This is a genomic window from Micromonospora yongxingensis, assembly GCF_052601155.1.
Genome location: NZ_JBQXEO010000013.1, coordinates 1 through 195,190 on the forward strand (window position 1 = coordinate 1; position 195,190 = coordinate 195,190).

Here is a 195,190-nt window from a genome sequence, read left to right on the forward strand (position 1 = left end):
TCACGCAGGTCAGGCAACTGCCGCTCTCGCCGCCTCCGTCCGCCTCTGGGAGGCGGCGGCGAGGCCGGTGCGAGTCTTCGTGCGGTGTACGGACCGGCTCTGCAGGTACTCGCGTGCCTTCGGGGACACGACGCTAGTGAGTAGCCCCTTCGCGAGGGCGTCGGCGAGGCGTTCGTCGATGCCGTTCATGCGCTTGCGTAGGGCGTCGACGGTGATGCCCAGGCGCGCGGCGATAGGTTCGATCGCCCGTCGACCCAACCGCAGATCGATGTAGGGCTCAAGGTCGGTGTGCTCGAGCAGGCCGAGTCGCGCAGCGCGGCGCACGAGGAGGTCAGGGTGGCCGTACGGGACGTGCGGGGTACGGGGTCCGGTGACGTGCTCGACGTCCTCGACGGGCACCGCGGAGCCGGCGCGCTGGCGCAACTCGTGCCCGGCCCGCCAGGCCGCCATGCACAACGCCGCATACGGGGCGGGCTTGGCCAGGTCGACGCGGTCGCGCAGCGCGGTGAGGAAACCGGTGAGGATTTCCGCGTCGAGGTCGGCGCCGTCACCGGACCAACCAGAATGAAGGCGGCCGGCGTGACGCCGCAGCGCGGGCATCGCCATCGCCACCGCCACAACCACCCAGGACGGGCCGTCGAGGCGGGCACGGCGCACCAGGTCCCGCCACACCGCGTCCCGCGCCGCGTAGGCACGGGGACGATCCAGGAGCCAGTCACGCAGCGCCGGGAGTGTCATGACACCGGCCGGAAGGCCGGTGTCGGGTCCGAGAGCGTCCATGTCGAGTGTCATCGGCTGGGGGCCGGTCGTCAGCGCCGTGAAGGCGGCGTCGACAGCGTCCAGCGGGGAGTCGGGCCAGTCCTGCTCGGACACGCTCATGTCCACACTCCATGTCAGAGAAAGTCGTCGAGGATCCGCTGGGCGCGTTCGCCTAGGCGTGATGGCACCGATTGCGCCACGACAACCTCACGGCCCTCTGACAGCGCAGGCCATAATCTCGGCGACGCGCTGTCCGCGCCGGCCCGACCACCTGACGACACCCGGCGCCGGCCTTGACGGCGGTCTGACAAACCGCCGCTGACCTGCGAGTAGATACCTGCATGTCGCTGTTGGCGGGCCCGGTGTCGTCAGGCCTGGGGAGCCCGGTCGAGCTCGCCATGAGCGTCTGACAGTGGCCTGACGGACGAGCGGGCCACCGCGACTGCGTCTGACAGCTGCCCACTGTCAGACAGCCTCGGTCGGACAGCGACGCGGGTGGCACCCCTGTCGGTCACGGCGACACCCCGGCCACGGACCGCGGCTGGCAGTGACACCGTCCCGGATGACACGACGCCGCGGCGCTGTCCTCGCCGACATGGCATGACAGCGCGCGCGCCGCGCGGGCATCTGTCACGGAGCGGGCCACGCTCTGTCAGTGCCGGCCACGCCGGTGCGGCGCTGCTCTGACAGCACCGGGGCGACCGACGTCGCGGACCGCGACAGTGCTCCGCAGACGGCACTGTCAGTCCTCTGTCAGATCGAGGGGTCTCCGCTAGAGCTGACAAGCGCCGGTTTGAGGATGTCAGCGCACCACGGCGCGGCGCGGAGCCGACACCACATGAGCGAGCACACGCCGCACCGCCCCGACCCTGCCCGCCCGGCCGACCCGCACGATGTCGACCCGACCCTGATCGACCTGATCGCCGGCGACCCGCCGGTGCCGGTCACCGTGTGGCGCACCGCCCGTACCGAGACCGACGCCGGCCGCAGCGTCGGCGCCCGACTGGCCTACCGGCTCGTGGCCGCCTACAGCCGCCCCGGTGAGGTGGTCGTCGACCTTACCGGCGACCACGCCCTGGCAGCCGTCTGCCGCACGGGCGGCCGCCGGCACCACCCGGGCTGGTTCACCGACGCGTCCAGCCTGATCATCGGACCCGCCACTCCGCCGGGCCGCCCCGACCCAGCCACCCTCTCCCACGACGGCGACCTGCCGGACATGAGCGCCTGGTTCGGTGACGACCTCACCGACACCGACCTGCCCAGCGCCACGGCCCCCGCCGCACCCAATTCCGCATCCCTGGCTGAGGCGACCAGCCTGGTCGTAGCCAGCTGGCCCCTCGACCCCACCGACACGACCAACCGGATCCGGCTGGCGTGGCTACTGACCGCCTGCGCCAGGCTGCTGTGCCCCGGCGGCTGCCTCGTCCTCGTCGTCACCGTCCCCACCACCAGTTCCCAGCCCGAGGACTTCACCCCGGTCGCCACCGCCGCCGCGTCGGTCGGCCTGGGCTACCTGCAGCACATCGTCGCCGTCGCTGCGGACACCGACGGCGACGCGTTCGTCTACCACCTCACCGACGAGGAACTGCTCACCCTCGCCCAGCAGGCCGGCGAGCAGGACTGGGCGGTGTCGCACCTGCGGGTGCACGCCGACCTGCTCGTCTTCAGCCAGCACCACATCTCCGCACCCCACGCCCGGCGGAAGGGTGGTGGCAACCGTGGCTGAGTATTCCCACCACTCCGGCCCGGACGAGCCGATCCCGACCGGCGCCGCCAGCGGACAGCATCGCACCTACGAGGGCCGCCACCGAGCCGACGGCGAACGGCACATTGACGGTCTGTCGGTGTGGGCCACCGCCCAACAGACAGGTCCGGTGCAACGCCGCGGCCGGTACGTGGCCGAGTCCGTCAAGCACCCTGCCCGGATGCTCCCAGCGATCGCCGCCCACGCCGTGCACGCCTACACCCAGCCCGGCGACCTCGTGCTCGACCCAATGTGCGGGATCGGCACGACCCTCGTCGAGACCGTGCACGCCGGCCGCGACGCCATCGGCGTGGAGTACGAATCTCGCTGGTCCGACATCGCTGATGCGAACATCAGCCACGCCCACACCCAGGGCGCCACCGGCCGCGGCTCCGTCCTTCGCGGTGACGCCACCCGGCTGCGGTCCCTGCTACCGGCCGCACTCACCGGACAGGTCGCCCTCGTGGTCACCTCACCGCCGTACGGGCCTACCGTCCACGGCCTTGTCCGGCCCGGCATCGACGGGGTGGCGAAGTTCGACAACGCCTACAACGACGGCACCGACAAGGGCAACCTCGCGTACCGCGACCTCACCGGCCTCACCGACGGGTTCGCGCAGATCCTCGCCGGCTGCGCCGACCTGCTGCGCCCCGGCGGCACCGTGGTGGTCACCGCCCGGCCGTGGCGCAAAAACGGTCAGCTTGTCGACCTGCCCTCCGCCGTCATCGCCGCCGGCGTCCGCGCGGGCCTGGTACCGACCGAGCGGTGCGTGGCCCTCCTGGCGGCAGTCCGCGACGGGCAGCTCGTTGCCCGACCGTCGTTCTTCCAACTCCAAGCCGTACGGAAGGCACGCGCTGCCGGTAGCCCGCTGCACCTGATCACCCACGAGGATGTCCTGATCTTCACAAAGGTCCTGCCCGGACCGGCGATCAACGAGCGGTGGACAGGAACTCGGTCTGGGCCTGCCGGAGGCTGCTGAGGTCGTGGGGGACCGGCATGACGCCGTAGCGGTCGAAAGCGTCGACGCTCGCTCCGAGCGAGGGCGGCCATCTTCGCTGCCACTCGGTCAGCGGCACGCTCGAAGCGGCCACGCGAAGTGGCTCGGCGAGCCGGTCGAACTCCACCTGCTGCCACTCGCGCAGCCCGTTGCAACGCCGCACGGAGGCCACCAGCGAGGCGGCGACCTCGGTGGTCGTGGCCGTCTGCGGCTGGACCACGTCGCCGTTCATGAGCGAGTGCCGGCCCAGCGGCAGTGCGGCGCGGTGGCCGTACCGTTCCCCGACGACCTGCGAGACGTGTCGGCAGGTTTCGCAGGCCAGCCACGACCACCGGGTTCGGGTGGTCACCGTGTCTCGGACGCACAACACGCACAGGTCGAGGTCACTTGAGATGTCCTGCCCCTGCCACTGCTGCTCCCACTCCGGCGTACGCGGCTGGCAGCGGCACCGCTGCCCGCGCGGCGCGCCATCGCGGAGGTGCCCGCAGGCCAGGCAGACCGCGAAAGCAGCCAGGTCCAGCTCTCCGAATGGCACGGTGAACTCGCCTTCCGGTGCCCGAGGCACCCGCTCTTGCCGTACCGCAGCTTGCGGCCGGCCTGGTCTTCCCCCGGAGGCACCGTGCGCGGGTGGCGCGGTTGCCGGGTCAGCAAGCCGGGAGGCTTGACGCTGACCACTCTTGACGCCCAGGAGCATAAAGATCAGCGATGTCGAGAGCAACCCGGGCAACACATGACGGAGACCTGAGCCGACGGCGGTCGGCGATGGCCGAACTATCCGTCGGCGGTGATTCGGAGCCGGGCAAGCAGGTCGGCGACTTCCCGGGTCAGCTCATGATCTGGGGTACGCCAACCGCGCCACCGGGTCATCCAAACCCAGAGGCCGACCGCGTTGTGGGGCATGGTCAGGCGCTCGGCGTTCCTGCGGCCGGACGTACAGAGCACGTCCGGCCGCAGGAACGCGGAAACCTAGACCGGGAGTCCGACAACCCCGGCCCGGCAGTAGGAATCAAGCCGGCCAGGCTCAGCCACACGCACAGCGTGTCAGGACGCTGCGGTCGACCGGCTCAGCTCTTCCCAAGCGGTCAGGTCGGCTAGACGCGATTCGAGCTCGGCGCGGAGCCCGTCGACCGCGTCACCACCCAGCGCGAGTCGAAGGGGCGGATTGTCGCTGTCAACCGCGGTGACAATGGCAGCCGCGGCCTTGGCGGGGTCGCCTTCCTCGGAGCCTTGCATCGCGTTGACGTAGCTGCGGAACGCCCCGGCGGTCCCACTGTAGGCGTCGATGACCGATGACTCGGTCTTGTTGCTGTTGATCTGGGTGCGGAATGATCCCGGTTCCACCATCAGGACTCGCACCCCAAGTGGGGCGACTTCTCCCGCCAGTGTCTGTGACAAGCCTTCCAGGGCGAACTTTCCGGCATGGTAGGCCCCGAAGGCATGGAAGCTTGTCTGTCCACCCATCGAGCTCATCTGCACGATCGTTCCGCTGCCCCGCTCGCGCATACTTGGCAGTACAGCCTTCGTTGTCTCGGCGGCGCCGAAGAACAGAACCTCCATCTGCTCGCGCAGCTGTTGCATGGTGATTTCCTCGACGGCGCCCATCATGAGGAATCCGGCGTTGTTGACAAGGACGTCGATCCGGCCGAATAGTGCCAGCGTCGACTTTACCGCGACCTGAATCGAGTCGGGATCGGTGACGTCCAGAGCGCAGGTGCTGACCTGCCCGTTGCCGAGATCGGCAAGGTCTTGAAGAGTTTCGGGACGGCGCGCTGTCGCCATCACCCGGTCACCCGCCGCCACTGCGGCGCGCACAATCTCACGGCCGAAACCGCTTGAGCATCCTGTAATAAGCCACACGCGGCCCTGGGTCTGATCTGTCATGTCTTTGCTTCCTGATCGGTGCCGGTTCTCTGTAACTGCTTGCGAGAACCATCCTCACCACCGGCGCGCGGATCGTCCAACACTCGCTTCCTGTAGCAGTTACAGGCTGCTCCTGTGACCCCCACTGAGCTGGGTAAAGTGCGCTACTTTCTTGCCCTGGCACGCGCAATAGGTCTCATATTGGCGGCTGCCCTGGTGATTCCCCCAGCGCGCCGCCCGTTCCCGACGCCCGCAGCGCTGGATCGCGCCGAGCAGGTCGTCGCAACCATGGGACAAGCCGTACGTGGCGAGGTCGGCTAACCCGGAGTCCCATGGCGACCGACGCCCACCTCACCCTGACGCGCTTTCGACGAGGCGCCGATTTCATGGCAATGGAAAGCGACAACAGGATCAGACTGTGGCTGCGACAGCAAAAGGTTGTTGGACGCGGCAGACCTCTTTGAGGAGCATTTGTTGTGCCGGCCGCTGGACGGTTCAGGATGCCAAGGGGCGAGGCATGACGACCGAGAACTCCGGTTCGTGCCGGCTAATCAACTTGATGCCGGACACCGGGCCGGCGGGCCCCCGCGAAGGCTGCGCCAGCCACATGCGCGACGGTTGGTGGTGCCAGGCAACTGCGCCCTGGGCGTCGACACGGTCGACGGGCCGCACGCCCAATTCGAATCCGCAGGCCGACCCCATTGCCAAGAGCGCCTGCGGGGACAGGGCCCTGGCGTTCACCCGCCGCCAACAGCGTCGGGGCGGGTCGCCGCCGAGGTGTCCGCGCGGCTGCGCCTCCTCGGGCGCGGGCGAGGGTCAGGCTCTGCCGAGGCCGTTGAGGAACGTGTCCACGACGACGTCGGCCGCCTGCGGGGGCGCCAGGTCGGGGAACTGATGGGCAGCACTGGCCACCAGTTGGTCGAGGACCGCCCGCACCCATTCCAGGGGCACGTCCGAGCGCAGGAAGCCTTCATCGACGGCACGTTGGAGGAAGTCATTCAGCCGTTCGCTCTGGCCCTGACGCCGTTGGCGCGCGTCAGGGTTCTGCTGCATCAAGCGGGCCGTGTCGACCGGCCACTCACGGCTGACGGGGATGATGCCCTCCGCGTAGCGGTGCAGTGCGACCGGCACCGGCGCCTCCGTGAGTCGCGCCTCGTCTAGGACCTGTTCGGTGGAGTCGAGTTTCGCCTGGAATACGGCTGTGAGGAGGGCTTCCCGGCTGACGAAGCGCCGATGGACAGTGGTGCGGTCCACCCCCGCCGCGTTGGCGATGGCTGCCACGGACGTGCTCGGATCCTCAGCCAGCAGTCGGGCACCCGTGCGCAGGACCGCCGACAGATTGCGTGCGGCATCAGCTCTCATAGTCTCCCCGACCCTATCACTGCGGCGTTTTGAACGCCATCAGCGACTTCGCCGAAGTGACAGAGCCCGCTTGCCGCCACATGCCTGTGGCGTTTAGGCGGCGGAACCTCTACAGTGATAGAGCGCTTCTGCTGAGGCGGATACTCACACGTTCGTATGAAATTAGGAGTGGTACGCCATGCGACGGACTTGGTTGATCACCGGTGGTTCCCAGGGACTGGGGAAGGCGCTGACGGTTGCGGTGCTGGCTGCGGGTGACCAGGTCATGGTGACCTCGCGTCGGCCGGAGGTGCTGGCCGATCTGAAGGCCGAGCACCCGGAGCGGCTGGAGACCGTGGCGCTGGACGTCACGTCACCCTCCGAGGCCCGGAACGTGGTCGCGGCGGCGGTCGAGCGTTTCGGTTCCCTCGACGTGGTCGTGAACAACGCCGGTTACGCCACCAGCAATTCCTTGGAGGACTTCCCAGAGGATGAGTTGCGTGCGCAGATTGAGACGAACCTGTACGGCGTCATCAACGTGACCCGGGCGGCGCTGCCAGTCCTGCGAGGCCGGCGCTCGGGACACTTCGTACAGATCTCGTCCATCGGCGGCCGCGTCGGCGGCACTCCCGGACTCGGCGCGTACCAGACCGCGAAGTTCGGGGTTGAGGGCTTCTCCGAGGTCCTGGCGAACGAGGTGGCCCCGCTGGGCATCAAGGTGACCATCGTGGAGCCGGGCGGCATCCGTACCGGTTGGGCCGGGGGCGCGGCGCTGGCCTCCGGCAGTACCCAGGCCGACTACGAGCAGATCGTCGGACAGTGGCGAACCATGTTCGCCGACTACGCCGGCAACGAGCCGGGCGACCCCGCCCGCATGGCCCGAGCGATCATCGACGTCGTGGACTCCAAGGAGCCGCCGCGTCGGCTGCTGCTCGGCGGCGACGCCCTGGGGCTCGCGCTGGAGTCGGGCGAGAAACGGCTCGCGGAGGCCCGGCAGTGGGCCGATGTCAGCCGTTCCACGGACTACCCGGACGCGTCGGCGAGTGCTGCAGCGCAACCTGTCGAGATGACGCGGAATATCTGAGGAGGGGGCGAATCTCTGGATCATCAGACTGTCGACGCGCTACAGCAACAGTTTGCCGGGCTGAAGGACGTCCCGTACGAGTGGAGGCGTTGCCTGGCAAGGGCTGGGGGTCAGCCTGCCAGGATGATGTTGTGCGGGTGTGCGATGCCGGAAGCGGTGTCGGTCAATGTTCGGGCGGCGCGGTGGTAGTCGCGCAGGATCTTGAAGCACTTCATCCTTGCCAGGGTGTCCGCCCTGCGCGGGGGAAGCGGTCACCGCGACCGGCGGAGCAGCCGAGCCGGCGGGGCGTGCGTGGCTGTTTTCCGGCGAGCTGCCCGACAGGCGGTGGAGGGGGCACGAGCGTGGCTGCTGAGCGAGGACTTTGGCTCGCGGTGCTGGGTCCGGTACGAGCCTGGCGGGACGGACGGGAGATAGACCTCGGATCGCCGCAGCAACGGGCGGTCCTGGCGATCCTGCTGCTGAGCGATGGTGTGCAGGTCTCGTCCGAGACACTGGTCGACGGCGTATGGGGAGACGACCCGCCGCGTACGGCAGTCGGGACCGTACGGACCTACGTCTACCGGCTCCGGAAGGTGCTGGGCGGCGACGGGTCGCCCCTGGTCATCGAATCGGTCGCCGGTGGTTATGTCGTACGCGTTCCGGCCGAGGTCCTCGACCTCGGCATGTTCCGCCACCGGCTTGCGCAGGCCCAGAAGGCCCGACGCGCCGGTGACCTGGCGCGGGCGGCGACCGAACTGCGCGACGCCCTCGACCTGTGGCAGGGCACGCCGCTTGTGGGCATCAAGGGGTCCTTCGCCGACGGTCGCCGCACCGGCCTCCGGTCGCTGCAACTGGCCGCAATCGAGGGGCGGTTCGACCTCGACCTCCAGCTCGGCCGCCACGAACAGGTGGCCATCGAGTTGACCGAGCTGGTCGCGGAGCACCCCCTTCGTGAGCGGCTGCGCGAACTGCTCATGCTGGCGCTCTACCGGTCGGGTCAACAGGCCGAGGCGATAGACGTCTACCAGGACGCCCGGCGACTCCTCGCCGACGAGCTGGGCATCGACCCGGGACCGGCACTGCGCGACCTCTACCAGCGGATCCTCGCGGCGGACCGGGACCTGGACGCCGTGGCAGCCAATCCGCCGCCGTTGGACCAGCCGCTCTCGGCACCGTCCCAGCTTCCGCCGGACCTGCCGGACTTCACAGGACGCGCCGACCTCCTTGCCCGCGCCGTCCACCTGTTGACCCGCCCCGACGCGACCACGGTGCTCGGCGTTGACGGGCTGGCCGGGGTGGGCAAGACCGCCTTCGCCGTTCATCTGGCGCACGCGGTGCGAAACCACTTCCCCGACGGGCAAATCTACGTCGACCTAACCGACGAGGGCGGCCAGCCGGTCGGTCCGGGTCTGGTGCTGGAATTCCTGCTCCAGGCTTTCGGCGTCCCGCTCCGTGAGCTGCCGGACCTCGTCGGTCAGCGGGCGGCCCTCTGGCGGAGCATGCTTCGCGGCCGGCGGGTACTCGTCGTCCTGGACGACGTCCAGCACAGCGCCCAGGTTCGTGAGCTGCTGGCGATGTCACCCGGGTGCGCCATGGTCATCACCAGTCAGCGCCGACTTGTCGACCTGCCCAGCTCACACTGGCTGCGGCTCGACGTACTGGAGCCAGACGAGGCGTTGGCCCTCTTCGAGCGGGTCGCCGGCCGCGACCGGGTGAGCGACGACCTCGACATGGTGACCCGGCTGACGGGGAAGTTCTCGTACCTGCCGCTTCCGGTGCGGATGGCGGCCGCGCGACTCGCGAGCAGACCCCGGGGCAGCCTGGCCGCCGTCGAGCACTACCTGTACGTGGACAAGTACCTCAACGGTGATTCGGGTCAGCCGATGTTCGAGGACTGCCGGATCGCCGCCGCCCCGATCGAGCGGGCGTACCGGCGGCTGGACGACACGCTGGCCCGCGCCTTCCGGCTGATCGCCCTGGCCGATGCTCCGGACGTGTCGATCATGTCGGCGGCGGCGATCCTCGACGTCGAACCGAACACCGCGGTGGAGGCCCTCGAGTCCCTCGCCGACCTGCACCTGATCGAGCCCGACGGCTCACGCCGTTACCACTACCTCGGCCTGATCCGGCCCTGGGCGCGGCAGCGGGCGTTTTCCCAGGACGGCATCGCCGCCTGTGACGCGGCAGTCGCCAGGTATGTCGGTTTCCTGTTGGCCAGCGCGCGCAACGCCCTGGACACGGTCGGTGTGGTCGGGTCGGGGGTTCGGGTGCTCGACGTCGCTGGCCTCACCTTCCGCGACCGGGAGGCCGCCGGGAGGTGGCTGTCGGAGCGCCGCCGGCACCTGCTCACCGCGATCGACCAGGGCGAGGCTAACCCGACCGTGGCGCGGGCACTGCACCGGGAACTGGCGATGGTCGCGCAGGCGCTCCACGCCGACCCGGCGGCGCTACGCGCTGTCGTCTGACTGCCTGGTGGGAGGGTGGTCCAGTCACCGGGGCACCGCCGGCCGTGTCCACGCGTCGTCCATCAGTCGTAGATCACGCGATGGTGCGATCGCCCGGTCGCCGGATTCCTACAGGCGACGCGAAACCGATCGACCTTGGAGCGCACATGCCCACGCCATCTTCCCGGCCTGACGGGGTCCAGATTCAGCGCCACGAGGCGGACGAACTCGGTGCCGAGGTCACCGGAACCGTCTTCCTGCCCGGCGACGCCGGCTACGAGGGGGAGTGCGCCACGTACAACCTCGCCCACCCGCACCGCCCGGCCGTGGTGGTGGGGGCGGTCACCGCCGCGGACGTGCAGGCGGCGGTACGGTTCGCGGCGCGGCGGCGGCTGCCGGTTGCCGTCCTGGCCACCGGCCACGGAACGCCGATGGCCTCGGACGGGGCGGTGCTGATCGCCACCCGGCGGATGGACGCCGTCACCATTGACGAGGTGAACCGGGTTGCCCGGGTCCAGGCCGGCACCCGCTGGGAGCAGGTTGTGGCGGCGGCGGCGCCGTTCGGCCTGGCGCCGCTCAACGGTGCGTCCCCGACCGTCGGGGTGGTCGGCTACACGCTCGGTGGCGGGCTCGGCCCGTTGGGCCGCGCGTACGGGTACGCCTCCGACCGGGTACGCGCCATCGACCTGGTCACCGCCGACGGCGAGCTGCGCCAGGTGACCCCGTCGAGCGAGCCGGACCTGTTCTGGGCACTGCGCGGCGGGAAGGGGAACTTCGGCGTCGTCACCGCCCTCGAGTTCGACCTCGTACCGTTGCCGCATTTCTACGGCGGTGGTCTCTTCTTCCCCGGTGAGTACGCCCCGCAGGTGCTGAACGCCTGGCGGGAGTGGGTCGCGACGGTTCCGGACGAGATGACCTCCTCGGTCGCGTTGCTCCGGCTGCCGCCCCTGCCCGAGGTGCCCGAGCCGCTGCGGGGACGGTTGACCGTGCACGTCCGCATCGCGTATGCGGGCACCGCCGCCGACGCGGAGCCGTTGGTCGAGCCGCTGCGCGCGGCCGCCCCGAGCATCATCGACACGGTCGCCGAGATGCCGTACGCGGCGGTCGGTTCGATCCACGCCGACCCGCCCGCGCCGGTCCCCATGTATGACCGGTCCGCGCTGCTGCGGGAGTTCCCGGCCGAGGCGGTGGACGCCATCGTCGAGCTGGCCGGATCGGGCGCCAACTCTCCACTGGTGCTGGTCGAGATCCGGCACCTCGGCGGTGCCCTGGCGCGTCCCGGCGGGTCGCCGAGCGCGATCGACCACCACCAGCTTCCGTTCCTGTTCTACACCGTGGCCATCGCCGGCCCCGACCAGGCGACCGCGGTCGACACGTACGCCGCGAAGCTGCTCCAGAACCTGGCCCCGTGGGACAGCGGACGTCGTTTCGTCAACTTCCTCACCGCCGCCGACGCCACCGCCGAAGGTGTCCGTGGCGCCTACACCACCGCCACCTACGAGCGGCTGCGGGCGGTCAAGGCCAGCTACGACCCGGAGAACCTGTTCCGGGTGAACCAGAACATCGAGCCGCTGCCGAGCGCCTGACGGTTGCGCTGCGGGCCGCGTCCGTTCCTCCTCGGACGCGGCCCGCCCGCCGTCGAGCGAGAACCCGAGCCAGGTGCCGGGGTGAACCACGGCTCGCCGGGCGCCGGGGCCTCCTGAAGTGCTGTCAGTGCGGCTAGGAGCAGATCGAGATCCGCGCTGCTGGGTGACAGGTCGGGGTGGGGACCGGCGAGATGCTCGGTCCCCACCACCAGCCAGCCATCGGACTCGAAGTGCCACAGGATTGCGGGCGGGCGAATCTGTGGGAGTTGTCAGTAGCGCAGGGCGCGGAGGTTTGCGTAGCTGTCGCAGGCCGACGAGACGCCGTCCGGGCGGGGGCTGTCGTTCTCGGTCAGGTAGAAGCCGACGCCGCTCATCTGGCTGTAGGCGAAGATGCGGGCGAAGTCGATGGTGCCCTCGCCCACGTCGGCGAAGGAGCCGTCGGCGGCCATGTCCTTGACGTGGAACAGCGAGAACCGGCCCGGGTACTGCTTGATCAGCTCCACCGGATCGACGCCGACGCTGGCCGCCCAGTAGAGGTCGAGCTCCATCGCCACCAGGTTCGGGTCGGTCTCGCGGACCAGCACGTCGTAGCCGCGTACGCCGTTCTGGGCGGTGAACTCGAAGCCGTGGTTGTGGTAGGCGACGGTGATGCCGGCCTGCTTGAGCGTGGCGCCGACGGTGTTGAGGGTCACGGCCACCCTGGAGTAGTCGGCGAGGGTCCAGGAGCCCGATCCGGAGATGCGGACGTACTTCGCGCCGAACGCCTTGGCGTTGGCGATGACGCCGTCGAGGTTGTTTTGGAGGTCGCCGAGGCCGATCCCGATGGAGGGAACGGACAGTCCGGCGTCGGCCACCAGGGGCGCGAGCGCGGTGGCCGTCCTGCCGTAGAAGTTGTTGACCGCGCCCGAGGGTTCCGCGTTGCGGTAGCCGCACGCGGCGAGCGCGCCGAGGGTGGCTTCGGGTGCGTTCGACATGGTGGCCCGGACCGTGTAGAGGACGAGGCCGATGCGGTCGTCGGGTAGCGCGCGGGTCCCCGATGCCGGCTGCGGTGTGCCGATCTCGGAGCCGGCTGCCGCTCGTACGATGCTCGCCCTCTCCTGCGCTGTGAGGACGTCGTCCTGCCGGAGCGCGTTGGTCAGGCCGCTGACGGTGCGCACGAAGCTGCCGTGGTCGGCGAACGGAGCCTTCGCCCAGACGGCGTCCAGGATGGTGCACCCGTTGCCGAGGTCGCGGTTGGGTACGCCTGAGTCGGCGCCGCGGCCGAAGAAGACCGTGGACGAGGTGGTGTAGCCCCACGGGCAGAGGTCGGCGGCGACCTGTTCCGTGGCCGACGTGTCGGGTTCGGCGGCCGACGCCGGAGCCGCAATGAACGGCAGGAGTGTCGCTGCGAGCAACACGGCGAGGTGACGGGCTCGCGGTCGATGGTGGGACGGGCGGGCGGAGCTGACGTTCATCGTTTGTCTCCCGGAAGTCGCAGGGGCAGGTGGTCAGGCGACCGAGTGCAGCGCCACGGATGGCGGTTGCTGGAGGCTGTCGGGGCCGCGCCGGGTCGGTGGTGGCGGGGCGGCGTTCCGCCCCGCCACCGGTGACGCTCAGCTCACCGTCACGACCACGATCGAGGACGTCGTCGCCCCGACGCTGTCGGTGACGGTCAGTCGTGCCGTGTACGTGCCTCGACGGGCGTACGTGTGACTGGCAGACGCCCCGTGCACGACGGCTGAGTTGTCGCCGAAGTCCCACGCGTGATCCGTGATGGTGCGCCCGGCCGCAGGCGAGGCTGTCCCGGCGAAGGCGACCGCCAGCGGCGCGGTGCCGGTGGTGGGCGTGGCCGAGGCCGTAACCGTGGCGTCGGTCTGTTCGCGTACCCCGGCGCCGTTGAAACGCAGCCAGTCCAGCGCCATCAGGTCGGGGGTGCCACCCGTCTGGTTCGGGTTGAGGAAGACGAGGTAGAGGGTGGTCGTGCGGCCCGGATCGGTCAGCTCGACGGTGGGCGAGACGACGTTGTCCCAGCCGCCGGTGCCGCCGATGGTGGCCCGGCCGAGGAGCTGGCCGGTGGGGGAGTCGGCCCTGATCTCGATGTCGCCGCCGCTGCTGCCCGAGGCGACTCCGAAGGTGACCGAGTCGATGTTGCGGAGGTTGACCGGGCCGAAGTTGATCCACTCGCCGTTGTCGATGTCACCGATGCGCTTGCCGGCACTCGCTGTCGCGCGGTCGAGGACCTGGATGCCGCTCTGGCCGTCGAAGTGCTCGGCCTCCTTGCTCTTGGTCTGCAGCTCGGCCCGGGTCGAGCCGACCAGGTTCGGTGCCCCGTTCGCCCCGCCGTCGGTGTACTGCGCGGAGAGCAGCGTGTAGAGGTTCTGTCCCGGGCCGTGCCCGTCGCCGCCGTTGCTCTCGGTCACTGCCACCCCGGCGCACCCGACGTAGTTGTCCAGCGGGTGAGCGTGTGAGTCATGGCCGAGCTGGGTCTGCACGACCACCTTGGAGCAGTCGATGGTGCTCTCCTCCGGGTCGGTGACCGTCACCGTGTACGGGATGCGGTCACCGAAATCGAAGAAGGCCCCGTCGGGGACGCTGAGGGTCACCGTCGGGCGCGTGTTGCCGGCCGTGATCTCCTGTACGGCGACGGCGGTCTGCCCGTTGGTGGCGGTGACGGTGAGCCGGGCGGTGAAGCGCCCCGGTGTGCTGTAGGTGTGGCTGGGGTTGGCGGCGGTGGAGTCGACGCTGCCGTTGCCGTCGAAGTCCCAGGCGTAGGTGATGGCGGTGCCGTCCGGCCCGCTGGAGCCGGCGCTGGAGAAGGCGACGGTCAGTGGCGCCGGGCCGCTGTCCTTGTCGACGGCCAGCTTGGCCACCGGCGGCCGGCTGTTGGCGACGTAGTCGATGCGGTAGATGCCGGCGCCCTCGTTGCTGCCGCCGCGACCACTGCCGCTGCCCTCGCCGAAGTCGATGACGTAGAGGGAGCCGTCCGGCCCGAACTCCGCCTCGAACGGCTGGATCCACGACATGTTGCCGAGGATCCCGTTGATGGACTGCAGGTCACCGGGGTTGGTGGGACCGAAGCGGGGATCGCTGAACGTCTGGGCGGTGTCGTGGATCGACAGCGTCTTGAACCACCTGCGGGTCAGCTCGTAGACGATCCACTTGCCCTCGTAGTACTGGGGGAACTTCGTCAGCCGCTTGTTGGACGGGTCGTAGTCGTAGACGGGCCCGCTCATGGGGCCGCCGCCGCCCGTGCCCAGCTCCGGGAACTGCGGGGAGGCCGAGTAGGCGTACGAGACCAGAGCCGGCCGGGTTGCCGGGAGGTTGGTCAGGCCGGTGTTGTTGGGGGAGTCGTTGACCGGCGCGGCGCAGTCGAACGTCGGCCCCGAGGTGGCGGTGGCGAAGTCGTAGTCGTTGAACGGGATGTTGTTGCCGATGCAGTAGGGCCAGCCGTAGTTGCCGGCGCTGGTGATCCGGTTGAACTCGACCGTGCCCTCCGGCCCCCGGGCCGGGTTGGCGGACCGGGCGTCGGGGCCGTAGTCGGCGACGAGCAGCGCGTTCGTCTTCGAGTCGACGGTGATGCGGAACGGGTTCCGCATACCCATCGCATAGATCTCGGGCTTGGTGCGGGCCGTGCCCGGGGCGAACAGGTTGCCGTCGGGAATGGCGTACGTGCCGTTGGGCAGGGGCTTGATCCGCAGGATCTTGCCGCGCAGGTCGTTGGTGTTGCCGGCGGTGCCCTGGGCGTCGTATGCGCGACGGCCGGTCCGCTCGTCGATCGGGGTGAAGCCGCTGGACTCGAAGGGGTCGGTGTTGTCGCCGATCGCGGCGTACAGGTTGCCCTGTTGGTCCATCGTCACCGAGCCGCCCATGTGCGAGTTGGCGCGAGCCTCACCGCGCCAGGTCGGGATCGTGAGCAGGCGCTTCTCCGAGGCGAGGCTGACGCTGTCGCCGTCGACGGTGAAGCGGGACAGGTTCAGGTGCTTCTCCACCCGGTCGGACCAGAGCAGATAGAGCCAGTTGTTCCGGGCGAAGTGCCGGTCCAGAGTCATGCCGAGCAGGCCGTCGGACTGACTGGTCTGCGCCGGCGTGTAGGCGAAGTCCAGCAGCGTGGTGACCGCGAGGGTGTCCTGGTTGACGACCTTCAGCGCGCCGGTGCGCTCGATGTAGAAGACCCGGCGGTCGGGCGCCACCGCCAGTTCGAACGGGTCGGAGAGGTCCTGGTTGACCAGGGCGGTCCGCTCGAAGTTGGTGGTCTTGGTGGCGCCGCAGTCACCGGGGGCCGCGCCGGCGGCCCACTTGATGCCGCCCAGCAGGTGCGCGAGGAAGTCCGGCTCCTCAAACGACGAGGAGCTGTGCCCGCCGGCGGTGAACCAGGAGCGCCCGCCGTCGTAGTTCTGGCACCACGAGTAGGCATGGTCGGTGCCCTCGTCGAGCCCGGGAATGCCGTCGCGCACCTTGATCTGGGCGAGCGTGTGGACCTTGTCGGTGGGGTTGGTGCGCCAGTTGTACCACTCCTCGCTGCGCTCCCAGAGCTCCGGCAGGTCCTTCGTGGACGGGTGGGCGTGGTCGAGGACCTTGATCCGGCCCGGGAAGGTGCCGCCCGTGGCGGAGAAGTCCGGGTGCTGGTCGAAGATGGTCCCGACCAGGCCCTCGTACCAGGTCCAGTTCCGCTCGCTCGCCGACGCGGCGTGCAGGCCGACCCAGCCACCACCGTTACGGATGAATCTCTGCAGCGCGGCCCGCTGGTCGGCGTCGAGGAGGTCGCCGGACGCGGGGGTGGAGTTGGTGTTGTTGAACACGAGAGCGTCGAAGCGGGCGAGGTTGGCGTCGGTGAACGCGCCCGCGTCGGTGGTCGCCTCGACGGCGAATCCCTGTTGGTCGCCGAGCTGCCGGATGGCGGCGACGCCGGCCGGGATGGAGTCGTGGTAGAAGTTCGTGACCTTGGAGAAGACCAGCACCCGGAAATTGGCGGCGGTCGTAAATTCGGTAGCGGTCGCCGCGGTGCTCGGCAACAGGAGTGTGACGGCTGCGAGCAGGGCGAACAGTAGCGTGCGTTGGCGTCTCATACACGCGCTCCTTGTCGGGGACGGTGGTAAGAAAGCGCTTTCCACGTTTCCTGCACCCTATGAGATCAATTCCGAAGGGTCAATATTCCGGCCCCGCCTACATTGCGCCGGACGCGACGGTTTAAAGGCATGCCGATAACCACTCTCTCGAACGGAGAGAGTGGTTATCGGCAGTCAATTGAATGAAATGTCGGTCGGGCACCGGGGCCGGCAATTCCGGCCGGCCCCGGTGTCCGTCAGCACTCCTCTCGGAGGTATCTCAGAACCGCAGCTTGCGCAGGTAGCGGTAGCCGATCTCGGCCGTCTGCTGCGGTGTCACGTCGGGGGTGTCGTTCTCGACGATGTACTCCAGGACCGAGTGCTCGCGGAAGATCCGGGCGAAGTCGACCGTCCCGGTACCCAGGTCGGCCATGTCGCCGGTGGTCTCGTCCCGGTCCTTGACGTGGTACTGAAGGACGCGCTGCGGCGCGGAGCGGATGACGTCGAGGGTGAAGCCCTCGGGGTCCGCGACGCCGTCGCCGGAGTTGATGCCGCCGGTGACCGCCCAGTAGAGGTCGACCTCCAGGTGCACGAGTTTCGGGTCGAGTTCGGCGGTCAACACGTCCCACGGCCGCTTGCCGCCGCCCAGGTCGATGGTGAACTCGTGGGCGTGGTTGTGGTAGCCGTAGCGCAGGCCGGCCGCCCGCGCCGCGGCGGCCTCGACGTTCATCTGCTCCGCCCAGCGTTTCCAGTCGTCCATGCTCTCGGAGTACAGGTAGGGCACCACCATGAACTGCTGGCCCAGGGTGACCGCGTTCTGGACCTTCTGCTCCAGCTCCGCGGCAGTACCGCTGATCCCGTCGTGGCTGGAACTGGCACTGATGCCGATGCCGTCCAGGAACTGGCGCAGCTGGGCGGCGGTCCGACCGAAGTAGCCGAGCGCCAGCTCCACGCGCGGATATCCGAGCCGGGCCAGGTGGGTGAGGGTGGCGTCGTAGCCGGGCGCACCCCACAGGGCGTCGCGCACGGTCCACAGCTGGATGCTGATCAGACCCGGGGGTACGTGGTGCCGTCCGGTCCCGTGAGCGGTGGCCGACGCGGCCGTCGCGCCGAGGCCGGACGAGGCGAGCCCCACGCCGGCGGCGACGGCCAGCGTGCCGCGCAGCAGGCTGCGCCGGTCGACGGAGCGCCGCAGCGCGGCCATCCCATCATGTCCGTAACACATGGTCTCTCCTTCTCGAACGTTATGCGCTGGGAACGAGGACGACCTCGTCGGTGCCGGTCAGGGACGGCAGGCCGTCACCGCCGGGGTCGGTGTACGACGCGACGAACACCCCGGTCAGGTGGTCGGTCGCCGGGTCGTGACCGGACGGCACCGTCGTCTGGATCGAGCCGGTGCAGCCGTTCGCGGTGGTCTGCGGGTGTCCGTGGGTGTCGTGGCCGAGGATGTACGTGACGCTGACCCGGGAGCAGTCCACCGGCTGGTCGTCGGTCACCCGTACCTCGAACTGCACGGTGTCGCCGAAGGCGAAGGGCTGGCCCGCGACCGGCTTGACGAGCTCCACCACCGGCGGAGCGTTACCGACCACCACCCGCACCGACGCGGCGGCCGAAAGCCCACCCGGGTCGGTCACCCGCAGGGTGGCGTCGTAGAGCCCGTTGTCCCGGTACGTGAACGTCGGGTTCGCCGCGCGCGAGTCGACCTTGCCGTCGTTGTCGAAGTCCCACGCATACTTCAGCCGGTCGCCGTCGTAGTCCGTGGTGCCGTCGCTGGAGAACGTGACGGTCAGCGGCGCGAGCCCGGCGGTGGGCGTGGCCGAGACCTGCGGCACCGGAGTGTGGTTGCCCGTCCAACCCGTGTAGTCGATCCGGGCCAGCTGCGCGTCCGGGTTCTCACTGAAGTAGCCGTCGCCGTACTCCAGCACGTAGAGCGCCCCGTCCGGACCGAACTCCAGGTCCATCGGGTTGTCGAACGTGAACGACGGCAGCACCGGCTCGATTCCGGTCAGGTCGCCGCCGGCGTCCAGCCGCAGGCCCTTCACGTAGTCGCGGGTCCACTCGGCCAGGAGCGGGACGCCGTCGTAGTAGGCCGGCCACGCCACCGGCGCACGACCGTGCGTCCCTGGCGGGCTGAACTGGTACGCCGGCCCGGCCATCGGGCCGATGCCGCCAGTGCCCAACTCGGGGAACTGCGCCGACCGGCCGTAGGTGTACCACACCTGCGGCTGCGCCACCGGCGGCAGTTCCCGCAGGCCGGTGTTGTGCGGCGACTCGTTGACCGGCGCGGAGCAGTTGAACGGCGCCCCGGACACGCCCGTCGCGAAGTCGTAGTCGGTGTACGGCAGCGCCGCGGTGGCGCAGTAGGGCCACCCGTAGTTGCCGGCTTCGCGGGCGGCGAGCCACTTGCCGTGCCCGGCCGGCCCGCGCAGCGGGTCCGCCTGGCGCGCGTCCGGCGAGTAGTCGGCGACGTACAGGTCGCCGGTCTCGCGGTTCAGCTCGATCCGGAACGGGTTGCGCAGGCCCATCAGGTAGATCTCCGGACGGGTGCCGGCCGTGCCCTGCGGGAACAGGTTCCCGTCCGGGATGCTGTACCCGCCGTTGGCGCCGACCTTGATGCGCAAGATCTTGCCGCGCAGGTCGTTGGTGTTGGCCGAGGTGCGCTGCGCGTCGTACGCCGGGTTTCGGCCCGGGCGCTCGTCCAGCGGCGCGTAGCCACCGGACTCGAAGGGGTTGGTGTCGTCGCCGGTGGACAGGTACAGGTTGCCCTCGGCGTCGAAGCCGATGTCACCGCCGACGTGGCAGCAGATGCCCCGGTCGACCGGTACATCGAGGATCTGCTGCTCGGTGGTGAGGTCCAGCTTGTCCTTGACCAGCCGGAACCGGGACAGCCGGAGGGCGCCCTTGAACCTCGCGAAGTCCGCGGCGGTGCCCCAGGCCGGCGCGTCGCCCTCGTTGACGTTCGGCGTCGACGGGTCGTCGACCGGGGTGTTCATGGGTGGGGAGTAGTACAGGTAGACCCAGTTGTTGCCGGCCTTACCGAAGTTCGGGTCGATCGCGACGTTCTGCAGGCCCTCCTCGTCGTGCCGGTAGACGTTCAGGGTCGCGGCGACCGTGTTGCGGCCGGTGTCCGAGTCGTGCAGCCGGACCTCACCGGCGCGGGTCACGTGCAGCACCCGGCGGTCGGGCAGCACCGCGAGGTCCATCGGCTCGCCCGGGTTGTCGTTGAGGGTCACCTTCTGGAAGTCGCTCTCCGGCGGCGGGCTGGTCGGCGCGGCCGTCGCGACGGTGGGGGTGGCGACGAGCGCGATGGTCGTCAGACCCGCTACTGCGAGCGAGAGTCGTCTCTTCATCTGCCTCTCCTTGCTCGGGACTGGTCGGGGCAGGTCGAGGAAGCCAACAAACTCCTTGATGGACCTGTGCGGACATGGCTGAGTCGCCCGTCGCGACGCACGCCGCCACCGCGGCGTCGAGCAGGTTGCCGACGGCTCGGGGTTGCCTGGTCGAAAACGGGCGGAGGACACGGGTAGGGGACAGGTGCGGTCAGGTGTCGGCCGGCAGCCAGGGCCGCCGACGTCGCGGTTAACCGCGACGAAACACAATCGACCTGGCCGACGCTACAAAAGACATGTGCACGTGTCTATAACTTTCGGTCGGCTCAACCGAACTTTCGTCCGAGACGGACGAAAGTACCTCTTCATGCACGGATGTCGATGGAGTCGGCAGGCTCGTGCGCTGGTCAACCGCGAGCTGCGGGTGTGGGGAGCCGGTTCGGAGGGCGAGTGCCACCTGGCCCCCGAACCCTTTTCAACCTCCCTTGTGGTCTGGGGGGACCGCAAGGCCGGAGGCGGTGCGCGAGCGCCGCACGGCTCAGGTCGAAAGGTTCAGTGGTGTGTCGGGGCGACCTGTACGGTGCGGATCCGGCCGTAGTCACCGGCGAAGTGGCCGATGGGATCGGCTGTCGCGGCCCTGCCTCGACGCGGAACGGCCAGAGCCGCCGGCCGCCGAGCGCACCAACCCAGAGACCCCTCAGCGTACGGGTACCGGCCTCAACGAGTCTGTTCCGAGCTGTCTGGGCGGTCGACGCTGCCTGTCACCAGCTTGCGGGCAGCATGGCGGGCGCGGCGCTTGGTGGGCTCCAGCGCCTCGGCCGGGTCGCCGAAGATGCCCTCGGCGAGGAATGTGGCAAAGCCGTGCGCCGTGGCGCCGACCGCGTGGACGAGGTCGAACGCCTCGTCAGGGTCTTGAACGAGCTGCCCGGCGGGCTGGCTGAGCAGGCGCAGAACCCGGTCACCGGCCCGTGCCAGCCCAGGATGGAGCCGCTTGTTGAGGCCGGCGGCGAAAGTGATGTCAAACAGCGCCTTGCTGGTCGCGGCGAATTCCACATACGCGGCGGCGAAAGCGGCGAGCTGCTCGGCAGGGTCTTCCTCGACGGCCATCGCGCCGGAGAAGCACTCGTACTGCTGCTCGTAGCCGGCGCGCGCCAGCTCGGCCAAGAGTGCCTCTTTGTCCGCGAAGTGCTTGTACGGTGCCGCCACGCTGACACCGGCCCGGCGGCTCGCCTCAGCCAGGGTGAACCCCTGGGAACCCCGTTCGGCCACCAGTTCCAGAGCGGCGCTCAGGAGGGCTTTGCGCAGGTTACCGTGGTGGTGGCCGGTCGGGCGGTCAGATGGCATAGCCAAGGTTAGCGCTACTCACCTCACCCTTGCCGAACTGTGGTTAATGGCACTAACCTGGTTAGTGCCATTAACCACGACATGGAGGTACCCATGCCTGCCTTCCGCTTCGACCACGTCGGGCTCTCGGTCGCCGACCTCGACGCGCAGCGCCGCTTCTACGCGGACGCCCTCGGCCTCACCGAGCTGGAGGAGAGCCTCGACATGCCAGAGGCGCAGGTCCGGTCGGCGATCCTGCGCGCCGACAACGGCCTGAAGATCGAGCTGATCGAGCGCGGTGGTTCCGCCCCACAGGAGTTCGCCGACCCGTACGACGGCGCCGGCACCCAGGGATACTTCCACTGGGCGGTCTACGTCGACGACCTCGACTCGGCATTCACCAGCGTGCTCTCGGCAGGGGCCCGTGAGGTGTCCGCGCCGGCGGACGCGGCACGAGCCGGGATGCGGTTCGCCTACGTCAAGGATCCCGAGGGCAACCTTCTCGAACTCATCCAGCCGGCGCGCTCCTCCTGAACCTCCTGGCTCGGGCCGTCTCGTTGGTGACCAACTCCGCCACGGCCGCGCTGCCCCGGGCCACCCAGTGGCCCGGAGGTGAAAAACACTCCATGATCAGCTATAGCATCCGGAGGATCATCAAGCGATCCTGCGGCAGCCAGACGAAGCCCCCGCTCACAGCCAGTGCGTCTAGGTTTGGCACGGCACAGGCACGAGAGTTAACGGTTCCTGGCAGAGTCACCAATTGACACGTCCTGCCTCGTCGCTGCATCAAAGCAGAGTGACCGCGTCGCGGCGGCGATGTAGCGGCGGCCGTGCGGCGCACGATCAGAATGGTGCGGGTCCGCGGCCTGCCAACGATATCAACACCTGCGTGGCGAGTAGCTTGCGAATGCCAGTGACGGCGACTGTCCCCATCCGATCGTAGGGCAGTTCCAATTGCAGCCCTTCGACTGCGCTGCGAAGGTCTGATGTGATCTCGTCCGGACGGAACGTGCCGCCCCAGCCGTTGAGTCCTCCGCGCTGGTTGGTACTGAGGGAAACCATGCCGGATATGCATGCGCCGTCGACCAGGATCAGCCGCGCGGGACCCGAGTAGGTCGTCGTCATAGTCATCAACCCTTCAGGATGTAACGCCGTGCACCCCGGGCCCCGGCTGTCTGACAGTCATCAGGAGGCGAGGCGTCGAGTCCGATCATGGTGGGCTCCACCTGGACCGCGACCGTACGTGCCTCAACCGTCACGGCGGGGATGCGGAATTCGGCTTCTTGGCGATAAGGGTGGACGTCTGGGTCTGTCTGGTTCATGAGCCAGAGGCGCCCCTTGGGCGGGCTGACAGTCGGCCTGGGCAGACTAGCGCCCGAGGTCCGAATCGTCCAGAGTGGAGAAACGCGGGCAGTGCTGGAACTGGCTCCACACCGAGAAGGTCGCCCTTCTGCCGATCAGACGATTCTCGCGATGCCCTCGTGAGCGCAAGAAACGCCGAACGGCGGCCTGCTGAACCAGTCAGGCCGCCGTTCGTCGAGTGTGGATCAGAGCGGGCGGATGTTCTCCGCCTGCGGGCCCTTCTGGCCCTGGGTGATGTCGAACTCCACCTTCTGGTTCTCGTCGAGGCTGCGGAAGCCGCTCGCCGAGATCGCGGAGAAGTGGGCGAAGACGTCGGCGCCGCCGTCGTCCGGGCTGATGAAGCCGAAGCCCTTGTCGGCGTTGAACCACTTCACGGTACCTGTAGTCATGTCTGCTCCTTCGCAGGCTGTTAGAGACCGCACTGTGCGAACCCTTACGCCGCTGCGTTGATCACCCGCGTCGAAACGACACGAAAAACGAAAAGCGCCTGGATGGGTTTCAGATGCCCCATCAGGCGCCGGAAAACGTCTACGGAAATCAAAACTGCAACTCGGCTACCGTAGCACATGATCCGTCGTTGATCCCATGAAGGTGAGCGGACCTCGTCACTCGTCCGCGTCAGGCGCCTGGCGGCGGCCCGAGGCTCACCGCCACGCCGTGCCGCCATCACTCAGCACGTGGGTCTTCCGTCCAACGTCGACACCGCCACGTCGCGGCACATCCTCGACGAGCGCATCGACCAAGCCGCGCTGGGACCCTGTGCCCCACCATCACCGCCGCCCACCGTCTCCTCGGCCTCGTCGACGTCGTCACCGGCGAGCTACTGCCAGAGGGCGACAGCCATGAGATGGGCCAGGGCGGTCCACGCCGATCGGTTTCGAGGTCGACGCCTCGGTGCGCGGCGGGGGAGAATCGAATCATGTTTGTCATCAGGGAGCGGTTCTTCTCGTTCGGCGACGACTTCGACGTGCTCGACGAGCACGGCACCAAGGTCTTCCACGTTGACGGCAAGGTGCTCAGCGTCCGCAACAAGGTCGTCATCGAGGACGCCTCCGGTCGTGAGGTCGCCACGCTGCACCGGCACCTGGTGGCTCTGCGTCCCACGTACGAGATCCGGATCGGCGGCGAGAAGGCCGCGGAGGTCCGCAAGAATCTGCTCACGCCGTTCCGCGACAAGTTCACCATCGACGTGCCGGGGCCGGACGACCTGGAGATGAAGGGTGACCTGCTCGACCACGAGTACGTGATCGAACGCGACGGCACCGAGGTGGCCGCGGTCTCCAAGCGGTGGCTGACGATCCGGGACACCTACGCCGTGCAGGTCACTGCCGGCGTCGACCCGCTGCTCATCATCGGCAGCGTCCTCGCGCTCGACCTGGCCATGAACCGCGACAAGAAGAAGGGCGACGAGGACTGACCCTTGGGGGGCAGCCGCATTGCTCGGAGGTCGGGCTCGTGGCCCGGACCGATTGCTGATCCGTACACGGGCATCGTCGGCGCCCCGTGGCGCTGCCTGAGGTGGTGGCCGCGCGCACCGATTCGGCCGCGACGGCCGGTCACTGGCGTGAGCCCGCCGCAGGGCACCAGCGAAGCCGCCAGGGCCCTGCGCCGCGAACAGCCCGTGGCCAGGCCGGACAGGAGCAGCCGGCTGCGCTACTGGCTGTGGGGCCGGATGTTGTGGTTGAGGTGGAACACGTTGTGCGGGTCCCAGACCGTCTTGAGTGCGGTGAGCCTGGCGAGCTTGGCAGCGGGGTATGCGCGCCGTACCCCGCGTTGCCCCTCGTCGGCGGCGAGCGAGTTGACGTAGACGCCGTCGGCGTACGGGTCGAGCGCGGCGCCGGCACTGCGAGCCGCTGCCATCCGGTTGTCGTCTTCGGACGGGTCGGTCCAGCGGGAGCCGGCGCCGAACTCGAACATGGTGCCGCGGTGGCTGAACGCCGCGTCGGCGTCCGCGACGTCGGCGATGGCGCCACCGTGCGCCTGCAGGCCGACGCTGGGCAGTTGGGTGTCGGCGCGCAGGTCCGCCGCGCCGCGCAGCAGGAACGCCTCGATCGCGGCGGTGGGGAACTGCCGGAGGTAGTGCGCGCTGGAGTACCGCCGGTAGGCGTGGCCGCCGACGGTGTCGTCACGTTGCTGAAGCTCGAGGTACGACGGCGTAGTGAGCCGCTCGGCGGCGGGGCGCCCGAGCGCGCGCATCGCCGGCACCAACCGGTGACCCTGTGCCGGGTCGCCGACCCATACGAAGCCGACGGTGGCGATCGGGCCGATGGCCGTGCTGTGGACATCGGCGGTGAAGGTCGCCTGCCGCGGTGCGACGGCGTTGAGGTCCCGCCAGCCTTCGAGCACCGGCACCGCGTCCTCGGCGGGGAAGTCGAATTCGGCGACCAGGGTCTGCGTTCCGGTGTGGTGCAACTGGAATTCGAAGTCGGTGACGATGCCGAAGTTGCCGCCACCGCCGCGCAGGCCCCAGTAGAGGTCGGCGTTCTCGGTGCGGCTCGCGGTCACGACGTCCCCGTCCGCGGTGACCATCGTGTAGGAGACGACGTTGTCGCAGGCCAGCCCGTGTTGGCGGGCGAGCCAGCCCATGCCGCCGCCAAGAGTCAGGCCGCCGACCCCGGTGTGCGAGACGTTACCGGCGGTCGTGGCGAGGCCGTATGGCTGCGACGCCCGGTCGAGTGCGCCGAGCAGCGCGCCGCCCTGGACCCGGGCGCGTCGGCGGATCGGGTCGACCCGAACGCCGTTCAACGGCGTCAGGTCGATCATCAGGCCGTTCGCGGGGACGGCGTGGCCGGCCACGTTGTGCCCGCCGCAGCGCACTCCGATCTCCAGGTCGAGTTCGCGGGCCAGGCGGACCGCGGCCACCACGTCGGTGACGCTCGCGGCCTGCGCGATCATCCGCGGGCGCCGGTCAATCATGGCGTTCCAGACGGTGCGGGCCGCGTCGTAACCCGGACTGTCCGGGGTGAGGAGGCGGCCGTCGTCGAAGCGGGGACTGGTCGTTGTCATACGTCTGAGCCTGACGGAAATCGGTACACCCGGTAAGGTCCGATTTCATGGGCCGATCCAGGACCAATTCGAGCACCGCGGAGGACCTGCTCATCCATGTCGACCGGTCTGCGGCCGACCCGCTGCACCGGCAGATTGCCGCCTCGATCCGGGGCAGCATCCGGGCCGGCCGGTTGCGTCTCGGGACGTCCCTGCCGCCGACCCGCACCATCGCAGCCGATCTGGGAGTCTCACGCGGCGTCGTGGTCGAGGCCTACCAGCAACTCGTCGCCGAGGGCTACCTCACCAGTCGGGCGGGTGGCTACACCCAGGTCGCGGTCGAGCCGGTTCCGCCGTCGGCGGGCCGGCGCGGCGGGGATCGGCCGGCGGCCCGGATCGACTTCGGGTACGGCCGCACCGACGTGTCGTCATTCCCCCGGGCCGCCTGGCTGCGTTCGGTGCGAACGGTCCTCACCACCACGCCGAACGAACGCTTCGCCTACCTCGACGGGCGTGGCGTACCCGAACTGCACGCAGCCCTGATCGACTACCTCAGCCGGGTCCGCGGCACATCGGCCCGCCAGGAGAACGTCGTGATCTGCAGTGGCTACGGCCAGGGCGTCGCGCTGATACTCCAGGTGCTCGCGGCGCGCGGCGCGCGCAGGTTGGCCGTCGAGGACCCGTCCGCGGACGACGACGCCCGCCTCGTCGCGGCCGCCCTCGGCCTGGACGTGATCGGCGTCCCGGTCGGGCCAGACGGCATTCTCGTCGAGCAGCTCCAACAGACCGACGCGGACGCCGTCGTGCTGACGCCTTCGCACCAGTGGCCCACCGGCGGCGTCCTGTCGGCCACCGCGCGGGCGCGGGTCATCGGCTGGGCGCAGCGTCGCGGCGCCGTGGTGATCGAGGACGACTACGACGCGGAGTACCGCTACGACCGCTCGCCTGTCGGCGCCATGCAGGGGCTGGCACCCGACACCGTCGTGTACTGCGGCACAGCGAGCAAGACCCTGGCGCCAGGGCTGCGCCTCGGGTGGCTGCTTGCGCCGCCACACCTGGTCGATGACATCACGGCGGCCAAGGTACGGGCCGACCGCGGCTCTCCCGTCATCGACCAACTAACCTTCGCCGACTTCCTCACCCGCGGCGAATTCGACCGGCACCTACGGCGCATGCGCCCGGTCTACCGCCGCCGCCGCGACGCACTCCTGGCCGCGCTGCGCGCACGGCTGCCCGAACTGGAACCGGTCGGTGTCGCGGCGGGCCAACACGTCGTGACCTGGCTCCCGCACGACCTCGACGAGGCCCCGGTCGTGGCTGCCGCCACCGGGCGCGGACTGGTCGTGCAAGGCGTCTCCCGGTACCGACTGAGCCCCGCCGGACCCGGCGGGCTGATCTTCGGCTACGCCACCCTCACCGAACGCTCCATCACCGACGGAGTGGAAGCCCTTGCCGACGCGGTCGCCGAGGTTCGTGCGCAGATCTGCCGCTGATGGTGCCCGTCGACGATGCCTGAGTTGGCAGTTGGTCTGAGCGCCTGGGCAACCGCGTCGTGCAAGTGGGCCGCACTGGATCATGGGCCCTTTTCATCCTGCGGTTGCTTGGTAGTTCTGTAGCACGTGGATGGTTTTGGCGAGTCCACCGCCCCGCGGGGGCTGACGCGGACTTTGAGCAGGATGCGCCGGTACTTGAGCTGGGCGTTGGCCGCGTTCGCCCGGCCCGCGAAGCCGGGCATGAGCCCACGGCGTGATCTACCGCTCCGGCCACGCCGAACTCGACGTCGCCTTCCGGGCGACAAGGCGTGATCCGGCCGTCATTGGCCTCCCACCGGAACGGGAGCAGACCCGGTAGTTCCGCGGTCATCGCTGGGCTGCCGAGGAGATGACGCGGGGATGGCGTTGTCGATGAGGACGGCGGCGATGGTGGCGGCGGTGGGGAAGGCGTCGGCGTTGAGAACCCGGGTCCGGGCCGCGGCGCCGTCGATGAGCAGCGCGAGCTGCTCGCCGAGCTGTTCAGGGTTGGCGGCGCCGGCTTCCCGGGCGGTGTCGGCGAGCCGCGCGGCGACGGCTTTCTTGTAGTCGCGCGCGTACTGGGATGCGGGGTGCTGGGGGTCGTGGAGTTCGACGGCGGCGCCGATGTAGGGGCACAGGGGAGTGGTGGGAGGGACGTCGAAGGCGGCGAGGAGCCGTTCGCGGGGCGTGAGGTCGGTGCGGTCGAACACGCCGGACAGAACGGAGGGGTCGAACCGGCGCAGGTACTCGGCGACGAGTTCGTCCTTGCCGGTGAAGTGCTGGTAGGCCGTGCGCTTGGACACCTGGGCCGCCGCGCAAAGCTGGTCCATGCCGGTGCGGTTGATGCCCTGCTCGCGGAACAGCTGCTGGGACGCGCTGATGATGCGCTCGCGGGCGCCCCGGCCGCGGCGGCGGCCCTGGGGGCCCTTCTCCAGCTCCGTCATGGGTTCATGGTACCCCAGCTGGGTAACGGCCGGTGTACATAGCTTGCGTCCCGGCCGCCCGCCCCGTACCGTAAGCACACAGGGCGGTGTACATAACATCGTCGGCCCAGGTGCGCTCGGCACCACCGACCCCAAGGAGCGATCATGGGAAAGCTTGACGGCAAGGTTGCGGTCATCACTGGCGGCACCACCGGCATGGCGCTGGCCGGCGCGAAGCTGTTCGTCGACGAGGGAGCGCACGTCTTCATCACCGGCCGCCGCCAGGACGCCCTGGACGAGGCCGTGAAGCAGATCGGCCGCAACGTCACCGGCGTCCAGGGCGACGCCGCCGACCTGGACGATCTGGACCGCCTGTACGACACCGTCAAGCGGGAGAAGGGCAGCCTCGACGTACTGTGGGCCAGCGCCGGCGGCGGCGAGCCCGCCCCGCTCGGCGAGATCACCGAGGCCCAGTTCGACACCTGGTTCGGGCTCAACGCCCGGGGCACCCTGTTCACCGTCCAGAAGGCCCTCCCGCTCTTCAACGACGGCGGCTCGATCCTCATGACCGGCTCCAACGCCTCCCTCGGCGCCTTCCCGGGCTGGAGCCTCTACGCCGGCAGCAAGGCCGTTCAGCAGGCCTGGGCCCGCGTCTGGCTCAACGAACTGCGCGACCGCAAGATCCGGGTCAACGTCCTGACCCCCGGCCAGGTCGCCACCGCCAAGCAGGAAGAACTCTTCGACGAGGCCACCAAGCGCCAGTTCGAGTCCCTCATCCCCCGCGGCCAGATGGGCCGCCCCGAAGAAATCGCCGCCGTCGCCCTGTTCCTCGCCTCCGACGACTCCAGCTACGTCAACGGCCTGGAACTGGTCGCCGACGGCGGCACCACCGCCATCTGAACCACACATCAGGAATGCCTTGGTCACACCCCACAACTCCCAATCGACCGGCGGAAGACGACGAGCCGGAGGTGCCGGGAAAGGCGGGGCAGTTGGCCAGAAACGTCGCGACGACGCCCTGCGCCTGACCGGCGCGAACGAGACAAAGCGACACGTCGGGAACAGGAAGAGAGCACACCTCATGAGCAGCATCACCCTCATTGGTACGGGCAACATGGCCCGTACCATCGGCACGCTCGCGGTGGCGGGCGGCAACACCGTCGAGGTCATGGGACGCGATCAGTCCAAGGCCGATGACCTGGCGAAGGCTCTGGGCGGCGGCGCGACGACGGGCAAGTGGGGCGCCGTCCCGGCCGGGGACATCGTCATCACGGCCCTGTTGTATGACGGTGTCGTTCCGGTCGTCGCCGAGTACGGCGACGCCCTCGCGGGCAAGGTCATCGTCGACATCAGCAACCCCTTCAACGCCACGTTCGACGGACTGGCCCACAGCGCGGAGACCTCGATCGCGCAGGAGGTCGCCAAGGTGGCCCCGGCCAGCGCCAGCGTGGTGAAGGCATTCAACACCATCTTCCGTAATGTCCTGGAGAAGGGCCGGCCCAACGTCTTCATCGCGGGCGACGATGCGCAGGCCAAGGCGGGCGTGGCGGCATTCATCGAGAGCCTCGGGCTGCGCCCGTTGGACGTCGGCGGCCTGAAAATGGCGCACTGGCTGGAAGGAGTGGGCGTGGTCACGGTGGGCCTTGCCGGCAATGGGGTCGGCCACTGGGACTTCGCCCTCGGCGTCAACGAATTCACCGGCTGAGCGCTGGGCGCGGTGGGCCCGGATAAGGTCGGCGAGGTGGTCCAGGCTGCGGGTGGACAGCGCAATCGCGGCGGGTCAGACAGCACAGCGAGGCTCCCGGTTGGGGCGTCAGATCTTGGTTGACTGCTGTCTTACCGGGAGCCTCGCCATACGTCCACATTAGACCTCGGCCTACTCGTGACCTGCACCGTCAAGATGAAAATGGCTCATGGTTGACATCGTCGGATCGGGCCGCGGGCTCGCCGTTCGCAGCCTCGTGAGCGGGCGCGGCCCGAGTGGCGTACGACTCGTTACCAGGGGCAGCGGTACCAGCCGGTCCAGGGAAGACCTTCCCGTAGCGAATTGCAGTACGCCCTGTTGTCCAATCCGTTTCCATACACGATGAGTGGGCTCGACCGCCAGAGTGACACACCGCTGTTGAAGCCGCCGCCCATCGATGACCAGCCGCTCCATTGAGTGTCGCCGGCGTAACGCTGGTAGATGTGCCACATGGCTTGGTCATAGCCAATGATGAACGTTTCCTTGCGGCCGTCAGGGTGCGTGAAGTCCCGGGAAGCGTAAGAATCACCGCACAGCATTCCGCCCCGGTACGCCCCACGGTAGATGTTGCACATCCCGGCAGCGGCGTTCGCCTCTTCCACAGTCGTAGCGACCTCCGCTCCTGCCGGGCTAGCTGCGGAAGCAGCAGTGGGAGCGGCAAGCATCGCCGCGAGGGCAACGCCGATCGCCACCAATCGGATCAACTTGTGCAATGTGTTCCCCATGCCTGTCGGTGACTCGTGACCGGTCGTTCGAAGGGTTCGCAGCCTCATTCGCATCTGACGCTCCTGTCCGTGTGGGTGAGCGGCGGCGCCGATCAAGAACAGATCGTGCGTGACGGATGTTGAATTCTTGTTGGATCGTTCTGCCCAGCCCCGGTGGAATGGCCCGCACTCCCGTTCGCAGCGCCAGACGGGCCGACTACCGCATGACGCCGCTCTGGGCGACCCGGCCACCCCACCTGGGCAGCGTTCCGTCCACTTTCCGCGACGCGCTGAGCCGGCCTGGCTGACGCGACTGCCGAGGCTGGTGTCCGGGTCGGTTCGACGCCCACCGCGGTGGGCCTTTCGGGCAAACCCCACCGCGGTCCCTGCTTGAGCGCCCTCCGTGGTCATCGGCCGGTCAGCAACGCTCCGCGGCCACACGGATGGTTTGCGTGGTGGGGATGAAGTGCTGGCCAGGGTCCACGCTGTCGTCGGTCAGGAGCCAACTGCCGCCGGTGAGGGTCCATTCGTAACCGCAGTAGCCGGGACCGATGTAGTAGCCGGCGGCGTTCGCCCAGAACTCGCTCGTACGGTGGCCTGCGGCGAGGACCGTGTCGTAGTTTCCGCGCGTGTAGTTGCCGTCCCGGACGTGGATGACCCCCACGCCGATGTTGCTGCCGTTGAGGATGTAGTTGGACGCCGCGCTGGCCGGGGCAGCCACGGCAAGTGTGGCTGCGGCCATGCCCAGAGCGGCACCCACAACGGCGGCCTTCTTCGGCAGAGACAAGGCTCGGTCCTCCCTCTTCGCGGCACCGTCCCGGCGCCGACGACTCCGTGCCAGCCCGGGATGGGCGGCATCTGTCAGGAATGGAGCATCCTGAATCGACGTTGGATTTTGGTTGGGTTGTTCCGATCGAGCTCGTTGAACCCGTCCACGGTCACCACGGCTACCTGCATCACCACTCGCAACCACTGCGGATGGGCTCGCACCGACCCCGGCAGAATCAACCGGCGGACAGGACCCACCTACGGCAGGTCTACTGATCAGGCGCTGTCTGTCCCACGGTGCGGTCCGAAAGCAACTCGGCCAGCCGGGCACGCATCTCGTCGAGGCGACGATCGCCCAGCGTTTCGAGAATGGTGACGGCTTCCTGCATGGCCGCGACGGCGGCGGGAACGTCTCGTCGCGCTGCTGCGACGTCTGAGCAGCCGTGCAGCGCCCAGGCTTCCCGCATCCGGTCGCCGGTGCTCCTGGCGAGTCGGACGGCGGTGTCGTAGTGGTTTCCGGCCAGGTCGACGTTGTCGCGCAAGAAGTGCAGCCGCCCGAGATTGGTGTGGACGCTCGCGGACAACCAGTCCCGGTTGCTGGATCGGTCGGCTGCGGCCAGCGCCGACGTGTAGGAGTCCAGCGCCTCCTGCTGGCGGCCAGCCCGGCGATGCAGGAGGCCGAGGTTGTGTTCTACCTTGAAGATGAGATCGGGGTCGTTCAGCAGGTTCGCGGAGTGTCGGGCCCGCAGCAGTGGTGGGAGTGCTTCGTCAAGCTCCCCGCTTTCAACCAGCATCCCGCCGAGGCTCGCCTCGACGTCGGCCATGCCGGCGTGGTCGCCGTTACGTTGACACAGTGCGCTGGCGCGCTGGTAGGCGGCGCGGGCCTCGTCGCGGTGCAGCAGGAGGCTGTGTGCCACGCCCAGGCTCCCTTGCAGGGTGGCCTCTCCGGTGCTGCTGTCGGCCAGGGCCGCGGCCCGGATCCCCTGCTCGGTGACCGCGATCCAGGTGTCTCGGTTGGCCCGGCGTTGCAACCAGCCGCGAATGTTGGCGGCGAGGGGCCAGACGAGATCAGGGTGCCGCCGAGCGTGCTCGGTAATCATCTTGATGATCGTGTCCGACTCGGTGTCGACCCATCCGACGGCTGCGGCCGTATCGGGCAGGTCAGGGAGGAACAGGTGAACTGGGTCAGGGGTGCCCTGACCGTCAGGTCCGCCTGCGGTCGGCCGGATGCGTTGTTGTGCTTCGCCAGTTGCCTGCCCGTACCAGGACAGCAATCGCCGTTCCGCGTTGGCGCGATCGGCCGACGTGTCCTCACGTTGGCCCTGCTCGCGGGCGAAGATGCGAGTCAGCTGATGGAGGCTGACTCGACCCGCTTCGAGGGCGACGAGGTTGACCGCGGTGAGCCTGCCGATCAGTCCGGTCAGCTCGGTGCTGGACGTGACACCGGCCAGTGCGGCGACGGCACCCAGCGGGATCGCACTGGCACCTGAAAGTCCGAGGCGGCGCAGGAGCCGACGGTCCGGGGCCGCCAGCCGCCGGTACGACACCGCGATGACGGCATGCACACTGACGTCGCCATCGGTGGTGGTGAGCCCGGCGATCTGTGTTCGCTCATCCTTCAGGGCCGCCACGAGGACGCCGGGCAGGGCTCCCAGCCGCAGGTGAGCTCCCACGATCCGCAGGGCCAGTGGCATCCCATGGCACAGCTCCACCAACGTACGGACGTCGCCACTCGCGGGCTCGGACATTCCGGCGGTCTCCTGAAGCAGACGGGTAGCCGGCTCGACGGGCAGTGGGGTGAGTACCAGCAGATGAAGGCCTTCGCGGGCGACGAGTCCGTCCAGCCGATTTCGACTGATGATCACCAGGAGGCTGTCACCGCTACCGGGCAGGAACGGCCGGGCCTGCTCCGCGGTGCTCACGTTGTCCAGGACCATCAGAACCGTTCGGGTGGACAGCAGTGAGCGCAGCATCGCCGCCCGCGCCTCCGCCCGCTGTGGCACATCGTCCGGGGCTGTGCCGAGATCGATGAGAGTCCTGGCCAGTGCCGCCGCCGCCGGAGCGTCGTCATCGAGGTCGAGGTAGAGCTGCCCGCCGGGAAAGCCTCGCTGGTGTTGATGGGCCCAGTGGGTAACCAGAGCTGTCTTGCCCATACCACCGGCGCCGGTGACGACCATCGAGCCACGGAGCCGTTGGCCGGGACCGGCCTTCGGGTGCACGCTGTCGAGGACCGAAAGCTCATCGTCGCGTGCGACGAAGTTGCTGGGCGGGGCGGGTAGCTGCATCGGCCGAACGGCATCGGAGACGGCGGAGGGCGCACCTGCTGGCGCAGGACCGCGCAGGATCGCGGTGTGCAGCTGCTGCAGGCGCGCGCCCGGGTCCGCACCAAGCTCGTCGGCGAGCAGGCGCCGGATCCGCTCGTAGGTGGTCAATGCCTCCGCCCGGCGGTCACTGCGAACAAGCGCGAGCATCAGCTGTGCCTGAAGACGCTCGCGCAGCGGGTTCTCCGTTGCCAGAGCCGACAGCTCGGCGCACAACTCGCGGTGCAGTCCGAAGCTGAGTTCGATGTCCACGCAGCTCTCATAGGCGATCATGCGCCGCTCGCCGAGGTGGTCGGCGGCCGCCCGTACAAGCTCGGTGTCGGCAGTGCCCTGGTACGCCTCCGGCGCGCGCCAGATCCGGAGCGCCTTCCGGTAGCTCCGGCGCGCCTCGGCGAGCCGGCCCCGCGCCTCATCATGTGCGGCGCTGTCGACAAGCGCCACGAACTCGCTCGCGTCAAGCTGGTGGCCGTCCAGCACCATTCGGTAGCCACCGGTCGCACGAACGATCGATTCGGTGCCCACGTTGTGACGCAGGTGATGGACGAGTACCCGTAGTGCCCCGCGCTTACTGTCGCTCGGGCCGTGACCCCACAGGGTCTCCAGCAACCTGCCATCGGTGACGGTTCGACCGTCGGCGGCAAGGAGGCACGCCAGCACCACCTGATGTTGGCGCCCGCCGGCCGGCACCTCCGATCCGGATGCGTCGACGGCTCGCACGGGTCCCAGGACTTCGAACCGCATGATTCCTTCCTCGGGCGTACCCGGCAGGGTTTCCGGTCGTGGCACGACGGCCCTAGCTCAGCAAGTCAAGTGCCCCGAGGTCAGGAATTCGGGAACACAACTGGCTCCGACCTTCGGCCAACATCGAGCCAACATGCTGTTGAAAGACTGCGGGCCAACGGGGGCCGACACGTTCATCGAGATGAGGGGGCCAGCCATGAAGCCCATGGCCAGCCTGAGCGGTCGGATGCGCCACAGTGGAATCGTTGGCGGAGGTGGCGAAGCACCAACCGGAACGCCACCTCCACCTTCGACCGGCTCTCCTTCGACAGGGGGCGGCCCGAAGCCCCTGCGACGACTGCGATGGTTCACGGTACGAAAGTAGCGCTCGAACGCCCCAGCGGGGCCTGGCCATTTTCCGGCGCTCGCACAGCCGGAGCACGGGCCTTCCGGTCCGCTGAATCAGCAGTGGACGCCTCTGGCGGTGGGAGGGAGCCCCGTACGCTGGTGTGGTGATCGACTTTCGTACGGCGGTTGAGGCACGCGATCCCGATGCCGTCGCGGCGGCCCTGGCCGACAACGTGGTGTTTCGCAGCCCGGTGGCGTTCAAGCCCTATCCCGGCAAGGCAATCACCGCGGCGATCCTGCGCGGCGTCCTGCGGGTGTTCGAGGACTTCCGATACGTCCGTGAACTGAGCGGCGACAACGGTCGCGATCACGCGCTGGTGTTCGAGGCCCGGATGGGCGACGTCACCATCGAGGGCTGCGACTTCCTGCACCTGGATGAGAGCGGCCTGATCGACGAGCTCACAGTCATGGTTCGCCCGCTGTCCGCCGCGCAGGCCCTGGCCGCCGCGATGGCCGCCCAATTCGAGCAGATCCAGCGTGAGGCTGCCGCCGGCTAGCGCGACCACACTGTGTACCTGACCGCGCTCCCGTTCCGCTGTCTGACGACGAGATGTTGCCGGTCATCGAAGTTGCCGTCCTTGCTCGGCGAAACGTCGGCATTGGCGCGTGGTGAACGACGGGTATCCCGGACGGCGGTCCTGCGTCGATCATTGCCCGGAGATAGATATGAGTCACTCTCACCTCCTGGCGGACTGCCCGGGCGCGGAGGGCGAGACGTCGGCACCGGAAGCCGGGCGTGACCGAACGGCCCGACTCCGCGTCCCCGGAGGATCGCCATGCCCCGTACCGCTCTCCGTAACCGGCTCGCGGCGTTCACCGCCGCCGCCCTGACCGCGAGCGTCCTGACGGTGACCCCGCCGTCACCGGCGCTGGCCGCCAGCACGTTCGCCGCCAACGACTACTGCCTCGGCCAGTGCGCCGACATCCTGCCCCCGGGGCAGAACGGCAACGCCACGCTGGTCGCCATCCTGGCGCACCAAACGCTCGGCACCCGCCCGGCGCACTCCAGCGACCAGCTCGACGAGTACGCGAACCTGGTCTACAACTACGCAGGGCTGACCGACGAGCAGATCGCCCACTTCTACAACGACGCCTCGTTCGGCGTCCCGGCCGCGCAGGTCGAGAGCACCGTCTCGCCGCGCGCGGACGTCACCATCGTGCGCGACAAGGCCACGGGCGTCCCGCACGTCACCGGCACCACCCGCGCCGGCACCATGTTCGGCGCCGGCTACGCCGGGGCCCAGGACCGGCTCTGGGTGATGGACCTGCTGCGCCACGCCGGTCGCGGCACGCTCACCTCTTTCGCCGGCGGCGCGCCGGGCAACCGGGAGCTGGAGCAGAGCATCTGGGCGAACTCGCCCTACTCGGAGGCGGACCTCCAGGCCCAGGTGGACGCGCTGCGCCTCAAGGGCACCCGGGGCCAACAGCTCTACACCGACGTCGTCGACTACATCGCCGGCATCAACGCCTACATCGACAAGTCGATCGCCGACGACAACTACCCGGGCGAGTACGTGCTCGCCGGCGCCGGCAAGCCGAAGCACTTCACCATGACCGACCTCATCGCCACCGCCGGCGTCGTCGGCGGGCTCTTCGGCGGGGGCGGCGGCAGCGAGATCCAGTCCGCGCTGGTCCGGGTGGCCGCCCGCGCCAAGTACGGCGCCACCGAGGGCGACCGGGTGTGGGCGGCGTTCCGGTCGCAGAACGACCCGGAGACCGTGCTCACCCTGCACGACGGACAGAGCTTCCCGTACGGGGCGACGCCGCCGGGCGCGACCAGCGCGGTGCTCCCCGACGCCGGCTCGGTGGTCGCCGAACCCCTCGCCTACGACGCCAGCGGCGGGGCCGCCGCCCGCACCGGCGCCAGCACCGCCACCCAGGGGCTGCTCGGCGGCCTGTCCAACCTGCGCGCGCACGGCATGTCCAACGCGGTCGTGGTCTCCGGACGGCACACCACCACCGGCAACCCCGTTGCCGTGTTCGGGCCGCAGACCGGCTACTTCGCGCCGCAGTTGCTGATGCTCCAGGAGCTGCAGGGGCCAGGCATCAGCGCTCGCGGCGCCGCGTTCGCCGGGCTCAACCTCTACGTGCTGCTCGGCCGGGGCCAGGACTACGCGTGGAGCGCGACCTCCGCCTCCCAGGACCTCACCGACACGTACGCGGTGCCGCTGTGCACCACCGACGGCAGCGCCCCGACGCTGCACACCAACCGCTACCTCTACCACGGGCAGTGCCTCGCCATGGAGGCCCTGGAGCAGCGCAACTCCTGGACCCCGACGCTGGCCGACTCCACCCCGGCCGGCTCGTACACGCTGCGCGCGCTGCGCACCAAGTACGGGCTGGTGGCCTACCGGGGCCTGGTGAACGGGCAGCCGACCGCGTTCACCAAGCTGCGCTCGACCTACCGGCACGAGGCTGACTCGGCGATCGGCTTCCAGGCCTACAACGACCCGTCGGCGATGGGCAGCGCGGCGGACTTCCAGGCGTCCGCGGCCACCGTCGGGTACGCGTTCAACTGGTTCTACGTCAACTCGACCGAGGCGGCCTACTTCAACTCCGGCTCGAACCCGGTTCGTCCGGCCACCGCCGACCCGAACCTGCCCACCAAGGCCGAGTCGGTGTACGAGTGGGCCGGCTGGAACCCGGACACCAACGACGCCACCTACACCCCGGCGTCGGCGCATCCGCAGTCGGTCAACCAGGACTACTACGTCAGCTGGAACAACAAGCAGGCGCGGGACTTCGGGGCGGCGGACGGCAACTTCAGCTTCGGCTCCGTGCACCGGGGTCAGCTGCTCGACGGCCCGGTGCGCGCCGCGATCGCCCAGCGCAAGCTCGGCCGCGCCGACGTCGTCACGATCATGGCGGACGCGGCGGTGACCGACCTGCGCGGCCAGCAGGTTCTCGGCGACCTGCTGCGGGTGCTGGACAGCACCCCGGTCACGGATCCGGGGCTGGCCGCGGCGGTGGGCAAGCTGCGGGCCTGGCAGCAGGCCGGGGCCCGCCGGGTGGAGACGTCCCCCGGCTCCAAGGTCTACCAGCACGCCGACGCGATCCGGACCTTCGACGCCTGGTGGCCGCTGCTGGCCTCGGCGCAGTTCCGCCCCGGCCTCGGGCCGGACCTCTACGCCGCGCTGGTCGACGCCATCGAGGTGAACGAGGCGCCGTCGGGCGGCCAGAACGGGGGACGCGACGGCGCCGCGAGCTGGGCGTTGCAGGGGCAGGCGCACAAGGGCTCGTCGTTCCAGTACGGCTGGTGGGGCTACGTCGACAAGGACCTGCGCACCGTACTCGGCGACCCGGTGGCCGGCGGGCTGGGCCGCGCGTACTGCGGCAACGGCAACCTCGGCGCGTGCCGGCAGTCCCTGCTCGACACCCTCGGCCAAGCCGCCGCGGTGCCGGCCACCACGGTCTACCCAGGCGACAAGTCCTGCGGGGCCGGCGACCAGTGGTGCGCCGACTCGATCGCCCAGTCCGGGCTGGGCGGCATCACCCACCCGCTGATCGCCTGGCAGAACCGCCCCACCTACCAGCAGGTCGTCTCGTTCCCGGCGCGCCGGGGCGACGACGTCACCAACCTGGCGCAGGGCCGCCCGACCACCGCGTCGAGCACCCAGTTCCTGACCGGCCACACCCCGGACAAGGCAGTCGACGGCAGTCTCGGCAGCCGGTGGGCCAGCAGCTACAACGACAACCAGTGGATCCGGGTCGACCTCGGCGCGGCCCGCAGTGTCAGCCGGGCGGTGCTGCGCTGGGAGTCCGCGTACGGCACCTCGTACCGGATCGAGGTCTCCGGCGACGGCAACTCCTGGACGCCGGTGTTCGCCACCACCACCGGCAACGGCGGCGTCGACAACGCCACCTTCGCCCCGGTCACCGCCCGCTACGTGCGGGTGTACGGGGTCAAACGAGCCACCTCGTACGGGTTCTCGCTCTACGAATTCGAGCTGTACGGACGCTGATCTCGATAGTCGTGGTCAGAGCCTCCACGGCGATCCTTTCCGTGGAGGCTCTGACCACCGTTGGTGGATAGGTTCGACTAGCTCAGAGGCGCGGGTCCTGCTGGACCTTCAGGGCGTTGAGGATCGGGTCGCTCTCGCCCTTGTCGCGGCGAAGCTCGACCTTCAGATCGCCACCGGCGTGCTCGACGGTGACCGTGTTCATGTCCGCCGTCAGCGCACCCACCTTCGCCTGCACGTCGTGGTCGTAGAGCACGACCTTGCCGTCGACCAGCACATCGAAGGCACGCTTGCCGGCCTTGACCTTCTCGATCTCGGCGAAGTCGAGGCCGATCCGGTACGTCCCGGCGGGGGCGTTCGTGAACACGTAGCTGAACGTCTCGCCGGTCCGCTGGGTGCGGAACAGCGCGTCGTCCTCGGTGCCGGCGATGTCGGCCTTGGTGGCATGCGCCTTGCCGCCGACGTAGCCCCACGGCCGTGAGCCGAGCTGCTGGTCGGGCGACCAGACGAAGCCGTCGGCACCCTCGTGCCCGGATCCGCCCACGTCGACGCCCTTCCAGTAGGCCGAGGTCGCCAGGCGGACCGGCTTGAGCTGGGCCTCGCCCTTGCCGGCGTTCGACGCCACGAGCACGTCCCCGACGAGCACACCGGGCTCGACGCCGGCGTTGTCGGCCGTCGCCGTGACCGTGGTGGACTCGCCGGCCGCGAGCGTGACCGTCCCGGTCGCGGCCGCGCCCGTGAGGGTCAGCCACGCAAGGTCGGCGGCTTCGTGCCCGCCGTCGTTGGTGCGCTTCTGCTCGCTGATCCGCACCTCGAGCGGGGCGGAGCCGGTGTTGGTGACGGTCACGTCGGCCGTCGCCTTCTGGCCCTTGTCGAGGAGCCAGTCGAAGTCAGCTCCGGTGACGGTGGCGACGCCCGTGGTCAACGCCGTGTCGACCACCTCGGCCTGATCCTTCTTGGCGATGGTCACGGGGTGGCTGGCGGTGACGTAGTTCGGCGCCTCGACCTGCACGGTGTTCTCGCCGATGAGCGCCTGGGCCTTCCACCGGCCCTTCGCGTCGGCGGTGATGACCCGCTCACCGGCCGGCCCCTTGAGCGTGACGATCGCGCCCTCGATCGGCTTGCCGTCGTTCTTGTCGGTGACCGTGCCCTCGATCGTGCCCGCGGCCGGGAGGGTGTACTCCAGGCCCAGGCCGGCCTTCAGGACGGGCTGGTTGAAGGAGTGCTGGCTCGCGGGGTTGCGCGTCAGGCTCTCCACGCCGACCGTCGCCGACGACCCGCGGGTGAGCGGGTTGTCGCCGCCGACGCCGTCGCCGTACCCGATCTGGATCCGTCCGTCCGCGATCAGGGTGACCGAGAAGCTCACGCGAGCCGTCTGGTCGCTGTAGAACGTGGCGTTGCGCCACTCGATGACCTCAGCGGCCAAGCCGTCCACCTCGGTGGTGCCGAAGTAGATGCCCGCCTCGTCGTCGACGACCAGGTCGTCCCAGAGGGGATAGATCGCGTCGAACGCGTATGGCGACGGCAGCTCCGTGTTGTTCCCCACGGCGCTGGCCTGGTCGAAGATCAGCTGGCCGTTCGTCGTCACGCACACGCCGTCCCAGGCCGTGTCGTAGAACGGGAACAGGAAGCTGGTGTCGAACCACAGCACGCCGCAGAGGTCATCGCCGTGCCACCCGGAGTCCTCCGTGCCCTGGCGGTAGAGCCCGTCGGTCACCTTCATCGAGTACGAGCGGCCGGCGGGGGCCACCGGTACGGGGCCCGGCTCCGGCTGCTCGGGCTGGGGCTCCGGCTCCGCGGTGTCCGCGCGCGGATCGAGCGTCACCCGCAGCGCGGCGATGGTCGGGGCCTTCAGGCCCTTCGAGCCCCGCAGCTCCACGGTCAGCGGACCACCCTCGTGCTGCACGACGGCGGTGCGCCAGTCGGCGGCGTTCGGCCCCACGGCCGCGGCCGGGTCGTACGCGTACTCCGCCAGCGTTCCGTTGACGAGGACGTCGAACACCCGCTTGCCCTTGGCCACCTTCTCGATCTCGGCGAAGCCGAAATCGATTGCGTAGGTGCCCTTGGGCGCGTCGGGGAAGCGGTAGAACAACTGCTTGTCCGGCGTGGTGCGCTGCGACTGGAACAGGGCGTCGTCCGTCGTGCCGGTGATCGCGGCCTTCGTGGTGGCGACCTTCGTCTTCCCCTCGTAGCCCCACGTGGCCTTGCCGGCGCCCTGGTCGCCGGACCAGGTGTAGCCGGAGCCGTCGGTGAACGATGGGCCGCCGGCGTTGACGCCGACCTGGTATTTCGTGGTCGTGAGCGTCACCGGGACGTAGGTCTTGGACTGGCGTCCGGAGTCGGACCTCACCACGATGTTCGCGCCGAGGACTCCTGGCTTGGCGTCCTTCGACGAGATCGAGACCTTGACGGTCGTCGACTGACCCGGGGCGAGGGTGCCGCCGGTCGAGGAGAGCGACAGCCACGGCAGGTCGGTGAGCAGGTCGTCCTCGACGTCGACCAGCACGACGTCGTCGGCGACCTGGTCCGCCGCCCACAGCGCACCGGTCGAGTCGGTCTCGAGGCCGCCGCCCTGGCCCGCCTTCTGGCCGGGGAACCACCACGCGTTGACGAGGGAGCAGTCGTCGGGGTCGACCTGCAGCAGGCGGGTGGGCCGGTTCGAGGTGAGGTCGGTGTACCAGATGGTGTCGGACGCCTGGTTGTAGGCCAGGCCCATCACCTCGGGCAGCGGCGGGGCGCAGAAGGACAGCAGCGCACCCGGGTTGTCGTGCGACGTCCCGGCGACGGTGCCGATCATGCCGTTCCTCCGGCCGCCGACGTAGAAGACGTCCTCCGTCGGGTTGTAGGCGAGTCCGGTCAGCTGCAGCGTGGACCAGTCACCCTTGATCTGCCGGGTCTCCTTCCCGGTCTGCCGGTCGAAGCAGTGGATGTAGCTGGCCGGGCTGTCCTCCATCTGACACATGTCACCGGTCTTGGTGTCGAGCGCCATGTCGAACGCCCGGTACGCGGGGTTCCACGACGCGTCGAAGACCTTCCCGGTCCGCTTGCCCGTCACCGTGTAGGCGGTGTTGGTCCGCGCGTTGTAGTCGTGGACCCAGACGTCGCCGTCGTACCCGACGCCGGAGGGCTCCTTCTCCTGGATCGTGCCCGGGATGGCGATCCGGGTGATGACGTCTCCGCCGGAGGTCGCGCCGACCTTGCCGGCCGCCTGTGCTTCCGCGGCCTGCGCCGTCGCCGCCTTGCCGTCGACGCTCGACGGCTTCATGCCGCTCGCGCCGGCCTTCCACGCGGTGAGGTCGATCGTGCTGTCCGCACCCTTCCCGGTGCGCGCGGTGGCGCCGGTGGCGTCAAGCTCGGGGTGGCGCGCGGCCTCGCCCAGGTTGTACGTGAGTGGGGCGGAACCGGTGTTGGTCAGCGTCAGCGAGCCCACACCGTTCTGGTCGGTACCGAACAGCGCGTCGAGGCCGTCGGCCTTCAGGCCGGCGACGCCCGTGGTCAGCCGCGCGTCGATCTTGGCGTTCGCGTAGAGCTTGTCGAGCGAGAAGGGGTACGCCGCGGTCGTGTAGTTCGGCGCGTCGACCGTCATGGTGTAGTCGCCGACCGGAAGTTGGCGATGCACGACGCCCGTCCCGGTGGTCGTGACGGTCTCGACGAGCCCAGACTTGTTCGTGAACGAGACCTTGGCCCCGGCCACCGGCAACCCGTCGTTCTGGTCGACGACCGTCGCGTCCAGGTACCCGAAGTCAGGCATGTCGTAGCTGACGATCATCCCGTCGCGCAGCACCGGGGTGCTGTCGGAGAACCGGATGCCGTCGACGCCGGCCCAGCCCTGGATGCCGGTGATGGCGTGCGCGCCGGCGGTCACCGGGTCGTCGGTCCCGATGCCGTCGCCGTACCCGAAGATCACGGTGCCGGAGCGGGTGAGCGTGGCCGAGTAGCTGACCGGCGCGGTGTATTCCGACCGGGTCGGATAGGCCCAGAGCTTGGCGTTGCGGAACTCGACGACGAACGCGTCCTCGCCGTCGACCTTGGTGGCTGCCGTGAAGACTCCGCCGCCGGGGGCGAACTCGACGGGGGTCTGGACGGAGAACGGGAAGATGCCCGCACCGCCGCTGCCGGGACCGGTGCTGGTGTCCGGGGAGATCACGCCGCGCAGGCCGACGCCGAGGGTGTCGTGGCTGCCGTTGTAGAGCGCGATCGGGAACGGCAGCTTCACCGTCGCCCACACGCCGCTGGTGAACGCGACCGGGTCGGTGCCGCGCAGGTACTCGCCGTCGGAGACGGCGCAGCTGTAGCCGCCCTTGTCGACGACGAGGCCGACGGGGATCTCGCGCGACTCGTTCTGCGCGCCGACGGTCAGCGGGACGGTCGTGGGGGAGAAGCAGGCGTTGGGCTTGATGCCCAGCGTGTACCCACCCTCAGGGACAGCGGTGATCGTGAACGCGCCGTTGGCGTCCGTGCGTACCGGCTTCAGCGGCGTGTCCTTGACGGAGACGTCGGCGTTCGGGACGGGGCGCTTCTTGTCGTCGACGACCCTGCCACTGATGTCGTGCCTCGCGGCGGCCGTGAGCGGCAGCTTGACGGAGGTGTCCTGGCCGAGCGTGATCGTGACGTTGGCGGTCGCGGTCAGGTAGCCGAAGACCTTGGTGCTGAGTTGGTAGTCGCCGACCGGGAGGTTCGTGGTGAACCGGCCGTCCTTGTCGGTTCCGATCGACCGGCTGAACGGCCCGCTGATCGTCACCTCGGCAGCGGGGACCGGGGCGCCGTTGGCGGTGACGACACCGGTGAGGGTGCCGCCCTGCCGGGGCGCGAGCTCGAGCAGGCGGACGAGGTCGAGCCGGCCCTCGCCGTACTTGTTGTTGACCTCGGCGGTGCCGCCGCACTCGGTGTCGTCGACGTCGACGGCCGACTCGGCGAGCAGGCGGCGGGTTGCCTCGACCTGCCCGATGAGGGTCGGGTCGTAGCTCCACAGCGCCGCGACGGCCCCGGCGACGTGGGGCGCCGCCATCGAGGTGCCGGACATCTCGGTGTAGCTGTCGCCCGGGTAGGACGAACGGACGCCGTCGCCCGGAGCGGAGATCTCAGGCTTGATCCGGCCACCTTCACCCTCGCCCTTGCGGGAGAACGACGCGAGCGTGCCGTCCGATGAGTACGCGCCGACGGAGTAGGCGCTCTCGGCGGAGCCGGGCGAGGAGACGGTGTCGCAGGCCGCGTACGGCGTGGTGTTGCCCGATGACCAGACGCTGAAGATGCCCGCGGCGCTCCAGGCCTCGTCGATGGCCTGGAAGAAGTCGTCGAAGCTGTGCTCGACGGTCTGTCCCCACGAGTTGTTGACGACGTGGGGGCGCTTGGACGGGTCGGGGTTGTTCCCCTGGACGTCGGTCGGGGCGAGCAGCCACCAGCCGGACCGCAGCAGCGACTCGACGCCGGTGCTGTCGCAGCAGCCGTTCGTCGCGATCCACTGCGCGTCCGGCGCGACGCCGACGTGGTTGGTGCCGTCGTCGCCGACCATGGTGCCCATGGTGTGCGTTCCGTGTCCGTTGTCGTCGCACGGCGCGCTCGCGCACGTGCCCCGGGTGGCCATCCAGTTGTAGTTGTGGTCGACGGTGCCGTCGGGCTTCGTGCCGCGGTACTGGTGCGCCAGGGCGGGGTGGTCGAACTGGACGCCCGAGTCGAGGTTGGACACGGTGATGCCCGCGCCGGTGGCGCCCATGGCCCACGCCTGGGGGGCGTGGATGGCGTCCAGACCCCACGTGGTGGTGCCCGCCTCGGCGGCGGCCTTCGGGGCGGCGGGGCGGGCCGCCTGGTCAGGGGGGACCTTCTCGTCCACGGGCTCGATGAGCGCGACCTGCGGCGTCGCGTGGATCTCGGCGACCTGCACCTTCGAGGCCACGTTGAGGGCGAGCTTCTCGGTGCCCCCCTTGACGAGCACGGCGTTGGCGATCGGGTAGGAGGTGTACTTGACGCCTGCCCGGTCGAGGTCGGTGGAGACGGATGCCAGGGAATCCTTCGCCGCCGCGGTCAGCGCGTCGTAGACGAACTGACCACGAGCGGCCCAATCGGCGAGCTTCTTCGCTGGCCCGAGGTCGGCTCTGGTCTCGAAGGTGATCCAGAAGTCGGAAGCCGGAGACGTGCGGAAGCGGTCCTTCAGGCTCGAAGCGATCTTGTTGGCGGCGGCGCCGGGATCCGGCTCAGCGGCGGACGCCGGTGGTGCCTGGATCATGCTCAGGCCGACCGCTGCGGCCAGCGAAGCCGCGAGGGCTTTGAGTTTCATGAGAGTCCTTCGACCTACAGGGGTTGGTAGGGGTCGTGGTTCTTGTGGTCGTCGGCACCGTCGCCACGGTCAACGTCACGGGCGTCGGGGGCGCCGACGCGCGGCTCGCGGGTAACCTCGGGTGGTGGCGGGTGCTCGATGGCGGAGTCGTCACCCGCGACAGGTCGCTCAGGCATGCATTGCCCAAGGGCTATGAATCATGGAGTCATGCTCGGCGCGACGAGTGACCGTCGCTATCCAGCGGATACGTCAATTTTCACGACGCGTCGTCGAGGGAGTCCTCTTCTGCGAACACTCCGGCCTCCACTGCCTTGACCGCGAGCGCGGTCCGGGAGTTCACCTTCAACTTGCGCATCGCCGCACGCAGCTGCTGATCCACGGTGGCCGGCGACTTGGCCAGGATCCGGCTGATCTCGCGGTTCGTCTTGCCGGCGACAACCAGTTGGACCACGTCGAGCTCGCGAGGTGAGAGCTGGTCGCCGTACCCGCGTCGGCCGCCGCGCCACAGTCGCGGGACCTCGGCGCCGTGTTCGCGGAGCCGCTGTGCGACCCGGTCCGCATCGCCGCGGGCGCCAAGCCTGAACAGCTGCTCGTACTGTGCCGCCAGCAGCTCTCGGCCCTGTTCGATCTGGCCTTGCGCGATGAGCGCCTCGGCTTGACGCTCGCGGGCGAGCACGGCGTCGTAGGGGCGCGGCAACGCGCTCCAGGCGCGCGCCGCCCGATCGAATGCCGTCGCCGCGCGGACGTGGTCTCCGGCTGCGGCGAGCAGTAGCGCACGGCATACGGTGAGCGCGGCGCGAGGCGCAGGCGCCGTACGGCCACGCAGTCCTCTGGCGAACTGGTCGCCCAGGCGTGTCGCGGCCTTCAGGTCGCCCGCGGCGAGGTACGCCTCGATCCGGGCGGGGACGATGTCCGTCGCCCAGATCCAGATGCCTTTTCTCCGGACGGTGTCCATCGGCTCGTCCGTGATCTGCAGCGCCCGGGCGCTGTTCCCGTCCGTCAACCACAGTCTGGCCAGCGCAGCGGCCGCCTCCATCGTGTCGTCGGCCGCGCCGAGACGGGCGGACTCCTCGAGGACCAGCCGGAACTGCTCCTCCGCGGCGCGCCGCCGTCCGGCTGCGGCTGCCAGCCGGGCCGCGAGGCGAATGCTGCCGAGGTAGTGCGCCGGCCGGTCTCGGTCAGCATCGGCGAGTGCCGCGCTGCGCTCCGCGAGACCCTCCCATCGGCCGGTGAGCCACGCCAGGTTGGCCTGTTCGAGCTCGACGTTGTGGTGCAACCGGGACGCCTGCTCGGCCTCGGCGAGGCGCATGGCCACGGCGAGGTGTTCCTCCGCGTCGGCGTACCGGCCCCAGATCAGTGCGCCGGTCCCGACATTGGCGTGGATGCGGGCCACGTCGAGACGCTCCGCCGCGGTCGCGCCGTCGGTGGGCAGGCCGGCGACGACGTCCCAGGCCTCCTCTTCGCCGAGCATGAGCAACGCCGCGGCCCGGTTGCCGGCCAGGTTGAGCCGCTCCGCTGGGGAATCGAATCCGGCGGTGAGGTCAGCGGCGCGATCCAGCCAACGCCGATGGGTCGACGCCGGCCACGGTCCCGCATAGGCCCAGCCGAGGTAGGTCATTGCCCGAGCCGCCTCGACCGGGTCATGGTCGAGGTTGGCCACCGCCTGCTCCAGCTCGCTCAGCGCGGCCTGCGCCTCACCCCCGGTGATCAGGAGCCGACCCAGGGGGTTGCGGATCTCGGCCTGCTGGCGGGCGGAGAGACCGGGGGTCTCCAGCACCGAGCGCAGGGTACGGATCACGCGGTGGTAGACCTCGTCCACCGGCTCCCGACGGCCCAGTGCGGCAACTCCGGCGATGCGCGCGACCCGTGCCCGATCCACCGGCGCCAGCACGGCCCACGTCAACAGATCGACCAGCAGGTCGACCGCCTTGGTGTGGTCACCCGAGGCCATGGCCAGCTCGGCACCCTGCTCGGCGTACCGCGCCCAGGACTGCGTTTCGCCCGCCTCACGGAAGTGGTGGGCAAGGCGTGCCACAGGCGGTGGATGGATGTGCTCCAAGGCTCGGCCGGCCAGCAGGTGGAAATGTCTGCGGTCGGTCAACGGGATCGCCTCGTAGACAGCCGTGGCGGCCAGCACATGCCGGAATCGCCACCGGCCGCGGTCGTCTCCGTCCAGGACACCGGCGCCGGCCGCCTCCGCGACAGCGCCTCGGCACGCAGCTGGTGACAGACCGGCGGTCATCGCGATCGTGGCCACCGATGACCGCTCAGCCAACGTAGCCGCGGCGCGCAACACCTGCTGCGCCGTCGGCGACAGACGGCCCACCCGCTCCCGGGTGGAGTCGCGCACCGTTGGCGGCACCTGTAGCTCGCGCAGCTTCAGCCGGACCCACTGTCCGTCGCGGAAGACGAGGTCGGCGCGGTCGCACATGAGGCGAACCGACTCCTCCACCGCCAGCGGAACGCCACCGGTCCGCTCGTGCATGAACGTCGTGAACTCCTGTGATATCGGGTTGCCGTCCAACATCGAGGACACCAGCGCTGCCGTGTGGTCGGGTCGCATGGGCGCCAGGGCGATCCTCAGCTGGGTCACGCCAGCGGGCAACCGGGACGTCAGCCGCAGCAACAGCGATCCGTCATCCACCTCCTCCGGCCGATAGGAGATCACGAGGCTCGGCCCGTACGACTGCTGTCGGGAGGTGACGAACAGCAGGAACTCCAAGGTCACCTCGTCGGCCCAGTGCGCGTCCTCGAGCACGAGAACGTCGACACGCAGAGCCCGCAGCAGCTCCTCCAGGGCGCGGAACAGGCGATGCCGTGCCGCCTTCGCATCGTCCAGGGGCGGCAGTGAGGGCGGCAGGTCCGAGGACCATTCAGGGAACAGGGGCCGTAACGCACCCGCAAGCTCGGTGAGCCGCAATCGCGACACCGGGCGGTCGATCCCACGGAACGCGTCGACGATCGGCCCCAACGTCAGCGACTCGCGAAGCGGTGGGCACACCGACACCAAAGCAGTGCGCTGGTCCGGCGCGGCCAGCCACTCTCGCAGTAGTCGGCTCTTCCCGATCCCCGCTTCGCCCTCTACCAGCACGATCGCCGGTGGCCGGGCCAAGGCACCCCGAAGCGCCGCCATCTCCCGATCACGACCCACGAAATACGGCGTGGAAACGGTCGGTGAAGTCCCGTCGTCCTCGGGCGAGGGGTCGAGCATGCGTGATGATCTCGCTTTTCGATGCTCGGGCACAAGTACCATCGCGGCGACTCGCGATGCGGGATTCTCATCGCAGGACGCCCGGCCGCGATCGGCGAGGGGCGGGCTGTGCTGCCAGCGTTGGATCTTGATTGAGGGCAAGCGTTGGTCGGCGATGCCCCGTACCCGGCTGTTCGCGGCGACGGCGACGTCTTCGTCTCGTTCCGAGCATCGGCCGTCGCTCTGTACCCACAGCGTTCCGACGGCAGCCCTCGCAACGTCTGGGCCGTGACGATCGGCGGCTTCCAACACCACGGCGACAACCTGCGGATCCCACTCGCAGGGCCCGTCGATGTGGCCGCCGACATCACCCCGGGCCGCCGCCGCGCACCTTGGCCTCGGGACAACCTGTGTGGGCCGCGGTGGAGGCGGCCGAGACCCGCGACTATTCGGTCACCGTCGCGACGGCGGCGGATCGATCGACAGGACGTAGACGGTGTTGGGGCAGAATATGATCCATGCCCTCGTCGCGAGATGAAGCTGTGCAGGAGCAGCCGTTGCCCGCCGATGTGACGCTTGCCCGTATCAACCAAGGTGTGCAGCTGCATCATGGTCAGGGCCAGCGTGAGGCTGCCCGTGACCTGTTCGCGCAGATCTGGGACGAGATCGGCGGGGAACGAGGCGATCCTTTGCACGTTTGCGTTGTCGCGCACTCGATGGCCGACGTGCAGGACGACGTCGAGCAGGAGTTGATCTGGGATCAACGAGCGCTGGCGGCGGCCGACCTGCTCACCGATGCCCGATTGGCGCAGGCTGGGGTGCCGATGTCGGTGGCAGGTCTGTATCCGTCGTTGCACCTCAGCCTGGCCGAGTGCTACCGCAAGCTCGGCGATCTCGACCGTGCCCGTGGATACCTCCAGCGTGCACAGGCGGGGATCGGCGCGCTCGGTGATGACCGGTACGGGCAGCTGATCAAGGGCGGCCCGGATCGGCTGACGCAGCAGCTGACCTCCAGGTAGAGGGCTCTGCCGATCGCCGCCCGGCGGCTAGCCGGACAGTGCCCCGGATCGCGGGCCGAACGAAGGACAGCGGTCCATACTCGGTTCGTCCAACAAAGATGAACGAGTACCTGCGGCACGTCGCTTCGGTACGGGCGGGGATAGGGCAATGGGGTGACATCCGGGATCTGTGGGGAGCGGGCGGCCGGCGGTACGCGGACAATGGGCGGATGAAGCGAGACGTACGCCTGATGCGGTTGACCGGGACGCGCGCCAACGGCGCGGTGGCGACAGGCGCGGCGGCGACAGGCGCGCGGGCTGCGGGGGCGGCCTCGCTCGGTGCCCTCGCCGTGGGGGCGCTGGCCGTCGGGGCCGTGGCCGTCGGGGCTCTGGTCATCGGGCGGCTAGCGATCCGCCGGGCAGTCGTGCGGGAGCTGCGCGTCGGCCGGTTGGAAATCGACGAACTGGTGGTGCACAGCCGACCCACCGCTGAGGGATAACCCACTGCGGCGGGGGCGAGACCGTCGTTGCCGCTGCGCGGGGACGGCGCCGGTGGGCATGGCACCACGAAGGTCGCGAGTTGCTCAAGGGCGCCAGCGAGGTCGGCGCCCCTGACTGGGCCAAGGAGAGGCGGTGCGCGGACGTGACGCCTGGCCGTTGAGCCTGAACAGCGTCTTGCGGGTGAACGCGAGTTCGGCCAGTTCCGTTTCGGAGCATCCACGACTCCAGGGGTGTTGACAGCCCGATCCGGTGATCGCTCCGGGTTTGCTCTGCGCGACCCGGCCGAGCCGGAACGCTGAACGGGTGGAGCAGCAATCGGGACGACCGGCGCGGGGACGGCTCCTGTCGGTCAGGCGTGTCCTGTGGTCGTTGGCCGTCGGTGCCGTCGCCGGGACGGCCACCGCGCTGGCGGGGGCGCCGGAGTTGACGCCGCTGGTGATCTGGACGATCGCGGCGGGCACGATCCTCGCCTGGGTGTGGCGGGGCTGCTGGTCGGCGAGCCCAAGGCGTACCGAGCAGCTTGCCGAGGCGGAGCGGAACTCCCGTTCCACCGACTCGGCGATCCTGATCGCATCCGCTATCAGCCTCGTCGCCGTGGCCGAGGCGCTCGTCCGCGTCTCGAACCAGCAGGACGTGGTGGCTCTGACGCTGGTGATCCTCAGCGTCGTCGCGGTGGTCCTGGCGTGGGCGCTGGTGAATACGGTCTTCGCGTTCAAGTACGCCCGGCTGTACTACCGCGACGACGGCGGCGGCATCGACTTCAAGGGAGAAGACCGACCGGCGTACGCCGACTTCGCGTACGTCGCCTTCACGGTCGGCATGTCCTACGCCCCGGGCGAGATCGAACCGACCACCAACCGCGTGCGCCGGATGGCGCTCGGGCACGCGCTGCTCTCGTACACCTTCGGAACTGGCATCCTGGCCGTCGCCGTCAACCTGGTCACCAACCTGGGCCAGTCGTGACCCACGCGGCATGACATGCGCCGCTGCTGGAACGGATCCGCAGGGGAGCCCTCTCCCGGGCGGAACCAGCGCGTTCGTCCGCAGCAGGTGTCCAGCGCATCGCGTCGGTGATGATGAAGCTCGGGCGGATCTCCCCGATGAGCGCGCCGACTCCTTGCACGGCGGCGAAGATTCCGTACGCGGTGGCGCGGCGTTGCCCGAACAGGGGGCGCAACCTTGCAAGCGGCGAATGGGGCTGGCGCGGACATCACACGACGCGAGTGCCCGCTCACACTGCACGTCATCATTCCGCGTCGGCCGGAACTGGTGCAGGAATGTCTCCCGTGCACGTGCCGTGATCCGTCCCTCGTTCCGCCGGTCTACTGGTGGTGTTGCTGCAAGGATGCAAGACGTGGGAGCTGAAAAGACTATGACACCTGCTATCTCGCCGCTTTCTGGTGAGCCGATCAAGCGCGCTGATGCCGAGCGACTCGCGGGAGTGCTGAAGGCGTTCGCCGACCCGGCCCGGCTGCGACTACTCAGCCTGATCCAGTCGTCTCCCGACGGCGAGGCGTCCGCTAGTGACCTCATCGCGCCGCTCAATCTCTCCCAGCCCACGGTGAGTCACCACCTTCGAATCCTCACCGAGGCCGGCCTGATCAAGCGTGAGAAGCGGGGCGTCTGGGCGTACTACCGGCTGGTGCCGTCCGCAGTCGCTGTGATCGCCGACCTGTTAACGCCGCCGCGCAAACGACCGACGACCAAGACCCGCTAAAAGCGTGTCCCAGGTGGTGAGTTTGAGGTAGCGCTTGTGGCAGGTCACGGCGACGGCGAGGTTCACGGCGGCGCAGTACAGGCCGGGGTTGCTTCGTAGCGGATGGTCAGGCCGCGGTAGCCGGTGAGCCAGGCGGAGGTCCCCTCGATGACCCACCGGCGCCGGCCGAGGCGGTTGGCCGAGTGCGATGCCCCGGCGTGCGTCTATCCGTGGGCGGCACGGCGACGTGGGACGACTGCTTCAGCGACATGCCGACGAAGCGGACGGGCCGGTGACGACCAATAGAGTGGCCAATCTGCTGCGCAGGCGTGAGAGTCCGCAGCGGCCGACCTTCCTGGAACTGTTCTTCGATCTCGTGTACGTCTTCGCGCTCACCCGGATCGTGCACGAGTTGGTGCTGGACTACACCAGGGGTCACGTCGCGGAGAGGTTGACCACTTCCCTTGCGGAGAACGGCGAGACTCTGCTGCTGCTCCTGGCTGTCTGGTGGATCTGGACCCAGACGGCATGGATGACCAGCAGGTTCGATCCGTTCCAGCCGGCAATCCAGTTCGTTGTCCTCGCGACGATGCTTGGGAGCCTGTTCCTGGCGGTCGCGATATCGGGGGCTCTCGCCGAGACTGGCCTGCTCTTCGCGAGCACGTACGTCGCGATCCAGGTGGGCCGCACCCTCTTCTTCGTGCTCATCGTGCGGGGTCATGATCTGCGTCGGATCAACATGCTGGCGCTCGTCTGGTTCGGCGCGTCTGCCGTGCCGTGGCTCGCCGGAGCCTTCGCACCCGAGGTGGCGCGCAATACACTGTGGACGTTGGCCCTGGTGATCGACTACCTGGGGGGCAGACTCGGCTGGCCGGTACCGGGGCTGGGTCGCTCGCAGGTGTCCCCGTGGGCCGTCGCGGGCGAGCACCTGGCCGAACGCTACTGGCAGCTCGTCATCGTCGCGCTTGGTGAGACGATCCTGACCTCCGGGTCGAGTCTTCTACGCGGTCCGATCGCGGCTGAACGAACATTGGCCCTTACATTGTCGTTCCTCACCACGGTGTTGCTGTGGCGGATCTACTTCTACTGAGCGGGTCAAATCTTGGGCGAGGCCATCGTGGCATCCGCCGACCCCGGCCGGCTCGGTCGATCGGCCGAGTTCTCACACCTGCTCATGGTGGCCGGCATCCTCGCAACCTCAGCCGGCTCCGAACTCGTCCTCATAAATCCGACCGGAGACGCCAAACCCGCCTGGGTCGGCGCCATCCTCGGCGGGCCCGCGCTCTACCTCGCCGGGCGCTCAGTATTCGAGTACGTGGCCTTCGCCCGGGTGTCCCGGCCACGGCCGATCGGGATCCTCGTCCTCGCTGCCATGGCGCCGGTGATGGTCGGCCTGCCGCCACTCGGGGTCGCTGCGGCAGCTGTCGCCGTCCTGCTCGGCGTCGCCGTCTCCGACACGATTCGAGCCCACGGACGCCCACTAGAGCAGGCCTCGCCGCCACGCTGACGCGTTCCTGTTACCTCACCAATCAGAGTCGATCTAGGGCAAATCCCCGTGATCATCTCCGTCATCCAGAGACTGCTCACCGGGGAGGACTCCCGCTACCTGCACGACACCCTGGGCTGCTGCGCGATCTGGTGGATGGGCTGCTGGTGAGTACGCAGTGACCGGGCGCGCGGCGACCCGGCGTCGTCACCTTCTCTCGTCGTCCTCGTCGCCGGGATGGCGCCACTGGGGAGGGGCCTCCTCGCCTCGTTGGGAGTCCAGCGGGTTCTCGTTGGCTTCCGAGGTCCGCTCGTAGCTCGGGCGGCGGGTCTCCTCCGGTTCGGGTACGTCGACGGGGCGGGCGCCGGACTGCGGGATCGGTTGGTATCTGGCCGCGGCCGCGGCGCCCTGGGCGCCCTGGACGCTGGGCGACTCCGGTACGTGCTTCTCGCGGTGCAGTTCCTCGCCGATGCTCTGCGGGGGTTTGGCGGCGCGCTGTGGTAGGTCACGGCCGAGGTCGGCGACCAGGGGGCCGTACTTGGCGTCGAAGGCGGGGCGTTCGGAGCGGATCCGGGGGATGCGGTCGAAGTTCCGTAGCGGGGGAGGGCAGGTGGTCGCCCATTCCAGGGAGTTTCCGTACCCCCACGGGTCGTCGACGGCGACGGTGGTGCCGAAGCGCCAGGATTTCCAGACGTTGTAGATGAAGAACAGGGTGGACACACCGAGCACGAACGATCCGATCGTGGACACGGTGTGCATGGTGGTGAACCCGTCCTGCGGTAGGTAGTCGGCGTAGCGGCGGGGCATTCCGCGGTTGCCGAGCCAGTGGTGGACCAGGAAGGTGGTGTGGAAGCCGACGAACATGGTCCAGAAGTGGATTTTGCCGATTCGTTCGTCGAGCAGTCGTCCGGTCATTTTCGGGAACCAGAAGTACACGCCGGAGAACGCGGCGAAGACGATGGTGCCGAAGAGGACGTAGTGGAAGTGTCCGACGACGAAGTAGCTGTCGTGGACGTGGAAGTCGACCGGCGGGCTGGCCAGCAGCACGCCGGTGAGGCCGCCGAAGAGGAACGTGACGAGGAACCCGACGGCGAACAGCATCGGGGTCTCGAAGGTGAGTTGCCCCTTCCACATCGTGCCGATCCAGTTGAAGAACTTCACGCCGGTGGGCACGGCGATGATGAAGGTGGTCGCCGAGAAGAAGGGCAGGAGGACCTGGCCGGTGGCGAACATGTGGTGCGCCCACACGTTCAGCGAGTAGAAGAAGATCACCCACAGCGCCAGGACCATGCCCTTGTAGCCGAACAGTGGCTTTCGCGAGAAGACTGGCAGCACCTCGCTGATGATGCCGAAGAACGGCAGCGCCACGATGTAGACCTCGGGATGGCCGAAGTACCAGAACAGGTGCTGGTAGAGCAGCGGGCCGCCGGTGGCGGCGTCGTAGATGTGGCTGTCGAGCACCCGGTCGGACAGCAGGGCGAGAAGCGTCGCCGACAGCAGCGGGAACACCACGACCGCCATCAATGCGGTGATGAACATGGCCCAGGTGAACAGCGGCATTCGCCACATCGTCATCCCCGGGGCGCGCAGGGTCAGGGTGGTGGTGATCAGGTTGACCGACCCGAGGATGGTGCCGACGCCTGAGAGCACCAACCCGATGACCCAGAAGTTGCCGCCCACCCCTGGTGTGTGTTCCACCTGGCTCAGCGGTGGATAGGCCGTCCATCCGAAGTCCGCGGCACCTGCCGGACTGATGAAAGAGCCGAGCACCATCAGGCCGCCGAACAGGTACAGCCAGTAGGCCAACGCGTTCAGCCGGGGGAAGGCGACGTCAGGTGCGCCGATCTGCAGGGGGACGAGGTAGTTGCCGAACGCGAAGGCGAGGGGGGTGGCGAACAGGAACATCATGATCGTGCCGTGGGAGGTGAACAGCTGGTTGTACTGCTCCTGAGAGAGGAACTGCATCCCCGGGCGGGCCAACTCGCCGCGCATGAGCAGCGCCTCGATGCCCGCGGCGATGAAAAAGAAGAACGACGAGATCAGATAGAGCAGGCCTATCTGCTTGGCGTCGGTCGTGGCGAGCAACCTGAGCAGGGTGTTGCCGGGCACTGCGCGACGCAGCGGCCCGGGGTAGCCACCGAACGCCGCCGGAGCCAGGATCGCCACCTGACGATCTTGACCAGGCCCAGTGCTCGCTGACTTTGGCATGACTCACTCCGAGACCTGGGTCTGTAAGACGCTCAACGAGCGTAAACGACCCGAACCGTAACGAAGGGGGCTTATCCGGCAAATCGCCCGGCGGGGTCCGCGGTCGCCCCGGGTGGGCGAGCCGTGGGATCCGCGGTACGCGGAAGGGCCCGCGGGGCGAATCGTACGGCGCGTTCGTAATGCTGAGTGGCTAGTTAGTGAGTCGTTCGTGACAGTGCAGGCCGTACTCCGGCCGTTCAGAACACGATCGCGCCGTCTGCGGGTTGATCAGCTCGCGAGCTGTCTTCGAGCCGGTCGCCGGACCGTCATTTCCCGGATTGCGGGGGGCGATGCGCGGTCCGGCGGGTGAAAGGGACCTGGTAGAGACCGGCGCTGGTGACAGCGAGGCTGTGTGAAACGGATCAACGGAGACGGAGCCGCTGGTCAGGTTTGTGTGCGGAACGGGGCAAGGGTGGCGCGGATCTGGTCGCCCGCGCCCCAGTCGTCGTCGAACTGGGCAAGCACGGCGAGGTGTTGTCGCAGCTGGATGATCGGCATGCGGGCCGGCCAGTCGTTGTCGAGGGAGGTCAGCTCCGCGTAGACCTCGAAGAATCGTTGCGCCTCGGGCGGGGGAGAGGTGGACCACACGTGGGCGAGGTCGACCTCGGCCCACAGGTAGGACACCGCCGGGTCGATCAGCGCGGGCTGCCCGCCCGGAGTGGCCAGGACGTTCTGTGTCCACAGGTCGCCGTGCGTCAGGCATGCCGGCCGGTCGGGCAGCAGGTCGGGCAGCCGGTGACACAGCCGCTCCAGTGCCGCCCGGTCTTCACGGTCGAGTGCCGCCTCAACGCGCGGCTGCCCGAGCCAGCGAAGCAGTCGGTGCTGTGCGAAGAACGCATGGCCGTCGTCATCCCAGGTATTGATCTGCCGGCGGAGGCCCAGCCAGTTGTCGCGGTGCCATCCGAAGCGCGGGTGGGTCGTGCTCGTGTGCAGGTGGGCGAGCGCGTGCGCGAACTGCTCCCAGAACGCCTCGCTGTGTGGCCTCGGCTGCAGCACCGACAGCACGAGCAGTTCCCGGTCCGCCAGGATCACCTCGGGTGTCGCCACGCCGCCGAGCTCGCGCAGGGCGGCCAACCCTTCGGCCTCCGCGACGAAGACGTCGTCGGCCGGCGGGTCGGCGAAGGCCTTGACGAACACCGGCGGCGCGTCCCGGCGGGTGGCTATGCCCGCGAGCGCCGCGAGGCCACCCGCCGTCGGCTCCACCGCGAGGACATCGCGCATCCCTGCCCGGAGCAAGCACTCCCGCAGGAACGTTGCCGAGCGCATCACGACAGGCTCCTCTTCGGCCGGACCCTTGCTCGCAAGATCTTATGTGAACAACAGTCGACTACCTCCCGAGGACCGACCTCCGGGTTCACGGTCAGACGACCCAACATGGCGCCGGGCAACGGCGCCGGATGGCGCTCAGACCGCGTACCCCTAGCTGCGGCTTTTCGTCTCGGTGGGTCGCAGCCGTCCCGCACCCCTGCTGACGTTCGAAGGCGTCAGCGTCGGTGGTTCGTGCCTGCGGCCTGTGGTGTGTCCCCACTGCCGGGACCACGGCCGATCAGCTCCAGCAGGAGGTTGATCTTTTTGCTCACCCCCGAAATTCGGCGTGAACCATCGGCAGGCATCATGTCGGCGTGAATTCGACCGTCGCCGCCCTGCTCGGTTCCGCGATCACCGCCTTCGCATCGCTGTTCGTGGTCCTGATGCAGAGTCGGTTGAGGCGGCGACACCGGGAGCGGGCTGATCTTCAGCGGGCGTACATCCTCATGCTGTCCGGCGCTCTGCGCCTCGCGCACAAGGCCGAGGCGCTGCGGCAGACCAAGTATTGGCGCTCGGGCCTGCGGGAGGTGGGTAACCAGCTGCTTGGTGGGCACAAGCCTTTGGATCCGATGGTGCTTCACGACTGGTTGGCCAGGGACATGGCCACGGTGGAGGCCGCCTGGTCGGAGATTTGGACCAGCGGTGACCAGGACGGCATTGCCCTGGCCAACGGGCTCATGACCGCGTTCAACGGGGTGATGGACGCTGCCATGAAGTCCAGCGGCCAGGAGGCGTTCGACGCCACCGATGAGATGCTGGTCGCCAGCCGCCGCCTGGGCGAAGCACGAGGGCAGCTCGCCCTGCATGCGCGCCGTGTCGCCAAGCTGGGGCCCCGTGACGTGGACTTGTTCACCGACCGCGAATACAACCTCCAGCCCGCGTGACGTCAGCTCGTCGGGCGGCGACTGTCGGTGCCTTCCCTGGCCCGGGCGCCGCTCAGGAGAAGGCGGCACGCAACCTGAAGACCGGACGCCTTGCGTCAGCCGCCCGGGAACAGGGTGTCATCGGGCCGATCAGCGGGCCCTTTTCGTCGCCCGCTTGCGGGGTGGCGTCAACAGGTCGGCTATCGCCGTGATCGCGGAAGGCACCAGGCGGTAGTACGCCCAGACGCCGCGCTTCTCGCGCTCGAGCAGGCCGGCCTCGGTGAGGATCCGAAGGTGATGACTCACGGTCGGCTGGGAGAGACCGAGTGGCGCGGTGAGGTCGCTGACCGACGCTTCGCCCTCCGGAGTGGACTGGATCAGACTGAGCAGTCGCAGTCGGGCCGGGTCGGCGAACGCCTTCAGCACTCCCGCGAGCCGCTCGGCATCAGCGCGCTTGATCGGCTCGCCAGCAAGCGGCGAGATCGCAGGCAAAGCAGTTTTCGCAGGTGTCACGCCCTCCATCGTTGCACCAACTCCATCGATAGGCCGGTGGAACCGGACCAGTACGCCGATGGCGTTTGCGGGACCGGGTCGCGAGGGGGTCCGGCGGCGCCGAGTGGCAGAGTGCCAATGAGGCGACCAGCACGGCGATGATGGCGAGTTTTCGCGATGACGATTGGCGGGTGCGGCCGGATGCACGCGACCTCGTCAGAGTTGGCGAGCCATGCCCACCGATTCCGGGGCGGTCTCCGCGAAGCCGTACTGCGCATAGAGGTAGCGCGCCTTGCCGTCTGCGATGAGTGAGACGTAGGCGGTGCGAGGTGCCCGGTCAACGAGCCGCTGCATCAGGGCATCCATGATCCTCTTGCCAAGTCCCAGTCCCTGATGCTCGGGCAGAACGCACATGTCAACGATCTGGAACGCCGTGCCACCGTCGCCGATGATCCGGCCCATCCCCACCGGATGGTCGTCGTCGTATACGACGACAGCGTGCCAGGACCCGGCCAGGCCATTCACGGCCGCGTCGACGGACTTCGGACTGAGCCCGGCGGCTACCCGCAGATGTCGATAGACCTCAACGGACGGCGTTTCTGCTCGTAGAAGGTAGGTCACGGGTTCCTCGCATGTGACAGAGCCGTACAAGCTCACCAGCCGTGCCAGCATACCCCCTCCGGGTATGATTCGACGCCACGGTCTGAGCGGGAGGTGGCTGATGCGGCCGGGCTTGGGTCTTGGTCGCACGTCGCCGGCAACAGGTGGCACCTCGGGCAGCGACGACGCGATCGGCCGTCCCGGCGAATGGAGGGCGGACCTTCTTGCCTCGCGACGCTGTAACGCACCATGAACGAGCAACGCCTTTTTGGGTGGAAGGTCGGGTGGGCGGCCTCGTGAACGGGCGGAGCAGCCTGCCCCTTCGGGTTCGCCCGTTCAAACCCCGAACAGCGCACCATGACGCCCGTCGGAGGCAACCCGAACATGGCTAAGTTGGCCCCTCGGACCCCACCGCCACGCTGGCCAGGCCGCCACAACGGCTCTGCTGCGCCTCCGGGCTGGAACCTGCCGACTCAGCCCCTTCCGCAGCAACGGCAGGCTGCACGCGCCTGGTGGCCGTTCGTCATGTTCGGCGGCATCACGTTGCTGATCGGGTGCCTCGCTATCATTGTGGTCGTGTTGGCAGGATGAGACTGGGCGGCTCGCCGATTTCGCCACCTCGGCCGGCCCCGGTGCTGACAATGAGGAAATGAGAGCGCAGAGGTTACTGAAGGCGCGACAGGCCGCGGCTCGTCGGCGTACACCAAAGAGACAACCAGCTGCGGCTCGTCGTCGCGCTCCATGGCCACTGATGGCGGCTCTGGTCGCGGCGGGAGCGGCCGGAGCCGCGGCGGTACGGCGCCGCAAGGCCGCCGGGCGCAGCGAAGCTGGGGCGACAGGTGATGTCAGCCAGGTTGGTCGTGTCGGCGATGCCAGCCGCCCCGAAGGAGCCAACCAGGGCCGGCCCCAGGGAAGGTAGAGCAGCCCGCCTCCCTGGCGTGCGCGATTCGTCATGGCTCTCGTGGCTCGCGGCCACCGTCGGAGGCCGCCCTCCTCGAGCGGGCGCGGAGGCGCGACGTCTGAGGGCTTGCCGGCGGCGGCCTGTTCCGGCAGTCGCGGTCGACGTCGGCGAGGGCTCTCTTGCCGAATGACCCCGATCTGGCCGGGAAGCGGGGGTAATGTCCGACTCGCCGAGACGGGGGTACGGACAATGGGACTTCCATACGAGACGCAGCCGGGCGACATCGACCATCTGATCGTTGATGATCATGCGGTGGTGTCACGGTTGTTCGAGCACCTGGAGGCCGGGCGGGGTGACCGCCGGACGTTGGCCGACCAGGTCGGTTTCAACCTGGCGCTGCACGCCGACGCCGAGGAGCGGACCCTGTATCCGCAGATGGCGGATGCGGGTGAGGCCGATGACGCGCGACATGCCCGCGACGAGCACCACGCGGCCAAGGAGCAGTTGATCGTCCTGGATCGGGCAGAGCCGGGCAGCGGAGAGTTCGAACGCGCGCTGACGACGTTGATGGCCGACATCCGCGAGCATGTGGCGGAGGAGGAGGGCGAGTTTCTGCCGGAGTTCCGCCGCGCGGTGGGGGCCCAGGTCATGGCCCGCCTCGGCGGGGAGTTCCTGGCGGCGAAGCGGGCCGCACCGACTCGAGCACACCCCAACGCCCCGTCCAGCGGCACCGGACACAAACTCGCCGACCCCGCCGCTGTCCTGCTCGACAAGGGGCGGGACAGGGTTTCGGGCCGCGACCGGCGGCTCGCCACCGATGCCTCGGGTCTGCTCGACCCGCAGGCCCAGCGGCTACTGGACGCCTTCGCCGCGCTGCGCCCGCTGCCACCGGAGATCCTCACCCCGGAGCAGGCCCGCCAGCAACCCACACTCGTCGACGCCGTCCACCGGATCTTGACCGAGGACGGCCGGTCCACCGAACCGGAAGCGGTCGGAGCGGTGGAGGAGCTGGAGGTGCCGATCGCAGACGGTGGCCGCATCAACCTACGCGTCTACCACCCCCGCGAGGCCAAAGCCGGTGCCGCGCCGGTGGTGATGTGGATCCACGGCGGCGGCTGGGTGCTCTACGACGTGGACACCTATGATGCGTCCTGCCGAGGCCTGGTCAACCGCACTGGTGCCATCGTCGTGTCACCCGAATACCGTCGCGCTCCCGAGCATCCCTTCCCGGCATCTCACGACGACGTCCTCGCCTGTTGGCGCTGGCTGCGCGAGAACGCGTCGGAGTTCGGAGGCGATCCCACCCGTGTCGCCATCGGTGGCGAGTCGGTCGGCGCGACGATGGCCGCTGCCACCTGCCTACAGCTGGCACAGGCCGGCGAGCCAGGCCCGGCAGCCCAGGTCCTGGTCTACCCACTGGCCACCGCGCAGCAGTTCGGCGACTCGATGACCGACGCAGCCGACGCCCGCCCGCTGAACCGGCCGCTACTGTCCTGGATGGCGATGCACGCCTTCGCCGGTGTGCCCGAGGGCGCCCAGGATCCCCGCGTCGACCTGCTCTCCCTCGACGCCGCGCAGCTGCGGAGCATGCCACCGACGCTGGTCGTCACCGACGAGCGTGACGTGCTGCGAAGCCAGGGGCAGGAGTTCGCCCGCCACCTGCAGGCCGCCGGCGTGGACACCGCGCTGGCCCACTACGACGGGATGATGCACGAGTTCTTTGGCGCCGCCGCCGTCCTTGACAAGGCGGCGGACGCCCAGCAGGCCGCCGCAGAGCATCTCACCCAGCGCTTTGCGCAGCCTGCGGCGGCGGACCGAACCGTGCGTCCCGCCTGAGCCATCGGCCCCAGGTGGCGACCACCGCCTGCGAGTCGACACGGGCCGCCGACCGTTTGGGCGGCTGGTTGTCGTGCTGGAAGGCCCAGTTCAGGTAAGCCGCCAGGAGTATGCGGCAAGCTTGAGCGGGGTGGACGTTGAGGCTGTGTCCGTCGCTCAGGCCGGTCGTTTGCCGGTTTGCCGCCAGCCTCGCTGAAGGTGAGTAACCTCTTGGAACGCCTCCCGGAAGGTGGCGAAGCGCTGCTCGCCGAGGGCGTGTTCGAGGCGCCGTTCAATGGTGGCCAGGATGGCTCGTGCTTTGGCGATCTCGTCGAGACCGTGTTCGGTGGGGACGATGAGCTTGGCGCGACGGTCAGCGGGGTCGGGCTCCCGGCGGGCATAGCCGAGGCTGACGAGCTCGTCGACGATCGTGCCGATGACCTGCTTGTGCTGGCCAGAGCGGGCCGACAGATCGGTCGCACGCACTCCTTCGGGCTCAAGGAACGCCAGGACCGAGCCGTGCCGCGGGCGAACATCCGGATGCCCCTGCTCGCCGAGGGTCTCGAACAGCTCCTCCTGCAATGCTCGCATCAGCTGCCCGGTCAAAGCCCCCAGGTCCGGCTTCGGCGCGGTGGCGGTCATCAGAAACCCTTCGGTTAGTAACGGGTCTTGACTATCAAGAACCATGACTATACCGTGTTCCCAGTTGATCCTCACCTCGCCGCAGGGGCAAACAAGGAGACGCACGCTAGGAGTACCCGCCCCCCGCGGTCGACAAGGTGTAGGTCGGCCTGGGCCGACGTCGACAACTACACGCGATCGGCCAGCGCCGAGCAGGCCGTCCTGCGTGTCCGACCCGAATGTGGCAGTGACGATGGAGGCGAAGACCATGAGTGACGACGTCACCCAGTACATCAACAAGGCGCAGCCGTGGCAGATCGATGTGTGTGAGAAATTACGCGCGATGGTCGGACAGACCATTCCCGATGTCGAGGAGCGGCTCCAGTACGGCAAGCCGCACTACCTCAAGAACGGGCACTACGCGGCCGTCATCGCGGTAGCCAAGGACAAGGTCTCGTTCATGGTGTTCAACGCAACGGACGTTCCGGAGGTCAAGGGGTTCCTTCGGGCGTTGGGCAACGGTGAGCGCAAGGCCGTTGACATCAGGGATGGGCAAACCGTCGACTACGGCGCACTTGCCAGCATCCTGGAGAAGACCGCGACTGCCCTGTAGCTGCCAGCGTGCCTGCCGGGCAGGGTCTGGTCCTCGCACCGTCAAGCCCAGGCGGCGGCCATCCGTGTCCGGCACCTACACCCAAGGGCGCCGCTGACACGCCCCGTGCTGGGTCCATCGTGGAGCGTGCACGCGGTGTACCGTCGCCGCATGACGGTGCTGCAGGAGTTTGTCGCCGCTCTTTCCAGCGGCCGGATCCAGGTTGTCGACCTCACCGCTCCGCTCTCGGACCAGACCCCGATCCTGGGTCTGCCCGAGCAGTTCGGCCAGACCTGGCCGTTCCGGCTCAGCGAGATCAGCCGGTACGACGACCGCGGTCCGGCCTGGTACTGGAACAACTTCTCCACCGGCGAGCACACCGGCACCCACTTCGACGCCCCGGTGCACTGGGTCACCGGTCAACAGGGCGCGGACGTGTCGCAGGTCCCGGTGAGCCAGCTGATCGCCCCGGCGGTGGTGATCGACCACGCCGCGGACGCCGCCGACGACCCTGACTTCCTCCTCGAGGTCGAGCACATCAAGGCGTGGGAGGCGGAACACGGTGCCCTGCCCACCGGTGGCTGGCTGCTCTACCGCAGCGGCTGGGACGCGTACGGCGACGACCCTGAGCGGTACGCCAACGCCGGGCGTACCCCGGGCATCTCCGTGGAGTGCGCCCGCTGGCTGGCCGAGGAGTCGCCGATCCAGGGCGTCGGGGTGGAGACGGTCGGCACCGACGCGGGCGCTGCGCATTCGTTCGACCCGCCGTTCCCGTGCCACTCGTTCCTGCTCGGCCAGGACAAGTACGGCCTGACCCAGCTACGGAACCTGGCGCAGTTGCCGGCGACCGGCGCGGTGGTGATCGCCGGACCGCTGCCGATCGTCTCCGGGTCCGGCAGCCCGTCCCGGGTCCTCGCGCTGGTCGAACGGTAGGACCGGGCCCCAGATGCGGGTAGCCGAGGTGGTCGGGCGGGTTCTGCACGGACACGGCGCACGGTACGTCTTCGGGGTGGTCGGCAGCGGCAACTTCCATGTCACCAACGCGCTCGTGGCAGCCGGCGCCCGGTTCGTGGCGGCGGCCCACGAGGGCGGCGCGGCGAGCATGGCCGACGGGTACGCCCGCACCTCCGGAACGGTGGGCCTGCTCTCGGTGCACCAGGGTCCGGGCGTCACCAACGCGCTGACCGGCCTCACCGAGGCGGCGAAGAGCCGTACCCCGATGGTGGTCCTGGCCCCGGAGGCGACCGCGCCCCGGTCGAACTTCTTCATCGACCTGCCCGCGCTCGCCACCTCGGTCGGAGCCGACTTCCACCGGGTACGCGCGGCGCACGCGGCCGAGGACGCGGGCGCGGCGTACCGGGCCGCCACCCGGGGCGCGACGGTGGTGCTGGGCCTCCCGTTGGAGGTGCAGCACACCGTGACCGAACCGTGGTCCGGCCCGGTCCCCGCGGTCGCGCCGACCCCGGCCACCGCGCCGCAGGTCGAGCCGTTGCTGGCCGCGCTCCAGGCCGCACGTCGACCGGTCTTCATCGCGGGTCGGGGCGCCCGGGCGGCCCGGGAACCGCTGACCCGGCTCGCCGACGCGTGCGGCGCGCTGCTGGCGGTCTCGGCCGCGGCGAAGGGACTGTTCGCCGGGAACCCGTGGAACGTCGACGTGGCCGGCGGCTTCGCCACCCCGCTCGCCGCCGAGCTGATTGGCACGGCGGACCTGGTCGTCGCGTGGGGCAGCACGCTGAACATGTGGACCACCCGGCACGGCGAACTGATCCCACCCTCCGCCGTCGTCGTCCAGGTCGACCACGATCCAGCCGCGTTCGGGGTGAACCGCCCGGTCGACCTGACGGTGGCCGGCGAGGTGGCGGCGGTCGCCGAGGCGGTGCTCGATCGGCTGCGCGCCGGCTCCACGGGGGCCGTGGACGCCGGGACCGGCGGATGGCGTACGCCGGAGCTGGCACAACGGATTCGCGATCACGGCCGGTGGCGGACGGTCCCGTACCGGGACGAGGGCGTGTCGGCGCGGGCCGGCGCCCCGGCGACGATCGACCCGAGGACCCTCTCGGCCGCCCTGGACGACCTGCTGCCGCCCGACCGGACGGTGGTGGTCGACTCCGGAAACTTCATGGGCTACCCGTCCATGTGGCTCGACGTGCCGGACGTGGCCGGATTCTGCTTCACCCAGGCGTTCCAGTCGGTCGGGCTCGGCCTGGCCAGCGCGCTCGGCGCGGCGGTAGCCCGGCCGGACCGGCTCACCGTCGCCGCGGTCGGCGACGGTGGCTTCGTCATGTCCGCGACCGAACTGGTCACCGCCGTCCGGCTGGCGCTGCCCCTGCTCGTGGTGATCTACGACGACGCGGCGTACGGCGCCGAGGTGCACCACTTCGGCCCGGACGGGCACCCGTTGGAGACGGTCACCTTCCCCGACACCGACCTGGCCGCGATCGCCCGTGGTTACGGCTGCGACGGGTTGACCGTCCGGACCGTCGACGACCTCGGGCCGGTACGCCGCTGGCTCGCTGGTCCCCGTACCCGGCCGCTGGTGGTCGACGCCAAGGTCCGCGCCGCGCGCGGCTCATGGTGGCTGGAGGAGGCGTTCCGGGGCCACTGAGCCACCGCCGTGCGGGGATTCGCGGCTCGTCGGCCGTCCGACCAGCCCAGCGCCAGGTGGTCGGCAGGCGTGGGAAGAGTCCGTCCGCGTCACCGGGAGCGCCGCTCACTCCTTCGCGGCGTCGATGAGGGCGTCGATCAGCGCGCGCGGTGCGGGCTGGCCCAGTAAGGTCTCCCGAACCGCGGCGTAGATCGTCCTGATCGGCTCTGGGCGGCGAACCTGGCGGATGACGACGCCAGGGTGCTGGGTGCCCAGTCCGAGGCGGGGGATGAGGCCAACTCCGAGGCCGGCCGCGACGAATGCCTGTGCCGTGGCGTAGTCCTCCGACTTCGCAACGAAGTCCGGGCTGAAGCCCGCCGCGGCACAGGCGTCGATGATGGGCTCCAGGCAGGGGCCCGGCGGCTCACTGCCCACCCAGGGTTCGCCGGCGAGGTCGGCCAGGTCGATCACCTCCTGCGCGGCGAGCGGATGCCCGGTGGGCAGCACGGCCCGGTAGGGGTCACCGAGCAGGTGCACCAGTCGGACGCGGATTCCCTGATGGCTCTCATCACTGGGTCGGCGGACCACGATGGCCAGGTCGGCGTTGCCCTGCTCCACCTCGGACAGGGGATCATCCGGATCGGTCAGCTTGGGATCGATCAGCACGCCGGGGTGCTCGCGCCGCAGTCGGGCGACGGCGGGCGCCAGCAGGTTCGGGCCGACGGAGGCGAAGTAGCCGATCCTCAGCCGGCCCGTACGTCCCATGCGGAGGTCGGCCAGCGCTGTCTCGGCCTCGGCGACATGCTGACTGATGACGGCCGCGTGCCTGGTGAGCAGCCGGCCCGCAGCCGTGGGCCGCACACCCCGGCCGACTCGTTCGAGCAGCGCGATCCCGGCCTCCTTCTCCAGCGCCGTCACCTGCTGGCTCACCGCGGAGGGGGTGTACCCGAGGTGCGCCGCTGCCGCCGTCACCGACCCGCTGGTGACCACCGCGCGCAGCACCTGCATGCGTCTCACATCGAGCATGTAGCAGAGCTTAACTCTCGTACAGAAACTTTCGCTTTTGCTATGCGGTTGGGCACGGCACTGTTCATGCGGACGGATCAAGGAGATCAAAATGACTGGTGCCGTGAACAGGACATGGGCATGGATGCGGGTGGGCGTGCTCGCCCTGCTGTGGGGATCAACCTTCCTCTGGATCGAGCTGGCCCTGGACGCCCTGACGCCGGTCCAGGTCACCATCAGCCGGTGCGCACTCGGGTCGGCCGCTCTCCTGATCGCGTGCCTGGGCTCAGGTCGACGACTGCCCCGGGATGCGAGAACCTGGGGTCACCTGCTTGTGGCTGCCTTCTTCTGCAACGCCCTGCCGTTCGCCATGTTCAGCATCGGCCAGCAGACCATCGACTCCGGGGTGGCCGGCGTACTGAACGCGACGACCCCGCTGTGGTCCGTGCTGATCGGCGTCCTGAGCCACTCCGAGCGTGGACTCCGGCCGGTCCGGCTGGGCGGTCTCCTGCTGGGGTTCGCCGGTGTTGTCATGATCTTTGCGCCGTGGCAGATGACCGGGCCGGTCGGGTGGGGCGCTTTCGCTATCGTCGTCGCGGCCGCCAGCTACGCCGTCGGCTTCGCCTACATCGGCCACAACCTCGTCGGCAGGGGCATCCCCACCATCTCGCTGTCCACGGCGCAGCTCATCGCGGCGACCGGCCTGACCGCGCTGACCCTGCCGGCCGGTGGTCTGACGCCGATCGAGATCAGCCCGAAGACGCTGATCGCCGTCGTGATCCTGGGCGTCGTCGCCACCGGAGCCACCTTCCACCTCACCTACCGGATCATCGCCGCCGAAGGCGCCACCAACGCGGCGACCGTCGGCTACCTACTCCCGGTGGTCTCGGTGGCGCTCGGGGCCATCGTGCTCGACGAGGGACTCAGCCCTCGGATCGTGGCCGGGATGGTGGTCGTGCTCGTCGGGGTCGGCCTGACGCGCCGAGCCGAACGGCCGCCATCGGTACCGGCGCTGGCGGAAGCCCCGACCGCGCAGGTCCCATCGAGAACCTGACCTGCTGCCTCGCGGAAAGAGAGCAGGAGGTACGGCATCAATCACTATTCTAGCGCTAGAATGCGGTAGTGGAGCTGACTCCCGCTGAGCTGACCGTGTTGGGTCTGGTGATCGAACGGCCGCAGCACGGTTACGACCTGGAACAGGTGATCGAGCAGCGGGGCATACGACAGTGGACCGACATCGGGTTCTCCTCGATCTACTACCTGCTCACCAAGCTGGAGCAGCGCGGTCTGCTCCACGTCCCGGAGGCTCCGGCCGCCGCCAAGTCCCGCCGCATCTTCCATCCGACCGCCGAGGGCCGCCGGGTCGCGGCACACAACGCGCTGACCTTCATCGCCGAGGCGCGTCCACACCCGCAGCCACTGCTGGTCGGCGTCGCCAACCTGGCCATGCTCACGGGGCAGCAGTACGAGCAGGCGCTGCGCACCCGGCTGGCGCAGCTCGAAGCCCGGATCGCCGCACTCCAGGCCGCACAGCAGGCGCAAGGTCCCCTCCCGCGCCCGGCGCGCGAGGTGTTCTCCTACTCCCTGAAACTCATGGACGCAGAAAGGCAGTGGCTCCTCTCCCGAGTCCAGGTGCCCCATGACCAACAAGACTGAAGCCAAAATCGACTTCAAGAAGACGCTTGACGCCTACCAGGCACAACCGGGCCGGTTCCGGACAGTCGACGTACCCGACATGCAGTACCTCATGATCGACGGCCACGGCGACCCCAACACCTCGCCCGCCTTCACCGCGGCGATCGAAGCGCTCTACCCGACGGCGTACAAGCTGAAGTTCGCCAGTAAGCGAGGCCTCGGGCGCGACTACGTCGTTCCGCCCCTGGAAGGTCTGTGGTGGGCCGAGGACATGGCGTCCTTCACCACCGCACGGCACAAGTCACGGTGGCACTGGACGCTGATGCTCATGGTCCCCGACTGGATCGACCAGTCCATGTTCACCACCGCCGTCGGGCAAGTCGGTGCCAAGCACCCACCGACGCGTCTCGACGACGTCCGCCTCCGGACGCTGTCCGAGGGGCGGTGCGTGCAGACGCTCCACGTCGGTTCCTTCGACGACGAGTCCGACGTACTCGCACAACTACATCATCAGTACATCCCCGCCAACCGGCTCCGCATGGCCGGAACTCACCACGAGATCTACCTCAGCGACTTCCGCAGGGTCGCACCCGGCAAGCAACGCACCATCCTCAGGCAGCCAGTCACCATCGACCCGGGGAGTGTGGATCCAGGCCCTGTTTCATAAGCCGGGTTGGAGCCATTCGGGCTCTTCACAATGCAAGCGCTGCTGCGGTTCCTCGCCGACTCGGGGCTGCGGGCACGGGTGACCGCGGCCACCAAATGCCTAGGCCTGCAGCTGGTTCTGCGCCTGGACCCGGTTCGGCAACCAGGGCGCGATCGCCGGGACGACCCGGCCGAGCAGGAGAGTCGGTCAATGGAACTCGCTGCTGTGCAACCTGATCGTGTTCCCCATCGCGATCGACATGATGGAGGTCATCCGGCGGCTGGTTGCCAAGGGGTGGCAGGTGACCGCTGAGGATCTGGCCCAGCTGTCCGCGGCCGGGCGCCCGTCCGGGATCGGCGCCGGCTCGATGCTGGCGGCAGCGCGGCTGGACCATCCCGGCGCGCGATGCCGGCGGGACGTCGGCGATGCTGTGGGCGTGGAGTACGTGTCCAGAGTGCCGCGACCGCCGCTGGACGGGCTGATCGACGACCTTTACTACCTGGAGGGTGCGCCGCCGTACGCCCGGCTGACGCTGCCGGCAAGTCCGGCGGCGTTGCTCATCGTCAACCTCGGGGCGCCGTTCCGCGTCCGCGCCGGCACCGACATCGAGACGGCCAAGTACGCCGACGGCTGCGTGGTCACCACGCCCACCCGCGCGTTGGAGTTCGGCTACCCACCCCGGACCCGGTCCGTCGGCGTGCACTTCAAGCCGTGGGGGCTGGCGCCGTTCCTGCCGATGCCCGCGGCCGAGCTGTGTGACCGGCCGGTGACGGTAGAGCAAATCTGGGGTCGACCCGCCATCGCCGAGCTGCAAGACCGGCTGGCTACGGCCGAGGGACCTCACGAGATGCTGACGCTGCTCGAGGAGGAGCTGATGCGACGGCTCGGCGACGCGGCCGGCCTTGGGCTGGTCCGCCTTACGAGCCGCATCATCGCTGCGACCAGCGGGGCGGTGGCTATCGACGACCTGAGGGTGTCAGCCGGTGTCAGCAGCACTCACCTGGCACAGCGATTCAAGGAGCTTATCGGCGTCACGCCTAAGCGGTTGGCCCGCACCTACCGCTTCGCCGCCACCGTGCTCTCGATCAACCCCGCCGAACCGATCGACTGGGCCGACCTCGCCAGTAGCGCGGGCTACTTCGATCAGGCCCACTTCGGCCACGAGTTCCGGGCATTCACCGGGCTCACACCGACACGATATGTCGAAGTCCGGCGGCGGTTCCTGCGCGAACATCCCGGCCACGTACTGGACAGTTGGCCGCTGCCGACCGATTGATTTCTTACAAGAGCGACAGCCCCCGAAACTCTAACCTGAGGGCATCCCCAAGCAGAGGAGTGCCCATGGGCACAGTAGTCATGTACAGCTCGGTGACGGTAGACGGCTTCATCGCGGACGAGAACGACCAGCCCGGACCGCTGTTCGACTGGTTGCTCAGCGGTGACGTGCCGTTGGACGAGAGCGGCGAGTTGAAGGTGTCACAAACGTCCTACGACTACACCCGGCCGTACTGGGACCAGATCGGGGCGACTGTCGTCGGCCGCCACGTCTTCGACATGACGGACGGCTGGGGCGGGAAGCCTCCGGGCGGAATCGACCACGTGATTGTCGTGACGCACCGGCCGAAGCCCGAGGGCTGGGACCCCGAGGCCCCTTTTCACTTCGTCGACGGCGTCGAGGCAGCCGTGGCCAAGGCGCAGGAGCTTGCGGGTGACCGCATGGTCGAGGTCGCCGCTGGCGACGTCGGTGGGCAGGTGCTTGCCGCGGGCCTGGTCGACGAGGTGCGCATGGACGTCGTACCCGTGGTGTTCGGGTCCGGCAAGCGCTACTTCGGGTCGGTCCACGCGCAGCACCTGTTGGAGGATCCTGACGTGGTGATTCAGGGCAACCGGGTGCTTCACCTGCGCTATCGGGTGCGCCGTTGACTCTGGGCGGGTACGCGAAGAAGTCCACTGCGAACGGTGACACAACATCGGACCTCCGGCTGCGTTTGCGCATCGCTGTCCCTGGTCGGCCAGCCGACGCCGATCTGGGTGGGGAGACGTGGCAGCGGGCTCCGGCCTGTCGATCGTTGTTCCTCCGATGTTCGGTGCCGCGTCGACTCGAATCGATAGGCTGCGTCAGCCGCTGCAGACGACGGTTCGTACGAAGGGAAGTCGATGCGCAGGACAACGCACTGGTCGGCCCGGGCCTTGGGCGCCCTCTCGGCAGCGGTCGCGCTGGTGGCGGCCCTGCTGCCGGCTACCCCGGCGGTCGCAGCGACGGTGGCCTTCAAGGCCGCGACGCTGAACATCTACAACGGACTCACTCAGGCCGACTTCGTACACGACCTGAACCTGATCACGTCCAAGGCGGACCTTGTCGGTCTCAACGAGGTCGGCAATCGCAAGGCTTTCCTGGAGACCTGGGCCGCCGACAACGGCTGGTGGTTGTACGCGCCGGGCGGGATCAACCAGGCTGGCGAGGCGCTGATTGCCAAGAAGAGCGTGTTCGACGTACTCGATAAAGGTTCGATTTTCGTGTGTGACACCAACGGACCAGGCGAGGTGCCGCCCGCCCGCTACAACAACTGGGTCAAGTACTCACACAAGGCCAGTGGCCGCAACGTGACGCACATCAACGCCCACGCGGTGGCCAGCATCGAAAACGCAGGCCGGCCGGAGGACCTGCCGCGCACCAGGTGCGCCGAGGCGCAGTTCCAAGGTCTCAAGGACCTGGCGGTCGACAAGCAGGGCGAGGGCCAGGTCATCGTCAGCGGTGACCTCAACGTCGACTTCAGCGCCGACCGGAGCTACGGGTACGCGAAGTTCCCGTGGCAGGTCTTCGAGGCCAACGAGCTGCCGAACCTGCGCTCGAACTACAACCTCTACGGCGAGAAGGGCACCGGAACGCACGGCAACCGGCACATCGACTACGTCTACTTCTGGAAGCGGCTGCCGGAGTACGAGCTGATGTGGATGACCGACTACGACATCATCGGTGGCACCAAGTCTGACCACAACGGTGTCGTCGCGACGTTCTCCGTCCAGAGCTGATGCGCTCGCCCTCCGCCGGCTCCGAGTCCCGCTCCTGCACGCCGGCGACAGTGCGGCTCAACCGACCCGTTGAGCCAGCACCTGCCCCGGCCAGGATCCAGCCAGGAAGGTTTCGGTGGAAGTGAACCCGTGGCGCTCGTAGAACGCCACCAGCTCGCCACCGCCGCCCGCCCAGCAGTCGACCCTTAGCAGCCGCACGCCGGCTCGCCGGGTTTCCTCCACAGCGTGAGCCAACAGGGCCGACCCGAGGTTCCGGCCGGCGAATCGTCGGTCGGAGACCAGGAGGCGGACGTACCGCTCGGGTTCTTCCGCGGGCGCGATCGGTGCCTGCGGATTGGGCCCGGAGTCCAACACCATGGCTGCGGCCGGCGTTCCGTCCAATTCCGCGATGAACGGAAGGTTCTCGGTCACGTACCGATCGACCAGCTCGGCCCCTCCGGGCTTTTCAGAGAACGGTGTGGTGCCCCACTGCTCGGTGTTGCCGCGCTCATTCATCCAGATCACCGCAGAGTCGAGCATGTTCAGTACGGCGGGTGCATCGGCCGGGCCACCGCGTCTGATGCGGATGCCGCGGGTGCTGTCATCCATGGCGGAATGGTATTCCGCGGCAGGCCGATCCCCTGGGGAGGTGAGCGACGGTTTTCGCTGGTGGATGCTGAGCTCGGTGCGGCAGACTTCGCGGTTGAGTCCCGCTGCTCCCAATACGGCCACCACAGCCCGGCATCTCCGGCCGCCGAACGTCGTTGCCGCACATCCAGGGAACATCGACGAGCAGCCTTCCGTCCACCGTCATGGACGCGCTGGGCGTGCCGTCGCGGCGTCCGGTCAGCGAAGTGGTCACCGTAACCGTCGATCGGACGGACTCGACGTTGCGATACCGTCAGGGTGCCCGCACCAGCGTCGAGGTAGTCCGAGTCCGTCGGCTGACGATGGTCCACACGGCGCCCCACGAATCCAGGGAGATACCGATGCCGGAGCCTGAGCCCGTTCAAGACGCCCACGAGGCGGATGCCGACACCTCAACCGTGGCCGAAACCGACCAGCCTGCCGTTCACGCGAATCGGGCTGCCCGACGCGCAAAGGGCAAGGTCGCCTCGCCTCAACCGTATGGAAAGGGTCAGCACCTCGGCGGCCGGGGCTCGGTCCAGAGCCCGCGCCAGTGGGGTAACCGGCGAAGCGGCTGATCCGTCGGTGGAGCGCGGGCTGCCATGATCCCACGGGCTTCGTCGACGATCATGGTCGGCGTCGTGGCGAGTCGAAATGCCGTTCATGGTTGACGGAGAATGTCGTCTATGGGATCGGAAACCGTCCGGGCCGCGCGCCGGCGATCCGCGTGGTGGGTGGCGTGTGTGACAGCCGTGCTGTTCGTCGTCGCGCTTTACCTTGTCGTCCGGCCGCAACGGGACACGACGCCGGGCGGTGCCGGCGGCTCGAGTGCGGCCGTGTCAGGTCAAACCCCTGATCCGAGCGCGGCCGTGTCAGGCCAAGCCGCGGATCCGAGCGAGACGGCCGGTGACGCGCACGCCCTCCGCCGGATCTGCGACCGTCGCGGCCCCGGATTCGCGGGTGCGCCGGTCTATCGGGGCGCTGGACCGCATCCGACGGTGGTGCTCGATCCATCCACGGTGGCATGGTTCGGAGGAGCCGCCAACGCGCGCATGTTGCGGGACCCGGCTCCGATCGAGCAGATGCGTCTGGTCGGGTGCCTGACGTTCGGCGGACCCGCCTCCCCGGCCCCGCTCGCGACCTGCCAGTACCGCGAGGGCGTCGAGATGACCCTGTACCAGGGACGGCACCGGCTCGACGTCTACGCCATCGACTCCGGCCGCTTGGTGAAGACCCTGGCCATCGACGGCAGCAGCGACGACTCCTGTCCGCCGGTCACGTTGGTGCGGAAGGGCACCACCTCGACGAGCCAGAACACCCCGCCCGGCGACGCGGAGTACACCGCAGCCCTGGGCCCGCTCATCAACGGACCGGCGGTCGGCTGACCTCGACGTGGGACGGCGCCGGGCCGGCGACGCTGGCCGGTCGAATCGTGAACGAGGGCAGGGCTACCGCCGTCATGGCCAGGCCGAGACGCGTGCGGGGTGTTGACCGTCCCGCGGAACCAGGTCTTCTGACGCGGTGACCGCCCACGTGGATCGTGGAGGCTCTCTTCACCAGGTCGCCGTGGCGGCCGGTCATCGGTCACCACTTGCGCTTTCCCGAATGCCGGTCCGGCAGCTGGCGGCGATCGGATAATGGCATGAGGCCTGATGTGCCGATGACGAGGGGAAAATTGTGAGTCGCCTACCGTACGTGAACCCTGCCGCCGCCCCAGCGGCGGTCCGCGAGGCGCTGGAGGCCGCGCTTCCCCTGAACTTCTTCCGCGTGATGGCCAACGCCGAGACGGCTTTTCCAGCCTGGATGCGCTGGGGAGGCACCCTGCTCAAGGACCTGGCCCTCGACCCGCTGCTCCGCGAGATCGCGATCCTGCGAGTAGCCCGGCTGAGCGACGTCAGGTACGAGTGGGTTCAGCACGAGCCGATCGCCCGCTCCGTCGGCGCCACCGACGAGATGATCCACGCGCTCCGGCGCGACGAGATCGAGGCCGGCTGTTTCTCGGCAGACCAGCGGCTTGTCCTGCATTTCACGACCGAAGTCGTCCGCGACGTCCGCCCCTCCGACGAAACCGTCACCGAACTGACAGGGCGACTCTCCCCGCGCGAGGTGGTCGAACTCCTGATGGTGATCGGGCAATACATGATGATCGCCCGGGTCGCCGCGGCAACGGATCTGGAACTCGACGAGCCGATGGGCGCCGCCGTTTACGGCGCCACCGGTTGATGGCAAAGGCGGGATCAGGGGCGGCGCCGAGGCCGATGCGGTAAGTGTCGGCAGCGGCCAGGACGATGAGGTCGGGTCGTACACCGGCTTGTGGTTCCTGGCGCGCCCGCACGTGCCGGCCTGGGTCAGCTGTCGTCGTTGAACAGGTGGTGCAGGAACCGTTGCGGGTTGGCCAGGAACGATCGGGTCAGCAGCACCGGTTGTGCGTCGTCGTAGTCGACCTGGCTGATGGTGCCGTTGGCTTCGATGTTCAGGATCCGGGCGTGCGGGACGGCCAGCAGGATGGGGGAGTGGGTGGCGATGACGAACTGTGAGCCAGCCTGCGCGAGGTCGTGGATGCGGGTGAGCAGCGCCAGGCAGCCGTGGGCGGACAGAGCGGCTTCCGGCTCGTCGAGCAGGTACAGACCTCGGGGCTTGAACCGGTGGGTGGCCAGGTCGAGGAACGACTCGCCGTGGGATCGTTCGTGGAGGCTGGTGCCGCCGTAGCCGTCGGCCACACCGAGGCGGTCGATCTCGGTGGCCACGTTGTAGAACGACTCGGCACGCAGAAAGAACCCGGTGCGCGGCTTACGGACCCCGCGGACCAGTCGCAGGCGCTCACCGAGCGACGATTCGGTGGCACGCGTGCTGAACCGGAAGTTGGTGGATCCGCCCTCGGGGTTGAACCCGGCGGCTACCGCGATCGCCTCGATCAGCGTCGACTTGCCGGTGCCGTTGTCTCCGGTCAGGAACGTCACCGCCGCATCCAGCTCCAACCGGCCGCCCGCCCGCAGTCCGGCGACGACGGGCAGCGTGAACGGATAGCCCGACACGTCCGTGTCGCCGTCCGTCAGCTCCACCCATCGCAGAAACCCACCGCGGTCTCGACGGGAGGCCGGCGCCTCGTCCCCGATTGTCACCACCCGACCCCTTGCGCTGCTGTCCTGTCCACCGCCTCAACGGTAGGTGCCCCGGCAGGAGGATGTCCGATCGGATCCCGCTGCGGGTGATGCTGTCACCCGCCAAAGGTGGGACTCCCGTCACGGGCGGGGCGGCGACAATGGCCGTCCTGCCGGGGCCGTGGAGGCGCTGGAGCCGTGGCTGGCCCGCGTCTAGCCCGCCGCGGTCAGCGTGGAGCCGGGCCGCGCCGCCCTGTTGTACCTCGCCCGCGCCGACCTGCGGACCGAGGCGGAGATGCTCGGCCTGGGCCCGGTCGAGACCGGCCGCATCGAGGCGGACGCCGACCACGTCATCGAGACCGCGACGGCCGCCGACGGCACGACCCTCTGGCTGCGCCGCGGTAAGGACCCGCTCTCCCCGTTCTGGCCCGGCATCCTCGAGATCCGGGAACTGGTGATCGGCGACTCCTACCCGCACTAGCCAGGTCGGTACGAGTCGGTGGCAGTTCAGCGCGCGTGGTCGGGGAACGCCCTCGGGATCAGGAATACATCAGGTGCAGCGTCATGCCGGCGTCGGCATGGGCCAGGTTGTGGCAGTGGTTGGCCCACATGCCGGGGTTGTCGGCCCGGAACGCCACCGTCCAGACCTCGCCGGGACGGACGTCGAACGAGTCCAGCCACAACGGACTCCCGGTCGCCGGTTTCCCGTTGCGGGACAGCACCAGGACGTGGTGTCCGTGCAGGTGCCACGGGTGCACGACCTGGGATCGGTTCACGATGGTGAACGCGACGACGTCGCCGAGCCCTACGACCTGGGGCGGGATGTCCGGGTCAGCGGCGCCGTTGACGGTGTGGGCGTACCGCGGAAGTAGTCCGGACAGGTCGAGGCCCCGATCGAGGACGAGAGTGAACTCCTTGTCGAACCGCGACCAGGGCACCGGAGAGCCGACGCCGTAGGTGAGCGGATCAAGCACCGGCCACGCGCCGGGCGTCGCCGGCACCACCCCGGTTGAGTAGACCGCACGTCCGTCGACGAACAGGGCCACCGGTGTGGTGGGCGCGGTGAACACCAGGTCGTAGCGTCCCCCGGCCGGGATCAACACGGCGGTGTCCACGAGCGAGGTCGGGCCCCGCAGGTCGGAGCCGTCGATCGCGGCGACCCGGAACGGGGTCCCGGCCAGGGCGTACCGGTGCGTCGTGCTGTCGGTGTTGATCAGCCGCAGCCGCACGGGTGTCCCCGCCTCGACCGGTTCCGTTCTCGGCGCGGGCAGCGGAAGGCCGTCCAGGGTGTGCACCGGCACCGTGACGTCGACGCCGGTAACCGGCGCCGGGCGCACCACCAGGACGCCGTAGAGGCCCTTCCGCACGCCGATGTCGGACACCGCGTGCGTGTGGTACCAGTAGGTCCCGGCTTGATCGGCGCGGAAGCGGTAGACGAACTCCTGCCCGGGCAGCACCGCCGCCTGCGTCACGCTGGGCACCCCGTCCTGGTCGTTCGGCACGTCGTACCCGTGCCAGTGCAGCGTGACGCCCCGCTCAATGTCCCGGTTGCGCAGCGTCACCTCAAGGACGTCGCCGACGGTGGCGGTCAGTTCCGGCCCGGGAACCTGCCCGTTGAACGCCCACGCCGCGACGTCCCGGCCGCTGACGTTCACCGTGGCGGTCCCGGCCGTCAGGGTGAACCGCCTGGTCGATTCACCCACGGTCCGCGCATCCCGATATTCACGATCATGGGGTACGGCGGGAGCGGCGCCCGGAGCGGCAGCCAGCCCGGTTCCGGTCACCAGCGCCGCCACCGCCACCACGACAGCCGTCCGGGACACCGTCCGGGATGGGCGCCGGCCGAGGACGCGCCACGACACCACGGTGGCCGCGACGACCCCGGCGACCGCGAGCAGCCCCGCGCCCGCCGACGCCGGATAGCCGTGCAGGACCGTGACGAGCAGGCCGCCGCTCACGGCGTACCCGGCGAAGAGGAGCGGGACCGCGACGGACCGGATGTCGCCCGGGGGCCGCAGCAGCCGTGGCCCGGCTGCGGCCACCGCCGCGAGCGACAGCGGCGCGGCGACCAGGACCTTCTCCGCCGCGAACCACCAGCCGGCGCGGGCCAGCGCGGTGATGGTGACCGCGCGCGCCAGCGTCGCGAGCAGAGCGAAGGAGGCCAGCCCCAACGCGAGGGGACGGCGCCGGGCGGCCGACGCGGCGCCGCCGCCCAGCCACCCGGCGGCCGCGAGGACCGCGATCACGAGGTCGGCCGCGAGCAGGGAGCCGGTCGTCATGCCGGCTCCCTGACGGTCGCCGGAGTGACGTCGGCCGGCGCCGGCTGGGCCAGCCTTCGCGCTCCCCGGCTGACGCCGACCACGACGTGCACCGCGATGATTCCGATGAGGGCGTGCAGTGCTCCGATGGTGAGGCCGAACGCGGTGGTGGCGCCCGCGGCGTCGGTGGATCCGTTCGCGAGAGCGGCGACGAGCACCTGCACGAGGACGAGGCCGAGCGGCAGGATCGCCAGTCCGACGAGCCGGCCCGGCGCCCTCGCCAGCACGGCGAGCAGGATGGTGAGCAGGGTCAGGACGGGGATCACCGCCATCCCGTTGACGCTGTGCAGGGCGTACGCGCCGTCGCCCGCGGGCTTGGTGAACGCGCCGACGGCGGCGAAGAGGAACTGCAGGGCGAATGAGACGAGCAGCAGAACGCTGACGATGACGAAGGCCTTGCGCATGGTGACCTCCTAGAGGTGAGCCGGGGCCAGTGCCCGGGCAACGTGATCGGTGGCCGCGATCGCGCCGTACGCGACCAGGCGCACGAGGTCGCCGTCGGTCGGGTGGGAGAGCCGCCAGAGCGCGACGTCGCCCGATCGGATCGCGTGGGGCGCGAACGCCGCCAGGAGCGCGATGCGCGTCCCGACGCGGTCCGTGCCGGGCAGGTCCCGGATCAGGTCGGCGGCCCACTCCGCGGGCCGGTCCGGGTGCCGTCCGTCCTCCCAGCGAACGGTCGCCGTGACGGTCTGGCGGGCCACGTCGCCCAGCAGCTCACCGCCTCGCAGGGCGGCGTCGCGCAGCGCCGCGTACGCGACGCCGACCGGGCTGTCCCCGGCCCAGGCCGGCGGAGTGGTGCGGGCGTCGAGAAGCGACAGACCGCGGCCCGGCTCCTTCGGCTCCCGGGCAGTCCTGGCGTAGAGACGACCTCCGACGGACCGCACCACGCGTGAGCGTTGCAGACCGGCGGGCAGCAGATCCGGGTCGAGGAGCGCCGAGACGACCCGGTTGATGAAGTGGAAGGCGAGCAGGGTGCCGGTGACCTCGGGGCGGTACGGGCTGGTCCAGGCGGCGGCCTTCGGGTTGCGGCTGGCCTCGGCCCAGCCGACGAGTTCGGCGTGTCCCGGCGCCGGTGGCGTTGCACCCGCGGCGATGGCCTCGGCCAGTTCGTGCTCGCTCAGCGCGTGCAGCAGCATCACGTGGGCGTCGACGCAGAACCGGCAGCGGTTGGCCCGCGACACCGCCGACGCGACGACCTCGCGGTCGACCCGGGACGCGTCCCCGGCGAGCAGGGCCTCGCGCATCAGCGCCCAGGTCGCGGCCAGCACCTCCGGCACGGCCGAGAGTGCCTGGAAGGTGGGCGCCGGCCCGAGGAACTCGTCGCGCAGTTGCCCGTAGACCTCCGCGGTGAGGCCGGTCGCGGCCTTCGGGGGAGGGGGAACGAAGAAGCGGTATGTCATGGACTCGATGCTTGCCTCGGCGGGCCGGGAAAGCGTCGTGCCGCCGCAGGCACTTGCCCCGCCGCCGATACCGCGCCCGCAGTACGCCTCATCTACTGCGCGCGCGGGACGCTTCCGCCACGACGGCCGTTCTACAGTTCGACCATGCGCCGCGACCTGCCGTACGCCCTCAGCGGCCTCACCCTCGGCGTCCTCCTGTTCGCCAACGCCGTGATCGCGCCGGACGCCGCACCGGTGCGGGCGGTCGACGTCGCCCTGCTCGTGGTCATGGCGGCGGCCGTGGCGGTGTGCCGGCGCCACCCGGTGGTGGCGTTGATCGCGGTGACCGCCGCCATGCTGGGCCTCCACCTCCGGGTGCACGCCGGGGTGGCCGCCGCGTTTCCCGTCCTCGGCGCGGTCTACGTGGCCGCCTGGCGGGGGCACCGGTTGGTCACCGCCCTGGCCAGCGTCGTCTTCCTCGGCGGTTTCCTGGCCCGCGACATCTCGGTCGCGCCCGCCGGACGGCCCGGTCAGCAGATCGTCGAGCGCAGCGCCCTGCTGCTGGGCTGGTTCGTGGCCGCGAACGTCGCCGGGCTCGTCGCCCGGCAGCGTCGGGCGTACCTGGAACAGGTCGAGCAGCGGGCGGTCGAGGCCGAACGCACCCGTGAGGAGATGGCGTTGCGCCGCGCCGGGGAGGAGCGCCTGCGCATCGCCCGGGATCTGCACGACTCACTGACCCACAGCATCTCCGTCATCAAGGTGCAGGCGGGGATCGCCCTGCACCTGGCCCGCAAGCACGGCGAGGAACCGTCGGCCACGCTGCTGGCGATCCAGGAGGCCAGCAGCGCCGCGATGCGGGAACTGCGGTCGACGCTGGACGTCCTGCGCTCGCCCTCCGCCGCGGACTGCGTCGGGTTGGCCCGGGTGGACGAGCTCGCCGAGCGGACCCGGGCGGCCGGCGTGCCGGTGCAGGTGACCGTCACGGGTGAGCGCCGCGACCTGCCCGCCGAGGTCGACCAGGCCGGGTACCGGGTCGTCCAGGAGGCCCTGACCAACGTAGCCCGCCACGCCGGCCCCGCCACGGCGCGGGTCACCGTCGAGTACGCCCCGGCGGAGCTGACCGTCTCGGTCACCGACGACGGCCAGGCGTCGTCGGTCCGGCCGGTGACACCCGGTGTGGGCCTGCGCGGTATGCGGGAGCGGGTCACCGGACTGGGCGGCGTGCTGAACGCCGCCGCCCGTGACGACGGCGGCTTCGCGGTACGAGCCCGGTTCCCGCTGGACGGCTCCGCATGATCCGCGTTCTGCTCGCCGACGACCAGGCTCTGATGCGGGCCGGATTCCGGGTACTGCTCGACGCCGAGGACGACCTGGAGGTCGTGGGGGAGGCCGCCGACGGCGCCGCGGCCGTCGACCTGTCGCGACGCCTACGGCCGGACGTCGTGCTCATGGACGTGCAGATGCCGGGACTCGACGGCATCGAAGCCACCCGCCGCATCGCCGCCGATCCCGACCTCGCCGCGGTTCGCGTCCTCGTCCTGACCAACTACGGGCTCGACTCCTACGTCTTCGCCACCCTCCGCGCGGGCGCGAGCGGGTTCCTCCTGAAGGACGCCGACCCCGCTGACCTGCTGCAGGCCGTCGCTGTCGTGGCTCGCGGGGACGCGCTGCTCGCACCGGTGGTCACGCGGGCGCTCATCAGTGAGTTCGTCGCCGGCCCGCCCCGGGCCGACCCGGCCGCCGGCCGCCCCGTGCTGACGGCCCGCGAACAGGAGATGGTCGAGCTCGTCGCCCGGGGGCTGAGCAACGACGAGATCGCCGCGCGCATGGTGATCAGCCCGTTGACCGCCAAGACACACGTCAACCGGGCCATGACGAAGCTGCACTGCCGTGACCGTGCCCAGTTGGTCGTGTGGGCGTACGAGTCGGGGTTGGTCACGCCGCGCCGTCGGTGACTCCGGTCGTGTTCGGACGGCGGGTGGTCGTGCGCGCCACGACGCGCCACTCGTGCCGCGCTGCGGCCCTGGTGGGGCGTCCGAGGGCGGCCCGGGCGCAGTGAGCGCCCTGCTCGCGCAGGGACTGTGCCAGGGTGGTCAGCCCGGCGGGTGCGGCCGTGTCGCTGTCGTCCCAGCCGGTCACGGCCAGGTCGTCGGGTACGCGCAGGCCGGCGCGTGCGGCGGCTCGCATGGCACCGAGGGCGAGTTCGTCACTCATCGCAGCGATGGCGTCCGGCGGGTCGCTGCCCTCCAGCAGCTCCGAGGCGAAGGTCTCGCCCTCGCTGATGTGGTTGACCGGGCAGACGGCCAGTCGCAGATCCGCGGCCGGATGGTCCGCGTGCGTCCAGGCGTCACGGAAGCCCTCCCACCGGTGGCGGGTCACCGGGAACCTCATGCCTACCGGTTCGTCGCCGGTGAGCAGGTGACGGGTGCGGCTCCGGTCGAGCGGAAAGCCGAGCACGAGCGGACGCCGGGCGCCGGCGAACGCCACCTGTCCGATCGCGGCGGCTGCGGCCCGGTCGTCGATGCCGATCACCGGCATCCCCCGTCCGTGCGGACCGGCGTGGACCACCGCGGGCAGGCCGGTGTCGGTGACGGCGTCCAGGACCGGATCGTCGTCGCTGGTGGTCCAGACCACGAAGCCGTCCACGGCTGCCTGCGCGACGCGCTGGGCGTCGGAGGGTGCGCCGGTGATCGGTACCAGGGTGAGTCCGACGCCCTCGGCGGCGCACACGTCGGAGACCCCCGCGAGGAAGCGCGCCGCCTGCGGATCGTCGAAGGCGTAGCTCAACCGCTCACCGAGCACGACGCCGAGCGAGCCCGCGCGCCCGCGACGCAGGGAGCGGGCGGCCGGGTGTGGCCCGGGATAGCCCAACTTGAGCGCTGCCGCGCGTACCTTCGCCGCAGCCTCGGCCGACACCCGCTCAGGTTGGGAGTACGCGTAGGAGACCGTCATCGGCGAGACGCCGGCGGCGAGAGCCACCTGGCGCATCGTCGGCCGCTGCTTCGGGTTGCCGGCGGGGCGGTTCATGGCCCAGACTCTACTTGTGTATCGATACACAGCGAGGCAGAGGCCGGCGATGGGCGATCCGAGCGCTGCCGGGGTGACCTCGGCCGATCCCTCCGAGCCGAAAGACGCCGACTCGTTCGTGCGGGACGCGCCGACCGTGCTCTCGTACGCCGCGGTGGGCTGCTACACGTTCTGGCTGTACGCCTTCGGGCCGGCGGTGAGCCTGTTGCGCGCGGAGGTGGGGTTCTCCTACACCCTGCTCGGCGTCTACTCGGTGTTGTGGTCGATGGGCGCGGCCCTGGCCGGCGCCGGGTTCGCGTGGGCGGCCCGCCGCCTGGCCAGGGACGTGCTGCTGTGGTCCTCCGCTCTGGCCACCGTCATCGGTGCGGCTCTGTTCACCCTTGGCCAGGGCGTCCCCGCCACCCTGCTCGGAGCCGGGGTGTTCGGCCTGGCCGGGACGACGCTGCTGACCGTGATCCAGGCGATCCTGTCCGACCGGCACGGTCGCCGACGGGACCGGGCGCTGACCGAGGCCAACATCGGCGCCGGCGCGTCCGCGGTGTTCGCCCCGCTGGTCCTCGGCGCGCTGGCGGCCAGCGTGGTGGGCTGGCGCGCCGCGTTCGCGTTGCCGGCCGCCGTCCTCGTGGTGCTCTACCTGCGCTACCGCCGTCAACCGCTGCCGGCGGCGCCTCAGCGCCACGCCACCCGGGGAGCCGGACGGTTGCCGGTGGCCTGCTGGCTGTTCGCCGTGCTGACCGCGGTCAGTTCGGCGGTCGAGTTCTGTCTGGTGTATTTCGGCCCTCAGATGCTCCTGCACACCGGCTTGTCCGCCGCCGCGGCCAGCACCGCGCTGAGCAGCAACTACCTCGGCATCCTGATCGGGCGTCTGCTCGGCGCGCGGCTCACCCGCCGTGCCGGCCGGAGCGTCGCCCTCCTGTACGCCTCCCTGGCGGTCACCGCTGCCAGCTTCGTCCTGTTCTGGCTGACCGATCAACCTGCCCTCGCGATCCTGGGGTTGTTCCTGTGTGGAGTCGGCATCGCGAACCTCTATCCGCTCGCACTCGCGCTCACCCTCGACGCCGCCGACGGTCGCGAGGACCGGGCCAACGCCCGCTCGCAGATGATCCTCGGCCTGGTCGCCGCCGCTTCCCCCTACCTGCTCGGCAGCCTGGCGGACCAGCACGGACTGGCCACCGCCTTCGCGCTGGAGCCGGTGCTGATCGGCATCTGCGTCCTGCTGCTGTGGGGCGGGCTTCGCGCCCGCCGCGCCACCGCCTAGACGAGCGCCTCGCCACGGATCACCCCGAAAGCTCCAGTCGGGCATCCGCGTCCGTCGGGATGAGCGCCGCCGGTCGTTGGCCGAGCTTCCCGGCTTTCAGCGGTTGCGCGGGGTCACCAGACCGGATTCGTAGGCGAGGACCACGAGTTGGGCGCGGTCACGGGCGTGGAGTTTCGTCATCGCCCGGTTGATGTGGGTCTTGGCGGTCAGCGGGCTGATCACCAGGCGTTCGGCGATCTGGTCATTGGACAGGCCCTGTGCGAGCAGGGCCACCGTCTCGCGTTCGCGATTGGTCAGCCCGTGCAGGGTCCTCTCCGAAACCGCGTGCAGCGGCGCGGTGACGTACCGGTCGATCAGCTTGCGGGTGATCGACGGCGCGAGGAGGGCGTCACCGCGCGCGGCGACGCGGATGGCGTGCAGGAAGTCTTCGGGCTCGATGTCCTTGACGAGGAACCCGGCGGCGCCGGCGCGCAGCGCGTGGAAGACGTGTTCGTCGAGGCCGTAGTTGGTCAGGATGACGACGTGCACCCGCGCCAGGGCCGGGTCGGCGGCGATGCGCCGGGTCGCCTCGATGCCGTCCAGGACGGGCATCTGGATGTCGACGAGCGCGATGTCGGGCAGGTGCTTCCTGGCGAGAGCCAGGCCCTCCGCACCGTCGGCGGCCTCGGCCACCACCTCGATGTCGTCCTCGACGTCGAGGAGCGCGCGGAAACCGCTGCGCAGGAGCGGCTGGTCGTCGACCAGCAGGACGCGGATCATGCCGTCCGGCTCACGGGGAGTTCGGCGTGGACGCTGAAGCCGCCCTCGTCGCGTGGTTCCGCGCGGAGGCGACCGCCGAGGGCGGTGACGCGTTCGCGCATTCCGAGCAGCCCGACGCCGGGCATCGGGGCGGTGTCCGGGGTGGCACTGCCGTCGTCGTCGACCCGGATCGCCAGGGTGTCCGGGCGGTAGTCGATGCGGACCGAGGCCGAGGCGGCGGCGGCGTGACGCGCGATGTTGGTCAGCGACTCCTGAACGATCCGGTAGGCGGTCCGGTCCACCGCGGCGGGCACCTCGGGTCGTTGTCCTTCGATCGTCAACGTCGCGTCCAGGCCGGTCATCCGGGCGCGTTGCACCAGGTCCGGGAGTTGGTCGAGCCCGTGCGGCGGTGCCCTGCCGTCGTCGCGCAGCGTCTCCAGGGTCGCCCGTAGCTCGCGGGTCGCCTCACGGCCGGCCTCCCGGATCGCCAGCAGGGCCTCCGGCACCTGCTCACCGCGCTTGCGCGCCAGGTGGACGGCGACCTCGGCCTGCACCTTGATGATCGAGATCTGGTGGGTGAGCGAGTCGTGCAGCTCCCGCGCGATGTGCAGTCGCTCCTCGTCGGCGCGGCGTCGCGCGGTCTCCTCCCGCGTGCGCTCGGCTTCGTCCGCCCGCCGCTCGGCCTGCCGCAGCGCTTCACCCGCGGCGCCGGCGGCGACCAGCCAGGCCAGTTCCAGGGCGCCCCGGGCACGCGCGAGCGCCTCGGTCACGGACATCTCCTGTGGCAGGGCGAGGGCCGCGAGGGGGAGAGCGGCCAGCATCAGCACGGCCGCCACCACCGTGACGACGCGGTGGCCCGCCCGCACGGCGGCGTACACGGCGAACAGGAACGCGACGGCGGGCACGTCGAAGCCGACCGCCTGGTAGCCCACCGCGCACAGCCCGGTGACGGCCAGGACGGGTACGGGAGCCCGGCGGCGCGCGGCCAGGGCCAGGCCACCGGCGACCAGCAGCGCGTAGCCGAGCAGGTCGGTGTTCGTGGCGGGGTGGTCCTCGGACAGCCCGGCGATCAGCAGCACCGCCGCCACGCAGACGGCGACGGCCCAGTCTCTGACACCGCCCCGAACAGCGGGCCGTCCTGTGCTCATGGGCGCACCTTAGCCCGATGTCACCGTGGGGCGACTCCTGCTGGCGGACGAGCTGTCGCCTACCGCGAACGCAGTACCTTCGCGGCGTCTGCGGCGTCCGCAGCAGCGGGATGCGTCAGCGGCGGCAGCGCGAACTGCCTGCGGCTGCGGGACGACGCGCGGTGCGACCGGCGACAGGATCAGGGCGACATCCCGAACCTCGGAAGCCAGACGTACGAAAGGGGAGCGGACCATGAGCTCACCGGTAGCCCTCAGGTCAGTCCGACGTGTGCTCGCCGTGACCGGAGCCGTCCTGATCGGAGGCCTCGGGATCGCCGCCCCGGCGGCCGCGCAGGTGTCGACCCAGCCGGCCGCCGCCAGTGTCACCACCATGAGCGCCGGTCGACTCGGGGCGAGCGTGGGCGGGCTGCTGGGGCTGGTCGGCGTGATCATCGGCGGGCTGGCGCTGGCCCGCCCCGGCGGTCGGCTCGGCACCGGGCACCTCGGGGCCTTCGTGGCCCTGGCGGCGGGGCTGATCGCCATGGCCCTCGGCGGGCTGGTCGTGGTCACCTCCGACAGCGGCATCGGCACCGGCAACGGGCGCGGCGGAGCGTACGTGGCCCTGGTGGTGGGGCTGATCGCCCTGGTCGTCGGCGGGCTGGCTCTGGCCCGGCCCCGCCGCGCCGACTGACCGCCGCATCGCTGACCCGGCAGCGAGCCGGGTCAGCGATGCCCCCGGGAGGAGTGACGACGCGGCAGGTGGGTGCAGTGCACAACTGTGGCGTCGTCAGGAACCCGGGCGTCGGCGGCCACGGGGTCGCGGGCTTCGGCCTGCCGGACGCGGCGGATGACCTCGGCCGGTCCGTCCGTGCCGAGCAGGCCGAGCACGCCCGGCCAGTCGGTCAGGCCGTACGGGCTGACGATGCGGCTGGCCCCGTTGCTGAGCAGCGCGAGGCTGGCCAGGCCGTCGAGGGATTGGCTGCCGCGCACCGCCTCCTCCGCGGCCCGCGGATCATCCTTGGCGATCCAGTAGCCGCCCGGTTGGTTGCGTCGGGACCGCATCGCCTGGACGCAGGACTCTCGGATGCGGTCGTACTCCGGCGTGCCCGTCGCAACGCCCTCCAGCGGTGCCGAGCAGAGGCGCCTGCTGGCGACCTCACGCTCGTCGGTGATGACCTGCGGGCCGTCCCCGGCCAGGTCGAGGACGAGGAAGGAGTCCGCGAGCAGGAGATGATCCAGGCGGCCCTGGTGGGCGCGGACGATCGCCACGGTCGCCTGCGGGCTGCTGGGGTCGCTGAGGTCGCAGGTGCTGCGGTGGTCGGCCGCTGTCTCGCTGATCGCGTCGGCGAGGATCGCCGCAAGGTCCCGCCCGTCGTCCCGCGACAGCCGGCCGAGCAGCGCGCCGCCGAGACGGTGCGTGTACCAGGTGACACCGTGGGAGCAGATGGACTCGGTGCCCGGGATGCCCGCGCCGTCCAGCAGCACAGCGGCGCCGGGAACAGCGCCGGCGAAGTCCTCGTTCGGTCGGCCGGTCTTACCCGCGCTGGTGGCCATGCTGACCTGCACTCGTGGGCTCCTCAGCCGTGGATGGCGGGGATGACGATCATGTGCATCCAAAACGGAACTGACGTTCTCGCCCGGCTTGCTGTGTCCATTGTGATGACCTGCGACCACGAACCGTATGACGTAGCTGGGACTCCCGCACCGCCCGTGATGCGGCTCGCGACATGTCAGAGCAGAGGCCAGTGACACATCGGCCTTTCGGTTAGGTTTCAGCAGACCTTTGGTCTACCGTCTGTTCAGACGGTCGGCGCCGGAGAGACGGAGTGCCACCGGTCGCGATGCGGAGGAACCAGCATGATCACCACCACCGACCGGCCCACCCCGACGAGCGCTCGCATCAACCACGACGCGTCGACCGACTCACCCGCCACGAAGCTGCTCCTCGCAATGGCGGCGTTGCCCGCCGACGATCCGTCACGTGCCGCGCTCCGGGATCGGGCCATCGAAGCGTGGCTGCCGCTGGCCACCCACCTCGCCCGGCGATACAGCGGGCGAGGCGAGCCGACCGGGGACCTCACGCAGACCGCGGCGTTGGGCCTGATCAAGGCGGTCGACAAGTTCGACCCATCCCGTGGCGTCGACTTCGCCGGTTACGCCATCCCCACCATCGTCGGGGAACTCAAGCGCCACTTCCGGGACCGCACGTGGGACATCCGGGTGCCCCGCCGGCTGCAGGAGCTGCGGCTGGCGATCTCGGACGCCAACAGCACGCTGCTGCAGACGTTGGGTCGTTCGCCGACGGTCGCCGACATCGCCGCCCACCTCAAGCTCACCGAGGAAGAGGTCCTGGAAGGACTGGAAGGTGCGCGGGCGTACAACGCGGTGTCGCTGTCGACCCCGGTCGGCGACGGCGAGCGGGCCACCGAACTGGGCGAGATGCTGGGCGGCGAGGACGCCGAGTTCGCCATCGCTGAGCTGCGGGTGGCGCTCGGCCCGGCGCTGGCCACGCTCGACGAGCGTGAGCAGAAGATTCTCACCCTGCGCTTCTACGGCAACCAGACGCAGAGCGAAATCGCTGCACAGGTCGGCGTCTCGCAGATGCACGTCTCCCGCCTGCTGGCCCGCGCGCTGGCCAAGCTGCGGACCACGCTGGTCGACGCCTACTGACCACCACCCATCTCGCCGGTCACCAGCGCAGCCCGCGCCACGCGATCAGCGACGCCGCTGCGCAGGGTCGAGCAGGGCGGGCGGCGTGTCGAACTTCTCGTGTGCGGCGAGGTCGACGCCGGGAGCGACGATCGTGTCGATGGCGTCGAGCACGTCGGCGGAGAGCACGGTGTCCGCGGCGGCGAGCTGCGAGTGCAGATGGTCTATCGTGCGGGGGCCGATGATCGCGCTGGTCACGGCGGGGTGTGCGGTGACGAAGCCGAGCGCGAGCTGGATCATCGTCAGGCCGGCCCCGTCGGCGATCTTCGCGAGCTGCTCGACGGCCTCGAGTCGGGCCCGGTTGGAGGGCATCGTGGTGTCGAACCGTTGCGGCATGAATGTCGAGCGGCTGGTGGTGATGTCCTGGCCCGCGCGGACGGCACCGGACAGCCAGCCCGAGGCCAACGGGCTCCACGCCAGGACGCCGAGCCCGTACTGCTGCGTCACGGGCAGGACGTGGGTCTCGATCCCGCGCTGCAGGATCGAGTAGCTGGGCTGTTCGGTGACGTAACGGCTCAGGTGGTGCTCCCGGGCGGCCCACTCGGCCTGCACGATGCGGTACGCGGGGAACGTCGAGGAGCCGAAGTAGCGGATCTTCCCGGCCCGCTGAAGGTCGGTCAGCGCCGAGAGGGTCTCCTCGTCGCTGGTCCTCGGGTCCCAGCGGTGGATCTGGTAGAGATCGACATGGTCGACGCCCAGACGGCGGAGGCTGTCGTCCAGGGCGGTGACCAACCACCGTCGGGAACTGCCCTGATGGTTGCGTTCGTCGCCCATGGGCATGGTCGCCTTCGTGGCCAGCACGATGTCGTCGCGGCGGCCGGCGATGGCCCTGCCGACCATCTCCTCCGACTCGCCCTGGCTGTACATGTCGGCGGTGTCGATGAGGTTGATCCCGCCCTCCAGGGCGGTGTCGACCATGGCGGTGACCTCGTCCTGGGTGGTACGGCCCAGGCTGCCGAAGTTCATGGCGCCGAGCACGAGGGTGCTGACCTGCACACCGGTGCGGCCCAAGGTGCGGTACTGCATGAGTTGTTCCTCCTGAGGGGCGGCTGGGTTCCGCTCGCCCGTTCTGGCATCATGGGCAAGCGGAACAGTGTTCCGTTAACCAATATACGGAACACTGTTCCGTTTGCCAAGCGGAGTGACGGAGGTGGTGAGGCCGTGGTCGACACCGACGGCGGGTCAGGGTCGCCAGCCCCCCGGAAGCGCGCCGACGCCAGGCGCAACCAGGAGACACTGCTGGACGCTGCCGCCGCGGCGTTCATCGCCTCCGGCGTCGATGCCCCGGTGCGCGACATCGCGGCCCGGGCCGGCGTCGGCGTGGGCACGATCTACCGGCACTTCCCGACGCGCGCCGACCTCATCGTCGCCGTCTACCGACACCAGGTGGAGGCATGCGCCGCGGCCGGCCCGACGCTGTTGGCGAGCAGCGGAACCCCGCACGCCGCCCTGGCGCGGTGGATCGACCTCTTCGTCGACTTCCTGGTCACCAAGCACGGCCTCGCCGAGGCGTTGCAGTCCGACGATGCCGCCTTCCAGACCCTGCACGCCTACTTCATCGACCGCCTCGTGCCCGTGTGCGCCCAACTGCTCGACGCCGCTGCAAGAGCGGGCGAGATCCGCCGCGACGTGCAGGCATACGAGTTGCTGCGCGGCGTCGGCAACCTGTGCATCGGTGCGGACAACAACCCCCGCTACGACGCGCGACGCATGGTCGAACTCGTCATCGCAGGACTGCGCGTCCACCAGGGAGGGTCGGCCGCGACATCGTGACGTGCCCGGCGGTCACCGGACCGTCGGTGGTCAGGCGTCGGCGCGGGCGGCGAGGGCGTCCACCAGGCGGCGGGCCGAGCCGGCCAGGTTCCACGTCGAGGCCAGCTCGAGCAGGCGGTCCGGGTCGACGGGCGCCGTCGGCAGCGCGGTGGGCAGCTCGGGCAGGGGGACGTCCAGCGCGACCCGGACCACCGTCGGCGCGACGGCCAGGTAGTCGCGGGCGGCCGCCAGCTTGGCGCGCAGGCCCGGCGCGAAGGACGAGTCCGAGTCGTCGAGGGCGGCCAGGATGCCGGCGATGTTCCCGTACCGCTCGATGAGCCGGGCGGCGGTCTTCTCGCCGACGCCCGGCACCCCGGGCAGGCCGTCGCTGGGGTCGCCGCGCAGCGCGGCGAAGTCGGCGTACCGGTCGGCCGGCACACCGTAGCGGGCACGCACCGCCGCGTCGTCGCAGTCGTCGAGCTTTGCCACGCCGCGCCCGACGTAGAGCAGCCGGACCGGCCGGGCGTCGTCGATGAGCTGGAACAGGTCCCGGTCGCCGGAGACCACCTCCACCGGGCCCGGCTGGGTCACCGACAGCGTGCCCAGCACGTCGTCGGCCTCGTAGCCGGCCGCCCCGACCACGGTGATGCCGACGGCGGCCAGCACCTCCAGGATCATCGGCACCTGCGGGGAGAGCGTGTCCGGTACGACCTCGCCGCCCTGCGGAGCCACCCGGTGCGCCTTGTACGACGGCAGCAGGTCGACCCGCCACGCCGGGCGCCAGTCGTAGTCCATGGCGCAGACCATCCGGTCCGCACCGCGCCCGCGGATCAGCGTGGCGAGCATGTCGAGGAAACCACGGACCGCGTTGACCGGGGTGCCGTCCTCGGCCGAGGCGGCCGACTCGGGGATGCCGAAGTATGCGCGGAAATAGAGGCTGGGTGCGTCGATCAGCAGGATCGGGGATCGGTGTGCCACGCCCGACAGCCTGGCACAGCCCTCCGACGATCGGGGGTACGCCCGGCCGCCGGTGGTGTCAGCGCCGCTCGCCGCGCCGGTAGAGGGTCTCCCGCCGGGCCAGGTACTGCACGACGTAGCTCGCCACCAGCAGCAGGATCGCCACCACCACCTCGACCCAGGCCGCGACGCCGTCGGCCACGGTGAGGCCGATGACCAGCAGAACCAGGCCGACAAGCGCGAGGACCCCGGCCCACAGCTGCCGGCGACGGCGGGTCGCCGCCGGGTTCGCCTCGTTCGGTGCCACGTCGGTCCTCCCGGTCGGGGTGCCCGCGCGGGCACTCCGATCCAGGCTATGACCTCCAGGGACGTCCGGGCCGGCAAACCGCCGTGCGGGCTGGTCGCCGCGCGGCGCAGACTGCCGGTATGGCGTTCCTTCCCGGCCTGACGCTGGCCCGCCGCTACCACGACGAGGTGGTCGCGCCGATCCTGCGCCGCCATGACCCCGATCTGCGGTACGCGGCCGGACTACTCGACGGCGGGTCGGAGCTGCTCGGCCTGGACACCGCGCGGTCCACCGACCACGACTGGGGGCCGCGCCTGCAGCTGTTCGTCCCGGCGGCCGAGGCGGCCCGGATCCCCGACCTGCACGCCGCGCTGAGCGCCGAGTTGCCGATGGAATTCCTCGGCTGGCCGACCCGCTTCGCCGGCGAGAACGAGCGGCTGGGACGCGCCGATCCGGCGGGCAGCCGGCACGGGGTCAGCGTCGACGAGCTGGCTGGCTGGTGGCGCTGCCGGCTCGGCTTCGACCCGGCCGCCGGGGTCACCACGGCGGACTGGCTCGCCATCCCGACACAGCGGTTGGCGGAGGTGACCGGCGGTGCGGTGTTCCACGACGGTCTCGCCGGCGCGCTGACGGCCCGGCGTGCGGCGGTGGACTGGTATCCGTCGGACGTGTGGCGGCACGTGCTCGCCGCCGCCTGGACCCGGATCGCGCAGGCGGAGCACCTGCCCGGCCGGTGCGCCGAGGTGGGTGACGAGTTGGGCAGCCGGGTGGTGGCCGCCGGGTTGGCCCGGGACCTGATGCGGCTCGGCCTGCTGCTGCACCGGCGTTGGCCGCCGTACGACAAGTGGCTCGGCACGGTCTTCGGCCGGGTCGCCGGCGCCGAGCCGGTGATTGCGGCGCTTGGCGACGCGCTCGGCCCCGGCGACTGGGCACGGCGCCAGGCCGGGCTCGTCGAGGCCCTGGAGACGGTGGCCCGATGGACCGACGAGACCGGTCTGGCGGCGCCGGTGCGCGCCCGGGCCGAGCCCTTTCACAGCCGCCCGTTCCTGGTGCTGCGCGCCGAGCGGGTCGCCGCCGCGTTGAGTGCCGCCATCACCGACCCGGCGTTGCGCCACCGGCCGCCGCTGGGTGCGATCGACCAGTACGTGCACAGCGTCGATGTGCTCGCCGACGCGGCCCGGGTGCGTCGGGTCGCCGGCAGCCTCTGACAGGCCGTGTGGTCACCGACCTCCGACGGTGACCGCCGGCGCGTCGGGTTGGGTCGGGCCCTCGTCGCGGTCGTGGTCGGTGAGGTCGCGCAGGTGCCGGACGGGGGAGAGCAGCAGCACCAGCGGCGCGGCGACCACCACGCCGGCGACGATCAGCAGGGTCGCCCGGGCGCCCAGCGGCCCGGCCACCGCGCCGGCGACCAGCCCGCCGACCGGGATCGCGCCCCAGGAGACGAACCGCACCGTCGCCATCACCCGGGAGAGCAGGTCGGGCGGGCTGGCGATCTGCCGGTAGGTCCGGGTCGTGACGCTGAGGACCACCGTCCCGAGGGAGAAGATGACGTTGCCGGCGGCGAAGGCGGCGTACGCCGGCCAGCCGGTGCCCCAGGGGATCAGGAACGCCCCGGCGACCGTGGTGAACCCGGCGGCGATCAGCGCGCGTGCGGTGCCGATCCGTGCCGTGATCCATGAGGTGAGCGCCGCCCCGACGAGCGCGCCGGCACCCTCGACGGCGAGGAGCACCCCGACCAGACCGGCGGGGGCGTGCAGCTCACGGACCAGGTAGAGCGGGTAGAGCGCGAACTGGGCGCCGCAGACGAAGTTCATCGCCGTCGCCGCCCACATGCTCGGGCCCATCACCGGGTGGTACGCGACGAAGCGCCAGCCCTGGCGGATCAGCTCGCCGACCGGCGGCCAGCGGTCCGGCGCGTCGGCGCGGCGGGCGGGCAGGGTACGCAGCAGCGCGGCCGAGACGAGGTAGCTGGCGCTGTCGACGAGCAGGGTGGGCACCGCGCCGAGTGCGTGCACGGCGAAGCCGCCGAGCGCGGGGCCGCTGAGTTGGGTGGCGGCGTGGGTGGCCGAGGTGAGGCTGTTGCGCGACTGGAGCTGTTCACGGTCGACGATGCTGGGCAGGAAGGTCGAGTTGGCCACGTCGAAGAGCACGTTGGCGAAGCTGACCACGAGCGCGGTCACCACCAGGTGGGCGACGGTGAGGTGGCCCCACCACCAGGCGAGGGGGATCGACGCGACGGCGACCGCGCGGGCCAGGTCGGCGCCGATCTGGGCGCCCCGCAGCGGGAGGCGCTGCACGATGACGCCGGCGGGCAGCCCGATCACGATCCAGGCGACGTAGCTGGCCGCGGCGATCAGGCCCATCTGGAACGCGGTGGCGTCGAGCACGGTGAGCGCCGTCAGCGGCAGGGCCACCGCGCCGACCGCCGACCCGACCATGCTGGTCGTGCCGGCGGTCCACCATCGCCAGAACACTCCGGCCCGCTCTCCGACGCGCATGTCGTCCGCCCCCGTTCAGCCGAGCCAGTGCGTTCCAATCTGGAACGGACTATAGTCGAAGCCGACACGGACGGGGGTGACGGGTGCGGCGGGAGGATCTTGCCGACGCGGACTGCGGCATCGCGCAGGCGCTCGGCGTGCTGGGGGACTGGTGGACGTTCCTCATCGTGCGCGACATCGCGGGCGGGACGACCCGCTTCGACGCGCTCCAACGGGAGCTCGGCGTCAGCCGGCGGGCGCTGACCGAGCGCCTCACCGCGCTGGTCGAGCACGGTGTGCTGGAGCGCCGGCCGTACTCGCAGCACCCACCGCGCCACGACTACCTGCTCACCGCCAGGGGTGAGGGTCTGCTACCGGTGCTGATCGCACTGCAGGACTGGGGGACGAGGCACCTGATGGGCGACGGAGAGCTGACCGCGACCGCCGACGCCACCTCTGGCGAGGCGCGCCGGGTGCACGACCTGATCGGCCGGCGACTGCCCGACGTCGCCCTCCCCGGACCCGACGGGCAGCCGGTCGCGTTGACCGGCACCGACGCCTGGAACGTCCTCTACTTCTTTCCCGGGGCGTACGCGCCGGAGGCGCACGCGTATCCGCCGGGCTGGGCGGAGATTCCCGGTGCACGGGGCTGCACGCTGGAGTCGAACACCTACGCCACCCGGTACGCGGACTTCCGCGCCGCCGGTGCGGACGTGCGAGGCGTCAGCACGCAGCGGCCGGACCAGCTCGCCGAGTTCGCCTCGCACGCCCGGCTGCCGTTCCCGCTGCTGTCCGACCAGGACGGTCGGCTCGCCGCAGGGCTGCTGCTGCCCACCTTCCGCGCTGGTGGAGTCCCCCGGTTCAAGCGGCTGACGTTGCTCGTCGACCCGACGGCGACGGTCCGGGCCGTGCAGTTCCCCGTCACCGATCCGGCCGGCTCGGTGGACGAGATGCTCGACCTCGTCCGCGAACACCGCACCGCGTGATCGGGGCGGATGTACGCAGGGGCTCCCCGCGTCACCGCGGGGAGCCCCTGCGTGCGGCTGTCAGGCCGGGAGGGTCCAGCGCTGGTTGGCGCCCGCGAAGCAGTCCCAGATCTGCAACCGGGTGCCGTCGGCGGAGCTGTTTCCGGTGGCGTCCAGGCACTTGCCCGACTGCGGGTTGCGCAGCGTCCCGTTGGACTGGGCCTGCCAGACCTGGGCGCCGCTGCCGTTGCAGTCCCACAGCTGGACCTTGGCGCCGTTGACGGTGGAGCCGCCGGCGATGTCGGCGCACTTGCCGAGGGCGCGCAGCGTGCTGTTGCTGGCCACGGTCCAGCTCTGCGCGTTGCTGCCGTTGCAGCCCCACAACTGCACGGCCGTGCCGTTGGCGGTGCTGGCCGATGCCACGTCGACGCACTTGCCGCCGATCCCGGTGATCGGGCCGGTGCGGCCGGTCGGCGGCGGGGTGGTGCCGCCCATGATGGTGTCGTACATCGCGCTGACGAGCGAGGTCGAGCCGGTGGTGTCCTGCGACAGCTCCCAGTTCATCACGCCGCCGGCGTTGGCCAGCGCCCACTGCGTCTTGCGCTTCACCGTCGGGATGCCGTTGTAGCACTGCTGGGCCCCGGCGACCGTGGTGCAGTCCCGGTTGGCGTTCGCCGGGTCCATGGCCACCAGTGCCGAGTAGGTGTAGTAGCCGGGGCGGCTGTAGAACGGGATACCGAGGACGGCCTTGCTGGCCGGTAGGCCGCGCGACTTCCACAGGTTGATGCTGGCGACCGACCAGTCGTAGTTGGCGTGCGGGTTGCCGCCGTCGTACGCCATGATGTTGAGCCAGTCGACCTGCGCGAACACGGCCGTCTGGACGCCCTCGACGCTGCCACCCTCGGAGACCACGGCGGCGGTGAGCAGCTTGCCGCGGCTGTGCATGGCGCTGCCGAGCTGCGTCATGAGCTGGGTGTAGTTGTTGGCCGAGGCGCCCGGGTCCGGGTACTCCCAGTCCATGTCGACGCCGTCGAGGTTGTACTGGTTGACGAAGTTGACCAGGTTGTTGACGAAGTTGGTCCGGCTGCCGGAGTTGGCCGCGAGGGCCTCGAAGGCCGAGTCGTTGCCGTCGTTCCAGCCGCCGACCGCGATCGACACCTTGACGTTGTTGGCGTGGGCGAGGGAGACCAGCGAGGAGAGCTTGCTCGGGTTCTCCACGGCGCGCAGGCTGCCGTCGTTGTTGGGCAGCACGAACGCGTAGTTGATGTGGGTGAGCTTGTTGTACTGGATGGTGTTGACGTTGCCGGCCCAGGAGGGCATGTAGCCGACGCTCTTGAAGTTGTTGGGCAGCACCACGGCCTGCGCGGCGGTGGGGACGAGGGTGAGGGTGGCGCCGGCGGTGGCCAGCGCGAGCAGGCCGGCGGCGAGGGCGCGGCGCAGTGGTGACGACATCGGGGGCCTTCCCGTGGGCGGGGGACGACAGCCGCCCGCGCGGGGTCGTCGCGGGCGGGCGGTACGGGACGCAGGGACGGGTGGGCCTCGAGGCAGCCAAATCTTAAAGAGTGTTAACTGTCGGCGTCAATCAACGTCGGTGGATTTCCCGGCTTCCGGCGGCCGGGATGTACGGGGCGCGGCGACGCGCCCACTCCCGGCGATCCCCAAACGACCGTTAAGCTGACGGCGTGGGAACCGACGAGCTGTACCCGCCGGACCGGCTGACCGCCGCGCAGCGCGCCACCGCCGCCGCCGGCCTGGACGCCCTGCTACTCACCCCCGGCTCCGATCTCCGCTACCTGACCGGGTACGACGCCCACGAGGGGGAGCGGCTGACCTGCCTGGTGCTGCCCGCCCAGGGCGAGCCGACACTGATCGTGCCGACCTTGGAGCGCCCGGCGGCGGAGGCGTCCCCGGCACCCACCACCGGGGTACGCATCGTCGACCACCCCGACGGCACCGACCCGTACCCCCTGGTCGTCACCGCCCTCGACGGCCCCGTCACGACGGTCGGTCTGGCCGATCGGATGTGGGCCGAGCAGGTCCTCGCCCTGCGCACCGCGCTCCCCGGCGCCGCGCAGCGGCTCGCCGGCGAGGTGCTGCGCGAGCTGCGCATCCGCAAATCCCCCGCGGAGGTCGCGGCGCTCGCCGAGGCCGGCGCGGCGATCGACGAGGTGCACCGACGGATGGGGGAGTGGCTGCGCCCCGGGCGCACCGAGGCCGAGGTGGCCGCCGACATCGCCGCGGCGATCCGCGCCGCCGGGCACGTCACCGTCGACTTCGTCATCGTGGCCGCCGGGCCGAACGGCGCCAGCCCGCACCACGGCACCTCGGGCCGGCCGATCGGCGCCGGCGAGCCGGTGGTCGTGGACATCGGCGGCACCATGGCCTCGGGTTACCGCTCGGACTGCACCCGCACCTACGTCGCGGGCGGGCCGGCGCCGGCCGAGTTCCTGGACTACTACGCGGTGCTGCACGACGCCCAGCGCGCCGCCGTGGCGGCCGTACGCCCCGGGATCACCGGCGCGGAAGCCGACGCCGCCGCCCGGGAGCCGATCACCGCCGCCGGCTACGGCCCGGCGTTCCTGCACCGCACCGGCCACGGCATCGGCCTGGACGGTCACGAGGAGCCCTACCTGGTGGCCGGCAACGACCGGCCGCTGGAGGCGGGAATGGCGTTCTCCATCGAGCCGGGCATCTACCTCGCGGGCCGGCACGGCGCCCGCATCGAGGACATCGTCGTCTGCACCCCAGACGGCGTGCAACGGCTCAACACCACCCCCACGGAGCTCATCGCGCTATGACTGTCGACCGGATCCTCCCCACCGACGAGGCCCACGACCTGCTGGACCTCGCCACCGAGCTCGCCGACCGCGAGCTCGCGCCGAAAGCCGCCGGCTTCGAGGAGCGCGCCGAGTTCCCCCGCGACGTGCTGCGAACCCTCGGGCGGGCGGGCCTGCTCGGCCTGCCGTACCCGGAGGAGCACGGCGGCGCGGCCCAGCCGTACGAGGTGTACCTCCAGGTGCTGGAGATCCTGGCCAGCCGCTGGCTCGCCGTCGCCGAGGCGGTCAGCGTGCACACCCTGTCCTGCTACCCGGTGGCCGCGTTCGGCAACGACGAGCAGCGCAAACTGCTGCCGGACATGCTCGGCGGCGAACTGCTCGGCGCGTACTGCCTCTCCGAGCCGCAGGGCGGCTCCGACGCGGCGGCGCTCAGCACCCGGGCGGTCCGCGACGGCGACGCGTACGTCGTCTCCGGCACCAAGGCGTGGATCACCCACGCCCGGGTCGCCGACTTCTACAACGTCTTCTGCCGCACCGGCGGGCCCGGCCCGAAGGGCATCTCCTGCCTGCTCGCCGACGCCGGCACCGCGGGCATCACACCGCAGGCGGCGGAGCGGACCATGGGGTTGCGCGCCTCGCCGGTCGCGCAGCTCACCTTCGACGAGGCACGGGTGCCGGCCGATCGGTTGATCGGCGGCGAAGGTGTCGGTTTCACCATCGCGATGTCCGCACTGGACTCCGGCCGGCTGGGCATCGCGGCCTGCGCCGTCGGGCTGGCACAGGCCGCGCTGGACTACGCCGTCGGGTACGCCCGGGAGCGGCAGCAGTTCGGCCGGGCCATCATCGACTTCCAGGGGCTGGGCTTCACCCTCGCCGACGCGGCCACCCAGATCTCCGCCGCCCGCGCGCTGACCCTCGCGGCGGCCCGGCTGCGCGACGCGGGGCGCCCGTACTCGATCGAGGCGGCCAAGGCGAAGCTCTTCGCCACCGACATGGCGATGCGGGTGACCACCGATGCCGTGCAGGTGCTCGGCGGCGCCGGCTACGTGGCCGACCACCCGGTGGAGCGGTACATGCGCGAGGCCAAGGTGTTGCAGATCGTGGAGGGCACCAACCAGATCCAGCGGGTGGTGATCTCCCGGGCGCTGACCAAGGGCTGAGCACCGGGCGACGATGCGTGGTGGCGCGGCTGCGGTGGGTCCACCGCGGCCCGCCGCACGCGCGGTGCCGTGGGAGCGTCGTCGCCGTCAGCCGTTTTTCCCGGTAGGTTGCTCGCCGTGGAGGAGATCGACCGCGCCATCGTCGCAGCGCTGACCGGTGACGGCCGGCTGTCGTACACCGACCTGGCCGAGAAGGTGGGCCTGTCGGTGTCCGCCGTGCACCAGCGGGTGCGCCGGCTGGAGCAGCGCGGGGTCATCAAGGGGTACGCCGCCCGGGTCTCCTTCGAGGCGCTGGACCTGCCGTTGACCGCGTTCGTGGCGATCCGGCCGTTCGACCCGTCGCAGCCGGACGACGCGCCGGAGCGACTGGCCCACCTGCCCGAGATCGACTCCTGCTACTCGGTGGCGGGGGAGGACTTCTACATGCTGCTGGTGCGGGTGGCCAGCCCGACCGACCTGGAGCGGGTGCTCCAGGAGATCCGCACCTCGGCGAACGTGACCACCCGGACGACGGTGGTGCTGTCCACCCCGTACGAGAACCGGCCCCCGAAGATCAGTGCCGCGCCACCGAGTCGGTCGCGGTCCCGGGTGCCGGAGGAGCCGGCTGGTTCCACCGCAGGATGACCTGCCGGCCGTGCTCGTGACCGAGAACGCTGACCGTGGCGGTGTCCAGCCGCAGTCGGCCGCCGGCGGACGGGGGCATTCCGATCCAGCGGGCGCCGAGCACCCGCAGGCTGTGGGCGTGGCCGACCAGCGCCACGGTGCCCCGGTCGAGCAGTGGGGTGACCCGGGTCAGCACCCGGTCGAGCCGGTCACCCACCTGCGCGGGTGACTCTCCGCCGGGGCAGCCGTCGGTCCAGATGTTCCAGTGCGGCTGGTCGGAGTGGATGTCGACGGTGGTGCGTCCCTCGTACTCGCCGTAGTTCCACTCGCTGAGGTCCTCGTCGACGGCGTCGACGGTGAGCCCGGCCAGCTGCGCGGTGCGCAGCGCCCGGGAGCGGGGGCTGGCCAGCACGGTGACGAAACGCCGGCCGGCGAGGAACGCCGCGAGGGTGCGGGCCTGCCGCTCGCCGTCGGGGGTCAGCTCCAGATCGGTGTACGAGGTGTGCCGCCGGGTGGCGCTCCAGGTGGTCTCGCCGTGCCGGATCAGCAGGAGCTCTCCCATGCGCCCAGTTAACCATCGCGGGCATGACAGCACCGGGTGGGTACGGCAGCCGTTGACCGTCACCCACGGTGATCCATGCGTCGCGGGTACCGAACGAGGGGCCCTTACTATCTTCCTAGGATGCCTTACGCAATGTGCGGTACGCGACAAACGTTTCGGCAGCAGCGGGGTGGGCAAGCGATCGGAACACCCGCCAGACGGAGGAGGCGCAATGAGCTTCACCGAGAAGGCACGCAACAAGGTCGAGCAGGTGGCCGGCGCCGCCAAGGAGCGGATGGGCGACGCGACCGACAACGAGTCGATGCGCGGCGAGGGCGCGAGCCAGCAGAGCAACGCGCGGGCCAAGCAGGCCGGACAGAACGTGAAGGAAGCCGGCAGCAAGATCAAGGACGCCTTCAACAAGTGACCTGACCGGTCAGGGTCCCCGGGCAGCACCTGCCCGGGGACCCGTGCGTTCGCAGCCGGCTAGGGTCGGCGGCGTGACCGTGCTTCGTTCGCTGGTGTTGTTCGCGCTGGCCGCGCTGGCCGAGATCGGTGGGGCGTGGCTGGTCTGGCAGGGCTGGCGGGAGCAGCGCGGCCTGTGGTGGATCGCCGCCGGAGTGGCGGCGCTGGGCTGTTACGGCTTCGTCGCCACCTTCCAGCCGGACGCGCACTTCGGCCGGATCCTGGCCGCGTACGGCGGGGTGTTCGTGGCGGGTTCGTTGGGCTGGGCGATGCTGGTGGACGGCTTCCGGCCGGACCGGTGGGACCTGGCCGGCGCGGCGCTCTGCCTGCTCGGCGTCGCGGTCATCATGTACGCACCGCGTGGCGCGTCGGCCTAGCGTCGCTGGCATGCCGACGCGCCGTCACGCGATTCGTCGTTCAGACGGCGGAACGCTCCGCGACCGGCCGGCGGCGCAGTCCCACGTTCGACATGGCCGGTGGCACGTAGGCCACGTCGTTGGGGCCCGCGTCGGTGCCGGGCGGCGCGATGTCGTCGATCCGGTCGAGGATCTCGTCGGTCAGGGTGACGTCGGCGCCGGCCAGCAGGTCGTCGAGCTGTGCCATGGTGCGCGGCCCGATGATCGCCGAGGTGACGCCCGGGTGCGCGATCGCGAACGCCATCGCGAGGTGGGTCAGCGGCATGCCAGCCTGTTCGGCGAGCGGGATGAGCTGCTCCACGACGTCGAGCTTGCGCTCGTCGCTGAAATGCTGCGGGGTGTAGCCCGACCGGTGACTGTCGACCTGCTGGCCCTTGCGGTACCGGCCGGTGAGCAGGCCCTGGCCCAGCGGGCTCCACACCAGCGCGCCCATCCCGTACCGCTGGCAGACCGGCAGCACCTCGCGTTCGATGCTCCGGTTGAGGATCGAATACGGCGGTTGCTCGGTGCGGAAGCGTTCGAGGCCGCGCCGCTCGGCGACCCACTGCGCTTCGACGATGTCCGAGGCGGGGAAGGACGACGCGCCGATCGCGCGAACCTTGCCGCTGTGGATGAGGTCGGACAGGGCGGACAGCGTCTCCTCCACGTCGACGGACGGGTCGGGACGGTGGACCTGATAGAGGTCGAGGTGGTCGGTCTGCAGGCGGCGCAGGGAGTTCTCGACCGCGGTGGTGATCCAGCGGCGCGAGTTTCCGCGCTGGTTCGGGTCCTCGCCCATCGGGTAGTGCAGCTTGCTGGCGAGCACGACGTTGTCGCGGCGGCCCTTGAGCGCCTTGCCGACGATCACCTCGGATTCGCCGGCGGAGTACACGTCGGCGGTGTCGACAAAATTGATCCCTGCGTCCAGTGCCTTGTGGATGATGCGGATCGAATCGTCGTGGTCGGGGTTTCCCATGGCGCCGAACATCATGGCGCCGAGGCAGTACGGGCTGACGCTGATTCCGGTACGGCCCAGGTTGCGGTATTTCATGTCGTCCCTTGGAGTGATTCTGTGATTGGTCGGTTCCGTGTCGGCCAGGAACGGCGCGCGTGACCGTTCCTGTGGTGTGGACTATCCGGACTGCGTGGAGGCCGCGGTGCGCAGTTGCTCGTCGTCGAACACGATTTCGAGGAGTGGGCTGCGGGCGAACCAGTCGTCGAACCTCTGGCGCCGGCCGACCCGGGCAGCGATCTCGGGTCGGTTCTGGAGGTCGAGGACCGCGGTGATCACCCGCCGTCGTGTCGGCTCGTCGACCGGCACCGCGGTGGCGGGCAGGTCGGCTGTGACACCGTGCTTGAGATGCACCGTGAACCGTGGGTGGGCGCGCAGGTTCGCGTACCAACTGCGGGGTCCGGGCATGCCGGTCAGGTACCAGCGGCCGTCGACGCGGTGGAACCAGATTTCGACGCGGCGTGGGATGCCGCTGCGTGCTCCCAGTGTCGTGATGTCGATGGTGCGCTCGGCCGCGGACGAGTCCGGTCCGATGGCGAGGGCTCGTGCGATGGCGTCGTTGGCCGTCATGGGCGGATCGCGGGCTCGTCGCGGTGGGCCATGTCGCCCTCGGTTTTGGTACGGCTCATTGCGCGGTATGTCATTCTGCCCCCATGTTCTGATGAGTTCGATTGAAGCAGCGCCGCGGAGGCCGAACTAGGCAAATCGTGTCGAGTGGTTGCACGATCCTCTTGCGGGTGTCAGGGGAGTGCGGCGCCAGTGCTTCCGGATCCGGCCCGTATGCGCAAGGCGTCGATGCTGGGCGGGGCGCCGAACAGTCGCCGGTACTCCCGACTGAATTGGGACGGGCTGTCGTATCCGACACGGTGGGCGACGCGGCTGATGTCGTTGGGGCTGTTTGTCAGCAGCAGTCGCGCCGTCTGCAGGCGGATGTGCTTCTGGAACTGGATGGGGCTCATCGCCGTCACCGCCTGGAAGTTCCGGTGGAACGCGGAGACGCTCATTCCGGAGAGCTGCGCGACCTCGTCGACGCGGAACGGCCGGGTGTAGTTCTCCCGGATCCATCGCACGGCCCGGGAGATGTGGCTCAGGCTGCTGTCGGCGAGGCCGATCTGCCGGACGGTCTCACCTTGTTCGCCGGTCATCAACCGCCAGAGGATCTCGCGCTTGAACAGAGGGGCCAGTGTCCTGCGGTCGTGTGGGCGGTCGAGCAGACGTAGCAGCCGCACGATGGCGTCGAGCAGTTCGTCCGGGGCGTCGCTGACCGTGATTCCGGGCCGCGCGGTACCGGAGGACTGCGGCAGGTCGCCCGGCCCGGCCCCCAGTAGCAGCTCCGCGATGGCGGCGGGTTCCAGGGTCATCCCGAAGCCGAGCGTGGGGTTGCCCGGGGTGGTTTCGATGACGTGCCCCGTCACCGGGAGGTCAACCGAGGCGACGAGGTACTGACCTGGGCCGTATTCGTACACCTGGTCGCCGAGTGCGAGGCGCTTGCCACCCCGGGCGATGACCGCCAGCACCTTGCCGGACATGGAGGAGACCGGGGAGGCGGTGGGGTCGATCCGGCAGACCCGCACGCCTTCGATCGCGGTGTTCAGATCGAGGCGTACGTGCCGTTCCAGCAGGTCGCGAAGCTCGGCCAGGGGCATGTCCGACAGTGCAGCACGACACCTGCGATGACCGCTGGTGAGCGGCAGGATCGTGCAAGGAGTCGCCAGTTTCGTGAGAGCGTCCACCCGGTCTGGCCGACAGTTGGGGGACACGGTTCTTCTTCACGTCTGGGATGATCACCGCCGTGATCCGATCTTGGGTGCGCCCGCTGCTCGGTGTGGTGGTGGCGGTGGCCGTCGTCGGCGCTGCCGCGTCGCTGATCGGGCGGTCCGCTCGGCCCGCTCCGTCCACGACCATCGGCGGATCGTTCGTCGCGCCGGTTGCCCCGACGGTGCCTGCGGTTGCCGCGACCACCCAGGAGCCCCGGCCCGCGGCCACCGTGGCTGGGGCGACGCGCCCGGGGACCCGGCCGCCGGTGGTGGATCACGGACCGCGCACCGGCAACCGGGTGGCGTTGACGTTCGACGCGGACATGACCGACGGGATGCTGGGCAATCTGCGCGCCGGGCGGGTGAGGTCCTACGCCAATCTGCGCATCCTCGACGTGTTGGAGCGGGAGCAGGTTGCGGCCACCTTCTTCCTGACCGGCAAGTGGGTGCAGCGCTATCCGGAGATCACCCGGCGGATCGCCGGCAATCCCCGTTTCGAGTTGGCCAACCACACCTACGGGCACCTGGCGTACACGGGTGACTGTTACGACCTGCCGCGGTTGCCGGCGCGGGGTATGACCGACGACGCGGCGAAGACGTTCGAGGTGATTGCACCGTATGGGGGGCGGCAGACGCGCTACTTCCGCTTTCCGGGGCTCTGCCACGACGCGGCGGCCCTGGAGGCGCTCGCGCCGCTGGGGGTGACGGTGGTCGACGGGGACGTGGTGAGCGGGGACCCGTTCGCCACGGCCTGGGAGCCGCTCGTGCGGGCGGTGCTGGACAACGTACGCCCCGGGTCGGTTGTGATCATGCATGTGACGGAGGCGAACGCCCGGATGACCGACGAGGCGCTGCCGTACATCCTGGCCGGGCTGCGTGAGCGGGGCCTGGTCCCGGCGCCGCTGTCCGAGGTGCTGGCCGGCGCCTGAAGCGCCGGGCCTAGTCGCCGGCACGCGGGCCCTCTGCCATGCCGGTAGGCAACGGGCGGGCGGGTACTGATGACCCGCCCGCCCGTCCTTGGTGTCCAGCCTGACGCTTACCGTCGGCGGCGGCTGGGCTCCGGGATGTTTGCCTCGATCTCCTCGTGGCGGACCTGTTCGTCGATCGGTTGGTCCTCGACCACCTCGTTCTTGGCCAGGCGGACTCGCTCGACCGGCACGCTGTCCTTGGCCACCACGGGCCGTTCGGCGCGCAGCTGCATCTCCTGCTGTGCCTCGCCGATGCCGGCGCGAACGTTGCCCGCGTCCGAGGCCGTGATCGGTTCGCGCTCGACGTAGACCTCGTCGTGCTCGACCGGGACGGTCGTGTGCACGTTCTCGGTGACCACGTTCTTGCGCAGCACCGCCTTGCCGGCAGGCTGGCTCTCGGTGCCCACTCGCAGCCGCTCCTCGGAGCGGATGAGTTCCTCGCGGGCCTGCGGCGTCTGCTTCGGCTGCATGCGATAGTGCGCGTAGAGCTGCGTCGTCTGCTCGGCGTTCAGCGGCGTGTCGTTGTCGGGCTCCACGCTCGGGGCGCTGCGGACGTCTGCCTGGTCGTAGGCGACCTTCAGCTTCCCCTTCTGCATCTGCGCGTTGCTCAGCGGGGCCATCGGATCACGGCCACCGCCGGTTTGCACGCTGACCCAGGCCGGGTGGCCTGCGGTGGCCCACACCTGGCGGACCGTGCCGATCTTGGAACCCGACTGGTCTTGGAGGTCCTGGCCGTACAGCGAACGCACCTGCTGTTCATTGAGTTGCACGGGTCGTCCTCCTCTCGCGTGTCACCCTCCGCGTACCCGACGAGTCCCCGGCTATTCGGCACCCCGCGCCTACGCGAAGCGGACGAGTGGCCCGAACGGCTGACTGCGTGATGGTCAGGACGAAGACGACGTCGAAGAAGATCTCGATGGGAGCGACGCGGGCGGCGGCGCCGGTGTCAGGGGCGGGCCGCGCGTGTCCGATGGTGGGGACGGTAGTCGTCGGAATGCGCGACGCCCCCGGGAAGCGGGTTCCGCGGGGGCGTCGTGGCTGGTGGGTCAGTCGTTGTGGTGGGTGGTCCACCACTGCTGGCCGGTGGCGGGCAGGGTGTCGATCGGGTCGTAGTAGGCGTAGCGCTTGTTGAGCGCCTCCAGGTCGGCGGACTCGATGGAGGTGCGGTAGTTCTTCGTCCAGTAGGAGATGCCGTGCTCGCGGTCGTAGTCGGTGAGCATGTGCACCCAGCGCTTGCCGACGAAGGGGACGTCGCAGACGATCCGTGGGGTGGCGTAGCCGGGCAGGTAGCCCATGATGTCGTGCTGGAGTTGCTGGGCGTGCCAGACGGGGACCCGCCAGTGTTCGGCGTTGGGGATCATGTCGCACATGTAGAAGTAGTACGGCAGGATCCCGGCCTCACCCTGGAGCGCGAAGCAGAGGTCGAGCAGCTCGGGGGTGGTGGCGTTGACGCCGCGCATGAGCACGCCCTGGTTGCGGACGTCGCGGACGCCGACGTCGAGGGCGGTCTGGGCGGCGCGGGCGACCAGTGGGGTCAGTGACTGGGCGTGGTTGACGTGGGTGTGGATGGCGAGGTTGACGCCGCGTCGGGCGGCGGTGCGGGCGACGCGTTCCAGGCCCTCGACCACGTCGGGCTGCAACCAGTGCTGGGGGAGGCCCATGAGGGCCTTGGTGGCGAGCCGGATGTCGCGCACCGTCTCCAGTTCCAGGAGCCGCATGAGGTACGACTCGAGGTTGCGCCAGGGCACGTTGGCGACGTCGCCGCCGGAGACGACCACGTCGCGGACGCCGGGGTGGGCCTTGAGGTAGGTGATGTGGGCGTCGTATCGCTCGACGGGCTTGAGGGTGAGCTTGAGTTTGTCGACGGCGGGGGTGGAGTTGCCGACGAGGTCCATGCGGGTGCAGTGCCCGCAGTACTGCGGGCAGGTGGAGAGCAGCTCGGCGAGGACCTTGGTGGGGTAGCGGTGGGTGAGGCCTTCGGCGACCCACATGTCGTGCTCGTGCAGGCTGTCGCGGCTGGCGTAGGGGTGTGACGGCCAGTCGGTGCGTCGGTCGGAGGCGACCGGGATCATGTAGCGCCGGATGGGGTCGGCGAGCAGCGCCTCGGTGGTGAGGGGCGCGAACGGCACCATCGTGTTGATCATCTGGGGTGGCACCAGCATCGACATGGTGGCCAGGGCCTTCTGGTCGGCCTCGAGGTCGGCGTAGAAGGTCTCGTCGATGAGGTCGCCGAGGACGCTGCGGAGCTGCTTGATGTTCTTGACGCAGTTGACGCGCTGCCACTGGGCGGATTCCCACTGGTCGCGGGTGACGTGTCGCCAGCCGGGGAAGCGGGTCCAGTCGGGCTCGACCAGGGGGCGGCGGTGGTATTCGTACGGCTGCCCGGCGGTCGGTACGGCGACCGGGGCGTGACGGGGTTGAGGGATGGTCTCAACCGGTTGGGTCTGGGTCACGGCCCCTCCTCGGTGCTGCGGCTGATCATCGAAACCCGAAGGCTACTGGAAAATATCCGGCGAAGAAATTAGTCTGCCGTAAGTTTTCCCGTTGCGCGAGCCCTTGACCGGGGCTTCGGACGGCTGGACAGGGGAGGTGGGCGTGACGTCACCGGTGGGACTGCACCGCGTCGTGGAACCGGCGGGGGTGCTGCCGCAGGCGGCCTGGCGGCTGGACACGTCCGCCGCGATCGCCCCGAACGAGGTGCGGATCCGGGTGCAGCGGCTGAACCTGGACGCGGCGAGCTTCCGGCAACTGTCGGAGAAGCACGGCGGTGACGGCGACGCGGTCCGCGCCGAGGTGCTGGAGATCATCTCCACCCGGGGGAAGATGCAGAACCCGGTGACCGGCTCCGGCGGGATGCTGATCGGCACCGTCGAGGAGGCCGGCCGGCGCTCCCCACTGGGCCTCAGGCCCGGCGACCGCGTGGCCACCCTGGTGTCGCTGACGCTGACCCCCCTTACGGTGACCGACGGGCTGGCCCGCTGGGACGGGCGCAGCGAACAGGTGCCCTGCGACGGGTGGGCGATCCTGTTCGCCCGCTCCATCGCCGCGGTGCTGCCCGACGACGAGGACCCACAACTGTCCCTGGCGGTGCTGGACGTGTGCGGCGCGCCCGCGCTGACCGCACGGGTGGTGTCGCGCTACGTGGAGGATCGACGGCGGGCCGGTGACCCGACGCCGGTGCGCGTGGCGGTCATCGGAGGGGCCGGCAAGAGCGGCTCGCTGTCCCTGGCCGCGGCGCGGCGGGCGGGCGCCGCGCGTACCGTCGGGGTGGTGCCGGTGCAGGCCGAGCGCGACGCGCTGACGGCCGCCGGCCTGGCCTCGGTGGTGGCGTTGGCCGACGCGCGGGACCCGGTGGCGCTGTCCACGGCGGTGACCACGGCTCTGGGCAGCCCGGCGGACGTCACGGTGGTCTGCGTGGACGTGCCGGGCTGTGAGCACGGCGCGGTGCTGGCGACCGCCGACGGCGGCACGGTGATCTTCTTCTCGATGGCGACGAGCTTCTCCGCGGCGGCGCTGGGCGCCGAAGGGCTGGCCGCGGACGTGACGATGCTGGTGGGCAACGGGTACGTGCCGGGGCACGCGGAGCTGGCGTTGGGGCTGTTGCGCGCCGAGCCGGGGGTGCGTCGGCTGTTCGCGACGCGGATCGCGGCAGACTGAGGTCATGACGAACCCCTCGACCTTGTACCGCGGCGGCGTCCTGCACTGTCCCGCCGATCCGAGCGCGACCGCGCTGCTGGTCTCCGGTGGGCGGATCGCGTGGCTGGGACCCGACGGTGACGCGCCGCCCGCCGACCGGGTGGTGGACCTGGGTGGGGCGTTGGTGACGCCGGCGTTCGTCGACGCGCACGTGCACGCCACCGACACCGGGTTGACGTTGTCCGGGCTGGAGTTGTCCGGGGTGCGTTCGGCGGCGCAGCTGCTCGACGCGGTGGCCGCGTTCGCGGCGGGTCTGCCGGCCGACGCGGTGGTGCTGGGGCACGGCTGGGACGAGTCGGGCTGGCCGGATCCGACGCTGCCGGACGCGGCGGCCCTGGACCGCGCGGCCGGTGGCCGGCGGGTGTACCTGTCGCAGGCGTCGATCCATTCGGCGCTGGTGTCGACGGCGTTGCTGACCGCGTGCCCGCAGGCGGCGGCCGAGGCCGGCTACGACGCGTCGGGGTGGTTGCGTCGGGACGCCCACCACGTGGTGCGGGCGGCGGCGCAGGGCTCGGTGAGCCGGGCGCAGCGCGTCGCCGCGCAGAAGGTGGCGCTGGCGCACGCGGCGTCGCTGGGTATCGCGGCGGTGCACGAGTGCGGCGGCCCGGAGATCTCCGACGAGGAGGACTTCACCGGTCTGCTGGGCATCTCCGGTGCCGGGTTGCCGGAGGTGTACGGGTACTGGGGTGAGCTGGGTGGCGCGGCGCGGGCCCGGGAGCTGGGCGCGGTGGGCGCCGGCGGTGACCTGTTCGCCGACGGGGCGCTTGGCTCGCGCACGGCGCACGTGTCGCAGCCGTACGGCGACGGCGACGGCTGCGGGCACGGGTACCTGTCGGCCGAGCAGGTCCGCGACCACCTGCTGGACTGTGCGGCGCACGGCATGCAGGGCGGGTTCCACGCCATCGGTGACGCGGCGATCGGCACGGTGCTGGAGGGGTTCGCGGCGGCGGCGTCGACGCTGGGCGTGGAGCGGTTGCGCGCCGCGCGGCACCGCATCGAGCACGCGGAGATCATGGACAAGCCGATGATCGCCCGGTTCGTGGAGTACGGGGTCGTGGCGAGCATGCAGCCGGCGTTCGACCGGCTGTGGGGTGGCGCGGGCCGGATGTACGAGTCGCGGTTGGGTCTGGACCGGGCCTTGGAGTCCAACCCGATGGGCGCGATGCACGGAGTGGGTGTGGCGCTGGCGTTCGGGTCGGATTCGCCGGTGACGCCGCTGGATCCGTGGGGGTCGGTGCGGGCCGCGGCGGCGCACCACAACCCGGCGCAGCGGATGAGTGTGCGGGCGGCGTTCGCCGCGCACACCCGCGGCGGGTGGCGGGCGGTGCACCTGGACGTCGAGGGGGTCCTCGCGTTGGGCGCGCCGGCGACGTTCGCGGTGTGGTCGACGCCGGCGGGGGTGGAGCGGGGCCTGCCGGTGCTGCAGGCCGAGGACCCGGAGCTGCGGGGCCCGCAGGACCCGACGCCGCTGCCGGTGTGCCGGAGCCTGGTGCTGCGCGGTGAGGTCATCTATCAGGAAGGGTCGTCGTGAGCGAGCAGAGCGAGCGGACCGGCAGGCACGGCAGCGCGCCGATGGTCGATGTGGCGGGGGCGGCGGCGTGACCGGCAAACTCGATCTTGATCCGGTGCTGGTGGCGCGGGCACGGGAGTTGGCGCGCCGGGCCGGGCAGCCGGTGGTGGACCTGGCGCGCAGCCACACGACGGTGTCGGTGGAGCGGGCGGTGCTGCGCCTGGCCGGGGTGACCGGCGCCGACCCCGACGGCATCCCGTGGGTGAACCGGCTCGTCGACGCGGTCGTCGCGGACGTGGGGCTGGGGCACGGGGTGGCGGTGCCGGTGTTCGACGCGCTGACCCGCGAGGGCATCACGGACGTGACGCTGCTGGCGCAGAAGGCCGCCGCCGGGTCGGTGCGTTTCGCCGTGCCCACCGGTCGGGCCGCCACAGCCGCCCGGTCGGCGGCGCGCAGGGCCGTCGCGGCGGGTATCCGGCGCATCGACCGGCGGCGCGCCGAACGCGACCGGCTGATCAAGCGGCACGGGGACCCGAAGCAGCGGCCGTGGATCTACCTGATCGTGGCGACCGGGGACATCTACGAGGACATCCCGCAGGCGCAGGCGGCGGCGCGGGCGGGCGCGGACGTGATCGCCGTGATCCGGTCCACCGGGCAGTCGCTGCTGGACTACGTGCCCGAGGGCGCCACCCGGGAGGGGTTCGCCGGCACGTACGCCACGCAGGAGAACTTCCGGCTGATGCGCGCGGCGCTGGACGAGTCGTCGAAGGAGTTGGGCCGCTACGTGCGGTTGACCAACTACGCCTCCGGTCTGTGCATGCCGGAGATGGCGACCCTCGCCGGCCTGGAACGCCTCGACATGATGCTGAACGACTCGATGTACGGGATCCTGTTCCGCGACATCAACCCGATCCGCACGTTCGTCGACCAGCGGTTCTCCCGGCAGGTGCACGCCCGTGCCGGGATCATCATCAACACCGGTGAGGACAACTACCTCACCACCGCCGACGCGGTCGACGAGGCGCACACGGTGACGGTGTCGCAGCTGCTCAACGAGTTCTTCGCCCACGAGGCCGGGCTGGCGGACTGGCAGTTGGGGCTGGGGCACGCGTTCGAGATCAACCCGGAGGTGCCGGAGTCGTTCCGGTTGGAGCTGGCGCACGCGCTGCTGGCCCGGGAGTTGTTCCCCGACGCGCCGCTGAAGTGGATGCCGCCGACCAAGCACATGACCGGCGACGTGTTCCGCGGCAACCTGCTCGACGGGTTCTTCAACCTGGCGGGCACGCTGACCGGGCAGGGCATCCTGCTGGTGGGCATGATGACCGAGGCGGTGGTGACGCCGTGGTTGTCCGACCGGGACATCGCCCTGCAGAACGTGCGCTACGTGTTGGGCGCGGCCGGCGGGCTGCACGAGGACTTCGTGCCGGCGCCGGGCGGGTTCATCCGGCGGCGCGCCAACCAGGTCCTTGGTGAGGCGCTGGACCTGCTGGAGCGCATCGGCGAGCAGACGCTGCTGACCGCCATCGCCGAGGGCACCTTCGGGATCATGAAGCGGCCGGCGGACCGTGGCAAGGGCCTGGCCGGGGTCGCCGCCCACGAGGCCGACTACTGCAACCCGGCCACCGAGATCCTGGAGGCCGCGGCGTGAGCGGGACGCAGAAGGCGATCGTGCGGCCGTACGGGGACACCACCGGCGACGGGATGGTGCAGGTGTCGTTCACCCTGCCCGTGTCGCACGACAAGCGGGCCGAGGGCGCCGCGGTGCAGTTGGCCAACCGGATGGGCATCGACCCGGCGATGGTGGTGCACGCCAAACCGATGGGCGACGGGTTCACGTTCTTCGTCGTCTACGGGCGGGTCAACCACCTGGTCGACCTCAACGCGGTGCAGGTGGTGGAGCGGGACTTCGCGCTGCTGTCGGCCAAGGACGTCAACACGGTGATCAAGCAGCGGTTGCGGCGCAAGCTGTCCGTGGTCGGTGCGTGCATCGGCACCGACGCGCACACCGTGGGCATCGACGCGATCCTCAACGTCAAGGGCATCGCCGGGGAGAAGGGCCTGGAGTACTACCGGGAGCTGAAGGTCACCAACCTGGGCGCGCAGGTCAGCGTCCCGGAGTTGGTGGAGGCCGCCCGGGCGGAGAAGGCCGACGCGGTGCTCGTGTCGCAGGTCGTCACCCAACGCGACGCGCACCTGCACAACACCCGGGAGATGTCCGCGGCGTTCCGGGAGGCGATGCCCGCCGGGCGGCGCCCGCTGCTGATCGTCGGCGGTCCCCGCTTCGACGAGACGATGACCGACGAGTTGGGCGTGGACCGGATCTTCGGCCGCGGCACCACCCCCGGCGAGGTGGCCAGCTATCTGGTGCACGCCCTGATCACGCAGCGGAAGGCGACGGCATGACCGACTCCAGGCTCGGGTTGACGGTGACGCACCGGCGGTACGTGCCGTACTCCCACGCCCACTACGCCGGCAACCTCGTCGACGGGGCGTACGCGTTGGCGTTGTTCGGTGACGTGGCCACCGAGGTGTGCATCCGCACCGACGGCGACGAGGGCCTGTTCGCCGGCTACTCCGACGTGCGGTTCACCGCGCCCATCCGGGCCGGTGACGTGGTGGAGGTGACCGCGCGGGTGTCCCGCGTGGGCAGCCGCAGCCGCACCCTGGAGTTGAGCTGCGCGGTGGTGTGCCGGGGCCGCCCGGACCGCTCCGAGTCCGCCGCCGAGGTGCTCGACCCGCCGATCGTGGCAGTCACCGCGACGGGCACCGTGGTCGTTCCCGCCGCGTCGTGACCCTGGCGGTCTGCGCGGACGTCGGCTCCACGTACACCAAGGCGGCCGTGGTGGACCTGGCCGCCGGTGTGCTGGTGGGCGCGGCGTCGGCGCCCACCACGGTCGGCACCGACGTGCTGCGCGGCCTGGACGCCGCGGTCACGGCCGCCACCGCCGGCCTCGGCGTCCGCGACGTGCCGTGGTACGTGTGCTCATCGGCCGGCGGTGGGCTGCGGCTGGCCGTGATCGGCTACGAGCCGCTGGTCACCGCGCAGGCCGGCCGGCGGGTCGGGTTGTCCGCCGGCGCGCACGTGGTGCACGTGGCCGCCGGTCGGCTCGGCGCGGCGGACCTGGCGGCGCTGCGGGCGGCCCGACCGGACGTGGTGCTGCTCGTCGGCGGCACCGACGGCGGTGACGCCGAGACCATCGCCCACAACGCGACGCGGCTGGCCCGGGCCCGCTGGCGGGTGCCGGTGGTCCTCGCCGGCAACGGCGAGACACGCGCGGAGCTGACCGCGCTGCTGGAGGCCGCCGGGGTGCCGGTGACGGCCGCGGACAACGTGCTGCCCCGCATCGGGGTGCTCGCGCCCGCGTCGGCGCGCGCGGCGATCCGGGCGGTGTTCCTGCGCCACGTCATCGGCGGCAAACGGCTGTCGCGGGGCACCCGGTTCGCGCGGCTGGTCCGCGCGGCCACCCCCGACGCGGTGCTCACCGGCGTGGAGGTGCTCGCCGACACCATCGGCGGGGACCTCGCCGTGGTCGACGTGGGTGGGGCCACCACCGACGTGTACTCGGTGCTCACCCCCGACGAGCGGGCCACCGGCCCGGGCCGGGAGGTCGCCGGCAGCCTGTGGCGGGCCCGCACCGTGGAGGGGGACCTGGGCATGCGGTGGAGCGCCCCCGGGGTCGTCCGCGCCGCCGCCGAGGAACGACTGCTCACCCCCGACGAGCAGGACGACCTGGCCGACGCCGCGACACGACGTGCCGCCGACCCGGCGTTCCTGGCCGCCGACGACGCCGAGCGGGCCGTGGACGCCCGCATCGCCACCCTCGCGGCGACGGTGGCGCTGCGCCGGCACGCCCGTGGCGCCGCCACCGGGGAACGCGCCGGGCGGGACCTGCGCGACGTGCGGCTGATGGTCGGTTCCGGAGGGGTGCTGCGGCACGCCCCGGCGGGCACGGCGGGACAGGTGCTGGCGGCGGTCCTCGGCGACCACGCCGGGGGATGGGCGCTGCCGCGCGACGCCCGCGCCGCCGTGGACGTCGACTACGTGCTGGCCGCCGGTGGGCTGCTCGCCGAGGAGCACCGGGCGGCCGCGAGCGCTCTGCTGCGCCACCACCTGACCACGCATTGAGACACGCCGACCCGACACGCCGTGTCGCAACACACGACAGGCCGGGGGCGGGTTGACAGGAGGCGGGGTGCAACACGTACCGTCTTTGAGTCCTACCACGGGAAGCGGCTGTTGTTCGCTTCGTCCCTTCGTCCGCTGGCCGAGCGACATGTTTCAGCATCATCGTCGCGGCGGCCAGGTCCAGCGGGCGGGGGTCGGCGGGGCGGCGCGAACCGGTCGCGGTTACCGGTGTACGGGCAGGGTGAGGTGCACGGCCAGTAGACAACGGCCCGGCGGGGGCAGCCAGTCCGCGTCCGGTCGGTCCGAAGGTCGGCGTGCCTCGTCCTCGCCGCACCGGCCGGGGAGGGCCTGGGAGCATCGGGGCGCGGCGCGAGCCGCGCCCCGATTTCATGTCCGCCGGGTGGTTCGTCCCCGGTGGCCCGATGCGGTCGCCACCCCCGCAGGCCAGGTAGCCTTCGCCCCGTGATCGAGGGGAAGCTGCGGTGACGACACTGACCCACGCCCCGGCGGTGCCGCCTGAGCCGACGGTTGCCGACCGGCCACTGCCGCTGAGGGTGGCCGTGCCGATGGCGGTGGCCGCCGGCCTGGCCCTGCTGGTGGCGTTCCCGCCGTACGGGCTGTGGCCGCTCGCGCCGGTCGGGGTGGCGCTGCTCGCCGCCGCCGCGCACCGACGGCGCCTGCGCGCCGGCGCGGGACTGGGCTTCCTCACCGGGCTGGCGCTGTTCGGGCCGCTGCTGGCCTGGACCAACCTGCACACCGGCTACCTGCCGTGGGTGCTGCTGTCGCTGCTGCAGGCCGGCTACCTGGCGCTGCTCGGCGTGGCCACGGCCTGGGTGTCGCCGCTGGCCGACCGCAGCCGGTGGGCGTGGCCGGTGCTGACCGGGCTGCTCTGGGTGGGCCAGGAGGCGCTGCGCGACCGCACCCCGTTCGGGGGGTTCCCGTGGGGACGGCTGGCGTTCAGCCAGGACTCCTCCCCGCTGCTGCGCCTGGCCTCGCTGGGCGGCGCCCCGCTGGTCACCTTCGCGGTCGCCCTCGTCGGCGGGCTGCTCGTCACCGCCGCGTGGCGTGGCTGGACCGCCGCCCGGGAAACACCCGCGCAGGCGCCACCGGCGCGACGGTGGCTGCCCGTGGCCGTACCGGCCGCCGCCGCGGTGGCGCTCAGCGCGGGAGGCCTGCTGGTGCCCGTCGCCGCCGCCGGCGACGGCGCCGAGGTCACCGTGGCGATCGTGCAGGGCAACGTGCCGCGCCTCGGGCTGGACTTCAACGCCCAGCGGCAGGCGGTGCTCAACAACCACGTCGACGCCACCCTGGAGCTGGCCGCCCGGGTCGCCACCGGCGCGCAGCGCCAACCCGACCTGGTGGTGTGGCCGGAGAACTCCAGCGACATCGACCCGCTGCGCAACCCCACCGCCGGCGCCCGCATCTCCCAGGCCGCCGACGCCGTCCGCGCGCCGATCCTGGTCGGCGCGGTGCTGCTCGGCCCCGGCGCCGGTCAGGTCCGCAACGCGGGCGTCCTGTGGCAGCCCGGCACCGGCCCGGACCTGACCCAGCTGTACGCCAAGCGGCACCCCGTGCCGTTCGCCGAGTACGTGCCGCTGCGCAACGTGGCCCGCATGGTCAGCGACAAGGTCGACCTGATCCGGTCGGACTTCGTGGCCGGCAGCACCCCGGGCGTGGTACGCACCGGCCGGATGGTCCTCGGCGACGTCATCTGCTTCGAGGTCGCCTACGACGAGGTGGTCCGCGACACCGTCACCGGCGACGCCCAACTGCTCGTCGTGCAGACCAACAACGCGACGTTCAACGTGGCCGAGGCCCGCCAGCAGATGGCCATGGTGCGGCTGCGGGCGGTCGAGCACGGTCGGCCGGCGTTGATGGCCTCCACGGTCGGGGTGTCCGGGTTCGTCGCCCCCGACGGCCGGGTAAGCGACGCCACCGGGTTCAACACCCGGGAGGTCGTGGTGCGGCAGCTGCGGCTCGACGGCGCAACCACCCTCGCCACCCGGCTCGGCTGGTGGCCGGAGGTGGCGCTCGCCGGGCTGGCGGCGGCCGCGCTGGTCGGCGCGGCGACGCTGCGCCGGCGGCAGAGGGTCATGCCCGGATAGCAGCAGCCGGTACGCCGGCGGAAGCGGAGGAACCGTGATCCAGGCGACCGATACGATCCGGCGTCCGGGCGGCGTGCCCGGGGTGGGTCGGGTGCTGGTGGTGATCCCCACCTACAACGAGGCCGACAACGTCGCCGCGATCGTGGCCCGGGTCCGCCGGGCGGCCCCCGCGGTGGAGATCCTGATCGCCGACGACAACAGCCCCGACGGCACCGGCGCGATCGCCGACGACCTGGCCGGCGCCGACGCGCACGTGCAGGTGCTGCACCGGGAGGGCAAGCAGGGCCTCGGTGCGGCGTACCTGGCGGGGTTCGGTTGGGCCCGCGAGCGCGGCTACCACGCGGTGGTGGAGATGGACGCCGACGGCTCGCACGCCCCGGAGGACCTGCCGGCGCTGCTGGAGGCCGCCCGCGACGCCGACGTGGTCATCGGGTCGCGGTGGACCCGGGGCGCGCAGCTGGTGAACTGGCCGCTGCGGCGGCTGCTGCTGTCACGCTGCGGCAACCTGTACGCGCGCCTGGCCCTGGGCATGCCGGTCTCGGACGCCACCGGCGGCTACCGCGTCTACAAGGTCAGCGCCCTGGACGCCATCGACCTGGAGTCGGTGTGCTCCCAGGGCTACTCGTTCCAGGTGGAGCTGTCCCGGCTGGCGCACCGGGCCGGGGTGCGGATCGTGGAGGTGCCGATCACCTTCGCCGAACGGGAACGTGGGGACAGCAAGATGAGCCCCCGGATCGTGGCCGAGGCCCTGTGGCGGATCACCACCTGGGGAGTGCAGGACCGGCGGCAGGCGCTGCGCCGGAGCCTGAACGGCACCCCCACCGGTCAGGTGCGGTGGCCGTGAGCGTAGCCGTGTCATGCTGGAAGGGCGGTACTTGTCCGGGTGCCGCGGATTGGCGATGAGGTGAGATGCGCCGAGGACTGAGGTTCGTGCCGTTGGCCCTGTTGCTGGCGGTGGTGCTGGAGCTGGCCGTGTTCGTGCTGGTGGGGCGCGCGCTGGGGTTCGGCACGGCGGTGCTGCTGGTGTTCGCCGCCTCACTGCTCGGGCTGGTCCTGCTGCGCCGCGAGGGCATGCGCGCCTGGCGTGGTTTCCGCTCCGCCGCTCAGGCGGGGCAACCCCCGGGCCGGCAGGTGACCGACGGGCTGGTCGGGTTGGGCGGGGCGCTGCTGCTGGCGGTGCCCGGTCTGGTCAGCGGCCTGGTGGGCCTGCTGCTGCTGGTGCCGCCGCTGCGCCGGTTGGCGCGCGCCGGCGTGCAGCGCACCACCGAGCGGCGGGTGTCGTCGATGGTCGCCGGTGACCTGTTCGGCCCCCGCACCGTGCGGGTGCGCCAGGGTGCGCCGCAACCGCCACCGCGTCCGGCTCCGGAGCAACCGGTGGTGGTCGACGGCGGCCGGGCCATCGAGGGCGAGATCGTCGAGCCTGGCCGCAACTGACGCAGGACACCACGGCGCCCCCGGGGAAAACCCCGGGGGCGCCGTGTCGTGCGTGGTTGCGGCTCAGGCGCGGCCGCGGCGGGTACGAACCTCCTGGAGCCGCTCAGCGAGGATGTCCTCGAGCTCGGCGATGGAGCGCCGCTCCAGCAGCATGTCCCAGTGGGTACGCGGCGGCTTGGCCTTCTTCTGCTCCGGCTCGTTGCCGTCGACGAGTCGAGCGACGCTGCCGTCGAACTTGCACTCCCAGGTCGTCGGGACCTCGGCGTCGACGGCGAACGGCACCTCGAACTGGTGGCCCTTGGCGCAGAGGTACTCGCGGGTCTGACGCGGCGCGAGCTCGGTGTTGCGGTCGGATTCATAGCTGACCGCGCCCAGGCGGCTTCCGCGCAGCATACGCTCGCCCATGATCGACTTCCCCTCGTTCGTGGTGCTGGTCTTCTGGGTGTAACGGTGCGTTCCCGCCCAGCCATTCCCGCCCGAGGGCGTGAGGCGTCCACGGGTGGGCCGGGACCAAGGGTAGCCGGCCAGGACGGTCACTCCACCAGGTGATCCCCGGGCGGGTCGTGACGGTGCAGCGTTTCCGCTGCCACCGGGGATGTTAACCGCCCGAATGCGGCGCAGGTTGCGGTGACGATCACCCCACGCCGCTTGGGCTCACACCACCGGGGTCGGCGGCAGCGGCAGCGGCAGCCCGGGCAGGCCGTCGATGCTGCGCGCCACGTGCTCCTTCTTGGTGAAGTACTCGCTCAGCGACGCGTCGTCCTCCCGGGCGAAGCGCTTGCCGTGCAGATCGCGGTCCGCGTCGTAGGTCATCAACGGCACGGCGTAGCCGCAGGTGTCCCGGATCAGCTCGGCGTGCACCACGATGATCGCGCGCAGCCCGTGCTGGCTGGTGTCGACGTCCGGGAAGTGACCGATCAGCCCGGCCCACCGCGGGTCGTCGCGGAAGACCACCGCACCGCGCCCGTGCACCCGGACGATGTTCGGCGGGCCCTCGAAGGCGCACCACATGAGCGTGATCCGGCCGTTCTCCCGCAGGTGGGCCACCGTCTCGGCGTTGGAGCCGGCGAAGTCCAGGTAGGCCACCGTCTGCTCGTCGAGGACCGCCCACGACCCGCGAAGGCCCTTGGGGGAGAGGTTGATGGTGCCGTCACCGGCCAGCGGCGCGGTGGCGGTGAAGAACATCGGCTGGGCTTCGATGAAGGTCCGCAGCCGGCCTTCGATGCGCTCGTATGTCTTTCCCACCCGCCCATCATCGTCCGGTCGTGGTCCGCGCCGGCACCCGCCGTCGGCTCATCCCACGGCGCTGTCCGCGCCCGCAGCCGGCGGCTGCGGGGCGGGGCCCAGCCGGGCCAGTGCCAGGGCCAGGTCGCTGACCTGGTCGCCGAGCTGCGCCACCCGCCGCTGGGCCAGGTCGCGGTCGGCCTCGGCGGCCTCCAGCCGTACCGTCAGGGCGGTGAGCCGGCCCTCGGCGGTGGCCGCGGCCTGCCGGGCGGCGCCCACCTCGGCGGCGAGCGCGTCGCGTTGGGCGACCGTGGCGGCCAGCTCGGCGCGCAGCTGCGCCGCCAGCTCGGCGGCCTCCTGCCGCGCGTCGTCGGCCTCCCGGGCGGCGACCTGCGCGCGGTCGCGAGCCCGGTCGGCCTGCTCCCGCGCCCGGATCGCGTCGGCGGCCTCGGTGCGGGTCCGCGCGGCGTCGGCGCGGGCCTGCTCGATCTGGCGCCGTACGTCCTGCACCTCGCCCTGCCACCGTTGTGCCCGGTCGGTCGCCTCGGCGGCGGCCCGGGTGGCCCGCTCGGCGTCGGCGCGCAGCGCGTCGCGCTCGACGGTCAGGTCGGCGATCCGCTGCCGGTCGGTGTCCCGTTGCGCGCCCAGGTCCCGCAGCTCGTGTCGCGCCTGGTCGCGGTCCCGCTCGGCCTGAGCCCGCAGCGCCTCGGCCGCGCTGGCGTCGTGGCGTGCCTGGTCGCGGGCGGCCTCGGCGTGCTGGGCCCGTTCGTCGGCCGCGGCGGCCTGCTGCACGGCCGCCTCGGCGCTCCGCCGGGCGTCCTCGGCGTCGGCCCGCGCCGCACGGGCCTGCTCGCGGGCCCGCGCCGCGTCGGCCGCGGCGTCCTCGGCGTCACCGCGGGCCTCGTCGCGTTCGGTCTGCGCCGCCGCCACCTCGGTGGCCGCCTCGGCGCGGGCCTGGGCCAGCTGCCGCTGCACACCCACCGGGGACAGCTCGGCGTGCAGGGACTCGGTGAGCGTCTCGACGATCTGGTCGAGCCGGTCCACCACCTCCCAGGTGCGCGCCACCTGCCCGGGCAGGCCCGGGGCGTTGCGGTGGCGCATCCGGCTGTTGCGGGAGGCGCGCTGGCAGGCGCCGTCGTTGTCCCGGCAGTAGCGAAACGGTCGACCCGCGCCGACGCGCTGCGGCACCGGCTGTCCACAGTGGGCGCACGGGCGGGTCTCGGCGGGGGTGGGCTGGGCGTCCATCGAGGGCGAAGTCTAGTGCCGGGCGGCCGGCGGCGTCGCCGTGCCGTCAGCTGGCCGCCCGCGCGGCCGCGTCCAGGGTGTAGCGGCGTTGCAGCAGCAGCGCGACGAGCATCGCCACGGCGGGCAGCAGCCCGAACCCGTAGCGGACCGCCGCGAGCGCCGCATCCGGCTGGACCGGCGTCTGACCGGCGGTCGAGGCCACGAACCCGCCGACGGTCAGGCACAGGGCGTACGCGTACGGGCCGAGGGCCGCACCGGTGGCCTCGGTGGCCGTCCACACGCCGGTGTAGGTGCCAGCGCCGGCCGCGCCGGCAGCGCGGATCACGTCGGGCAGCATCGAGAACGGCAGCAGCTGCATGCCGGCGAACGCCACCCCGAGCACCGCCACCGCGCCGACCAGCACCGGCAGGCCGGCCGGTCGGCCCACCGCCAGCACCAGCGAGCCGACCGCGAACGCGCCCTGCGCGCCGAGCAGAGCCCGCTGCTTGCCGACCCGGCGGGCCAGCACCAGCCAGGCCGGGGTGACCAGCAGGGCCGGCGCGACGAACGCGGCCACCAGGACCGTGGTCAGGCCGGCGTCACGCAGCTCGTACTCGGCGTAGTAGGGCACCCCGGCCAGCACCAGGTGGGTGGTGGTGGACATGGCCAGGTAGGCGGCGACCAGCCAGCGGAACTGCCGGTCGCGCAGAGCGGTGCGCAACGCCCGCCATCCGCCGTGCCCGCCGGGACCGGTCGCCGCCGCCGAGCCCCGCAGCCGGGCGATGCCCACGACCCCGACCAGCATGGCGAGGGCCATCCCCACGGCCAGCACCACGCCCATCCGCTGGTAGCCGGCGCGGGTTGCGGCGTCGCCGCCGGTCAGCAGCGGGGCCAGCAGCCCGGAGACGAGGATGCCCAGGGTCAGCACGACCATCCGGAACGCCATCAGCCGGGTGCGTTCGTGGTAGCCGATGCGCAGGTCGGCCGGGGTGGCCAGGTAGGGCACCTGGTAGGCGGCGAAGAGCAGGTTGCCGGCGACGAAGAACACCGCCACCCACGCGGCGGCCAGCGCGCCGGTCAGCCCGCCGGGCACCGCGAACAGCGCGGCGAACGCGAGCGGCAGGGCGCAGCCGAGCAGCAGCAGTCGTCGCCGGTCGCCGCGGCGGGTCTGCTCGAGGTCCGCGCGGTGCCCGACCCACGGGTGCAGCAGCACGTCGGCGACCTTCGGCAGCAGCAGCGCCAGACCGGCCAGCCACGGCCCGACGGCCAGCACGTCGGTGAGGAAGTACAGCAGCAGCAGGCCGGGCACGGTCACCCAGACGCCCATGCCGAGCGAGCCGGCGGCGAAGCCGGCCAGCGGGCCGCGAGGAAGTGTTTCGTCGGTGGCGGCGGCGGGCCGCCGGTCGAGCCCGGTCATCGCCGTGTCCTCTCCGGGCATCAGCCCGCCAATCCAACGGTTGCTGGATTCTAGGGGCAGAATGGCGGCCATGACCATGCCCCGACGCCGCCCGGGTCGGCCCCGGCGGGACGAGACCCGCCAGACCCGCGAGGTGGTGCTCACCGCGGCCACCGCGCTGTTCGCCGAGCGCGGCTTCGACGCCGTCGGGCTGCGGGAGGTCGCCGCCGCCGCCGGCGTGGACGTCGCCACGGTCGCCCACCACACCGGTACGAAGGCCGCGCTCTACGACGCCTGCTTCGCGCGGGTCTTCGCCGCCGAGCGGGAGGTCCTGACGCAGGCGGCCGAGCAGGCGCACTCGGCCCTGGACGCGGGGCCCGACGCGGCGCGGCGCGCCCTGCACGACCTGGTCGACGTCTTCGTGGACTTCCTGGAGGACCGGCCGGAGACCACGGCGCTGTGGCTGCGGCGCTGGCTGGAGCCGCAGCGGCACGCCGAGCTCGACCAGCGCTACGCCGAGCCGCTGTACCGGCTGGTGACGGAGTTGCTCACCGCAGCGGCGGCGGCCGGCGCGCTGGTCGAGCCGACCCCGCACATCACCGTCCGGAGCCTGGTCTGGGCCGCGCACGGGCACGTGGTGGCCCTGGCGGCGGGTGCGCCGGGCGCCCGGGAGCGGCGCGAGTTCCGCACGTTCGTGCACCGCTTCCTGGACGGCCTGTACGGACCGCCGGCCCCTTGACGGGCCGCCCGCGCCCGACGATTATCCATCGGACGTTGGATTAAATGGGGGCAGCGATGGGCGCACGACCCAGGGTGGCGGTGATCGGCGCCGGAGCCGCCGGGCTCGCCGCCGTCAAGGCACTGCGCGACGCCGGGGTGCCGGCGGTCTGCTTCGAGGCCACCGACCAGGTCGGCGGCCTCTGGGTGTACGGGGCGCCCGACTCACCGGCGTACCGGACGCTGCACCTGAACACCAGCCGCGGCCGCACCCAGTTCGCCGACCACCCGATGCCCGCCGACTGGCCCGACTACCCCGACCACCGGCGGATCGCCGGATACCTGGCCGACTACGCCGACCGCTTCGGACTGCGCGACACCATCCGCCTGCGCCACACCGTCGAGCGGGTCACCCGGGAACCGGCGGGCACCTGGACCGTGCGGGCGAGCGGACCCGACGGCCCGGTCGAGGTCACCGTCGAGGCCGTCGTGGTCGCCAACGGTCACAACCGCGTGCCCCGGCTGCCCGACCCGCCGTACCCCGGCGCGAGCACCGCGCATCAGCTGCACAGCCACGACTACCGGGGCCCGGAACAACTGGCCGGCAAGCGGGTCCTGGTCGTCGGGGGCGGTAACTCCGCGATGGACATCGCGGTGGACGCCTCCCACGCGGCCTCCCGCACGCTGCTGTCGCTGCGCCGAGGCGTGTGGGTCGTCCCGAAATACCTGCTGGGCCGCCCCTCGGACACGCTCAACGGGGCGTTGGCCCGCCGGCTGCCGTGGCGACTGCGCCAGCGCATCACCCAGGCCATGCTGGCCACCACCGTCGGCAGTCCCACCCGGTACGGGCTGCCCGCGCCGACGCACGGCTTCCTGCAGGACCATCCGACGCTCTCCGACGGGTTGCTGTCCCGGCTGACCCACGGCGACATCGAGGCCCGCCCCGGCGTCGCCGCCCTCGACGGCGACCGGGTGGAGTTCACCGACGGCCGCAGCGACCCGGTCGACCTGATCATCTGGTGCACCGGCTACCGGGTGGAGATCCCGTTCCTGGATCCGGCGCTGCTGGGCGGGGGTGCGGACACCCTGCCGCTGTACCGGCACGTGTTCCACCCCGACGCGCCCGGCCTGGCGTTCGTCGGGCTGATGCAGTCCACCGGATCCGCGTTTCCCCTGGTGGAGGCGCAGGCCAAACTGATCGCCGCGCAGCTCGCCGGCCGGTACGCGCTGCCCGAGGCGCAGCGGCAGCGGGCCGCCTGTCGGGCCGAACTGCGAGCGGCGACCGCCCGCTGGGGTCAACGCCGCCCCGCGATGCGGGTGGACTTCGACGCGTACCTGGCCGAGCTGACCCGAGAACTGGCAGCCGGCAGCCGCCGCGCCCGCACGGCCTCGCCGCTTGGAGCGGGGCGGTGAGGAGCCGGACGGCGACCGGGCTGGCCGGCCGCCGGGTGCTGGTGACCGGGGCCAGCGGCACGTTCGGCCGTCACCTCGGCGCCGCGCTGACCGCCGCCGGCGCCCGGGTCGTCGGGCTGGACCTGCACGCACGCCCCGACGACGACCTGCCGGTGCTCGGCTGCGACCTGACCGACCCGGCCGCCGTGCCGCCGGCCGTCCGCGCCGCCGTCGAGCGGCTCGGCGGGCTGGACCTGCTGGTCAACAACGCCGGGGTCGGTGGCCCCGCCCCGGCGGAGCTGCCGCCGGACGAGACGGTCCGCCGGCAGCTCGAGGTGAACCTGCTCGCCGCGTGGCGGACCACCGCCGCGGCGCTGCCCCCGCTGATCGCCGCACGGGGACGGGTGATCTTCGTGGCCAGCCGGATGGCGGTGCTGCCGCTACCGCTCGCCGCCGCGTACGGGGTCAGCAAGCGGGCCCTGGTCGCCTACGCCGACGCGCTGCGCCACGAGGTGGGCACCCACGTCGGCGTGAGCGTCGTCTACCCGAGCATGGTGGCCTCACCGATCCACGACAGCACCGCCGAGGCCGGCCTGTCCCTGCGCGGGGTGTCCCGGCCGGAGCCCGTCGAGGGCGTGATCGCGGCGATCCTGCGTGCCGCCACCGCCCGACGGGCACCCCGGGACGTGGCGACCACGACGCGCGGGCGGGTCGAGTTGGCCGTCGGCCGGCACGCGCCCGGGCTGGCCGACCGGCTGGTCCGCCGTACCCTCGCCGCCCGGCTGGCCGCCGGGGACCTCGACGCCGCGCCGCTGGCCGCCGGGATGCTGCGGCGGCACCGCGAGCCGGGCCGCTGAACCACCGCGGCGGCTCAGGAGGTGGCGACCGCGGCGCGGGAGCGGTCGGTGGCGATCCGGACGGCCAGCGCGGCCAGCGCGGTGCCGGTCACCCAGCGCTGCACCCGCAGCCACAGCGGCCGGCGGGCGAAGAAACCGGCAAGGGAGCCGGCGGTGAGCACGATCAGCGCGTTCACGGTCAGCGCGACGGTGATCTGGGTCAGGCCGAGCAGCAGGCTCTGCGCCGCGAGGTGCCCCCGCGCCGGGTCGATGAACTGCGGCAGCAGTGAGACGTAGAGGATGGCGATCTTCGGGTTCAGCAGGTTGGTGACCAGGCCCATGGTGAACAGCCGTCGAGGCCGGTCCGGCGGCAGCGGTGCGGGACTGAACGGGCTCTGCCCACCCGGGCGCAGCGTCCGCCAGGCCAGCCACAGCAGGTAGCCGGCCCCGGCCAGCTTCACCACCGCGTACAGCGTCGGCACCAGGACGAAGACGGCGGCCAGGCCGGCGACCGCCGCGGCCAGGTAGACGCCGAAGCCGGCGGCCACCCCGAGCAGCGAGATCATCCCGGCGCGGCGGCCCTGCGCCACCGAGCGGGAGATCAGGTAGACCATGTTCGGGCCGGGTGTCAGCACCAGCCCCAGCGCGACCAGCGTGATGCCCAGCAGTGCACCCGTACCCACCATGACGCCCCCCGTTTCACCGATACCCCCACCGACCGTAGGCCCGACGGGGATGCCGGCACAGGGCCACCTGCCGGACCGTGGCCTGCCGCTGGAACCGGTCGTCCGGTCCGAAACCACCCCCTCGACCGAGCCCCGGGAATGGTCCCCGGCCCGACCGCGCTGTCTCCTTGCGGTGCGCGTTGCCCGCCGGAGGCGGCGCGTTACGGTGGCCAGGGAGGTGCCGCAGAGTGACCGAGGCGTGGGACGCGGCCGTCGAGGCGCAGATCCGGGGAGCCGTGCAACGCGGCGAGTTCGACAACCTGCCCGGCATGGGCAAGCCGATCCCCGGCAAAGGGGCGCCGTACGACGAGTCGTGGTGGATCAAGAGCTTCCTGGAGCGCGAGGCGCTGCCCAGCGACCTGCTGCTGCCGACCCCGCTGCAACTGCGCCGGCGCATCGAGCAGGTCCCCGACGAGGTCCGCGACCTGCCCACCGAGCAGTCCGTACGCGACTTCGTGGGGCAGCTGAACGCGCAGATCGTGGCCTGGTTGCGCAACCCCGAGGGGCCTCGGGTGGTGGTGCGGCCGGTGAACGCCGACGAGGTGGTCCGCGGCTGGCGCGCCGAGCGCGACCGGCGCGTGGCCCACACGCCGGCCGCCGAGCCGGCGACCGTCGCCGCGCCGGTCCGCCGGCCCCGCCGCGGCTGGTGGCTGCGCTGGCGCCGCCGGGGCTGACCCCCGCGGCGGCGGCGGCGACGGCAGACTGTGCGGATGGTCATCGAGTCGAGGGCGTCGGCCACCTCTCCCGCACTCGTCCTGCGCCGCTGGTGCGCGGACGACCTGGACGCGCTGCTGGCGGCATACCGGGATCCGGTGCTGCGCCGGTGGACCCGGGTCCCCGCGACCACCGCCGCCGAGGGCCGGCGGTGGCTGGATCGGGTACGGGACGACTGGGACGACGGCAGTCGGTACAGCTTCGCCGTCATCGAGGACGGCGTGGACGGTCCGCGGCTCGTGGCGAACGTGGTGCTCAAGGGCGCCGCTCCCGACCGGCCGGCAGCCGAGGTGGGCTACTGGACGGCGTCGTGGGCGCGCGGCCGGGGGATCGCCCCACGGGCGGTCACCATGCTCAGTCGGTGGGCGTTCGACCGGTTCGAAGCGCTGGAGCGCCTCGACCTGCTGCACCAGGTGGACAACGTCGCGTCCTGCCGGGTGGCGCAGAAGAGCGGCTACCTGTTCCAGGAGGTGTTGCCGGCCCGGCCGCCCTTCCCCCTCGACGGTCACCGGCACACGCTCACCGCCCCCTGAGGCGGGGACGGCTCAGTCCACCGCCGCCCGCCACCTCCAGGACGTGCGCCGTGCCCGACCCGGCAGCTCGCCGCGACCGGTCATCCAGAGCAGCACGTCGGGTGCGTCGCCGTCCGGGGCGTCCGGGAAGAGTCGCCGCAACACCAGCGCGCTCAGCCGCTGCGGCGGCTGCCACGGCACGCCGAGACCGAGGGTGATGTCGTGGGTGTGCAGCAGGGTCTCGGCCACCCCCATCGCGGCGAAGCCGGCCGGGTCGCAGGGACCGAAGTGCCAGGCCCGCGTCTCCGGGGCGGCGGCGTCGACGGCGGCGGCGAGCAGGCCGGCGCAGGCACGCAGCACGGTGAGCACCTGCGCCGGGCTCGCGTCGGGGGAGACCCGCAGGTCGTACGGCAGGTAGCCGTCATCCGGGCGGCCGGTGACCTGGCCGGCGTACGCGAGGAGGTCGTGCGCGACGTGCGCCGCGGTGGTCCAGCAGCTCCAGGTCAGCGTGCCGGCCGGCACCGACCAGTCGCGCTCCCGGTGTGGGTGCAGCACCCGGATTGTCTCGTCGGCCGCCTGAAGCAGGTCGGCGCCGGTCACCGCTGACATCCGTCGACCCTCGCAGTTGGTGCTCCGACGGCGCAACCGGGATCGTCAACCAGCCGCGGCGGGATGCGAGTCCAGGCGTTGTGTCGAGCCCGCCGCCAGCGCCTGGTCGACATGCTGGATGCCCGCGCGGACCAGGTCGCCGTACTGGTCGGCCGGCAGGTGCTCGGCGAGGCTGCGAGCGGTGGCCAGGTGCGCCCGGGCACGGGTGGTATGGCCCAGTCGTCGGTGCACGTCGGCGAGGTTCAGGTGCAGCGACGGCAGGAAGCCCCGCACCTGAAGCGTGTGGTGGTGCTGCTGGGCGCGTTCGTCGGTGAGGTCGGCGACGGCGGCCAACGCGCGTTCGTCCCACACCAGCTCGGCCTCGGCGGTGTCCTGCAGGTCGGCGAGGTAGTGGGCCAGGGTGCAGCGGTGCAGGGCGTCACCGGTGGGGCCGATCTCGTCCCACAGTGTGCTGAGCAACTCGCGGGCCTGGACCGGTGTGCCGGATTGGCCGAGCTGCACCGCTTCGATGATGCGCGTCATGGTCGGGTCGGGTGTCGGCTGGTCGTCCATGTCGCCGATGCTCGGGCCTCAACCCGGTCGAGGGTCAACTGCTGACGCCCGCCCCGGACGAACGGCTCAACTCCGCGCCGGTGACCACCCGTTGGCGACGAGTCGGGATGCGTCGGCGCCTTCGCCGGAGAAGAGCACACCGTCGCGGTCCTGGGCGACGACCCGGTCGACGTAGACGCCACGCCCCTGGCCGGAGCCGTCGGTGCTGCTGCTCCACCGCAGGTGCGTCGCCTGGTCGGGCAACGCCACCGAGACCTGCCACCACACCCGGCCTCCGTAGCCGGTGACCGTGCCGTCGGAGGTCCACCGGTGCCCGCCGTCGCGCAGCCGCATGGTCGCGGTGGCCCAGGTCTGCCCGCCGTCGGTGGAGACCTCGAACCGCGCGCTGTCGTAGCGGGGCTCGGTGTCGTACCAGAGCAGGAAATTCGCCGTCGCGCCCCGCGCGGGCCGGCGCAGCGGCGCCGTGAGAGTGCTCGTCGCGGAGTCGCGTGGCTCGGCCCGCCAGGCGCTGGCCGAGCGCGGCCGCACCGGCATCGCCTCGGCCAGGTCGCGGGCGACGGCACGGCGGGCCACGTTGTTGCTGCCCCAGCCGCGGTCGGGGTGCACCCGGTTGCTGAGCATGATGACGAACGAGTGGGAGAGCGGGTCGACGACGATCGACGTTCCGGTGAACCCGGTGTGCCCGAAGGCCACCGGCGAGGAGAGCCCCATCATGTACCAGTGCTTGTTCAGCTCGAAGCCGAGCCCACGATCGCTCTCCGGGTACGCCGACTCCAGTGGCGCGTTGTGGTTGACCAGCATCGCCCGCACCGTGTCCGGCCGCAGGATCCGCCGACCGTGGTATTCGCCGCCGTTGAGCAGTGACTGGCAGAGGACGGCCAGGTCCGCCGCCGTGGAGAAGACCCCGGCGTGCCCGGCCACCCCGCCGAGCGACCAGGCGTTCTCGTCGTGCACCTCACCCCAGACCATGCCCCGCCCGGCGTACGGCTGGTATTCGGTCGCGGCGATCCGTGACCGCTGCTCCGGGCCCGGGTTGTAGCCGGTGTCGGTCATGCCGAGCGGCCGGGTCACGCCGTCGCGGACCAGCTCCGCCAGCGGCCGTCCGGTCACCCGCTCCACCAGTACGCCCAGCGCGATCAGCCCGAGGTCGGAGTAGACGTACTGCGAACCGGGTGTCGCGCCGGCCGACAGGGGTGTGGCGAGCGCGGCGGCGAACCGCTGTTCCGGCGTCGGGTACCTGCTCCACAGCGCCGTGAACGCGGGCAGACCCGAGGTGTGGGTGAGCAGCATCCGGACGGTGACGGTCGCCTTGCCGCCGGCGGCGAACTCGGGGACGTACCGGGCGACCGGCGCGTCCAGCTCCACCCGTCCCCGCTCCACCTGCTGCATGGTGACGATCGTGGTGAACAGCTTCGACACCGACGCCAGGTCGAAGATGGTGTCGGACCGGGTCGCGATCTGCTCGTCGGCGGGCAGTTCCACGCCGACCAGACCGGGCGGTGGCCCGACGGAGGCGTACTTGACGGCGGTGCCCACGGCGGCGTGCTGGACGACCACGCCGTCCTTGGCGGCCAGCACCACCGCGCCCGAGTACGCCGGGTACCCGGGGTGGTCCGGTGTCGGCTGCAGATACGCCGCCAGGTCGGTGGGCAGGCGATCCACCTGGTCGGGGAGCAGCCCCACCTGGCGGGCCGTGCCGCGGCGCAGCGTGTCGTGCCGGAAGTGGATGTCGGCGGGGGTGACGACCGGCGGTCCGGACGGAGGTGCCGCGGCAGCCGCGGCGGTGGCCGGCAGCGTCGTGGTCAGGGCCGCCAGGGCCAGGGCGAGCGCGAGTGGGCGGAGCGGACGGCGGGTCGACCTGGTCATGACCGCACTCCTCAGTAGAGCAGGTAGGGCCGGCGTCGCCGGTTGAAGGTGGCCAGCTCGTCGGCCCAGGCGCCGACGACGTCGTCCACGTCGGCTCCGGCGTCGATCTGGGTACGCAGCCGCGGCGATCCGGTGAGCTTGTCGATCCAGTACGGGCGCACGGTGTCCCACGAGTCCTGCCGCCAGGCGAACGCCGGGTACTTGTGCGCCTCCACGAGCATCGCCACGCCGGTGCGGATCGGGTCGTACACGGCCGCGTCGGTGACCTTGACCTCCACGCCGGCGCAGAGCTTGTTGAGCAGGGCCGGCTTCTGGCCGGCGGAGGTCGGCGAGAAGTACGCCTCGCGGAACTCCACCCCGGGCAGGTTCCGGGCGTTGAGCCGGTCGCCCCAGTGATGGTCGAAGTCGGTCGCCAGCCCGCCGATCAGCTCGAACGGGCGGCACGTGCCGCGCCCCTCGGTGATCGACGCGACGCCTTCGAACAGGCCGGTGCCCGGGTAGACCAGCGCGGTGTCCGGGGTGGGCATGTTGGGGCTGGGCATCACCCAGGGCACGCCGGTGTCGGCGGCGAGGTCGTCGCGCTTCCAGTGCCGGCACCGCACCACGTGCAGGTCGACCGGCCGGCCCGCCTCGACCGGCAGGAACGTCGCGTTGAAGAAGCGGGCCAGCTCCCCGACCGTCATCCCGTGCTGCTGGATGATCTCCTTCAGGCCCACCCCCGAGGTGTACGGGGTGGTCATCATCGGCCCGTAGGCCCGCCCGCCGATCGGGTTGGGCCGGTCCAGCACGACGTAGCGTTTCCCGACCCGGGCCGCGGCGACCATCGACGTGTACATCGTCCAGATGTAGGTGTAGAACCGGACCCCCACGTCCTGGATGTCGAAGACCACCGTGTCCACCCCGGCCTCGGTGAACATGGCTTCCCACCGGGCCAGCGAGGCGCCGTACGCGTCGTACACCGGGATGCCGGTGCGGGCGTCGGTGCCGGTGCCCTCACTGCCGCCGGCCTGCGCGGAGCCACGGAAGCCGTGCTCGGGGCCGAACGCCGCGACCAGTTGCACCCGACCCGAGCCGTGCATCAGGTCGACGAGGTGCCGGTAGGACGCGTCGACGCCGGTCGGGTTGGAGACGACACCCACCCGCTGGCCGGCGAGCTCGGCGAACCCGGAGGACACCAGCTCGTCCAGGCCGGTGCGGACCTGACGGCCACGGGAGTCGGCTACCGCCGGTCCGACACCGAGCGCCGCCGCTCCCAGCGCGCCCGTACCGACCGCGCCGGCCAGGAAATTCCTCCGCTGCATTGGTTGCCTCCTACCAGCTCAGGCCGTGGCCGTAGGGGTAGAGCACGGAGCCCGACCCATCGGCCGTGGGGATCGTGACGGGCAGCCGTCCGCTCGGGGACAGCTCGCCGTGCAGCGCGCGGACGAGCGCGTCCATCGCCGCCCGGGTGTACGAGTACGTCGCCAGGTAGGTGGTCACGCCCGGCAGGTACGCGATGTCGTAGGGATCGCGGACCGCCACGACGACCACGGGTTTCCCGGTGCCGAGCAGCGCCGCGACGAGGCGCTGCTGGGTGGCGCGCGGGTCGGTGACGGTGGTGTCCCACGCCTTGTTCACCAGCACGACGGTGAGGTCGTGCGCGGCGGCCTGGGTTGCTGTCGCGGCGATCACCGCGTCGGAAGGCATGGTCGCCGGCCGGGCGGTGGTGCGGGCGCCGCGGGCGGTGAATCCGTTGGCGACCGTCGTGATCGGAGCGAAGGCCGCGCTGTCCCAGCCGGTGACCAGCACCGACCGGCCAGCGCGGGGCAGCGGCAGTATGCCGGCGTCGTTGCGGACGGCGGTCAGCGTCGGGTCGGTGACGCGGGTGACGGCGGCGAGGTGTTCCGGCGCGCCGACCGTCCGTACCGCCTTCTCCACGTCGACCAGCGGTGAGCGGGCCAGTCCCTGGCGGTACTTCATGGCGAGGATGCGCCGGACCGACTCGTCGATGCGGCGTTCGGTGAGTTCGCCGTCGGCGACGGCCCGCAGGACCGCGTCCCGGGCCAGGGCGAGGTCCGGCGGCATCAGGAGCTGGTCGGCGCCGGCCTTGAGCGCCAGCACGGGCACCCGCTCGTCGCCGTACTTCGTTCGTACGCCAGCCATGTTCAGCGCGTCGGTGACGATGACGCCCCGGAAGCCGAGTTCACCGCGCAGCACACCGGTGAGGATCGTCGGCGACAACGTCGCCGGGTCGCCGGAGGGGTCGAGCGCGGGGACCACGATGTGCGCGGTCATGATCGAGTCGACGCCGGCGCTGATCGCCCGCTTGAACGGCGGCGCGTCGATCCGGTCCCACTCGGCGCGGCTGTGGTTGATGACCGGGATGCCGGTGTGGCTGTCGGTGGCCGTGTCGCCGTGCCCGGGGAAGTGCTTCGCCACGGCGGTCACGCCGGCCCGGTCCTGGAAGCCGGTGACCTGGGCGGCGGTGAGGTCGCCCACCAGGGTCGGGTCGGCGCCGAAGGACCGTACGCCGATGACGGGGTTGCCCGGGTTGACGTTGACGTCGGCGATCGGCGCGTACGGCTGGCGGATACCGACGGCGCGCAGCTCACGGCCGGTGACCTCCGCCGCCGTCCGGGCGGCCGCCGCGGAGCGTGCGGCACCCAGCGCCATCGACCCGGGGAACTGGGCGGCGGGGGAGGGCATCCGCAGCACGGCGCCCTGCTCCTGGTCGGTGGAGATGAGCAGGGGAACCCGACCCTTCGCACCGTCGCCGAGGGCGGCCCGCTGGAGTCCGTTGGAGAGGGTGGCGATCTGGCGGGGACTGTCCAGGTTGTGCGACCAGGAGAAGTAGCAGACGCCGCCGAGCTGGTACCGGTCGATGACCTCCGCCGGCGTCTCGACGCCGAACGCGGCCCGGTTCGCGGCCCGGTCGGCGGCCGTGGGTTCGGTGGCGTCACCGCCGTAGACATAGGTGGCGAAGAGCTGCCCGACCTTCTGCTCCAGGCTCATGTGTCGCAGCGTCGACGTGACCCAGCCGTGCTCGGCCGAGGACGGGTGTGCTGGTCGGTCGGAGGCTCGGGCGGGGAGGGGGGCGAGGGTGACCGCCAGTGTGGCCGCCCAGGCGGTCGCGGTAACGAGTCGGGTCTGCATAGACGCCTCTCAGTCCGGGTGGCTGAAACTTAGCTACGTGCCAACCGCCAGTCAAGAAGGGAACCTACAAATTGCTGCCAGTGGCCACCCGAAGGCGCTGGCGGCCCGCTCCGGTCGCCTTGCTGGTACCGGGCCGGCATACCGCCCTCACCGACCGTCCTGTCTAAAATTTCCACTGCGTTGTTCAAATCTTGCAGTTGTGGGTCGTCATCCGTAGGCTGCCCTGGTGAGCGAACGTCCTCTGGTCGCGGCGACCGGCTTGACCAAGGTCTATCCCCGGCGCAGGTCCACGGCGGAGTTCCGCGCCGTCGACGGCATCGACTTCGAGGTCCAGCGGGGCGAGGCCTTCGGACTTCTCGGCCCCAACGGTGCCGGCAAATCCACGACCATGCGCATGATCGCCGCGACGTCGCCGATCAGCGGCGGCAGGCTGCGCGTGCTCGGAATGGACCCGATGAGACAGGGGCCGGAGATCCGCTCCCGACTGGGTGTCGTGACGCAGGACGACTGCCTCGACAACGAGCTCACCGTCCGGGAGAACCTGCACATCTACGGGCGATACTTCAGCCTGCCGCGGCCGGTCATCCGCGAGCGCGTGACCCGACTGCTGGGCTTCGCCCAGCTTGAGGAAAAGGCCGGAGACCAGGTCGAGACGCTGTCCGGCGGCATGCGCCGGCGGTTGACCATCGCCCGCTCTCTGATCAACGAACCCGACATCCTGCTGCTCGACGAACCGACCACCGGCCTCGACCCGCAGGCTCGGCACATCCTGTGGGACCGGCTCTTCCGGCTCAAACAGGAGGGCGTCACGCTCATCCTCACCACGCACTACATGGACGAGGCCGAGCAGCTCTGCGACCGCCTCGTCGTGGTCGACCACGGCCGGATCGTCGCGCACGGCTCGCCTCGCGACCTGATCACCCGGTACGCGACCAGGGATGTTCTCGAACTCCGCTTCCGCCTCGACGAACGGGACACCGCGGCGGAGAAGCTCCGGACGTCGCCACTGGCCACCGGCGGCAACGACACCGACGGCCGCGTCGAGCTGCTTCCCGACCGGGTGCTCGTCTACGCCGCCGACGGCGAGGCGGCCCTGTCCGCGGTGCACGCCATGTCGCTCACGCCACTCACCGCGCTGGTGCGCCGCGCGACGTTGGAGGACGTGTTCCTCAAGCTCACCGGCCGATCGCTCATCGAGTAGCAGGAGAGACGACTGGTGCTTCGTTCCTTCGGATACTGGATCACGCTCTACCGGCGCACCTGGCGCGGCTCGATCGTGATCAACGTGCTGAACCCGTTGCTGTTCCTCATCGGTGTCGGTGCCGGCCTGGGCTCCCTCGTGGACGACAACGCCCCAACCCAGATCGCCGGTGTCACCTACGCGGCGTTCTTCGCTCCGGGCATGCTGGCCGCGGCGGCGATGCAGAACGCGTTCCTGGAGGGATCCGCAGGGGTCGCCCGGGCCGCGGGCTTCGGAGCGTACCGGGGCGCCACGCCGACGCCGCTCAAGCCGGAGCAGCTGGCCGCCGGGCACCTGCTCTTCATCGCCTTCCGGGTGCTCATCGCCAGCGGTGCCTTCATCGTGGTGATGGCCGCGTTCGGGCTGATCGGAGGCTGGTGGGCGCTCGGCGCCCTGCTCGGCGCGACGCTGACCGGCGTCGCGTTCGCGGCACCGGCCGCGGCGTGGGCAGTCGGCGTGCGCAAGCTGCGCCACATCGACACGGTGTTCCGCTTCGTCATCATGCCGCTCTACATGTTCTCCGGTACGTTCTTCGCGGTCTCGCAGCTACCAGAGTGGATCCGACCGGTGTCCTACGTGCTGCCGCTGTGGCACGGGGTGGAGCTGTGCCGCACGCTCAGCCTCGGCACGGCGACGGTCATCGGCAGCTCCGTCCACGTCATCTACCTGCTGGCGCTCGCGGTCGGCGGCTTCCTGGTCGCTCGCATCACCTACCGCCGAAGGCTGCATCCGTGACCGCCCACGCCAACAACCCCCGTGGAGAACCCATGACCACCGTCGCCGTACCCACCTGGACGCGACGTCGGACCCTGGCTCTCGTCGAACGCAACTTCATGCTCTACCGCCGGTCGGTCACGCCGCTGCTCAACGCCCTCGTCGAACCGATTCTGTACCTGTTGTCGATCGGTGTCGGCGTCGGGCTGCTCGTCGGCACGGTACCCGGGGTCGATGTCCCCTACGCCGTCTACGTGGCCCCGGCGATCCTGGCCACGACCGCGATGAACACCGCGTTCAACCAGACCAGCTTCGGTGTCTTCGTCCGCATGAGGGTCGAGAAGACCTACGACGCGATCCTGCCGACGCCGCTCTCGGTCACCGACATCGCCGTTGGCGAGGTCACCAGCGCGATGATCAACGCGTTGCTGACGTCGATCGGCTTCCTCACCCTCATGGCGCTCGGCGGGCTCGTCACCTCGGCCTGGGTGCTGCTGGCCCTGCCGGCGTCGGTGCTGATCTCCTACGCGTTCGCCGCGGGTGGACTGGCCGTCACGACGTACCTGCGCGACTTCCCCGACTTCCAGTACATCCAGCTCTTCATGCTGCCGATGTACCTGTTCGCGACGACGTTCTACCCGCTGTCGGTCTACCCGGAGGCCGTGCAGCCGCTGATCCGGGCGCTACCGCTCTACCACAGCATCGAACTCGTCCGGGAACCCGCGCTGGGCCGCCTCAGCTGGGACCTGCTGATACCCGTGGTCTACCTCAGCGCCTTCGGGTCCATCGCGATGTACGTCGCCACCCGCCGAATGACCCGGGCCATGCTGCGCTGACAACACCTCGACGTCGCCGATGGCGGTGCGGATCATCTCGCCGTGTCACGGGTCGAGGGGTTCGATGACCCGCTTGCGGGCGTGTTGGTAGATCACGGAGCTGCGGAACCCGACGATCTCGCGGCGTCCGCTGAACTTGTCCATCAGGAACGCGTGCAGGCTGTCCACGCTGGGCACGGCGACGTGGACGAGGAAGTCGTCGCCGCCGGCCACGACGAACACCGACAGCACCTCAGGCAGTGCCACCGTGTACGCCTTGAAGCTCTCGATCACGGTGCGGCTGAGCGGTCGGACCTGCGGCACCGTCATGCGGCGACGGCACACCGCAGTCACGCTCCACGAGGATCCCCACACGGGACCTGTCAGCGGCGCTGCCCGCACCGCGGTTCCTGGACCGGGGTGCCTGAGCCGGTGGACGGAGGCGCACAGGGTCGCTGTTGCCTCGGTGATCCACCGCGAGGGGGCGGACTTCGCTGAGCAGGTCAACGGCGACCTCCCGCAGAGTCCGGGCCGGCGCGGCGCGGAGGTGCCGGCGTCGTGCTGGCGTGCGCTCCGCCACGCGCTGCGGTGGGTTAGGCCCTGGGGTGGCCGCAAACCGGCCTTAAGGGTCGAAACGGTCTGCGAGGATGTGAGAGCCACAACGGGCATGGCTCATGCGATGAGCGGATTCTTCGCGGGGGAAGCAGATGAAGGCGGGCTGTTCGGGGCAGTCCCGGGCCTGGCTCTGGCTGGAACACAACCTCAGCCGACGCGAGGAGCTGCGGCAACGGCACGCCACGCCCGGTTCTTCGCCGTCGAGCAGCTCGGGTCGCTGCTCAGGATGATGGCCTACGCCGCAGCCGGTGTGGTTCGCTGGCTGGTCGACGTGCCAGCGTGCTGGTCGTCCTGCTCCTGTCTTCTGCGGACCGCGTAGCGAACAGACCTCGGTGCCGACACCGAGAGGGAGCACCATGACAACCGTCGGAATGTCCACGGAGACGTGGTTGGGGACGATGGACCGCGACGAGCCGGCTAGCGGTGAGGGGCCCCGATGACCCGCAGTGAACAGCACCGCCGGGAGATCGTCGTCGGACTGGTGGCGACCCCGCCGGACCACCCGGCCCGGGTGGCCGCGCCGCTCACCGCCGAGTTGGCCGGCCGACTCGCCGACCGGGTGAACGCGAACGTGCGGTGGATTGTCCGGGAAGGTTGGGGCGAGGTGGCGCCGCGCCGCGACGGCGGCGTTGAGGCGCTGCTCGACGATCTTGCTCAACGGCGCGTCGACGAGCAGTGGGACGTCGCAATCTGCCTGACCGACCTGCCACTGCACGCCGAGCGAGTGCCGCTGGTCGCGCAGACCTCCGCCCGGCGCCGAGTCGCGATGGTGTCCCTGCCCGCGCTGGGACTGCACCAGCTGCGAGCGGCTCGCGCGGCCGTTCCGGATCTGGTGAGCCGGTTGCTGACAGACGTTTCCGACCAGCGGGTGCCGCCGGCCGGCTGGGCACCGGCCGAGATGCCAAGCCGGGTTCCCGCCATCCACCGGGTGGTCGACGAGGCCGACGCCGGTGAACGACGCTACGTCGCCTCGCGGCTCATCGGCCGGGTGCGGCTCTTGACCGGCATGGTCCGCGCCAACCGCCCGGGGCGGGCCCTGTTGGGCCTGTCCAAGCTGCTGGTCGGCGCGTTTGGCACGGCCGCGTTTGCGCTCACCACGGACACCATCTGGCAGATGGGCGATGCCCTTGGAGGACTCCGACTCGCCGTGATCATGTTACTCGGCCTGACGGCGTTGGTGACCTGGCTGATCGTCGCGCACGACCTGTGGGAGAAACCAGGCCGCGAGACACCGACTGAGCTGGCACGGCTGTTCAACCTGGGCACCATCCTCACCCTTACTCTGGCCACGGCGGTGTCCTACGTGGTGCTGTTCGCTGGAACGGTGCTGGTCGGGGTACTGCTGATCGACACATCGGTGTTGGTACAGACCTTGCAGCGGCCGGTCAATTTCACCGACTATCTGACGCTCGCCTGGATCATCAGCTCGCTGGCCACCGTCGGCGGCGCGATCGGCTCCGGGCTGGAAAACGAGGAAACGGTCCGGGCTGCCGCTTACGGCTACCATCCCGAACCCGGGGGCTGGCGGGACGAGAAAGGCGGGCAGCCCCACGGCAGGTAGGTCGGCGCATGCCCCGAGTCGCGACCGAAACGCCGCGGGACTGGGCCTCGCGAGGTGCGCCGGTGGCGTGGCGGTGCGGCCAGTAAGGGCGAGCTTCGGGCGGTGAGGACGAAGGTGGCCGTGGCCTCGGCGGTACCGGTCAGCTGGTGGGCTGGAAGACGGCCCGTACGCATCCGTCGAGCTTCTGTTTGAACATCTCGTAGCCGCGCGGAGCTTCGTCCAACGGCATGGTGTGCGTCGCGAGATGCTCCGTGACCAGCTCACCGCGGGCCATCCGCTCCAACAGCATGGGAATGTAGCGCTGTCCGTGCTGCTGTGCGCCGCGCAGCGTCAGCCCCTTGTTCATCACCGCCCCGAGCGGAAACTTGTCCACCAGGGCGGCGAACACGCCCAGGACGAACACACTGCCGCCCTTGCGACAGTTGTAGATCGCCTCCCGGGCAGCGATCGGGCGGTCGGACTCGATCCGCAGCTGCTGCTTGACCTGGTCGTACCAGAATTGCGGACCGCTGCTGTGCGATTCCATACCGACTGCCTCGATGCACACGTCTGGGCCTCGGCCGCCACTGCGCTCCAGCAGCTCGCCGCTGACGTCCTGCTGCTCGTAGTTCAGCGTCTCGACGCCGAGATGCGTCTGGGCCATCTGGAGCCGGTTGTCGAGTCGGTCGATCACGATCACCCGATCGGCGCCGAGCAGCACGGATGCGCGGGCGGCCATTTGCCCTACCGCCCCGGCACCCCAGACCGCGACGACATCACCCGGTTTGACCCCGGCGAGGTCGGCGCCCATCCAGCCGGTCGGCGCGGAGTCGGAGGCGAACAGCGCGCGCTCGTCGCTCACCCCGTCCGGGACGCTGAAGGCACCCTGGTCGGCGTAGGGGACACGGATGTACTCAGCGTGGCTGCCGGCAAAGCCCCCGAGTGCGTGCGAGTAGCCGTAGCAGCCTCCGGGCGCGGAACCCCAGATGTTCTCGGTGATCATCGGGTTCGTGTTCCCGTTGTCGCACAGCGAGAACTGTTGTTGCTGGCAGTACCAGCACTTGCCGCAGGAGATGAACGAGCAGACGACGACCCGGTCGCCTACTTTGTGGTTGCGTACCTGCGGGCCGACCTCGACGATTTCGCCAAGGAACTCGTGCCCGAGGACATCGCCACGTTCCATGAACGGGATGTACCCGCCGAGCAGGTGCAGGTCAGAGCCACAGGTCACAGTCCGGCGGACCCGGACAATGGCGTCCTGCTCGTTGCGGATCTGCGGGTCCGGAACCTGCCGCACCGCGAGCTCGTTGGCCCCTTCCCAGACCAGGGCCTTCACAGCCGTCCCTCCCGCCGACCCTGTCGGGTGGCCATCCGCAGCGGCTTGTTCACCGGGGTCGGCTCGGTGGTGGGTGGATAGTCCGGGCGGAGGACCTCACTGGTCTCGATAAGCTGCTTCGACTCTCGCAGGGCCGCCCGGATCGCCTGCTCAGGATCTCGGCCGGTGGCCCGTCGGGCCGCGGCGGCAACAGGGAGTCGGGCACCGTCGCGCAGCCGTACGGCGATCTCTGTTCCCCGGTCGCCGGGGGCAGGCCGGACCTGGACCTCGACGGCGTCGCCGAGCCCGGCCAGCGGCTCGGGAAACTGTCCGCCCGGGGCGATGTCACTGGGCGGTCGGTTCACCGTCGCCACATGCCACCGCGGCCCGCGCCGCTGTGCCTGACCCCGTTGCCAGTGATCGTTGCCCCGGCCAGCCCCGCCGAGCAGGCGCCGGGCGACCATCCCGCCGGCAACCACGGCCCCTCCGCCGATCAGCCACCTCATGTCAGCCCCTGTCGCTTGATCTGCTCGTGTGGGTGCCGTCGATAATTCGCAACCTTCAGGGCAAACCATTTCATAAGGGGCGGGCCGCGCAGGGGTAATTCCGGCACCGGGTGACTGCCGGTTGGTCGGGTGCTGTGGGACGAGACCATGCAGTGATGACGCTCGCCGACCTGCTATCCGGGACCACCGGCATCCCGCATCCGGCCGCTGGCCGGCATCGACTTCTGCGCTGCCGGGGAGCATGCGGGAGCCCACGCCTTCGATCACGAAGAACGGGCCGTTCATCGGCCCGAGTGCCCACCGGTCAGGGCTGGTACTGGTTGCGGGTGCGGGGCAGCCACTGGGGGTGCTGGTCGCGCAGGTAGCGGATCAGTCCCTCGCGTAGGTCGCAGCGCAGGTCCCAGGCGCTGGCGCCGTCGGCCGCCGAGGCCTGCACCTGGATGACCACCGTCTGCGGGGTGGAATCGACCATCTGGAGCACCCACTGGCCGCGATCCCACAGCGGTGAGGACTCAACCAGGCGGCGCGCCTCCCGGCGCAGGTCGTCCAGCTCGGCGGTGTGGTCGACATGCATCTGGATCTTGCCGACCACCCGGGACTCGTTCCGGGTCCAGTTCTGGAACGGCCGCTCGGTGAAGTACGTGGTCGGCAGGATGAGCATCCGGTCGTCCCAGAGCCGGATCACCACGTTGGTCAGCTTCACCTCCTCGACCCGGCCCCATTCGCCGTCCACCACCAGCACGTCGCCGACGTGCAGCCCGTCGGCGAAGGCGACCTGGACGCCGGCGAACGCGTTGCCGAGTGCGGTTCGGGCGGACAGGCCGATCACTGCGCCGACCACTCCCGCCGACGTCAGCATGGAGATGCCGAAGACGCGTACCGGCCGGAACGTGATCAGGATCAGGCTGATCGCGACGATCGTCACCACGGCGACGGTGAGCCGCCGCACAGGGCGGATCTGGGTCCGGGCCCGCCGGATGCGCCGGCTGGTGACCAAATCACTCGGCAGCTTGCTGAACGAGACCACTTCGACCACGCTCAACGTCCTGATCGCCAGCCATGCACTGGCGGCGATCAGGACCAGCAGGATGGCGTGCCGCAGGTGACGCTGCCAATCGGCCGGTCCAGGCGGCAGCGCGTAGTACAGCGCCCCGGAGAGCAGAGCCGCGGCCGCCGGCCGGCGGCAGGCCTGCCGCAGCGGTTCCAGGAGCCACCTGTAACGCCCGCGAGCTACCCGGCGGACCACCATGCCGGAGATCAGGTCCACGACCACCGCCGTCGCCAGCGCGGCTACTACGATCAACGCGGTACGCATCAGAGGTCGTCCACCGTGATCCCGATGCCGCCTTTCCTCAGCTCCCTAGCTCCCTGCCCAGTCCACGTGCCCAGGGTGCCATCCGGTCCTGTGGTGGGCGGCAAACATCGACAAACAAGCGCTGAGCGGGCCCGCGTCAGCCGCTCGGCGGTCTCCGGGTTGCCGGGTCTTCAGGGCCGACACCCCCGCCGGAGCGCGGCGGGGCAAGATGGGCCAATTCTTTGCTCGGCTCAGCCAGCAGATGAGCGGCAGCACCCTCGCCGAGCCCGTCGTGTACGACGCGCTGACCATGCCCGCCGCACTCGTGCACGCCGGTCGGCCGCTCACCCGGGCCGCACTGGCCACAACGTCCGGTCTCGGTCCTGTGCTAGTTGGCCCGCGCACGCGGAGACGTGCCGGAGATAGCTCGTGCGGCTTCGTCTCGGCCAATGAACAGGTGCGTTCGCATCCCCAATCGGGCTGCGGCATCGACGTTCTCGGCGCGGTCATCGATGAACAGGACGGTCTCGGGGGCGAGACCGAGTGCCTGGCAGCACCAGCGGTAGGCGGCGGGGTCGGGCTTGGCCCGGCCGGTGCGGCTGGAGAACGCGACGACGTCGAAGTGGCGCAGCCAGCGGCCGTGGTGCAGTTCGTAGTGCGCGGCGAGTTCTTCCGGGATGTTGGACAGCAGCCCGAGGCGCAGTCCTGATGCTGCCAGGTGGTCGATCAGGCTGACCATGTCCTCGTCGACGGTGCTCCAGCTCCCGATGTCCGCGAGGATCAGCGCGGCGGTGCGGTGCTCGTCGAAGCTGACGTTCAGGGTTGCGGCGACGCGATGCCAGTAGGTGGTGGCGGTGACATCAGCGCGGTCGTAGGCGGCGCGGTGTTTCCAGTAGGCGTCCCAGAACGTGGGGGCAGCGACGCCGGCGAGCGTGGTGAGCGCGTCCCGGGCTGCCGGAGGCTGGTTGCGGGCGATGACACCGAACAGGTCGAACAGCACGGCGGCCGGGGCGGCACTCATGCCGTACGCACGATCGTGCCGGCGGCGGTCAGATTGGTCAGGTCGTCCTGCGATGCCTCGTCGGTGGTGATCACCATGTTCAGTGCGGACACCGGTGCGACGTGGGCCAGCGCGGTGCGGGCGAACTTCGCTGGTTCAGCGACCGCGATGACTCGGTGGGCGGAGGCGATCATCGCGCGTTTGATCGCCGCGTCGTCCAGATCGTAGGCGGTCAGCCCGGCGGCGTTCAGGCCGCAGCAGCCGATGATCGCGGTGTCGAAACGCAGGGCCTGCAGAGATGCCTGCGCAAGGGGACCGATGAGGGCAAGCTCACCGGAGCGCGGTTCGCCGCCGGGCAACAGCAACCTCAGCTGCGGTGCACCCGTCAGGACGTTCGCGGCGTGCAGCGACATCGGCATGACCGTCAGCCGGCGTGCGGTCATCAAGCGGGCGACTTCGAGGCAGGTGGTGCCGCTGTCGAGCACGACAGCCTCGCCGTCGGCGAGCATCTCCACGACCGCGGCCGCGATGCGCTGCTTGGCTTCGCGCTCCTCATGGGCGCGCACGGCGAACGGCGGCTCCTGCCCACGCAGCACCAGACTGCGCGCACCGCCGCGGTAGCGCTCGAGCACGCCTTGCTCGGCCAGCTGGTCCAGGTCTCGGCGCACCGTCATCTCCGACGTTCCCGTCAGCTCCGCCAGTCGGGCGACGCTGATCTGCCCGGCCTGCTGTACGGCGTCGACGATGTGGCGGTGTCGATCAGCGGTCGTCGTCATGACGGCCATTGAACATCACCACCCGGCTGCCTTGCAACCTTACGAACATCAGATCTGTTTGTTACGTTCGTTGGCGTGTCCAAAAACTTGCGAGCCGCTCGGGCCGCCACCTTCGTGTACTTCGCGCTGAACGGCTTCGTGCTGGGAATCTGGGTGGTGCACATCCCGGCGATCGAGCACAGATCCGGCATCAGCCACGCCACCCTCGGCTCGCTGCTGCTTGTGCTCGGCGGCGGCGCGTTCATCGGCATGCAGATCGCCGGCCCACTGACCGACCGCTTCGGCGCCCGGCGGGTGGTCCCGCTGAGCGCGCTGTTCCTCAGCGCCGCGCTGGTGCTGCCCGGCCTGTCGACCAACGGCTGGGCGCTGGGCGCCGCCCTGCTGGTGCTCGGGCTGGGCAACGGTTGCCTGGACGTCAGCATGAACGCGCACGCCGTGCAGGTGGAGGCCGGCTACCGGCGTCCGGTCATGTCGGCGTTCCACGCACTGTTCTCCCTCGGCGGGGTGCTCGCGTCCCTGTTGGCGGCTCGTACTCTGAGCTGGGGTTGGAGCCCCGCCACCACGTTGACCGCCGTCAGCGTCCTCTCCCTGGGCATCGCCGCGGCCTCCTTCCCCGGGCTGCTCGCCAAGCCGCAGAGCACCGCACCCGGCGCTGACGTGGCTTCGGTCAAGCCGACCTGGCGGTCGACCCCGCCCCGGATCTGGATCCTGGCCGCGCTGGCTCTGATGCTCATGCTCAGCGAGGGCGCGGCGGCCGACTGGAGCGTGCTGGCCATGCGCGACGTGCTGGACGCGCAGCCGGCCACCGCGGCGCTGGCCTACGGCGCGTTCGCGACCGCGATGACCGTCGGGCGGCTGCTGATCGACCGCATCGCCGCCCGTTTCGGCCCGGTTGCCGTGCTGCGGTGGGGCTCCGCACTGGCCGCGTCGGCGCTGGTGCTGGTCGTCTGGTCGCCGTCGGTTCCCGTGGCGCTGGCCGGGTGGGCTCTGTTCGGGGCCGGTTTGGCGGGCACGATTCCGCAGCTGTTCAGCGCGGCCGGGCACGCCGATCCCGCCGCGGCGGCCACCAACGTCTCCCGGGTCGCCGGGCTCGGTTACCTGGGCATGCTGGCCGGGCCGGCCGTCATCGGCGCGCTCACCCACGTCACGCGGCTCAATCACGCGTTCCTGCTCCCGCTGATCTTCTGCGTGATCGCCGCGGTGACCGCGCCCATGTTGCGCCCCAGCCGGTCGCAGGCATCGACCACGGAACCGGCGTACGTCAACGCCCACTCCGCGAACTGAGCAACCGTCACGGCGATGGCTCGACCCCGACCGGGTCGGGCCATCGCCGTTTCACGATTACTGGTTTGTCGTTAACGATAATTCGATAAATCACCGCCACATAAGGGGTATACCGTACGGACACCATAATGACAGTTCTTGTGCGTAAGGACTCAGCCTGGTGTAACCGAGGAGAATCGTCAGGCAGCTAGGACCTTGCAAGGTATTCGGGTTGCTGGAGTCAGCCGGTTGAGCAGTGCCAGCTTGTGCGGCCGCCCTCGCCGTACCGGGGGCAGGCGCAAGGCCTCGGCCGACAAATCGATCGACGTCTCCGAGCCGGGGGTGCCATCCTGCCCCTATGACCGACGATCTGAGGCAGCAGCTGGACCGGCCACGGTTCCCGAGGAGCGCCGGCTACGACCCCCACTGGATGATCGAGAACTGGATGGGCCCGAGCGCCCTCTGGCTGCTCGAATGGCTGTGCTCCGAGCTCGACCTGGCGCCGGGCGCCCGCGTGCTCGACCTTGGGTGCGGCAGGGCCATCACCTCGATCTTCCTGGCGAAGGAGTTCGACGTCCAGGTCGTCGCCGCCGATCTCTGGATCAATCCCACCGAGAACTGGCGCAGGATCGACGCCGCGGGCCAAGCCAGGCTCGTCACGCCGCTGCTGGCCGAGGCGCATGACCTGCCGTTCGCCGAGGGCTACTTTGACGCCATCGTCAGCGTCGACGCCTACCACTACTTCGGCACCGACGCGCGTTACCTGCCCTACCTGAGCCGTTTCCTGGCTCCCGGCGGCCACATCGGCATCGTGGTGCCGGGGCTGACCAGGGAACTCGACGACGGGCTGCCGGAGCACCTCACGCCGTACTGGGAGCCGGATTTCTGGACCTTTCACTCGCCGGCGTGGTGGCAGCAGTTGTGGAGTCGCAGTGGCGTGGTCGACGACGTGCGCGCCGACTTCCTGGAGGACGGGTGGCGCGACTGGCTAATTTGGAGCGAAGCCGTCCTGGAGACGACCGACAACGACATCGCCCGCAAGCTCGTTCCCCGCGAAGTGAACATGCTGCGGGCCGACACCGGCCGTCACCTCGGTTTCACCCGCGTCATCGCCCAGCGCACCTGAGAAGCTGGGTCACCCGGTCTCCCCGCAGGAGTCACAGCTTCGATCCCGGATGACCCACTGCTCAGGCGGAATCAGTTCGCGGGCTTGCCGAACCAGCGGGAGAGGTGGTCGTCCAGGTCCTGCTGATCGTCGCCGATCCAGGCGACGTGGCCGTCGGGGCGTAGCAGGACGCACGGACCACCCAGGTCGGCGGTGGGATCCGCGAGGTGGTCGACCCGGTCTGACCACCCGCCGACGGTCAGGCGTTCGGTCCGGTCCAGCAGCAGGCCGCGGCCGCGATGCAGCAGGCCGTAGAGGTGGCCCTGTTTCACCTCGATGTCGCGCAGGCGGCGGCCGAGCAGGTCGGGGCCTTCTCCAAAGTCGTAGCGGATGCCGACCGCGGTGATCTTTTCGATCAGGTAGCGGTTCACCTCGTCGAAGTCCATCAGTTCCGTGAGCAGCCTGCGCACGGCCTGCGGGCCTGCTTCGGTGGACAGCAGTTCAGTCTGGGCGCGGGTGTTGTCCAACACGTCCTCGGCGACCGGATGACGTTCGGCCTCGTAGGTGTCCAGCAGTGTTTCCGGCGCCCAGCCGCGGATCTGTGCGGCGAGTTTCCAGCCGAGGTTGAATGCGTCCTGAACGCCCAGGTTGAGGCCCTGTCCACCGATGGGTGGGTGGATGTGTGCCGCATCGCCGGCCAGCAGCACCCGCCCGACCCGATACTGTTCGGCCAGCCGGGTGGCATCGCCGAAGCGGGACAACCAGCGCGGGGAGTGCACGCCGAAATCGGTTCCGGCGATGGTGCGCAGCTGTTGTTGGAAATCCTCGAGGGTGGGCGGCGCCGCGCGGTCGCTGACCCCGGCGGCGGGAACCACGACGCTGTAGACCCCGACGCCTGCGGGCCGGAGCCAGAACCGGTGGTGGGTCTCGCGGATGTCGGCCAGCTTGGCCGCGATCTCCTCCGGCGGCACGCCCACTTCCATCTCGCCCATCAGCGTCTCGGTCCGGGACGGCTCGCCGGGGAAGCCGACACCGAGCCGCTTACGCACCGTGCTGCGCCCGCCGTCACAGCCCACGAGATAGCGCGTGCGCAGCTGTTCCCCGTCCGCCAGCTCGACGGTCACACCCTCGTCGTCCTGCTCGAAACCGGCGACCGCGCAACCGCGCCGGACCTGTGCACCCAGCTCGATCGCATGCTCTTCGAGCAGGTGGACGATGACCGGCTGCGGGATGCCCAGCAGATAGGCGTACGGGGAATCCAGGTCCTTGGGCGCGGGTTTGGCGATGGCGGCGAAGAAACCGCCGGCGGCGCGTTGCCGTCCGTGCGGGAGAATGCGATCCAGCAGTCCGCGCATCGCCATCAGCTCGAGACTGCGGATGTGCAGACCGACGATGCGGACGAACGACGCGGGCTCGGTTTCCTTCTCGAGGACGAGTACCCGCACATCGTGCAGCCGCAGCTCGGCGGCCAGCATCGCACCGGTCGGCCCGCAGCCGGCAATGATCACGTCGAACATGAGGGCCGCGTTGTCGGTGCCGGAAGTCGGCGAGGGGAGCCCGTGGGCGTCGCCCACGGGGGAGTCGCGCTCGACCACGTCGTTCGACGACGGCTCGGCGGTGAACGGCAGAGAGTGCATTGGAGTTGCCTTTCGGGAGCGCCTGGTTGGCGGGCGCTCCCGGCGACGCCTACGTCAGTCGCCCGGCCGTGACGGGAAGGGGGAGCACCCACATCGATACAGCGTTCATGGGTCTCACCTCCTCGGGCGGCGTCACGTTCAACGGCAAGCTACAAGCCCCGGCCTCGTCCCGTCCAATCCTTTTTCCCGCCACGTGGTCACGACTCCGGCCGGGCGGTGTCACCTGAGCCCGCCCCGGGTTTCGTGTAGAGGATCTCGCGGGCCTGCTCCGCGGCGCGGGTGAGGCTCTCGGTGACGAAGTCGACGAAGCGGGCGATGTTCTCCAGGCGGTCGGCGGCCGGGGTGTTGGGGCCGAGGATGCTGACGCCCTGCCGTGCGGTCTCGGCGAGCTCGATGTTGGCTCGGGCGGCGGCGATCATCCCCTGGTACCAGACGTCGTCGTCGACGACGTAGCGCTCGCGGCGGCGCTCGTCGCGTTCCCGCCGGATGAGGCCCTGGCTCTCGAGGGACGTGACCGCCTTGGAGATGGACGCCGGGCTGACCTGGAGGCGCTGGACGAGTTCGGATGCCGTGAGGCTGCCCGCGTCGGTGGTGTAGAGGCAGGTCAGCAGCCGGGACATCATCTTGGGCAGGCCCTGTTGCATGAAGAGGGTCGTGAACCTCTCCTCGTACTCGCGCACGGCCTCGGCGTCGCGGCCGTGCGCCTGCGGGGACGCCTGCGGCCCCCGGGGAGTCGCCTGCCTGCGCCGGTGGGCGCGGTGTTCGGTGGCGCGGTGGGCCAGGTCCGCGCGGTAGCCGGTGGGGCCGCCGTTGCGCATGACCTCACGCGTGATCGTGGAGGTGGGGCGGTCGAGGCGTCTCGCGATCTCCGCGTAGGCGAGCCCGTCGGCCACCCCCAGCGCGATCTGCTGGCGTTCCTGCTGGGTGAGCCTGCCTCCCGGCATCGCGATCTCCCTCCACGCGTTCCTGAGGCCGCCAGCATAGCGTTCATTCTTCGCCCAATGCAACGGGCAGACGATCTTCGTTGCATTAAAATCAACGCCGTTGCAACGATTCTGCGGCTGCCACCTGCGCAAACACCGTCTTGACGCAACGACGTTGTTGCCCTGTACCTGAACGCAACGTAGCGTTTCCACCGCCAGAAACGACAGGCGCAAGAGGAGAGCACGATGCAGACCTTCGACACCCCCACCCCGATCTCCGTCGTCCTCGACATCCCCGCGGGACGCGTGCAGTTCATCGCCGCCGACCGGGCCGACACCACGGTCGAGGTCCTGCCCGCGGACCCCTCGAAGGGTCGCGACGTGAAGGTCGCGGAGCAGACCACCATCGAATACGGCGACGGTGTCCTGCGGATCGCCGCCTCGGCGAAGAACCAGATCCTCGGAAACTCCGGATCCATCGAGGTGACGGTCCAGCTGCCCGTCGGCTCCCGGGTCGAGGTGAAGGCGGCCAGCGCCGAGTTCCGGTCCGTCGGACAGCTGGGCGACGTCGTCTTCGACGGCTCGCACGGCGCGATCACGCTCGACGAGGCCGCGAGCGCCCGCCTCAACACCGCCGCCGGTGACGTCTCGATCGGCCGCCTCAACGGCCCCGCGGAGATCAGCACCATGAAGGGCGACATCCGGATCGCCGAAGCCGTACGCGGCACGGTCGTGCTGCGCACCCAGGCCGGTGACGTGTCCGTCGGCGCCGCCCACGGAGTCTCCGCCGCCCTGGACGCCGGCACCAGCTACGGCCGGATCACCAACGCACTCAGGAACACCGACGGCACGGCCGACCTGACCATCCACGCGACCACCGCCCACGGCGACATCGACGCCCGCAGCCTCTGAAGGAGCACCACCATGACCAACCTGGCGATCTCGGCCAACGGCCTGCGCAAGTCCTACGGCGACAAGGTCGTTCTCGACGGCGTCGACCTGTCCGTCCCCGAAGGAACGATCTTCTCCCTGCTCGGCCCGAACGGCGCCGGCAAGACCACCGCCGTCAAGATCCTGTCCACCCTCATCTCTCCCGACGCCGGCTCCGGCGACATCCGCGTCGGCGGCCACGACCGCACCGCCGACCCGCAGGCGGTACGCGCCGCGATCGGCGTCACCGGCCAGTTCTCGGCCGTCGACGGCCTGATCACCGGCGAGGAGAACATGCTCCTCATGGCCGACCTGCACCACCTGTCCAAGCGTGAGGGCCACCGCGCCGCCGCCGACCTGCTGGAGCGTTTCGACCTCACCGACGCGGCCAAGAAGGCCGCCTCCACCTACTCCGGTGGCATGAAGCGCCGCCTCGACCTCGCCATGACCCTGGTCGGCAACCCGCGGATCATCTTCCTCGACGAACCGACCACCGGGCTCGACCCCCGCAGCCGCCACAACATGTGGCAGATCATCCGCGAACTCGTCGCCGACGGCGTCACCGTCTTCCTCACCACCCAGTACCTGGAGGAGGCCGACGAACTGGCTGACCGTATCGCCGTGCTCAACGACGGGAAGATCGTCGCCGAGGGCACGGCCGCGGAACTGAAGCGGCTCATCCCCGGCGGGCACGTCCAGCTGCGCTTCGAGGACCCTGCGGCGTACGAGCGGGCCGCCGGGGCGCTGCACGAGACCGTGCGCGACGACCAGGCACTGGCCCTGCAGATCCCCAGCGACGGCACCCAGCGCGAGCTGCGCGCGATCCTCGACCGGCTGGACGCCGCCGACGTGCACGCCGACACCCTCACCGTGCACACCCCCGACCTCGACGACGTGTTCTTCGCCCTGACCGGCGGCGCCGTCGTCCCCCACCAGCAGAAGGAAGCTGTCCGATGAGCGCCCTCTCCCTCGCCGTACGCGACTCGTCCACGATGCTGCGCCGCAACCTCCTGCACGCGCGGCGCTATCCGTCCCTCACCCTGAACCTGCTGCTCACCCCGATCATGCTGCTGCTGCTCTTCGTCTACGTCTTCGGTGACGTGATGGGCTCGGGCATCGGCGGCGGCGGTGGGGACCGCTCCGAGTACGTCGCGTATCTCGTCCCGGGTCTGCTGCTGATGACCATCGGCAGCGCCGTGATCGGGACTGCGGTGTCCGTCTCCACCGACATGACCGAGGGCATCATCGCCCGCTTCCGCACGATGGCGATCCACCGCGGTTCGGTGCTCGTCGGGCACGTCGTCGGCAGCGTGCTGCAGTCGATCATGAGTGTGGTCCTCGTGGGTGCCGTCGCCGTGGCCATCGGCTTCCGGTCCACCGGTGCCGGCGTCCTGGAGTGGCTCGCGGCGTTCGGGCTGCTCGTGCTCTTCGCCCTCGCGCTCACCTGGATCGCGGTCGGCATGGGCCTGGTCAGCCCGAACGCCGAGGCCGCCAGCAACAACGCGATGCCGCTGATCCTGCTGCCGTTGCTCTCCAGCGCCTTCGTCCCGGTCGACGCCATGCCCGGCTGGCTCCAGCCGATCGCCGAGTACCAGCCGTTCACCCCCGCCATCGAGACCCTGCGTGGTCTGCTGCTCGGCAGCGAGATCGGTCACAACGGGTGGCTGGCGGTCGTCTGGTGCCTGGGTCTCGCGGTGCTCGGCTACGTCTGGGCGACGTCGACGTTCAACCGCGACCCGAAGTAGCCGCCATGACAGCGCGGGCCACCTCCCGCAGCTCGTCCCGACACACTCACCGCCCAGTCAGGCCATCGCTGTCGGCCCGACTGGGCGGTGAGTGTGTCCGCACCGACGTCAGCCGAGCCAGCGGCCGTCGCGCAGGAGCACGCGTCCTCGCAGTTCGTTCGCCTCCCGCCAGGCCTGGATGCGCCGCGGCCGGATCACGAAGTACTGGTAGGGCTCGTCGAGCCCGCTCGGGTCGAAACCCGTCCTGGTCGCGAACGCCTCAATCTTTTCCGGGCCGAGGTCGGCGACGTCCACCGGCTCGGCCGTGCCGTCGACGATGACGACGTCGCGCGTCGGCCCGAGGCTGAGCCGCACCCGGCCGTCGGCCAGCAGGTTGCGGCCGGTGACCGAGCCGCGCGGCGTCGAGATGAGGAACGTGCTCCCGTCCCAGAGGTACGACAGCGGGATGAGGTGCACGCCGCCGGGGGAGCCCGAGGTCGCGACCCAGAGGTCGACGTCGCTCTCCAGCCTCGCGCGCGTGTCCCGCACCCTCTCCTCAAGCCCTCGCGGCGGGGCGCTCGTCATGCTCACTCTCCCATCACGTCGTGTCGGCCGTCGCGGACGATGGCCAGATCGGGCGGCTCGGTGGCAGATCAGCGCGTCGGTGCCAGCGACGCGGCCTCCCACGCGAACCCGTCCGGGTCGGTGAAGGATCCGGCACCGCCGCCGATCACGAGGCGGTGCGATCCGGTGCCCTCGGGAGCGACACCGAGGTCCTTGGCGAGGGCACGGCGCCGGTACAGCGCCAGCTTGACCGGGCTCGACCCGGCGGCGAACTCGACGTACATCCGGGCGAAGCTCTTCGCCACGGCGAGGCCGCGCTCGACGTAGAACCGCTTGCTGGCGGCTGCGTCCGCGACTCCCAGCAGGAGCACCATCTCGTCGATCTGCCGGGTGGCCGGGCCGGTGTCCTTCTTCGCCGAGGTCGCGACCTTCCAGATCGTCCCGTCCGGGGCCTGTACGACACCGCCGTAGCCCCAGAGCGACTTCGCGGCGGGCTTCAGCGACGTGGCGCCCGCGTCCAGGGCGGCGCCGACGAGGTTGTCGACGGTGGACGGCCGGGAGACCGTGAGCGCCAGCGTGAACCCGCGGAAGCCGCCCGTCGGTGCCATGGCCGTCACGCTAGGTGCGGCTCGGCGACGGGTGCTTCTTGATTCCTGACCGGTCTGGTCGCCTGTTTCGCCACAGACGGTGGCATCCACGCCCGCCGGTAGGCGCCGGGTGGCATGCCGACCAGCTCGGTGAAGCGGGTGCTGAAGGTGCCCAGCGACGAGCAGCCGACCGCGAAGCTCACCTCGCCGACGGTGAGGTCGCCGCGACGCAGCAGCGCCTTCGCGTTCTCGACCCGCCGCGTCATGAGGTACGCGTACGGCGACTCGCCGTAGGCCAGCCGGAACTGGCGGCTGAGGTGCCCGGCCGGCATGTGTGCGCCGCGGGCGAGCGCCTCGACGTCGAGCGGTCGCGCGTACTCCCGGTCGATCCGGTCGCGGACGCGGCGCAGTCGCGCGAGATCGTCGCTCGGGCGCTGCGCCCGGGCCAGGACACGCCCCCACGAGGGGTGACACACGTCAGAACTCCTTCCCACCGGTGCAGGTGGTCGCGACGCCGGCCAGCGCGGCGGCATCGGTGACGGACAGGGCTCAGCGAAGCTCCTGGATGCGGATCAGGTTGCCGGCGGGGTCGCGGAAGGCGCAGTCGCGGATGCCGTACGGCTGCTCGGTCGGCTCCTGGACGACCTCTGCGTCGCCGCCCTGCAGCTTCTCGAAGGTGCCGTCGAGGTCCCGGGTCGCCAGCAGGATCCAGCCGTAGGTGCCCTTGGCCATCATCTCGGCGATGGTGTTGCGCTCGTCCTCGGTGATGCCGGGGTCGGCGGCCGGCGGCGCCAGGAGGATGGACGTGTCGGGCTGATTGACGGGGCCGACCGTGATCCACCGCATGGTGCCCTGCCCGACGTCGTTGCGGACCTCGAAGCCGAGGACGTCTCGGTAGAAGGCCAGGGAGGCGTCCGGGTCGACGTGCGGGAGGAAGCTGGTGTGAATGGTGATGTCCATGGCGATCATGCTAGGTGCGGCCACCTGGCCTGGACTTCTTGATTCCTGACCGATGGCGCCCTTTCTCTCGCACCGGAGGCGGGCTACGTGCGGCCGTACGCGGCACGTGCCTGGGCCACCTCGGCGGCGGCGCGTTCCCGCCAACGGCGTTGGGCCTCGCGGTTGCACGCCCGGCAGACCCGACGGTACCGGCCCGTGGCGTCGTCGAGCTCGCGGTCGTGGCCGTTGCGGCACCGCGGCGGCTGGGTGCGGCTCCGGGAGGTCTCCGCCCGGCTGACCTGGCGCAGGTGTGTGGGCTCGATGCAGTCGGCGACTCCGCAGAGGTGGACGACGTCGAGGGTCGGGTCGTACCCGCCGACGAGGACCGCGAACGCGGCGATGTGCGCCCAGGCCCGACCGGCGACCTTCTGGTGGACCCCACGTCGGGGCCCGTACCCGTGGATGACGAGACAACCATTATCGGTGCGGTGCGAACGCCCCAGCAGGTACGCGCGTAGCGACTCCTCGGTGTGGTACCGCGAGAGACCCTTCACCTCCGACAGCACGCCGTCACCGTACCCGCGCGGCGGTCAGCCGGTGTGGCGTACCTCGGTGTCCCAGATCTGCGCCCACGGACGCCGCAGCTCTCGGCACACGAAGATCGGGCCGCCGTTCTCGTCGTTGTCCACCTCGACCCGCTGGTCCACCCGGCCGGCCGGCGCGCACTCGTGGAACCAGGCGGTCAGTGGGTCGGAACGCTCCCAGCCGACGACGATCACCACGTCGGCGCTCTCGGGTGGCCGGCCGAAGTCGACCATGCTGTTGTGCCCGGAGTAGGCGCGGGGCAGGTCACGGGCCGGGCCGTAGCGGGCCAGCGCGCCGGCCTCGCCGTAGTTGCCGGTCAGGATGACCGCCCGCGATCGCTCCTCGGGTGGCAGGCCACGGTGGACGGCCGCGACCGAGTCGGCGAACGCGGGCCAGCCGATGGTCTCGCCGGCGTCGTAGTTGACGTCGAGCACGAAGCCGGGCAGCCGGTCGGCCGGCAGCACCGGCAGCAGCAGGACGACGCTGGGCAGGAGGAACGGCACCGCGCCCAGCGTGAGCAGGCCCCGCCGCAGCCGGACGGCGCCGCGCGACGCCCACCCGGCGGTCACCAGGGCACCGGCGGCGGTGAGCACCAGCAGCAGCGGCGCGTCGTAGTAGCCCTTGCCGCCGGCGAGCAGCACGATGCCGACGACGACCAGCCAGGCCCAGCCCACCGCCCGGTACGCCCGCCACCGGGGCCACCGCAGCAGCGCGACGAGGCCGGCGATCCAGATCGGCACGGCGTACGGGCTGATGATGACGAACTGGAGGATGAGCGCGTCGAGCCGGCCGCTGTAGGAGCTGTCTCCATCGGAGATCGAGGCGGCCACACCGAGCTGCGGAAAACCGTGCGTCGCCTGCCAGGCCAGATTCGGCGCGGCCAGGAGCACGGCGAGCCCGGCGGCGGCGAGCACCCACCGGTCGCGCAGCAGCCGGCGTGGCCCGGCGATGGAGATCCCGGCGATCAGGCCCACGGCCAGCAGCGCGGGCAGCAGCTTGTTGAGCATGCCGACCCCAAGCGCCATCCCGATGCCGAGGGCCCACCGGCTGTCGCCGGTGCGCAGCAGCCGCACCGCGCACAGCGCCGCGACCAGCCAGGCCAGCAGGTCGACGGTGGTGGTGCTGAGCAGGTGGCCGCCGGCCAGGACGATGCCGGAGAACGCGGCGAGCACCGCCGCGAAGGTCTGCCCGCCCCGGCCGGCGCCCAGCTCCCGGGCGATGGCGGCGACCAGCAGGACCGCCGCACCGGCCAGCAGCGCCGACGGCGTACGCAGCACCACCAGGTTGCCCGGTGCGATGGTGTCGAGCAGCCGGGCCAACGCCGGGACCAGTGGGCCCTGGTCGACGTAGCCCCAGTCGAGGTGCCGGCCGCAGAGGAGGAAGTACAGCTCGTCGCGGTGGTAGCCGTAGCGCCCGGCGAGCAGCAGCAGCGTCACGCTGACAACGCCGGCCACCACCCACGGCCCCCACGTGCGCGGGCCGGGCGTCGGTGACGGCTCCGGCGGCGACGCCAGGTCCGGCCGGTGAGGCCGGTCGATGTCGATCGCAGGCTCACTCACCCGCACATCATCGCCTGTGACGCGGCCGCCCGGGTGCCCGTGCCGCGCGCCGGGGCGGGTCGTCGGACCGCGTGCGAAGATCAGATTCGTTACTCGACGGGGGAGGAAGACATGCGCTACCGCACTCTGGGCGCGACCGGCACCGTGGTGTCGACGCTGTGCCTGGGCACGATGACCTTCGGCGCGGAGACCGACGAGGCGGGCAGCTTCGCCCAGCTGGACCGGTTCGTCGAGGCCGGCGGCACCTTCATCGACACCGCCGACGTCTACTCCGCCGGTGTCTCCGAGGAGATCGTCGGCCGTTGGCTGCGGGCGCGGCCCGACCTGCGCGACCGGCTGGTGATCGCCACCAAGGGACGGTTCCCGATGGGTCCCGGGGCGAACGACGCCGGCCTGTCCCGGGTGCACCTGACCCGCGCGCTGGACGCCAGCCTCCGGCGGCTCGGGGTCGAGGCGGTCGACCTCTACCAGGCGCACGCCTGGGACCCGCTGACCCCGTTGCCGGAGACGCTGCGGTTCTTCGACGACGCGGTCCGCGCGGGCAAGATCCGCTACGCGGGGGTCAGCAACTTCACCGGCTGGCAGATGCAGAAGGCTGCCCTGCTCACCCAGCACCTCAACCTCACCCCGATCGTGACGCTGCAGCCGCAGTACAACCTGCTGGCGCGGGAGATCGAGTTCGAGGTGGTGCCGGTCTGCGAGAACGAGGGCATCGGCATCCTGCCGTGGTCGCCGTTGGGCGGCGGCTGGCTGACCGGCAAGTACCAGCGGGACAGCGTGCCCACGGGTGCCACCCGCCTCGGCGAGAACCCACAGCGCGGCGTCGAGGCGTACGCGGGCCGCAACGCCGAGGAGCGCACCTGGCGGGTCATCGACGCGGTCCGGCAGGTCGCCGGGGAACGTGGCGTGTCCATGTCGGCGGTGGCGCTCGCCTGGCTGGCGGCCCGGCCGGCGGTCACCTCGGTGATCCTCGGAGCGCGGACCACCGAGCAGCTCGACGACAACCTGACCGCCGCCGACCTGCTTCTCGACGCGGAGCAGACCCGACTGCTGGACGAGGCGAGCGCCCCACCGGTGGGGGACTACCCGTACGGCCGAGCCGGTGTGCAGCAGCGCGGCCGCGACCTGCCGGCCAGCCCCGCACAATGATCCGATGACGACCGTCTTCCCCGAGCCCACCGTCCCCGCCGGCAACCGCACCGAGGTCTTCCTGCGCTACCTGGACTACTTCCGGGAGTCCGTGCTGGACAGGGTGTCGGCGCTACCCGAGCCGGAGCTGCGGCGCAGCCGGCTGCCGTCGGGGTGGACCCCCCTGGAGTTGGTCAAGCACCTGCGGTACGTCGAGCTGCGCTGGATCGAGTGGGGTTTCCAGGGTCGGGACGTCCCCGAGCCGTGGGGCGACCGTCGCGGTGAGCGCTGGCACGTCGCCCCCGAGGAGACCCGCGCGGACCTGCTGGAGGCGCTGCGCGCGCAGGGCGCGCACACCAGCGCGGTGGTGACGGCCCACGACCTGGCGGAGATCGGGGCGCCGGGCCCGCGGTGGAACCGCGCCGACCCGGCGTCGCTGGAGCGGGTGCTGTTCCACCTGGTCCAGGAGTACGCCCGCCACCTGGGTCACCTCGACATCGTGGCCGAACTGGCCGGCGGACCGACCGGGGAGTGATCGGGCGGCCGGGCCTGCGGTTCAGCGGACGGCGGCGGGTTCGGCCGCAGGTGGTGGCGTCGCCACCTCGGCCGGCCAGGTGAGCCGCCGGACGCCGGGGACGAGGGCGGTGCCGGCGCAGGCGGCCAGGACCAGCAGGCCGGCGACCGCCAGCGGCAGGGGTGCGCCGAACGCGTCGGCGGCCAGCGGCGCCAGGGCGTAGCCCAGCGGCATCGCGCCCAGCGACACCAGCCAGTCGTACGAGGTGACGCGCGCGAGGACCTCGGGCGGGAACTGGTGCTGCACGACGGTCTCCCAGACGGGGTTGAGGTAGCCGAGGGCGGTCAAGGCGATCCCGTAGGCGACGATCACCGCCGGAGCGGGCGCGGCGAAGGCGAGCAGCAGCAGCGGCGCGGCGTAGCTGGCCAGCCCAAGGTTGGCCAGCAGCACCGGCCGGCGCAGCCGGACGCGCCCGGCCAGCAGTGAGCCGGTGAGCATGCCGATCGCGCCGGCCTGCAACAGCAGCACCCAGGTCGCCTCGCCTCCGAGGCGGTCGATGGCGATGGCCGGTCCGAGGGTCATCAGGACGGCGGCGGCGCCGTTCCACACGCCGTGCCCGATCAGGCTGGTCCAGAACCAGTCACGGGCGCGTACCTCGCCGAAGCCGTGCCGCAGGTCGGCGAGGACGGAACGGCGGGGCACGGGTACGTGCCGGACGCGGATGAGCGCGAGCAGCGCGGCGCTGAGCGCGAACGACGCGCCGTCGATGATGAACGCCCAGCCGGGGCCGGCGGCCCAGATCAGCAGGCCGGCGAGCGCCGGGCCGGCGAGCCGGCTGGTGTTGGCGGTGACGCCCAGCAGGGCGTTGGCCCGCTGCCGGGCGGCCGGCTCGACGGTGCCGGCGACCAGCGGCGAGGCGGTCGGGATGGCGAAGGCCGAGGCGGTGCCGCCGAGCGCCGAGGCCACCACGATGGTGGCCAGCGACGGGTCGCCGCCGAGCAGTTCCACGCCGACCGCGAGCTGGGTCACGCAGCGGACCAGGTCGGCCGCCAGAGCGACCCGGCGGGCGTCGAACCGGTCGGCGACGACGCCGCCGAGGGGCAGCAGGAGCAGCCGGGGAACCATCGCCGCGGCGAGGACGACGGCGAGGGCGCTGGTGGAACCGGTGGCGCGCAGCACGGCCAGTGCCAGCGCGGCGGGCACCACGGCGTCACCGACCGAGGAGACGGTCCGGCCCAGGAACAGCAGCCGGAAGGAGCTGACACGCAGTGGGTTGGTCACCGCCACAAGCTACTTCGACATCGAATATTTCGTCAACGAATATTTCGTTGCGATAAGCTGGACCGGTGACCACCGCCCACGACTCCGTCGACCGGCACGTCGAGCGCTGGCTGCCCGTCCTGCCCGCCCTCGACGTCGACGTCGAGGGCGCCGTGACCCGGATGGGTGTCCTGACCCGGCACCTGCGCACCGTGAAGGAGCGGGTCCTCGCGGACTTCGACCTGCCGGCACACGAGTACGACACGCTGCACGCACTGGCCGGCCGGCAGGGACGTGCCGCGCCCTCGGAACTCGCCGCCGACCTGGCGATGGCCCCGGCCTCGATCACCGCACGGGTCGACAACCTCGTCGCGCGCGGCTTCGTGCGGCGAACCCCGTCCACTGTCGACCGGCGTCGCGTCGACGTGGAACTCACCGACGCCGGCCGCGCCGCGTGGCATGGCGCGATGGACGTCCGGGGCGCCGAGGAGCACCGGCTGCTCGGCGCGCTGACCCCGGCCGAGCGTCGACTGCTCTCCGACCTGCTGCGGCGGGTCCTGCTCGTCGCCGAACAGCCGACCGACCCCGCCTGAACGCCCGCGCCCGGAAATCGCCTGGCGGTCCGCGTACCCCGATGAGAGGGTGACCGGCGTGACAGCGGATGCTCTGGCCGGTGCCCTGGCCGACGACGGACGACGGCGGGTCTTCGCGGCGATCGTGCTCGGCGCGACCAACGCGGCGCACGTCGCCGAACGGACCGACCTGCCGGCGCGCGCGGTGCACACCGGGATTCACCGGCTCACCGGCGCGGGCCTGGTGACCCGCTCGGACGGCGCCCTCGCGGTCGACGAGGAGTCGCTGCGGGCGGCGGCGCGCGACCGCCGCCCGGTTGACGACGCCGAACCGGCCGGCGACCCGGTACTGCGCACCTTCGTGCGCGACGACGTGCTGGTGGGCCTGCCCGCACAGCGGGGCCGGCGGCGCGTGCTGCTGGCGCACATCGCCGAGCGGTCCTTCGAGCCGGGCACGCGATACCCCGAGCGGGCGGTGGACGAGGCGCTCAAGCCGTGGTGCGCCGCGGGCGGGTCAGACCACGTCACGTTGCGCCGCTACCTGATCGACGAGCAGTTGCTCACCCGCGAGCACGGGATCTACCAGCGGGCCTGACGGTAGAGGTCGCCGGTGGACCAGCTCAGCTTGCGTTGTATCGGCCGTTCAGTCGTCTCTGGCTGACGATCAGCCATTTCCATGTGCGTGTGCCCATTGACGACGGCTACGAAGTTCGGGTGACCAACGAGGTAACCGTTCCCCTGCTGCCCTGCGCGTCCATCGACGACATCGTCGCCTTTTACGAGGTGCTCGGTTTCCACACCACTTACAAGCAGCGCAAGCCCAACCCGTGCGTGGGGTTGCAACGTGAAGATCTACATCTGCAGTTCTTCGAGATCGCGGGGTTCGATCCGGCGCAGTCCTACGGTTCGTGTCTCGTGCTGACCACCGACACGGGGCAGCTGTACCGGGCTTTCGCGGCGGGAATGCGCGCCGCGTACGGCAAGGTGTTGGTCTCCGGGACACCGCGGATGACCCGGCCCCGGGCGCGGAAGAACGCCGACGGGCTGAGCGGCTTCAGCGTCATCGATCCAGGCGGCAACTGGATCCGCGTCTTCCAAAACGCCCCGGCCTCGCCCGCGCCGGCGCCGGCTGGGCGGCTGGGCAAGGCGATGGCGAACGCCGTCGTGCAGTCCGACTCCAGAGGGGACGCCCGGCAGGCGGCTCGGATTCTTGACAGTGCGTTGGCCCGTCCCGAGGCAGATGACGACCCGGTCGCGTTGGTGGAGGTGCTCGTCTACCGCGCTGAGGTTGCGATGGTCCTGAACGATCCGGCCACGGCGGTCGAGATGCTGGCCCGTGTTGACCGTGTCGCTTTGAGCGCGGACGAAGCCACACGGGCCGCTGCTGCGTATGCGGCCGCTACCGACCTTGCGGCAGCGCTGTTCTCGGGGCCGGCTTGATCAACCCTCAGTTCTTAGCGTCGTTTTGGTCTGGAAACCACGGGCGGGCATCCTGGTGACCCTGTTCTCCTTCGGTCCGTGTCGAGGCGACCGCCGGCGCGAAGGTCGGCGCTGCCAGCCCGGCGCCGCTAGCCCGTCCGGCGCATAAACGCGTTGACCGGGCGCCGATGATCGACAGGTGACCACGACCGTCCGACCCACCTGGGTGACCAGCCCCGTCCGACCCGACCAGCCCGACGCGGTCCGTCTGCTGCGCGAGTACATGACGGAGATGGTGGTCCGCTACCACCGCCGCCCGGCCCTGCCCGGCGAGGTCGACGAGGCGTTGGCCGAGATGCCCAGCGACGACCTGACGCACCCCGGCGGCCTGCTGCTGCTCGCCCGCCACGGCGCGGACGTGGCCGGCTGCGCCGGGCTGCGGTGGGGGCCGGACTGGGCCGAGCTGACCAGGGTGTTCATCCGCCCCGCACACCGTGGCACGGGCGGGGGCGCCGTGCTGCTCGCCGCCGTCGAGGGGCACGCCCGGGCGGCCGGGGCGGACCGGATCCGGCTGGACACCCGCGCCGACCTGGTCGAGGCCCGTGCCCTGTACGCCCGGCACGGCTACATCGAGATCCCGGCGTACTCGCACGGCCCGTACGCCCAGCACTGGTTCGAGAAGCGGCTTCGCTGAGGGCTTGACGCTCGCCTGCCGTGGCGTTAAAACAGAAGAGGAAGTTGAGTCACCCGGACTCAACTCATCACCTTCGGCCAGGAGAACCGAGGAGGCACAACGATGTTGATGCGTACCGACCCGTTCCGCGAGGTTGACCGGCTCGCCGAGCAGTTCTTCGGTACGGCCACCCGTCCGGCGATGATGCATCTGGACGCCTACCGCGACGGGGACTACTTCTACGCCGCGTTCGACCTGCCCGGCGTCGACCCGGACACCATCGACTGCACCGTCGAGCGCAACGTGCTCACCGTTCGGGCCGAGCGGCGTCGGCCCACCGGCGACGGCGTCGAACTGGTCGCCGCCGAACGCCCGATGGGCACGTTCACCCGGCGGCTGTTCCTGGGCGACACCCTGGACACCGACAAGCTGGAGGCCGGCTACGACAACGGGGTGCTGACGCTGCGCATCCCGGTCGCCGAGCGCGCCAAGCCCCGCCGGGTGACCATCAACGCCAACGCCAACGGCGACGGACGCCGGCAGATCAACGCCTGACCGATGCTCGGGGCGGGCCGCCCGGCCCGCCCGGCCCACCGGAGTCGCCACCCGCCGGCTGCACCGCGCGCTCGGCGCCGGTTGGTGGATAGAGCGCGGCGAGCGCGTGGGCGGTGTCGGCGAGGAGGTCCCGCAGCTCGGCCGGGGCGAGCACCTCCACCTGCGCGCCGAGTTTGAGCAGCTCGACGTGACCGTGCCGGATGGACTCGATCGGCACGGTCGTCACCACCCAGCCGTCCGCGTCCGGTGCGCCGGCGGCGTCGTGTGCGGCGCGGCTCATCGCCGGCGGGAGCAGGTGCACCGTCCGCGCCAGGGCGGCCACGGTCATCCGTACCGTTGCCTCCGCGCGGTAGACGCTGCTCTCGTAACGCTCGGTGTGCTCCCGCCAGCAGTCCGCCAGGTCGAACCCGGCCGGCCGGTCGGCGGGTTCGTCCAGCACGGTCAGGTCCAGGATGGCGCCCACCCGGTAGGTGCGGGCCTGCCCGTCCGCGGCGGCGACCAGATACCACCGGCCGGCCTTGAGCACCACGCCGAGCGGATCGAGGGTCCGTGTCACCTCCCGGGGCGCCTGCCACCGCCGGTAGCGCACCCGGACCCGGCGGTCCTCCCACACCGCGCCGGCCAGAGCGGCCAGATGCGGTGTCGGCTCGGGCTCGCGGAACCAGGTCGGCGCGTCCAGGTGGAACCGCTGCCGGATCCGCCCGCCCCGGTCGGCGAGGTCCGTCGGCAACGCCGCCCGCAACTTCAGCTCGGCGGTGGCCAGCACCGACCCCAGTCCCAGCTCGGACGCCGGCCCTGGAACGCCGGCCAGGAACAGCGCCTCGGCCTCACCGGCGGTCAACCCGGTCAGCCGGGTGCGGTAGCCGTCGAGCAGCCGGTACCCGCCCGCCGGGCCGCGCTCGGCGTACACCGGAACGCCGGCGGCGCCGAGCGACTCCACGTCCCGGTACACCGTCCGGACCGAGACCTCCAGGGCCTCGGCCAACTCGGGCGCGGTCATCCGTCCCCGGGTCTGCAGGAGCAGCAGCAGGGAGACCAACCGGCTGGCGCGCACCGCCCGACGGTAGCCGGCATGCCGCGCCCGGACACCGGCCGCACCCCCGGTGGCCTCGGCGCGCCTTCGCCGTGAACCCACCAGGAGCTGAGAACCTTTTTCACATGGTGTCCTCCGACCTGCCGGTGCTGGCCCGCCCGACCCCCCGACCGGCGCTGCCCGGCGGGCCGGTCGACGTCACCGAGGCGTGGCTGCGCAACCGGCGGCTGTCCGAGCACACCCGCGACGCGTACCGGCGCGACATCACCGGCTGGCTCACCTGGTGCGCCGGCCGCGACCTGGACCCGCTGCACGCCACCTTCCTGCACGTCAACGAGTACGCCCGGGCGCTGGAGTCCACCCTCGGCGCCCGCAGCGGCCGCCCACTGACCCCGGCGACCGTGGCGCGCCGGCTCTCGGCGCTGTCCAGCTGGTACGACTTCCTCGTCAAGCTGGGCGCGTTGCCGGCCAACCCGGTCGCCGGCGCCGACCGGCCCCGCGTCGACCGGGACCACTCGGCCACGGTCGGCCTGACCCCGGAGGAGGTCGACGCGCTGCTGAGCGCCGCCGACGCGGACACCGGCCCCACGGCTGTCCGCAACCGCGCCGCGATCGCGCTCCTGGCCGATCTGGGCCTGCGGGTCGGCGAGCTGATCTCCCTGGACCTGACCGACCTGGGCACCGAACGCGGGCACCGCAGCGTGCGCTTCGTCGGCAAGGGCGGCAAACCACGCCGCCGCGCCCTCACCCCCGGCACCGGGTACGCGGTGGACGCCTACCTGGCCCAGCGGGCCGCCGCCACCGGTGTGCCGGTGCCGCAGCTGACCGGGCCGCTGCTGGTCACCGCCAGCGGCGCCCGGCTGGACCGGCACTCGGTGTTCCGGCTGGTCCGCCGGCTGGCCCGGGCGGCCGGCATCCCGGCCTGGGCCAGGCTCTCCCCGCACTCGCTGCGGCACGCCTTCGCCACCACCGCCCGCTCCGAGGGCGTCCCGCTGGAGGACGTGCAGGACGCCATGGGGCACGCCGATCCGCGTACCACCCGCCGCTACGACCGGGACCGGCACAACCTCGACCGCGACCCGGCGTACGTGGTGTGGGCGGCCCGGTCCCGCCGCCGCGGCTGAGCGTCGTACCCCCGGTGAGCGGCGGCGGCGGGAGGCTCAGCCCTGTGGACGGGGGCAGATGCAGAACGGCTGACCGATCGGGTCGGTGAGCACCACCCACCGGTCGCCGCCCGGCTGGAATTCGGGCTTCGACGCGCCCGCTGCGACGAACTCCTTCTCGGCGGTCGCGAGGTCGTCGACGTAGAGGTCGAGGTGGTAGCGCTTACCGCCGGCCGGGTCCGGCCAGGACGGCGGCTGGTAGCCCTCGACCAGCCCGAAGCCGATCGAGACACCACCGCCGCTGATCATGGCGTACTCGGCCTGGCTGTGGGTGATCTCCCAGCCCAACGCGCGGTGGTAGAACGCGGCGTGCGCGGCCGGGTCGGAGCTGTCCAGGTTGACCATGGCGAGGTCTGCGGTTGTCGTCATAGCGGCAGTCTGCCCGCGCGTACCTGCCAACCACTGTCAGGTACGTCGGCGTTTTCCCGTCCTTTCGCGCCGGCGGTCAGGGTGGGTCCAGCGGCCACACCGTCACCCGGGCGGTGCCGTCGCGGCAGACCAGCCCTGTGCCGGCCCGCCGGCAGTCGGTCAGCCCCGCCGGGAGGACCGCGGTCACCCGGGGGCCGTCCCGGCCCACCGTCGCGACCAGGGTGCGGCGGCCGTCCGACGCGGTCCCGAGCAGCACCAGCGGTTCGGTGGTGATCCGCGCGCCCGCCACGGTGTGCCAGCGCGCCCCGGCCGGCCACGTCCAGGCCAGCGCGCCGGTGCCCGCGTCGATCGCCCACCTGCCGTTTTCGTCGTGCCCGCAGATGAGGCCCTCGCAGGGCCGCAGGGTCAGCTCGCCCGGCTCGACCGGCACCCGCCAGCGCGGCGACAGCCCGGGCAGGTCGTAGCCGGTCAGCGCCACCCCACTGCCGGTCGGGTGGCGCAGCACCAGGTGCCCGCCGATGACCTGGGGATTGTCCGGGCCGTAGTCGGCCGGCGGTAGCCGTCCCTGCCCGCCGACGGCGCCGTCTCGGACGTCGAGGACCCGGGCCAGCCCGTCGTCCTGCAACAGGAGCAACCGACCGGGCGTCGCCGGCAGCACTCTCAGCACGGCCGTGGAGGGCACCGGCGCCGTCCATCGGGTGGCGCCGGTGGCCAGGTCGAGGCCGTGCACGCTGCCCTCGATCCGGCGCCCCGGTTCGGAGGCGCTGCGGACCTCGCTCACCGCCACCGCCGCGTCGCCGGCCGCGTACACCCGCTCGGGTCGCCGCCACAGCGGCTGGCCGGTGCGTACCGACCGGGCGGTGGTCGCGGTCACCCGGCGCACCTGGTCGCGTTCGGTGAGCAGCAGCAGGTCACCGGCGACGTCGGCGGACCAACCGGTGGCCGGCGGCAGGGTGACCCGCCACCGCGCAGGGCGGTGCGGCGCGGCGGCGTCGTAGGCGCTCAGCGCCGGCGGGTCGGTGCCGGGATCGACGACCAGCAGCAGCGGACCCGCGCCGAGCACGGTCGCCCGGGCGGGTAGCGCCGGCCCGACGCGGGCAGTCAGGTGGGTGGGCGCGGCGGCGCCGCCGAGCAGGGTGCACGCCGCCAGCACCACCGCCATCCGGCCCCGCCGGGATGTCCCCGGCGGCGGTTTCGGGTCGTCCGGGGGTGCGCCCCGCTCGTCGCCCAGCTCGATCAGCACCGACATGGTGCCCGCCCGCCCCGCGCCGGCCGGTCAGCAGAGCAGGTCAAGGTGGTGGTGCCCGTCCTCGGCGATCTCCTCGTGTCGCAGCCAGCGTCGCGCCCACAGCCGGGCGGCCAGCTCCGCCTGCTCGTCACCCCACGCGGCGTGCTCGACGAGCAGGGCGGCGGTCAGCGCGTACGCCAGGCGCAGCGCCAGGCCGCGAGCGCCGGCGACCACCGTCGCGTCGCCCGGGTTCGCGGTCACCGCGCCGACGGTGTCGCCCAGCTGCGTGGCGGCCGTGGCGAGGGTGTCGGCCAACGCCGGCGACAGCGGCCGGGCCAGGTCGACGGCGGCGGCGAGCCGGCTCAACAGTGGCGCCCCCGCGTCCTCGCGGGCCAGCGCGCGCAGAACGTCCAGGGCCAGCACGTTGGTGGTGCCCTCCCAGATGGGCAGCACCTGCGCGTCGCGCAGCAGGCGGGGCACGCCGGTGTCCTCCACGTAGCCGGCTCCGCCGAAGCTCTCCACGTACTCGCTGGCGGAGCTGACGGCGAGCCGGCCGGTGGCCAGCTTCGCCAGCGGTGCCACGATGCGCAGCTCCGCGGCGGCCGCCGGGTCGGCACCGACCTCGACCCGGCCGAGCAGCGCGAACGCGTGCCCGGCCAGGGCGAACGCGCCCGCCGCGTCGACCGCGAGGGTGCCCAGGGTGGCCCGGTGCAGCGGCGAGGACGCCAGCGCACCCCCGGCGACGTGACGCACGTCGGCGTACGCCCGGGCGTAGGCCAGGCCGCGCCGCATGCCGCCGGCCGCCGCGGCGGCGTTGTGCACCCGGGTCACCACGACCAGGGTCATCGCCCGGGTCAGGCCGGGGACCGTCGGGTCGCCCAGCGGCACGGCGTACGCGTCGCGCAGGCCGATCTCGGCGGTGGGCAGCGCCCGGGTGCCGAGCTTGTCCTTGAGCCGGTGCACGGTGACACCCGGCGCGGGCGCGTCGGCCGGGGTCCCGTCGGCCAGGGGCGAGTCGGCCGCGTACCGGGGCACCAGGAACGGCGCGAGCACCCGGCTGCCGCGCCCGGCGCCCTCCGGGCGGGCCAGCGCCACCGCCATCGCGGCGTCGGCGGCGGAGCAGAACCACTTCTCCCCGGTCAGTCGCCACGAACCGTCGGCGGCGGGTCGGCCGATGGTGCTCGAGCGGCCCAGGTCGGAGCCGCCCTGCGACTCGGTCATCCACTGCCCACTGGTGATCGCCGTGGCCGGGTCGGTGGAGACCAGCCGGGGCAGCCACGCGTCGCGGACGCCGGAGTCGACGTCGGGCATGCTGAGCAGCGCCGCCGCCCCGTCCGCCATGGCAACCGGGCAGGAGAACGTCGCCGACTCCGGGCCGTACAGGTGCAGCAGGGCGTGCTGGACGACCCGTGCGGCCGCACCCCAGGTGCCGCGCGCGTCGGGCAGGTAGGGCAGCGCGACCACGGCGTGCCGGGCGGCGGCGGCGCGCTGCGCCTGCCAGCCCGCCGACACCTCGATCCGGTCGACGCGGGCACCCCACGGGTCGTAGCGGACCAGCGTGGGCGGGTGCGCCTCGGCGTCGGCGTGTGCCGCGCGCAGCGGCCCGGTGACGTCGGCGGCCAGGTCGGCGAGGCGACCCTTCGCGGCGGCGTGCCCGGCCGGGCCGAGGTGACGCTCCAGCCAGGACCGCAGCAGGGTGTCGTCGGCGTACGGGTCGGCGGGCGGTGGTACCGGCTGCACGAAGCGGTTCATCGATGGGCTCCCTGGCACTGCTCGGGGGTGTGCGCCGACGGTAGACGATCCGTGGCCGGTCCGAACAGGGCACACCCGCGTACCGGGCGGACCCGATTTCCCGCTTGTCGTGATTCCGTGCGACGACGTTCTCTACGGTCGGTAGTCGTGGGTGCCGGCCAGCCGTGGAGCCGACCGGCCCGGCGGCACCGCCCGATGCGCACCGGGCTGGCCTTCGCCGGGTTCGGCGTGGCGCTGTGCTGCGTCGGCGTGGCCGGGCTGGGGGCCTGGAACCTGCAGACCGTGCGGCAGGCCGCCGGCCCGATCCGGGAGACCGCCGACGGGTTCCTGAACGAGGTGGCCGTCGGTGACACCAACGGGGCGTACGAGCGGCTGTGCAAGGACGCGCGCAGCAAGTGGAGCGCGATCGGCTTCACCAGTTGGGTGCGCACCCCGCCGATGGTCACCGACTACGAGATCACCGACGTGTCGGTGGCCACCAAGGGCGGACGTCCGCACGGCACGGTGACCGTGCGGTTGACCCGTGCCGGCGGGATCAGCGAGGAACGTCGCCTGCCGGTGATCCGCGAGAGCGGGGACTGGCGGGTGTGCGGTGACCCCTTCTGAGCCGCCGGTCGTCCGGCTGAAACGGCCCTGGTTGCTCCGCGAACGTCGGGGGGTGGAGCCCACCACGTCGGCGGAGCTCTTCTTCGACCTGGTCTTCATCTTCACCATCACCCAGTTGGCGCACTACCTGATCGCGCACCCGGACTGGCGTGGCGCCGCACGGACCGCTCTGCTGTTGGCGCTGGTCTGGTTCGTGTGGATCTACACCACGTGGGGGACGAACTGGCTGCGACCCGACCAGGCACCGGTGCGGGCACTGCTGATCGCGCTCATGCTGGGCAGCCTCCTGCTCGCGGCGGCGATCCCCGAGGTGTTCGACGGCGGCGGGCTGGTCTTCGCGCTGGTCTACGCGACCATGCAGGTGGGCCGCACCGTGTTCGCGTTGTGGGCGGTGCAGGGCCAGCCGTGGCTGGTCGACGGGTTTCAGAAGACGCTGCCGTGGTTCGTCGGGACGTCGCTGCTCGTGGTGCTCGGCGCCGTGGTCGGCGGAGCCTTCCAGGAGGCGCTGTGGGCGTCGGCGATCGTGATCGAGGTGATCGGCCTGTCGACCGGATTCCCGGTACCCGGTCTGGGCCGTAGCCCCGCCGAGCGGTGGATGGTGGAGGGCGGGCACCTGGCTGAGCGGTGCCAGGCGTTCATCCTCATCGCCCTGGGTGAGTCGATCCTGGTCACCGGGAGCACACTCGCGCAGCACCTGAACCTGACGATGACCGGGGCCTTCGTGCTGGCGTTCGCCGGTTCGGTGGCGCTGTGGTGGGTGTATTTCGCCCGGTCGGCACCGGCGGCGGCGGAGGTCATCACCCGCGCCGGTGAGCGCACCGGCGCGTTGGGCCGGCTGGCGTTCAACTACCTGCACCCCGTGATGGTCGCCGGCATCATCGTCACCTCGGCGGGCGACGAGCAACTCCTGCGCGAACCCGGCGCCCCCGCCACCCCGGCCGCCGCGCTGTTCACCCTGGGCGGCCCGGCGCTGTTCCTCGCCGGTCACGCCGCCTACAAGGCGGTGCTGTGGCGGACCCTGCCGACCAGCCGGATCGCGGCGGCGCTGCTGCTGGTGGCGCTGACGCCGGCAGCGGTCGCGCTGCGGGTGCCCGTCGCGGTGGCCGCCGGGGCGGCGCTGCTGATCACGGTCGCGGTGATCGTGGCCGACCGGGCGGCGGGGCGGCGGATGCCTCAGTCGCGCGGGCCGAGGTCGCCGCTGCGGTAGTGCCGCCGGCAGAGCACCTGGTAGCGCACGTCGGCGGTGTCGACGGTGTCGCCGATGACGACCTGCGCGCCCTCGCGGACCACCCGGCCGTCGACCACCCGGGCGTTGAGCAGCCCTTCCCGACCGCACCAGCACAGCACCTCGACCTGGATGCGGGCCACCTCGTCGGCCAGCTCGAACAACCGCTGCGTGGCGGGGAACAGGCAGGACCGGAAGTCGGTGGCCAGACCGAACGCGAACACGTCCACGTCGTAGCTGTCGACCAGCTCGGCCATCTGCTCGACGTGCTCGACGGTGTAGAAACACGCCTCGTCGCAGATCAGGTAGTCCACGCGTACGCCGTCGGCCCACCGGCCCCGGACGAGTGCCCGCAGGTCCAGGTCGTCGGTGACCTCGATCGCCTCGTGCGCCAGACCGATGCGGGTGGTGACCTGCGGGCCGAGTGACCGGTCGATGCGGGTGGTGACCAGCCCTCGCCGGCCCTGCCGGGCGTGGTTGTAGTTCATCTGCAGCGCCATCGTGGACTTGCCGCAGTCCATCGGCCCCCAGAAGAACTTCAACGCGGCGGCGTGCACCGGACGCCCGTCGAGCCCGCGCGCGGCCGCGCACCCGGCCGGAGCGTGTGGCTGGCCGGGGAACGGGTGGGCCAGGCAGGTGGGAGCTGTGGCGGCGTCGTCGGTCACGGTCGGGCAGCCTATCTGATCGACCAGGGCCGATCGGGCAGGCGCGTGCTGGTCAGAGCACCCGGGGCGGGGTGTTCCCGGCGGCGACGATGGCCCGGCGGATCGGCACGGCCAGGAGGAGCAGGAACCCGACCACGAAGAAGATCAGCAGGGAGACCAGGCCCACCCGGTACGAGGCGGTGAGCTGGAACACCAGACCGAACGCGAGCGGGCCGAGCCAGCTGGTGCCCTTGTCGCTGATCTCGTAGAAGCCGTAGTACTCGCCTTCCTTGCCGGCCGGGATGAGCTGGCTGAACAGCGACCGGCTCAACGCCTGGCTGCCGCCGAGGACCAGGCCGATGGCCGCGCCGAGGACCATGAACGGCACCGGCGCCTCGGCGGGCAGCCGGAACGCGCCGATGATGACACCGGTCCAGAGCACCAGGCTGAGCAGCACGGTCTTCCAGGCGCCGATGCGCCGGGCCAGCGCGCCGAGGCTCAACGCGCCACCGAAGGCCAGGAACTGCACCAGCAGGATCGTGATGATCAGGTGGCTCTGCTCCAGCCGCAGCTCCTCGGTGCCGTACTGGCTGGCCAGGGTGATGACGGTCTGGATGCCGTCGTTGTAGACCAGGAACGCCAACAGGAAGAACAACGTCAACGGGTACGCCTTGATCTCCCGCAGGGTGCGACCCAGCTGCCGGAACCCGTCGGTGAGCACGTTGCCCTGCCGGGCCAGCGCCGCCGCGCTGGGGCGTTCCCGCAGCCAGCGCAGCGGCACGAGGGTGAACACCGCCCACCACACCCCGGCGGAGACGATCGACCAGCGGGCCAGGTCCAGGGTGCGCTGCGGGTTGTCGTCCTCGCTGAACAGGGTGACCGCGACCAGGTTGAACGCCAGCAGCAGGCCGCCGCCCAGGTAGCCCAGCGCCCAGCCGCGGCTGGAGATGCCGTCGCGTTCGTCCGGGCCGCCGAGCTGCGGCAGGAACGAGTTGTAGACCACGAGGGCCGCGCCGAAGGAGATGTTGGCGACCAGGAAGAGCGCCCCGCCGAGCAGGTAGCGGTCACCGGTGACGAAGATCATCGCGATGGTCGCGCCGGCGCCGGTGAACGCGGCGCCGCCGAGCAGCCGCTTCTTGTGCGCCGACCGGTCGGCGATCGCCCCGACCACCGGCAGCACGAACACGGTGAGGAACACCGACAGCGAGATCAGGTACGGGTAGTAGGACCCTGCCGCCACCCGGATGCCGAGCGGGTGCACGTACCCGTCGCAGGTGTCCGCGCCCAATTCGCACCCGGCGGCCAGCTCGGCCACGGTGGTGATGAACGGGCCCAGGAACACCGTGATGACGGTGGTCTGGAACGCGGAGTTGGCCCAGTCGTAGATGTACCAGCCGCGCCGCTCCCGGCGAGTGCTCGCCGGAGGCGGGGTGTCGTCCACCGTGGGGGTCACGGTCTCGGCCATCGGGGTCCTTCGACGGTCAGGCGGCCCAGTGGCCGCGGCTGCGGTAGACGTCGCGCAGCACGCCGACGTGATCGGTCATGATGCCATCCACGCCACGATCCAGTAAGTCGTGCATCTGGGCCGGTTCGTCGATCGTCCAGACGTGCACCTGCAGGCCGATCCGGTGGCAGTAGTCGAGGAACCGCCGGTCCACCACCGGCACCCGCCCATAGGTCGGCGGCACCTGCGCGGCGACCACCGACGGGGGCAGCCGCAGCGGGCGGCCGTGCAGGGAGGCGAGCCGCAGCCGGGCAACCCCGCGCATGCCGAGGCTGGTGGCGACCCGCCCTTCGGTGAGGGCGCGCAGCCGGGTCAGTCGGGCGTCGCTGAACGAGGCGAGCAGGACGCGGTCGGCGGCGCCGGCCCGGGTCACGGTGGCCACCGTGGGCTCGACGCCGCCGTCGGCCTTCACATCGATGTTGAAGCGGACCTGCGGCCACGCGCCCAGCACCTCGTCGAGCCGGGGTACGACGGCGGCACCGCCGACCCGTACCGAGGCGAGGTCGGCCCAGCGCAGGTCGGCGATGCGCCCCGGTTCGCCGGTGACCCGTGCCAGCGTCGGGTCGTGGAAGATCACCGCCACGCCGTCGGCGGTGGCGTGCACGTCGGTCTCCACGTACCGGTAGCCCAGCCCGACGGCGCGGGCGAACGCCTCGGTGGTGTTCTCGTCACCGTCGGCGGCGCCGCCGCGGTGGGCGAACGCCAGCGGCGCGGGCGCGTCGAGGTAGCCGGGTCGGGTCAGCACGCGACGCAGTATGCCTGCCGCCGGTGGACCGCGGGTGACCTGCCGGCGACTTTCGTCGGCCCCGTGCTCAGCGCCCCAAAAGCCGCAGCGTCTCCTCCCAGAGGAGGTCGGCGTCCTTGTCGTCCAGGGCGTACGGCAGCACGCCGCTCATGCCGTCGGAGCGCTCGGCGATGACCAGGGCTTCGTTGGCGTCCTCGAAGTAGCGGCCGGTGACGCCGTCGACCTCGGGGGAGGCGGCCAGCAGGACCGAGGTGGCCGCGCCCTGCTGCGGGGTCTTCCAGCCCGGCGGCACCTCCAGGCGGTTGCCCTGCTCGTCCACCGCGCCGACCCAGCGCAGTTGCGCGTCGTCGAGGTGTCGCTGCAGGTTGGTCATGATGCCGCCGGGGTGCAGGGCGTTGGCGGTGATGCCGTCGGCGGCCCACCTGTTGGCCAGGGCGACGGTGAACAGGATCGTCGCGGTCTTCGACTGGCCGTAGGCCGACCATGCCTCGTAGGGCCGGGCGGTGAAGTGGATGTCGTCGAAGACGACCGGGGACTGCTGGTGCGCCGAGGAGCTGACGACGACGATCCGGGCGCCGTGGGCGGCGGCGAGCGCGTCGTGCAGCCCCAGGGTCAGCTCGGCGTGACCGAGGTGGTTGATGGCGAACTGCCTCTCCCAGCCCTCGGCGGTCCTGGTCAGCTCCGGCAGGGCCATGACGCCGGCGTTGTTGACCAGGATGTGCAGCGGGCCCGTCCAGCCGGTGACGAAGGCGTCGATGGAGGCGCGGTCGGCCAGGTCGAGGCGGGCGACCCGGACGGTGCCCGGCGTTCCGCCGGCCGTGATGTCGGCGGCGGCGCGCTCGCCGGCGGCGGTGTCGCGGACGGCCACCGTCACGTCGGCGCCGGCGTTGGCCAGCGCGCGGGCGGTCTCCAGGCCGATGCCGGACGCGCCGCCGGTGACCACCGCCCGACGGCCGGTGAGGTCGACGCCGGCGATCACCTCGGCGGCGGTCGACTGGGCCGAGAAAGGGGTGACGATTCGCGACATTTCGGAACTCCTAGGGTGCAGAACTCTGCGATGGGGAGGTGGGGCGGGTCAGGCTGCGGCGCGGCGGATCAGTCGCAGCGCCCGACGGATCCGGTCGCGGAAGTCGTCCCGGGTGGCCGAGGTCGACTTCCAGGTCAGCGCGGCGGAGAAGAGCAGGTCCATCAGGTCGTCCGCGGTCAGCTCGGCGTCGAGCAGGCCGGGCGGCGCGAGAGCGCCGATGTGGGCGCTCAGCGTGGTGCGGGCCCGCTCCTGGTAGTCGTGGAACATCGAGCCCAGTTGGGGCCCGCTGTTCTCCAGCAGCTCGTTGAGGTCGCGTGCCACCTGCGTGTCGATGTACGGACCCATCAGCGCGTCCAGGCCCGCCACGATCCGCTCGTCGAAGGTCAGCGCCTCGTCGGCGAAGCGTTCCTCCATGGCCCGCTGGGCGCGTTCCATGACGCCCTGCATGGTGGCCCGGTACAGCTGCTCCTTGTTGGGGAACATCAGGTACAGGCCCGGCCGGGAGATGCCGGCCGCCTTGGCGACCGCCTCCATCGACGTCTTCTGGAATCCGTAGCGTCCGAACACCCCGACCGCTGCCGCCAGGACGCCGGCCCGCTTCGGGTCGTCGCTGAACTCCACGTTGCTCACGCTAGACAGCTTAGACAGACTTTCGAAAGTTGTCTAATGCGTCAGGTCACACCGGCCGGCGGCGGTGCACGCGGCTGAGGTCGCTCGGTCGGCCCGGGTCGACGTGCCGCGGCGTGTCGGGTTCGTCGGGGCGCAGCGGGGCGAGGGTGTCGGTGAGCGCGTCGATGATCCGGTCGGTGGCCCGGCGGGCGGCGCCGGGGCTGCCGGCGGTCGCCTCGCCCAGGTCGACGGGCTCACCGAAGTGCACCCTGATGACCGGGCGGCGCCACAGCGAGCGGGCGATGCCGCGCAGCATTCCTCGGGGCGCCCGATAGGGCAGCACCTCGTGGGCTCCCCACTGGGCGACCGGGATGACCGGTGCGGCGCAGGTCAGGGCGAGCCGGGCAGCTCCGGTCTTGCCGCGTTCGGGCCACATGCCGGGGTCCAAGCCGATCCGCCCCTCGGGGTAGATGAGGATCACCGACCCTCCCGCGACGGCGGCGGCCGCGTCGTCGAGGGCCCGGTGCACCGCGGCCGTGCCCCGGTCGACGCGGATGTGCCCGGCTCGCCGCATGAGGGCGCCGAGTACCGGGGCGCGGAACAGCCCGGCGGTCGCCATGACCCGGGGGGCCACCCCGCGGGTCCGGCAGGCGGCGACCATCACCACCGGGTCGAACGGGCTGATGTGGTTGGCGGCCAGCACCAGCGGCCCGCGACGCAGGTGCGCGGGGACGTCGCCGGTGACCTCGAGGCGGGCCAGCAGGCCGACCAGGGCCCGGGCCAGCAGTTGGGCGGCGCGCCAGATCAGCGGCGGTTGCCAGGGGGAGTGCGCGGTGTCCATCAGCGCGCCATCGTCGCACGCGGCGGCAGGGTCGCGAGGGCGGGTCGGCCGGTTGCCCATGGCGGCTGTCCTGCCGAGAGGCCGGGGTGATCAGGGTCATTGGTCCCGGGCCGGATCGGGCCGGCCGGCCCTGCCCATCTCTCTACGACGAGCAGTAGTATTTACTACGTCTCGTAGTACGGATGGCTGGGGGTTTCAGGTGGACGCGTTGGACGTTGCCCGCTGGCAGTTCGGTGTCACCACCGTCTACCACTTTCTCTTCGTGCCGTTGACCATCGGCCTGTCCGTGCTGGTGGCCATCCTGCAGACGATGTGGCACCGCACCGGCAACGAGCGTTACCTCAAGCTCACCAAGTTCTACGGCAAGTTGTTCCTGATCAACTTCGCGATGGGCGTGGTCACGGGCATCGTGCAGGAGTTCCAGTTCGGCATGAACTGGAGCGACTACTCCCGCTTCGTCGGCGACATCTTCGGCGCCCCCCTCGCCATCGAGGCGCTGGTCGCGTTCTTCCTCGAATCCACCTTCATCGGCCTGTGGATCTTCGGCTGGGACCGGCTGCCCAAGCGCGCGCACCTGGCCAGCATCTGGGCCGCCGCGATCGGCACCAACCTCAGCGCCTACTTCATCCTCGCCGCGAACTCGTTCATGCAGAACCCGGTCGGTTACCGCATCAACGCCGACACCGGCCGGGCCGAGCTGACCGACTTCCCGGCGGTGCTGACCAACAAGGTCGCCCTGGTCACCTTCCCGCACACCCTGGCCGGGTCCTTCCTCGTCGCCGGGTCGCTGGTCGTGGCCGTCGGCCTGTGGCACCTGATCCGCAACCGCGACTCCGCCGACACCGGCGCCTACCGCTTCGCCACGAAGTTCGGCTCCTGGGTGGTCCTGGTCGCCTCCGCCGCCGTGCTGTTCACCGGCGACATCCAGGGCAAGATCATGACCGACGTGCAGCCAATGAAGATGGCCGCCGCCGAGGGCCTCTACACCACCGAGAGCCCCGCCTCGTTCTCCGTGCTCACCGTCGGCAGCCTCGACGGCAGCCGCGAGCTGTTCGCCATCAAGATCCCGTACCTGCTGTCGTACCTGGGCACCGGCGACCCGAACGGCACCGTGCACGGCATCAACGACCTCCAGGCCCAGTACGCCAGCCAGTACGGCGCGGGCAGCTACACCCCGATCATCCCGGTGACCTACTGGAGCTTCCGCTTCATGATCGCCTTCGGGATGGCCGCCGGCGCGATCGCCCTGCTGGTGCTGTGGAGCCAGCGCAAGGGCCGTACCCCGAGCAGCAAATGGCTGCTGCGCGCCGGGCTGGCCATGCCGGTGCTGCCGCTGCTGGCCAACTCCTTCGGCTGGATCTTCACCGAGATGGGCCGCCAGCCGTGGATCGTCTTCGGCGAGATGCTCACCCGCAACGGCGTGTCCCGCAGCGTATCGCTGGCCGAGGTCCTGACCTCGTTCACCGCCTTCACGCTGATCTACGCCACGCTCGCCGTGATCGAGGTCAAGCTGCTGCTGCGCTACGCCCGTGCCGGCGTGCCCGACGTCAGCGAACAGCCCCCCATCGACGACACCACCGACGACGCCGAGCGTCCGCTCGCCTTCGCCTACTGATCCCGGAGCCCATCGTGGAACTGACCACCATCTGGTTTCTCCTCGTCGCCGTGCTGTTCACCGGCTACTTCATCCTGGAGGGCTTCGACTTCGGCGTCGGCATGCTTCTGCCGGTGCTCGGCCGTGACGACCGCGAACGCCGCGTCCTGATCAACACCATCGGCCCGGTCTGGGACGGCAACGAGGTGTGGCTGATCACCGCCGGTGGCGCCATGTTCGCCGCCTTCCCCGAGTGGTACGCGACCCTGTTCTCCGGCTTCTACCTGCCGCTGCTGCTGATCCTGCTGGCCCTGATCGCCCGCGGGGTGGCCTTCGAGTACCGGCACAAGCGCCCCGAGGTGTCCTGGAAGCGTCGCTGGGACGCGGCGATCGTGGTCGGCTCGCTGCTGCCGGCGATCCTGTGGGGTGTCGCGTTCGCCAACATCCTGCGCGGGGTACCGCTGGACGCCGACCACGAGTACGTCGGCGGCCTGGTCGACCTGCTCAACCCGTACGCCCTGCTCGGCGGCGCGACCACCCTCGCGCTGTTCCTCACCCACGGCGCGGTGTTCCTCGCCCTGAAGACCAGCGGTGACATCCGCGAGCGGGCCGGCGCCCTCGCGGTGCGCCTGGGCGTCGGCGCGGCCGTGCTCGCGGTGGCGTTCCTGACCTGGACGTTGAGCATCCGTTCCAGCGCGGCCGCCGTCGTGCTCGCCGTCGGCGCGGCCCTCGCTCTGCTCGGTGGCCTGGCCGCCGCCCGGGTACGCCGGGAGGGCTGGGCGTTCACCGGCACGGCCGTGGCGATCGGCCTGGCGGTGGCGACGCTGTTCGCGGCGTTGTTCCCGAACGTGCTGCCGTCCACGCTGGACGCGGCGGGCACCCTGACGGCGACCAACGCCGCCTCCACCCCCTACACCCTGAAGATCATGACGTGGGTGGCGGTGATCTTCACCCCGGTCGTGCTGGCCTACCAGGGCTGGACCTACTGGGTGTTCCGCAAGCGCATCGGCGTGGCCAACATCCCGCAGCACTGACCGCCGGGGTGCGGGGTGGGCGCGCCCGCGATCTTGCAGTTCCGGTCGCCGAGATGGGTGGAATGCCCTCGATGCGGCGGCAGCAACTGCAAGATCGCGGCCGTGTCGATCATGCCGGCGTAAATCGGCTGTCGGTGCGGACCCGCCTCGCTAGGGTGTGCCGATGCCGACCGCCGTACACGTCCGCGAACTCACCGCCGACGACCTCGACGCCGCCTGGGAGCTGGGCCGGTTCGCCTTCGGATCCGACCCGCAGCGACCGCCGCACGTCACCAGGCCGGTGCCCGGCCTGACCCGCTACGGCGCGTTCGACGATGCTGGCCGGCTCGTCGGCAAGGCCGTCGACCTGCACCACGACCAGTGGTGGTCGGGGCGGGTGGTGCCCGCCGCCGACGTCGCCGGCGTGGCGGTCGCCCCCGAGGCGCGGGGCCGCGGCGTGGCCCGGGCCATGCTCACCGCGCTGCTGCGCGGCGCCCACGAACGGGGTGCGGCGCTGAGTGCGCTGTACCCGACCGTCGTCGCGCCCTACCGCGCGTGCGGCTGGGAGGGCACCGGCGTGCTGCGCACCGTCGACCTGCCGACCGTGGCGTTGCCCCGGCACCGGCCGGACCCCCGGTTGACCGTCCGCGCCGGCACGCCCGCCGACCTGCCGGCCGTCGCCGCCCTGTACGAGCGGGTCACCCGACACCGCAACGGCCCGCTCACCCGCCGGGGTGAGCTGTTCGACTTCTACGCCGCCGACGGCGGCCTGCCCGGCGACGGGCTGACCCTGGTCGAGGACGACGGGGACCTCGTCGGCTACGCCAGTTGGCAGCGGGGCCGTGGCTACGGCGCCGACTCCGTGCTCACCGTCGACGAGGCCCTGGCCAGCACCGCCGAGGCCGCCCGTGAACTCGTCGGTGTGCTCGCCAGTTGGGCCAGCGTCGCACCGACCCTGCGGCTGTGCCCGCTCGACGGCGACGCCGTCAGCGTCCACCTGCCGCTGGCGTCGGCCCGCGAGCACGAACGGGACCTGTGGATGCACCGGCCGGTGGACGTGGCCCGGGCGGTCGCCATGCGCGGCTGGCCCGCTCACGCCCGGGGCACCGTCGACTTCGCCCTCATCGACGAGCTCGCGCAGTGGAACACCGGCACCTGGCGGTTGACCGTCGCCGACGGCGCCGCCGAACTCGCCCGGATCGGCGGCGAGGCCGACCTGCGGTTGAGCGTCCGCGGTTTCGCCCTGCTGTACGCCGGTGCCGCCCACGCCCGCTCGGTCGCCCAGGCGGGGCTGCTGCGGCACGCCGCCGGCACCGACCCGGCCGCCCTCGACCTGCTGGCCGTCGGCGGGCCGGTGCAGCTGCTCGACTACTTCTGATCAGGTCGTGCTCGCCGCCAGTTCGGTGTTCGCGCGGGCGGTGACCAGCCTGAGCACCCGTGCGGCCGTGCTCATCTCGTCGGTCGGGATGTCCGCGTACAGCCGGGCGGCGATGCCCGCGACGGCGGCACCGATGCTGCTCTGCGTGACGCGGCCGGTCTCGGTGAGGGACACCTGCGGCTCGCCGTCGCCGACGTGGACGAGATCGGCGGCGACGAGCTGACCGATCACCGTGTGCACGGTCGGCTCGTCGACCTTGAGGGTGCTGGTGATCCGGTGCACGAGCCATGCCCGGTCGACGGGGCCGTCGGCGAGCGCGTTGAGCGCGAGCACCTGGGCGAAGGTGAGCCCGAGTGGGGCGACGGCTCGTTCGAGCAGGGCCCGGGTGGCGTAGTGGGCCTGGCCGATGACCTGGCCGTTGAGGATCGGTGGAGTGGACATGATGCCTCCGCAAGAGATGTTGGCAGGACCAACGTTGGTGCTGCCAACGTAACACAAGTCGTGGGTCGTGCCAACGAATCCTGATAGGCTGCCGCGCATGGAATCCACCGGCCCGCAGTCACCCGCCGGGCTGCGCACCACACCCAGTTGGCTGCTCAACCAGACCGCCAGCCACGCCGCCCGCCTGATCAGCGAGGGCTTCGCCGCGCACCACCTGCGCGGCTACCACTACCGCCTGCTCACCGCACTGGCCGAGGACGGCCCGGCCAGCCAGGCCGACCTCGGCCGGCGCTGCGGCATCGACCGCAGCGACGTCGTGGCGGCCGTCAACGACCTGGCCGGCCGGGGATTGGTGGTACGCGCCCCCGACCCGGCCGACCGTCGCCGCAACGTCATCAGCCTCACCGACGCCGGCGCCGACGAGGCCCGCCGGATGGGGCAGACCGTGGAGCGGGTGCAGCAGGACCTGCTCGCTCCGTTGTCCGCCGACGAACGCGACCAACTGACCCGGCTGCTCACCCGGCTGCTGGAACACCACACCCGCCGCTGACCCCGTACCGAGGGGCCGGGACGGTCAGCGTGCCTCGCGCAGCTCCGCCAGCCGGGCCTCGATCTCGGCCAGCTCCGCGCGCAGCTTCTCCGCCTGCTGCTCCGCCTCGGCCCGCTCGGTGCCGAGGATCTGCTCCACCGCCTCCTGCACGCCCGGCACGTCGACCAGCGCCACCATCTTCAACGCCTCCGCCGGCTTCACCACGTACGGCTTGGCAAGCGCCTTGCTGCCCTGCTGCGCGGCGACCGTCCACTCGCCGTCGGCGTACGCCAGCGTCACCGTCAGGCCCGCGGGGCTCTTCGGCTTCGCGGCCTTGGCCACCCGCCGCGCCGGCGCCTTCTCCACCTGCTGGTCCACGTGCTCCACCCTCGGCTCCTCCCGCCGCGGCGTCGGCACCCGCGGCGTGTCCAACACGAACTCGGGCTCCGCCACCGCGGGCGGCTCCTGCACCGGCGGCTCCGGCTTCGGGTCCACCACCCGACGACCGGCGCCCTTGGGCGCCACCGCCAGATCCGCGGGGGAGAACGGCAACTCGTCGCGACCGAAGCGCACCACCACGAACTCGTCGGACACCTCGGGATCGGTCAGCTCGACCACCTGACCCACCTGACCGGCGATCTGCCCCGCCGAGGCGGTGAACACCACCCGTGGCTTACGCCCGGCCGCCAACGCCTCCCGCAGGCTCTGCACCTCGTCAGTGGACAAACCCTGGCCGGCATTCATCAGAACCCTCTTCCGTACACCTGTTTGATTGCTGTAGTGATACCAGCCGGCTGCGACACGCGCCGCACGGGGTGCGCCGCTCAGCCGCCCAGCGCCCGCAGCGCCCGGTCGGCGTGGTCGTTCATGCTGACCTCGCTGTGGATCACCTCGACCACCCGCCGGTCGGCGCCGATGACGAACGTCATCCGCTTCATGCTCAGCGGTCCCAACGGCAGCCGTCGCCGCACCCCGAACCGCTGGGCGACCGCGCCGTCCGGGTCCGACAGCAGCGGATAGTCGAAGCCGTGCAGCCGGGAGAACTCCGCCTGCTTCTGCACGCTGTCCCGGCTGATGCCCACGCGGGACGCGCCCACGGCCGCGAACTCCGCCGCCAGGTCGCGGAAGTGGCAGCTCTCGGCCGTGCAGCCACGGGTCATGGCCGCCGGGTAGAAGAACAGCACCACCGGCCCCGCCGCCAGGAACTCCGACAGCCGCCGTGGCGTGCCCGTCTCGTCGGGCAGCTCGAAGTCCTCGACCACGTCGCCGACACCCACACCCGCCACCGCGCACCTCCGTTGTCCGAGCAGACAGGCGGTGAGCGTAAGCGATCACGCCCAGAGCGCCGCCACCTCGTCGGCCACCACGGCGGCCTGCGCCCGGCCCGCCCGCACCGATCCGGCCCGTCGCGCCGGATCCAGCACGTTGCGGCCGATCGCCTTGCGGGCCGCCTCGTCCGGTGTCACGACCGCGACCCGTGCTCCGGCGTCGCGCAGGCCGGCCACCTGCGCCGACAGTCGTGGCATCGGCCCGAACGCCGCCGACGTCGGCGCGACCACCAGCACCCGCCGGGCGTCCGCCGCCAGGTCCGCGTTCACCGTCGAGCGCATCCCGCCGTCGACGTAGCGTCGCTCGCCGATCGTCACCGGCGGCCACACCCCGGGCACCGCGCAACTGGCACCCACCGCGTCCACGAGGGACACCCCGCTGTCGGCGTCGAACACCACGAACTCACCCGAGGCCGCGTCCACCGCGGTCACCAGCAGCCGCTGGGCGGGCCACTCCCGGCCCGGCAGGCGCGCCTCGATCACCGTCCGCCGCGACTCCTCCGACGGGGTACGCGCCGCCAGCGCCATCGCCCCGATGCGCGCCCGGGACCGCACCGCGTCACGGGTACGACCACCGGCCCACACCAGCCGCGCCAACGCCGCGAACCCCAGCCGTGCCGCCAGCTCACCCGACGGCGGCGCGAGCTGCGCCTCGTACAACTGCTCCAGCGGCATCCCCGAGCACACCTGCGCGCCGACCACCGAGCCGGCCGACGTGCCCACCACCAGATCGGCGTCGGACACCGCGACGCCCCGCTCGGCCAGCCCCGCCAGCAGCCCCAGCTCCCAGGCCACGCCCGTCACCCCGCCGCCACCGAGCACCAACGCCCGCTCCATGTGACTCTCCTCTCGACGACCGACCCGCGCCGGTCACGGTAGCGTCGGCGCGACCGGTACGCGGCCCCAGACAACAGACAGCGGGAGGCACCATGGCACCCGTCACCGTCATCACCGGCGGCGGCCGCGGCATCGGGGCGGCCACCGCCCGCCGTCTCGCCGCGGCCGGCCACCACGTCGCCCTGTGCTACCGCCGCGACCACGCCGCCGCCAGCGCCGTCCTGGCCGACCTGCACGCCGCCGGCGCACAGGCCGTCGCGGTGTGCGCCGACACCACCGACCCCGAGCAGGTCGACGACCTGTTCGAGGCCGCCGCGCAGCTCGGCCCACTCACCGGTCTGGTCAACAACGCCGGCGTCACCAGCCCCATCGGGCCCTTCACCGAGCTGCGCGTCGACGACCTGCGCCGGGTCGTCGACGTCAACCTCATCGGGTACGTCCTGTGCGCCCAGCAGGCCGCCCGCCGGATGACCGGCGGCGGCGCCATCGTCAACGTGTCCTCCGCCGCCGCCACCCTGGGCAGCCCCGGGGAGTACGTGCACTACGCCGCGGTCAAGGCCGCCACCGACACCCTCACCGTCGGCCTGTCCAAGGAACTCGCGCCGCAGGGCATCCGCGTCAACGGCGTCGCCCCCGGCATCGTGCGCACCGACATCCACGCGGACTCCGGCGTACCCGACCGCGCCGACACCGCCGTCGGGCGCATCCCCCTGGGCCGCGCCGGGGAACCCGACGAGATCGCGGCCGCCATCGCCTGGCTGCTCGGCTCGGACGCGTCGTACGCCACCGGCACCGTCCTGCGCGTGTCCGGCGGCCTCTGACCCCACCCTCGGGTGGGTGCCGCGTGTGTGCGACACCCACCCCGGAGGGTCAGTGCGTGAACAACTTCGCTGCCGTGATCACCGTCTGGATCACCCCGTAGCCGAGCAGTGCCCCCACCACCAGCCAGGAGATCCACAGCCGGGCCTGCTGCCCCTGCCGACCGTCGTCGCTCATCGCGTGCCACTCCTCTCCGCCGCCACCGGCGTCGTGCCATCGTTGCCGTCTCCACCGGTCGCCGGCTCGTGGTACCGCTCCGGCACCGCCTTGATCAGCAGGTTCGCCACGAAGCCCACCGCCAGCACACCGACCATCGTGAACAGCGCCGGCCGGTACGCCGCCGCCGTCAACGTGCCCGGCTTGCCCTGGGCGTCGAGGAACCCGTTGACGATCAGCGGGCCGGCGATGCCCGCCGCCGACCAGGCGGTCAGCAGCCGGCCGTGGATCGCGCCCACCTGGTACGTGCCGAACAGGTCCCGCAGGTACGCCGGCACCGTGGCGAACCCGCCGCCGTAGAACGACAGGATCACGCAGGCCAGCAGCACGAACAGGGCCGTGGCCGTCTGCCCGACGAGGGCCAGCAGCGCGTACAGCACCATGCCCACACCCAGGTACACCAGGTAGATCGGCTTGCGGCCGATCAGGTCGGAGGTGGACGACCACGCGAAGCGGCCGGCCATGTTGAACAGCGACAGCAGCCCGACGAACCCGCCGGCCGCCGCCACCGACACCGCCGAGGTGCCGTTGTCGCGGAAGAAGTCCTGGATCATCGGGCTGGCCTGTTCCAGGATCCCGATGCCCGCCGTCACGTTGCAGAACAACACCACCCACAGCAGCCAGAACGACCGGGTCTTCAGAGCGTTCGCCGCCGACACGTTCGCCGTGGTGACCAACGGCTTCGCGGCCACCGTCGCCGGGTCGAAGCCAGCCGGACGCCAGTCCGGCGCCGGCACCCGCACGTTCGCCACCCCGAACATCATGATGACGAAGTAGCCGAGGCCGAGCGTCACGAACAACCACACCAAAGCATTGCCCGACGCCGTCGAGCCCGCGTTGGACGGGTCGTAACCGGGGTCGAAGAACGACAGCAACTGACGCGACAGGGGAGAGGCCACCATCGCCCCGCCACCGAACCCCATGATCGCCAGCCCGGTTGCCAGGCCCGGACGGTCGGGGAACCACTTGATCAACGTGGAGACCGGGGAGATGTAGCCGATCCCCAGACCGATGCCGCCGAGCAACCCGTACCCCAGGTAGAGCAGCCACAACTGCTTCGTGGCGATGCCCAGCGAACCCACCAGGAAACCCGCCGCCCAGAAGCAGGCCGACACGAACATCGCCTTACGCGGGCCGTTCGCCTCCACCCAGGTCCCGGCGACCGCGGCGGACAGCCCCAGCATCACGATCGCGATGCTGAAGATCACCCCGATGGCGGTCTGACTGGTGTCGAAGTGGGCGATCAGCGAGTTCTTGTAGACGCTGGTCGCGTAGACCTGGCCGATACACAGGTGGATGGCCAACGCCGCAGGAGGAATCAACCACCGGCTGTAGCCGGGCGGCGCGACGGTGTGCCGACGATCGAGCGCGGAAAGCATGGTGTGCTTCCTCTCCGAAGCGGGCGAGAAACGTCTCCACCACTTCTCCACACCGCACGCCTGCGGCAAACCTCACCGTCGCCGGACGGTCGCTCCGGTGAGCTGAGCGGTCACTCAGCGCCGTCGAGACCGGGCCGTCAGCTCGAGTAGAAGGTCGACCGCCCGATGTGTTCCGCCTTCGGAGCGCACCAGCTCTCCGATGTCGGCTGCCCTGCGGGGCATCGTGGTGTCGGATCTCGTCGCTTCGACCGCCTCGATGAGGCGTTCGGCGGTGATGTGCCGCTGTGGGATGGGGTCCGGGGCAACGCCGATTGATTGCATTCGCTCGGACCAGAACGGCTGGTCACCGGTGAAGGGGCAGATCACCTGTGGACGTCCGGCGAGCAGCGCGCCTGCTGTTGTTCCTGCTCCGCCGTGGTGGATGACCGCTGCGGTGCGGGGGAAGAGCCAGTCGTGCGGAGCTTCGTCGACGACGTGGACGGAGTCGGTGTTCGCGCCTGCCACGGCGATCCCGCCGGCGCCGGTTGCGACAACGGCTCGCAGTCCGGTTGCATGGACTGTCTGTCGGACCATCTCGCCGATCGCCTCGGGGTTCTGGCCTCGCATGCTGCCGAAGCCGACGTAGATCGGCGGTGCTCCGCTGTCGAGGAACCTGGCCAGGGCGGGCGACGGGCCCTTGTCCTCGCTGGCGAGGGTCCAGTATCCCGTGACGGGCGCGTATCCGGGCCACTCGGTCGGCTGCGGCAGGACGTGGCGACTGAACGCCTGCAGCACGAAGGCGGGGCCTCCGTCGGGGCGGCGGAACGGGTCACCGGATCCACGCCGAGACCTCAGCCCGAGTCGTGCACGCCAGTGCTTTCCTACCGCTCCGAGGAGCGTCCGAGGTGCGAGCGCGGCCGGTCGGTAGCTCAGACGGTTGAAGGATCTGGGCAGCCACGGCGGGGCCCACATCGGGCACGGAAAGGCGTCGGTCGGAACCCAGTTCGGCTGCAGTGCCACCGGGACCGAGGGGACGCCGAGGGCCTCGGCGAGGTGCTGGCCGGGGAGCATGGTGTGGTGCACGACGACGTCGGTTCGGGCGGGAACGGCTGCGGTGATGTCGTCGAGCACGGCGGCGATGTACTGCCGGGTCCGGTGCACCACCTCGATGGCTGTCCGTTTCGCCTTCAGCCCGCGGTAGTTCGTCGCGAGTGCCTCTTGGATGTGGGGCTCGTCGGTGAGCCGGTTCCACCGGTCGTCGACGGGCGTGAACGGAACGCCGGCGGCAGCGGCGAGCGACTCGTAACACGCCGGCCCGGCCACCAGTACCTCGTGGCCGGCGTCGGACAGCGCGCGTCCCAGGGCGACGAACGGCTGTACGTCGCCACGCGTCCCGAACGCGAGCACGAATGCCTTCATCCTGTTGGGATCCCCCTCTGTTCGACCGCAGTCCGCTTCTGACCTCGCTGAAATTTCAGCGCCGAGCATGCCTGTCGTGGCTGGGTTGGTCAAGTCCGGTCGCGCAGAGCGCGCGACGTCGCCTGTGATCGGGGTGGCGGGCGGGGCTAGGGTTTCCTCTTGTGACCGACCAGGGTGCGACGGGGGAGGCTTCGCTGACGCAGCAGGCCTACGCGGCTCTGCGTACCCGGATCGTGACCTGTGAGCTCCCGCCGGGGTCGTCGCTCACCGAGCGGGGACTGGCCCGCTCGACTCCGTACGGGCTGACGCCGATTCGTCGGGCGCTCGCTCGCCTGGACCGCGACGGGTTGATCATCACGCTGCCCCGGGCCGGTTACGTCGTGAGCCCTCTCGGCGCTCAGGAAGTGTCGGAGCTGGTCGAGGCGTGGGATCTCATCGGCCCCGAGCTTGTCCGTCTGGGCCTGGAGCGCCTCTCCGACGTCGAGGCGCAGGAGCTGGCCCGACTGCTGGCCGCGTGGTCCCCGCCCGAGACCGACGGTGAGCATCAGCTGGAGGCGGTCCTGCGCTTCTCTGAGCTGTCGATGCGTGTCTTCCAGGTCCTGGCCATCGCGAGCGCGAACCGCTGGTTGCGGTCAACCTTCGACCAGCTCTCGGACCAGATGTCGCGCCTGTGGGTCACCCTGCTCAAGGGCCGCGAAGTCCCGGAACAGCTACAGCAGCTCACGGACCGCTGGAACCGGCACATCGCAGGCCGGCAGCCCGAAGAGATTGCCGAGTACCTACCGCAGTTGATCAAAGACAGTGGCCGAGCGGCACGTGACCTGTTCCACCACCTCCCGACGACACCTGCCCCTCCACCAGGCTGACCACCGATCACCCGACTGACCGTGTCAACAGGTGACGGGTCAGGACACCAAACCCGGGCCCCCTACGCACGACGGCTCGGCGTCGAGCCTCAGCCATGATCCCGAACGGCGGCTGCCGTACTGGCCGGACAACGAGGTGGCCCGGACCATCGACGAGGTCCGGGCCCTTCTCGCCGGCGTCAGGCCGCGACGCTGGCCTCGGCGACCTGTGCGGCGTCGGGCCGGAGCTGCGGGGTGGCGACGGAGATGATCAGGTTGGCGATCGCGAACGCGGCGGCGACCAGCAGGCCACGGTGGAACCCGTCGACCAGTGCCTGCTGCTGTCCGACACCCCGGCCGAGCGCGTCGGTGACGTGGGTGATGGACAGGGTGGTGACGACGGCCAGGCCCAGCGCGCCGCCGACCTGGTAGACGGCGGTCACGACGCCGGAGGCGGCGCCGGCCTCGTGGTGCTCGACGTCGGAGACGGCGGAGATCTGCGCGGGTACGCCGAGGGTGGTGATGCCCAGGCCGAACAGGAGCAGGCCGGGCAGCAGTTCGGTGGCGTAGGAGCCGGTGGCGCCGGCGCCGGCGAGCAGCAGCAGACCGAGGACGCTGAGCAGGGCGCCGATGAGTTGCAGGGTTCGGGTGCCGAGCCGGTGCACCAGTTGGGTGGCGAGCGCGGCGCCGAGGATCGCGGTGGCGCCCATGGGCAGGAACTGCAGGCCGGCGGTCAGCGCGGATGCTCCGCGGACCTGCTGCAGGTAGAGCGCGGTGAGGAAGAACATCGACAGGAACGCAGCGCCGTTGAGGGCCAGCGCGCCGCTGGAGACGCTCAGCGCCCGGGAGCCGAACAGGCGCAGCGGCACCAGCGGCGCGGCGGAGCGCGCCTCGACGGCGATGAAGACGACCAGCAGTGCCACCCCGCCGATGAGGGCGGCGAGGACCTGCGCCGAGGCCCAGCCGGCGGACTCGGCGCGTACCACGCCGAAGACGACCGCGAGCAGGCCGGCGGTGCCGAGGGCGGCGCCGAGCGCGTCGAAGGTCCGGGGTCCGGGCTGGGTGTGCCGGACGGCCGCGACGAAGGTCGGGACGATCGCCACGAGCGCGATGACGATGGGCACGTTGACGAAGAACACCCACCGCCAGCTCAGGGCGTCGACGAGCAGGCCGCCGGCGACCACGCCCAGGGTTCCGCCGAGACCGGCGAGGGCACCCCAGATGCCCATGGCCATGTTCCGCTCCCGCCCGTGCTGGAACGTGACGGTGAGGATGGCCAATGCGGCGGGGGACAGCAGAGCGCCGCCGAGGCCCTGCACGGCGCGTGCGGCGATCAGCAGGCCGGGCGAGGTGGCCAGGCCGGCGAGCAGGGACATCGCCCCGAACAGGACCAGCCCGGCGAGGAAGATCCGGCGGGCGCCGAGCAGGTCGGCGGCGCGTCCGCCGAGCAGCAGGAAACCACCGAAGAGCAGGGTGTACGCGCTGATGACCCATTGCAGGTTGTCAGCGGTGAAGCTCAGGTCGGTCTGGATGTCGGGCAGTGCCACGTTCACGATCGTCACGTCGAGGATGACGATGAACTGCGCCACCGACAGCACCGCCAGGGTTGCCCAGGGACTACGTCGCATGCCTACCTCATCAGGGGAAGGGCGTCACGCACGGCGCGGTATACGCCGTACATCTACAACGTATACCTGCGGGTCTACGCTGTAGACTGGGTGGGTGGGCAGTATGAGCAAGGACACCGGAACGCCAGCGCGGCTCGACCCCGACAAGATCGTCACCAGCGCGCTGCGCATCGCCGACGCCGAAGGCCTCGGCGCGATCACCATCCGCAGGCTGGCCCAGGAGCACGGCGTCACGCCGATGGCGCTCTACCGGTACTTCCGGGACAAGGACGACCTGCTCGCCGCCCTCGCCGAACGCGTGCTCGCCGACGTCCACCTGCCCGAACCCAGCGACGACCCCTGGGACCGGCAGTTGCGCGCCCTCCTGGCCGCCTGCCTGGCCGCGGTCCGCCCGCACCCCGCCGTCGCCGGGCTGATCCCGACCCGCGTCCTGCTCTCCGAGCCTGGGCTGATGCTGGTCGAGCGCACCCTCGCCCTGCTCGCCGAGGCGGGCTTTCCGCCCGACCAGGCCACCGAGGTCGGCAGCCAGGCCCTCTGCTCCCTGGTGACCCTCGTGGCCACCGAGCCCGGCGCCGCCGAGAGCACCGACCCGGACACCCGCGACGACGCCATCCGCGCCAAGCGTGCGGCGCTGCACTCGCTGGCTCCCAAGCGGTACCCGCACGTCCTCGCCGCCGCCGACGCGCTCACCCTCTGCGCCGACCGGGACAGCTACTACGAGCTGGGTGTGGAGTTCGCCGTCGCCGGCGTCCGCGGCCTCCGTCCGCAGAGCCGCACCGCGCACTGACCGCCTCGATGCCCGGCCCTGTCGCGGTCGGGGCCCTTCGTCCTAGCTGGCCGGGTCCGCCCGCCAGACCCAGTTCTGCCGCTCGTACAGCGGGGTGAGGCCCAGCCGGAGCAGGTTGTTCAGCGACGGGTTGGACGTGCCGGGCTGGGGCCGGCCCGTCTCGGCGGTGACCCACCGGCAGCCGGCCGCCGTCGCGGCAGCCGCCCGGGCCGCCAACAGCGCCGACTGCGCCCCCCGACCCCGGTGCGTCGGCAGGGTCGCGCCGGTGTTGAGCGAGGCCACCGCACCATGGACGAACAGGTTGGCGGCGGCGACCATCTCGTCGCCGTCCCAGGCGGCGTACGGGTGGAAGCGCGGGTCGCGCACGGCGGCCGCGATCATCGGGCCGAGGTGCTCCTCGGGCATACCGAAACAGCGCAGCACCACCGAGGCCCACTGGTCCACGAGATCGGCGGTGACCGGACCGACCCGCAGGTCGGTGCGGCCGGGTCGGAGTGCGTCGATCTCGGCGGCGAGCTTCACCCAGGTGCTGCCGGCGGTGATGTTCTCCCGCGCGCAGATCGCGTCCCAGTCCGCCGGCAACCGGTCCGGGGCGATCTGGATGACAGCGGCGGGGGTCCGCTCAGCGCGGTAGAAGTCGCAGACCTGGCCGATCAGCTCGCCGCCGACCGGCTCGTCGAAGCCGAACCCGAGTGCCTTGCTCCAGTAGTTGGTGGGGTCGTGCCGCATCGAGAGCACCACCCCGCCGCCCATCCGGGTGGCCGCCACGCCGAGCGCATCCCGCACGTCGGCCGGCGCTTCGGTCTCGTACCGGAACATGAACTCGGCCTCCGCCAGCTCGGCGAGTGCGCGCACGTCCTGATGCTCTGTCGACATTCGCGAAAGCCTGCCACAGCGCCCGGCCCGCTGGCGCCGTGAGCAGCGCCACTACCGCAGGTGAGGGGTGTGCCAGCCGCCGGCGAGGGTGTCGGCGTCCGCCGGACCCCAGGTGCCCTTGTCGTACGTCTGCACCGCGGCCGGCAGATCCAGGATCGGCTCGACGATGCGCCACTCCTGCTGGATCGTCTCCGCGCGGGCGAACCGCAGGTGCTGCCCGTCCATCGCGTCGTCGAGCAGCCGCTCGTACGCCTCCTGCCGCCGGCCCAGGGCCGCGCCGAAGTCCACGGACAGGTCCACCGGACGGCTGGCCACCTCGGCGCCCGGGCTCTTCGCCTGGATCGACATGGTGATGCCGTCGCCGCGACCCAGCCGGAACCGCAGCAGGTTCGCCGGCGCCTCGGCGCCGCCCTCGGCCCGGATGAGCGAGCGCTGCGGCTGCTTGAACTCGACCACGACCTCGGTCGCCGTGCCCGGCAGGGACTTGCCGGTCCGCAGGTAGAAGGGCACTCCGGCCCAGCGGGGGGAGTTGACCGTCAACCGGGTGGCGACGAACGTCTCCGTGTTCGAGTCCGGCCGCACGCCCGGCTCGTCCCGGTAGCCGGCGTACTGCCCCCGCACGGTGGACTCCGGCGACAGCGCCTCGATCTGCCGCAGCACCGCGGCCTCCGCCTCGCGGAACGCGTCGGTGTCGTCGGCGACCGGCGCCTCCATCGCGATCAGCGCGACGACCTGCAGGATGTGGTTCTGCAGCACGTCACGGGTGGCGCCCACCGTGTCGTAGAAACCCGCGCGTCCCTGGGTGCCGAAACCCTCGGCGAGGGTGACCTGGATGTTGTCGATGTGCTCGTTGTTCCACAGCGGCTCGAACAGCCGGTTGGCGAACCGGAAGGCGTACAGGCCCTCGACGGCTTCCTTACCGAGGTAGTGGTCGATGCGGAACACCCGCTCCGGGTCGAAGGCCGCGCGCAGCGTGCGGTCCAACTCGTGCGAGGACTCCAGGTCACGTCCGAACGGCTTCTCCACGATCACCCGGCCCCGGGCGGCCAGACCGACCGCCGCCAGGCCCTCGACGACGGAGCCGAACACCGCCGGTGGGATCGCCAGGTAGAAGATCGGACGCTCGGCGTCGCGCAGGCGCTCGGCCAGCCGCTGGTACGTGGTGGGGTCGGCGTAGTCGCCGGAGATCATCGAGAGGTTGCGCGCCAGCGCGTCGAAGCTGTCGTCGTCGATCTCGTCGGTCGCCTCGGCCACGGACTTGCGGGCGGTGGTCACCAGTTGCTGGTCATCCCAGGGGGAGCGGGCCACGCCGATCACCGGGACGTCGAGGCGGTTGCGCCTGGTCAACTCGTACAGCGCCGGAAAGAGCTTCTTCGAGACGAGGTCTCCCGTGACGCCGAACAGCACTACCGCGTCTGAGCGCACGTGCATGGCACTTCCATCCGATCGAATGGTCCTGATCTTCCAACCGGGCAACCTCCCGGACCACGCGGGAATTCCCGCCGGCCCACCACCCGGGTGAGGACGACGACAGGACCTCGGAGGGGATCGCCGGCAGCGCCTCAACGATAAGGAAGGTTTACAGTCCATCGGCGACCCGGGTAGCGTGCTGATCGGATCGATGACCACCGATCATGACGAAGCCCTGGAGGTATCCGTGCGTCGCCGACACACCCTGACGCGGCTGCTGGTCATAGCCGCCCTCGGACTGCCGTTCATCCTTCCGGGAGCCCCGGCCGCCGCCGCCCCGACCACCCCGGCCCGCGAGCTGGGCGACGTGGTGCCCGCACCCGTCGAAACCCGCCCCGACACCCGGGGCACCTTCACGATCAGCCCGCTGACCGTCATCCGCACCGCACCCGGCTCCGCCGCCGCCTGGCAGGTCGGGCGGCAACTCGCCCAGACCCTGCGCCCCGCAACCGGCTACCCGCTGCCCGTGCTGCCCGTGCACTCGACACCCCTGCCCGAGATCGCCCTGGTCATCGGGGGAGCCGACGCGCGCATCGGCCAGGAGGGCTACCAACTCGACGTCACCCGCCGCGGCGTGACGATCCGCGCCAACACCCCGGCCGGCCTGTTCGCCGGCACCCAGACGCTGCGCCAACTGCTGCCCGCGCGGATCGAAGCGCCCGACCGGCAGCGGGTCACCTGGACCGTGCCCGGCGGACGCATCGTGGACTACCCGCGCTTCGCCTACCGCGGGGCCATGCTCGACGTGGCCCGGCACTTCCACACCGTCGACGAGATCAACGCGTACGTGGACCTGCTCAGCCAGTACAAAATCAACTACCTGCACCTGCACCTGACCGACGACCAGGGCTGGCGGATCCAGATCGACTCCTGGCCCCGGCTCACCACCGTCGGCGGCGGACCCGGCACCGGAGTCGACGGCGTCGGCCCCGGCTTCCTCACCAAGGCCGACTACAAGGCCGTCGTCGCGTACGCCGCCGCACGCCACATCACCGTCGTTCCCGAGATCGACATGCCCGGACACACCAACGCCGCCCAGTCCACGTACCCCGAACTCAACTGCGACGGCGTCGCACCGGCCCCGCGTACCGACACGGCGGTCGGCTACAGCTCCCTGTGCATCGGCGACGAACTGACCTACCGGTTCGTCGAGGACGTCATCCGCGAACTCGCCGCCATCACCCCCGGGCCGTTCCTGCACATCGGCGGCGACGAGGCGCACGCCACCACCGACGAGGAATACCGCACCTTCATGCAGCGGGTCCTCCCCCTGGTCGCCAAGTACGGCAAGCGCGCCTCCGGCTGGAACGAGGTCGCCCAGGTCGACCCACCGACCGACGTCGTCGCCCAGTACTGGGGCACCGGCACGACCAACGCCGACCTCGCCGAGGCCGCCGCCCGCGGCAACAAAGTGATCATGTCCCCGGCGAACAAGTCCTACCTGGACATGAAGTACGACGCCAACACCCGCCTCGGCCTGCGCTGGGCCGGCTACATCGAGGTGTCCGACGCGTACGGCTGGGACCCGGCCACCCGCGTCACCGGCGTCGGCGAGAACGCGATCCTCGGCGTCGAGGCACCGCTGTGGTCCGAGACGCTGCGCAGCCTGGACGACATCGAGCACATGGCGTTCCCCCGCCTGCCCGCCATCGCCGAACTCGGCTGGTCCACGGCGGCCAGCCACAACTGGGAGTCGTTCCGGACGCGGCTGGGGGAGCAGGCACCCCGCTGGCGCCTCCAGGAGGTCGACTTCTACCCGTCCCCCCAGGTGCCATGGCTCTGACCAGATGAGCGACGTGGGTCCGGGCCACGAGCGTGGCCCGGACCCACGAGTCGGTCAGCGACCGCAGGCGGCGTCCAACGCCTTCAGGGTCGGGTCCAGATCCGGAGCCTCGACCTTCGTGGCCTGCGCACCCGTGAGCCGCTTCTCGATCGCGCCGGCAAGGTTCTCCACGGCGGCCCGCACCTGCGGGTCGAGGGCCCGCGGCGCCTCCGCGCGCAGGCCCTCGGCCAGCGCCGTGTAGTGGGCACGGACCTTCACGCCCTGCTCCTTGGCGCTGACCGGCTTGTCGATGGCCGCGATGGCGTCGTCCGCCATCCCGACGAAGTGCTCCTTGACCAGCGCCAGGGTGGTGTCGCAGACCTGCTTGCTGTTCGCGGCGACGTCGACCGTCGGGGTGGGCGCGGCGGTCGCCGACGGCGCGGCAGCGCCGTCGCTCTCCTTCTCCGCCGGCTGGCAGCCGGCGGCGAGACCGGCGACGGCGACCAGAGCCAGGACGGTACGAACAGGCGAGTACGCCATGGTGTTTTCCCCCGTGTGGTGAGCGGCCCCGCCGGTCAGGTCGACCGCCTCCCGGGCCGGAGCGCATCACTGTAGACAGCGTGAGCCACGCCGCGCACGCCACTTCCGGCGCCCGCCACCGGCCACGTGCTGGCTACGATCGCACGATGGATCTGGCGGTCGACGAATCGGCGGGAACCGCACCGGCGGTCGTCTGCCTCCCCATGTTCAGCACGACCCGCGCCGCCACGGCCTCCGCCTTCAGCCCAGCCCTCGCCGGCGCGGGCCGCCGTGAGGTGTACCTGGACCTGCCCGGCCACGGAGACTCCCCGGCGACCTGCCGGCCCGCATCCCAGGCGGTACTGGAGACCGTGTGCGCGTGGCTCGACCGCCACGTCGACGCGCCGGTCCTGCTGGCCGGCGCCTCCTACGGCGCCTACCTGGCCGCCGGGATCGCCCGCCAACGACCCGACCTCGTCAGCGGCCTGCTCCTCGTCTGCCCGGGCGTCACCATCGCCCCGACAAGCCGGACCCTGCCCACGCTCGACCCACCCGAAGCGCCCACGGGCTGGCTCGACGCCGCCCCCGCCGGACTGCGCGCCCACCTCGACGTGGCGCTCGGCCACCGCACCCCGGCCGTCGTCGCGACGGTGCTCGCGGCACTGGAGTCCGGCGGCCCCGGCGACGAGACGTTCCAGAACGACCTTCGCGCCAGCCCCGGGTACGCGCTTCCCGACGAGGACGACGACACCGTCTTCGACGGTCCGGTCAGCGTCGTCACCGGTCGACAGGACGGCATCGTCGGATACGCCGACCAGTTCCACGCCATGCGCCGCTATCCCCGAGGCACCTTCACCGTGATCGACGCCGCCGGGCACTACCTGCCGTTCGAACAACCCGCGCTGCTGCGCCCACTCACCCAGGACTGGCTGCGCCGTGCTGCCGGCGCACCATCTCGTTGATCCAGATCGGTGCGAACGGCGACGTGCAACCTGGGGGAGTGGGGTAGTCCCTGAGCACCCCCAGGCGTTCACCGATGTCGACCGCTCGCGCGCGGTACGCGGCGTGCTCGATCCCGATCTGAGCCAGACAGTGGTTCATCGCCCACTGCAGGCGGTCCGGGGCGTCCTTCATCTCCGCCTCGATGACATCGAGCAACCCCGGCAGATCCAGGCCCTCGGGCTTCTTCGCCACGCGGTCGGTGGTCAACGCCCAACCGGCACTGGCGACCACCGGATCCGCGTCGGCCGACCAGGCCAGGCGCAACTCCTCCGAGTGCGGGCTCTTCTTCACCACGTAGTTCACGAGCCAGTCGTGCACCTTCGGTGCCCGCGCCTGCCGCAGCATGGAGTCCAACTCGTCACGGGCGAACGCCTTCGGGCGGCAGATCAGGAGCGCCACCAGCCGGGCCGCCGTGTCGTCCGTCTGCCAGAGCTGGCACGCGAGGTCCTGCTGCGTCTTCAGCCGCTTCGCCAGCGCCCGCAGCTTGCCGAGGTTCACACCGTGATCGTCACCGTGTCTCTCGTTCACCGCGCGCGCCCTCGGGTCCTCGAGCTCGGCCAGCTCGGCCATCACCTCGACCACCCTCGTCTCGACCAGCGCCGTCTCGGTCACCTCGGCCCTCCCGTCCGTTCGTCGACATGCAGCCTACGAGGAAGTCGCGATTCGGCGCCTCGTTGGCCAGTAGGTCCCCGCACTGCTGACCCACGCTCGATAGATTGGCTGCCATGTCTGCACTGGAAAAGCTCGACGGGTGGGAGTCGCTCTCGCCGGAGTTGCGGGAGCAACTGGCCGCAGCCGACCTGCCGGAATCACTGCGACTCGACGAGTACGACCTGTTCCTGCTCGGCCCGGATCTGATCTTCCGCGATGGCATGCTGCGATTCGGCTACGGCACGGACGCGTGGGGCGGCGAATTCTGTCTTGATCCGGACACGGGTGCCGTGCGGGTCCTCGACGACAACCAGACACCGACGTTCGTGAACTCGTCGCTCGAGGCGTACGCCCGCTCGCTACGCCTGGTCGCCGGTCTTGTGCCCGCGATCGTCGGCGGCGACCCGGAGGGCTGGGAAAACGCCAAGAACGAGATGCAGCGGGTCATCGCGGAGTGGGATCCGGCGGCGATGATCTCGGACAACTACTGGGACGGCCTCTCGTGGGACATCGCCACCGGTAACTACGCCGACCAATCGGACCTCTAGCTCTTATCCGGAATGTCGGTCGGGGCCACCCACCGTAAATTGACCATCTAGCATCCCTAAAGCCCGTGTGACATTGACGGTCGGGCATGTCAGGACCCGCATATGACAAGCGGGTTAACAAACAAATCACTCGTGCCGCCGCGCGATCTTCAATGCGCGTTGGGGAGCTTTTTGTGTCACGGGTGCGAAGGGGGACAGCGGATCTGATGGGCAACGTCATCAAGGAACGTTCACGGATCGCGGTGCTGACGCGACTCGCGGCGGTCCTGCTCCTGATCTGGTCGGTGATCGGCATCGCGCCGACCGCCAGCCACGCGGGGCCACAGCTCGCCGCGCCGATCATCGATGCCCGGTGTCCTCCGATCACGCCGGAAGGCCTGGTCGGTTACGGGTGCCACAAACTGAGCGTGTACCTGCAGGAGGCGCGGCTGGATCTCCGGTACAACCGGCCGCCGAAGACCACCGACAAGCTGTACACGAACGTCCGGGGCAACTACGCCATCGCCCAGCTCCAGGACGGCAGGTACATCATCGGCTACAGCGACGGCGCGAAGCACGCCGAGATCCGGCTGATCGAACAGATGCAGGGCAAGGCTCCGCGCATCGAGTTCGACCCGCAGACCGGCAAGGTGTCATACCAGCCGGCAAAGGCCTCGCCGATTAAGGAGGGCTACTCCGAGATCGAGCCCTGCAAGAAGACCTGCAACCCGGCGCTGGAGAACGCCAAGGTCCGGGACAAGTTCACCTACAGCTACCGGTGGAACGCCGGTCCGGGGGAGGACCCCAAGGTCCTCCGCGACCAGACCAACAACCGCAACACCGGTGCGAAGCAGGTCGCGGTCCAGACCCTGCTGAACGAGACGAAGGCCTCCGGTCCCATCCTGCCCAAGACGCCGCAGGAACTGGCCAAGGGCAGCGCGGTCAGCAAGGCGGCCGGCAAGCAATTGGGCCCGATCCGTCCGGGTGGCATCGACTTCTCGTCGGTCCAACTCCGCTACGTCACCGACGGCGGCGGATCGGGCGGTGACACGTACTCATTCGAGACCGCGACCACCCCGGGCCAGGAGTCGAAGGACGGCACCAACCAGATCTACGACGCCGACGAGGCGCTCAACACCTGGATGGCCGTGGAACCGTCGCGGTTCTGGGTGAACCTCAACCCGAGTCAGCCGGACAAGGTGATCGACCAGTACCTCGGCCAGACCCAGGCCGGTCGCATCCTCCTCGAAGCCGACCTGGAGTTGAAGCGGGCCTGGACGCGGTTCCAGGACCCGAAGACGGCGGTCGGCCTGGAGTACTGGAACCGGATGACCGGCCTGAACGGGGCCTGCATCCGGCAGTGGATCGTGCCGAAGACGGCGACGATCCGCGAGGAGGGCAACCGCCTCTACATCCTCCAGGCGCCACTCGAGGTGAAGGCCGAGGCGTTCGACTTCACGATCCCCGGCGACCCTAACTTCAAGTGCCCGGCCAACCCCGAACCGTCCATGGCCGTCTACCGGGACCTGCTCCTGCCCGAGTTGAACAAGGCCGTGAACGCTGCGCCCGAGTTCAAGGACCTGCGCCGTGTCTACGTCAGCCGGGTGGCTGCCGAGTGGTACCGCGAACGGATGACGGCCGACGGCCGGGCAGCCGAGGCCGGCATCGACAGCAACGACGTCAGCACCCTGGAGCGGGAGGACGACTGGAAGCCGGCCGACGTCTTCAACCAGTACCTGAAGGAGATCTCCGGCACCACGTACGAACTCCCCAACGGCGTGAAGGTGACCACCGGCGGCGTCGACTTCACCCAGCCGGTGAAGAAGACCAAGCTGAGTGACACCACGTTCAAGGAGCAGCACGGGGCCCTGCCGACCACGGTCGACAAGTCGCTCACCGAGGTCACCAAGACCTCGGACGAGAAGCAGGCATACCTGGGTGGCTCCGACGAGATCCCCGACTTCGTCGGATTCAAGCGACCGACCCCGGCGCCGGGCGGCAACGCCGGCGGCGACGGTGGCGGCCTGCCGATCACCGGCGCGCCCGTCTACACCATCGTGGCGGCCGGCACCATGCTGATCCTGATCGGCATGGTGGCCCTGTGGCGCACCCGACGGGTGCGTTGGGTAGCCGCCAGGAAGTAGCAGTTGACGCGGTCCCGCGGCGAACAAGTGGGGGGGGGG

General features: G+C 70.9%; 179 protein-coding genes, 4 pseudogenes and 1 riboswitch. Of the genes and pseudogenes, 89 read left to right on the plus strand and 94 right to left on the minus strand.

The window, feature by feature from the left end; translation table 11 throughout:
• Positions 1-9: 9 nt before the first annotated feature.
• Positions 10-879 (minus strand): hypothetical protein, encoded by an 870-nt coding sequence (locus ACTWLT_RS17170; RefSeq protein ID WP_445319251.1) that lies wholly within the window; start codon positions 877-879, stop codon positions 10-12.
• A 718-nt stretch (positions 880-1,597) separates the two neighbouring features.
• On the opposite strand from ACTWLT_RS17170, the gene ACTWLT_RS17175 reads away from it, so the two are divergent.
• Both ACTWLT_RS17175 and ACTWLT_RS17180 read left to right on the plus strand, forming a co-directional pair.
• Positions 1,598-2,485: a hypothetical protein gene (locus ACTWLT_RS17175; RefSeq protein WP_445319252.1), complete on the plus strand. Its 888-nt coding sequence runs from the start codon at positions 1,598-1,600 to the stop codon at positions 2,483-2,485.
• On the plus strand, positions 2,478-3,482 hold the full coding sequence (locus ACTWLT_RS17180) for a TRM11 family SAM-dependent methyltransferase (protein ID WP_445319253.1): 1,005 nt from the start codon (positions 2,478-2,480) through the stop codon (positions 3,480-3,482). Before ACTWLT_RS17175 ends, ACTWLT_RS17180 begins: the two co-directional genes overlap by 8 nt.
• Here the strand turns inward: ACTWLT_RS17180 and ACTWLT_RS17185 are convergent.
• The 3 genes from ACTWLT_RS17185 to ACTWLT_RS17195 all read right to left on the minus strand — a co-directional run bounded on the left by ACTWLT_RS17185 (position 3,433) and on the right by ACTWLT_RS17195 (position 6,722).
• Positions 3,433-4,035, minus strand: coding sequence for a hypothetical protein (locus ACTWLT_RS17185; protein WP_445319254.1), 603 nt, complete (start codon positions 4,033-4,035; stop codon positions 3,433-3,435). The two genes, ACTWLT_RS17180 and ACTWLT_RS17185, sit on opposite strands and share 50 nt — an antisense overlap.
• 27 nt (positions 4,036-4,062) lie before the next feature.
• Positions 4,063-4,183, minus strand: a riboswitch (SAM riboswitch).
• Positions 4,184-4,541: 358 nt separating this feature from the next.
• Entirely contained in the window at positions 4,542-5,381 is an 840-nt protein-coding gene (locus ACTWLT_RS17190) for an oxidoreductase (protein WP_252414203.1), read from the minus strand.
• A gap of 795 nt (positions 5,382-6,176) precedes the next feature.
• Positions 6,177-6,722, minus strand: coding sequence for a TetR/AcrR family transcriptional regulator (locus tag ACTWLT_RS17195; protein ID WP_445319255.1), 546 nt, complete (start codon positions 6,720-6,722; stop codon positions 6,177-6,179).
• A gap of 178 nt (positions 6,723-6,900) precedes the next feature.
• Between ACTWLT_RS17195 and ACTWLT_RS17200 the strand changes: the two genes are divergently transcribed.
• Positions 6,901-7,785: an oxidoreductase gene (locus tag ACTWLT_RS17200; RefSeq protein WP_252414201.1), complete on the plus strand. Its 885-nt coding sequence runs from the start codon at positions 6,901-6,903 to the stop codon at positions 7,783-7,785.
• A 110-nt stretch (positions 7,786-7,895) separates the two neighbouring features.
• Here ACTWLT_RS17200 and ACTWLT_RS17205 read toward each other — a convergent pair.
• Positions 7,896-8,012, minus strand: a pseudogene (locus ACTWLT_RS17205) (IS5/IS1182 family transposase); the annotation flags it as partial.
• Positions 8,013-8,126: 114 nt separating this feature from the next.
• Between ACTWLT_RS17205 and ACTWLT_RS17210 the strand changes: the two are divergent.
• Positions 8,127-10,229: an AfsR/SARP family transcriptional regulator gene (locus ACTWLT_RS17210; RefSeq protein ID WP_445319256.1), complete on the plus strand. Its 2,103-nt coding sequence runs from the start codon at positions 8,127-8,129 to the stop codon at positions 10,227-10,229.
• A gap of 146 nt (positions 10,230-10,375) precedes the next feature.
• Positions 10,376-11,794: an FAD-binding oxidoreductase gene (locus tag ACTWLT_RS17215; RefSeq protein WP_445319257.1), complete on the plus strand. Its 1,419-nt coding sequence runs from the start codon at positions 10,376-10,378 to the stop codon at positions 11,792-11,794.
• A 269-nt stretch (positions 11,795-12,063) separates the two neighbouring features.
• On the opposite strand, the gene ACTWLT_RS17220 is transcribed toward ACTWLT_RS17215, so the two are convergent.
• From ACTWLT_RS17220 to ACTWLT_RS17240, 5 genes are all read right to left on the minus strand, one after another.
• The gene (locus ACTWLT_RS17220) at positions 12,064-13,248 is read right to left on the minus strand and encodes a sugar phosphate isomerase/epimerase family protein (RefSeq protein ID WP_445319258.1); all 1,185 of its coding nucleotides are present in this window, start codon (positions 13,246-13,248) and stop codon (positions 12,064-12,066) included.
• A gap of 138 nt (positions 13,249-13,386) precedes the next feature.
• The gene (locus ACTWLT_RS17225; protein WP_445319259.1) at positions 13,387-16,839 is read right to left on the minus strand and encodes a ThuA domain-containing protein; all 3,453 of its coding nucleotides are present in this window, start codon (positions 16,837-16,839) and stop codon (positions 13,387-13,389) included.
• Positions 16,840-17,098: 259 nt separating this feature from the next.
• Entirely contained in the window at positions 17,099-18,043 is a 945-nt protein-coding gene (locus ACTWLT_RS17230; RefSeq protein ID WP_445319260.1) for a sugar phosphate isomerase/epimerase family protein, read from the minus strand.
• A gap of 19 nt (positions 18,044-18,062) precedes the next feature.
• Entirely contained in the window at positions 18,063-20,168 is a 2,106-nt protein-coding gene (locus ACTWLT_RS17235; RefSeq protein WP_445319261.1) for a PQQ-dependent sugar dehydrogenase, read from the minus strand.
• A gap of 696 nt (positions 20,169-20,864) precedes the next feature.
• Positions 20,865-21,491, minus strand: a complete 627-nt coding sequence (locus tag ACTWLT_RS17240; protein WP_445319262.1) for a TetR/AcrR family transcriptional regulator — start codon at positions 21,489-21,491, stop codon at positions 20,865-20,867.
• Positions 21,492-21,584: 93 nt separating this feature from the next.
• Between ACTWLT_RS17240 and ACTWLT_RS17245 the strand changes: the two genes are divergently transcribed.
• A complete protein-coding gene (locus ACTWLT_RS17245; RefSeq protein ID WP_445319263.1) occupies positions 21,585-22,004 on the plus strand; it encodes a VOC family protein in 420 nt (139 codons plus the stop codon).
• Positions 22,005-22,313: 309 nt separating this feature from the next.
• On the opposite strand, the gene ACTWLT_RS17250 is transcribed toward ACTWLT_RS17245, so the two are convergent.
• Positions 22,314-22,595: a hypothetical protein gene (locus ACTWLT_RS17250; protein WP_252414191.1), complete on the minus strand. Its 282-nt coding sequence runs from the start codon at positions 22,593-22,595 to the stop codon at positions 22,314-22,316.
• 422 nt (positions 22,596-23,017) lie between these two features.
• Complete coding sequence (cspE, locus tag ACTWLT_RS17255; RefSeq protein WP_013283833.1) at positions 23,018-23,221, minus strand: transcription antiterminator/RNA stability regulator CspE; 204 nt, start codon at positions 23,219-23,221, stop codon at positions 23,018-23,020.
• 530 nt (positions 23,222-23,751) lie between these two features.
• Between cspE and ACTWLT_RS17260 the strand changes: the two genes are divergently transcribed.
• On the plus strand, positions 23,752-24,249 hold the full coding sequence (locus tag ACTWLT_RS17260) for an LURP-one-related/scramblase family protein (RefSeq protein WP_510182485.1): 498 nt from the start codon (positions 23,752-23,754) through the stop codon (positions 24,247-24,249).
• Positions 24,250-24,485: 236 nt separating this feature from the next.
• Here the strand turns inward: ACTWLT_RS17260 and ACTWLT_RS17265 are convergent, their stop codons facing one another.
• Positions 24,486-25,838, minus strand: a complete 1,353-nt coding sequence (locus ACTWLT_RS17265; protein WP_445319265.1) for an FAD-binding oxidoreductase — start codon at positions 25,836-25,838, stop codon at positions 24,486-24,488.
• Positions 25,839-25,885: 47 nt separating this feature from the next.
• On the opposite strand from ACTWLT_RS17265, the gene pdxR reads away from it, so the two are divergent.
• Entirely contained in the window at positions 25,886-27,310 is a 1,425-nt protein-coding gene (gene pdxR, locus ACTWLT_RS17270; protein WP_445319266.1) for a MocR-like pyridoxine biosynthesis transcription factor PdxR, read from the plus strand.
• Positions 27,311-27,403: 93 nt separating this feature from the next.
• On the opposite strand, the pseudogene ACTWLT_RS17275 reads toward pdxR, so the two are convergent.
• Positions 27,404-27,556: pseudogene (locus ACTWLT_RS17275) on the minus strand (IS5/IS1182 family transposase); the annotation flags it as partial.
• A gap of 74 nt (positions 27,557-27,630) precedes the next feature.
• The gene (locus ACTWLT_RS17280; RefSeq protein ID WP_445319267.1) at positions 27,631-28,272 is read right to left on the minus strand and encodes a TetR/AcrR family transcriptional regulator; all 642 of its coding nucleotides are present in this window, start codon (positions 28,270-28,272) and stop codon (positions 27,631-27,633) included.
• A 144-nt stretch (positions 28,273-28,416) separates the two neighbouring features.
• Here ACTWLT_RS17280 and ACTWLT_RS17285 point away from each other — a divergent pair, with 144 nt between their 5' ends.
• Both ACTWLT_RS17285 and ACTWLT_RS17290 read left to right on the plus strand, forming a co-directional pair.
• Positions 28,417-29,151 (plus strand): SDR family NAD(P)-dependent oxidoreductase, encoded by a 735-nt coding sequence (locus ACTWLT_RS17285; protein WP_445319268.1) that lies wholly within the window; start codon positions 28,417-28,419, stop codon positions 29,149-29,151.
• A gap of 181 nt (positions 29,152-29,332) precedes the next feature.
• Positions 29,333-29,956: an NADPH-dependent F420 reductase gene (locus ACTWLT_RS17290; protein WP_445319269.1), complete on the plus strand. Its 624-nt coding sequence runs from the start codon at positions 29,333-29,335 to the stop codon at positions 29,954-29,956.
• Between the two features lie 290 nt (positions 29,957-30,246).
• Here ACTWLT_RS17290 and ACTWLT_RS17295 read toward each other — a convergent pair whose 3' ends face one another.
• The 3 genes from ACTWLT_RS17295 to ACTWLT_RS17305 all read right to left on the minus strand — a co-directional run bounded on the left by ACTWLT_RS17295 (position 30,247) and on the right by ACTWLT_RS17305 (position 34,529).
• A complete protein-coding gene (locus ACTWLT_RS17295; RefSeq protein WP_445319270.1) occupies positions 30,247-30,699 on the minus strand; it encodes a DUF8189 domain-containing protein in 453 nt (150 codons plus the stop codon).
• A gap of 418 nt (positions 30,700-31,117) precedes the next feature.
• Complete coding sequence (locus ACTWLT_RS17300) at positions 31,118-31,486, minus strand: hypothetical protein (protein ID WP_445319271.1); 369 nt, start codon at positions 31,484-31,486, stop codon at positions 31,118-31,120.
• Between the two features lie 250 nt (positions 31,487-31,736).
• Positions 31,737-34,529, minus strand: a complete 2,793-nt coding sequence (locus ACTWLT_RS17305; protein WP_445319272.1) for an AfsR/SARP family transcriptional regulator — start codon at positions 34,527-34,529, stop codon at positions 31,737-31,739.
• Between the two features lie 491 nt (positions 34,530-35,020).
• On the opposite strand from ACTWLT_RS17305, the gene ACTWLT_RS17310 reads away from it, so the two are divergent.
• Positions 35,021-35,413, plus strand: a complete 393-nt coding sequence (locus ACTWLT_RS17310; RefSeq protein ID WP_445319273.1) for a nuclear transport factor 2 family protein — start codon at positions 35,021-35,023, stop codon at positions 35,411-35,413.
• Between the two features lie 279 nt (positions 35,414-35,692).
• Positions 35,693-38,878 carry a penicillin acylase family protein gene (locus ACTWLT_RS17315; protein ID WP_445319274.1) on the plus strand — a complete coding sequence of 1,062 codons (3,186 nt, stop codon included), beginning with the start codon at positions 35,693-35,695 and terminating at the stop codon, positions 38,876-38,878.
• A gap of 82 nt (positions 38,879-38,960) precedes the next feature.
• Here the strand turns inward: ACTWLT_RS17315 and ACTWLT_RS17320 are convergent, their stop codons facing one another.
• The 3 genes from ACTWLT_RS17320 to ACTWLT_RS17330 form a co-directional block, all read right to left on the minus strand.
• Positions 38,961-45,149, minus strand: a complete 6,189-nt coding sequence (locus ACTWLT_RS17320) for a S8 family serine peptidase (protein WP_445319275.1) — start codon at positions 45,147-45,149, stop codon at positions 38,961-38,963.
• 14 nt (positions 45,150-45,163) lie between these two features.
• Positions 45,164-45,325 (minus strand): hypothetical protein, encoded by a 162-nt coding sequence (locus ACTWLT_RS17325; protein WP_445319276.1) that lies wholly within the window; start codon positions 45,323-45,325, stop codon positions 45,164-45,166.
• 80 nt (positions 45,326-45,405) lie between these two features.
• Positions 45,406-48,654 carry an ATP-binding protein gene (locus ACTWLT_RS17330; RefSeq protein ID WP_445319277.1) on the minus strand — a complete coding sequence of 1,083 codons (3,249 nt, stop codon included), beginning with the start codon at positions 48,652-48,654 and terminating at the stop codon, positions 45,406-45,408.
• Between the two features lie 227 nt (positions 48,655-48,881).
• Between ACTWLT_RS17330 and ACTWLT_RS17335 the strand changes: the two genes are divergently transcribed.
• From ACTWLT_RS17335 to ACTWLT_RS17355, 5 genes and pseudogenes are all read left to right on the plus strand, one after another.
• A complete protein-coding gene (locus tag ACTWLT_RS17335; protein ID WP_445319278.1) occupies positions 48,882-49,358 on the plus strand; it encodes a hypothetical protein in 477 nt (158 codons plus the stop codon).
• 209 nt (positions 49,359-49,567) lie between these two features.
• Positions 49,568-49,837, plus strand: a complete 270-nt coding sequence (locus ACTWLT_RS17340) for a hypothetical protein (protein ID WP_355422360.1) — start codon at positions 49,568-49,570, stop codon at positions 49,835-49,837.
• A 370-nt stretch (positions 49,838-50,207) separates the two neighbouring features.
• Positions 50,208-50,801 (plus strand): DUF1345 domain-containing protein, encoded by a 594-nt coding sequence (locus ACTWLT_RS17345; RefSeq protein WP_445319279.1) that lies wholly within the window; start codon positions 50,208-50,210, stop codon positions 50,799-50,801.
• 382 nt (positions 50,802-51,183) lie between these two features.
• Entirely contained in the window at positions 51,184-51,555 is a 372-nt protein-coding gene (locus ACTWLT_RS17350) for an ArsR/SmtB family transcription factor (protein WP_445319280.1), read from the plus strand.
• A 286-nt stretch (positions 51,556-51,841) separates the two neighbouring features.
• Positions 51,842-53,041, plus strand: a pseudogene (locus ACTWLT_RS17355) (low temperature requirement protein A).
• Between the two features lie 186 nt (positions 53,042-53,227).
• Here the strand turns inward: ACTWLT_RS17355 and ctaD are convergent.
• Both ctaD and ACTWLT_RS17365 read right to left on the minus strand, forming a co-directional pair.
• Positions 53,228-55,228 carry an aa3-type cytochrome oxidase subunit I gene (gene ctaD, locus ACTWLT_RS17360; RefSeq protein ID WP_445319281.1) on the minus strand — a complete coding sequence of 667 codons (2,001 nt, stop codon included), beginning with the start codon at positions 55,226-55,228 and terminating at the stop codon, positions 53,228-53,230.
• Positions 55,229-55,651: 423 nt separating this feature from the next.
• Complete coding sequence (locus tag ACTWLT_RS17365; RefSeq protein WP_445319399.1) at positions 55,652-56,533, minus strand: fructosamine kinase family protein; 882 nt, start codon at positions 56,531-56,533, stop codon at positions 55,652-55,654.
• A gap of 356 nt (positions 56,534-56,889) precedes the next feature.
• Between ACTWLT_RS17365 and ACTWLT_RS17370 the strand changes: the two genes are divergently transcribed.
• The gene (locus ACTWLT_RS17370) at positions 56,890-57,459 is read left to right on the plus strand and encodes a hypothetical protein (RefSeq protein ID WP_445319282.1); all 570 of its coding nucleotides are present in this window, start codon (positions 56,890-56,892) and stop codon (positions 57,457-57,459) included.
• A 129-nt stretch (positions 57,460-57,588) separates the two neighbouring features.
• On the opposite strand, the gene ACTWLT_RS17375 is transcribed toward ACTWLT_RS17370, so the two are convergent.
• On the minus strand, positions 57,589-57,960 hold the full coding sequence (locus ACTWLT_RS17375) for an ArsR/SmtB family transcription factor (RefSeq protein ID WP_445319283.1): 372 nt from the start codon (positions 57,958-57,960) through the stop codon (positions 57,589-57,591).
• Positions 57,961-58,146: 186 nt separating this feature from the next.
• The gene (locus tag ACTWLT_RS17380) at positions 58,147-58,602 is read right to left on the minus strand and encodes a GNAT family N-acetyltransferase (protein ID WP_445319284.1); all 456 of its coding nucleotides are present in this window, start codon (positions 58,600-58,602) and stop codon (positions 58,147-58,149) included.
• Between the two features lie 1,078 nt (positions 58,603-59,680).
• Between ACTWLT_RS17380 and ACTWLT_RS17385 the strand changes: the two genes are divergently transcribed.
• Positions 59,681-61,267 carry an alpha/beta hydrolase fold domain-containing protein gene (locus tag ACTWLT_RS17385; protein ID WP_445319285.1) on the plus strand — a complete coding sequence of 529 codons (1,587 nt, stop codon included), beginning with the start codon at positions 59,681-59,683 and terminating at the stop codon, positions 61,265-61,267.
• A 156-nt stretch (positions 61,268-61,423) separates the two neighbouring features.
• Here the strand turns inward: ACTWLT_RS17385 and ACTWLT_RS17390 are convergent, their stop codons facing one another.
• Positions 61,424-61,888 carry a MarR family winged helix-turn-helix transcriptional regulator gene (locus ACTWLT_RS17390; protein ID WP_445319286.1) on the minus strand — a complete coding sequence of 155 codons (465 nt, stop codon included), beginning with the start codon at positions 61,886-61,888 and terminating at the stop codon, positions 61,424-61,426.
• 247 nt (positions 61,889-62,135) lie between these two features.
• Here ACTWLT_RS17390 and ACTWLT_RS17395 point away from each other — a divergent pair, with 247 nt between their 5' ends.
• From ACTWLT_RS17395 to ACTWLT_RS17405, 3 genes are all read left to right on the plus strand, one after another.
• Entirely contained in the window at positions 62,136-62,480 is a 345-nt protein-coding gene (locus ACTWLT_RS17395) for a DUF1801 domain-containing protein (RefSeq protein ID WP_252414166.1), read from the plus strand.
• Between the two features lie 150 nt (positions 62,481-62,630).
• Entirely contained in the window at positions 62,631-63,392 is a 762-nt protein-coding gene (locus tag ACTWLT_RS17400) for a cyclase family protein (protein WP_445319287.1), read from the plus strand.
• 13 nt (positions 63,393-63,405) lie between these two features.
• On the plus strand, positions 63,406-65,064 hold the full coding sequence (locus ACTWLT_RS17405) for a thiamine pyrophosphate-binding protein (RefSeq protein WP_445319288.1): 1,659 nt from the start codon (positions 63,406-63,408) through the stop codon (positions 65,062-65,064).
• A 105-nt stretch (positions 65,065-65,169) separates the two neighbouring features.
• Here the strand turns inward: ACTWLT_RS17405 and ACTWLT_RS17410 are convergent, their stop codons facing one another.
• Positions 65,170-66,069, minus strand: a complete 900-nt coding sequence (locus ACTWLT_RS17410) for a LysR family transcriptional regulator (protein WP_445319289.1) — start codon at positions 66,067-66,069, stop codon at positions 65,170-65,172.
• A 91-nt stretch (positions 66,070-66,160) separates the two neighbouring features.
• Between ACTWLT_RS17410 and ACTWLT_RS17415 the strand changes: the two genes are divergently transcribed.
• The 6 genes from ACTWLT_RS17415 to ACTWLT_RS17440 all read left to right on the plus strand — a co-directional run bounded on the left by ACTWLT_RS17415 (position 66,161) and on the right by ACTWLT_RS17440 (position 71,362).
• Positions 66,161-67,102 (plus strand): DMT family transporter, encoded by a 942-nt coding sequence (locus ACTWLT_RS17415; protein WP_445319290.1) that lies wholly within the window; start codon positions 66,161-66,163, stop codon positions 67,100-67,102.
• A 68-nt stretch (positions 67,103-67,170) separates the two neighbouring features.
• A complete protein-coding gene (locus ACTWLT_RS17420) occupies positions 67,171-67,704 on the plus strand; it encodes a PadR family transcriptional regulator (RefSeq protein WP_445319291.1) in 534 nt (177 codons plus the stop codon).
• Positions 67,688-68,350 carry a GyrI-like domain-containing protein gene (locus ACTWLT_RS17425; protein ID WP_445319292.1) on the plus strand — a complete coding sequence of 221 codons (663 nt, stop codon included), beginning with the start codon at positions 67,688-67,690 and terminating at the stop codon, positions 68,348-68,350. Before ACTWLT_RS17420 ends, ACTWLT_RS17425 begins: the two co-directional genes overlap by 17 nt.
• A gap of 280 nt (positions 68,351-68,630) precedes the next feature.
• On the plus strand, positions 68,631-69,605 hold the full coding sequence (locus ACTWLT_RS17430) for a helix-turn-helix domain-containing protein (RefSeq protein ID WP_445319293.1): 975 nt from the start codon (positions 68,631-68,633) through the stop codon (positions 69,603-69,605).
• Between the two features lie 65 nt (positions 69,606-69,670).
• Positions 69,671-70,252, plus strand: a complete 582-nt coding sequence (locus tag ACTWLT_RS17435; RefSeq protein WP_445319400.1) for a dihydrofolate reductase family protein — start codon at positions 69,671-69,673, stop codon at positions 70,250-70,252.
• A gap of 234 nt (positions 70,253-70,486) precedes the next feature.
• Positions 70,487-71,362, plus strand: a complete 876-nt coding sequence (locus tag ACTWLT_RS17440) for an endonuclease/exonuclease/phosphatase family protein (protein ID WP_445319294.1) — start codon at positions 70,487-70,489, stop codon at positions 71,360-71,362.
• Positions 71,363-71,419: 57 nt separating this feature from the next.
• Here ACTWLT_RS17440 and ACTWLT_RS17445 read toward each other — a convergent pair whose 3' ends face one another.
• Positions 71,420-71,950 carry a GNAT family N-acetyltransferase gene (locus ACTWLT_RS17445; RefSeq protein WP_445319295.1) on the minus strand — a complete coding sequence of 177 codons (531 nt, stop codon included), beginning with the start codon at positions 71,948-71,950 and terminating at the stop codon, positions 71,420-71,422.
• Positions 71,951-72,711: 761 nt separating this feature from the next.
• On the opposite strand from ACTWLT_RS17445, the gene ACTWLT_RS17450 reads away from it, so the two are divergent.
• A complete protein-coding gene (locus tag ACTWLT_RS17450) occupies positions 72,712-73,353 on the plus strand; it encodes a hypothetical protein (RefSeq protein WP_445319296.1) in 642 nt (213 codons plus the stop codon).
• Between the two features lie 310 nt (positions 73,354-73,663).
• Entirely contained in the window at positions 73,664-74,191 is a 528-nt protein-coding gene (locus ACTWLT_RS17455; RefSeq protein ID WP_445319297.1) for a carboxymuconolactone decarboxylase family protein, read from the plus strand.
• A gap of 125 nt (positions 74,192-74,316) precedes the next feature.
• Here the strand turns inward: ACTWLT_RS17455 and ACTWLT_RS17460 are convergent, their stop codons facing one another.
• Positions 74,317-75,030: an AAA family ATPase gene (locus ACTWLT_RS17460; protein ID WP_445319298.1), complete on the minus strand. Its 714-nt coding sequence runs from the start codon at positions 75,028-75,030 to the stop codon at positions 74,317-74,319.
• A gap of 214 nt (positions 75,031-75,244) precedes the next feature.
• Between ACTWLT_RS17460 and ACTWLT_RS17465 the strand changes: the two are divergent.
• Positions 75,245-75,550 (plus strand): annotated as a pseudogene (locus tag ACTWLT_RS17465) (hypothetical protein); the annotation flags it as partial.
• A gap of 58 nt (positions 75,551-75,608) precedes the next feature.
• Here the strand turns inward: ACTWLT_RS17465 and ACTWLT_RS17470 are convergent.
• The 3 genes from ACTWLT_RS17470 to ACTWLT_RS17480 are packed head-to-tail and all read right to left on the minus strand — an operon-like array spanning position 75,609 to position 78,787.
• Complete coding sequence (locus ACTWLT_RS17470) at positions 75,609-77,348, minus strand: multicopper oxidase family protein (protein WP_445319299.1); 1,740 nt, start codon at positions 77,346-77,348, stop codon at positions 75,609-75,611.
• A complete protein-coding gene (locus ACTWLT_RS17475) occupies positions 77,345-77,791 on the minus strand; it encodes a DUF6220 domain-containing protein (RefSeq protein ID WP_445319300.1) in 447 nt (148 codons plus the stop codon). The genes ACTWLT_RS17470 and ACTWLT_RS17475 overlap by 4 nt, the downstream gene beginning before the upstream one ends.
• 9 nt (positions 77,792-77,800) lie before the next feature.
• Complete coding sequence (locus ACTWLT_RS17480; protein WP_445319301.1) at positions 77,801-78,787, minus strand: carboxymuconolactone decarboxylase family protein; 987 nt, start codon at positions 78,785-78,787, stop codon at positions 77,801-77,803.
• 144 nt (positions 78,788-78,931) lie between these two features.
• On the opposite strand from ACTWLT_RS17480, the gene ACTWLT_RS17485 reads away from it, so the two are divergent.
• Together ACTWLT_RS17485 and ACTWLT_RS17490 are read left to right on the plus strand one after the other, a co-directional pair.
• The gene (locus tag ACTWLT_RS17485; protein ID WP_445319302.1) at positions 78,932-80,062 is read left to right on the plus strand and encodes a sensor histidine kinase; all 1,131 of its coding nucleotides are present in this window, start codon (positions 78,932-78,934) and stop codon (positions 80,060-80,062) included.
• Positions 80,059-80,721: a response regulator gene (locus ACTWLT_RS17490; protein WP_445319303.1), complete on the plus strand. Its 663-nt coding sequence runs from the start codon at positions 80,059-80,061 to the stop codon at positions 80,719-80,721. Before ACTWLT_RS17485 ends, ACTWLT_RS17490 begins: the two co-directional genes overlap by 4 nt.
• On the opposite strand, the gene ACTWLT_RS17495 is transcribed toward ACTWLT_RS17490, so the two are convergent.
• On the minus strand, positions 80,702-81,793 hold the full coding sequence (locus ACTWLT_RS17495) for a LacI family DNA-binding transcriptional regulator (RefSeq protein WP_445319304.1): 1,092 nt from the start codon (positions 81,791-81,793) through the stop codon (positions 80,702-80,704). The two genes, ACTWLT_RS17490 and ACTWLT_RS17495, sit on opposite strands and share 20 nt — an antisense overlap.
• Before the next feature lie 49 nt (positions 81,794-81,842).
• Here ACTWLT_RS17495 and ACTWLT_RS17500 point away from each other — a divergent pair, with 49 nt between their 5' ends.
• Positions 81,843-83,051 (plus strand): MFS transporter, encoded by a 1,209-nt coding sequence (locus ACTWLT_RS17500; protein ID WP_445319305.1) that lies wholly within the window; start codon positions 81,843-81,845, stop codon positions 83,049-83,051.
• 96 nt (positions 83,052-83,147) lie between these two features.
• Here the strand turns inward: ACTWLT_RS17500 and ACTWLT_RS17505 are convergent, their stop codons facing one another.
• Positions 83,148-83,810 (minus strand): response regulator, encoded by a 663-nt coding sequence (locus ACTWLT_RS17505; protein WP_252414141.1) that lies wholly within the window; start codon positions 83,808-83,810, stop codon positions 83,148-83,150.
• Positions 83,807-84,937: a sensor histidine kinase gene (locus ACTWLT_RS17510; protein WP_445319306.1), complete on the minus strand. Its 1,131-nt coding sequence runs from the start codon at positions 84,935-84,937 to the stop codon at positions 83,807-83,809. The genes ACTWLT_RS17505 and ACTWLT_RS17510 overlap by 4 nt, the downstream gene beginning before the upstream one ends.
• A 277-nt stretch (positions 84,938-85,214) precedes the next feature.
• On the opposite strand from ACTWLT_RS17510, the gene ACTWLT_RS17515 reads away from it, so the two are divergent.
• On the plus strand, positions 85,215-85,607 hold the full coding sequence (locus ACTWLT_RS17515; protein WP_445319307.1) for a DUF6223 family protein: 393 nt from the start codon (positions 85,215-85,217) through the stop codon (positions 85,605-85,607).
• Between the two features lie 32 nt (positions 85,608-85,639).
• Here the strand turns inward: ACTWLT_RS17515 and ACTWLT_RS17520 are convergent, their stop codons facing one another.
• Positions 85,640-86,482 (minus strand): hypothetical protein, encoded by an 843-nt coding sequence (locus ACTWLT_RS17520; RefSeq protein WP_445319308.1) that lies wholly within the window; start codon positions 86,480-86,482, stop codon positions 85,640-85,642.
• A 291-nt stretch (positions 86,483-86,773) separates the two neighbouring features.
• Here ACTWLT_RS17520 and ACTWLT_RS17525 point away from each other — a divergent pair, with 291 nt between their 5' ends.
• A complete protein-coding gene (locus ACTWLT_RS17525) occupies positions 86,774-87,586 on the plus strand; it encodes a SigB/SigF/SigG family RNA polymerase sigma factor (RefSeq protein ID WP_445319309.1) in 813 nt (270 codons plus the stop codon).
• Between the two features lie 45 nt (positions 87,587-87,631).
• On the opposite strand, the gene ACTWLT_RS17530 is transcribed toward ACTWLT_RS17525, so the two are convergent.
• Positions 87,632-88,651 carry an aldo/keto reductase gene (locus ACTWLT_RS17530; protein WP_445319310.1) on the minus strand — a complete coding sequence of 340 codons (1,020 nt, stop codon included), beginning with the start codon at positions 88,649-88,651 and terminating at the stop codon, positions 87,632-87,634.
• A gap of 135 nt (positions 88,652-88,786) precedes the next feature.
• On the opposite strand from ACTWLT_RS17530, the gene ACTWLT_RS17535 reads away from it, so the two are divergent.
• On the plus strand, positions 88,787-89,398 hold the full coding sequence (locus tag ACTWLT_RS17535; protein WP_252414136.1) for a TetR/AcrR family transcriptional regulator: 612 nt from the start codon (positions 88,787-88,789) through the stop codon (positions 89,396-89,398).
• Positions 89,399-89,428: 30 nt separating this feature from the next.
• On the opposite strand, the gene ACTWLT_RS17540 is transcribed toward ACTWLT_RS17535, so the two are convergent.
• Both ACTWLT_RS17540 and ACTWLT_RS17545 read right to left on the minus strand, forming a co-directional pair.
• A complete protein-coding gene (locus ACTWLT_RS17540; RefSeq protein ID WP_252414135.1) occupies positions 89,429-90,355 on the minus strand; it encodes a 5'-3' exonuclease in 927 nt (308 codons plus the stop codon).
• A 58-nt stretch (positions 90,356-90,413) separates the two neighbouring features.
• Positions 90,414-90,641 carry a hypothetical protein gene (locus ACTWLT_RS17545; RefSeq protein WP_252414134.1) on the minus strand — a complete coding sequence of 76 codons (228 nt, stop codon included), beginning with the start codon at positions 90,639-90,641 and terminating at the stop codon, positions 90,414-90,416.
• Between the two features lie 119 nt (positions 90,642-90,760).
• On the opposite strand from ACTWLT_RS17545, the gene ACTWLT_RS17550 reads away from it, so the two are divergent.
• Entirely contained in the window at positions 90,761-91,828 is a 1,068-nt protein-coding gene (locus ACTWLT_RS17550) for a DUF4037 domain-containing protein (RefSeq protein ID WP_445319311.1), read from the plus strand.
• A 12-nt stretch (positions 91,829-91,840) separates the two neighbouring features.
• Here the strand turns inward: ACTWLT_RS17550 and ACTWLT_RS17555 are convergent, their stop codons facing one another.
• A complete protein-coding gene (locus ACTWLT_RS17555; protein WP_445319312.1) occupies positions 91,841-93,118 on the minus strand; it encodes an MFS transporter in 1,278 nt (425 codons plus the stop codon).
• Positions 93,119-93,201: 83 nt separating this feature from the next.
• Between ACTWLT_RS17555 and ACTWLT_RS17560 the strand changes: the two genes are divergently transcribed.
• Positions 93,202-94,083, plus strand: coding sequence for a winged helix-turn-helix transcriptional regulator (locus ACTWLT_RS17560; RefSeq protein ID WP_445319313.1), 882 nt, complete (start codon positions 93,202-93,204; stop codon positions 94,081-94,083).
• A 60-nt stretch (positions 94,084-94,143) separates the two neighbouring features.
• Here the strand turns inward: ACTWLT_RS17560 and ACTWLT_RS17565 are convergent, their stop codons facing one another.
• Complete coding sequence (locus tag ACTWLT_RS17565; RefSeq protein WP_445319314.1) at positions 94,144-95,514, minus strand: glycosyl hydrolase family 18 protein; 1,371 nt, start codon at positions 95,512-95,514, stop codon at positions 94,144-94,146.
• A 230-nt stretch (positions 95,515-95,744) separates the two neighbouring features.
• Between ACTWLT_RS17565 and ACTWLT_RS17570 the strand changes: the two genes are divergently transcribed.
• From ACTWLT_RS17570 to ACTWLT_RS17580, 3 genes are all read left to right on the plus strand, one after another.
• Complete coding sequence (locus ACTWLT_RS17570) at positions 95,745-96,860, plus strand: M24 family metallopeptidase (RefSeq protein WP_445319315.1); 1,116 nt, start codon at positions 95,745-95,747, stop codon at positions 96,858-96,860.
• Positions 96,857-97,999, plus strand: a complete 1,143-nt coding sequence (locus ACTWLT_RS17575; RefSeq protein ID WP_445319316.1) for an acyl-CoA dehydrogenase family protein — start codon at positions 96,857-96,859, stop codon at positions 97,997-97,999. Before ACTWLT_RS17570 ends, ACTWLT_RS17575 begins: the two co-directional genes overlap by 4 nt.
• A 117-nt stretch (positions 98,000-98,116) precedes the next feature.
• Positions 98,117-98,623 (plus strand): Lrp/AsnC family transcriptional regulator, encoded by a 507-nt coding sequence (locus ACTWLT_RS17580; protein ID WP_252414127.1) that lies wholly within the window; start codon positions 98,117-98,119, stop codon positions 98,621-98,623.
• Here the strand turns inward: ACTWLT_RS17580 and ACTWLT_RS17585 are convergent.
• On the minus strand, positions 98,553-99,164 hold the full coding sequence (locus tag ACTWLT_RS17585; protein ID WP_252414126.1) for a histidine phosphatase family protein: 612 nt from the start codon (positions 99,162-99,164) through the stop codon (positions 98,553-98,555). The two genes, ACTWLT_RS17580 and ACTWLT_RS17585, sit on opposite strands and share 71 nt — an antisense overlap.
• Before the next feature lie 211 nt (positions 99,165-99,375).
• Here ACTWLT_RS17585 and ACTWLT_RS17590 point away from each other — a divergent pair, with 211 nt between their 5' ends.
• Together ACTWLT_RS17590 and ACTWLT_RS17595 are read left to right on the plus strand one after the other, a co-directional pair.
• The gene (locus ACTWLT_RS17590) at positions 99,376-99,570 is read left to right on the plus strand and encodes a CsbD family protein (RefSeq protein WP_252414125.1); all 195 of its coding nucleotides are present in this window, start codon (positions 99,376-99,378) and stop codon (positions 99,568-99,570) included.
• Between the two features lie 73 nt (positions 99,571-99,643).
• Positions 99,644-99,985, plus strand: coding sequence for a YnfA family protein (locus ACTWLT_RS17595; RefSeq protein WP_445319317.1), 342 nt, complete (start codon positions 99,644-99,646; stop codon positions 99,983-99,985).
• 40 nt (positions 99,986-100,025) lie between these two features.
• Here the strand turns inward: ACTWLT_RS17595 and ACTWLT_RS17600 are convergent, their stop codons facing one another.
• From ACTWLT_RS17600 to ACTWLT_RS17610, 3 genes are all read right to left on the minus strand, one after another.
• Positions 100,026-101,054 (minus strand): aldo/keto reductase, encoded by a 1,029-nt coding sequence (locus ACTWLT_RS17600; RefSeq protein ID WP_445319318.1) that lies wholly within the window; start codon positions 101,052-101,054, stop codon positions 100,026-100,028.
• A gap of 81 nt (positions 101,055-101,135) precedes the next feature.
• Positions 101,136-101,585: a nitroreductase/quinone reductase family protein gene (locus ACTWLT_RS17605; protein ID WP_445319319.1), complete on the minus strand. Its 450-nt coding sequence runs from the start codon at positions 101,583-101,585 to the stop codon at positions 101,136-101,138.
• 170 nt (positions 101,586-101,755) lie between these two features.
• Positions 101,756-102,748, minus strand: coding sequence for an AraC family transcriptional regulator (locus ACTWLT_RS17610; protein WP_445319320.1), 993 nt, complete (start codon positions 102,746-102,748; stop codon positions 101,756-101,758).
• Between the two features lie 59 nt (positions 102,749-102,807).
• Here ACTWLT_RS17610 and ACTWLT_RS17615 point away from each other — a divergent pair, with 59 nt between their 5' ends.
• Positions 102,808-103,701 (plus strand): polysaccharide deacetylase family protein, encoded by an 894-nt coding sequence (locus ACTWLT_RS17615; RefSeq protein WP_445319321.1) that lies wholly within the window; start codon positions 102,808-102,810, stop codon positions 103,699-103,701.
• A gap of 107 nt (positions 103,702-103,808) precedes the next feature.
• Here the strand turns inward: ACTWLT_RS17615 and ACTWLT_RS17620 are convergent, their stop codons facing one another.
• Positions 103,809-104,510 carry a YsnF/AvaK domain-containing protein gene (locus ACTWLT_RS17620; protein WP_445319322.1) on the minus strand — a complete coding sequence of 234 codons (702 nt, stop codon included), beginning with the start codon at positions 104,508-104,510 and terminating at the stop codon, positions 103,809-103,811.
• A 276-nt stretch (positions 104,511-104,786) separates the two neighbouring features.
• Positions 104,787-106,193, minus strand: a complete 1,407-nt coding sequence (locus ACTWLT_RS17625; protein ID WP_445319323.1) for a KamA family radical SAM protein — start codon at positions 106,191-106,193, stop codon at positions 104,787-104,789.
• 142 nt (positions 106,194-106,335) lie between these two features.
• On the opposite strand from ACTWLT_RS17625, the gene kdd reads away from it, so the two are divergent.
• The 9 genes from kdd (at position 106,336) to ACTWLT_RS17670 (ending at position 116,611) form a co-directional block, all read left to right on the plus strand.
• Complete coding sequence (gene kdd, locus ACTWLT_RS17630) at positions 106,336-107,397, plus strand: L-erythro-3,5-diaminohexanoate dehydrogenase (RefSeq protein ID WP_510182486.1); 1,062 nt, start codon at positions 106,336-106,338, stop codon at positions 107,395-107,397.
• A 4-nt stretch (positions 107,398-107,401) separates the two neighbouring features.
• Positions 107,402-108,967, plus strand: a complete 1,566-nt coding sequence (locus ACTWLT_RS17635; protein ID WP_445319324.1) for an amidohydrolase — start codon at positions 107,402-107,404, stop codon at positions 108,965-108,967.
• 67 nt (positions 108,968-109,034) lie between these two features.
• Entirely contained in the window at positions 109,035-110,594 is a 1,560-nt protein-coding gene (gene kamD, locus ACTWLT_RS17640) for a lysine 5,6-aminomutase subunit alpha (RefSeq protein WP_445319325.1), read from the plus strand.
• Complete coding sequence (gene kamE, locus ACTWLT_RS17645; RefSeq protein WP_445319326.1) at positions 110,591-111,349, plus strand: lysine 5,6-aminomutase subunit beta; 759 nt, start codon at positions 110,591-110,593, stop codon at positions 111,347-111,349. Before kamD ends, kamE begins: the two co-directional genes overlap by 4 nt.
• A complete protein-coding gene (gene kal / locus ACTWLT_RS17650; protein ID WP_445319327.1) occupies positions 111,346-111,738 on the plus strand; it encodes a 3-aminobutyryl-CoA ammonia lyase in 393 nt (130 codons plus the stop codon). Before kamE ends, kal begins: the two co-directional genes overlap by 4 nt.
• A complete protein-coding gene (locus ACTWLT_RS17655) occupies positions 111,735-113,072 on the plus strand; it encodes a glutamate mutase L (RefSeq protein ID WP_445319328.1) in 1,338 nt (445 codons plus the stop codon). Before kal ends, ACTWLT_RS17655 begins: the two co-directional genes overlap by 4 nt.
• Before the next feature lie 482 nt (positions 113,073-113,554).
• A complete protein-coding gene (lnt, locus tag ACTWLT_RS17660) occupies positions 113,555-115,177 on the plus strand; it encodes an apolipoprotein N-acyltransferase (RefSeq protein ID WP_445319329.1) in 1,623 nt (540 codons plus the stop codon).
• A 34-nt stretch (positions 115,178-115,211) separates the two neighbouring features.
• A complete protein-coding gene (locus tag ACTWLT_RS17665) occupies positions 115,212-116,021 on the plus strand; it encodes a polyprenol monophosphomannose synthase (RefSeq protein ID WP_252414112.1) in 810 nt (269 codons plus the stop codon).
• 65 nt (positions 116,022-116,086) lie between these two features.
• A complete protein-coding gene (locus tag ACTWLT_RS17670) occupies positions 116,087-116,611 on the plus strand; it encodes an FxsA family protein (RefSeq protein WP_252414111.1) in 525 nt (174 codons plus the stop codon).
• Between the two features lie 63 nt (positions 116,612-116,674).
• Here ACTWLT_RS17670 and ACTWLT_RS17675 read toward each other — a convergent pair whose 3' ends face one another.
• From ACTWLT_RS17675 to ACTWLT_RS17690, 4 genes are all read right to left on the minus strand, one after another.
• Positions 116,675-117,016, minus strand: coding sequence for an RNA polymerase-binding protein RbpA (locus tag ACTWLT_RS17675; RefSeq protein ID WP_007460094.1), 342 nt, complete (start codon positions 117,014-117,016; stop codon positions 116,675-116,677).
• Between the two features lie 249 nt (positions 117,017-117,265).
• Positions 117,266-117,856, minus strand: coding sequence for a pyridoxamine 5'-phosphate oxidase family protein (locus ACTWLT_RS17680; RefSeq protein ID WP_445319330.1), 591 nt, complete (start codon positions 117,854-117,856; stop codon positions 117,266-117,268).
• A 48-nt stretch (positions 117,857-117,904) separates the two neighbouring features.
• A complete protein-coding gene (locus tag ACTWLT_RS17685; RefSeq protein ID WP_445319331.1) occupies positions 117,905-119,080 on the minus strand; it encodes a coiled-coil domain-containing protein in 1,176 nt (391 codons plus the stop codon).
• A 46-nt stretch (positions 119,081-119,126) separates the two neighbouring features.
• A complete protein-coding gene (locus tag ACTWLT_RS17690) occupies positions 119,127-120,476 on the minus strand; it encodes an MFS transporter (protein WP_445319332.1) in 1,350 nt (449 codons plus the stop codon).
• A gap of 70 nt (positions 120,477-120,546) precedes the next feature.
• Here ACTWLT_RS17690 and ACTWLT_RS17695 point away from each other — a divergent pair, with 70 nt between their 5' ends.
• Genes ACTWLT_RS17695 through ACTWLT_RS17705 form a run of 3 tightly spaced genes read left to right on the plus strand, consistent with a single transcriptional unit; the run spans position 120,547 to position 123,421 of the window.
• Positions 120,547-121,194, plus strand: coding sequence for a TetR/AcrR family transcriptional regulator (locus ACTWLT_RS17695; RefSeq protein WP_445319333.1), 648 nt, complete (start codon positions 120,547-120,549; stop codon positions 121,192-121,194).
• 56 nt (positions 121,195-121,250) lie between these two features.
• Positions 121,251-122,585, plus strand: coding sequence for a flavin-containing monooxygenase (locus ACTWLT_RS17700; protein WP_445319334.1), 1,335 nt, complete (start codon positions 121,251-121,253; stop codon positions 122,583-122,585).
• Positions 122,582-123,421 (plus strand): SDR family NAD(P)-dependent oxidoreductase, encoded by an 840-nt coding sequence (locus ACTWLT_RS17705; RefSeq protein ID WP_445319335.1) that lies wholly within the window; start codon positions 122,582-122,584, stop codon positions 123,419-123,421. The genes ACTWLT_RS17700 and ACTWLT_RS17705 overlap by 4 nt, the downstream gene beginning before the upstream one ends.
• Positions 123,422-123,435: 14 nt before the next feature.
• On the opposite strand, the gene ACTWLT_RS17710 is transcribed toward ACTWLT_RS17705, so the two are convergent.
• Positions 123,436-124,086 (minus strand): LysE family translocator, encoded by a 651-nt coding sequence (locus ACTWLT_RS17710; RefSeq protein WP_445319336.1) that lies wholly within the window; start codon positions 124,084-124,086, stop codon positions 123,436-123,438.
• Positions 124,087-124,313: 227 nt separating this feature from the next.
• Between ACTWLT_RS17710 and ACTWLT_RS17715 the strand changes: the two genes are divergently transcribed.
• The gene (locus ACTWLT_RS17715) at positions 124,314-124,799 is read left to right on the plus strand and encodes a DnaJ family domain-containing protein (RefSeq protein ID WP_445319337.1); all 486 of its coding nucleotides are present in this window, start codon (positions 124,314-124,316) and stop codon (positions 124,797-124,799) included.
• Positions 124,800-124,835: 36 nt separating this feature from the next.
• Positions 124,836-125,372 carry a GNAT family N-acetyltransferase gene (locus ACTWLT_RS17720; protein WP_445319338.1) on the plus strand — a complete coding sequence of 179 codons (537 nt, stop codon included), beginning with the start codon at positions 124,836-124,838 and terminating at the stop codon, positions 125,370-125,372.
• 12 nt (positions 125,373-125,384) lie between these two features.
• On the opposite strand, the gene ACTWLT_RS17725 is transcribed toward ACTWLT_RS17720, so the two are convergent.
• The 5 genes from ACTWLT_RS17725 to ACTWLT_RS17745 form a co-directional block, all read right to left on the minus strand.
• Entirely contained in the window at positions 125,385-125,960 is a 576-nt protein-coding gene (locus ACTWLT_RS17725; protein WP_445319339.1) for a maleylpyruvate isomerase N-terminal domain-containing protein, read from the minus strand.
• Positions 125,961-126,005: 45 nt separating this feature from the next.
• Positions 126,006-126,512, minus strand: coding sequence for a hypothetical protein (locus tag ACTWLT_RS17730; protein WP_445319340.1), 507 nt, complete (start codon positions 126,510-126,512; stop codon positions 126,006-126,008).
• A gap of 66 nt (positions 126,513-126,578) precedes the next feature.
• On the minus strand, positions 126,579-128,378 hold the full coding sequence (locus ACTWLT_RS17735) for a serine hydrolase domain-containing protein (protein WP_445319341.1): 1,800 nt from the start codon (positions 128,376-128,378) through the stop codon (positions 126,579-126,581).
• A gap of 11 nt (positions 128,379-128,389) precedes the next feature.
• Complete coding sequence (locus tag ACTWLT_RS17740; RefSeq protein WP_445319342.1) at positions 128,390-129,679, minus strand: exo-beta-N-acetylmuramidase NamZ family protein; 1,290 nt, start codon at positions 129,677-129,679, stop codon at positions 128,390-128,392.
• A 10-nt stretch (positions 129,680-129,689) separates the two neighbouring features.
• Complete coding sequence (locus ACTWLT_RS17745; protein ID WP_445319343.1) at positions 129,690-131,510, minus strand: glycoside hydrolase family 3 protein; 1,821 nt, start codon at positions 131,508-131,510, stop codon at positions 129,690-129,692.
• A gap of 223 nt (positions 131,511-131,733) precedes the next feature.
• Here ACTWLT_RS17745 and ACTWLT_RS17750 point away from each other — a divergent pair, with 223 nt between their 5' ends.
• The 3 genes from ACTWLT_RS17750 to ACTWLT_RS17760 are packed head-to-tail and all read left to right on the plus strand — an operon-like array spanning position 131,734 to position 134,300.
• A complete protein-coding gene (locus tag ACTWLT_RS17750) occupies positions 131,734-132,711 on the plus strand; it encodes an ABC transporter ATP-binding protein (RefSeq protein WP_445319402.1) in 978 nt (325 codons plus the stop codon).
• A gap of 15 nt (positions 132,712-132,726) precedes the next feature.
• A complete protein-coding gene (locus tag ACTWLT_RS17755) occupies positions 132,727-133,485 on the plus strand; it encodes an ABC transporter permease (RefSeq protein ID WP_445319344.1) in 759 nt (252 codons plus the stop codon).
• 32 nt (positions 133,486-133,517) lie between these two features.
• Positions 133,518-134,300, plus strand: a complete 783-nt coding sequence (locus tag ACTWLT_RS17760; RefSeq protein WP_445319345.1) for an ABC transporter permease — start codon at positions 133,518-133,520, stop codon at positions 134,298-134,300.
• A 45-nt stretch (positions 134,301-134,345) separates the two neighbouring features.
• On the opposite strand, the gene ACTWLT_RS17765 is transcribed toward ACTWLT_RS17760, so the two are convergent.
• The gene (locus ACTWLT_RS17765; protein ID WP_445319346.1) at positions 134,346-134,609 is read right to left on the minus strand and encodes an Lrp/AsnC ligand binding domain-containing protein; all 264 of its coding nucleotides are present in this window, start codon (positions 134,607-134,609) and stop codon (positions 134,346-134,348) included.
• 796 nt (positions 134,610-135,405) lie between these two features.
• Between ACTWLT_RS17765 and ACTWLT_RS17770 the strand changes: the two genes are divergently transcribed.
• Positions 135,406-136,455, plus strand: coding sequence for an ABC-2 family transporter permease (locus tag ACTWLT_RS17770; RefSeq protein WP_445319347.1), 1,050 nt, complete (start codon positions 135,406-135,408; stop codon positions 136,453-136,455).
• Between the two features lie 139 nt (positions 136,456-136,594).
• Here the strand turns inward: ACTWLT_RS17770 and ACTWLT_RS17775 are convergent, their stop codons facing one another.
• The 5 genes from ACTWLT_RS17775 to ACTWLT_RS17795 all read right to left on the minus strand — a co-directional run bounded on the left by ACTWLT_RS17775 (position 136,595) and on the right by ACTWLT_RS17795 (position 141,325).
• Entirely contained in the window at positions 136,595-137,770 is a 1,176-nt protein-coding gene (locus tag ACTWLT_RS17775; RefSeq protein WP_445319348.1) for a zinc-dependent alcohol dehydrogenase, read from the minus strand.
• Positions 137,767-138,114, minus strand: a complete 348-nt coding sequence (locus tag ACTWLT_RS17780; RefSeq protein WP_445319349.1) for a hypothetical protein — start codon at positions 138,112-138,114, stop codon at positions 137,767-137,769. Before ACTWLT_RS17780 ends, ACTWLT_RS17775 begins: the two co-directional genes overlap by 4 nt.
• 445 nt (positions 138,115-138,559) lie before the next feature.
• On the minus strand, positions 138,560-139,570 hold the full coding sequence (locus ACTWLT_RS17785) for a mechanosensitive ion channel family protein (RefSeq protein WP_445319350.1): 1,011 nt from the start codon (positions 139,568-139,570) through the stop codon (positions 138,560-138,562).
• 367 nt (positions 139,571-139,937) lie between these two features.
• Complete coding sequence (locus tag ACTWLT_RS17790; RefSeq protein WP_445319351.1) at positions 139,938-140,570, minus strand: HAD family hydrolase; 633 nt, start codon at positions 140,568-140,570, stop codon at positions 139,938-139,940.
• A complete protein-coding gene (locus ACTWLT_RS17795) occupies positions 140,567-141,325 on the minus strand; it encodes a DeoR/GlpR family DNA-binding transcription regulator (protein WP_445319352.1) in 759 nt (252 codons plus the stop codon). The genes ACTWLT_RS17790 and ACTWLT_RS17795 overlap by 4 nt, the downstream gene beginning before the upstream one ends.
• Before the next feature lie 75 nt (positions 141,326-141,400).
• Between ACTWLT_RS17795 and ACTWLT_RS17800 the strand changes: the two genes are divergently transcribed.
• Together ACTWLT_RS17800 and ACTWLT_RS17805 are read left to right on the plus strand one after the other, a co-directional pair.
• A complete protein-coding gene (locus tag ACTWLT_RS17800; RefSeq protein ID WP_445319353.1) occupies positions 141,401-142,609 on the plus strand; it encodes an MFS transporter in 1,209 nt (402 codons plus the stop codon).
• A 409-nt stretch (positions 142,610-143,018) separates the two neighbouring features.
• Positions 143,019-143,714, plus strand: coding sequence for an SAM-dependent methyltransferase (locus ACTWLT_RS17805; RefSeq protein WP_445319354.1), 696 nt, complete (start codon positions 143,019-143,021; stop codon positions 143,712-143,714).
• Positions 143,715-143,785: 71 nt separating this feature from the next.
• Here ACTWLT_RS17805 and rox read toward each other — a convergent pair whose 3' ends face one another.
• Positions 143,786-145,210, minus strand: coding sequence for a rifampin monooxygenase (gene rox, locus ACTWLT_RS17810; RefSeq protein WP_445319403.1), 1,425 nt, complete (start codon positions 145,208-145,210; stop codon positions 143,786-143,788).
• 317 nt (positions 145,211-145,527) lie between these two features.
• On the minus strand, positions 145,528-146,274 hold the full coding sequence (locus tag ACTWLT_RS17815) for a GbsR/MarR family transcriptional regulator (RefSeq protein WP_445319355.1): 747 nt from the start codon (positions 146,272-146,274) through the stop codon (positions 145,528-145,530).
• 225 nt (positions 146,275-146,499) lie between these two features.
• Between ACTWLT_RS17815 and ACTWLT_RS17820 the strand changes: the two genes are divergently transcribed.
• The 3 genes from ACTWLT_RS17820 to ACTWLT_RS17830 are packed head-to-tail and all read left to right on the plus strand — an operon-like array spanning position 146,500 to position 148,928.
• Entirely contained in the window at positions 146,500-147,165 is a 666-nt protein-coding gene (locus ACTWLT_RS17820; protein WP_445319356.1) for a DUF4097 family beta strand repeat-containing protein, read from the plus strand.
• A 12-nt stretch (positions 147,166-147,177) separates the two neighbouring features.
• A complete protein-coding gene (locus ACTWLT_RS17825) occupies positions 147,178-148,140 on the plus strand; it encodes an ATP-binding cassette domain-containing protein (protein WP_445319357.1) in 963 nt (320 codons plus the stop codon).
• Entirely contained in the window at positions 148,137-148,928 is a 792-nt protein-coding gene (locus tag ACTWLT_RS17830) for an ABC transporter permease (RefSeq protein ID WP_445319358.1), read from the plus strand. Before ACTWLT_RS17825 ends, ACTWLT_RS17830 begins: the two co-directional genes overlap by 4 nt.
• 108 nt (positions 148,929-149,036) lie before the next feature.
• Here ACTWLT_RS17830 and ACTWLT_RS17835 read toward each other — a convergent pair whose 3' ends face one another.
• From ACTWLT_RS17835 to ACTWLT_RS17860, 6 genes are all read right to left on the minus strand, one after another.
• Positions 149,037-149,492 carry a pyridoxamine 5'-phosphate oxidase family protein gene (locus tag ACTWLT_RS17835; protein WP_445319359.1) on the minus strand — a complete coding sequence of 152 codons (456 nt, stop codon included), beginning with the start codon at positions 149,490-149,492 and terminating at the stop codon, positions 149,037-149,039.
• A gap of 68 nt (positions 149,493-149,560) precedes the next feature.
• The gene (locus ACTWLT_RS17840) at positions 149,561-150,079 is read right to left on the minus strand and encodes a glyoxalase (protein ID WP_445319360.1); all 519 of its coding nucleotides are present in this window, start codon (positions 150,077-150,079) and stop codon (positions 149,561-149,563) included.
• 5 nt (positions 150,080-150,084) lie between these two features.
• Positions 150,085-150,534 (minus strand): helix-turn-helix transcriptional regulator, encoded by a 450-nt coding sequence (locus tag ACTWLT_RS17845; protein ID WP_445319361.1) that lies wholly within the window; start codon positions 150,532-150,534, stop codon positions 150,085-150,087.
• A 73-nt stretch (positions 150,535-150,607) separates the two neighbouring features.
• Positions 150,608-151,018: a VOC family protein gene (locus tag ACTWLT_RS17850; RefSeq protein WP_252414074.1), complete on the minus strand. Its 411-nt coding sequence runs from the start codon at positions 151,016-151,018 to the stop codon at positions 150,608-150,610.
• 83 nt (positions 151,019-151,101) lie between these two features.
• A complete protein-coding gene (locus tag ACTWLT_RS17855) occupies positions 151,102-151,563 on the minus strand; it encodes an HNH endonuclease (RefSeq protein WP_445319362.1) in 462 nt (153 codons plus the stop codon).
• A 24-nt stretch (positions 151,564-151,587) separates the two neighbouring features.
• Complete coding sequence (locus ACTWLT_RS17860; RefSeq protein ID WP_445319363.1) at positions 151,588-153,141, minus strand: glycosyltransferase family 39 protein; 1,554 nt, start codon at positions 153,139-153,141, stop codon at positions 151,588-151,590.
• A gap of 111 nt (positions 153,142-153,252) precedes the next feature.
• Here ACTWLT_RS17860 and ACTWLT_RS17865 point away from each other — a divergent pair, with 111 nt between their 5' ends.
• Together ACTWLT_RS17865 and ACTWLT_RS17870 are read left to right on the plus strand one after the other, a co-directional pair.
• Positions 153,253-154,290 carry an aldo/keto reductase gene (locus ACTWLT_RS17865; RefSeq protein ID WP_445319364.1) on the plus strand — a complete coding sequence of 346 codons (1,038 nt, stop codon included), beginning with the start codon at positions 153,253-153,255 and terminating at the stop codon, positions 154,288-154,290.
• A gap of 4 nt (positions 154,291-154,294) precedes the next feature.
• Positions 154,295-154,804, plus strand: a complete 510-nt coding sequence (locus tag ACTWLT_RS17870; protein ID WP_445319365.1) for a mycothiol transferase — start codon at positions 154,295-154,297, stop codon at positions 154,802-154,804.
• A 21-nt stretch (positions 154,805-154,825) separates the two neighbouring features.
• Here ACTWLT_RS17870 and ACTWLT_RS17875 read toward each other — a convergent pair whose 3' ends face one another.
• Positions 154,826-156,064 (minus strand): MFS transporter, encoded by a 1,239-nt coding sequence (locus ACTWLT_RS17875; RefSeq protein WP_445319366.1) that lies wholly within the window; start codon positions 156,062-156,064, stop codon positions 154,826-154,828.
• Positions 156,065-156,129: 65 nt separating this feature from the next.
• On the opposite strand from ACTWLT_RS17875, the gene ACTWLT_RS17880 reads away from it, so the two are divergent.
• The 5 genes from ACTWLT_RS17880 to ACTWLT_RS17900 all read left to right on the plus strand — a co-directional run bounded on the left by ACTWLT_RS17880 (position 156,130) and on the right by ACTWLT_RS17900 (position 159,262).
• Complete coding sequence (locus tag ACTWLT_RS17880; RefSeq protein ID WP_445319367.1) at positions 156,130-156,636, plus strand: MarR family winged helix-turn-helix transcriptional regulator; 507 nt, start codon at positions 156,130-156,132, stop codon at positions 156,634-156,636.
• A 58-nt stretch (positions 156,637-156,694) separates the two neighbouring features.
• Complete coding sequence (locus ACTWLT_RS17885; RefSeq protein ID WP_445319368.1) at positions 156,695-157,210, plus strand: DUF2087 domain-containing protein; 516 nt, start codon at positions 156,695-156,697, stop codon at positions 157,208-157,210.
• 119 nt (positions 157,211-157,329) lie between these two features.
• The gene (locus ACTWLT_RS17890) at positions 157,330-158,055 is read left to right on the plus strand and encodes a DUF8817 family protein (protein ID WP_445319404.1); all 726 of its coding nucleotides are present in this window, start codon (positions 157,330-157,332) and stop codon (positions 158,053-158,055) included.
• Between the two features lie 178 nt (positions 158,056-158,233).
• Positions 158,234-158,728 carry a GNAT family N-acetyltransferase gene (locus tag ACTWLT_RS17895; RefSeq protein WP_445319369.1) on the plus strand — a complete coding sequence of 165 codons (495 nt, stop codon included), beginning with the start codon at positions 158,234-158,236 and terminating at the stop codon, positions 158,726-158,728.
• A 102-nt stretch (positions 158,729-158,830) separates the two neighbouring features.
• Complete coding sequence (locus ACTWLT_RS17900; RefSeq protein WP_445319370.1) at positions 158,831-159,262, plus strand: Hsp20/alpha crystallin family protein; 432 nt, start codon at positions 158,831-158,833, stop codon at positions 159,260-159,262.
• Here ACTWLT_RS17900 and ACTWLT_RS17905 read toward each other — a convergent pair.
• Positions 159,252-160,316: a helix-turn-helix transcriptional regulator gene (locus tag ACTWLT_RS17905; protein ID WP_445319371.1), complete on the minus strand. Its 1,065-nt coding sequence runs from the start codon at positions 160,314-160,316 to the stop codon at positions 159,252-159,254. The two genes, ACTWLT_RS17900 and ACTWLT_RS17905, sit on opposite strands and share 11 nt — an antisense overlap.
• Before the next feature lie 104 nt (positions 160,317-160,420).
• On the opposite strand from ACTWLT_RS17905, the gene ACTWLT_RS17910 reads away from it, so the two are divergent.
• A complete protein-coding gene (locus ACTWLT_RS17910; RefSeq protein WP_252414061.1) occupies positions 160,421-161,419 on the plus strand; it encodes a tyrosine-type recombinase/integrase in 999 nt (332 codons plus the stop codon).
• A 36-nt stretch (positions 161,420-161,455) separates the two neighbouring features.
• Here the strand turns inward: ACTWLT_RS17910 and ACTWLT_RS17915 are convergent, their stop codons facing one another.
• The 3 genes from ACTWLT_RS17915 to ACTWLT_RS17925 all read right to left on the minus strand — a co-directional run bounded on the left by ACTWLT_RS17915 (position 161,456) and on the right by ACTWLT_RS17925 (position 164,807).
• The gene (locus tag ACTWLT_RS17915) at positions 161,456-161,827 is read right to left on the minus strand and encodes a VOC family protein (protein ID WP_252414060.1); all 372 of its coding nucleotides are present in this window, start codon (positions 161,825-161,827) and stop codon (positions 161,456-161,458) included.
• A gap of 76 nt (positions 161,828-161,903) precedes the next feature.
• A complete protein-coding gene (locus ACTWLT_RS17920) occupies positions 161,904-163,076 on the minus strand; it encodes a PQQ-binding-like beta-propeller repeat protein (RefSeq protein WP_445319372.1) in 1,173 nt (390 codons plus the stop codon).
• 27 nt (positions 163,077-163,103) lie between these two features.
• Positions 163,104-164,807: an acyl-CoA dehydrogenase family protein gene (locus tag ACTWLT_RS17925; RefSeq protein WP_445319373.1), complete on the minus strand. Its 1,704-nt coding sequence runs from the start codon at positions 164,805-164,807 to the stop codon at positions 163,104-163,106.
• Between the two features lie 147 nt (positions 164,808-164,954).
• Here ACTWLT_RS17925 and ACTWLT_RS17930 point away from each other — a divergent pair, with 147 nt between their 5' ends.
• Entirely contained in the window at positions 164,955-165,413 is a 459-nt protein-coding gene (locus ACTWLT_RS17930; protein ID WP_445319374.1) for an Rv0361 family membrane protein, read from the plus strand.
• 52 nt (positions 165,414-165,465) lie between these two features.
• Positions 165,466-166,620: a low temperature requirement protein A gene (locus ACTWLT_RS17935; protein ID WP_445319375.1), complete on the plus strand. Its 1,155-nt coding sequence runs from the start codon at positions 165,466-165,468 to the stop codon at positions 166,618-166,620.
• Here ACTWLT_RS17935 and ACTWLT_RS17940 read toward each other — a convergent pair.
• The 6 genes from ACTWLT_RS17940 to ACTWLT_RS17965 form a co-directional block, all read right to left on the minus strand.
• Positions 166,587-167,303, minus strand: coding sequence for a thymidine kinase (locus ACTWLT_RS17940; protein WP_374556509.1), 717 nt, complete (start codon positions 167,301-167,303; stop codon positions 166,587-166,589). The two genes, ACTWLT_RS17935 and ACTWLT_RS17940, sit on opposite strands and share 34 nt — an antisense overlap.
• Before the next feature lie 52 nt (positions 167,304-167,355).
• A complete protein-coding gene (locus ACTWLT_RS17945; protein ID WP_445319376.1) occupies positions 167,356-168,747 on the minus strand; it encodes an MFS transporter in 1,392 nt (463 codons plus the stop codon).
• A 16-nt stretch (positions 168,748-168,763) separates the two neighbouring features.
• A complete protein-coding gene (locus tag ACTWLT_RS17950) occupies positions 168,764-169,531 on the minus strand; it encodes a glycerophosphodiester phosphodiesterase family protein (RefSeq protein ID WP_445319377.1) in 768 nt (255 codons plus the stop codon).
• 67 nt (positions 169,532-169,598) lie between these two features.
• On the minus strand, positions 169,599-170,558 hold the full coding sequence (locus ACTWLT_RS17955; RefSeq protein ID WP_445319378.1) for an SDR family NAD(P)-dependent oxidoreductase: 960 nt from the start codon (positions 170,556-170,558) through the stop codon (positions 169,599-169,601).
• Between the two features lie 48 nt (positions 170,559-170,606).
• The gene (locus ACTWLT_RS17960) at positions 170,607-171,188 is read right to left on the minus strand and encodes a TetR/AcrR family transcriptional regulator (RefSeq protein ID WP_445319379.1); all 582 of its coding nucleotides are present in this window, start codon (positions 171,186-171,188) and stop codon (positions 170,607-170,609) included.
• Between the two features lie 46 nt (positions 171,189-171,234).
• Positions 171,235-172,008: a lysophospholipid acyltransferase family protein gene (locus tag ACTWLT_RS17965; protein ID WP_445319405.1), complete on the minus strand. Its 774-nt coding sequence runs from the start codon at positions 172,006-172,008 to the stop codon at positions 171,235-171,237.
• A gap of 199 nt (positions 172,009-172,207) precedes the next feature.
• On the opposite strand from ACTWLT_RS17965, the gene ACTWLT_RS17970 reads away from it, so the two are divergent.
• The 3 genes from ACTWLT_RS17970 to ACTWLT_RS17980 all read left to right on the plus strand — a co-directional run bounded on the left by ACTWLT_RS17970 (position 172,208) and on the right by ACTWLT_RS17980 (position 175,993).
• On the plus strand, positions 172,208-173,623 hold the full coding sequence (locus tag ACTWLT_RS17970; RefSeq protein WP_252414053.1) for a cytochrome ubiquinol oxidase subunit I: 1,416 nt from the start codon (positions 172,208-172,210) through the stop codon (positions 173,621-173,623).
• A gap of 14 nt (positions 173,624-173,637) precedes the next feature.
• Positions 173,638-174,636, plus strand: coding sequence for a cytochrome d ubiquinol oxidase subunit II (gene cydB, locus ACTWLT_RS17975; RefSeq protein WP_445319380.1), 999 nt, complete (start codon positions 173,638-173,640; stop codon positions 174,634-174,636).
• Between the two features lie 163 nt (positions 174,637-174,799).
• Positions 174,800-175,993: a GNAT family N-acetyltransferase gene (locus tag ACTWLT_RS17980; protein WP_445319381.1), complete on the plus strand. Its 1,194-nt coding sequence runs from the start codon at positions 174,800-174,802 to the stop codon at positions 175,991-175,993.
• Here ACTWLT_RS17980 and ACTWLT_RS17985 read toward each other — a convergent pair whose 3' ends face one another.
• Complete coding sequence (locus tag ACTWLT_RS17985) at positions 175,994-176,434, minus strand: MarR family winged helix-turn-helix transcriptional regulator (protein WP_445319382.1); 441 nt, start codon at positions 176,432-176,434, stop codon at positions 175,994-175,996. It abuts the gene before it with no gap.
• A 97-nt stretch (positions 176,435-176,531) separates the two neighbouring features.
• Between ACTWLT_RS17985 and ACTWLT_RS17990 the strand changes: the two genes are divergently transcribed.
• Positions 176,532-176,984, plus strand: a complete 453-nt coding sequence (locus tag ACTWLT_RS17990; RefSeq protein ID WP_445319383.1) for a MarR family winged helix-turn-helix transcriptional regulator — start codon at positions 176,532-176,534, stop codon at positions 176,982-176,984.
• A gap of 24 nt (positions 176,985-177,008) precedes the next feature.
• Here ACTWLT_RS17990 and ACTWLT_RS17995 read toward each other — a convergent pair whose 3' ends face one another.
• From ACTWLT_RS17995 to ACTWLT_RS18005, 3 genes are all read right to left on the minus strand, one after another.
• Positions 177,009-177,707, minus strand: coding sequence for a hypothetical protein (locus tag ACTWLT_RS17995; RefSeq protein ID WP_445319384.1), 699 nt, complete (start codon positions 177,705-177,707; stop codon positions 177,009-177,011).
• A gap of 80 nt (positions 177,708-177,787) precedes the next feature.
• On the minus strand, positions 177,788-178,249 hold the full coding sequence (locus ACTWLT_RS18000) for a peroxiredoxin (protein WP_445319385.1): 462 nt from the start codon (positions 178,247-178,249) through the stop codon (positions 177,788-177,790).
• A gap of 45 nt (positions 178,250-178,294) precedes the next feature.
• The gene (locus ACTWLT_RS18005; RefSeq protein ID WP_445319386.1) at positions 178,295-179,128 is read right to left on the minus strand and encodes a patatin-like phospholipase family protein; all 834 of its coding nucleotides are present in this window, start codon (positions 179,126-179,128) and stop codon (positions 178,295-178,297) included.
• Between the two features lie 92 nt (positions 179,129-179,220).
• Here ACTWLT_RS18005 and ACTWLT_RS18010 point away from each other — a divergent pair, with 92 nt between their 5' ends.
• On the plus strand, positions 179,221-179,949 hold the full coding sequence (locus ACTWLT_RS18010) for an SDR family oxidoreductase (RefSeq protein WP_445319387.1): 729 nt from the start codon (positions 179,221-179,223) through the stop codon (positions 179,947-179,949).
• 49 nt (positions 179,950-179,998) lie between these two features.
• Here ACTWLT_RS18010 and ACTWLT_RS18015 read toward each other — a convergent pair whose 3' ends face one another.
• The 3 genes from ACTWLT_RS18015 to ACTWLT_RS18025 all read right to left on the minus strand — a co-directional run bounded on the left by ACTWLT_RS18015 (position 179,999) and on the right by ACTWLT_RS18025 (position 182,940).
• A complete protein-coding gene (locus ACTWLT_RS18015) occupies positions 179,999-180,124 on the minus strand; it encodes an MFS transporter small subunit (RefSeq protein WP_256481911.1) in 126 nt (41 codons plus the stop codon).
• Positions 180,121-181,542: an OFA family MFS transporter gene (locus ACTWLT_RS18020; RefSeq protein ID WP_445319388.1), complete on the minus strand. Its 1,422-nt coding sequence runs from the start codon at positions 181,540-181,542 to the stop codon at positions 180,121-180,123. The genes ACTWLT_RS18015 and ACTWLT_RS18020 overlap by 4 nt, the downstream gene beginning before the upstream one ends.
• 114 nt (positions 181,543-181,656) lie before the next feature.
• Positions 181,657-182,940: a glycosyltransferase gene (locus ACTWLT_RS18025; RefSeq protein ID WP_445319389.1), complete on the minus strand. Its 1,284-nt coding sequence runs from the start codon at positions 182,938-182,940 to the stop codon at positions 181,657-181,659.
• 161 nt (positions 182,941-183,101) lie between these two features.
• Between ACTWLT_RS18025 and ACTWLT_RS18030 the strand changes: the two genes are divergently transcribed.
• Positions 183,102-183,806: a GntR family transcriptional regulator gene (locus ACTWLT_RS18030; RefSeq protein ID WP_445319390.1), complete on the plus strand. Its 705-nt coding sequence runs from the start codon at positions 183,102-183,104 to the stop codon at positions 183,804-183,806.
• A gap of 179 nt (positions 183,807-183,985) precedes the next feature.
• On the opposite strand, the gene ACTWLT_RS18035 is transcribed toward ACTWLT_RS18030, so the two are convergent.
• Complete coding sequence (locus ACTWLT_RS18035) at positions 183,986-185,413, minus strand: DHA2 family efflux MFS transporter permease subunit (RefSeq protein ID WP_445319391.1); 1,428 nt, start codon at positions 185,411-185,413, stop codon at positions 183,986-183,988.
• A 103-nt stretch (positions 185,414-185,516) separates the two neighbouring features.
• Here ACTWLT_RS18035 and ACTWLT_RS18040 point away from each other — a divergent pair, with 103 nt between their 5' ends.
• A complete protein-coding gene (locus ACTWLT_RS18040; protein WP_445319406.1) occupies positions 185,517-186,200 on the plus strand; it encodes a TetR/AcrR family transcriptional regulator C-terminal domain-containing protein in 684 nt (227 codons plus the stop codon).
• A gap of 42 nt (positions 186,201-186,242) precedes the next feature.
• On the opposite strand, the gene ACTWLT_RS18045 is transcribed toward ACTWLT_RS18040, so the two are convergent.
• Both ACTWLT_RS18045 and zwf read right to left on the minus strand, forming a co-directional pair.
• Complete coding sequence (locus ACTWLT_RS18045) at positions 186,243-187,076, minus strand: GNAT family N-acetyltransferase (protein ID WP_445319392.1); 834 nt, start codon at positions 187,074-187,076, stop codon at positions 186,243-186,245.
• Positions 187,077-187,127: 51 nt separating this feature from the next.
• A complete protein-coding gene (gene zwf, locus ACTWLT_RS18050) occupies positions 187,128-188,507 on the minus strand; it encodes a glucose-6-phosphate dehydrogenase (RefSeq protein WP_445319393.1) in 1,380 nt (459 codons plus the stop codon).
• Between the two features lie 190 nt (positions 188,508-188,697).
• On the opposite strand from zwf, the gene ACTWLT_RS18055 reads away from it, so the two are divergent.
• Positions 188,698-190,329 (plus strand): beta-N-acetylhexosaminidase, encoded by a 1,632-nt coding sequence (locus tag ACTWLT_RS18055; RefSeq protein WP_445319394.1) that lies wholly within the window; start codon positions 188,698-188,700, stop codon positions 190,327-190,329.
• A 54-nt stretch (positions 190,330-190,383) separates the two neighbouring features.
• On the opposite strand, the gene ACTWLT_RS18060 is transcribed toward ACTWLT_RS18055, so the two are convergent.
• Positions 190,384-190,848, minus strand: coding sequence for a hypothetical protein (locus ACTWLT_RS18060; protein WP_445319395.1), 465 nt, complete (start codon positions 190,846-190,848; stop codon positions 190,384-190,386).
• A gap of 146 nt (positions 190,849-190,994) precedes the next feature.
• Between ACTWLT_RS18060 and ACTWLT_RS18065 the strand changes: the two genes are divergently transcribed.
• On the plus strand, positions 190,995-191,789 hold the full coding sequence (locus tag ACTWLT_RS18065) for an alpha/beta fold hydrolase (protein ID WP_445319396.1): 795 nt from the start codon (positions 190,995-190,997) through the stop codon (positions 191,787-191,789).
• Here the strand turns inward: ACTWLT_RS18065 and ACTWLT_RS18070 are convergent.
• On the minus strand, positions 191,743-192,399 hold the full coding sequence (locus ACTWLT_RS18070) for a DNA alkylation repair protein (protein WP_445319407.1): 657 nt from the start codon (positions 192,397-192,399) through the stop codon (positions 191,743-191,745). The genes ACTWLT_RS18065 and ACTWLT_RS18070 overlap by 47 nt on opposite strands.
• A gap of 155 nt (positions 192,400-192,554) precedes the next feature.
• Between ACTWLT_RS18070 and ACTWLT_RS18075 the strand changes: the two genes are divergently transcribed.
• Positions 192,555-193,028 (plus strand): SUKH-4 family immunity protein, encoded by a 474-nt coding sequence (locus ACTWLT_RS18075; protein WP_445319397.1) that lies wholly within the window; start codon positions 192,555-192,557, stop codon positions 193,026-193,028.
• 206 nt (positions 193,029-193,234) lie between these two features.
• Positions 193,235-195,151 (plus strand): hypothetical protein, encoded by a 1,917-nt coding sequence (locus tag ACTWLT_RS18080; protein ID WP_445319398.1) that lies wholly within the window; start codon positions 193,235-193,237, stop codon positions 195,149-195,151.
• Positions 195,152-195,190: the final 39 nt, after the last annotated feature.

Excerpts from the sequence above, each read along its gene's own strand:
- ACTWLT_RS17170 (WP_445319251.1), bottom strand. The coding sequence starts at position 879 with ATGAGCGTGTCCGAGCAGGACTGGCCCGACTCCCCGCTGGACGCTGTC.
- ACTWLT_RS17175 (WP_445319252.1), top strand. The coding sequence starts at position 1,598 with ATGAGCGAGCACACGCCGCACCGCCCCGACCCTGCCCGCCCGGCCGAC.
- ACTWLT_RS17190 (WP_252414203.1), bottom strand. The coding sequence starts at position 5,381 with ATGACAGATCAGACCCAGGGCCGCGTGTGGCTTATTACAGGATGCTCA.
- ACTWLT_RS17195 (WP_445319255.1), bottom strand. The coding sequence starts at position 6,722 with ATGAGAGCTGATGCCGCACGCAATCTGTCGGCGGTCCTGCGCACGGGT.
- ACTWLT_RS17200 (WP_252414201.1), top strand. The coding sequence starts at position 6,901 with ATGCGACGGACTTGGTTGATCACCGGTGGTTCCCAGGGACTGGGGAAG.
- ACTWLT_RS17215 (WP_445319257.1), top strand. The coding sequence starts at position 10,376 with ATGCCCACGCCATCTTCCCGGCCTGACGGGGTCCAGATTCAGCGCCAC.
- ACTWLT_RS17220 (WP_445319258.1), bottom strand. The coding sequence starts at position 13,248 with ATGAACGTCAGCTCCGCCCGCCCGTCCCACCATCGACCGCGAGCCCGT.
- ACTWLT_RS17225 (WP_445319259.1), bottom strand. The coding sequence starts at position 16,839 with ATGAGACGCCAACGCACGCTACTGTTCGCCCTGCTCGCAGCCGTCACA.
- ACTWLT_RS17230 (WP_445319260.1), bottom strand. The coding sequence starts at position 18,043 with ATGTGTTACGGACATGATGGGATGGCCGCGCTGCGGCGCTCCGTCGAC.
- ACTWLT_RS17235 (WP_445319261.1), bottom strand. The coding sequence starts at position 20,168 with ATGAAGAGACGACTCTCGCTCGCAGTAGCGGGTCTGACGACCATCGCG.
- ACTWLT_RS17240 (WP_445319262.1), bottom strand. The coding sequence starts at position 21,491 with ATGCCATCTGACCGCCCGACCGGCCACCACCACGGTAACCTGCGCAAA.
- ACTWLT_RS17245 (WP_445319263.1), top strand. The coding sequence starts at position 21,585 with ATGCCTGCCTTCCGCTTCGACCACGTCGGGCTCTCGGTCGCCGACCTC.
- ACTWLT_RS17250 (WP_252414191.1), bottom strand. The coding sequence starts at position 22,595 with ATGACGACGACCTACTCGGGTCCCGCGCGGCTGATCCTGGTCGACGGC.
- cspE (WP_013283833.1), bottom strand. The coding sequence starts at position 23,221 with ATGACTACAGGTACCGTGAAGTGGTTCAACGCCGACAAGGGCTTCGGC.
- ACTWLT_RS17260 (WP_510182485.1), top strand. The coding sequence starts at position 23,752 with ATGTTTGTCATCAGGGAGCGGTTCTTCTCGTTCGGCGACGACTTCGAC.
- ACTWLT_RS17265 (WP_445319265.1), bottom strand. The coding sequence starts at position 25,838 with ATGACAACGACCAGTCCCCGCTTCGACGACGGCCGCCTCCTCACCCCG.
- pdxR (WP_445319266.1), top strand. The coding sequence starts at position 25,886 with ATGGGCCGATCCAGGACCAATTCGAGCACCGCGGAGGACCTGCTCATC.
- ACTWLT_RS17280 (WP_445319267.1), bottom strand. The coding sequence starts at position 28,272 with ATGACGGAGCTGGAGAAGGGCCCCCAGGGCCGCCGCCGCGGCCGGGGC.
- ACTWLT_RS17285 (WP_445319268.1), top strand. The coding sequence starts at position 28,417 with ATGGGAAAGCTTGACGGCAAGGTTGCGGTCATCACTGGCGGCACCACC.
- ACTWLT_RS17290 (WP_445319269.1), top strand. The coding sequence starts at position 29,333 with ATGAGCAGCATCACCCTCATTGGTACGGGCAACATGGCCCGTACCATC.
- ACTWLT_RS17305 (WP_445319272.1), bottom strand. The coding sequence starts at position 34,529 with ATGCGGTTCGAAGTCCTGGGACCCGTGCGAGCCGTCGACGCATCCGGA.
- ACTWLT_RS17315 (WP_445319274.1), top strand. The coding sequence starts at position 35,693 with ATGCCCCGTACCGCTCTCCGTAACCGGCTCGCGGCGTTCACCGCCGCC.
- ACTWLT_RS17320 (WP_445319275.1), bottom strand. The coding sequence starts at position 45,149 with ATGAAACTCAAAGCCCTCGCGGCTTCGCTGGCCGCAGCGGTCGGCCTG.
- ACTWLT_RS17325 (WP_445319276.1), bottom strand. The coding sequence starts at position 45,325 with ATGCCTGAGCGACCTGTCGCGGGTGACGACTCCGCCATCGAGCACCCG.
- ACTWLT_RS17340 (WP_355422360.1), top strand. The coding sequence starts at position 49,568 with ATGAAGCGAGACGTACGCCTGATGCGGTTGACCGGGACGCGCGCCAAC.
- ACTWLT_RS17350 (WP_445319280.1), top strand. The coding sequence starts at position 51,184 with ATGCAAGACGTGGGAGCTGAAAAGACTATGACACCTGCTATCTCGCCG.
- ctaD (WP_445319281.1), bottom strand. The coding sequence starts at position 55,228 with ATGCCAAAGTCAGCGAGCACTGGGCCTGGTCAAGATCGTCAGGTGGCG.
- ACTWLT_RS17365 (WP_445319399.1), bottom strand. The coding sequence starts at position 56,533 with ATGCGCTCGGCAACGTTCCTGCGGGAGTGCTTGCTCCGGGCAGGGATG.
- ACTWLT_RS17375 (WP_445319283.1), bottom strand. The coding sequence starts at position 57,960 with ATGGAGGGCGTGACACCTGCGAAAACTGCTTTGCCTGCGATCTCGCCG.
- ACTWLT_RS17380 (WP_445319284.1), bottom strand. The coding sequence starts at position 58,602 with ATGCTGGCACGGCTGGTGAGCTTGTACGGCTCTGTCACATGCGAGGAA.
- ACTWLT_RS17385 (WP_445319285.1), top strand. The coding sequence starts at position 59,681 with ATGGGACTTCCATACGAGACGCAGCCGGGCGACATCGACCATCTGATC.
- ACTWLT_RS17390 (WP_445319286.1), bottom strand. The coding sequence starts at position 61,888 with ATGACCGCCACCGCGCCGAAGCCGGACCTGGGGGCTTTGACCGGGCAG.
- ACTWLT_RS17395 (WP_252414166.1), top strand. The coding sequence starts at position 62,136 with ATGAGTGACGACGTCACCCAGTACATCAACAAGGCGCAGCCGTGGCAG.
- ACTWLT_RS17400 (WP_445319287.1), top strand. The coding sequence starts at position 62,631 with ATGACGGTGCTGCAGGAGTTTGTCGCCGCTCTTTCCAGCGGCCGGATC.
- ACTWLT_RS17405 (WP_445319288.1), top strand. The coding sequence starts at position 63,406 with ATGCGGGTAGCCGAGGTGGTCGGGCGGGTTCTGCACGGACACGGCGCA.
- ACTWLT_RS17410 (WP_445319289.1), bottom strand. The coding sequence starts at position 66,069 with ATGCTCGATGTGAGACGCATGCAGGTGCTGCGCGCGGTGGTCACCAGC.
- ACTWLT_RS17415 (WP_445319290.1), top strand. The coding sequence starts at position 66,161 with ATGACTGGTGCCGTGAACAGGACATGGGCATGGATGCGGGTGGGCGTG.
- ACTWLT_RS17425 (WP_445319292.1), top strand. The coding sequence starts at position 67,688 with ATGACCAACAAGACTGAAGCCAAAATCGACTTCAAGAAGACGCTTGAC.
- ACTWLT_RS17435 (WP_445319400.1), top strand. The coding sequence starts at position 69,671 with ATGGGCACAGTAGTCATGTACAGCTCGGTGACGGTAGACGGCTTCATC.
- ACTWLT_RS17440 (WP_445319294.1), top strand. The coding sequence starts at position 70,487 with ATGCGCAGGACAACGCACTGGTCGGCCCGGGCCTTGGGCGCCCTCTCG.
- ACTWLT_RS17445 (WP_445319295.1), bottom strand. The coding sequence starts at position 71,950 with ATGGATGACAGCACCCGCGGCATCCGCATCAGACGCGGTGGCCCGGCC.
- ACTWLT_RS17470 (WP_445319299.1), bottom strand. The coding sequence starts at position 77,348 with ATGACGACCGGCTCCCTGCTCGCGGCCGACCTCGTGATCGCGGTCCTC.
- ACTWLT_RS17475 (WP_445319300.1), bottom strand. The coding sequence starts at position 77,791 with ATGCGCAAGGCCTTCGTCATCGTCAGCGTTCTGCTGCTCGTCTCATTC.
- ACTWLT_RS17480 (WP_445319301.1), bottom strand. The coding sequence starts at position 78,787 with ATGACATACCGCTTCTTCGTTCCCCCTCCCCCGAAGGCCGCGACCGGC.
- ACTWLT_RS17485 (WP_445319302.1), top strand. The coding sequence starts at position 78,932 with ATGCGCCGCGACCTGCCGTACGCCCTCAGCGGCCTCACCCTCGGCGTC.
- ACTWLT_RS17490 (WP_445319303.1), top strand. The coding sequence starts at position 80,059 with ATGATCCGCGTTCTGCTCGCCGACGACCAGGCTCTGATGCGGGCCGGA.
- ACTWLT_RS17495 (WP_445319304.1), bottom strand. The coding sequence starts at position 81,793 with ATGAACCGCCCCGCCGGCAACCCGAAGCAGCGGCCGACGATGCGCCAG.
- ACTWLT_RS17500 (WP_445319305.1), top strand. The coding sequence starts at position 81,843 with ATGGGCGATCCGAGCGCTGCCGGGGTGACCTCGGCCGATCCCTCCGAG.
- ACTWLT_RS17505 (WP_252414141.1), bottom strand. The coding sequence starts at position 83,810 with ATGATCCGCGTCCTGCTGGTCGACGACCAGCCGCTCCTGCGCAGCGGT.
- ACTWLT_RS17510 (WP_445319306.1), bottom strand. The coding sequence starts at position 84,937 with ATGAGCACAGGACGGCCCGCTGTTCGGGGCGGTGTCAGAGACTGGGCC.
- ACTWLT_RS17525 (WP_445319309.1), top strand. The coding sequence starts at position 86,774 with ATGATCACCACCACCGACCGGCCCACCCCGACGAGCGCTCGCATCAAC.
- ACTWLT_RS17530 (WP_445319310.1), bottom strand. The coding sequence starts at position 88,651 with ATGCAGTACCGCACCTTGGGCCGCACCGGTGTGCAGGTCAGCACCCTC.
- ACTWLT_RS17550 (WP_445319311.1), top strand. The coding sequence starts at position 90,761 with ATGGCGTTCCTTCCCGGCCTGACGCTGGCCCGCCGCTACCACGACGAG.
- ACTWLT_RS17555 (WP_445319312.1), bottom strand. The coding sequence starts at position 93,118 with ATGCGCGTCGGAGAGCGGGCCGGAGTGTTCTGGCGATGGTGGACCGCC.
- ACTWLT_RS17565 (WP_445319314.1), bottom strand. The coding sequence starts at position 95,514 with ATGTCGTCACCACTGCGCCGCGCCCTCGCCGCCGGCCTGCTCGCGCTG.
- ACTWLT_RS17575 (WP_445319316.1), top strand. The coding sequence starts at position 96,857 with ATGACTGTCGACCGGATCCTCCCCACCGACGAGGCCCACGACCTGCTG.
- ACTWLT_RS17585 (WP_252414126.1), bottom strand. The coding sequence starts at position 99,164 with ATGGGAGAGCTCCTGCTGATCCGGCACGGCGAGACCACCTGGAGCGCC.
- ACTWLT_RS17590 (WP_252414125.1), top strand. The coding sequence starts at position 99,376 with ATGAGCTTCACCGAGAAGGCACGCAACAAGGTCGAGCAGGTGGCCGGC.
- ACTWLT_RS17600 (WP_445319318.1), bottom strand. The coding sequence starts at position 101,054 with ATGAAATACCGCAACCTGGGCCGTACCGGAATCAGCGTCAGCCCGTAC.
- ACTWLT_RS17605 (WP_445319319.1), bottom strand. The coding sequence starts at position 101,585 with ATGACGGCCAACGACGCCATCGCACGAGCCCTCGCCATCGGACCGGAC.
- ACTWLT_RS17635 (WP_445319324.1), top strand. The coding sequence starts at position 107,402 with ATGACGAACCCCTCGACCTTGTACCGCGGCGGCGTCCTGCACTGTCCC.
- kal (WP_445319327.1), top strand. The coding sequence starts at position 111,346 with ATGACCGACTCCAGGCTCGGGTTGACGGTGACGCACCGGCGGTACGTG.
- ACTWLT_RS17670 (WP_252414111.1), top strand. The coding sequence starts at position 116,087 with ATGCGCCGAGGACTGAGGTTCGTGCCGTTGGCCCTGTTGCTGGCGGTG.
- ACTWLT_RS17675 (WP_007460094.1), bottom strand. The coding sequence starts at position 117,016 with ATGGGCGAGCGTATGCTGCGCGGAAGCCGCCTGGGCGCGGTCAGCTAT.
- ACTWLT_RS17685 (WP_445319331.1), bottom strand. The coding sequence starts at position 119,080 with ATGGACGCCCAGCCCACCCCCGCCGAGACCCGCCCGTGCGCCCACTGT.
- ACTWLT_RS17690 (WP_445319332.1), bottom strand. The coding sequence starts at position 120,476 with ATGACCGGGCTCGACCGGCGGCCCGCCGCCGCCACCGACGAAACACTT.
- ACTWLT_RS17695 (WP_445319333.1), top strand. The coding sequence starts at position 120,547 with ATGACCATGCCCCGACGCCGCCCGGGTCGGCCCCGGCGGGACGAGACC.
- ACTWLT_RS17700 (WP_445319334.1), top strand. The coding sequence starts at position 121,251 with ATGGGCGCACGACCCAGGGTGGCGGTGATCGGCGCCGGAGCCGCCGGG.
- ACTWLT_RS17710 (WP_445319336.1), bottom strand. The coding sequence starts at position 124,086 with ATGGTGGGTACGGGTGCACTGCTGGGCATCACGCTGGTCGCGCTGGGG.
- ACTWLT_RS17720 (WP_445319338.1), top strand. The coding sequence starts at position 124,836 with ATGGTCATCGAGTCGAGGGCGTCGGCCACCTCTCCCGCACTCGTCCTG.
- ACTWLT_RS17725 (WP_445319339.1), bottom strand. The coding sequence starts at position 125,960 with ATGTCAGCGGTGACCGGCGCCGACCTGCTTCAGGCGGCCGACGAGACA.
- ACTWLT_RS17730 (WP_445319340.1), bottom strand. The coding sequence starts at position 126,512 with ATGGACGACCAGCCGACACCCGACCCGACCATGACGCGCATCATCGAA.
- ACTWLT_RS17735 (WP_445319341.1), bottom strand. The coding sequence starts at position 128,378 with ATGACCAGGTCGACCCGCCGTCCGCTCCGCCCACTCGCGCTCGCCCTG.
- ACTWLT_RS17740 (WP_445319342.1), bottom strand. The coding sequence starts at position 129,679 with ATGCAGCGGAGGAATTTCCTGGCCGGCGCGGTCGGTACGGGCGCGCTG.
- ACTWLT_RS17745 (WP_445319343.1), bottom strand. The coding sequence starts at position 131,510 with ATGCAGACCCGACTCGTTACCGCGACCGCCTGGGCGGCCACACTGGCG.
- ACTWLT_RS17760 (WP_445319345.1), top strand. The coding sequence starts at position 133,518 with ATGACCACCGTCGCCGTACCCACCTGGACGCGACGTCGGACCCTGGCT.
- ACTWLT_RS17765 (WP_445319346.1), bottom strand. The coding sequence starts at position 134,609 with ATGACGGTGCCGCAGGTCCGACCGCTCAGCCGCACCGTGATCGAGAGC.
- ACTWLT_RS17785 (WP_445319350.1), bottom strand. The coding sequence starts at position 139,570 with ATGCGTACCGCGTTGATCGTAGTAGCCGCGCTGGCGACGGCGGTGGTC.
- ACTWLT_RS17790 (WP_445319351.1), bottom strand. The coding sequence starts at position 140,570 with ATGAGTGCCGCCCCGGCCGCCGTGCTGTTCGACCTGTTCGGTGTCATC.
- ACTWLT_RS17795 (WP_445319352.1), bottom strand. The coding sequence starts at position 141,325 with ATGACGACGACCGCTGATCGACACCGCCACATCGTCGACGCCGTACAG.
- ACTWLT_RS17805 (WP_445319354.1), top strand. The coding sequence starts at position 143,019 with ATGATCGAGAACTGGATGGGCCCGAGCGCCCTCTGGCTGCTCGAATGG.
- rox (WP_445319403.1), bottom strand. The coding sequence starts at position 145,210 with ATGTTCGACGTGATCATTGCCGGCTGCGGGCCGACCGGTGCGATGCTG.
- ACTWLT_RS17815 (WP_445319355.1), bottom strand. The coding sequence starts at position 146,274 with ATGCCGGGAGGCAGGCTCACCCAGCAGGAACGCCAGCAGATCGCGCTG.
- ACTWLT_RS17820 (WP_445319356.1), top strand. The coding sequence starts at position 146,500 with ATGCAGACCTTCGACACCCCCACCCCGATCTCCGTCGTCCTCGACATC.
- ACTWLT_RS17825 (WP_445319357.1), top strand. The coding sequence starts at position 147,178 with ATGACCAACCTGGCGATCTCGGCCAACGGCCTGCGCAAGTCCTACGGC.
- ACTWLT_RS17830 (WP_445319358.1), top strand. The coding sequence starts at position 148,137 with ATGAGCGCCCTCTCCCTCGCCGTACGCGACTCGTCCACGATGCTGCGC.
- ACTWLT_RS17835 (WP_445319359.1), bottom strand. The coding sequence starts at position 149,492 with ATGACGAGCGCCCCGCCGCGAGGGCTTGAGGAGAGGGTGCGGGACACG.
- ACTWLT_RS17840 (WP_445319360.1), bottom strand. The coding sequence starts at position 150,079 with ATGGCACCGACGGGCGGCTTCCGCGGGTTCACGCTGGCGCTCACGGTC.
- ACTWLT_RS17850 (WP_252414074.1), bottom strand. The coding sequence starts at position 151,018 with ATGGACATCACCATTCACACCAGCTTCCTCCCGCACGTCGACCCGGAC.
- ACTWLT_RS17865 (WP_445319364.1), top strand. The coding sequence starts at position 153,253 with ATGCGCTACCGCACTCTGGGCGCGACCGGCACCGTGGTGTCGACGCTG.
- ACTWLT_RS17870 (WP_445319365.1), top strand. The coding sequence starts at position 154,295 with ATGACGACCGTCTTCCCCGAGCCCACCGTCCCCGCCGGCAACCGCACC.
- ACTWLT_RS17900 (WP_445319370.1), top strand. The coding sequence starts at position 158,831 with ATGTTGATGCGTACCGACCCGTTCCGCGAGGTTGACCGGCTCGCCGAG.
- ACTWLT_RS17910 (WP_252414061.1), top strand. The coding sequence starts at position 160,421 with ATGGTGTCCTCCGACCTGCCGGTGCTGGCCCGCCCGACCCCCCGACCG.
- ACTWLT_RS17915 (WP_252414060.1), bottom strand. The coding sequence starts at position 161,827 with ATGACGACAACCGCAGACCTCGCCATGGTCAACCTGGACAGCTCCGAC.
- ACTWLT_RS17920 (WP_445319372.1), bottom strand. The coding sequence starts at position 163,076 with ATGTCGGTGCTGATCGAGCTGGGCGACGAGCGGGGCGCACCCCCGGAC.
- ACTWLT_RS17925 (WP_445319373.1), bottom strand. The coding sequence starts at position 164,807 with ATGAACCGCTTCGTGCAGCCGGTACCACCGCCCGCCGACCCGTACGCC.
- ACTWLT_RS17945 (WP_445319376.1), bottom strand. The coding sequence starts at position 168,747 with ATGGCCGAGACCGTGACCCCCACGGTGGACGACACCCCGCCTCCGGCG.
- ACTWLT_RS17955 (WP_445319378.1), bottom strand. The coding sequence starts at position 170,558 with ATGTCGCGAATCGTCACCCCTTTCTCGGCCCAGTCGACCGCCGCCGAG.
- ACTWLT_RS17965 (WP_445319405.1), bottom strand. The coding sequence starts at position 172,008 with ATGGACACCGCGCACTCCCCCTGGCAACCGCCGCTGATCTGGCGCGCC.
- ACTWLT_RS17980 (WP_445319381.1), top strand. The coding sequence starts at position 174,800 with ATGCCGACCGCCGTACACGTCCGCGAACTCACCGCCGACGACCTCGAC.
- ACTWLT_RS17985 (WP_445319382.1), bottom strand. The coding sequence starts at position 176,434 with ATGTCCACTCCACCGATCCTCAACGGCCAGGTCATCGGCCAGGCCCAC.
- ACTWLT_RS17990 (WP_445319383.1), top strand. The coding sequence starts at position 176,532 with ATGGAATCCACCGGCCCGCAGTCACCCGCCGGGCTGCGCACCACACCC.
- ACTWLT_RS17995 (WP_445319384.1), bottom strand. The coding sequence starts at position 177,707 with ATGAATGCCGGCCAGGGTTTGTCCACTGACGAGGTGCAGAGCCTGCGG.
- ACTWLT_RS18005 (WP_445319386.1), bottom strand. The coding sequence starts at position 179,128 with ATGGAGCGGGCGTTGGTGCTCGGTGGCGGCGGGGTGACGGGCGTGGCC.
- ACTWLT_RS18010 (WP_445319387.1), top strand. The coding sequence starts at position 179,221 with ATGGCACCCGTCACCGTCATCACCGGCGGCGGCCGCGGCATCGGGGCG.
- ACTWLT_RS18015 (WP_256481911.1), bottom strand. The coding sequence starts at position 180,124 with ATGAGCGACGACGGTCGGCAGGGGCAGCAGGCCCGGCTGTGGATCTCC.
- ACTWLT_RS18020 (WP_445319388.1), bottom strand. The coding sequence starts at position 181,542 with ATGCTTTCCGCGCTCGATCGTCGGCACACCGTCGCGCCGCCCGGCTAC.
- ACTWLT_RS18025 (WP_445319389.1), bottom strand. The coding sequence starts at position 182,940 with ATGAAGGCATTCGTGCTCGCGTTCGGGACGCGTGGCGACGTACAGCCG.
- ACTWLT_RS18035 (WP_445319391.1), bottom strand. The coding sequence starts at position 185,413 with ATGCGACGTAGTCCCTGGGCAACCCTGGCGGTGCTGTCGGTGGCGCAG.
- ACTWLT_RS18040 (WP_445319406.1), top strand. The coding sequence starts at position 185,517 with ATGAGCAAGGACACCGGAACGCCAGCGCGGCTCGACCCCGACAAGATC.
- ACTWLT_RS18045 (WP_445319392.1), bottom strand. The coding sequence starts at position 187,076 with ATGTCGACAGAGCATCAGGACGTGCGCGCACTCGCCGAGCTGGCGGAG.
- zwf (WP_445319393.1), bottom strand. The coding sequence starts at position 188,507 with ATGCACGTGCGCTCAGACGCGGTAGTGCTGTTCGGCGTCACGGGAGAC.
- ACTWLT_RS18055 (WP_445319394.1), top strand. The coding sequence starts at position 188,698 with ATGACCACCGATCATGACGAAGCCCTGGAGGTATCCGTGCGTCGCCGA.
- ACTWLT_RS18060 (WP_445319395.1), bottom strand. The coding sequence starts at position 190,848 with ATGGCGTACTCGCCTGTTCGTACCGTCCTGGCTCTGGTCGCCGTCGCC.
- ACTWLT_RS18065 (WP_445319396.1), top strand. The coding sequence starts at position 190,995 with ATGGATCTGGCGGTCGACGAATCGGCGGGAACCGCACCGGCGGTCGTC.
- ACTWLT_RS18070 (WP_445319407.1), bottom strand. The coding sequence starts at position 192,399 with ATGGCCGAGCTGGCCGAGCTCGAGGACCCGAGGGCGCGCGCGGTGAAC.
- ACTWLT_RS18075 (WP_445319397.1), top strand. The coding sequence starts at position 192,555 with ATGTCTGCACTGGAAAAGCTCGACGGGTGGGAGTCGCTCTCGCCGGAG.
- ACTWLT_RS18080 (WP_445319398.1), top strand. The coding sequence starts at position 193,235 with ATGGGCAACGTCATCAAGGAACGTTCACGGATCGCGGTGCTGACGCGA.